This is a genomic window from Haloarcula salinisoli, assembly GCF_019599405.1.
In the GTDB taxonomy this organism is placed as follows: Archaea; Halobacteriota; Halobacteria; order Halobacteriales; family Haloarculaceae; genus Haloarcula; species Haloarcula salinisoli.
In genome coordinates this window covers 385,329-600,103 of the sequence record NZ_RKLQ01000002.1, presented here as the reverse complement: position 1 = coordinate 600,103, position 214,775 = coordinate 385,329, and the positions used below count along the sequence as shown (strand labels likewise).

The 214,775-nt window shown below is 66.2% G+C and carries 242 protein-coding genes, 1 tRNA gene and 1 pseudogene (1 of these 244 only partly in view); 112 read left to right on the top strand and 132 right to left on the bottom strand.

Annotated features, from left to right (window positions below; genetic code table 11):
- Positions 1 to 702 carry a 7-cyano-7-deazaguanine synthase QueC gene (gene queC, locus EGD98_RS12285; RefSeq protein ID WP_220588666.1) on the top strand — a complete coding sequence of 234 codons (702 nt, stop codon included), beginning with the start codon at positions 1 to 3 and terminating at the stop codon, positions 700 to 702.
- Here the strand turns inward: queC and EGD98_RS12280 are convergent.
- From EGD98_RS12280 to EGD98_RS12265, 4 genes are all read right to left on the bottom strand, one after another.
- On the bottom strand, positions 699 to 1,085 hold the full coding sequence (locus tag EGD98_RS12280) for a methylglyoxal synthase (RefSeq protein ID WP_220588665.1): 387 nt from the start codon (positions 1,083 to 1,085) through the stop codon (positions 699 to 701). The two genes, queC and EGD98_RS12280, sit on opposite strands and share 4 nt — an antisense overlap.
- 45 nt (positions 1,086 to 1,130) lie before the next feature.
- Positions 1,131 to 1,397: a HalOD1 output domain-containing protein gene (locus EGD98_RS12275; protein ID WP_220588664.1), complete on the bottom strand. Its 267-nt coding sequence runs from the start codon at positions 1,395 to 1,397 to the stop codon at positions 1,131 to 1,133.
- A gap of 132 nt (positions 1,398 to 1,529) precedes the next feature.
- A complete protein-coding gene (locus tag EGD98_RS21180; protein ID WP_220588663.1) occupies positions 1,530 to 2,192 on the bottom strand; it encodes a helix-turn-helix domain-containing protein in 663 nt (220 codons plus the stop codon).
- 315 nt (positions 2,193 to 2,507) lie between these two features.
- A complete protein-coding gene (locus tag EGD98_RS12265) occupies positions 2,508 to 2,972 on the bottom strand; it encodes a deoxyuridine 5'-triphosphate nucleotidohydrolase (protein ID WP_220588662.1) in 465 nt (154 codons plus the stop codon).
- A 135-nt stretch (positions 2,973 to 3,107) separates the two neighbouring features.
- Between EGD98_RS12265 and EGD98_RS12260 the strand changes: the two genes are divergently transcribed.
- Both EGD98_RS12260 and EGD98_RS12255 read left to right on the top strand, forming a co-directional pair.
- Entirely contained in the window at positions 3,108 to 5,081 is a 1,974-nt protein-coding gene (locus EGD98_RS12260) for an aconitate hydratase (protein WP_220588661.1), read from the top strand.
- 231 nt (positions 5,082 to 5,312) lie between these two features.
- Positions 5,313 to 5,507 (top strand): DUF8144 family membrane protein, encoded by a 195-nt coding sequence (locus EGD98_RS12255; protein WP_220588660.1) that lies wholly within the window; start codon positions 5,313 to 5,315, stop codon positions 5,505 to 5,507.
- Positions 5,508 to 5,584: 77 nt separating this feature from the next.
- On the opposite strand, the gene EGD98_RS12250 is transcribed toward EGD98_RS12255, so the two are convergent.
- The 5 genes from EGD98_RS12250 to EGD98_RS12230 are packed head-to-tail and all read right to left on the bottom strand — an operon-like array spanning position 5,585 to position 10,408.
- On the bottom strand, positions 5,585 to 6,283 hold the full coding sequence (locus EGD98_RS12250) for an ABC transporter ATP-binding protein (RefSeq protein ID WP_220588659.1): 699 nt from the start codon (positions 6,281 to 6,283) through the stop codon (positions 5,585 to 5,587).
- Positions 6,280 to 7,050: an ABC transporter ATP-binding protein gene (locus tag EGD98_RS12245; protein ID WP_220588658.1), complete on the bottom strand. Its 771-nt coding sequence runs from the start codon at positions 7,048 to 7,050 to the stop codon at positions 6,280 to 6,282. The genes EGD98_RS12250 and EGD98_RS12245 overlap by 4 nt, the downstream gene beginning before the upstream one ends.
- Entirely contained in the window at positions 7,047 to 8,171 is a 1,125-nt protein-coding gene (locus EGD98_RS12240; protein ID WP_220588657.1) for an ABC transporter permease subunit, read from the bottom strand. The genes EGD98_RS12245 and EGD98_RS12240 overlap by 4 nt, the downstream gene beginning before the upstream one ends.
- Positions 8,168 to 9,085: an urea ABC transporter, permease protein UrtB gene (urtB, locus tag EGD98_RS12235; RefSeq protein WP_328762830.1), complete on the bottom strand. Its 918-nt coding sequence runs from the start codon at positions 9,083 to 9,085 to the stop codon at positions 8,168 to 8,170. Before urtB ends, EGD98_RS12240 begins: the two co-directional genes overlap by 4 nt.
- Before the next feature lie 57 nt (positions 9,086 to 9,142).
- Positions 9,143 to 10,408 carry an urea ABC transporter substrate-binding protein gene (locus EGD98_RS12230; RefSeq protein ID WP_220588656.1) on the bottom strand — a complete coding sequence of 422 codons (1,266 nt, stop codon included), beginning with the start codon at positions 10,406 to 10,408 and terminating at the stop codon, positions 9,143 to 9,145.
- A 500-nt stretch (positions 10,409 to 10,908) separates the two neighbouring features.
- On the opposite strand from EGD98_RS12230, the gene EGD98_RS12225 reads away from it, so the two are divergent.
- The 9 genes from EGD98_RS12225 (at position 10,909) to EGD98_RS12185 (ending at position 17,561) form a co-directional block, all read left to right on the top strand.
- Positions 10,909 to 11,679: a hypothetical protein gene (locus tag EGD98_RS12225; protein WP_220588655.1), complete on the top strand. Its 771-nt coding sequence runs from the start codon at positions 10,909 to 10,911 to the stop codon at positions 11,677 to 11,679.
- Positions 11,680 to 11,985: 306 nt separating this feature from the next.
- A complete protein-coding gene (locus EGD98_RS12220; protein ID WP_220588654.1) occupies positions 11,986 to 12,369 on the top strand; it encodes an urease subunit beta in 384 nt (127 codons plus the stop codon).
- Positions 12,366 to 14,078 carry an urease subunit alpha gene (gene ureC, locus EGD98_RS12215; RefSeq protein WP_220588653.1) on the top strand — a complete coding sequence of 571 codons (1,713 nt, stop codon included), beginning with the start codon at positions 12,366 to 12,368 and terminating at the stop codon, positions 14,076 to 14,078. Before EGD98_RS12220 ends, ureC begins: the two co-directional genes overlap by 4 nt.
- Positions 14,075 to 14,401: an urease subunit gamma gene (locus tag EGD98_RS12210; RefSeq protein WP_220588652.1), complete on the top strand. Its 327-nt coding sequence runs from the start codon at positions 14,075 to 14,077 to the stop codon at positions 14,399 to 14,401. Before ureC ends, EGD98_RS12210 begins: the two co-directional genes overlap by 4 nt.
- A complete protein-coding gene (gene ureG, locus EGD98_RS12205) occupies positions 14,401 to 15,021 on the top strand; it encodes an urease accessory protein UreG (RefSeq protein WP_220588651.1) in 621 nt (206 codons plus the stop codon). The genes EGD98_RS12210 and ureG overlap by 1 nt, the downstream gene beginning before the upstream one ends.
- Entirely contained in the window at positions 15,018 to 15,935 is a 918-nt protein-coding gene (locus tag EGD98_RS12200) for an urease accessory protein UreD (RefSeq protein WP_220588650.1), read from the top strand. The genes ureG and EGD98_RS12200 overlap by 4 nt, the downstream gene beginning before the upstream one ends.
- Positions 15,932 to 16,540: an urease accessory protein UreE gene (gene ureE / locus EGD98_RS12195; protein ID WP_220588649.1), complete on the top strand. Its 609-nt coding sequence runs from the start codon at positions 15,932 to 15,934 to the stop codon at positions 16,538 to 16,540. Before EGD98_RS12200 ends, ureE begins: the two co-directional genes overlap by 4 nt.
- Before the next feature lie 30 nt (positions 16,541 to 16,570).
- Complete coding sequence (locus EGD98_RS12190) at positions 16,571 to 17,287, top strand: urease accessory protein UreF (protein WP_220588648.1); 717 nt, start codon at positions 16,571 to 16,573, stop codon at positions 17,285 to 17,287.
- A gap of 76 nt (positions 17,288 to 17,363) precedes the next feature.
- On the top strand, positions 17,364 to 17,561 hold the full coding sequence (locus EGD98_RS12185; RefSeq protein ID WP_220588647.1) for a DUF8144 family membrane protein: 198 nt from the start codon (positions 17,364 to 17,366) through the stop codon (positions 17,559 to 17,561).
- Between the two features lie 223 nt (positions 17,562 to 17,784).
- Here EGD98_RS12185 and flaJ read toward each other — a convergent pair whose 3' ends face one another.
- From flaJ to EGD98_RS12105, 16 genes are all read right to left on the bottom strand, one after another.
- Positions 17,785 to 19,533, bottom strand: a complete 1,749-nt coding sequence (flaJ, locus tag EGD98_RS12180) for an archaellar assembly protein FlaJ (protein WP_220588646.1) — start codon at positions 19,531 to 19,533, stop codon at positions 17,785 to 17,787.
- A gap of 2 nt (positions 19,534 to 19,535) precedes the next feature.
- Positions 19,536 to 21,209, bottom strand: coding sequence for a type II/IV secretion system ATPase subunit (locus tag EGD98_RS12175; protein WP_220588645.1), 1,674 nt, complete (start codon positions 21,207 to 21,209; stop codon positions 19,536 to 19,538).
- A 14-nt stretch (positions 21,210 to 21,223) separates the two neighbouring features.
- A complete protein-coding gene (gene arlH / locus EGD98_RS12170; protein ID WP_220588644.1) occupies positions 21,224 to 21,985 on the bottom strand; it encodes an archaellum protein ArlH in 762 nt (253 codons plus the stop codon).
- Positions 21,982 to 22,434, bottom strand: coding sequence for an archaellum stator protein ArlG (arlG, locus tag EGD98_RS12165; RefSeq protein WP_220588643.1), 453 nt, complete (start codon positions 22,432 to 22,434; stop codon positions 21,982 to 21,984). The genes arlH and arlG overlap by 4 nt, the downstream gene beginning before the upstream one ends.
- Before the next feature lies 1 nt (position 22,435).
- Positions 22,436 to 22,864: an archaellum stator protein ArlF gene (gene arlF, locus EGD98_RS12160; RefSeq protein WP_220588642.1), complete on the bottom strand. Its 429-nt coding sequence runs from the start codon at positions 22,862 to 22,864 to the stop codon at positions 22,436 to 22,438.
- Positions 22,848 to 24,440, bottom strand: coding sequence for a FlaD/FlaE family flagellar protein (locus tag EGD98_RS12155; RefSeq protein ID WP_220588641.1), 1,593 nt, complete (start codon positions 24,438 to 24,440; stop codon positions 22,848 to 22,850). Before EGD98_RS12155 ends, arlF begins: the two co-directional genes overlap by 17 nt.
- A 254-nt stretch (positions 24,441 to 24,694) precedes the next feature.
- The gene (locus tag EGD98_RS12150) at positions 24,695 to 25,216 is read right to left on the bottom strand and encodes a chemotaxis protein CheD (RefSeq protein WP_220588640.1); all 522 of its coding nucleotides are present in this window, start codon (positions 25,214 to 25,216) and stop codon (positions 24,695 to 24,697) included.
- Positions 25,216 to 26,433, bottom strand: a complete 1,218-nt coding sequence (locus EGD98_RS12145; RefSeq protein WP_220588639.1) for a chemotaxis protein CheC — start codon at positions 26,431 to 26,433, stop codon at positions 25,216 to 25,218. Before EGD98_RS12145 ends, EGD98_RS12150 begins: the two co-directional genes overlap by 1 nt.
- Complete coding sequence (gene cheY / locus EGD98_RS12140) at positions 26,434 to 26,793, bottom strand: chemotaxis protein CheY (RefSeq protein WP_220588638.1); 360 nt, start codon at positions 26,791 to 26,793, stop codon at positions 26,434 to 26,436.
- 137 nt (positions 26,794 to 26,930) lie between these two features.
- Positions 26,931 to 27,500, bottom strand: a complete 570-nt coding sequence (locus EGD98_RS12135) for a DUF7500 family protein (RefSeq protein WP_220588637.1) — start codon at positions 27,498 to 27,500, stop codon at positions 26,931 to 26,933.
- 76 nt (positions 27,501 to 27,576) lie between these two features.
- Complete coding sequence (locus EGD98_RS12130) at positions 27,577 to 28,188, bottom strand: archaellin/type IV pilin N-terminal domain-containing protein (protein WP_220588636.1); 612 nt, start codon at positions 28,186 to 28,188, stop codon at positions 27,577 to 27,579.
- Positions 28,189 to 28,436: 248 nt separating this feature from the next.
- Positions 28,437 to 29,036, bottom strand: a complete 600-nt coding sequence (locus EGD98_RS12125) for an archaellin/type IV pilin N-terminal domain-containing protein (protein ID WP_220588635.1) — start codon at positions 29,034 to 29,036, stop codon at positions 28,437 to 28,439.
- A gap of 294 nt (positions 29,037 to 29,330) precedes the next feature.
- A complete protein-coding gene (locus tag EGD98_RS12120) occupies positions 29,331 to 29,606 on the bottom strand; it encodes a DUF7521 family protein (protein WP_220588634.1) in 276 nt (91 codons plus the stop codon).
- Positions 29,607 to 29,709: 103 nt separating this feature from the next.
- Positions 29,710 to 30,045, bottom strand: coding sequence for an ArsR/SmtB family transcription factor (locus EGD98_RS12115; RefSeq protein WP_220588633.1), 336 nt, complete (start codon positions 30,043 to 30,045; stop codon positions 29,710 to 29,712).
- A gap of 142 nt (positions 30,046 to 30,187) precedes the next feature.
- Positions 30,188 to 30,913 carry an RAD55 family ATPase gene (locus EGD98_RS12110; protein WP_220588632.1) on the bottom strand — a complete coding sequence of 242 codons (726 nt, stop codon included), beginning with the start codon at positions 30,911 to 30,913 and terminating at the stop codon, positions 30,188 to 30,190.
- A gap of 73 nt (positions 30,914 to 30,986) precedes the next feature.
- A complete protein-coding gene (locus EGD98_RS12105; RefSeq protein ID WP_220588631.1) occupies positions 30,987 to 31,421 on the bottom strand; it encodes a chemotaxis protein CheW in 435 nt (144 codons plus the stop codon).
- Between the two features lie 170 nt (positions 31,422 to 31,591).
- On the opposite strand from EGD98_RS12105, the gene EGD98_RS12100 reads away from it, so the two are divergent.
- The 9 genes from EGD98_RS12100 (at position 31,592) to EGD98_RS12060 (ending at position 42,277) form a co-directional block, all read left to right on the top strand.
- Positions 31,592 to 32,665 (top strand): protein-glutamate methylesterase/protein-glutamine glutaminase, encoded by a 1,074-nt coding sequence (locus EGD98_RS12100; RefSeq protein ID WP_220588630.1) that lies wholly within the window; start codon positions 31,592 to 31,594, stop codon positions 32,663 to 32,665.
- On the top strand, positions 32,665 to 34,653 hold the full coding sequence (gene cheA, locus EGD98_RS12095; protein ID WP_220588629.1) for a chemotaxis protein CheA: 1,989 nt from the start codon (positions 32,665 to 32,667) through the stop codon (positions 34,651 to 34,653). Before EGD98_RS12100 ends, cheA begins: the two co-directional genes overlap by 1 nt.
- Positions 34,650 to 35,456 (top strand): CheR family methyltransferase, encoded by an 807-nt coding sequence (locus tag EGD98_RS12090; RefSeq protein ID WP_220588628.1) that lies wholly within the window; start codon positions 34,650 to 34,652, stop codon positions 35,454 to 35,456. The genes cheA and EGD98_RS12090 overlap by 4 nt, the downstream gene beginning before the upstream one ends.
- Before the next feature lie 79 nt (positions 35,457 to 35,535).
- Entirely contained in the window at positions 35,536 to 36,768 is a 1,233-nt protein-coding gene (locus EGD98_RS12085; protein WP_220588627.1) for a HEAT repeat domain-containing protein, read from the top strand.
- A gap of 79 nt (positions 36,769 to 36,847) precedes the next feature.
- Positions 36,848 to 37,717: a CheF family chemotaxis protein gene (locus tag EGD98_RS12080; protein ID WP_220588626.1), complete on the top strand. Its 870-nt coding sequence runs from the start codon at positions 36,848 to 36,850 to the stop codon at positions 37,715 to 37,717.
- 62 nt (positions 37,718 to 37,779) lie between these two features.
- Positions 37,780 to 38,394 carry a (d)CMP kinase gene (gene cmk, locus EGD98_RS12075; RefSeq protein WP_220588625.1) on the top strand — a complete coding sequence of 205 codons (615 nt, stop codon included), beginning with the start codon at positions 37,780 to 37,782 and terminating at the stop codon, positions 38,392 to 38,394.
- A gap of 221 nt (positions 38,395 to 38,615) precedes the next feature.
- Positions 38,616 to 40,538, top strand: a complete 1,923-nt coding sequence (locus tag EGD98_RS12070) for a bacterio-opsin activator domain-containing protein (protein ID WP_220588624.1) — start codon at positions 38,616 to 38,618, stop codon at positions 40,536 to 40,538.
- Between the two features lie 418 nt (positions 40,539 to 40,956).
- Positions 40,957 to 41,544, top strand: coding sequence for a hypothetical protein (locus EGD98_RS12065; RefSeq protein ID WP_220588623.1), 588 nt, complete (start codon positions 40,957 to 40,959; stop codon positions 41,542 to 41,544).
- 4 nt (positions 41,545 to 41,548) lie between these two features.
- Entirely contained in the window at positions 41,549 to 42,277 is a 729-nt protein-coding gene (locus EGD98_RS12060; RefSeq protein WP_220588622.1) for a GIDE domain-containing protein, read from the top strand.
- A 52-nt stretch (positions 42,278 to 42,329) separates the two neighbouring features.
- On the opposite strand, the gene EGD98_RS12055 is transcribed toward EGD98_RS12060, so the two are convergent.
- The 3 genes from EGD98_RS12055 to tenA are packed head-to-tail and all read right to left on the bottom strand — an operon-like array spanning position 42,330 to position 45,279.
- Complete coding sequence (locus tag EGD98_RS12055) at positions 42,330 to 43,856, bottom strand: sodium:solute symporter family transporter (RefSeq protein ID WP_220588621.1); 1,527 nt, start codon at positions 43,854 to 43,856, stop codon at positions 42,330 to 42,332.
- On the bottom strand, positions 43,856 to 44,617 hold the full coding sequence (locus EGD98_RS12050) for a TenA family protein (RefSeq protein ID WP_220588620.1): 762 nt from the start codon (positions 44,615 to 44,617) through the stop codon (positions 43,856 to 43,858). The genes EGD98_RS12055 and EGD98_RS12050 overlap by 1 nt, the downstream gene beginning before the upstream one ends.
- Positions 44,614 to 45,279: a thiaminase II gene (tenA, locus tag EGD98_RS12045; protein WP_220588619.1), complete on the bottom strand. Its 666-nt coding sequence runs from the start codon at positions 45,277 to 45,279 to the stop codon at positions 44,614 to 44,616. The genes EGD98_RS12050 and tenA overlap by 4 nt, the downstream gene beginning before the upstream one ends.
- A 104-nt stretch (positions 45,280 to 45,383) precedes the next feature.
- Here tenA and EGD98_RS12040 point away from each other — a divergent pair, with 104 nt between their 5' ends.
- Positions 45,384 to 46,310, top strand: coding sequence for a thiamine-phosphate synthase family protein (locus EGD98_RS12040; RefSeq protein WP_220588618.1), 927 nt, complete (start codon positions 45,384 to 45,386; stop codon positions 46,308 to 46,310).
- A gap of 221 nt (positions 46,311 to 46,531) precedes the next feature.
- On the opposite strand, the gene EGD98_RS12035 is transcribed toward EGD98_RS12040, so the two are convergent.
- The 3 genes from EGD98_RS12035 to EGD98_RS12025 form a co-directional block, all read right to left on the bottom strand.
- Positions 46,532 to 47,410 (bottom strand): CheF family chemotaxis protein, encoded by an 879-nt coding sequence (locus tag EGD98_RS12035; RefSeq protein WP_220588617.1) that lies wholly within the window; start codon positions 47,408 to 47,410, stop codon positions 46,532 to 46,534.
- A 134-nt stretch (positions 47,411 to 47,544) separates the two neighbouring features.
- On the bottom strand, positions 47,545 to 47,973 hold the full coding sequence (locus tag EGD98_RS12030; RefSeq protein WP_220588616.1) for a DUF7112 family protein: 429 nt from the start codon (positions 47,971 to 47,973) through the stop codon (positions 47,545 to 47,547).
- 79 nt (positions 47,974 to 48,052) lie between these two features.
- Positions 48,053 to 48,439, bottom strand: coding sequence for a 30S ribosomal protein S6e (locus EGD98_RS12025; protein WP_220588615.1), 387 nt, complete (start codon positions 48,437 to 48,439; stop codon positions 48,053 to 48,055).
- Between the two features lie 157 nt (positions 48,440 to 48,596).
- Between EGD98_RS12025 and EGD98_RS12020 the strand changes: the two genes are divergently transcribed.
- Complete coding sequence (locus EGD98_RS12020; RefSeq protein WP_220588614.1) at positions 48,597 to 48,857, top strand: hypothetical protein; 261 nt, start codon at positions 48,597 to 48,599, stop codon at positions 48,855 to 48,857.
- Between the two features lie 31 nt (positions 48,858 to 48,888).
- Here the strand turns inward: EGD98_RS12020 and EGD98_RS12015 are convergent, their stop codons facing one another.
- The 7 genes from EGD98_RS12015 to EGD98_RS11985 form a co-directional block, all read right to left on the bottom strand.
- Entirely contained in the window at positions 48,889 to 49,311 is a 423-nt protein-coding gene (locus tag EGD98_RS12015; protein WP_220588613.1) for a dCTP deaminase/dUTPase family protein, read from the bottom strand.
- Positions 49,312 to 49,397: 86 nt separating this feature from the next.
- A complete protein-coding gene (locus EGD98_RS12010) occupies positions 49,398 to 51,230 on the bottom strand; it encodes an IucA/IucC family protein (RefSeq protein WP_220588612.1) in 1,833 nt (610 codons plus the stop codon).
- A gap of 1 nt (position 51,231) precedes the next feature.
- Complete coding sequence (locus EGD98_RS12005) at positions 51,232 to 52,596, bottom strand: lysine N(6)-hydroxylase/L-ornithine N(5)-oxygenase family protein (RefSeq protein WP_220588611.1); 1,365 nt, start codon at positions 52,594 to 52,596, stop codon at positions 51,232 to 51,234.
- Positions 52,589 to 53,227, bottom strand: a complete 639-nt coding sequence (locus tag EGD98_RS12000) for a GNAT family N-acetyltransferase (RefSeq protein WP_220588610.1) — start codon at positions 53,225 to 53,227, stop codon at positions 52,589 to 52,591. Before EGD98_RS12000 ends, EGD98_RS12005 begins: the two co-directional genes overlap by 8 nt.
- Positions 53,224 to 55,014 (bottom strand): IucA/IucC family protein, encoded by a 1,791-nt coding sequence (locus EGD98_RS11995; RefSeq protein WP_220588609.1) that lies wholly within the window; start codon positions 55,012 to 55,014, stop codon positions 53,224 to 53,226. The genes EGD98_RS12000 and EGD98_RS11995 overlap by 4 nt, the downstream gene beginning before the upstream one ends.
- Positions 55,011 to 56,483 carry a pyridoxal phosphate-dependent decarboxylase family protein gene (locus EGD98_RS11990; protein WP_220588608.1) on the bottom strand — a complete coding sequence of 491 codons (1,473 nt, stop codon included), beginning with the start codon at positions 56,481 to 56,483 and terminating at the stop codon, positions 55,011 to 55,013. Before EGD98_RS11990 ends, EGD98_RS11995 begins: the two co-directional genes overlap by 4 nt.
- Positions 56,480 to 57,838: a diaminobutyrate--2-oxoglutarate transaminase gene (locus EGD98_RS11985; protein WP_220588607.1), complete on the bottom strand. Its 1,359-nt coding sequence runs from the start codon at positions 57,836 to 57,838 to the stop codon at positions 56,480 to 56,482. The genes EGD98_RS11990 and EGD98_RS11985 overlap by 4 nt, the downstream gene beginning before the upstream one ends.
- Positions 57,839 to 58,199: 361 nt before the next feature.
- On the opposite strand from EGD98_RS11985, the gene EGD98_RS11980 reads away from it, so the two are divergent.
- The gene (locus EGD98_RS11980) at positions 58,200 to 58,631 is read left to right on the top strand and encodes a DUF5807 family protein (RefSeq protein WP_220588606.1); all 432 of its coding nucleotides are present in this window, start codon (positions 58,200 to 58,202) and stop codon (positions 58,629 to 58,631) included.
- On the opposite strand, the gene EGD98_RS11975 is transcribed toward EGD98_RS11980, so the two are convergent.
- Together EGD98_RS11975 and EGD98_RS11970 are read right to left on the bottom strand one after the other, a co-directional pair.
- Positions 58,628 to 59,077 carry a hypothetical protein gene (locus tag EGD98_RS11975; protein WP_220588605.1) on the bottom strand — a complete coding sequence of 150 codons (450 nt, stop codon included), beginning with the start codon at positions 59,075 to 59,077 and terminating at the stop codon, positions 58,628 to 58,630. The two genes, EGD98_RS11980 and EGD98_RS11975, sit on opposite strands and share 4 nt — an antisense overlap.
- A gap of 44 nt (positions 59,078 to 59,121) precedes the next feature.
- A complete protein-coding gene (locus EGD98_RS11970) occupies positions 59,122 to 59,346 on the bottom strand; it encodes a hypothetical protein (protein ID WP_220588604.1) in 225 nt (74 codons plus the stop codon).
- Positions 59,347 to 59,609: 263 nt separating this feature from the next.
- Here EGD98_RS11970 and EGD98_RS11965 point away from each other — a divergent pair, with 263 nt between their 5' ends.
- Complete coding sequence (locus EGD98_RS11965) at positions 59,610 to 61,823, top strand: CDC48 family AAA ATPase (protein ID WP_220588603.1); 2,214 nt, start codon at positions 59,610 to 59,612, stop codon at positions 61,821 to 61,823.
- A 111-nt stretch (positions 61,824 to 61,934) separates the two neighbouring features.
- Here EGD98_RS11965 and EGD98_RS11960 read toward each other — a convergent pair whose 3' ends face one another.
- The 4 genes from EGD98_RS11960 to EGD98_RS11945 form a co-directional block, all read right to left on the bottom strand.
- Positions 61,935 to 62,183 carry a DUF5615 family PIN-like protein gene (locus EGD98_RS11960; protein WP_220588602.1) on the bottom strand — a complete coding sequence of 83 codons (249 nt, stop codon included), beginning with the start codon at positions 62,181 to 62,183 and terminating at the stop codon, positions 61,935 to 61,937.
- Between the two features lie 99 nt (positions 62,184 to 62,282).
- Entirely contained in the window at positions 62,283 to 62,588 is a 306-nt protein-coding gene (locus EGD98_RS11955) for a DUF433 domain-containing protein (protein ID WP_220588601.1), read from the bottom strand.
- Positions 62,589 to 62,857: 269 nt separating this feature from the next.
- Entirely contained in the window at positions 62,858 to 63,949 is a 1,092-nt protein-coding gene (locus EGD98_RS11950) for a DHH family phosphoesterase (protein ID WP_220588600.1), read from the bottom strand.
- Positions 63,950 to 64,011: 62 nt separating this feature from the next.
- On the bottom strand, positions 64,012 to 64,482 hold the full coding sequence (locus EGD98_RS11945; protein ID WP_220588599.1) for a universal stress protein: 471 nt from the start codon (positions 64,480 to 64,482) through the stop codon (positions 64,012 to 64,014).
- A gap of 105 nt (positions 64,483 to 64,587) precedes the next feature.
- Between EGD98_RS11945 and EGD98_RS11940 the strand changes: the two genes are divergently transcribed.
- Positions 64,588 to 65,025, top strand: coding sequence for a universal stress protein (locus EGD98_RS11940; RefSeq protein ID WP_220588598.1), 438 nt, complete (start codon positions 64,588 to 64,590; stop codon positions 65,023 to 65,025).
- On the opposite strand, the gene EGD98_RS11935 is transcribed toward EGD98_RS11940, so the two are convergent.
- On the bottom strand, positions 65,022 to 65,543 hold the full coding sequence (locus EGD98_RS11935; protein WP_220588597.1) for a GNAT family N-acetyltransferase: 522 nt from the start codon (positions 65,541 to 65,543) through the stop codon (positions 65,022 to 65,024). The genes EGD98_RS11940 and EGD98_RS11935 overlap by 4 nt on opposite strands.
- Entirely contained in the window at positions 65,540 to 65,911 is a 372-nt protein-coding gene (locus EGD98_RS11930; protein WP_220588596.1) for a universal stress protein, read from the bottom strand. The genes EGD98_RS11935 and EGD98_RS11930 overlap by 4 nt, the downstream gene beginning before the upstream one ends.
- A gap of 147 nt (positions 65,912 to 66,058) precedes the next feature.
- Here EGD98_RS11930 and EGD98_RS11925 point away from each other — a divergent pair, with 147 nt between their 5' ends.
- Together EGD98_RS11925 and EGD98_RS11920 are read left to right on the top strand one after the other, a co-directional pair.
- Positions 66,059 to 66,727, top strand: a complete 669-nt coding sequence (locus EGD98_RS11925) for a DUF5806 family protein (protein WP_220588595.1) — start codon at positions 66,059 to 66,061, stop codon at positions 66,725 to 66,727.
- The gene (locus EGD98_RS11920) at positions 66,717 to 67,127 is read left to right on the top strand and encodes a hypothetical protein (RefSeq protein WP_220588594.1); all 411 of its coding nucleotides are present in this window, start codon (positions 66,717 to 66,719) and stop codon (positions 67,125 to 67,127) included. Before EGD98_RS11925 ends, EGD98_RS11920 begins: the two co-directional genes overlap by 11 nt.
- On the opposite strand, the gene EGD98_RS11915 is transcribed toward EGD98_RS11920, so the two are convergent.
- From EGD98_RS11915 to EGD98_RS11905, 3 genes are all read right to left on the bottom strand, one after another.
- A complete protein-coding gene (locus EGD98_RS11915; RefSeq protein WP_220588593.1) occupies positions 67,124 to 67,303 on the bottom strand; it encodes a hypothetical protein in 180 nt (59 codons plus the stop codon). The genes EGD98_RS11920 and EGD98_RS11915 overlap by 4 nt on opposite strands.
- Before the next feature lie 80 nt (positions 67,304 to 67,383).
- Positions 67,384 to 68,739, bottom strand: a complete 1,356-nt coding sequence (locus tag EGD98_RS11910; RefSeq protein WP_220588592.1) for a dihydroorotase — start codon at positions 68,737 to 68,739, stop codon at positions 67,384 to 67,386.
- 24 nt (positions 68,740 to 68,763) lie between these two features.
- On the bottom strand, positions 68,764 to 69,444 hold the full coding sequence (locus EGD98_RS11905; protein WP_220588591.1) for a lipoate--protein ligase family protein: 681 nt from the start codon (positions 69,442 to 69,444) through the stop codon (positions 68,764 to 68,766).
- Positions 69,445 to 69,639: 195 nt separating this feature from the next.
- Between EGD98_RS11905 and EGD98_RS11900 the strand changes: the two genes are divergently transcribed.
- Entirely contained in the window at positions 69,640 to 70,485 is an 846-nt protein-coding gene (locus EGD98_RS11900) for a DUF8155 domain-containing protein (protein ID WP_220588590.1), read from the top strand.
- 72 nt (positions 70,486 to 70,557) lie between these two features.
- Here the strand turns inward: EGD98_RS11900 and EGD98_RS11895 are convergent, their stop codons facing one another.
- The gene (locus tag EGD98_RS11895; protein WP_220588589.1) at positions 70,558 to 71,130 is read right to left on the bottom strand and encodes a cysteine hydrolase family protein; all 573 of its coding nucleotides are present in this window, start codon (positions 71,128 to 71,130) and stop codon (positions 70,558 to 70,560) included.
- 76 nt (positions 71,131 to 71,206) lie between these two features.
- Between EGD98_RS11895 and EGD98_RS11890 the strand changes: the two genes are divergently transcribed.
- Both EGD98_RS11890 and EGD98_RS11885 read left to right on the top strand, forming a co-directional pair.
- Positions 71,207 to 72,703: an Hvo_1808 family surface protein gene (locus tag EGD98_RS11890; protein WP_220588588.1), complete on the top strand. Its 1,497-nt coding sequence runs from the start codon at positions 71,207 to 71,209 to the stop codon at positions 72,701 to 72,703.
- The gene (locus EGD98_RS11885) at positions 72,696 to 74,024 is read left to right on the top strand and encodes an Hvo_1808 family surface protein (RefSeq protein ID WP_220588587.1); all 1,329 of its coding nucleotides are present in this window, start codon (positions 72,696 to 72,698) and stop codon (positions 74,022 to 74,024) included. The genes EGD98_RS11890 and EGD98_RS11885 overlap by 8 nt, the downstream gene beginning before the upstream one ends.
- Positions 74,025 to 74,046: 22 nt before the next feature.
- Here the strand turns inward: EGD98_RS11885 and EGD98_RS11880 are convergent, their stop codons facing one another.
- The gene (locus tag EGD98_RS11880; RefSeq protein WP_220588586.1) at positions 74,047 to 74,874 is read right to left on the bottom strand and encodes a DUF3592 domain-containing protein; all 828 of its coding nucleotides are present in this window, start codon (positions 74,872 to 74,874) and stop codon (positions 74,047 to 74,049) included.
- 118 nt (positions 74,875 to 74,992) lie between these two features.
- Complete coding sequence (locus tag EGD98_RS11875) at positions 74,993 to 75,742, bottom strand: DUF3592 domain-containing protein (RefSeq protein ID WP_220588585.1); 750 nt, start codon at positions 75,740 to 75,742, stop codon at positions 74,993 to 74,995.
- A 119-nt stretch (positions 75,743 to 75,861) separates the two neighbouring features.
- On the opposite strand from EGD98_RS11875, the gene EGD98_RS11870 reads away from it, so the two are divergent.
- The 4 genes from EGD98_RS11870 (at position 75,862) to EGD98_RS11855 (ending at position 78,625) form a co-directional block, all read left to right on the top strand.
- On the top strand, positions 75,862 to 77,031 hold the full coding sequence (locus EGD98_RS11870) for a nicotinate phosphoribosyltransferase (protein ID WP_220588584.1): 1,170 nt from the start codon (positions 75,862 to 75,864) through the stop codon (positions 77,029 to 77,031).
- A 24-nt stretch (positions 77,032 to 77,055) separates the two neighbouring features.
- Positions 77,056 to 77,340, top strand: coding sequence for a DUF6360 family protein (locus EGD98_RS11865; protein WP_220588583.1), 285 nt, complete (start codon positions 77,056 to 77,058; stop codon positions 77,338 to 77,340).
- Positions 77,341 to 77,411: 71 nt separating this feature from the next.
- Positions 77,412 to 77,711, top strand: a complete 300-nt coding sequence (locus EGD98_RS11860) for a CPCC family cysteine-rich protein (RefSeq protein WP_220588582.1) — start codon at positions 77,412 to 77,414, stop codon at positions 77,709 to 77,711.
- 38 nt (positions 77,712 to 77,749) lie between these two features.
- Positions 77,750 to 78,625 carry a DUF7351 domain-containing protein gene (locus tag EGD98_RS11855; protein ID WP_220588581.1) on the top strand — a complete coding sequence of 292 codons (876 nt, stop codon included), beginning with the start codon at positions 77,750 to 77,752 and terminating at the stop codon, positions 78,623 to 78,625.
- Between the two features lie 57 nt (positions 78,626 to 78,682).
- Here the strand turns inward: EGD98_RS11855 and EGD98_RS11850 are convergent, their stop codons facing one another.
- The 4 genes from EGD98_RS11850 to EGD98_RS11835 all read right to left on the bottom strand — a co-directional run bounded on the left by EGD98_RS11850 (position 78,683) and on the right by EGD98_RS11835 (position 81,996).
- A complete protein-coding gene (locus tag EGD98_RS11850) occupies positions 78,683 to 79,258 on the bottom strand; it encodes an NADPH-dependent FMN reductase (protein ID WP_220588580.1) in 576 nt (191 codons plus the stop codon).
- Between the two features lie 177 nt (positions 79,259 to 79,435).
- Positions 79,436 to 80,329 (bottom strand): alpha/beta fold hydrolase, encoded by an 894-nt coding sequence (locus tag EGD98_RS11845; RefSeq protein WP_220588579.1) that lies wholly within the window; start codon positions 80,327 to 80,329, stop codon positions 79,436 to 79,438.
- Between the two features lie 90 nt (positions 80,330 to 80,419).
- Positions 80,420 to 81,274, bottom strand: a complete 855-nt coding sequence (locus EGD98_RS11840; RefSeq protein WP_220588578.1) for a ZIP family metal transporter — start codon at positions 81,272 to 81,274, stop codon at positions 80,420 to 80,422.
- Positions 81,275 to 81,306: 32 nt separating this feature from the next.
- Positions 81,307 to 81,996 carry a helix-turn-helix domain-containing protein gene (locus tag EGD98_RS11835; protein ID WP_328762775.1) on the bottom strand — a complete coding sequence of 230 codons (690 nt, stop codon included), beginning with the start codon at positions 81,994 to 81,996 and terminating at the stop codon, positions 81,307 to 81,309.
- Between the two features lie 84 nt (positions 81,997 to 82,080).
- Here EGD98_RS11835 and EGD98_RS11830 point away from each other — a divergent pair, with 84 nt between their 5' ends.
- A complete protein-coding gene (locus EGD98_RS11830; RefSeq protein WP_220588577.1) occupies positions 82,081 to 82,686 on the top strand; it encodes a methyltransferase family protein in 606 nt (201 codons plus the stop codon).
- Here the strand turns inward: EGD98_RS11830 and EGD98_RS11825 are convergent.
- Positions 82,683 to 83,819: a site-2 protease family protein gene (locus tag EGD98_RS11825; RefSeq protein ID WP_220588576.1), complete on the bottom strand. Its 1,137-nt coding sequence runs from the start codon at positions 83,817 to 83,819 to the stop codon at positions 82,683 to 82,685. The two genes, EGD98_RS11830 and EGD98_RS11825, sit on opposite strands and share 4 nt — an antisense overlap.
- A 90-nt stretch (positions 83,820 to 83,909) precedes the next feature.
- Here EGD98_RS11825 and EGD98_RS11820 point away from each other — a divergent pair, with 90 nt between their 5' ends.
- The 4 genes from EGD98_RS11820 to EGD98_RS11805 are packed head-to-tail and all read left to right on the top strand — an operon-like array spanning position 83,910 to position 85,977.
- Entirely contained in the window at positions 83,910 to 84,536 is a 627-nt protein-coding gene (locus EGD98_RS11820; RefSeq protein ID WP_220588575.1) for a rhomboid family intramembrane serine protease, read from the top strand.
- Between the two features lie 48 nt (positions 84,537 to 84,584).
- Complete coding sequence (thiE, locus tag EGD98_RS11815) at positions 84,585 to 85,241, top strand: thiamine phosphate synthase (protein WP_220588574.1); 657 nt, start codon at positions 84,585 to 84,587, stop codon at positions 85,239 to 85,241.
- 44 nt (positions 85,242 to 85,285) lie between these two features.
- On the top strand, positions 85,286 to 85,639 hold the full coding sequence (locus EGD98_RS11810) for a MarR family transcriptional regulator (protein WP_220588573.1): 354 nt from the start codon (positions 85,286 to 85,288) through the stop codon (positions 85,637 to 85,639).
- Positions 85,639 to 85,977 carry a type II toxin-antitoxin system PemK/MazF family toxin gene (locus tag EGD98_RS11805; RefSeq protein WP_220588572.1) on the top strand — a complete coding sequence of 113 codons (339 nt, stop codon included), beginning with the start codon at positions 85,639 to 85,641 and terminating at the stop codon, positions 85,975 to 85,977. The genes EGD98_RS11810 and EGD98_RS11805 overlap by 1 nt, the downstream gene beginning before the upstream one ends.
- A 21-nt stretch (positions 85,978 to 85,998) precedes the next feature.
- On the opposite strand, the gene EGD98_RS11800 is transcribed toward EGD98_RS11805, so the two are convergent.
- Complete coding sequence (locus tag EGD98_RS11800) at positions 85,999 to 86,247, bottom strand: glutaredoxin family protein (protein WP_220588571.1); 249 nt, start codon at positions 86,245 to 86,247, stop codon at positions 85,999 to 86,001.
- Between the two features lie 78 nt (positions 86,248 to 86,325).
- Between EGD98_RS11800 and EGD98_RS11795 the strand changes: the two genes are divergently transcribed.
- Positions 86,326 to 87,258: an oxidoreductase gene (locus EGD98_RS11795; protein ID WP_220588570.1), complete on the top strand. Its 933-nt coding sequence runs from the start codon at positions 86,326 to 86,328 to the stop codon at positions 87,256 to 87,258.
- A 48-nt stretch (positions 87,259 to 87,306) separates the two neighbouring features.
- The gene (locus EGD98_RS11790) at positions 87,307 to 88,392 is read left to right on the top strand and encodes a hemolysin family protein (RefSeq protein ID WP_220588569.1); all 1,086 of its coding nucleotides are present in this window, start codon (positions 87,307 to 87,309) and stop codon (positions 88,390 to 88,392) included.
- A gap of 184 nt (positions 88,393 to 88,576) precedes the next feature.
- On the opposite strand, the gene EGD98_RS11785 is transcribed toward EGD98_RS11790, so the two are convergent.
- Entirely contained in the window at positions 88,577 to 88,879 is a 303-nt protein-coding gene (locus EGD98_RS11785) for a cupin domain-containing protein (RefSeq protein WP_220588568.1), read from the bottom strand.
- A gap of 117 nt (positions 88,880 to 88,996) precedes the next feature.
- Between EGD98_RS11785 and EGD98_RS11780 the strand changes: the two genes are divergently transcribed.
- Positions 88,997 to 89,158 (top strand): ribbon-helix-helix protein, CopG family, encoded by a 162-nt coding sequence (locus EGD98_RS11780; protein ID WP_220588567.1) that lies wholly within the window; start codon positions 88,997 to 88,999, stop codon positions 89,156 to 89,158.
- Between the two features lie 60 nt (positions 89,159 to 89,218).
- Here the strand turns inward: EGD98_RS11780 and EGD98_RS11775 are convergent, their stop codons facing one another.
- From EGD98_RS11775 to EGD98_RS11740, 8 genes are all read right to left on the bottom strand, one after another.
- Entirely contained in the window at positions 89,219 to 89,398 is a 180-nt protein-coding gene (locus EGD98_RS11775; protein ID WP_220588566.1) for a hypothetical protein, read from the bottom strand.
- Positions 89,395 to 89,748, bottom strand: coding sequence for a HalOD1 output domain-containing protein (locus tag EGD98_RS11770; protein ID WP_220588565.1), 354 nt, complete (start codon positions 89,746 to 89,748; stop codon positions 89,395 to 89,397). The genes EGD98_RS11775 and EGD98_RS11770 overlap by 4 nt, the downstream gene beginning before the upstream one ends.
- A 75-nt stretch (positions 89,749 to 89,823) precedes the next feature.
- Positions 89,824 to 90,474: a helix-turn-helix domain-containing protein gene (locus EGD98_RS11765; protein WP_220588564.1), complete on the bottom strand. Its 651-nt coding sequence runs from the start codon at positions 90,472 to 90,474 to the stop codon at positions 89,824 to 89,826.
- A gap of 88 nt (positions 90,475 to 90,562) precedes the next feature.
- Positions 90,563 to 91,795 carry an MBL fold metallo-hydrolase gene (locus EGD98_RS11760; protein WP_220588563.1) on the bottom strand — a complete coding sequence of 411 codons (1,233 nt, stop codon included), beginning with the start codon at positions 91,793 to 91,795 and terminating at the stop codon, positions 90,563 to 90,565.
- A gap of 325 nt (positions 91,796 to 92,120) precedes the next feature.
- Positions 92,121 to 94,061 carry a PAS domain S-box protein gene (locus tag EGD98_RS11755; protein WP_220588562.1) on the bottom strand — a complete coding sequence of 647 codons (1,941 nt, stop codon included), beginning with the start codon at positions 94,059 to 94,061 and terminating at the stop codon, positions 92,121 to 92,123.
- 24 nt (positions 94,062 to 94,085) lie between these two features.
- Positions 94,086 to 94,325: a hypothetical protein gene (locus EGD98_RS21295; protein WP_413229585.1), complete on the bottom strand. Its 240-nt coding sequence runs from the start codon at positions 94,323 to 94,325 to the stop codon at positions 94,086 to 94,088.
- A 116-nt stretch (positions 94,326 to 94,441) separates the two neighbouring features.
- Complete coding sequence (locus tag EGD98_RS11745) at positions 94,442 to 94,753, bottom strand: WNWW family protein (RefSeq protein ID WP_483867031.1); 312 nt, start codon at positions 94,751 to 94,753, stop codon at positions 94,442 to 94,444.
- 537 nt (positions 94,754 to 95,290) lie between these two features.
- Positions 95,291 to 96,145, bottom strand: a complete 855-nt coding sequence (locus EGD98_RS11740) for a sulfurtransferase (RefSeq protein ID WP_220588559.1) — start codon at positions 96,143 to 96,145, stop codon at positions 95,291 to 95,293.
- Positions 96,146 to 96,401: 256 nt separating this feature from the next.
- Between EGD98_RS11740 and EGD98_RS11735 the strand changes: the two genes are divergently transcribed.
- Positions 96,402 to 97,193, top strand: a complete 792-nt coding sequence (locus tag EGD98_RS11735; protein ID WP_220588558.1) for a sulfurtransferase — start codon at positions 96,402 to 96,404, stop codon at positions 97,191 to 97,193.
- 25 nt (positions 97,194 to 97,218) lie between these two features.
- Here EGD98_RS11735 and EGD98_RS11730 read toward each other — a convergent pair whose 3' ends face one another.
- The 3 genes from EGD98_RS11730 to EGD98_RS11720 form a co-directional block, all read right to left on the bottom strand.
- Positions 97,219 to 98,241, bottom strand: a complete 1,023-nt coding sequence (locus tag EGD98_RS11730; protein WP_220588557.1) for an AI-2E family transporter — start codon at positions 98,239 to 98,241, stop codon at positions 97,219 to 97,221.
- 279 nt (positions 98,242 to 98,520) lie between these two features.
- Positions 98,521 to 99,201 carry a class I SAM-dependent methyltransferase gene (locus EGD98_RS11725; RefSeq protein ID WP_220588556.1) on the bottom strand — a complete coding sequence of 227 codons (681 nt, stop codon included), beginning with the start codon at positions 99,199 to 99,201 and terminating at the stop codon, positions 98,521 to 98,523.
- Between the two features lie 44 nt (positions 99,202 to 99,245).
- Positions 99,246 to 99,443, bottom strand: a complete 198-nt coding sequence (locus EGD98_RS11720; protein WP_220588555.1) for a hypothetical protein — start codon at positions 99,441 to 99,443, stop codon at positions 99,246 to 99,248.
- Positions 99,444 to 99,586: 143 nt separating this feature from the next.
- Between EGD98_RS11720 and EGD98_RS11715 the strand changes: the two genes are divergently transcribed.
- From EGD98_RS11715 to EGD98_RS11705, 3 genes are all read left to right on the top strand, one after another.
- Positions 99,587 to 100,027, top strand: coding sequence for a DUF2391 family protein (locus EGD98_RS11715; protein WP_220588554.1), 441 nt, complete (start codon positions 99,587 to 99,589; stop codon positions 100,025 to 100,027).
- A 57-nt stretch (positions 100,028 to 100,084) separates the two neighbouring features.
- Positions 100,085 to 100,663: a DUF7090 family protein gene (locus EGD98_RS11710; protein ID WP_220588553.1), complete on the top strand. Its 579-nt coding sequence runs from the start codon at positions 100,085 to 100,087 to the stop codon at positions 100,661 to 100,663.
- Between the two features lie 64 nt (positions 100,664 to 100,727).
- Complete coding sequence (locus tag EGD98_RS11705; protein WP_220588552.1) at positions 100,728 to 100,883, top strand: DUF7563 family protein; 156 nt, start codon at positions 100,728 to 100,730, stop codon at positions 100,881 to 100,883.
- Between the two features lie 42 nt (positions 100,884 to 100,925).
- On the opposite strand, the gene glmM is transcribed toward EGD98_RS11705, so the two are convergent.
- Together glmM and EGD98_RS11695 are read right to left on the bottom strand one after the other, a co-directional pair.
- Positions 100,926 to 102,242, bottom strand: a complete 1,317-nt coding sequence (gene glmM / locus EGD98_RS11700) for a phosphoglucosamine mutase (RefSeq protein WP_220588551.1) — start codon at positions 102,240 to 102,242, stop codon at positions 100,926 to 100,928.
- Between the two features lie 85 nt (positions 102,243 to 102,327).
- A complete protein-coding gene (locus EGD98_RS11695; RefSeq protein ID WP_236039466.1) occupies positions 102,328 to 102,501 on the bottom strand; it encodes a hypothetical protein in 174 nt (57 codons plus the stop codon).
- A gap of 58 nt (positions 102,502 to 102,559) precedes the next feature.
- On the opposite strand from EGD98_RS11695, the gene rpiA reads away from it, so the two are divergent.
- A complete protein-coding gene (gene rpiA / locus EGD98_RS11690; RefSeq protein ID WP_220588549.1) occupies positions 102,560 to 103,240 on the top strand; it encodes a ribose-5-phosphate isomerase RpiA in 681 nt (226 codons plus the stop codon).
- 137 nt (positions 103,241 to 103,377) lie between these two features.
- On the opposite strand, the gene EGD98_RS11685 is transcribed toward rpiA, so the two are convergent.
- Positions 103,378 to 103,545, bottom strand: coding sequence for a DUF1931 domain-containing protein (locus EGD98_RS11685; protein WP_220588548.1), 168 nt, complete (start codon positions 103,543 to 103,545; stop codon positions 103,378 to 103,380).
- A gap of 247 nt (positions 103,546 to 103,792) precedes the next feature.
- Here EGD98_RS11685 and larB point away from each other — a divergent pair, with 247 nt between their 5' ends.
- From larB to EGD98_RS11655, 6 genes are all read left to right on the top strand, one after another.
- Positions 103,793 to 104,560, top strand: a complete 768-nt coding sequence (gene larB, locus EGD98_RS11680) for a nickel pincer cofactor biosynthesis protein LarB (RefSeq protein WP_220588547.1) — start codon at positions 103,793 to 103,795, stop codon at positions 104,558 to 104,560.
- 113 nt (positions 104,561 to 104,673) lie between these two features.
- Positions 104,674 to 104,823 carry a DUF7563 family protein gene (locus EGD98_RS11675; RefSeq protein WP_220588546.1) on the top strand — a complete coding sequence of 50 codons (150 nt, stop codon included), beginning with the start codon at positions 104,674 to 104,676 and terminating at the stop codon, positions 104,821 to 104,823.
- A 108-nt stretch (positions 104,824 to 104,931) separates the two neighbouring features.
- Positions 104,932 to 105,219: a GIY-YIG nuclease family protein gene (locus EGD98_RS11670; protein ID WP_220588545.1), complete on the top strand. Its 288-nt coding sequence runs from the start codon at positions 104,932 to 104,934 to the stop codon at positions 105,217 to 105,219.
- Positions 105,220 to 105,263: 44 nt separating this feature from the next.
- Positions 105,264 to 106,652: a phosphohexomutase domain-containing protein gene (locus EGD98_RS11665; RefSeq protein ID WP_220588544.1), complete on the top strand. Its 1,389-nt coding sequence runs from the start codon at positions 105,264 to 105,266 to the stop codon at positions 106,650 to 106,652.
- Between the two features lie 92 nt (positions 106,653 to 106,744).
- Positions 106,745 to 107,299, top strand: a complete 555-nt coding sequence (locus EGD98_RS11660) for a DoxX family protein (RefSeq protein ID WP_220588543.1) — start codon at positions 106,745 to 106,747, stop codon at positions 107,297 to 107,299.
- Between the two features lie 72 nt (positions 107,300 to 107,371).
- Positions 107,372 to 107,824 carry a pyridoxamine 5'-phosphate oxidase family protein gene (locus EGD98_RS11655; protein WP_220588542.1) on the top strand — a complete coding sequence of 151 codons (453 nt, stop codon included), beginning with the start codon at positions 107,372 to 107,374 and terminating at the stop codon, positions 107,822 to 107,824.
- On the opposite strand, the gene EGD98_RS11650 is transcribed toward EGD98_RS11655, so the two are convergent.
- Both EGD98_RS11650 and EGD98_RS11645 read right to left on the bottom strand, forming a co-directional pair.
- Positions 107,821 to 108,195, bottom strand: a complete 375-nt coding sequence (locus EGD98_RS11650; protein ID WP_220588541.1) for a GNAT family N-acetyltransferase — start codon at positions 108,193 to 108,195, stop codon at positions 107,821 to 107,823. The two genes, EGD98_RS11655 and EGD98_RS11650, sit on opposite strands and share 4 nt — an antisense overlap.
- The gene (locus tag EGD98_RS11645) at positions 108,192 to 108,683 is read right to left on the bottom strand and encodes a peroxiredoxin family protein (RefSeq protein ID WP_220588540.1); all 492 of its coding nucleotides are present in this window, start codon (positions 108,681 to 108,683) and stop codon (positions 108,192 to 108,194) included. Before EGD98_RS11645 ends, EGD98_RS11650 begins: the two co-directional genes overlap by 4 nt.
- A 112-nt stretch (positions 108,684 to 108,795) precedes the next feature.
- On the opposite strand from EGD98_RS11645, the gene EGD98_RS11640 reads away from it, so the two are divergent.
- The gene (locus EGD98_RS11640; RefSeq protein WP_220588539.1) at positions 108,796 to 109,200 is read left to right on the top strand and encodes a DUF5788 family protein; all 405 of its coding nucleotides are present in this window, start codon (positions 108,796 to 108,798) and stop codon (positions 109,198 to 109,200) included.
- A gap of 25 nt (positions 109,201 to 109,225) precedes the next feature.
- Here the strand turns inward: EGD98_RS11640 and samp2 are convergent, their stop codons facing one another.
- Positions 109,226 to 109,426: a ubiquitin-like small modifier protein SAMP2 gene (gene samp2, locus EGD98_RS11635; RefSeq protein WP_220588538.1), complete on the bottom strand. Its 201-nt coding sequence runs from the start codon at positions 109,424 to 109,426 to the stop codon at positions 109,226 to 109,228.
- A gap of 128 nt (positions 109,427 to 109,554) precedes the next feature.
- On the opposite strand from samp2, the gene EGD98_RS11630 reads away from it, so the two are divergent.
- The 7 genes from EGD98_RS11630 to EGD98_RS11600 all read left to right on the top strand — a co-directional run bounded on the left by EGD98_RS11630 (position 109,555) and on the right by EGD98_RS11600 (position 114,735).
- Positions 109,555 to 109,818 carry a ribbon-helix-helix domain-containing protein gene (locus EGD98_RS11630; protein ID WP_220588537.1) on the top strand — a complete coding sequence of 88 codons (264 nt, stop codon included), beginning with the start codon at positions 109,555 to 109,557 and terminating at the stop codon, positions 109,816 to 109,818.
- Between the two features lie 89 nt (positions 109,819 to 109,907).
- Positions 109,908 to 111,329: a dihydrolipoyl dehydrogenase gene (lpdA, locus tag EGD98_RS11625; RefSeq protein WP_220588536.1), complete on the top strand. Its 1,422-nt coding sequence runs from the start codon at positions 109,908 to 109,910 to the stop codon at positions 111,327 to 111,329.
- Positions 111,330 to 111,456: 127 nt separating this feature from the next.
- A complete protein-coding gene (locus EGD98_RS11620) occupies positions 111,457 to 112,086 on the top strand; it encodes a hypothetical protein (RefSeq protein ID WP_220588535.1) in 630 nt (209 codons plus the stop codon).
- 49 nt (positions 112,087 to 112,135) lie between these two features.
- A complete protein-coding gene (locus EGD98_RS11615; protein WP_220588534.1) occupies positions 112,136 to 112,966 on the top strand; it encodes an aldo/keto reductase in 831 nt (276 codons plus the stop codon).
- Positions 112,967 to 113,007: 41 nt separating this feature from the next.
- Entirely contained in the window at positions 113,008 to 113,820 is an 813-nt protein-coding gene (gene pheA, locus EGD98_RS11610) for a prephenate dehydratase (RefSeq protein ID WP_220588533.1), read from the top strand.
- A 62-nt stretch (positions 113,821 to 113,882) separates the two neighbouring features.
- Entirely contained in the window at positions 113,883 to 114,284 is a 402-nt protein-coding gene (locus tag EGD98_RS11605) for an Hsp20/alpha crystallin family protein (protein ID WP_220588532.1), read from the top strand.
- 1 nt (position 114,285) lies between these two features.
- The gene (locus tag EGD98_RS11600) at positions 114,286 to 114,735 is read left to right on the top strand and encodes a peroxiredoxin (protein WP_220588531.1); all 450 of its coding nucleotides are present in this window, start codon (positions 114,286 to 114,288) and stop codon (positions 114,733 to 114,735) included.
- 10 nt (positions 114,736 to 114,745) lie between these two features.
- On the opposite strand, the gene EGD98_RS11595 is transcribed toward EGD98_RS11600, so the two are convergent.
- On the bottom strand, positions 114,746 to 115,174 hold the full coding sequence (locus tag EGD98_RS11595; protein WP_220588530.1) for a hypothetical protein: 429 nt from the start codon (positions 115,172 to 115,174) through the stop codon (positions 114,746 to 114,748).
- An 88-nt stretch (positions 115,175 to 115,262) separates the two neighbouring features.
- On the bottom strand, positions 115,263 to 117,983 hold the full coding sequence (gene leuS, locus EGD98_RS11590) for a leucine--tRNA ligase (protein ID WP_220588529.1): 2,721 nt from the start codon (positions 117,981 to 117,983) through the stop codon (positions 115,263 to 115,265).
- A 93-nt stretch (positions 117,984 to 118,076) separates the two neighbouring features.
- On the opposite strand from leuS, the gene EGD98_RS11585 reads away from it, so the two are divergent.
- Positions 118,077 to 118,286 carry a DUF7535 family protein gene (locus EGD98_RS11585; protein ID WP_220588528.1) on the top strand — a complete coding sequence of 70 codons (210 nt, stop codon included), beginning with the start codon at positions 118,077 to 118,079 and terminating at the stop codon, positions 118,284 to 118,286.
- Between the two features lie 128 nt (positions 118,287 to 118,414).
- Here the strand turns inward: EGD98_RS11585 and EGD98_RS11580 are convergent, their stop codons facing one another.
- Complete coding sequence (locus EGD98_RS11580) at positions 118,415 to 119,410, bottom strand: ornithine cyclodeaminase family protein (protein WP_220588527.1); 996 nt, start codon at positions 119,408 to 119,410, stop codon at positions 118,415 to 118,417.
- Positions 119,411 to 119,665: 255 nt separating this feature from the next.
- On the opposite strand from EGD98_RS11580, the gene EGD98_RS11575 reads away from it, so the two are divergent.
- The 3 genes from EGD98_RS11575 to EGD98_RS11565 all read left to right on the top strand — a co-directional run bounded on the left by EGD98_RS11575 (position 119,666) and on the right by EGD98_RS11565 (position 121,843).
- Positions 119,666 to 121,069 carry an ATP-binding protein gene (locus tag EGD98_RS11575; protein ID WP_220588526.1) on the top strand — a complete coding sequence of 468 codons (1,404 nt, stop codon included), beginning with the start codon at positions 119,666 to 119,668 and terminating at the stop codon, positions 121,067 to 121,069.
- 139 nt (positions 121,070 to 121,208) lie between these two features.
- Positions 121,209 to 121,430, top strand: a complete 222-nt coding sequence (locus EGD98_RS11570; RefSeq protein ID WP_220588525.1) for a DUF7557 family protein — start codon at positions 121,209 to 121,211, stop codon at positions 121,428 to 121,430.
- Positions 121,427 to 121,843, top strand: a complete 417-nt coding sequence (locus EGD98_RS11565) for a type II toxin-antitoxin system VapC family toxin (protein WP_220588524.1) — start codon at positions 121,427 to 121,429, stop codon at positions 121,841 to 121,843. Before EGD98_RS11570 ends, EGD98_RS11565 begins: the two co-directional genes overlap by 4 nt.
- Positions 121,844 to 122,002: 159 nt before the next feature.
- On the opposite strand, the gene EGD98_RS21290 is transcribed toward EGD98_RS11565, so the two are convergent.
- From EGD98_RS21290 to EGD98_RS11545, 4 genes are all read right to left on the bottom strand, one after another.
- A complete protein-coding gene (locus tag EGD98_RS21290; protein ID WP_425433354.1) occupies positions 122,003 to 122,479 on the bottom strand; it encodes an HNH endonuclease in 477 nt (158 codons plus the stop codon).
- Between the two features lie 1,165 nt (positions 122,480 to 123,644).
- The gene (gene thsB, locus EGD98_RS11555) at positions 123,645 to 125,318 is read right to left on the bottom strand and encodes a thermosome subunit beta (protein WP_413229584.1); all 1,674 of its coding nucleotides are present in this window, start codon (positions 125,316 to 125,318) and stop codon (positions 123,645 to 123,647) included.
- Positions 125,319 to 125,494: 176 nt separating this feature from the next.
- On the bottom strand, positions 125,495 to 125,884 hold the full coding sequence (locus tag EGD98_RS11550; protein ID WP_220588522.1) for a DUF7383 domain-containing protein: 390 nt from the start codon (positions 125,882 to 125,884) through the stop codon (positions 125,495 to 125,497).
- Between the two features lie 427 nt (positions 125,885 to 126,311).
- A complete protein-coding gene (locus tag EGD98_RS11545) occupies positions 126,312 to 127,145 on the bottom strand; it encodes an NAD+ synthase (protein ID WP_220588521.1) in 834 nt (277 codons plus the stop codon).
- Positions 127,146 to 127,361: 216 nt separating this feature from the next.
- Here EGD98_RS11545 and EGD98_RS11540 point away from each other — a divergent pair.
- From EGD98_RS11540 to EGD98_RS11525, 4 genes are all read left to right on the top strand, one after another.
- Positions 127,362 to 127,432, top strand: a tRNA-Gly gene (locus EGD98_RS11540).
- Between the two features lie 232 nt (positions 127,433 to 127,664).
- A complete protein-coding gene (locus EGD98_RS11535; protein WP_220588520.1) occupies positions 127,665 to 127,814 on the top strand; it encodes a hypothetical protein in 150 nt (49 codons plus the stop codon).
- 39 nt (positions 127,815 to 127,853) lie between these two features.
- Positions 127,854 to 130,253: a bacterio-opsin activator domain-containing protein gene (locus tag EGD98_RS11530; protein ID WP_236039465.1), complete on the top strand. Its 2,400-nt coding sequence runs from the start codon at positions 127,854 to 127,856 to the stop codon at positions 130,251 to 130,253.
- A 420-nt stretch (positions 130,254 to 130,673) separates the two neighbouring features.
- Positions 130,674 to 131,666, top strand: a complete 993-nt coding sequence (locus tag EGD98_RS11525) for a sensor histidine kinase (protein ID WP_220588519.1) — start codon at positions 130,674 to 130,676, stop codon at positions 131,664 to 131,666.
- On the opposite strand, the gene EGD98_RS11520 is transcribed toward EGD98_RS11525, so the two are convergent.
- Both EGD98_RS11520 and EGD98_RS11515 read right to left on the bottom strand, forming a co-directional pair.
- Positions 131,663 to 131,851 (bottom strand): DUF7470 family protein, encoded by a 189-nt coding sequence (locus EGD98_RS11520; RefSeq protein ID WP_220588518.1) that lies wholly within the window; start codon positions 131,849 to 131,851, stop codon positions 131,663 to 131,665. The two genes, EGD98_RS11525 and EGD98_RS11520, sit on opposite strands and share 4 nt — an antisense overlap.
- Positions 131,852 to 132,136: 285 nt before the next feature.
- Entirely contained in the window at positions 132,137 to 132,550 is a 414-nt protein-coding gene (locus tag EGD98_RS11515; RefSeq protein ID WP_220588517.1) for an SCP2 sterol-binding domain-containing protein, read from the bottom strand.
- Between the two features lie 119 nt (positions 132,551 to 132,669).
- Between EGD98_RS11515 and eif1A the strand changes: the two genes are divergently transcribed.
- From eif1A to EGD98_RS11495, 5 genes are all read left to right on the top strand, one after another.
- A complete protein-coding gene (gene eif1A, locus EGD98_RS11510) occupies positions 132,670 to 132,957 on the top strand; it encodes a translation initiation factor eIF-1A (RefSeq protein WP_220588516.1) in 288 nt (95 codons plus the stop codon).
- A 41-nt stretch (positions 132,958 to 132,998) separates the two neighbouring features.
- Complete coding sequence (gene rio1 / locus EGD98_RS11505) at positions 132,999 to 133,934, top strand: serine/threonine-protein kinase Rio1 (RefSeq protein ID WP_220588515.1); 936 nt, start codon at positions 132,999 to 133,001, stop codon at positions 133,932 to 133,934.
- 63 nt (positions 133,935 to 133,997) lie between these two features.
- A complete protein-coding gene (locus tag EGD98_RS21285; protein WP_425433350.1) occupies positions 133,998 to 134,093 on the top strand; it encodes a hypothetical protein in 96 nt (31 codons plus the stop codon).
- The gene (locus EGD98_RS11500; RefSeq protein ID WP_220588514.1) at positions 134,094 to 134,879 is read left to right on the top strand and encodes a DUF7089 family protein; all 786 of its coding nucleotides are present in this window, start codon (positions 134,094 to 134,096) and stop codon (positions 134,877 to 134,879) included.
- Between the two features lie 93 nt (positions 134,880 to 134,972).
- Positions 134,973 to 135,479 (top strand): hypothetical protein, encoded by a 507-nt coding sequence (locus tag EGD98_RS11495; RefSeq protein WP_220588513.1) that lies wholly within the window; start codon positions 134,973 to 134,975, stop codon positions 135,477 to 135,479.
- Between the two features lie 166 nt (positions 135,480 to 135,645).
- Here EGD98_RS11495 and EGD98_RS11490 read toward each other — a convergent pair whose 3' ends face one another.
- Positions 135,646 to 136,497 (bottom strand): hypothetical protein, encoded by an 852-nt coding sequence (locus EGD98_RS11490; protein ID WP_220588512.1) that lies wholly within the window; start codon positions 136,495 to 136,497, stop codon positions 135,646 to 135,648.
- A 48-nt stretch (positions 136,498 to 136,545) separates the two neighbouring features.
- The gene (locus EGD98_RS11485; protein WP_220588511.1) at positions 136,546 to 137,673 is read right to left on the bottom strand and encodes an ORC1-type DNA replication protein; all 1,128 of its coding nucleotides are present in this window, start codon (positions 137,671 to 137,673) and stop codon (positions 136,546 to 136,548) included.
- Between the two features lie 334 nt (positions 137,674 to 138,007).
- Between EGD98_RS11485 and EGD98_RS11480 the strand changes: the two genes are divergently transcribed.
- Positions 138,008 to 138,304: a hypothetical protein gene (locus EGD98_RS11480; RefSeq protein WP_220588510.1), complete on the top strand. Its 297-nt coding sequence runs from the start codon at positions 138,008 to 138,010 to the stop codon at positions 138,302 to 138,304.
- Positions 138,305 to 138,377: 73 nt separating this feature from the next.
- Here the strand turns inward: EGD98_RS11480 and EGD98_RS11475 are convergent, their stop codons facing one another.
- Positions 138,378 to 138,677 carry a winged helix-turn-helix domain-containing protein gene (locus tag EGD98_RS11475; RefSeq protein WP_220588509.1) on the bottom strand — a complete coding sequence of 100 codons (300 nt, stop codon included), beginning with the start codon at positions 138,675 to 138,677 and terminating at the stop codon, positions 138,378 to 138,380.
- Positions 138,678 to 139,231: 554 nt separating this feature from the next.
- Here EGD98_RS11475 and EGD98_RS11470 point away from each other — a divergent pair.
- From EGD98_RS11470 to EGD98_RS11460, 3 genes are all read left to right on the top strand, one after another.
- On the top strand, positions 139,232 to 139,396 hold the full coding sequence (locus EGD98_RS11470; RefSeq protein ID WP_220588508.1) for a ribbon-helix-helix protein, CopG family: 165 nt from the start codon (positions 139,232 to 139,234) through the stop codon (positions 139,394 to 139,396).
- A 78-nt stretch (positions 139,397 to 139,474) separates the two neighbouring features.
- Positions 139,475 to 143,422, top strand: coding sequence for a surface glycoprotein (locus EGD98_RS11465; protein WP_220588507.1), 3,948 nt, complete (start codon positions 139,475 to 139,477; stop codon positions 143,420 to 143,422).
- Positions 143,423 to 143,461: 39 nt separating this feature from the next.
- Entirely contained in the window at positions 143,462 to 144,553 is a 1,092-nt protein-coding gene (locus EGD98_RS11460) for a PGF-CTERM sorting domain-containing protein (protein WP_220588506.1), read from the top strand.
- Between the two features lie 327 nt (positions 144,554 to 144,880).
- On the opposite strand, the gene EGD98_RS11455 is transcribed toward EGD98_RS11460, so the two are convergent.
- Both EGD98_RS11455 and EGD98_RS11450 read right to left on the bottom strand, forming a co-directional pair.
- Positions 144,881 to 146,860, bottom strand: a complete 1,980-nt coding sequence (locus EGD98_RS11455; RefSeq protein ID WP_220588505.1) for a MutS-related protein — start codon at positions 146,858 to 146,860, stop codon at positions 144,881 to 144,883.
- A gap of 104 nt (positions 146,861 to 146,964) precedes the next feature.
- Positions 146,965 to 147,699 (bottom strand): MinD/ParA family ATP-binding protein, encoded by a 735-nt coding sequence (locus EGD98_RS11450; RefSeq protein ID WP_220588504.1) that lies wholly within the window; start codon positions 147,697 to 147,699, stop codon positions 146,965 to 146,967.
- 123 nt (positions 147,700 to 147,822) lie between these two features.
- On the opposite strand from EGD98_RS11450, the gene larE reads away from it, so the two are divergent.
- The gene (gene larE, locus EGD98_RS11445; protein ID WP_220588503.1) at positions 147,823 to 148,692 is read left to right on the top strand and encodes an ATP-dependent sacrificial sulfur transferase LarE; all 870 of its coding nucleotides are present in this window, start codon (positions 147,823 to 147,825) and stop codon (positions 148,690 to 148,692) included.
- Between the two features lie 13 nt (positions 148,693 to 148,705).
- Here the strand turns inward: larE and EGD98_RS11440 are convergent, their stop codons facing one another.
- Both EGD98_RS11440 and tatC read right to left on the bottom strand, forming a co-directional pair.
- The gene (locus EGD98_RS11440) at positions 148,706 to 149,323 is read right to left on the bottom strand and encodes a histidine phosphatase family protein (protein WP_220588502.1); all 618 of its coding nucleotides are present in this window, start codon (positions 149,321 to 149,323) and stop codon (positions 148,706 to 148,708) included.
- Entirely contained in the window at positions 149,320 to 150,705 is a 1,386-nt protein-coding gene (gene tatC / locus EGD98_RS11435; RefSeq protein WP_236039525.1) for a twin-arginine translocase subunit TatC, read from the bottom strand. Before tatC ends, EGD98_RS11440 begins: the two co-directional genes overlap by 4 nt.
- A gap of 140 nt (positions 150,706 to 150,845) precedes the next feature.
- On the opposite strand from tatC, the gene EGD98_RS11430 reads away from it, so the two are divergent.
- The 3 genes from EGD98_RS11430 to EGD98_RS11420 are packed head-to-tail and all read left to right on the top strand — an operon-like array spanning position 150,846 to position 153,966.
- Positions 150,846 to 153,059 (top strand): twin-arginine translocase subunit TatC, encoded by a 2,214-nt coding sequence (locus tag EGD98_RS11430; protein WP_220588500.1) that lies wholly within the window; start codon positions 150,846 to 150,848, stop codon positions 153,057 to 153,059.
- A gap of 45 nt (positions 153,060 to 153,104) precedes the next feature.
- Complete coding sequence (locus EGD98_RS11425; RefSeq protein WP_220588499.1) at positions 153,105 to 153,281, top strand: ribbon-helix-helix domain-containing protein; 177 nt, start codon at positions 153,105 to 153,107, stop codon at positions 153,279 to 153,281.
- On the top strand, positions 153,271 to 153,966 hold the full coding sequence (locus tag EGD98_RS11420; RefSeq protein ID WP_220588498.1) for a queuosine precursor transporter: 696 nt from the start codon (positions 153,271 to 153,273) through the stop codon (positions 153,964 to 153,966). The genes EGD98_RS11425 and EGD98_RS11420 overlap by 11 nt, the downstream gene beginning before the upstream one ends.
- Before the next feature lie 389 nt (positions 153,967 to 154,355).
- On the opposite strand, the gene EGD98_RS11415 is transcribed toward EGD98_RS11420, so the two are convergent.
- From EGD98_RS11415 to EGD98_RS11390, 6 genes are all read right to left on the bottom strand, one after another.
- A complete protein-coding gene (locus EGD98_RS11415) occupies positions 154,356 to 154,757 on the bottom strand; it encodes a type II toxin-antitoxin system VapC family toxin (RefSeq protein WP_220588497.1) in 402 nt (133 codons plus the stop codon).
- A complete protein-coding gene (locus tag EGD98_RS11410; RefSeq protein ID WP_220588496.1) occupies positions 154,754 to 154,987 on the bottom strand; it encodes an antitoxin VapB family protein in 234 nt (77 codons plus the stop codon). The genes EGD98_RS11415 and EGD98_RS11410 overlap by 4 nt, the downstream gene beginning before the upstream one ends.
- Before the next feature lie 169 nt (positions 154,988 to 155,156).
- Complete coding sequence (locus EGD98_RS11405; RefSeq protein WP_220588495.1) at positions 155,157 to 155,951, bottom strand: 23S rRNA (uridine(2552)-2'-O)-methyltransferase; 795 nt, start codon at positions 155,949 to 155,951, stop codon at positions 155,157 to 155,159.
- A 162-nt stretch (positions 155,952 to 156,113) separates the two neighbouring features.
- On the bottom strand, positions 156,114 to 156,911 hold the full coding sequence (locus EGD98_RS11400) for a DUF6517 family protein (protein WP_220588494.1): 798 nt from the start codon (positions 156,909 to 156,911) through the stop codon (positions 156,114 to 156,116).
- The gene (locus EGD98_RS11395; protein ID WP_220588493.1) at positions 156,908 to 157,546 is read right to left on the bottom strand and encodes a DUF6517 family protein; all 639 of its coding nucleotides are present in this window, start codon (positions 157,544 to 157,546) and stop codon (positions 156,908 to 156,910) included. Before EGD98_RS11395 ends, EGD98_RS11400 begins: the two co-directional genes overlap by 4 nt.
- 278 nt (positions 157,547 to 157,824) lie before the next feature.
- Positions 157,825 to 158,436, bottom strand: coding sequence for a hypothetical protein (locus EGD98_RS11390; protein ID WP_220588492.1), 612 nt, complete (start codon positions 158,434 to 158,436; stop codon positions 157,825 to 157,827).
- Positions 158,437 to 158,602: 166 nt separating this feature from the next.
- On the opposite strand from EGD98_RS11390, the gene EGD98_RS11385 reads away from it, so the two are divergent.
- From EGD98_RS11385 to EGD98_RS11375, 3 genes and pseudogenes are all read left to right on the top strand, one after another.
- Positions 158,603 to 159,346 (top strand): DNA polymerase sliding clamp, encoded by a 744-nt coding sequence (locus EGD98_RS11385; RefSeq protein ID WP_220589406.1) that lies wholly within the window; start codon positions 158,603 to 158,605, stop codon positions 159,344 to 159,346.
- Positions 159,347 to 159,510: 164 nt separating this feature from the next.
- Positions 159,511 to 160,263, top strand: a pseudogene (locus EGD98_RS11380) (alpha/beta fold hydrolase); the annotation flags it as partial.
- A gap of 36 nt (positions 160,264 to 160,299) precedes the next feature.
- On the top strand, positions 160,300 to 160,911 hold the full coding sequence (locus EGD98_RS11375; RefSeq protein WP_220588491.1) for a cell division protein CdpA domain-containing protein: 612 nt from the start codon (positions 160,300 to 160,302) through the stop codon (positions 160,909 to 160,911).
- A 30-nt stretch (positions 160,912 to 160,941) separates the two neighbouring features.
- On the opposite strand, the gene EGD98_RS11370 is transcribed toward EGD98_RS11375, so the two are convergent.
- Positions 160,942 to 161,781, bottom strand: a complete 840-nt coding sequence (locus EGD98_RS11370) for a DUF4382 domain-containing protein (protein ID WP_220588490.1) — start codon at positions 161,779 to 161,781, stop codon at positions 160,942 to 160,944.
- 119 nt (positions 161,782 to 161,900) lie between these two features.
- On the opposite strand from EGD98_RS11370, the gene hjc reads away from it, so the two are divergent.
- Positions 161,901 to 162,422: a Holliday junction resolvase Hjc gene (gene hjc / locus EGD98_RS11365; RefSeq protein WP_220588489.1), complete on the top strand. Its 522-nt coding sequence runs from the start codon at positions 161,901 to 161,903 to the stop codon at positions 162,420 to 162,422.
- Positions 162,423 to 162,545: 123 nt separating this feature from the next.
- On the opposite strand, the gene EGD98_RS11360 is transcribed toward hjc, so the two are convergent.
- Positions 162,546 to 163,178: an SWIM zinc finger family protein gene (locus EGD98_RS11360; RefSeq protein WP_220588488.1), complete on the bottom strand. Its 633-nt coding sequence runs from the start codon at positions 163,176 to 163,178 to the stop codon at positions 162,546 to 162,548.
- A gap of 198 nt (positions 163,179 to 163,376) precedes the next feature.
- Between EGD98_RS11360 and EGD98_RS11355 the strand changes: the two genes are divergently transcribed.
- On the top strand, positions 163,377 to 163,586 hold the full coding sequence (locus EGD98_RS11355) for a DUF7472 family protein (protein ID WP_220588487.1): 210 nt from the start codon (positions 163,377 to 163,379) through the stop codon (positions 163,584 to 163,586).
- Here EGD98_RS11355 and priL read toward each other — a convergent pair.
- From priL to EGD98_RS11320, 7 genes are all read right to left on the bottom strand, one after another.
- On the bottom strand, positions 163,583 to 164,668 hold the full coding sequence (gene priL / locus EGD98_RS11350; RefSeq protein ID WP_220588486.1) for a DNA primase regulatory subunit PriL: 1,086 nt from the start codon (positions 164,666 to 164,668) through the stop codon (positions 163,583 to 163,585). The two genes, EGD98_RS11355 and priL, sit on opposite strands and share 4 nt — an antisense overlap.
- A 65-nt stretch (positions 164,669 to 164,733) precedes the next feature.
- A complete protein-coding gene (locus EGD98_RS11345; protein ID WP_220588485.1) occupies positions 164,734 to 164,913 on the bottom strand; it encodes a hypothetical protein in 180 nt (59 codons plus the stop codon).
- Between the two features lie 382 nt (positions 164,914 to 165,295).
- Entirely contained in the window at positions 165,296 to 165,481 is a 186-nt protein-coding gene (locus tag EGD98_RS11340; RefSeq protein ID WP_220588484.1) for a DUF7534 family protein, read from the bottom strand.
- Positions 165,482 to 165,754: 273 nt separating this feature from the next.
- Positions 165,755 to 167,032 carry an adenosylhomocysteinase gene (locus tag EGD98_RS11335; RefSeq protein WP_220588483.1) on the bottom strand — a complete coding sequence of 426 codons (1,278 nt, stop codon included), beginning with the start codon at positions 167,030 to 167,032 and terminating at the stop codon, positions 165,755 to 165,757.
- Between the two features lie 44 nt (positions 167,033 to 167,076).
- Positions 167,077 to 167,823: a hypothetical protein gene (locus tag EGD98_RS11330; RefSeq protein WP_220588482.1), complete on the bottom strand. Its 747-nt coding sequence runs from the start codon at positions 167,821 to 167,823 to the stop codon at positions 167,077 to 167,079.
- Positions 167,824 to 168,036: 213 nt separating this feature from the next.
- Complete coding sequence (locus tag EGD98_RS11325; protein ID WP_220588481.1) at positions 168,037 to 169,335, bottom strand: amidohydrolase; 1,299 nt, start codon at positions 169,333 to 169,335, stop codon at positions 168,037 to 168,039.
- 26 nt (positions 169,336 to 169,361) lie between these two features.
- Positions 169,362 to 170,471, bottom strand: coding sequence for a hypothetical protein (locus EGD98_RS11320; protein ID WP_220588480.1), 1,110 nt, complete (start codon positions 170,469 to 170,471; stop codon positions 169,362 to 169,364).
- Between the two features lie 259 nt (positions 170,472 to 170,730).
- Between EGD98_RS11320 and EGD98_RS11315 the strand changes: the two genes are divergently transcribed.
- From EGD98_RS11315 to EGD98_RS11305, 3 genes are all read left to right on the top strand, one after another.
- Positions 170,731 to 171,867 (top strand): MFS transporter, encoded by a 1,137-nt coding sequence (locus EGD98_RS11315; protein WP_220589405.1) that lies wholly within the window; start codon positions 170,731 to 170,733, stop codon positions 171,865 to 171,867.
- 56 nt (positions 171,868 to 171,923) lie between these two features.
- Positions 171,924 to 172,772 (top strand): ATP phosphoribosyltransferase, encoded by an 849-nt coding sequence (hisG, locus tag EGD98_RS11310; RefSeq protein WP_220588479.1) that lies wholly within the window; start codon positions 171,924 to 171,926, stop codon positions 172,770 to 172,772.
- A 259-nt stretch (positions 172,773 to 173,031) separates the two neighbouring features.
- Positions 173,032 to 174,021, top strand: a complete 990-nt coding sequence (locus tag EGD98_RS11305; RefSeq protein ID WP_220588478.1) for an NAD-dependent epimerase/dehydratase family protein — start codon at positions 173,032 to 173,034, stop codon at positions 174,019 to 174,021.
- An 11-nt stretch (positions 174,022 to 174,032) separates the two neighbouring features.
- Here the strand turns inward: EGD98_RS11305 and EGD98_RS11300 are convergent, their stop codons facing one another.
- The 3 genes from EGD98_RS11300 to EGD98_RS11290 all read right to left on the bottom strand — a co-directional run bounded on the left by EGD98_RS11300 (position 174,033) and on the right by EGD98_RS11290 (position 176,399).
- Positions 174,033 to 175,355 (bottom strand): MFS transporter, encoded by a 1,323-nt coding sequence (locus tag EGD98_RS11300; RefSeq protein ID WP_220588477.1) that lies wholly within the window; start codon positions 175,353 to 175,355, stop codon positions 174,033 to 174,035.
- Entirely contained in the window at positions 175,356 to 175,745 is a 390-nt protein-coding gene (locus EGD98_RS11295; protein ID WP_220588476.1) for a DUF7473 family protein, read from the bottom strand.
- Between the two features lie 93 nt (positions 175,746 to 175,838).
- Entirely contained in the window at positions 175,839 to 176,399 is a 561-nt protein-coding gene (locus EGD98_RS11290; protein ID WP_220588475.1) for a TATA-box-binding protein, read from the bottom strand.
- 248 nt (positions 176,400 to 176,647) lie between these two features.
- Here EGD98_RS11290 and EGD98_RS11285 point away from each other — a divergent pair, with 248 nt between their 5' ends.
- Both EGD98_RS11285 and EGD98_RS11280 read left to right on the top strand, forming a co-directional pair.
- A complete protein-coding gene (locus EGD98_RS11285; protein WP_220588474.1) occupies positions 176,648 to 177,685 on the top strand; it encodes a TIGR01177 family methyltransferase in 1,038 nt (345 codons plus the stop codon).
- Positions 177,686 to 177,847: 162 nt separating this feature from the next.
- Complete coding sequence (locus EGD98_RS11280) at positions 177,848 to 178,003, top strand: rubrerythrin-like domain-containing protein (RefSeq protein WP_220588473.1); 156 nt, start codon at positions 177,848 to 177,850, stop codon at positions 178,001 to 178,003.
- A 62-nt stretch (positions 178,004 to 178,065) separates the two neighbouring features.
- On the opposite strand, the gene EGD98_RS11275 is transcribed toward EGD98_RS11280, so the two are convergent.
- The 5 genes from EGD98_RS11275 to EGD98_RS11255 are packed head-to-tail and all read right to left on the bottom strand — an operon-like array spanning position 178,066 to position 181,035.
- Positions 178,066 to 178,611, bottom strand: a complete 546-nt coding sequence (locus EGD98_RS11275) for a GTP-dependent dephospho-CoA kinase family protein (RefSeq protein ID WP_220588472.1) — start codon at positions 178,609 to 178,611, stop codon at positions 178,066 to 178,068.
- Position 178,612: 1 nt separating this feature from the next.
- Positions 178,613 to 178,810, bottom strand: coding sequence for a transcription elongation factor subunit Spt4 (gene spt4, locus EGD98_RS11270; protein WP_220588471.1), 198 nt, complete (start codon positions 178,808 to 178,810; stop codon positions 178,613 to 178,615).
- Positions 178,810 to 179,388 (bottom strand): DNA-directed RNA polymerase, encoded by a 579-nt coding sequence (locus EGD98_RS11265; RefSeq protein ID WP_220588470.1) that lies wholly within the window; start codon positions 179,386 to 179,388, stop codon positions 178,810 to 178,812. The genes spt4 and EGD98_RS11265 overlap by 1 nt, the downstream gene beginning before the upstream one ends.
- A gap of 1 nt (position 179,389) precedes the next feature.
- Positions 179,390 to 179,806, bottom strand: coding sequence for a PIN domain-containing protein (locus tag EGD98_RS11260; protein ID WP_220588469.1), 417 nt, complete (start codon positions 179,804 to 179,806; stop codon positions 179,390 to 179,392).
- Positions 179,803 to 181,035, bottom strand: a complete 1,233-nt coding sequence (locus EGD98_RS11255; RefSeq protein ID WP_220588468.1) for a translation initiation factor IF-2 subunit gamma — start codon at positions 181,033 to 181,035, stop codon at positions 179,803 to 179,805. The genes EGD98_RS11260 and EGD98_RS11255 overlap by 4 nt, the downstream gene beginning before the upstream one ends.
- Before the next feature lie 154 nt (positions 181,036 to 181,189).
- Here EGD98_RS11255 and EGD98_RS11250 point away from each other — a divergent pair, with 154 nt between their 5' ends.
- Positions 181,190 to 182,134, top strand: a complete 945-nt coding sequence (locus EGD98_RS11250) for a DUF5787 family protein (protein ID WP_220588467.1) — start codon at positions 181,190 to 181,192, stop codon at positions 182,132 to 182,134.
- On the opposite strand, the gene EGD98_RS11245 is transcribed toward EGD98_RS11250, so the two are convergent.
- From EGD98_RS11245 to EGD98_RS11235, 3 genes are all read right to left on the bottom strand, one after another.
- Positions 182,135 to 182,440: a hypothetical protein gene (locus EGD98_RS11245; RefSeq protein ID WP_220588466.1), complete on the bottom strand. Its 306-nt coding sequence runs from the start codon at positions 182,438 to 182,440 to the stop codon at positions 182,135 to 182,137. It lies immediately after the preceding gene.
- Between the two features lie 76 nt (positions 182,441 to 182,516).
- The gene (locus EGD98_RS11240; protein ID WP_220588465.1) at positions 182,517 to 183,392 is read right to left on the bottom strand and encodes an MBL fold metallo-hydrolase; all 876 of its coding nucleotides are present in this window, start codon (positions 183,390 to 183,392) and stop codon (positions 182,517 to 182,519) included.
- A gap of 145 nt (positions 183,393 to 183,537) precedes the next feature.
- Positions 183,538 to 183,831 (bottom strand): hypothetical protein, encoded by a 294-nt coding sequence (locus EGD98_RS11235; RefSeq protein ID WP_220588464.1) that lies wholly within the window; start codon positions 183,829 to 183,831, stop codon positions 183,538 to 183,540.
- Between the two features lie 111 nt (positions 183,832 to 183,942).
- Here EGD98_RS11235 and EGD98_RS11230 point away from each other — a divergent pair, with 111 nt between their 5' ends.
- Together EGD98_RS11230 and EGD98_RS11225 are read left to right on the top strand one after the other, a co-directional pair.
- The gene (locus EGD98_RS11230) at positions 183,943 to 184,377 is read left to right on the top strand and encodes a universal stress protein (protein WP_220588463.1); all 435 of its coding nucleotides are present in this window, start codon (positions 183,943 to 183,945) and stop codon (positions 184,375 to 184,377) included.
- A 182-nt stretch (positions 184,378 to 184,559) separates the two neighbouring features.
- Complete coding sequence (locus tag EGD98_RS11225; protein ID WP_220588462.1) at positions 184,560 to 185,744, top strand: outer membrane protein assembly factor BamB family protein; 1,185 nt, start codon at positions 184,560 to 184,562, stop codon at positions 185,742 to 185,744.
- 79 nt (positions 185,745 to 185,823) lie between these two features.
- Here EGD98_RS11225 and EGD98_RS11220 read toward each other — a convergent pair whose 3' ends face one another.
- Positions 185,824 to 187,182, bottom strand: coding sequence for an ATP-binding protein (locus tag EGD98_RS11220; RefSeq protein WP_220588461.1), 1,359 nt, complete (start codon positions 187,180 to 187,182; stop codon positions 185,824 to 185,826).
- Positions 187,183 to 187,329: 147 nt separating this feature from the next.
- Between EGD98_RS11220 and EGD98_RS11215 the strand changes: the two genes are divergently transcribed.
- The 3 genes from EGD98_RS11215 to EGD98_RS11205 all read left to right on the top strand — a co-directional run bounded on the left by EGD98_RS11215 (position 187,330) and on the right by EGD98_RS11205 (position 190,646).
- The gene (locus EGD98_RS11215) at positions 187,330 to 188,886 is read left to right on the top strand and encodes an HVO_2922 family protein (protein WP_220588460.1); all 1,557 of its coding nucleotides are present in this window, start codon (positions 187,330 to 187,332) and stop codon (positions 188,884 to 188,886) included.
- A gap of 91 nt (positions 188,887 to 188,977) precedes the next feature.
- Positions 188,978 to 189,448, top strand: a complete 471-nt coding sequence (locus tag EGD98_RS11210) for a pyridoxamine 5'-phosphate oxidase family protein (RefSeq protein WP_220588459.1) — start codon at positions 188,978 to 188,980, stop codon at positions 189,446 to 189,448.
- A 64-nt stretch (positions 189,449 to 189,512) separates the two neighbouring features.
- Positions 189,513 to 190,646 (top strand): thiolase family protein, encoded by a 1,134-nt coding sequence (locus tag EGD98_RS11205; protein ID WP_220588458.1) that lies wholly within the window; start codon positions 189,513 to 189,515, stop codon positions 190,644 to 190,646.
- Positions 190,647 to 190,945: 299 nt separating this feature from the next.
- Here EGD98_RS11205 and EGD98_RS11200 read toward each other — a convergent pair whose 3' ends face one another.
- The 4 genes from EGD98_RS11200 to EGD98_RS11185 form a co-directional block, all read right to left on the bottom strand.
- Positions 190,946 to 191,545, bottom strand: a complete 600-nt coding sequence (locus EGD98_RS11200; RefSeq protein ID WP_220588457.1) for a DUF5789 family protein — start codon at positions 191,543 to 191,545, stop codon at positions 190,946 to 190,948.
- Between the two features lie 91 nt (positions 191,546 to 191,636).
- Positions 191,637 to 193,517 carry a cation:proton antiporter domain-containing protein gene (locus EGD98_RS11195; protein WP_220588456.1) on the bottom strand — a complete coding sequence of 627 codons (1,881 nt, stop codon included), beginning with the start codon at positions 193,515 to 193,517 and terminating at the stop codon, positions 191,637 to 191,639.
- A gap of 68 nt (positions 193,518 to 193,585) precedes the next feature.
- On the bottom strand, positions 193,586 to 194,488 hold the full coding sequence (locus tag EGD98_RS11190; RefSeq protein WP_220588455.1) for an MBL fold metallo-hydrolase: 903 nt from the start codon (positions 194,486 to 194,488) through the stop codon (positions 193,586 to 193,588).
- Positions 194,489 to 194,536: 48 nt separating this feature from the next.
- Complete coding sequence (locus EGD98_RS11185) at positions 194,537 to 194,773, bottom strand: hypothetical protein (RefSeq protein WP_220588454.1); 237 nt, start codon at positions 194,771 to 194,773, stop codon at positions 194,537 to 194,539.
- 120 nt (positions 194,774 to 194,893) lie between these two features.
- Between EGD98_RS11185 and serS the strand changes: the two genes are divergently transcribed.
- A complete protein-coding gene (gene serS / locus EGD98_RS11180) occupies positions 194,894 to 196,276 on the top strand; it encodes a serine--tRNA ligase (RefSeq protein ID WP_220588453.1) in 1,383 nt (460 codons plus the stop codon).
- Here serS and EGD98_RS11175 read toward each other — a convergent pair.
- The 4 genes from EGD98_RS11175 to EGD98_RS11160 form a co-directional block, all read right to left on the bottom strand.
- Positions 196,273 to 196,728 (bottom strand): NUDIX hydrolase, encoded by a 456-nt coding sequence (locus tag EGD98_RS11175; protein WP_220588452.1) that lies wholly within the window; start codon positions 196,726 to 196,728, stop codon positions 196,273 to 196,275. The genes serS and EGD98_RS11175 overlap by 4 nt on opposite strands.
- Positions 196,729 to 196,881: 153 nt before the next feature.
- On the bottom strand, positions 196,882 to 197,223 hold the full coding sequence (locus tag EGD98_RS11170; RefSeq protein ID WP_220588451.1) for a nuclear transport factor 2 family protein: 342 nt from the start codon (positions 197,221 to 197,223) through the stop codon (positions 196,882 to 196,884).
- Positions 197,216 to 199,069 (bottom strand): redoxin domain-containing protein, encoded by a 1,854-nt coding sequence (locus tag EGD98_RS11165; protein ID WP_220588450.1) that lies wholly within the window; start codon positions 199,067 to 199,069, stop codon positions 197,216 to 197,218. Before EGD98_RS11165 ends, EGD98_RS11170 begins: the two co-directional genes overlap by 8 nt.
- Positions 199,070 to 199,119: 50 nt before the next feature.
- Positions 199,120 to 200,331, bottom strand: coding sequence for a hypothetical protein (locus EGD98_RS11160; RefSeq protein ID WP_220588449.1), 1,212 nt, complete (start codon positions 200,329 to 200,331; stop codon positions 199,120 to 199,122).
- A gap of 82 nt (positions 200,332 to 200,413) precedes the next feature.
- On the opposite strand from EGD98_RS11160, the gene EGD98_RS11155 reads away from it, so the two are divergent.
- Positions 200,414 to 200,929: a DUF367 family protein gene (locus EGD98_RS11155; RefSeq protein WP_220588448.1), complete on the top strand. Its 516-nt coding sequence runs from the start codon at positions 200,414 to 200,416 to the stop codon at positions 200,927 to 200,929.
- Between the two features lie 3 nt (positions 200,930 to 200,932).
- On the opposite strand, the gene EGD98_RS21025 is transcribed toward EGD98_RS11155, so the two are convergent.
- Together EGD98_RS21025 and EGD98_RS11150 are read right to left on the bottom strand one after the other, a co-directional pair.
- A complete protein-coding gene (locus tag EGD98_RS21025; protein ID WP_268899162.1) occupies positions 200,933 to 201,055 on the bottom strand; it encodes a hypothetical protein in 123 nt (40 codons plus the stop codon).
- Positions 201,056 to 201,094: 39 nt separating this feature from the next.
- A complete protein-coding gene (locus EGD98_RS11150) occupies positions 201,095 to 202,162 on the bottom strand; it encodes an enolase-like domain-containing protein (protein ID WP_220588447.1) in 1,068 nt (355 codons plus the stop codon).
- 83 nt (positions 202,163 to 202,245) lie between these two features.
- Between EGD98_RS11150 and EGD98_RS11145 the strand changes: the two genes are divergently transcribed.
- Positions 202,246 to 202,395, top strand: coding sequence for a 50S ribosomal protein L40e (locus EGD98_RS11145; protein WP_220588446.1), 150 nt, complete (start codon positions 202,246 to 202,248; stop codon positions 202,393 to 202,395).
- Between the two features lie 27 nt (positions 202,396 to 202,422).
- Here EGD98_RS11145 and EGD98_RS11140 read toward each other — a convergent pair whose 3' ends face one another.
- Both EGD98_RS11140 and EGD98_RS11135 read right to left on the bottom strand, forming a co-directional pair.
- Entirely contained in the window at positions 202,423 to 203,307 is an 885-nt protein-coding gene (locus tag EGD98_RS11140; RefSeq protein WP_220588445.1) for a hypothetical protein, read from the bottom strand.
- A gap of 50 nt (positions 203,308 to 203,357) precedes the next feature.
- Positions 203,358 to 203,966: an MBL fold metallo-hydrolase gene (locus EGD98_RS11135; RefSeq protein ID WP_220588444.1), complete on the bottom strand. Its 609-nt coding sequence runs from the start codon at positions 203,964 to 203,966 to the stop codon at positions 203,358 to 203,360.
- A gap of 714 nt (positions 203,967 to 204,680) precedes the next feature.
- Here EGD98_RS11135 and EGD98_RS11130 point away from each other — a divergent pair.
- The 6 genes from EGD98_RS11130 to EGD98_RS11105 all read left to right on the top strand — a co-directional run bounded on the left by EGD98_RS11130 (position 204,681) and on the right by EGD98_RS11105 (position 209,000).
- Positions 204,681 to 205,400, top strand: a complete 720-nt coding sequence (locus tag EGD98_RS11130; protein ID WP_220588443.1) for a ThuA domain-containing protein — start codon at positions 204,681 to 204,683, stop codon at positions 205,398 to 205,400.
- Between the two features lie 130 nt (positions 205,401 to 205,530).
- On the top strand, positions 205,531 to 205,722 hold the full coding sequence (locus tag EGD98_RS11125) for a DUF5786 family protein (RefSeq protein ID WP_220588442.1): 192 nt from the start codon (positions 205,531 to 205,533) through the stop codon (positions 205,720 to 205,722).
- The gene (locus EGD98_RS11120; protein WP_220588441.1) at positions 205,719 to 206,279 is read left to right on the top strand and encodes an endonuclease dU; all 561 of its coding nucleotides are present in this window, start codon (positions 205,719 to 205,721) and stop codon (positions 206,277 to 206,279) included. The genes EGD98_RS11125 and EGD98_RS11120 overlap by 4 nt, the downstream gene beginning before the upstream one ends.
- A gap of 250 nt (positions 206,280 to 206,529) precedes the next feature.
- Complete coding sequence (locus EGD98_RS11115) at positions 206,530 to 207,117, top strand: uracil-DNA glycosylase (RefSeq protein ID WP_220588440.1); 588 nt, start codon at positions 206,530 to 206,532, stop codon at positions 207,115 to 207,117.
- A 365-nt stretch (positions 207,118 to 207,482) separates the two neighbouring features.
- On the top strand, positions 207,483 to 208,133 hold the full coding sequence (gene hisH / locus EGD98_RS11110) for an imidazole glycerol phosphate synthase subunit HisH (protein WP_220588439.1): 651 nt from the start codon (positions 207,483 to 207,485) through the stop codon (positions 208,131 to 208,133).
- An 84-nt stretch (positions 208,134 to 208,217) separates the two neighbouring features.
- Positions 208,218 to 209,000, top strand: a complete 783-nt coding sequence (locus tag EGD98_RS11105; RefSeq protein ID WP_220588438.1) for an acetoacetate decarboxylase family protein — start codon at positions 208,218 to 208,220, stop codon at positions 208,998 to 209,000.
- A gap of 248 nt (positions 209,001 to 209,248) precedes the next feature.
- On the opposite strand, the gene EGD98_RS11100 is transcribed toward EGD98_RS11105, so the two are convergent.
- Positions 209,249 to 209,596, bottom strand: a complete 348-nt coding sequence (locus EGD98_RS11100) for a hypothetical protein (RefSeq protein WP_220588437.1) — start codon at positions 209,594 to 209,596, stop codon at positions 209,249 to 209,251.
- Positions 209,597 to 210,092: 496 nt separating this feature from the next.
- Between EGD98_RS11100 and EGD98_RS11095 the strand changes: the two genes are divergently transcribed.
- The 4 genes from EGD98_RS11095 to EGD98_RS11080 all read left to right on the top strand — a co-directional run.
- Entirely contained in the window at positions 210,093 to 211,772 is a 1,680-nt protein-coding gene (locus tag EGD98_RS11095; protein WP_236039461.1) for a sensor histidine kinase, read from the top strand.
- Positions 211,773 to 212,018: 246 nt separating this feature from the next.
- Positions 212,019 to 213,374: an FG-GAP repeat protein gene (locus EGD98_RS11090; protein WP_220588436.1), complete on the top strand. Its 1,356-nt coding sequence runs from the start codon at positions 212,019 to 212,021 to the stop codon at positions 213,372 to 213,374.
- A gap of 455 nt (positions 213,375 to 213,829) precedes the next feature.
- Positions 213,830 to 214,222, top strand: a complete 393-nt coding sequence (tnpA, locus tag EGD98_RS11085; protein ID WP_220588435.1) for an IS200/IS605 family transposase — start codon at positions 213,830 to 213,832, stop codon at positions 214,220 to 214,222.
- A gap of 1 nt (position 214,223) precedes the next feature.
- On the top strand, positions 214,224 to 214,775 hold the 5' portion of the coding sequence (locus EGD98_RS11080; protein WP_220588434.1) for an RNA-guided endonuclease TnpB family protein. 720 nt of this gene lie beyond the right edge of the window; the window shows 552 of its 1,272 coding nt (coding positions 1–552); it begins with the start codon at positions 214,224 to 214,226; its stop codon lies beyond the right edge, outside the window.

Sequence of the window (214,775 nt, the reverse complement as noted above, 5' to 3'; positions counted from 1 at the left end):
ATGACGACTTCCAACGACCGCGCTGTCGTGCTCGCCTCCGGCGGCATGGACAGCGCCACGGCGGCCTACGAGGCACAGGCACGCGGCTACGACGAGCTGTATCTCCTGCACACGAGCTACGGCCAGAACACCGAACAGCGCGAGTTCGAGTGCGCCCGGGCGCTCGCCGACCACGTCGACGCGGCCGACTTCTGTCACGTCGAGACGAGCCATCTCCAGCAAATCGGCGGCTCGTCGCTGACCGACGACGAGATGGACGTAGCGGAGGCCGACACCGACAGCGACGAGATTCCGAGTTCCTACGTCCCGTTCCGCAACGCGAACCTGCTGTCGATGGCCGTTTCCTACGCCGAAGCGAACGACTGTACGGCGGTGTTCATCGGCGCTCACAGCGAGGACTTCTCGGGGTATCCCGACTGCCGGCCCGCCTTCTTCGAGGCGTTTCAGCAGGTCGTCGACGTTGGGACGAAACCCGACACCGATATCTCACTGGTCGCGCCCTTCGTCGAGTGGTCGAAGACCGACATCGCCGAGCGCGGCCTGGAACTCGGGGTGGCCTACGAAGACACGTGGAGCTGTTATCGGAGCGACGAGCCCGCGTGTGGGGCCTGTGACGCCTGTGCGTTCCGGCTGCAGTCGTTCCAGACGCTGGGCGAAAAGGACCCAATCGAGTACGAACAGCGGCCCGACTACAGCGACTAATCGGTCGATTCGGCGTCGCGGGCGAGCCCCTCGATGACGTACTCGCCGGCCGACCGACACGTCGCCAGCGGGACGTCGTGAACGTCACAGATACGCACCAGCGCGCCGATGTCGGGCTCGTGTGGCTGGGCGGTCATCGGGTCCTGCAGGAAGACGACGCCGTCGACCTCGCCCTCGACGACCTCCGCGCCGATCTGAGTGTCTCCGCCGACAGGACCACTCTCCTTGCGTTCGACGTCCAGCCCCGTCTCCGTCCTGATGCGCTGGCCGGTCGTGCCCGTCGCGACCAGGTCGAAATTCGACAGCACGGCCTCGTACTCCTCGACGAGGTCTATCATCGTCGACTTCTCGTCGTCGTGGGCGATGAGGGCGACTCGTGTCACACGCGAGGCGTCACTGTGGGGAGATATATGCGTACTGGATGGCGATTAGGCCACTGTCACGTCGCCACCGGCCGTCACCGTTATCTCGTTGCCCTCGACGTCGAACGTGATTGTATCGTCGTCGCCTTCGCCGACGACCGCGCGCAGTTTCGCCGCGTCGACGTACGAGCCGATGTAGTCGATGTCGTCCTCGGTGAGGCCGGTGGCGTCGAACAGCGCCTCGGTGATCACGGCCTCTGCAGGTTCGGGGCTGACCCACTCGTCGTCTTCGTGACCCCGTATCATGTACACTGTTCCGTTGTCCGATTTCATATGCAGATGTACACACCTTACTCGTATAACGTGGTACGAGCGGTTTCAGAGCGTGAAACAGCCCACAGAGCAGTGGCTGGAGGCCCCCCGAGGCCGTCCCCCCAACAGCGAGGGCCGCTGCGTGTCCCGATTTCAGTGCTGTCGTGACCCGATAGACGGGCGCGCGGGCGCGGCGAGCGTGTTCGCGACGAGCGTCTGGGTCCCCCGCCGGAGCCGCTCGGAAGCGGCCTGACTGGAGATGTCCAGCTGTGCGGCCAGGTCCGAGAGCGAGGCGTTGCGTGGGACCGTGTAGTAGCCCCGTTCCAGCGCGAGCAGCAGGACCTCCCGCTGTGGGTCGGTCACACCGAACTGCGTCGACGCCTCGTCCTCGTCTTCGCGCATCTGTTTGACTTCCACGTCGAAGCCGTCGGCGACGAGGTCCTCGCGGAACGTAAGCAAGGAGCTTCGGTCGGGGAACCGGGCCTGAACGACCCATTCGTCCTCGATGAGGTCGGCCCGAACCAGCATCCCGTCGGCGGTCAGCAACCCGCGACTCATCGCGTCGAGCGGTTCGTCGACCGTCGTGACAACGTACCAGTGACCCTCTGCCTCCGGCCCCAGATGTGACGTCGGGCCAGCGGTGTCGTCGGCGGCCAGCGCCGTGTCGACAGTGTCACGGTCGGCGACGTCGACCCAGACTGCCGCCCGACAGCCACCCTCGGTGCGGTGCAGCCGCTGTATCGAGACGGCCCCGTCGGGGAGTCGCCCCGCGGCCTCTCGAAGGAACCCTGTCTCTATGTGAAATGTGACTATCACGTAACAGATTGCGACTGCAACTTATATAAAACTCTGGCAAACGGCGACGGCCGAACGGACTATGTGGGGCGAGTCGAGACGGGGGCTGTCAGAGGCACCAGTCGCCCGACATCACCACCAGCAGCCGATATTACTCGTCGGTGGTATTTAAATTCGCAGTACGGTATGGGAGGGGGTACCACGACGGCGAGCGCGTTACGCGGCGCTCACGGGTCGCTTCGAGCGCGGGCACGCTTCGGTCGGCCTCGCTTCTGCTCCACGGGTCACTTCGTTCCCCGTTCCGCCTCGAGGAACCTCACTACGTTCGGTTCCTCGCTACTCCAGATTCTCTCCCTGATAACTCCCCTCGTAGGTCCCCTCGTGGGCCGCCTCGGCGAGGACCAGCTGGGCGATGCGCGCGCCAGCTTCCAGTTCGATTGGATGGTGAACCTCCAGCAGCCCCTCACCCCGTCCCTCGTAGCCCGCGTCCCACACCGCCGTATCCAGCATACAGGAGTTGCGCAACAGCGACGACCGGGGGTAGAGAAAGCCGACGTGGCCTTCCGGGATGACCACGCGGTCGCCGTACTCGACGATGTAGCCGCCCACGTCGAGCGCGTAGACGCCGTCCTCGGGCTCGACCTCGCGCCGGTCACCGACGGTCTTGCCCTCCCGGCCGATACGGCCGGGTTCGACCTGTTCGTACACCGCACCCAGCCGAAGGTCGACGCCGTTTGGCTGAATCTGTGCGCCAGTGAGGTCGTCGAGTCGCTCGGCCACGAACTGCCCACTCTTGAACATACCGTCGCTGGCACCCCCATTGCGAAAACACTGCTGTTCGAACCCTGAGAAACAACCGTCGGGGGGTGTCGGATGATGAAAAATAGGGCGGGATACGCGGGATTTATACCCGCGCGCCGTCGATTGTCGGACGTTATGGGACAGACGCTCACGGAAAAAATTCTCGACGACCATCTCGTCGAAGGGGAACTCACCCCCGGCGAGGAGATCGGTATCGAGATCGACCAGGTGCTCACACAGGACACGACGGGAACGCTCGTCTGGCTGCAGTTCGAGGCGCTTGGACTCGAAGAGGTTCAGACGGAGCTGGCCGCGCAGTACTGCGACCACCAGACCTACCAGTTCGACTTCAAGAACACGGACGACCACCGCTTCCTCCGCTCGGCAGCCGGCACGTTCGGCGCGCACTTCTCGCGCCCGGGCAACGGAATCTGTCACAACGTCCACAAGGAGAACTTCGCCGCGCCCGGCAAGACGATGCTGGGCTCGGACTCGCACACGCCCACGCCCGGTGGGCTGGGTGAACTCGCCATCGGGTCGGGCGGGCTCGACGTCGCCGTCGCGATGGGTGGCGGCGCTTACTACATCGAGATGCCCGAAGTCGTCAACGTCCGCCTCGAAGGCGAACTCCCCGAGTGGGGCACCGCCAAGGACGTCATCCTCGAGCTGCTCCGCCGGCTGACGGTCAAGGGCGGCGTCGGCAAGGTGCTGGAATACACCGGCCCCGGCGTCGAGACGCTGACTGTCCCCGAGCGGACCACCATCACCAACATGGGGACCGAGCTCGGTGCGACCTCCTCTATCTTCCCGACCGACGAGAACACGAAGGACTACCTCAGCCGACTGGACCGCGAAGACGAGTACGTCGAGATTGGCCCCGACGAGGACGCCGAGTACGCCGACGAGATCGTCGTCGACCTCTCGGAGATCGAACCGCTCATCGCCAAGCCCTCCATGCCGGACAACGTCGTCCCGGTCAGCGAAGTCGAGGGCGTCGACGTCGACCAGGTCATGATCGGCTCCTGTACCAACGGCGCTTACGAGGACATCCTCCCCGGCGCGAAGATGCTCGAAGGGCGCAACATCGACAAGACGACCGAGATGATCGTCGCCCCCGGCTCCAAGCAGGCCTCCGAGATGCTGGCCCGTGAGGGCTGGACCGCGGAGATGATGGCCGCCGGCGTCAACTTCTCGGAAGCGACGTGTGGTGCCTGTATCGGCATCGGCCACGTCCCCGCCTCCGACTCGGTCTCGCTGCGGACCTTCAACCGCAACTTCGAGGGCCGCTCGGGTATCGAGGACGACAACGTCTACCTCTGTTCGCCGGAGGTCGCCACCGCGGCGGCCATCGCCGGCGAAATCGTCGACCCACGGAACCTCGCCGACGAACTCGGCGACCTCGAGGCCCCCGGCCTGGAGATGCCCGACCAGTACATCGGCAACTCCGAGTCGGACCTCATCGCGCCCGACGAGGCCGTCGACGACGAGCTCATCAAGGGCCCCAACATCGGCGACGTGCCGCTGAAGGACCCCCTCGAGACCGAGGTCGGCGGTGAGGCCCTCCTGAAGATGGAGGACAACATCACCACGGACCACATCATCCCGGCCACCCAGGACATCCTGATGTACCGGTCGAACGTCCCGAAGCTCTCGGAGTTCACGCTCTCGCGAGTGGACGATACGTTCGCCCAGCGCGCGCTCGACGCCGACGGCGGCGTCCTCGTCGCCGGCGAGAACTACGGCCAGGGCTCCTCGCGTGAACACGCGGCCCTGTGCCCGATGTATCTCGGCATCGAGACGGTGCTCGCACAGAGCTTCGCCCGTATCCACAAGGCGAACCTCTTCAACTTCGGCATCGTCCCGCTCGAAATCGACGAGGAGACCTACGAGAAGATCGAACAGGGCGACGACATCGAAATCGTCGACGACGCCGCCGACGCAGTGCGCTCCGGCCAGGAGGAGTTCACCATCCGGGTCAACGACGACTGGGAAGCGTCGGGTTACCTCGACGCCTCCGAGCGAGAGCGCGAGATCCTCGCCGCCGGTGGGAAGCTCTCCCACACGAAGGCCCAGCACGAGGAAGGCGGCGCTGCGCCCGCAGACGACTAGAGAGACTTCGAAGAAGTCTCTGACAAGTCGAGCGGGGCGGAGTGACCCGCGAGACTAAAGCGAGCCCGGAGCGACGACCTCGGATTGCGAGCGGGCAGAGCCCGCGAGCAGAGCGATTCCGAGCCGCGCGCCGCGAGGGGTGGCCAGACGAACCTCAGTTTTCTTTCGCGCTATTCCGTGAGCGTCGGGGCTGTCAGCAGTTATTTGTAATCTCAGTAGAAAGTACGGCGTATGTCCGGGCAGACCTTCGGCGAGTTCGTCAACGAGTGGCAGAACGGAGCGCTGTTACTCTTCGCCACGCTGATCGGCGGCATATTTCTGGCGGCGATAGTCTCACAGTTCGGTCCGGCAGTCACGCTACTGGCGTTCGTCGCCGGGACTGCAGCCGCGTTCGTCGCTCTCTCGTATCTGCTGTACGGCCAGTGAGCCGCGTCAGTCGGGGCCACCTCGCCCGCTCGTAAGGAGGGGGCGTCGCCCCGGTCGCGGTGAGAGCGGCCGCGCGTTCAGACGACCAGATACTCTTCGAGTCGGTCGCGGTCGCTGACCGCGTCGCCGGTGATCTCGTCGACTATCTCGCCGTGGTCGATGGCGTAACACCGCTGGGCGAGCCCCTGAATCACCGAGAGGTTCTGCTCGACGAAGAGTATCGTCGTGCCGAACTCCGCGTTGATTCGTTCGAGGTCCTCGGTAATCGATTGCACGATAGAGGGCTGGACACCCTCCGACGGTTCATCGACCAGCAGCAGGTCGGGATCGCCTACGAGCGCGCGGCCGATGGCGAGCATCTGCTGCTGGCCGCCGCTCATCGTCCCGGCGTCCTGGTCGGCACGCTCTTCCAGGATCGGGAAGTAGTCGTAGACCTGCTCGTAGCGGGTCTCGTCGTCGTTACCGATGCCCTCGCCGATGGTGAGATTCTGTTCGACCGTCAGCCCCGGGAAGACGTCCCGACCCTGTGGCACGTAGCCGATGCTGTGGTCGGCGTGGACGTTGGCCGGTTCGTCAGTCAGCTCCGCGCCATTGAACCGGACCGTCCCCGAATCGGGTTCGAGCAGCCCCATAATCGCCTTCAACAGCGTCGTCTTCCCGACGCCGTTGCGGCCGACGATACCGACGATTTCGCCGTCTTCGACGCTGAAATCCACGTCACGGAGTATCGGCGTGCCGTCGTAGCCGGCGTTGAGGTTCTCGATTTCGAGCGTCATGCGTTCTCCCCCAGGTAGATCCGGCGGACCTCCTCGTCGGACTCGATCTCCTCGATGGGGCCTTGCCGGAGAATCGACCCCTGGTTCAACACGGTGACCTGTTCGGAGATGCGCCGGACGAACTCCATGTCGTGCTCGACGACGAGGAACGTCATCCCGTCGTCGTGCAACGAGCGAATCAGGGCCGCGACGTCGTCGGTCTCGTCTATCGACATCCCGGCCACGGGCTCGTCGAGTAACATCAGTTTCGGGTCCAGCGTTAGCGCCATCCCGATTTCGAGGCGCTGTTTCTCGCCGTGTGAGAGTTCGCTGGCCTGGGTATCGGCATCGCCGCTCAGAGCGGTTCGCTCGAGCGTCTCGGCCAGTACACGCTCTGTATCGCGGTCCGTGCGCTGCAGCGGCACACGGAGATTCTCGGTGACCGAGAGATTCTCGTAGACGTGTGGCGACTGGAATTTGACACTGAGGCCGGTATCGATTCGCTCGTGGGTGTCCAGCCCGGTCAGGTCGGTCCCATCGAAGTAGATGTCGCCCTCGGTCGGCGAGAGCTGGCCGGTAATCAGTTCGAGTAGCGTGCTCTTGCCGGCGCCGTTGGGCCCGATGAGACACCGTATCTCGCCCTCGGTGACCGAGAAGTCGACGCTATCGACCGCGGTGAGGCCGCCGAACTTCTTGGTGAGCTGGTCGGTCGCAAGCAGCGTGTCGGTGTCGCTGCCGGTTGCGGCGACAGCGGGTTGTTGCTTTACGTTGATGTCCTGGGTGGTCATTCGACCGCCTCCTCGGTTGGTTGAGCCGACTGGCCCTGCTCGGACCGCCGCTCCTGCAGTCTCTTGACGAGGCTGTCCACCGTCGGGACGACACCGGCGGGCATGAACAGAATCACGCCCAGCAGGAGTCCACCGACGATGACGAGCGCCCACTCAGAGCCGATGGGGCCGATACCGCTGGAGAGGGCGGTTCGCATCTGCTCTATCGCCAGCGTCGCGCCGAGGGCACCGATGAGCGATTCGCGGCCGCCGACGCTGACCCAGACGACGGGGAGCGCGGCGAAGGCAATCCCGAAGACGCTGGGGTCGACGTAGTTGCCCCAGCTCGCGTAGAACACGCCGCCGAGGGCGGCCAGCGAGCCGCCGATGGTGAACACCACGAGTTTCACGAACGGGACGTTGTAGCCGAACGTCTCGGTCCGGGCTTCGTCCTCGCGAATCGCGACCATCGTCATTCCGAACGAGCTGTTGAGCAGGACACGCAGGCCAAGATAGACCAGGACGAGCGAGACGAGCAACGCGTAGTACAGCGCACCCCGCTCGAAGACCATGGCTGTCTCGCCGATGCCGAGCGTGAGACTCGGGATGTCGGTCATCCCGTTGAACCCCCCCAGCTGGGCTTTGCCGATGGCCCACTCGCTGCCCGCCGTCTGGGCCATGAACGTGTTCAACACGAGGGCCACGACGAGCGTCATTATCGTGACGTAGGTGTCCCGGACGCCCCCGTAGAACATGAAATAGCCCAGCAGGGCGGCGGCCAGGGTCCCGACGACGACGGCCCCCACGATAGCGACGGTGACGCCCATCGCCGACGAGAGGTTGATGCCGATAGCGCCGAAGGTGTAGGCCGCGACGCCGAAGAAGGCGACCTGTCCGAAGCTCAACACCCCGGCGTACCCCCAGATGAAACAGAGGCTCAGCGCGAGGAACGCGACGGCGAAGTACCGCGAGGTCTGGATGATGGTGTAGGGGTCGGTCACCAGCGGATAGAGGGCGAGCCAGAAGACCGCGAGGACGAACGCGACCCAGAACACCAGCGAGTTGCCGTAGGTGTTGGGGCCTTCGAGCCGTCCCCGAATCCCACTGAGGATTGACACCACCGAGTCGACGGCGCCGCTCATTCCTCGGCCCTCCTGCGCTGGCGCCAGTCGTCCACGTAGCCGGTGATGCCGTCCGGCAGGAACCGGAGCGCGACTATCGCGACGAGCAGCAACAGCATCTGCCCGATGAACGTCCCGAAGAAGAAGCTCCCGCCGGCGTTGAAGACGCTGAGCAGCCCGGACGCCGACAGCGTGCCCAAGATGACCGATGGGCCGCCGACGACGACAGCGACGAACGCTTCGACGAGGAACGTGCTCCCGCGGTTCGGGGTAATCGAGCCCAGTGCGGGGGCGTACAGCGCGCCGGTCAGCCCCGCCAGCGCGGAGCCGATAGCGAACGTCGCGACGTACATCCGGTCGGTGTCGATACCCATCGCCCGTGCTGTCTCGGGGTCCTCGATGGTAGCTCGTGCTTTGATACCGAACTCGGTGCGGGTAAACAGCACGTACAGCCCGGCAAGCACCAACAGCGCGACGGCCGGGAGCAACACACTCCGATATATCGACGACGAGAACGGGCCGTAGCTGACGTTCCCGAGCGGCGTCCCGATGCTGTCGAGGCTGGAGCCGAAGACGATGAGCAGCAGCTGGGAGATGACGAGGGCCAGCCCCCACGTCGCCACCATCGAGTCCAGCAGCCGGTCGTAGAAGTGTCGGACGATAGTCCGTTCGACGACCACACCGAACACGGTCGTGACGACGACGCCGGCACCCATCGCCACCGGGAGCGGGAGGCCCGCGTGATAGGTCAGGGCCGTCCCGTAGACGCCGATGAGGATGAACTCCCCGTGGGCGAGGTTGATGACGCCCATCATGCCGAAGATGATAGCCAGCCCGACGGTCGCGAGGATGATGAAGCCGAAGCTGTTCAGGAACTGGAACAACAGCGCGGCGATGTCGTACACCACGATGGCCGGCAGCGTGGCTTCACTCACGGCGTACCACCGTCCAGGTCGGCAAGCGAGTCGAGTGCGTGACCTGAATCATGTGGCCTAGACATCGTAGACGTCACTTGGGACGTACTGAGTGGTCTTGTCCTGTTCTTTGAGGTTACAGCCGTCCCCGCCCTCGACCTCGCTGCGGAGGAAGCTCGGGCCGATTCGTTCGTTGTTGGTGAACGATATCTCGTGGTTCTCGTCGCAGACAGCCACACGCATCTCGTGTTCCATGTGGTGGGTCGCGCCGTCGAGGGTCAGTTCGCCGGAGGGCGCGCTGATGTCGCGGCCCTCTTCGAGAACGCTGATGACTTCCTGCTGGTCGAACGTACCGGCCTCCTCGACGGCCTCAGCCCAGAGGTACACGGAGAAGTAGTTGTTCTGGGCTTCCTGGTTGAGGTAGTTGGCGTCGGGCCAGCGCTCGTAGAAGTCCTCGACGATGTTCTCGCCGTCCCGCTGGTCGCCGAACTCCTCCATGTAGCTGACACCGGCGTAAACGTTGGTTAGCGCGGGTGGGTCGTAGCGGATGTGCTCGTGGCCCTGGGCCAGCGTCGTCGACGTGCCGATTGGGATGTCGGTTATCTCGTTGGTCGCACGCTGGTCGTAGAAGTTCTCGTGGTTCGACCCAACCAGCATCGACATGATGAAGTCGGGGTCCTCGTCCTGGATCCGGTTGATGACCGACGAGAAGTCCGTCTCGTCCAGCGGGATGTACTCCTCGCCGACGATGTTGTAGTCGTTTTCCTGTGCGAGGACGTTCACCCAGTCCCCCGACAACTGCCCGAAGTTGTAGTCGGCGGCGATGATGTAGATGTCGTCGCCGAACTCGTCGGCCAGATACGGCGTCACGATGCCCAGCTGCTGGCGTGCGGTCGCACCGACCGGGAAGATGGTGTTGTCACAGACACCACCCTCGTACTGGGTCGTGTAGAAGTACAGCTGTTCGTTCTCGTTGATGATGGGACGGATGGCTTCCCGGGTCGCACTCGAGTAGCCCGCCCACAGCGCGTCGACCTGGTCCTGCAGTATCAGTTTCTCGGTGAGTTCCTGATACCGGCTGTTGTCGGACTGGGGGTCGGGGTCGACGATTTCGATCTCTTCGCCGAGCAGCCCGCCGTCGTCGTTGATCTCTTCGAGGGCGAGGCGAGTAGCCTGCCACTTCGAGGTCCCGTTGAGCTGGAAGTTCCCCGAACGGTCCTCGAGAATCCCGACCGTCGGGCCGCTGTTGCTGCCGCCGCCGATGGAACAGCCGGCGACAGAGATACCGAGTGCAGTCGCGCTACTTGCCAGCAGTGATCGACGACTGAACGTTCGGCCACTCATTTCCTATCCTCCATATATTTCTCAATATTTTGGTCAAACTGTACACGTTCAGGGCCTTTCTGAAACGTTTGTCGTTCCATATTCGACATTGGCTCATGAGATAAACACCACAAATAAACCCTTCCATCTTGTTCAATACCATTGAAAATACAATGGTTACACATCAGTCCAGTACATATTCCCTTATATACTGGATAATCGTCCAACGAATCTAGATTTACATTCCTGTAGATTCGTAGACTTCGTATTTACCCGGAATAATTGAGTGCGTGAACAGTGTTGTCGGTCACCGGGACGATACCGGGTGTAGCCCGCCACCACCCGGGAATTTACTACAGCCGTCCAGATTATAACGCATATATTGCGATATCGTCAAACACTATAACCCAACTGGGGGAAGAACCTCCCGATAATGCGCCGCGCGCACCTCGATGTCGAACAGACCGCTGCCGTATCAGTACCACGTGGCCACAAGGGGTGGGACCACAGGCGGGTGAGCGATGTTTGACCTGTTGAGCGACGTCGGAGTCGGCGTCGGGCTGACCGCCGGCGTCGGCTATCTCCTGACGGCCGGCTTTCTCGGCATCACCCACGGAATCGAACCCGACCACGTCGCCGGCATCGCTGCCCTGACCCACGAGGCGGCCGACCCGAAACTCTCGGCGCTCGTCGGCGGCTGTTTCGCCGCCGGCCACGCGTTACTGGTCGTCGTCTGGGTCGCCACCGCCTACGTACTGTTCGGGACGACGTCCTTTCCTGGGGTCTTCGAGCAGTTCGGGACGCTGTTCGTCGGCATCGTCCTGGGGCTGTTGAGCCTGTATCTCGGCGTGACGGGCACGCGAAAACTCGTCCACCGCCACACCCACGACCACGGCGACCAGCCACATTCCCACTATCACGTCCACCTGCCGACCTCGATACGGCCGACTGCGGAGGGCCACGGCGAACACAGCCACGACCATTCGACGGTCGAGTATCTCAAAATCGGGACGGTCGGCGCGCTGTTTACCCTCTCGCCGCCGGTCTCGATGATAGCGTTCATCTCCGTGACGATTCCGGGCGGTGGGACCCCCCTGATGGTCGGTATCGTCGCCACCTACGCCGTGACGATTATCGCCACGATGGCACTGATAGGTGGCGGTGCCGGCTCGCTGTTCAAGTTCTCGAAGGACCGCGGTGAACGCGTCCACGCCATCTCACAGGTCGTCGCCTCGGTCCTCGTGTTGGGGTTCGCGGTCAACGTTCTCAGCGGGCTCTTGCTCCCGAGCTGAGTGGCCCCGTATTTGAACTGCTGAAGCCTGCTACTTTTCTGTCCGAGTTCCTGTTCAGACTCGCTAACTCCCGAAGCAGCTATCCGGAAAATTGGAGAACGGCGAATCTACCTCCGGTATACCGACTGTAGAATTATCTTTTTAATTCTCCACCACTATTTCTTTATGTCTCTGCTCCCATCTCACTAGAATCACCCATTACTACACTAAAAGCAACGTTTTTAGTGTCGTTTTTCGAATCGGCATCTGCTATGGCAGCGCGTTCACCACCCAGAGACCATGACCGCGAATGGAGGCAGAAGGGCGATGAGTGACCTCGTTCCGGGGGAGTTGCTGACGACAGACGAACCAGTCGAAATCAACGCCGGCCGTGAAACGACGTCGGTCACCGTCGAGAACACCGGGGACCGACCCTCGCAGGTCGGTTCGCATTTCCACTTCTTCGAGGCGAACCCCGCACTCTCCTTCGACCGGGCGGCCGCCTACGGGATGCGTCTGGACATCCCGGCCGGGACGGCGATACGGTTCGAACCCGGCTGTGAGGAGGACGTCGACCTCGTCGCCATCGGCGGCGACCGCGTCGTCAAGGGGATGGGCGGACTGGTCGACGGCGACCTCGACGACGACGAGGTCCGGGAACGGGCCTTCGAGCGAGCCAGAGACGCCGGCTACATGGAGGGAGACAAATGAGTCGCGAACTCTCGCGGGATGCCTACACGGACCTCTTTGGCGCGACAGAGGGTGACCGACTCCGGCTGGGCGACACCAACCTCCTCGCCGAGATTGAGACCGACCACGCCACCTACGGCGACGAGGCGGTCTTCGGCGGCGGGAAGACGATGCGCGACGGGATGGGGATGCAGTCCGGCACGACCCAGGCAGAGGGCGCCCTCGACTGGGTGTTCAGCAACGCCGTCGTCATCGACCCGGTGCTGGGCGTCCAGAAAGGCGACATCGGCGTCCGCGACGGGAAGGTAGCCGGGATCGGGAAGGCCGGCAACCCCGACACGATGGACGGCGTCGACGACGACCTCATCATCGGCCCGAGCACGGACACCGCCCCGGCCGACGGCCTCATCGCGACGCCCGGCGCGTTCGACATCCACGTCCACTTCAACAGCAAGGAGCTGTTCGAACACGCCCTGGCAAGCGGTGTCACGACGATGTTCGGCGGCGGCTACGGCGGTGGCGCGACCACCTGTACGCCCGGCCCTGAGAACATCAAACGGTTCCTGGAGGCCGCCGAGGAGTACCCGATGAACGTCGGTTACTACGGGAAAGGGAACAGCAGCGGCCGTGACCCTATCGTCGAACAGATAGAGGCCGGTGCCTGCGGGCTCAAACTCCACGAGGACTGGGGGTCGACGCCGGACGCCGTCGACACCGCCCTCAGCGTCGCCGACGAGGAAGACGTCCAGGTCTGTATCCACACGGACACGCTGAACGAATCCGGCTTCGTCGAGGACACCTTCGAGGCCATCGACGGCCGGACCATCCACACGTTCCACATCGAGGGCGCCGGCGGCGGCCACGCGCCGGACGTGCTCGAACTCATCGGCCACGAGCATATGCTGCCCTCGTCGACGAACCCGTCGATGCCCTACACCGTCAACACGTTCGACGAGCACCTGGACATGGTGATGGTCTGTCACCACCTCAACCCGGACGTCCCGGAGGACGTGGCCTTCGCGGAGTCGCGCATCCGCTCGGAGACCATCGCCGCCGAGGACGTGCTCCACGACATGGGCGCCATCAGCATGATGACCTCCGACTCCCAGGCGATGGGCCGGATGGCCGAGGTCATCTGCCGGACGTGGCAGACCGCCCACAAGATGAAGGCCCAGCGCGGGCCGCTGCCGGCCGACGAGGGGACCGACGCCGACAACGCCCGCATCCAGCGGTACATCGCCAAGTACACCCTCAACCCCGCGAGGGTCGCCGGCATCGACGACTACGTCGGCTCCCTGGAACCGGGCAAGATGGCCGACATCGTGCTGTGGGAGCCGGAGTTCTTCGGCATCAAGCCCAAATACGTCATTAAGGGCGGCTTCCCGGTCCACAGCGAGATGGGCGAGGCCAACGGTTCGCTGATGACCTGTGAGCCGGTGAAACAGCGGTCCCGCATGGGCGCGGTCGGCAAGGCGAAACACTCCCTGAGTACGACGTTCGTCAGCGAGGCCGCATACGAGAACGACATCGGGGAGGAACTCGGGCTGGAGTCGCGGGTCCGCCCCGTCCGGGGTACTCGCGACGTCGGCAAGTCCGATATGCTACACAACGACTACGCGCCCGAAGACATCGACATCGACGCCCAGACGTTCGAGGTCGAGGTCGACGGCGAGCACGTCACCTGTGAACCGGCCGAGGAAATCCCACTCACCCAGAGGTACACCCTATGAAACTCTCACCCAAGGACGAAGAACGACTCACCATCTTCATGGCGGCGGAGCTTGCCAGACGACGCAAGGAGCGGGATATCAAACTCAACCACCCGGAGACGGTGGCGTACATCTCCGACTGGGTCTGTGAACGGGCCCGTGAGGGGATGGACGTCGCCGAAATCCGCTCGGAGGCGACGAGCCTGCTGACCCGCGAGGACGTGATGGAGGGCGTCCCGGAGATGGTCGATATGGTACAGGTGGAGCCGACCTTCCCCGACGGGACGAAACTCGTGACGGTCCACGACCCGATTCGTGGAGACAGTCAGGAGCAAGTGGAGTAATGGGGTACCGAGACGTTGCCAAGGTCGGGCTGGGCGGCCCCGTCGGGTCGGGGAAGACTGCCCTCGTCCAGCAACTGGTCCCGCGGCTCGACGACGCCGGCTACGAGGTCGGCGTCATCGCCAACGACATCATGACACAGGAGGACGCCGACCGGCTCCGGGAGTCCTTCGCGGACCGTATCCCCGAGGAGCTCGTCGCCGGCGTCGAGACCGGTGCCTGCCCACACACCGGCATCCGCGAGGACCCCTCGATGAACCTCGCGAAGATCGACGAGTTCACCGAGGCCCACCCGGAACTGGACGTCGTCCTCATCGAATCGGGGGGAGACAACCTCGCGGCGACGTTCAATCCCGAGCTGGCAGATTACTTCATGTTCGTCATCTCGGTCGCCGAGGGCGACGACATCCCGCGGAAACGCGGCCCCGGCGTCACCCAGGCGGACCTGCTGGTCGTCAACAAGACCGACCTCGCACCCCACGTCGACGTCGACCTCGACGTGATGCGGGACGACGCCGAGGCGGTCCGTGGCGACGAGCCGACCGTCTTCACGGACTGCAAGGCCCAGGAGGGAATCGACAGCGTCGTCGAGTCGATAGAACGGAGCGTTCTGTTCGCGTGAGTACCGACAGCGCTCCCACCGGGGTACCGGAAGCGTTCCGCGAGTACGGCGAGCAACAGCTGCCACAGTCCCCGGCCTTTGGCCACGGCAAGAACGGGGTCGCCGACCTCGTGTTGGCCCGCGAGGGGGAGAATCCGACCCGGTTGCTGTCGGACCTCGTGAAGGTGCCGTACCACCTGACCGGCACCCTCGACACCGACCCCGCACCGGGACTGACGACGATCTGTCTCCAGGAACCGACGGGTGGCGTCCTCCAGGGCGACCGCCACGCGCTCAGTGTGGACGCTCGCTCGGGTGCGCGTGGGCACGTGACGACCCAGAGTGCGACGAAAGTCCACAGCATGAAGGCCAACTACGCACACCTGGACGCGACGCTGGTCGCCGAGTCCGGGGCCTATCTGGAGTATCTGCCCGGCCCGACCATCCTCAACGAGGACGCCCGGTGTCTCCAGACGACGACGGTCGAGCTGGCGCCGGACGCGACCGTCGTCGTCGGCGACGTGTTCGTCCCGGACGGCCTGACCGACCACGAACCGTTCAGTTTCGACCACTACCACAGCCGACTGGAAGCCAGCGTCGGGGACTCGCTGGTCTGTGCGGACGCCGTCGACCTCCGCCCCGACGAACGCGACCCCCGTGACCCGGCGACGGTCGGCGAGTACGGCGTCGTCGGGACGCTGTACGTCTTCGCACCCGCTGCCGACACCGACGCGCTCGCCGACGCGCTCCACGACCGACTCGCCGACCACACGGTCGCTGCCGGGGCGTCGGTGCTTACGGACGGCGCCGGCGTGACGGTCCGGGTACTGGGCGACCGGAGTGCCGACGTGACGGGCGCCGTCGAGGCGGCGTGGGACGAGTCCCGGGCGCAACTACTCGGCGTGGGTGCGCCACTGGAGGGCCGGGGGCGATGAGACGCGTCGACGGCGTCGTCGGCAACGTCGACGACGACCCCGAGCTGGCCGACGACGTTGCGGCCCACGAACAGGCTGGGACGCTGGAGACTGTCGTCCTCGACGACACCGACCGGAAGCGCTCCCGGCTCCGTGTGACGACGGAGGCCGGGACCGACCTCGGCGTCCTGGTCGACCGGCCGGAGCTCACGGCCGGCGACGTGCTGGTACTGGAGGCGGAGCTCGCCGTCGTCGTCGCCTTCGAGCGCCGGGAGGCGTTCGTCGTCGACCTCCCGTCCGCTGTAGCGGCGTCGACGGCGGTCGAGCTCGGCCATCGAATCGGCAACCAGCACTGGGATATCGCCATCGAGGACGGAACCCTCTACGTCCCGGTCGAGGCCGACCGCGACATCATCGAGGACGTCCTGGGGCCGTACCTCCCGGCAGCGGCGACGACCCGATACGAGACCGTCGACGCCGAGCGGTTCGTCGACGGCGACGGGGCGCCCGTGAACGACGACCACGGCCACGGAGCGAGCCACGAACACGAGCGTTCCCATGAAGCGGACCACGGCCACGACCACAGCCATTCGCACGGAGACGAACACAGCCATGCACACGAGTAGACACACACCGCGGCGTACGGGAGGGGAGCGATGACCGCCTCGGCGGCGTTGCTGACGGCACTGCGACTGTCGGATTCGATGCTCCCCGTCGGAACGTACACCGCCTCCTACGGCGTCGAACAGTACCTCAACGAGGGCGACATCGAGACGGCCGACGAACTGGGCGACCTCGTCGAAGGGTATCTCCGTGGTGTTATCGGCCCCGCGGAGATCGTCGCACTCGGCCACGCCCACCGGTCGGCGGCCGCGGGCGACATCGACGGCGTGCTGGCGGCCGACGAGCGCCTCTCGGCGGCGACGCTGCCGTCGGAGTTCCGGGACAGCTCGACGAAGGCCGGGGCGAAACTGCTGGACCTCCTGACCGAAATCGACGAGGGGCTCTTCGCCGGGGCCGACACCACCGGGCTGGTCGCGGCGTACACCGAGGCCTGCGAAGACGGCCGCACGGCGGGCCACTACCCCGTCGCGCTCGGCGTGGTCTGCCAGCAGGCCGGCCTCGACGCCCGTGAAGCGGCGCTGGTGAGTGCCTACGGGTCGGTCACCGGGTTGCTCGGCGCGGCCCAGCGGCTGGGACGGTTCGGCCACACGGCCATCCAGACCCAGCTCTCCCGGCTGTTTCCGGTGCTGGAATCCGTCTGTGAGCGGTATCACGACGCCGAACTCACGGCGATGTGTTCGTTCGCACCACTTGCCGACGTGCGAGGCATGGCACACGAACGGGCCGACAGACGGCTGTTCATGAGTTAGCGTCGCGGCTGTGTTGTGCGCGTCGGTGCTGTCAGGAGACAGCACCTATTTGTAATCTCAGCAGAAATTCTGGCGCATGTCTGGGCAATCTTTCGGCGAATTCGTCAACGAGTGGCAGACGGGTGCCCTCCTGGTCCTCGCCAGCGCGATTGTCGGCTTCGTCACCGGGTCGATAGCTGCCGGCGATGGCCAGTATCTGTTCGGCCTCCTCGGGTTCGCCGTCGGTGGTGTGGCAACGTTTCTGGCACTCTCGTACCTGCTGTACGGCCGCTGAGTGCTGTGGCCGTGAGCGAGTGGAACGCCACCGGCGTTCCCGAGCGAAGACGGGGAAGGGCAGGCTGATGGCAGCATCCGTCGAGCGGAGCGAGACGGTTCCACCGCAGCGCGCGGACTGCCGCGCACCTCTGGTGCGCGAAAGGAGCACGCAGCGATTTTTCCCAAGTTTTTGCCCGAGCGAGCGCGCGAAAGCGCGCTCGCGACGGTGCAAAAAGTGGTAGCTATATGGAGAGAAACTGCGACACCATCCACTTCGTGAAGGTGCCCGTCACCCCGCCAATCCAGGACAGCAACACGAAGTGCAGATAGGTGTTGGCCTTGTGGCCGCCGTCGATGGTTCGAATCATCAGGGCCGACAGCATGGCCGAGAACATGATAATGACGACGAGCAGGAACTCGATGAGCGGGATGTTGTAGACGCTGGTGTTGATGAGGGAGTTGACGTCCAGTCGGCTGCCAGCGTTGAGGTCTAGGGACATATCGGCGAGGATGTTGACGACCTGGAGGCCGATGAAGAAGGCGAAGGTCGAGGCGGCGGTAATCCCGTACAGCAGGCCGACCATCGTCGTGGTGGCCTGTTTCCGCTTCTGGCGCAGCTGGAGCACCTGGTTCATGTTGGCGGCGATGAGTTCCCCGAGCTGTTTGGGCGAGCCACCCATCTCGCGGCCGATGAGGTACATCTCGGAGAACGTCTGGATGAGATAGGAGCGACAGTCGGCGGTGAAAAAGCGCCACGCGGCAGTCGGTTCGATACGCATGTTGAGCCGCTTGTAGAGGTCGTCGATGTTCGGGGTCAGCGCCCCGAAGTCCTTCTTCCGGAGTGTGCGAAGCACCTGTCCGGTGGTCGACTGTTTCGCGCCCTCGGTCGCGCCGAGCGCGCGGATGAAACTCGGGTAGGCCTCGTCGCGGCTCTTGACCCGCTGTTCCTCCTGCCGGAAGACGATGCCGGGGATGACCATCGGCGTGATTGGGACGACGGCGTAGAACGGCAGCGGAACCGAATCGAGGAAGAAGAAGATGTCCTCGAGCGCGATGGGCGAGACGCCGAACATCCCGCCGAGCGTGATGAACAGCAAGACCGCGGAGAGCCCGACACCCACGTACATCGATTTGTCGAGGCGCTCCTCGATGGGGGAGGGGTACTCCTCGGGGTGGAACCACACCGGGTCGTAGGGCGCCATCGACCTGATGGCGAGATAGAACCCGGACTGGACGAAGATGTACATCACGATGACGGCGCTGACGGTCATCGTCGGGTTCGTCCCCGTCAGCACCGGCAGGACGACGGCGAAGACCAGCGCGAACGTCATCGAGAGGACCATCGAAAGGTAGAGGTCCTTCATGACCTCCAGACTGTCGAGCGAGGAGCGATAGACCGTCGTGTAGTGCTGGATTATCTGTTCTTGCTCGGAGAGCAGATAGTCCTCCAGGGACTGCCCGGCCCCGAGCGTGTAGGCGAGTCGGTCGAGGAAATCGGCGAAGGCCTCGCTTGGCACCTGCTTGGCGCGGCGGCGGCAGGCGTCGTCTAAGCTCTGGTTCCAGGTGTCGACCAGCTGGACAATACGGTGCATCTCCATGGCGAGTTCGCCGTACTCGTCTTCCTGAGCCAGCGTGCGGAACACCTCCATGCGGTCGATCTTCGTCGTCGCCAGCACCGTCATGTGGGTAATCATGAGGTGAAAGCGGTTGTTGAGCTCGCGCTTGCGCTGTGAGAGCAGGATTTTCGGGTAGAAGATGGCGGAGGTCATCGCCAGGAAGCCAAGCAGCGGGATGGGCGCCCGGACCATCATCGGCAGGTCGAGCAGGACGGCTGCCACCGCCGAGAGGAGGAAAAACACGATGGACGGAATCAGGATAAAGAAGAGGTACCGTTCCAGGGGAATCGTCATCTGGCGGTACGACTCGACGAGCCCCTGGACGGTCTCGGTAATCGTCAGTTCGATGCCGCTATCTGCTTCGCTCTGGGCCATAGTCAGTCGGGTCGGGAGATGTTGAACGGAATCCCTTCGACGCCGTCACGCTGGAAGTCCGAGATGAAGTCGTTGACCTCGTGGTAGCCGGTGATGCCCTCCTGGATGGCACGTTCTATCATGTCGGCGCGGAACCGGAGGTCGTCGTAGATGTCACGCGTGTCCTCGTAGCCCAGCAGCGTCGCGATCTGCTCTTCGAGGACGAAGGAGTTGTTCATCCCCTGGAAGACAATCTCGTCCTCGACGGGGTCCCAGTTGAACACCTGCCGGGTGACGACGCCGTCCATCTCCTTGGAGTACCCCTCTATCTCCTGCACCGAGGTGACCCGGCGCAGGACCTTGTCACCCTGCTTGACGCGGTTCTGGAACAGCGCCACGTCGGCGACGTCCATGAACGTCTCGGGGACGTTGATGGGTTCGCCGGTGAAACGCTGAATCATCGAGACGATGTCGCTGGCGTGGAAGGTCAGCATCACAGGGTGGCCGGTCTGGGCGGCCTGGAAGGCCATCCGCCCCTCTTCCCCACGAACCTCACCCACGATGATGTAGTCGGGGCGGGACCGCAGCGCGGCGGCGACGAGGTCGAACATGTCGATGCTCGTCCCCTCGTCCTCCCCTTCACGGGTCAGGAGCTGCTGCCAGGTGTTGTGCGGGGGCAGCACCTCGGCGGTGTCCTCCGCGGTGTATATCTTGGCGTCGTCGGGGATGAACGAGGTGATGGCGTTCAGCGTCGTCGTCTTTCCCGAGGCCGTCTCCCCGACGACGAAGACCGTCTGCTCGTTTTCGAGACAGAGCCACAGATACGCCGCCAGCTCGGGCGAGAGGGTCATCCACTTCGTAATCTGGAAGATGGAGAGGGGTATCTCGTCGCCCTGACGGATGGTGAGCGAGGGGCCTTTCAGGCTCACGTCGTCGGAGTAGATGAGGTTCAGACGCGAGCCATCGGGCAGGGTGGAGTCGACGATGGGGTCGGAGTCACTGACGGGGTCGCCCATCCGTTCGCCCATGTTGCGCAGCCACTGGTCGAAGGCCTCCTCGCTTTGCCACTCGACGGTGGTCTGGAGCATCCCGTAGACGCCGTGGTCGACGTGACACTCGCTGCGGCCGATGACGTGAATGTCCTCGTTGGCCGGGTCGCGCATCACCGGTTCGAGCGGGCCCAGACCGACGATGTCGCGGTTGAGACGGTAGAGGATGTTCTCGTAGGTCGACTGGGTCACCTCGACGCTGCCGACGTCGGTGATGTTCTGGAGCCGGGTCAGCACGCCGCTGTCGCTGTCCTCGTTGCGGATGCGGGTGGTCTCCTGGAGGAGTTCCTCGATGCGGTCGTCGTACTCCGACTCGCTCTCGGGGGCGGGCTTGTTGACGCTCTTCTGGAGCAACCGGTTGCGCACCTTGTCGAAGACGACGCCCTCGTCCTCGTCGAGTTCGGGTTCGATGGCGTAGTACTTCGTGTCCTGGCCGATGTCGCCGTAGACGTGACAGAAGATGGGGCCACCGACCGGGTAGAGGACGTTGGGCCGGTCGGACTCGTACTCGCCGTCGGCCTCGTCGATGAGCATCGGGAACTCACCGGTAATCTGCTTGAACTTCTTGAGGTGGTCCCGCAGGTGGGGCCGCCGGGCTGCAATCTGGCGCAGTTCGTCCGATGGTTTCGCACGTCCGTGGTCGGTCATATCTTGAGTCCTCCTTAGGCGACGCTCCGCGATTCGATGACGATACCAGTGCCCGAACGCACCGAGAAGCCGATGGTGTCACCCACCTGCTCGCCCATGCCCGCAAAGCGGAGGACGTTAATCTGGCGGCGGGTATCGTTGCCGACCTCGATCATCTCGAGTTCGATGAACACGTCGGCGATGGCGCGGAACGGGCCGATTGCCTCCTCGTCCAGCGTCGACGGGTCGACGGTTATCATGATGCACTTTCCCTCCGAGATGATGTCACGGAAATAGGAGATGATCTCCAGAGCGGCCTGGCGCTCGTCGTTCTGGCGGACCAGGGCCTCGAACTTGGGGTCGTTGCGCAGGATAGCGTCGAAGGTGTCGATGACGATGACGTCGGCGTCCCACATGACCTCGGCCTCCATCAGCCGGCGGAGCAGCTCCTTGCGCTCCTGTTTCTCGTCGTTTCCGGAGAAGGTGTTCGAGTCCCCGATGTCGGCGTGGAGGAACAGGACGTTCTCGTCCAGCATATGGTCGACCATGTCGTAGGACAGCGAGTGCATCTGGTCGAGGAAGCTCCCGACGGTGAGCTCGGTCGAGAGGTAGGTCACGTCGTGACCCTCCTCACAGAGCCCGTAGGTAAAGCGCTGGCTCATGGCGGACTTGCCGGCCCCGTAGTCTCCCTCGACGAGGATGATACTGCCCGGTGGGATACCGCCACCCAGTTCCTTGTTCAGTCGGTCGTGGTCGTCCAGTCCGAGCGAAAACAGGTCAGTACTTGCGATACTCATGTTCGGAATTCAAACACCTCCTCGTCACCGTTGACGGTGAGCTGGACCCGGTGGTCCGTACCCAGGGTCAGCGGCTGCTGGATGTCCAGTCGGACGACGGTACCGGGCCGCCAGGCGCCGTCGCCGTCGGCGCGGGTCACCGTGTAGTCGGTGACGAACTGGCCGTCGACGAGGACGTCCAGCACGCCGGGGTCGGCAGCCAGGCGCTCCGTCCCGGTGTTTTTGATGTACAGCGTGATGTTTCCGGTCGTGTCGTTGTAGATGGCGTCGCTCCCGCTGTCGGATATCACCTCCACGTCGGTCCGGACGTCGCTGCTGACGTCGAACCCTTGCTCGGAGATGGCGCCGCTCAGCTGGCCGATGCTGTCGGTGAACACGCCGGCGACGCTCGCGGCGATCATCATCGAGGCGATGAAGAGTATCAGGTGGGACGCAGAGACGCTCGCCACGTCAGACCACCTCCGTCGCGGCGACGCCGGGGCCAGTGACGATTTTCACGGCGCTGGGCGTCGTATCGACCGTCGTGTTGATAGCCAGCGTCTCTCGCGGGAGCCAGAGGTCCGTCCCTGTGTCGCCCTCGACGGCCGTCCGGTAGCCGGTCTGGTAGCTGTTGTCGACGAGGACGTCGACGTCACTGACGGCGAGTTCCGTCGCACCGGTGTTGTCGACGGTGACGTTCAGGTAGTTCGAGGTCGCGTTGTAGTTCACAGTGGTAATTTCTATTTCGGTGTTGGTCCGTTCGAGCTGCCGGTCCGAGCGGTCTTCGCGGGCGTCGTTGACCATCTCGGTGCTGTTTGCCGCCGCCGAGTAGAACATCCCGAAGCCGATGAAGGCGGCCACGAAGATGAGGGCAGCCGAGCCGCTAACGCTGAATCCCATCCGAGCCACCTCCCACGAGCTTCGAGAGCGCGACGGCTTCGGCCCCGCTGTCCTCGTCGAGTTGCGAGATGTAACGCAGGCTCTCGGTGTGGTGGTCGATGGTGAGACCGTCGCCGGAATCCGCCACGTCGTCGAAGCCCCGCAGGTAGTCCGCGAGGTCGTCGGCCACGGACTGGTCGATCCAGCCGATGGTCTCGTAGTAGTCTATCGCACGGGACGTCTCGCGGTAGCCGGCCTGACTCGTCAGGAACTCCAGCCACTCGATGATTATCAGGTCCGCCGCAAAGCCCTCCGGCATCGTCGCCAGGTAGGGTTTGCCGTCGTCGCTCTCGTCGTCCGTGTCCGGCGTGGCGTCGGTCGTCGGTTCGGGTTCCGGCTCGGCGACAGGTTCAGGCTCCGGCTCGGGCTCAGCCGCGGGTTCTGGTTCCGGTTCGGGCTCCGGTTCTGGTTCCGGCTCCGCTTCGACGGCGTCCATCCCGCCAGCCTCGGCCTCCTCGCCCTCGTCCTCGATGACCTCGTCGAAGAGGTCGTCGTCCTCGAGGCCACTCTCGTCGGCGTCGAAGCCGTCGCCGTCGAGGGCGTCGTCGCCGTCGTCCAGCAGCTCCTCGTCGTCCTCCAGCAGGTCGTCGCCGTCGTCCTCGGGCTCTTCGCCGTCGGCCCACTCTGCGTCGCCCGACTCGTACTCGTCTTTTAGCTCCGCGAAGGACTTGCCGCCGTCAGAATCTCCGTCGTCGCTTTCCTCCTCGTCCATATCGAGCCCGTCGTCCATACTCATGTCGTCTTCCTCCTCGAACTCCTCGTCGAACTCGCCGCCATCGTCCTCGAAGCCGTCGTCGAGGTCGTCGCCGAACATATCGTCGGTGTCGCCCTCGTCCATGGACATCTCGTCGTCCATCGCCATCCCGTCGTCCTCGACGAGGTCCTCGTCGAAGAAGCCCTCAGCGTCGGCGCTGGCGACGTCGTCGTCGATGTCCTCGCCCTCCTCGTCGCCGCCGTCGTCGTCGAAGAGACCGAAGGAGCCATCGCCCATGCCGCCACCACCCATCCCGGCGTCGACGTCGTCGGCGAAGGGGTTCACGCCGCGCGTGACCATCTCGTAGATGTCGAGCAGCTTCCGGACGTTCTCCTGGACTTCGTCGACGGATTCGGAGATGGATTCGTTCTCCGTCCGGACGGTGTTGACCGTCGAGGAGAGGCTCCCGACCTCGTTTTCCAGTTCGTCGAGCCGGTGTTCCAGCTCGTCGGTGTCGGGACCGGTAGCGTCCTCCATGTCGCCGAACTCGTCGTCGCCGAACCCGCCCATGTCGTCGCCGTCGTCGTCGAGGCCGCCCAGCCCACCGAGGTCGTCGCCGCCGTCGCCACCGCCGCCGTCGTCGCCCATCAGCCCGCCGCCACCCATATCGTCACCGCCACCGCTGTCGTCGTCGCTCTCGTCGTCCGACATAATCGAGTCGAACATATTCTTGATACTCATCCCGACCAGGCCCCCGGACAGCAGCACGACGAGCGCTGGGACCAGCGCGGCCACGTCCGGAGCGAGTGCCTGTAGCGTCGGCACGAGAGCGAAACTACTCATCGTCTACAATGATTCCTGCAGATACCCTTGAATATTCCGTCTAGCTTATCATGGTTGATAACAAAGCGGTTGTTTAAACGTTTCGGGTTGTTAAATCAAGTCTAACTTCGGTGGTTCCCGGATATCGGCCACCGTTTCAACTGGAGATGTGGCGATAGAGCGTCTGAGAGTTGCGCGTGCAGCAGACAGACGACTGCCATCCGTCTGACGCGACACGGGCGTCGGCGGTGGGCCTCTATTTTCAGAAGCGGAAATCAGAGAACGACCGACTCGGTGTTCGCGCTCTTGACCACGAGGTCACCGGAGTCGGCTTCCAGCCTGAGCGACCGGCCGTGGTCCCCGCCGACGTCCTCGCCGGCGATGGGGATGTCAAACTCCGAAAGGGTCTCTCGCACCTGGTCGAGGTTGCGCGAGCCGATCGAGGAGCCGTTCTCCGAGAAGTCGAGCATATCGCTGCCGCCGGCTATCTTGGCCTGCATGGTCGACGCCGAGGCGCCGACGGCCTCCAGCGCCTCGACCAGCTCGGTGACGCCGGTGTCGGCGAACTTCGCCCGGTTGCCCCCCTCTACGTCCTCGGCAGTGGGCAGCATGATGTGGACCAGTCCGGCAGCGCCCGTCGGCTCGTCGTACAGCGCGATACCGATACAGGAGCCCAGGCCGCTGGTCGTCAACACCGCCGAGTCGGTCGTTACCTCGTACTCCGCGATGCCGACCTTCAGTCGCTCGGGCTTGGTCTCCTGCCCCGACTCCGTCTGGCTGCCGTCGTAGACTTTCATTATTCGAATATCTGTTCGACGTCGGCCTCGGTCTCGTCGGCTCGGTCGACGTCCAGGTCGTCGAGGGCCGCCCGAAGTTCCTGTTCGTTCGGGAGCGCGTGTATCTCCGCGCTGAACTCGATATCGTCGGTCCGCATCTTCGAGTCGATAATAAAGGCGTGCTCCTGGTGCTGACCGACCTGTGCCGCCAGCGGGTCGACGATGGCCCGCCCCATGTCGTGGACGAGTTTCGGCGGCGTGTGGTCGACCGACGTCTGGAGGACGTTCGCCCAGCCGTCGACGAAGCCGCTCGTCATGATGTTGCCCAGCTCCTCGATGGCCGCCTCGTGCTGGTCGGTGAGTTCGTCGCCGTCCATCTCGACGGGCATCATCGCCTCCGCGACGTTGACCGCCGAGACCTCGTCGAACAGCACCATGAGGTAGCCACTGGGGACGCCGGTGAACTCGACGACCGTGCCGACGTAGGTGTCGGTCCCTATCTGTTTCGGGACGTCCTCGATGGGCGCGAAGCTTATCTGGGTCACCTCGGCGTCGGTCGGAATCCCCGTCATCATCTCGACGTTGTCGGCGGCCTGCTGGGTCCCCTTCGTCGTCATCTCGTTGAACGTCTGGAGCTTGTCGATGGGGATGGCATCGCCCTCCGTGTCGACGCTCTCGACCATCGCCTCGGCGAGCGGTTCGTACTCGGGGAGCATGTAGATGTAGAAGTTCACCGACTCACCGACCCACTCGATTTCGGACTTGAAGACGAACACCTGCCGGTGGTCCCCGGTCTCGGGGGCCTCCGGAAGCACTGCCGCTCCCGACTTCGCGATGTATTCGGGCGGCGAGTGGTCGATGGTCGAGTCGAGGTAGTCGGCCCAGCCGTCGATGAAGCCGCTCATCATGATGTTGCCGATCTCCTTGACGGCGCTCTGGGCCATCCCGGGGTCGTCGCTGGCGCCGGGCATCATCGAATCGGCGATGGTGTCGGCCGACTCCGCGTCGAAGACCAGCACCGTGTCGCCCTCCAGTACGCCCTCGTACTCGAACTGCACGCCGACGAAGTCCCGCCCCGCGAGGTCCTCGCCGATGTCGGCGCGGTCCAGCAACGTGATCTTCGTCACGTCGACGGCGGCGTCGATGCCGGTCATCTGGGCCAGCGACTGGGTGGCCTGCTTGGCCCCTTCGTGGGCGAGCTGGTTGAACGTGCCGAGCGACTGGATATCGACGTTCATCTATGAGGGGACGACGTCCTCGATAGCCTCCATCACGCTGGGTTTCTGGAAGGGTTTGGTGATGTAGCCGTCGGCACCGGCTTTGACCGCCTCTTTCATCTTCTCCTCCTGGCCGACGCTGGTACACATGATGACGTTGGCGTTCGGGTTCGAGGACTTGATTTCGCTTGTCGCCTCGATACCGTCCCGGATTGGCATCACGATGTCCATCATCACCAGGTCCGGGGTCTGCTCCTTGTACACTTCGACCGCTTCGACGCCGTTCTCGACTTCCCCGACGATAGTGTGGTCCTCTTCGAGGATCTCCCGCAGGAGGTTCCGCATGAACTCCGAGTCGTCGGCAATCAGTACGTCTGGCATGCCCGCTACTACCGTAATGACTGGGATAAATGTGACCCGTAAATTATCGCGTGTGATACCACCGACTGCGACCAGTTGAACGGGTCGAGCTGTCGACACGAGGTGGCCAGTTTGGTATCCTGAAAGACGTACCGCCGCTACAGCTTCGCGCCGTCGCGCTCTTCGATGGCCTCGATGAGGTCCGCGATGGAGTCGTCGGGACTGAGACCGGCCGAGCGGGCCAGCGTCTTGATACTTCCGGGCGGATACTTCACCGGGACGTTCGACTCCGAGAGCAGGATGCCGAGGACGTCCTGGACGTCGGTCGAGCCGTCCATCTGGCGGCCATACCAGAGCATGAGCGTCTCGAAGACCGTGACGATGTCGTTGGAGGTGAGCCGCTGCTGGTCGACTTCGCCGTCGAACTTCGCGGTCACGTCGAAGCCATAGCGGGCGTTGGAGTCGGCCATCTGTTCGGCGAGCCACTCGTGGACGTTGCCATCGGTGAACTCGGGCGTCTCAGGCGCCTGTTCCGACGCGGGCTCGGGGTCTGGCTCCGGCATCGACGGCTGGCCGCCGTAGCTGTCGTCGTTGTCACGCACGTCCGGCGAGACCACGTATCGACCCTCGTCGATCTGTGTGACGTGTTCGTCGTCGCCAAGCTCGAGCTCTTCGGGGGAGAGAATCTTGCCGTCTTCCGGATTCGGTTCGTCGGGCCCCCGGCTCATGTACTACAGTGTGTGAGGAAGCGGTATAATTCCGTCGCTGGTCGAGGTCGAAAACGAAAACGGAAATCGCGCAGGCTTAGAGAGTGACCGCAGAGGCGCCAGACAGCGTCTCCGGCACGACGAGACGGATTTCGGTGGTCCCGCCGGACTGGGTGTTGAGCTGGATGGTTGCCGTGTCACCTTCGCTCAGGCCACCATTTCCGACGATCTGGGTGGTGTTCAGCACAATCCGGGCTCGGTCGGCCGGGTCGTTCAGGACTGGCGAGTCGACAGTTATCGACTCACCACCCTCGTCTTGGATCGGTTCGACGCTGAACTCGGTGCTCGCATCGATGTTCGATGCGTTCTCTACATACGTCATATCGGTCGAGCCACTGGAGTGAACGAACTGGAGCGTCGTCGTGCTCAGGTCGATGTTGTTCGCACCAGGGGCCTTCTTGACGGTGATGTTGACCGAACTGATGTTGCCGTTAGTGACGATCCCGACGGAACTCACTTCCTGCAGTCGGTTGGTCACCTGGTCGCTACTCTGCTGTCCGGTTTCCTCGGCACCGCTCTGCAGGAATCCGGCCGTGTTGATGAGGACGCCCGCAGCGATTGCCGCCACCAGCACCATCGCGATGAACACGATGAGCGTGCCGATACCGACCTGCCCGCGGTCGTCGTCGTTGTGTAATTTGTCGAACATTGGTAGTTCAGGTCTGTCTGACCCTACCACGAATCTACCTTTCATCAGTAATAATACCTCTCCCCAAAATATCTTTGCTGATAACAGCCTCCTGAGCCCCTCTACAGCCGATTTATCTCGCCAAGCTGAGTCAGGAGCTATCGCAAGTGATACCCAGCACGGACGAGTTCGAGACCAGTCGATCGGTCTTTCGGGACGGTTCCGTGGCTAGTCGGAATCGAGCAGCCGAAAAAGGAACGCGCGCAGGTTTAGAGAGTGACCGCGTCGGCACCGGAGAGCGTCTCCGGGACGACGAGGCGGATTTCGGTGGTCCCGCCGGACTGGGTGTTGAGCTGAATCGTCGCCGTGTCACCCTCGCCCAGGCCGCCGCTTCCGATGATTGCGGTGGTGTTGAGCGTGATCCGAGCCCGGTCAGCTGGGTCGTTCAGGACCGGTGAGCCGTCCACGATGGACTCGCCGCCCTCGTCCTGAATCGCAGAGACAGTGAAGTTCGTGGCCGACGTACTCGTTTCATACGTCATATCAGTCGAGCCACTGGAGTGAACGAACTGGAGCGTCGTCGTGCTCAGGTCGATGTTGTTCGCCCCGGGGGCTTTCTTCACCGTGATGTTGACCGAACTGATGTTGCCGTCGGTGACCGCACCCACCGAACTCACTTCCTGCAGTCGGTTGGTCACTTGGTCGCTACTCTGCTGTCCGGTTTCCTCGGCACCGCTCTGCAGGAATCCGGCCGTGTTGATCAGGACGCCTGCGGCGATAGCCGCCACCAGCACCATCGCGATGAACACGATGAGCGTGCCGATACCGACTTGCCCGCGGTCGTCGTCGTTTTTGAATGTTTCGAGCATGGATATTCCAGGTCTGTTGACCCTATCCGAATCTATTTTTCACCGGTAATAATACCTCTCCCTAGAATATCGGTACTGATAACAACTGCTTGAGGCCCTCTAAGCCTTCTTTACGGAAATGGACGCCACAGAATCGTGGACTATCCCGACCGGTTCACGCTCGGGCGAGAAGCCGGTGACGCTGCACTGACAGCGTCAGTCAACCACGGTGAGTTCGGAACGTCATACCGAGAGAGTATCCAAGAAGACAGCTGCGAAGAGGTCGGACCCTGTAGCCAGGTCCGCGGCGATTATTCACTCGTAGGTCACGAGGCTGTACATCACGAACAGGAAGCCAAACGTCGTCAGACCGCTGTTGACCAGCAGGAGCGACCGGGCCCCGTCGAAATCGTTGATGAACGCGCTGATCATCGTCGCAGCGGCGCCCGCAACAGCAAGCGAGAACCCGATCGACAGGTAGAGCATCGCCTGCCGTGACGTCTGGACGTACGCCCGCATCGCCATCCCGACCATGGTGAGTCCGGCGACGACGAACACGAGCGTCGAGATGGCGTAGATAAGTTCTATCATCGGCCCTAGTCGCTGGTAAGCGAACACCTGTATTAAATCCACGCTCGCGAATATCCCTGCTGATAATCGGGCATCAGTGACTGATAATCGGTCGCAGCCGACGCTATCTATCCGAAAGCGTCCGCCAGGCCTCGTCGAGTTTGTTCGTGACTTCGGAGCGTTCCTCGACGTTGATCGTCAGGCCGTCATCGAAATCGACCCGCACTTCGTCGACGTTGCGTCGGTAGACTTTGATGCGGCGGCGGTCGTCGGAGAGGATATTGTCGTGGAGTTCGAGCAGGTCGTGTTCGGTCAGTTCGTCGATTCGTCGATAGCACGTCGCGATGGGGATCTCGAGTTCGTCACTCAGGTCCTGTGCCGAGATGGGTTCGTCAGTCGCCTCGAGTATCTCGGCGCTGTATTTGTTTCCCAGCGTCTGGAGAAGCTCCGGCGATGCCATCGTTATCAAAACATAAATTCAGACTTTAATAAAGCTATCGGCAATGATACTGGCCGATTCGGCCGGTGAAAGAATTTCTCCCCAGACGCTTAGTTCAACCGAGGGAACGCACTAGAGTGCTATTTCACGTCGTAATAACGCGTTAGATCGGGGATTCCTCTTCGCTCATCATCGAGAACGCGCTGGCGTTCTGGTGGACTTTGATGCCGCCCCAGTCGATCTCCATCGGATAGATGTCGGTCTCGATGTTCTGCTTGCGCATCTTTGCGACCCAGACGTACCGGCTGACGCCGGAGTCGGTCGGGGTCTGGATGAGATAGATGTTCCCGTCGGTGAGATAGTTCTCCAGCCCGATCTCGGTATCGGGGAAGACGGCACCCTGCTCGTTGGTCATCAGGGTCGTCAGCCCGTTCGCCCGGAGGATGTCGGTGAGTTTCAGCAGGTAGGTGCGTTTCTCCTTCTCGTTCTCGAAGAAGAGCTGGAACATCGCCAGCGAGTCCAGTACGAGCCGGTCGTAGTCGTCGTCTTCGAGGTCCTCGAGCAGGATTTCGAGCGAGGAAGAGAAATCGTTCTCACGGAGCAGAACCTGCTTGTCGTACACCTTGATATCGCCGTTTTCGACGTATTCTGGCCACTTGTCGAAGCCGATAGACTCGGCGGCTTCCCGGAGATCTTTCGCGTTTTCCTCGAAGGAGAGGTAGATGCCTTTCTCGTCGAACATCTCCACGCCGTTGTAGATGTACTGGAGACAGAGTATCGACTTCCCGGCGCCGGGATTTCCGCTTATCAGCGTCGTGGAGTCTTTCACAATGCCGCCGTTGAGGATATCGTCGAGACCGTCGATGCCGGTTTTCGTTAGCTGTATCATACTGATTGTAGTTGGGTACCTGTTGGTCGTACGCTGTTGTTAAAAACTCTTGTTGCCCGACACGCTCGGGACGTCACTGGGCGCTATGGACCATCGCCGGGTCGACCCAGATGACGAACTCGTCGTCGCGCTTGACGACGCCGCGAATCGAACCGGAGTCGTTGGCCGGTGACTGGTCTATCTGGTCGGGCGTCACCTGGACGACCTGATACACTTCGTCGACGAGCCAGCCAGCCGCACCCTGGTCCTGGACGATGTCCGGGTCGAAGACGATTATCCGCTGGCCGTCGCTGTCGTCGCGAATGCCGAAGACGGTCTTGGGGTCCACGATGGACGTCGTCCGTCCGCGCAGGTCCATCACGCCCTCGACGTGGGCCGGGGCGTTGGGGACCTGTGTCAGCTCTCCCACGTCGACAATCTCGGTAACGTAGCCGATACTGACACAGTACGTCTCCTCGCCGAGCTTGAATTCGAGCACCTGACCGGTTGTAGTTGACTGGGCTGACATGGCTGCCGGATATCTCAACGTCATCGGTAGGTCTATAAAAGGCTGTGTGCTGGACTATCAACTTTGATTACGTGGGCGGAGTCTTTATTTTGGGCCAGTTGGGAGTTCCGCGTAGCTATGCAGATGTTCCGCCCGCCCACGAGACACAGCCCACAGGGACCGAGCTGACGATGCCTGGTGGGACGCGTGCAGTGGTGGCCGACGACTCTCATTTCATGCGGAGTGTCATCTCGGATATCCTCGAAGAGGGGGGTATCGAGGTCGCCACGGAGGCCAAGAACGGCCGGGAGGCCGTCGAGGCCGTCCTCACACACGAGCCCGACGTCGTGACGATGGACGTCGAGATGCCGGAGATGAACGGTATCGAGGCCACCGAGATGATAATGGCCGAACGGCCCACCCCCGTGCTCATGCTGTCCGCGCACACGGACGAGAACGCGGACGTGACCTTCGAGGCGCTGGACAAGGGGGCGGTCGACTTCTTCCGGAAACCGGGCGGCGAGGTGTCCATGGAGATGTCGCGGCTGAAAGACCAGCTCGTCGAGATCGTCACCTCCGTCGCACAGGTCGACGTCGGCAAGCGGGGGACACGCTCGTCGCCGTCCAGGGTGGGCGGGGAGGAGAGCGAGGCCGGGACCCAGGGCCGGTCGTACGTCGGCGACCCGACGCTCGTCATCGGCTCCTCGACCGGCGGCCCGAAGATGGTCGAACAGGTGATGGCGGAGCTGCCCCGGGAGGCGGATTTCCGGGTCCTCATCGTCCAGCACATGCCGGAGGGCTTCACCGGCCGGTTCTCCGAGCGCATCGACAACAAGAGCGACTACGACGTACGGGAGGCGGCCGACGGCGCGCGACTCGGCGGCGGCGAGGCACTCGTCGCCGCCGGTGACCGCCACATGGAGGTGAAGAACTACCGGAACGGCCGGCTCCGGGTGAAACTGACCGGGGACCCGCCGGAAAACAGCGTCCGGCCAGCCGTCGACGTGACGATGCGGACGGCCGCAGACGTCGTCGACGACCCCCTCGTCGGCGTCATCCTCACCGGGATGGGCGGCGACGGGGCCGACGGCATCGTGCGGATGAAAGACGCGGGCGCACGCACCATCGCACAGGACGAAGCCACGTCCGCCGTGTACGGGATGCCCAAGCGAGCAGTCGAGACCGGCTGCGTGGACACCGTGTTGCCCATCGATGAGATTGCGAGCGGGATTCTCGACACGATAACGACTGAGGTGACCTCATAATGGACGACCAGTACCTAGACGCATTCATTCGGGAGAGCGAGGAAGCGATAACCGAGCTGAACAACTCCTTGCTCGACCTGGAATCGGACCCCGCCGACGAGGCGGCGATGGACTCTATCTTCCGCACCGCGCACACGCTGAAGGGGAACTTCGGCGCGATGGGCTTCGACGACGCGGCGAACCTCGCCCACGCGATGGAGGACCTGCTCGACGCCATGCGACAGGGCGAGATGCAGGTGAACCCGGACGTGATGGACCTCATCTTCGCTGGTGTCGACCGGATAGAGGTCATCGTCAACGAGATAGAGGCCGAGGGCGAGTCCACCACGAACTCCGACGAGCTGGTCGCCCAGCTGCGGACCGTCCTCGAAGAGGGGGCCGGCGCCGCGGGCGGTGACGGGTCACCGTCGGCCAGCGATTCGACGGGCGACGGTGGCGACGCCGCTGGCGGCGACATCGACGCGGATATCGACCCGGACGAGGCCGACGGGCGTGTGGTCCACGTGACCGTCGACATCGGCGACTCCGATATGCTGGGCGTGGACTCGATGCTGGCACTGGAGGGCGTCGAGGACATCTTCGATATCCTCGCGTTCGAGCCGGGCCGGGCCGACATCGAGGACGGCGAGTTCGAGGACACGTTCGAACTCTATCTCGACGCGGGCGACGCCGCGACGGTCGACGCCGAACTGGACTCTGTCGGCAAGATCGAGCGCTTCACCGCGACGGACGTCACCGACAGCCTGTCCGCGGCGACGGCCGACGCGGACGACACAACGGCGGCCGGAGCGGACGAAACCGGTGGAGCGGACGGCGCCGCCGACAGCGGCGGCGAGGAGGAACACAGCGTCGACGAGATAAAGTCGGTGCGCGTCGACGTCGACCAGCTCGACGACCTCCACGGGCTGGTCGAGCAACTGGTGACCAGCCGTATCAAACTGCGCCGGGCAGTCGAGACCGAGGACCTCGATTCCGCGGGCGAGACGCTCAACGAGCTGGACAAGATAACGGCGAACCTTCAGAACACGGTGATGGATATGCGGCTCATCCCGCTGAAGAAGGTCGTCGGGAAGTTCCCCCGACTGGTCCGGGACCTCGCTCGCGAACTCGACAAGGACATCGAGTTCGAGATAGAGGGTGAGGACATCGAGCTCGACCGGACGATTCTCACCGAGATATCGGACCCGCTGATGCACATCCTGCGCAACTCCGTGGACCACGGCGTCGAGTCGCCGGCGGAGCGCGAAGCGGCGGGGAAAGAGCCCACGGGCCACATCACGCTCAGGGCCTCCCGTGAGCGCGACCACGTCATCATCGAGGTCGAAGACGACGGCGCGGGGCTGGACGTCGAGGGCATCAAGAACAAGGCCATCGAGAAGGGCGTCCGTTCGCCGGAGGAGATCGAAGCGATGGACGATTCGGCCATCTACGACCTCATCTTCCACCCGGGCTTCTCGACGGCCGACGAGGTGACCGACACCAGCGGCCGCGGGGTCGGTATGGACGTCGTTCACGACACCGTCACGCAACTGGACGGCTCGGTCAACGTCGACTCCACGCCCGGCGAGGGGACGACGGTCGCCCTGCGCCTGCCGGTGACGATGGCCATCGTGAAGGTGCTGTTCGTCGAGGTGGGCGACGAGGAGTACGGCGTCCCCATCAAGAACGTCGACGAGATCACGGCGACGTCGTCGGTGAAACAGGTCAACGGGACCGAAGTCATCAAACACAACGACGACATCTACCCCGTCATCCATCTGGACGATACCTTCGACGTGCCCGGTGAGACGGCCAACGGCGACGGCATGCTGGTCCGTATCCGGGAGTCCGAGCGCCAGGTCGCCTTACACTGTGACTCGGTCAACAGCCAGGAGGAGGTCGTGGTCAAACCGCTGGAGGGCATCCTCTCGGGGACGCCCGGCCTCTCCGGGACGGCCGTGCTGGGCGACGGCAACATCGTCCACATCCTCGACGTGGTGACCCTATGAGTGCCAAGAACCGACAGTTCCAGCGCCTTCTGGGCTTCATCGAGGCGGAGATGGACTTCGAGTCGGGCTTCTACAACGACGCCTATCTCGACCGTCGCATCACCGCCCGGATGCGCCGGACCGACACCGACAGCTACCGGGCCTACAAGCAGCTACTGCGTCGACAGGACGACGAGCGCGATGCGCTGCTGGACTCGCTGTCTATCAACGTCACCGGGTTCTTCCGGAACCCTGAGGCCTGGGAGGCGCTGCGGCCGGTGTTGCGGGACCTGACCGCGAACAACCGCACGGTGCGGCTCTGGTCGGCCCCGAGCGCGGACGGCCGCGAACCGTACTCGGCGGCGATGCTCGCGCTCGACGACCCCGACATCGACGCCCGGAAAGTCGAGGTGCTCGGCACCGACATCAACGCCGACATCCTGGAGGCGGCCCGCGAGGCGACCTACGAGACCTCACACACGACCGACATCGCCGAGGAGCTGGCGCCCCTCGACGACTACGCGCAGTACGTCGAGGAGGAGGGCAACACCTTCCAGGTCAAGGAAGCCGTCAAGGATATGGTCACGTTCGAACAGCACGACCTCATCCGCGGCCAGGCCAAGCGGGACTTCGACCTCGTCTTCTGTCGGAACCTGCTCATCTACATCGACTCCGAGTTCAAGGTCCCCATCTTCGAGACGATTCGGGGCTCGCTCAAGGAGGGCGGCTATCTCATGATCGGGATGACCGAGACGCTGCCGGCGGAATGTCGCGACGCCTTCGAACCGGTCGACAAGCAACACCGCATCTACCGCCGGGTATGACAGTAATTACCGTAGATCATCTCCGAATCGCGCCGACCCCGAGGTCGGCGCGTCCCGATAACTCGCTACACGGATCACTATGAGCCTCTACCAACTCGAACGCGACGGCGACGTCCAGGAGCTCATCCGCGTGTTACGGGAGAGCGAGAAAGAGCGCGTCCAGCTCCGGGCCGCAGAACTCCTCGGGAACTTCCCGGACCACGACGACCGACGGGACGTGGTCTCGGCTCTCGTCGGCGCCGCCGAGAGCGACAGCGACGCGGTGACCGCGGCGGCTATCGACTCGCTTTCCGAACTGGGCGGCGACGCCATCGAGCAACTCATCGGGAGTATGGCCGGCGTCGACCTCGAGGCCGACGCCGCCGACTGGGTGAAAGCCAAGGCGTTCATGCAGGCCTTAGACGCGGAGATTCCCGAGCTGCGGATGGCCGCCGCGAACGGGCTGGGCCGGCTGGAACAGGCCGACAGCGTCCCGAAACTCACCGAACGGTTCGAGGACTCGGACCCGCGAGTCCGGGCCCGGGCCGCCCGCTCGGCCGGGAAGATAGGGGACTCGCGAGCGACCAACCCGCTGGAGTCGCTGCTAACGGACCCGAAAGGCGCCGTCCGGCGGGAGGCCGCCGAGGCACTCGGTAACATCGGGAACCGACAGGCGCTGCAGACGCTGTTGCCGATGTACGAAGACGACAACGAGCGGGTCCGTCGCATCGCGGTCAACGCCTTCGGCAACTTCGAGAACGACAAGCCCGTCGACTACCTCGTCGAGGCGCTTTCCGACGAGTCGGCCGCGGTTCGTCGGACCGCCGTCTACTCGCTCATCGAACTGCTGTCGAACGTCCCGAGCGAGCGGAGCCACGACATCCGCGAGACGGTCGTCGAGAAGCTCTCGAGCTCGGACGACCAGAGCATCGTGGTCCCGCTGGTCGAAATCTTAGAGGAGAGTACCCAGGCCGCCCAGCGGCGCAACACCGCCTGGCTGCTCGGGCGCGTCGCCGGCGACGACGGGCGCAGTCGAGTCCTCGACTCGCTGGTCGAGGCGCTGAAAGACGACGACCAGATGCTCCGCCAGTTCGCCGCCACCAGCCTCGCCGAGCTGGGCGGCGAGGACAACATGGTCGAGCGGCGGCTGCTGAAACTCGTCGAGGACGACGGCGTCGACCCGCAGGTGAAGGGGCAAGCGATATTCACGCTCGGGAAGGTCGGCGGCGAGCGCTCCCGGAAGGCGCTGGACAAACTCATCGACGACACGGAACACGATATCGTCCGGAAGAAGGCCTTTTCGGCCATCTCGAAACTCGGAGGGCGGATATGACCGGGCATCAGGTCGCAGGCCCGTCTCAGACGGCCGAGCCCGTTAAGACCGACGAGGGCGAATAGTATACTCAGGGTAGATGAGCGGGGAACACGCACTGGTCGACACCAAAGGCAAGTTCGTCCAGGTCGTCAAGGACGGGCGCAAGCGCAACGACATCGAGTGGCTACCCGGCCGCATCCTGCTGTCGAACAAACGGCTCGTACTGGCGACCAACGAGGGCAAGCGCACCATCGCACTCTCGAAGCTCACCAGCGTCACCGCCAGCCAGATGAACCAGTCGCTGGCACAGGTCGACGGCTACGTCAAGCTCCAGGCCGGGCGGGACGCGTGGCTCGTCTCCGCGAAGGCCAGCGAGGAGTTCGAAGACGAACTGTACAAGACGCTGCTCGACCAGATAGTTATCCTGGTGAAACACCCGGCGCTTAAAGGCGGCGTCGTCACGGAGGCCACCTGGGAGAAGGCCCGCTTCAAGATAGACGAAGAGCAGGACGATACCGTCAACATCGCTATCTCCAGTGGCACCTTCGTCGAGCTGGACATCGACGACGTGGGTACCGTCGAGCAGAAACAGAAGGAGATTCGCGGCAAAGAGCGCCCGCTGCTGGAGGTCGAACACACCATCGACGGGACCTCGGTCGAGACCCACATCTCCGGGTCGCCCCGACACGTCTCGCTCATCGGCGGGCTCGTCAGACAGGGCGAGCAGCGCAACGCCGCCGACGACGTCGACCTCTCGCCCGAGGAGACACAGGTTCTGATGGCGCTGTACTCCGGGATTTCGCCGTTCAAAATCCCCGACTTCGTCGACATGGACATCGACGACGTCGAAGACGTCTACGACCGGCTGATGGAAGCCGACATCCTGGAGCCGGTCAGGACCCGTCGCGAGGTCCAGCTGGAGGCCCGCGGGCGTTCCATCGCCGGCGACGCTATCGCCGACCAGTGAGCGGTCAGGGTGGTGCGAGCAGAGCCCCCGCGTTTATAAGCCCCGCGTCGGACAGACGGGACATGGCCGACACCGACGACGGTTCGGACCGGTTGAGCGACTCGAATCTCTTCGTGACAGTATCTGGACCACCCGGCTCGGGCGTCACCACCCTCTGTGAGGGGCTCTCGGCGGCGCTGGACTGTGGCTACGTCTCCGGCGGGGAAGTGTTCCGGGAGATGGCCGAGGAGCGGGATATGACCCTGACACAGCTCATCGCGGAGGCCGGCCAGTCCGACGAGATAGACCGGGCGCTGGACCGGCGGCTCCGGACCATCGCCGAGAAGTGGGGGACCGCCAACAAGGCCTTTATCCTCGAGTCCCGGCTGGCGGGGTGGCTCGCCGGCAACCGCGCGGACCTCCGCATCTGGCTCGACGCCCCGGCGAACGTCCGCGCCGACCGGACCGACGACCGCGAGGAGATGACCGCGGAGATGCAAGTCCGGGAGGTCATCGAGGCCTCGCGCTACGAGTCCTACTACGACATCGACCTCTCGGACCGCTCCTTCTACGACCTCGTGGTCAACACCGGCCGCTGGAGTCCGGCCGGCACACTCGAAATCGTCCTCTCGGCCGTCCGCGAGTACGACGCCACCATCGACGAGGGGGCGTTCGAGACGGCCGACCTGGATATATAACACGGCAAGCGCGGCTCGGCGGGCCATGGCTGCCCTCGTCGCCCGGTCTTGCCGGCCGTAGCGGCGATGGCGACCACCGCCAGTGACGACCCGACAGCCGGCTGGCGGGGCGCCAGTACAGGTCCCGTGGCTCAGCACCGGTGACTGAGTTCGGTGTGGGTGGCGATATGTTGCCGAGATGTGCATAAAGTATTACAAACCGTTTGAGAGATGGGTGCCACATGACCGAATCGAACCCGCTGGTCGGCTGGCGGCATCTCGCCGAGGCGGTCCCCCTCGGTGTCGGCATCCAGTGTGGCGAGACACTCACGTACGTCTCTCCGACGTTCGCCGCTGCAGTCGGACGGGGCCGTGACGAGCTGGTGGACAGCTCGTGGCAAACGCTGTTCGAGTCGGCGGAAGTGGGACGAATCGCGGACGCGCTCGAAACCGCCCGGACTGACGGTCGCTGGAGGGGCGCGACGTGGATGGTAGGGGCGGGGCGTGTACCGGTCGAGCTGGCGCTGTCGGCGCCGGCAGACGACGGGACGGTCGTCTGGTGTGTCGACGAGCGACCGGCCGAATCGGGGGATAGAAGCGACGACGGGGAGATGGTCGAGCTCCCGACTGGGACAACGGCGCAACTGGCACGCACCGTTCTGAGCACCGTCGACGATGTGGTCTACATCATCGACGACGACGGACGTCTGTGTTTCTGGAACGAGGAACTCGCCGCGACGACCGGCTACAGTTACGGGGAGATAGCGGAGATGCACGCACACGAGTTTATCCCGCCGGACCAGCACGAGTACGTTCCTGGCCTGATGGAAGCGATAGAGAGCATCGAGGACCGGCGCGTCGAGGTCGATATCCTCACGAGCGACGGGGAGCGTATCACCCACGAGTTCAGCGGAACGACGTTCGAGGACCCGGTGTCAGGGCGTGCGTTCAGGTGCGGTGTCGCCCGAGACATCACGGAGCGAAAAGAACGCGAACGGGACCTCGAGCGCCAGCGTGACGAGCTGGAGGCGCTGAACCGTATCACCGACCTCCTGTTCGAGACGGCGAAGGAATCGATACGGACGGGACAGGGGGACATCGCCGTGCAAGTGCTCTGTGAACGTATCGCGGCCTCGGATTTCTACCAGTTCGCATGGCTCGGGCAGTCCGAGCCGGGGGAAAGGTACGTTCGATATAGCACGTCGAGCGGAATCGACGGGGGCCCTACCCGGATAGAGACGGACCGGTCCGGTCCCGTAGCGCGAGCAATCGAGACCGGAACGGTCACGATAGGGGAGTCGACGCCGCGGTGGCGCGAGCAGACACAGGGGGTCGAGTCGATTACCGCCGTTCCGCTCCAGCACAGGGAGACCGTCCACGGCGTGCTGGTCCTCGGGTCCGGTCAGCGGGACGGGATGACACCACGGGAGCGGACGGGACTCGAAGTGCTCGGCCGACTCGTCGGCGTCGTCCTCGATGCAGAACGAACCCGGCAACTGCTGTTTGCCGACGGCGTCGTCGAGCTCGATTTCGACGCGACGGACGTCGAAACGCCGTATGCCACAATCGCGGCGGCGCTCGGCTGTACCGTCTCTCTGGACGGATACGTGCCCAGCGGCGACGGGTGGGTGCTCTACCTGTCGGTCGACGGGGCCGGTCCCGCCGCGGTGGCCGACAGGCTGGCCGACGAACCCAGAGTGGAGCGTGTCCGACCGATCACCGACGACGGCCAGTCGGGACGACTCGAAGTGGTCGTCAACCGGTCGTCGCTACTCGAGCGCGTCACTGCTGCCGGCGCGGCCGTCCAGATGGCCACCGCGGCGCCGGACGTTGCTCGCCTCACCGTCGAAGCGCCGGTCGACGCCGACGTGCAGGGAATCGCCGACCGTATCGTCGAGGTGTATCCGTCGGCCTCACTCCTCGCGAGCCGCGAGCGCGACCGCGAAGTCGCGACCGGCGGCCAGCCCAGCGGCGCCCTCGACGGGCTGACCGACCGGCAGCAGGAGGTCCTCGAGGCGGCCTACCGGTCGGGCTACTTCGACTGGCCCCGCGAGAGCACTGGCGAAGAGGTCGCCGCGGCGCTCGGGCTGACGTCGGCGACAGTTCAGGGACATCTGCGGAAAGCCGAGCGCGAGGTCTTCGCTGCCCTCCTCGGCGGAGACTAGCGGGCTGGCCCCGACCCCGCGCGCGACGCGCAGTGTGACAGCGACACTAGCTGTGTAGCGTCAGTTTTCAACTCACCCTCTCCTGTGCAACCGGGCGTATGGCACGGATACTATCGGGTGGCAGGCCGAGACTGGCGCGTCCGTCTCGCGGGACTCGGGGGCCACGACCGAGGTGGAAGCGTCATGGCGACTGGCGGTCCTCGAGGACCGCGTTACCGACGTCGAAAGCGGAACGGACAGACGTCACACCGGGCGCGGACTGAGAACCGGACACTACATATTTAGCGTCCCAATTTATCACAACGTCTCATTTCAACCGACGTGAAAGCATGACAATATCAGGGATGGAGCGAGCGCATCGTGGTGGGCTGGACACCGAACTTGAGCGTCCAGCGGCCACCACCGGGCGAGGTGGCCGATGAGCGGCACCGGTTCGCAGCTGCTGGCCCGGCGCCGGCTACTGCGAGGTCTCGGCGCGTCGGTGGCGGTAGCGGGGCTGGCAGGGTGTTCGAGTGACGGCAGCGGGGACGGGACGAGCAGCGGTACCGCGGAACCGACCGACCGCCAGGTCGGAAACAAGACCAGCAGCCCCACCGCGGAACCGGTAGACAGCGGAACCGACGACAGTACGGACGGCGGGTCCGACGGTCCAGCGGCGGTCGTGGAGGCGTACATCCAGGCGGGTCAGAACAACGACAGCGACGCGATGTCGGAACTCGTCCACCCCGACGGGACTGCGACGACCGAGTCAGAGGAGACGGGGGGAGAAGGAACGGTGACGGTGAACTCGGTCACGGTCGTCGAGGAGTCCGACACCGAGGCGCTGGTGGAAGTGAACTTCAGCCTCAGGTACCCCTCAGAGGACGGCGACCAGGAGATCGCGCCGTCCGAGCGAACGACGACGTACGAAACGCGTACCTACCAGGGGAGTTGGTACGTCTACGCGATAGTGGACTCCACGTTCGTACAGGACGGGACCGAGGGCGGCACCGCCACGCCGAGGTGAGAGGATGGCGGAACTGGTCCCTGCGGCCGCGATGGCAGCGTTCGCGCTCGCGAGCGGGTACGCGACGCTGACGGTGTACCGGGAGCAACAGGCTATCGCGGAGACGGCGACCACGACGGTCGACAGTCTGACGCCGGGGCAGGTCAAACTCGAAGGGCGGGTCGACGCCGAGTCGACCGTGCAGTCACCGATAACCGGCGCGGAGGGCGTAGTCGTCGACTGGGAGGTAAAAGGCGAGATGGACGACGACGAGACCGACAGTGACGAGCGCCTCGCAGGCGGACAGCGGACGGGGGAGTTTCGTCTGACCGACGGGACCGGGTCGGTCCGAATCGACCCGCCCTACGGCGCCGAGCTGACTGCCTCGGACGAGAACACGCACGTCGACCGGCGGCACAATCCGACGCTGGAGAGCCTCGAGGCGGTCGACGAGGGCGTCCGCGACGGTGACGACGATCGCGGTGACGGTACCATCATGGTCAGTAAGGCACGGGAGTACGACGAGGTGACGCTACGCCACGAGATTCTGCAACCGAACGACGACCTAACTGTCGTCGGGACTGCCCAGCGAACGGACGACGGGATGGTCGTGGGCGGGGGCGACGGGTCGTTCGTCCTCTCGGATATGTCCGAGGGTGAACTCGTCGCGGAATTCAGGAAGAAGCTGGTACTACTCGGTGCCGCGACGGCTGTCTTCCTGGTTGGGGTCGTCTACTTCCTGGCGTTCGCCTGACCGACCCGTCTCAGTACCCGGCTGTGTGGAGACAGCTACCGACGCGCCCGGGTCAGTCGCTGGACTCCTCGCCGCCGTCGGCCATCGTGACGGTCCGGGCGTCGGCGAGGCGGTCGAAGTCGAAGGTGGTCGAGGATACCCGAGCGGCGACGAGCGTCCCGAGCGTCGAGACGACGACGGCGCCGCCGAAGGCGGTCAGATACAGCGGGTCCGCAGCGGGTAGCAGGTCGCCCACGAACGGGACGGCGGTGATGACCCCGCGGAAGTCCGGGAAGAAGGCCAGCCCGACGGCGAGCCCGGCGAGGCTACTGGCCAGCGCGCCGCGGCCGGTGAGCCGGCGCGAATAGAGCCCGTAGACGAGCGGAACGGCGACGGCGGCGCCCAGCAGGTCAGCAAAGAAAAAGAGGCGGAGAACGCTGCGAGCCCGCAGGCTGACGTAGATGGCGGCAACGGCCACGACGAGCGTCAGGAGGCGCGCGCCCAGTCGGAGCGTGCGGTCGTCGGGGTCGGCGAGCAGTCGGGGGAGGTCCGCGGTGACCAGACTGGCCAGCGCCGAAAAGAGGGAGTCGACGGAGCTGACGACGAGCAGGAGTGCGAGCAGCACCACGCCGAGCAGGATGGTCTCGCCGAAGGCGCTCTCGACGAGGACGAAGAAGGCCACGTCGGCGTTGTAGGCTGCACTGGTCACGTCGGTGACGACGCCGCCCTGGCCGACGGCGATGGTTCCGAGCAGGGCCGCGACGACCACGATGGCGCCGTTGAGCACCGTCGCGTTGCGGAAGCCGCCCGCGACGGTCTCACTGTCCCGGCCCGCGTAGACGCGCTGCCACCAGGTCTGGTTTATCATCTCCGCCCCGAAGATGGCAAAGGCGAGCGCGAGGCCGAACTGGAGCCCCGCGGCGTTGGTGGGGTCGAGCAGCGCGGGGCTGGTCGACGCGACGCCCGAGACCGCCTCGGTCGGCCCGCCCACGGCGAAGACCACCCCGCCGGCGACGATGGCCAGCAGCGGGACCACGAGGATGGCCTGGACAGTGTCGGTGACGATGGTGGCCCGGAGTCCACCGTAGCCCGTATAGCAGAGGACGAACCCGCCCACCAGGACGGCGGTCTGCCACTGGGGGACGCCGGCGACCAGCGAGAGCGCGGCCGCGATACCGGTGAGTTCGGCGGCGACGAAGACGAACATGTACAGCGCCGAGACGAGGACGACGAAACCGTACATCGTCGACCCGTAGCGGGCGTGGGCGTACTCCGTCAGAGAGTGGCCCTCAGGGAGCAGTTCGCGCACGCGGGGGCCGACTTTCGAGTAGACGAACATCGGCACAGCGGTCCCGATACCGTAGCCGATGGCAGCGGCGATACCGAAGCCGGCGCCGGCCTCCGGCGCCGACAGCAGTATCCAGACGCCCATCGACGAGGCGACCAGCGTCGCCGTGGTCCGACCCGGCCCCATCGAGTTGCGGGCGGTTAGGAAGTCGTCGGTCGAGCGGTCCTGGCGCCGGGTGTTCCAGATACCCAGCGCAGCGAAGGCCACCATCGTGACCACGGTCAGCCCGAGCGCGAGCGTGCTGTCGACCATCAGCGGTCGTCCCCCAGGGTCTCGCGTGAGTGTTTCCCCTCGTAGGCCGCGTCGAAGAAGGCGACCTCGAGGTCGACCGTCCGACAGAACAGTTCGGCCAGGCGAGCCTGGCGGCGCTCGCTGGCGGCGGCCCCCTCGCGGTCCAGTTCCGTCCGGAGCCAGTTGACGAACGATTCGAACTCGGGGACCGCGTGCAGGTCTATCCACTCCTGGAGGTAGAAGCGGTCGGGGCCGTCAGCCGTGGCGAGCTCCCCGTCGGTCGCCCACGAGAGATACACCCACTCGGCGGGGACCAGCACGGCCAGCGTCTCGGCGTAGCCGCCCTCGCGGGCCGCCCGCAGGAGGCAGTCGCGAAACGCCGCCGTCGGCTCGGCCAGTTGCGGGTCGCTGTACCGGGACTCGGGCACGTCCAGTGCCTCGAAGGAACGCTGGAAGTAGTCGTTTTCCTCACTCGTGACGGTCCCCAGGAACTCGACCAGCCGCGATTTGGCAGCCATCGTCGGTGCGTCGCCGACAGCGTAGCCGAAGACGCCGACGAGCGTCTCCACGAAGGCGTAGTCCTGCAGGAGATACCGCCGGAAGACGACGTCATCGAGCGTGTCGGCGTGGAGCTCGTGGGCGAACTCGTGGGCCGTCGCGTCGTCCCAGGCGTCGCCCGACCGGGCACGGAGCCAGTCGGTAAAACGGGGCTCGGTTCGGTCGCTAGCGTAGTCGGCGTAGGTGGCCGGCACGGCCGCCGGAGCGTCGCTGTCGGTGCTCATATTCCCCACCCCTCCTCGCGCCAGGCGGCGTCCCAGAAGCGGTACTCGTAGCGGGCGGAGGTCTCGAAGATATCGCGGTAGCGCTCGCGTTCGGCCGCGGTGGCGTCGGCGGCCACGTCGTCCATCAACTCCTTGCACCACTCAGTGAGTTCGGTGAACTCCTCGCCGGCGTACATCGCTATCCACTCGCTGTACCCTTCGTGGTCGGGGCGGCCGGTAGCGTCCAGACGCGTTGCGGTCTCGTTGAACCCCCACATACACGGCAGCAGGGCGGCGACGAGGTCGCCGAAGCTGCCAGTCGCCGCGATACGGACCAGGAAGTCCGTGTACGCCTGTGTGGTAGGCGAGGGGTCGGTGGCTGCCAGTTCCGCTTCGCTGATACCGAACTCGGCGGCGTAGGAGCGGTGGAGGTCCATCTCGGTGTTGATAGTGCTGTCCAGCAGTTCGGCGAAGGTGCCCATCCGCTGGAGGTCAGGTGCGTTGGCCGCGCCCAATGCGAACACGCGGGCGTACTCGACGAGGTAGACGTAGTCCTGCCGGACCCAGTAGCGAAACGGCGATTCGTCGAGGGTGCCCTCGCCGAGCTGTTCGACCATCGGGTGGGCGACGATAGCGTCCCAGATGGGGTCGCCGATGTCGGCCAGTTCGTCGGTGAAGCTCATGGGAGTGGCTGGGCGGCCCACGGTAATATAATCTAGTGGTACAATCCACTTATACGGCGTCGACAGGCCGACAATATAATACAGCGCTCCCCGAACGGCGGGGTATGTCGCTCCGGCTGCCCAGCGAGATCGTCGTCGAGGACGTGTTGCCGACACTGCGTGCCCTGCTCGCCCGCGAACTCGCCACCCACGGGCTGACCCAGGAGGAAGTGGCCGGCCACCTCGGCGTGACGCAGGCGGCCGTCTCGACCTACGTCAGCGGCGAGCCGGAGCTGGAGCCCCGAATCGCCGACCACCCCCGTACCCAGGCGACCGTCGAGTCGGTCGCGGTGGGGCTAGAAAGCGGCGAAATGGACGGCTACGACGCGCTGGCGGCCGTGTTGGAGCTGGTGCGGGCCTTCGAGGACCGCGGCCCGATCTGTGAGCTCCACGAGGAGGCGATGCCCGGGCTGGAGGGACTGGGCTGTGACCTCTGTGTCCGGGGCGCGAACCCCGAGCTCCGGACCGAGCGCGCCGTACTGGACGACGTCCGCGAGGCCGCCCGAGTGCTGGCGACGAGTCCCGGTGTCGCCGCGGCCATCCCGAACGTCGGCACCAACGTCGGTACCGCGCTCCCCGGCGCGGCGGACGTGGCAGACGTGGCGGCCATCCCGGGTCGCATCTACGAGATGGGCGGGAGCGTCGAAGTACCCGCCAACCCCGAGTTCGGGGCCTCCGAACACGTCGCGACCACGATTCTGGCGGCGATGGCGGTCGACGGGGAACGCCGGGGCGCGGTCAACCTCGCGACCGACGACGCCTTGCTTTCGGCGGCCGGAGCGCGCGGTCTCGACCGGATGGAGTTCGAGGCGGGTTACGAGGACCGCGGCGAGCGGCTCACCGAACAGTTCGCGGAGCACGGCGCTGTCCCGGACGTGCTCTACCATCGGGGCGCGTTCGGCATCGAACCCATCACCTACGTCCTGGGCGAGACGGGCGCCGAGGCCGCCCGGCTGGCGGCCGAACTGGTCGGGGACGCGGCCGAGGCGTAGCGGTGAGTCTGGCCGAGCGCGGCCTCTGTGCCGCGCTGACGGGGAAGGGCAGGCCTGCCGTCGTAGATACTCAAGAAGCGTACAGTTAGCATCCGGCGGCGGAGCCGCCGGTTCACCGGACTCGCCGCGAGCGGCGAGTCCGGCCTTTTCAGGGTGACTTTTTACGAGTGGGGGTGCCCGCAGGCCGCCTCGCGGCCGAGGACACCCTCCGAAGTGAAAATTCACGCATTGACGTCCTCCAGATGCCGGCTCGCGACGACCTGGCCCGTGGGCGTGAGCGTCGGGCCGTCGGCACCGTCCTGGATGAGGCCGTCCTCTTCGAGGTCCTGCAACAGCATGGACACCTCTGAGGAGTCCTTTCCGAGGATGGAGGCCAGTGGCATCCCCTCCATATCGCCGGTGGAGTAGATGGCCACGAGCACCTCCTTTTTCCCCTTGGTGAGTTCGATTTTCCGGAGCTGTTCCATGAGCTCGGAGTACTCCCGGCGGAGATAGCGCCCGAGGATGGACATCTTCCGGCTCGTGGCCAGGGCAGCCTCCGTCGTGACGGCGGTGCCGTCCATCATGTGCCGGACCACGAGCACCGGCCGGTCGGCGCCCTGTATCTCGCGGGTGGTGCGCTCGAAGTCGGAGACGGTCTCCAGCTCGATGACGAAGGAGCCGTCGTCGCGGCGGAACTCGACGGAGCCGGGCTTGAGAAAGAGGTTCGCGCGCTTGAACCCCTCGTCGGTGACGCGGCCACCGACGCGGGCCCGTTCCTTGACCGTGGTATCGGTCCCGTTGATGATGGCCTTGAACAGGACGGTGCCGAACTTCTCTATCTTCTCGTCGTCTGCCTCGACGGCGGCGACGAGCCGTTTCCCGTTGCGCTCGAAGGCGACAGTCACCGTCGACTGGAAGAAATCGCCCAGGTCCGGGGGCACCTGGCCGATAGCGATGTCGAAAATCGAGTCCAGCGGAATCGTCAGCTTGTCGTCCTCGCTGGCGGCCAGCACCAGCCGTTTCTGGGAGAGGACCACGCGCCCCTTGATGGGGTCGCTACGGCTGGCCACCTCGGAGTTGAACTGGCCGACGAAGTCCGCGATGACGGATTCCGACACGATATGCCTGCTACAGCGGCCCGGATATTGAGAGTTTCGCGCCAGTATCATCTCGAAAAACCGGAGCCGACCGGCCCTGGCGCCGACACGAGTCAGTATCGGTGACGGCGCTCTCGGGCCCACGACAGTCCGTCTCAGCCGTCGATGTCGCTCGCGATGTCCGAAAGCGAGGAGTCCGGGGCTTCGGTCGCGGTGTAGACGACGCGTTTCCCGGGCGTTCGCAGGCCGTACTGGTGGTCTTCGGTGACGACGTCGAAGTGGGCCGACCCGCCGACCGAGACCGTGGCGTCGGCGACCCACTCGGCGAGGCGGTTCTCACCGTCGCGCTCGCGGGCCAGCCGGCGGTTGTCGGTGACGTGCGTGAGGACGCGGTCGCCGTCGAGGCTGGTCTCGACGCGGGCCTCGTAGTCGTCGCCGTCGAGTGCGAGCGTGACGACGTCGCCGTCGTCCAGCCCGACAGCGTCGGGAAGCACGACGCGCGGACGGCCGGTGCGGCCGACGGCCTCGATGGCGACACGATGGGTGTCGACCGCGTCGTGGTCACTGGGGACGCGCTCGCTCATCGGTGGATGCGTGACGGCGTGCCGGGACGGACCGACCCGACGGTCGCTGCGTTGCTAGACCGGCCGACAGCGGTCTCGCTCACTCGTCGGCGCCGAGCAGCTCGTCGACGTCGTCGCTGCCGCGCCCGACGATTTTCGCGTTGATCTGGCGGGTCTCGTCGCTGACCTCGCGGCCGCGGATGGTGATGCGTTTGCGCTCGCCGTCCGTGGTCGGTTCGTAGCCGACACCGCCGTCGGACATGATGGACTTGGTGGCGACACCGCGGACGTCCGGGCGCATCGGTCGGCCCGCCGTGTCGGAGCCACCGGTCAGTTCGAGCGTGTAGCCGTCGAGACCGACGGCGCCGCCGTCGACCTCGTCGCCGAGCTCGCGACCGATGAAGCGATTGGCGTCCTGTCCGTCGACCTCGACCTGATACGTGTGGCCGCTCTCCGGATCGGAGACGGCGACCGTGAATTCAGCCATACGTCAGTCCAGTCCATCGCGCGTCAAAAACGCATCGAAGCGTCGGTGAGGTGGCCGAGCGACGGTACGCCATGACCGATAATGTCGGACGGTAGCCACGAATACATACTAGTTAGGTGTATTCGACTCCCACCTGTAGCTCACAGTATAGTTTACAATGAGTCACACCACAGACGCCGACCGAGAAACGCTCGGAACTACTCTGAGCTCGCTCTCGAAGTCAGCCGACGGGCTGAGCCGGAGCGTCCGACAGCTGAACCGCGCCGTCGACGACCTCCAGCTGTCGACAGAGCGGTGGGGCGAGAACCAGCGGGCCGCCTCTGAGTCGCTGTCCCGCGCCGCCGACAGTCTGGAGCCGGTCTCGGCCGGGGCCACGAGCGCGTCGGCCTCGGACAGCTTCGCTCCCGCCGACGACTGACGACTGCTACTGTCGGCCGCCCTCCCGTCGCCTACGTCTCTGTGGCGACGATAGTACTCACGCGAGCGTTCTCCTTCAGTTTCAGCCCCGCGCCGCCGACCGTCAGCGGGAGTCGTGGTAACGCCTCGACGTGCAGCGTCGGATGGGTCGCCCCGCGTTCGAGCAGTTCGGTCCGTGGCTGGACGGTCACGGTCGCCTCGCCGGTCAGTGACTCGTTGTACTCGATAAGATACTGGCCCGCGCCCAGCGACCACCACTCGTAGTCGTCGTCGGGGTCACGCTTCTCGCTTTTGTGTGGCACTGTCTCTGCCGGTTCGAGTTCCCCGCCGCCGAAATCGATGCGACCGGGCGCGGCCACTTCGTACACCTCGGCGACGGTGAGGTCGACCCCTGTCCCCTCTGTCTGGGTCGGTTCGTGGACGATATCCGTGACGTAGTCGCTGTAGTCGGGCATGGTCGAGGGTTCCGGCGCTCGGGGCAAAACTGTGGGGGCAGAGTTCCCGCGCTCGCCCGATTACTGTGGGGGGCGAGGCCCCGCGCCTAGTCGTCGGCCGCGGCCGGCGCGTTCACCGCACGGTCGGGCGCGACCTCGACGAGCGGGTTCGGGACGGTGCCGTGGGTCGCGGCGTGGGGCCGCACCGGGGCGTCACCGTACCCCGACTCGAACAGCCGATTCCGGTTCAGCGTCAGCTTGGTGAACTCCGGCTGGAACAGGTCGAACAGGTCAAAGCGGTCTTCCAGTTCGGGGAAGGTCGCCTGGTAGTCGTGAATCGTCGCTCTCGCGTGCCCCCAGAACTCGGTCTCGGGATACCCTTCGTGGGTCGCGAGGATGTCCGCGACGTAGCGCAGGACACAGACGAACAGCCCACAGAAGATGAACTGACAGAGCCCCTCCGGGGGCTCCGTCCGGAGCACCCCGTCCAGTTCCGCCGGCAGCGCGTCCAGTTCGGGCAGGGGCTGGTCGCTGACGTTCACGTCGTCGACGAAGTCCTTGACGGCCAGCCGCGTGGGGACCCCGTCCTCGACGACGAGGATGGTGTTCTGGCCGTGCGGGGAGAACACCGTCCCGTAGCGATAGAGAAAATGCAACAGCGGCGGGAGGACCGTATCGAAGAAGGCGGCCACCCACGCGTCAGTGTCGAGCCCCGAGGACTCGATGAGCCGTGAGATGTATGGCCGGCCCTCCCCGTCGACGTGCAGCAGCGAGGCGAGCGTTATCGCCCGCTCGTCGTCCTCGAGGAAGGTGTATATCGACTCGCGCCAGATAGCGCCCAGCAGCTCGTGGAACTGGTACGGCGAGCCGTCGACGTCGGTGAAGTCACCGTGGTCGTAGTTGATACCCGCTATCTCGCCCGGGAGAATGAGACCCTCCTCCTGGAGGAACTGGTCGTCCTCGTAGATGCCGTGGATGTACTCCGTGACGGCCGGTGCGACCTCCGTCCGCTCGCCAGGCAGGCCCCGCCAGACGAGCGTGTTGTGGATGCGCATCGGCACCTTCACGTGGTGTTTCTCGTCGTTGTCGAGATTGACGAAGGTCCGGACCGACTGCTGGGGGAGGTACTCGTCGGCCCCGGTCCCCAGCGGGACGATGTCGTCGGCCGCGATGTCGCCCGGGAACATGGGGACGATGCTGTTGTCCCACTGCCAGTCGTGGACCGGCATGAAGTAGTAGGCGTCGGGGTCGAGCCCCTTGCCCCTGAGCCGGTCACGGAAGGCGTCGTAGAGCCTGCCCAGTTCGTGCTGGACGAGCGAGTCGTGGGAGACGTCGTCGGTGCCCGCGAACGTGGCCTTCGACTTCCGGACGGCGACCCAGGAGAGACGGACCGGCTCCTTCTGTTCGGGGGCGTAGTCCCGGTAGTCGTCGTACCCCCAGCCCAGCCGGCCCTTGTTGTAGGTTATCCACGGGTGGCCGGTCATCTCGCCTTCGAGGGTGGCGTAGTCCAGGTCGAGCGGGTCGAAGTCCTCGCGGTCGCGCCGGCGGGCCTCGATGTGGGCGTCGGCCAGCAGCGTCTTCTTGAACTCCCGGAGGAGGTTCCCCTCGGTGAGGCCGTCGAGCTCGGTCGACTCGCCGACGTCCCGGAGCAGTGTGGTCGGGTCCGAGACCGGCGCCCACCCGTCGTCGGTCTGTCGCTGAACGGTGTCGCCGTCGACGGAGAGACTGTCGAGCAGGCGTTCGGTCGCCTCGAACCGGTAGCTCGCCTCGCCGAGGTCGAACCGGTACTGGGACCGCTCCGCGCCGGCGTCGACCATCCGGGGGGTGAGTATCTCCTCGTAGCTGAACTCCTCGACCATCTTCGTCAGGAGGCGGGTCTGGACGGTCGTCCAGACGTCGTCGTCGAGCGCCTCGTGTAGCTGTGTATCGTGTGGATTCATCTTAGTCGTCCTGTGTCGGTGTCGGCGGCTGCTCCGGCTCGGGACGCGAGGCCCCGGGCGCGTGGTCGACGAACTGTTCGACGGCGAAATCCTGGAAGACGGTGTCCGTGTCCTCGGGATAGCGCTCCCGGCCGAGCAGCCGGTTGGCGAAGGTGGCGTTCCGGTCACAGCCCAGCCCGAGGTCGGGGACGCCGACGCCGTGGGTGTGGAGTTCGGCGTTCTGGAGGAACACGTCCCCGGCGACGTCGATATCGAGGCGGTGGTCCGCCGTCACCTCGAACCGCCCCTGTTCGTCCCAGTTGATGTGGTCGGAAAGCGGGTCGAGGAAATCGGGGACCGGGCGTTCGTAGCCGGTCCCGAGTATGACGATCTCGCTCTCGTGGACGAACGACTCCTCGGCCTGCCACTGGTGGCAGTCCAGCGCGTACCGGTCACCGACGGCCTCGATGTCGGCGACCTCCGTCATCGCGAACAGCCCGACGTCGGGCTCGCGGTCGCCGATGGACCGGCGGTACAGCAGGTCGTATATCTCGGCGCTGGTCCCGGGGTCGACCCCCTTGTAGAGGAGGTCCTGGTTCGGGATGAGGTCGTCCTTGCGCTCCTGGGGGAGGTCGTAGACGTAGCGCTCGTATTCGGGCGTGAAGTGCTGGAGGCCGAGTTTGGAGTACTCCATCGGGAAGAACCCCTTGGAGCGGGTGAGCCAGTCCAGCCGGTATTCGTTATCGGCCTGCCGTTCCAGCAGGTCCTGGAACACCTCTGCGGCGCTCTGGCCCGAGCCGACGACGGTCACGGAGTCGGCCTCGAGGACGGGCTCGCGCCTGTGCCGGTACGTGGCGGTGTGGAACACGTCCTCGTCGGGGTGGCCCTGCAACGGCTCGGGAATCTGGGGCCGCGAGCCGATGCCAAGCGAGAGGTTCCGGGCGCGGTGGTCGGACCGTTCGCCGGTCCGTGGGTCCCGGGCGGTGACGACGAACTGCTCGCCGTCGTCGTCCCACTCGACGGCCGTCACCTCGCGGCTGAACCGACAGCTGTCGAGGCGCTCGGTGACCCACTGGAGGTAGTCGTTGTACTCGTTGCGGGGCGTCTGGAACGTCTCGTAGAAGTAGAACTCGTAGATGCGACCGGTCTCCCGGAGGTAGTTCAGGTAGCTGTGGGGGTTGGTCGGGTCAGCGAGCGTCACGAGGTCCGCGAGGAAGGGGACCTCGAGGGTCGCCCCGTCGAGCAACATCCCCTCGTGCCAGTTGAACTCGGGCTCCCGTTCGAGGAACGCCGCGTCGACGTCGTCCTCGACGCCATCGAGCAGCGCCGCGAGCCCGAGGTTGAACGGGCCGATGCCGACGCCGAGCACGTCGTGGACCTCACTCATCGGCGGCCACCACCTGCGTCGGGCGGGCCGGCTGGTCGGGCAGGACCTCGCGCTCGAAGCGGTCCCGGTCACAGACCAGCAGCGTCGCCTCCTTCTCGGCCTCGTCGAAGTAGAACCGGTCGCGCTGTTCGAACCCACACTGCTCGAAGACGTGGATGACGCGGTCGTTGCGAGCGTCCGGTTCCGCGATGACCCGCTCGGTGTCGGGATGGCGCAACTGCATGGCGACGACGGCCTGCACGAGCGACTGGGCGTAGCCCTGGCCCAGATACTCCTCGGGGCCGATGAGGAGGTGGACGCCCTGGTCCGAGGGGTCGGCGTCGTAGTGGGCCGCCACGTCGTCCTCGGCCGCCCAGTAACACTCCCAGTAGCTCATCGGGACGTGGTCCAGACAGCCGACGTAGGGGGTGAGGTGGTCGTCAGCGAGCTTCGATTCGAGTTCGGCCCGGAACGCCGGCAGCGGCAGGTCGAGCTGCCAGTACGGTTTGACGTGGTCGTTGCCGAGCCAGGCGTGGAGCCGGCCGAGGTCGTCGGCGACGGCGGCCTGGCGGAACGATATCGTCCGGTCGATTTCGGGGTCGTAGGTCTGGTAGTCGTACGGTTCGGCGACAATTGCGTCTGGTCCTGTCATAGTTCGGTGACGATGGGGTTCGTGATGTCCGTGTAGACGGACTGGTTCTCGATGTCGTTCTCCAGTTCGTCCAGCCCCCGGAAGCGAGTCAGCAGGTTCGCTTTGCAGGGGACCGTGGGCGATTCGAGCAGCGGGTCGAGCAGCGACGATGACGGGCGGTCGTAGCGGTCGCGAGCGCGTTCGAGCTCACCGCGGAGCACGGCGAGCAGGTCGCGCTCGTCGACCAACCCCGCCGAGCCGAAGGCGTTGACCACGTCGAGGGCGTTGTTCAGCACGACGTAGTACCGCAGGCGCTCGTCGGCGACCGCGTCGTCACAGATGGTGTCGGCGCGCTCGCCGACGCCCGGCAGGTACGACTCGACCTCGGGATACATCGATTCGGGGAAGTAGAACCCCTGATTGTCCCGGTAGCGGAACTCGCTGGGGTACCCCTCCTCGTCGAGGGTGAGCACCGAGTTCTGCTGGTGGGCTTCCACGCCGACGCCCTGGACGAGGTAGAGCCAGAGGGCGGGGCGCACCGACAGTTCGAGGTACTGGCGGAACCAGTCGATGCTGACGGCCGCGGCGTCGCGGCCCTCCATCGTCGCGATATCCGAGACGACCCGCTCCAGCCGGGAGCGGCCGTCGATGGGGTCCTGGCACAGCGCGACGACGGGCGTGGACCGCTCGGCGAGGTCGCCCCGGAACGGGTTCGTCCGCAGCGTGGTCTCCAGGCCCGACTCGGGCCCCTCGCCCGCGTCGAGCGCGAGATAGGCCGGGTCACGGACGACGTCGAAGTCGGGGAAGGCCGCCGCGAGTTCGTCGCCGAAGTCGGTGTCGAGCAGCTCGGCGACGGCGACGCCCCGTTCCAGTTCGGCCCGCTTGTTCGTCCGGACGGAGTTGGTGATGGTGACCGCGAGCGACGACTTGACCATGAACGGGGCGTCCTCGCGGTAGAGCGTCCGGACGGACGTCGTGGGGCGGTACTCGCCGCCGAGCTCGCCCAGATACGAGAGCCCGTCCCCCAGGAGGTGCTGGACGTGGGGCTGGTCCCGGAGGTAGTCGGCCTGCCAGGGGTGGACTGGCAGGAGGACGTCGTCGCCGAACTCGGCGAGGAGGTCGTCGTCGACGGCGTCGTCGGCCCGCAAGCAGTCCTCGACCATTGCCGGTGCCGGCCGGGAGAGTGCCGAGCCGGTCGTCACGAGGTCGGGGTCCGCGGCGAAGTACGCAAGCGGGAACGAGCCACCCAGCTCCGGGGCGTATCTCGGGCGGTCGCGCTCGGTGATACCCTGTCGGCTCTTGGGCGTCGGGTGGCGGTGGTGGCCGAAGACGAGGGCCTGTTCGGCGTCGCCGAACGGGAGCCACGCACCGTCGGGGGCGTCGGCGCGGGCCGCGACGAACTGCTCGGTGGTCTGTTTGCTCCGGAGGACGCGTTCGAGCAGCGCGTCGGGGACGCCGGTCCCGTCACGGGACAGCGAGAGGTCCCTGACGACGAGCGTCGAGAGGGTCGCAGCGTCAGCGGGGTAGGTCGACCCGTCGGGGAGGCGGTAGCGCAGCGGCGTCTCGAACAGGTGGCGCTCGGTGGGAGAGCGGTACGTCAGCGGGGCCAGCAGCTCGATATCCTGGGCAGGCAGTGTCGTCCGCAGGAGGCCGTCCGGGCCGGGGTCGACACCGGCCACCGGCGCGTCGGTGACGGTGTAGTCGCCGGTCTCCCTGAGATAGCAGTTGAGGAAGGCGTGGACGGTCGCGTCGTCGGCGCGGGCGGCGGGGTCGACCGACGGCGGCTGGCGGTCGGCGTGGAGGCTCATCGTGGCACCTCCTGACCCGAGACTGCCGCTGCGCACTCGCGGATGATGTCGAGCATCGCCGCCACGTCGTCCAGCGTCGTCGTGGGATTCAACAGCGTGAACTTGAGGCTGGTGACACCGTCGACGGTCGTCCGGGCGACGATGGCCCGGCCGTCGGAAAGCAGCGCCTCCCGGGTCGCCGCGTTGAGCCGGTCGACGGTCTCCTCGGCCAGCCCCTGCTCGGGCCGGTAGCGGAAGACGACGGCGTTGAGCGTCGGCTCACCGAGCAGTTCGAAGTCCTCGGCGGCCGCGACCAGTTCGGCGGCGTCCTCGGCCAGTTCCAGTGTCCCTTCGATGAGTGCCGCCAGCCCGTCTCGGCCCAGCGCGCGGAAGGTGAGATACGGTTTCAGCGCGTCGAACCGCCGGGTGGTCTGCATCGACTTCGCGACGAGATTCGGGACCCCCGCGTCGTCGTGGGCCTCGGGGTTCAGGTAGGCGGCGTTGCGCGCCATCCACTCGAAACTCGCCGCGTCGCGCACCAGCAGGGCGCCACAGCTGATAGGCTGATAGAACAGCTTGTGGAAGTCGACGGCGACCGAGTCCGCCCGCTCGATACCGTCGAGGAGGGGGGCGCGGTCGGTCACGGCCAGCGCGCCGCCGTAGGCCGCGTCGACGTGGAACCACAGGTCGTGCTCGCGGGCCCGGTCGGCGACGGCGGCGAGTGGGTCGATGCTGCCGAAGTCGGTGGTGCCGGCGGTCGCGACCAGCGCGAACGGCGTGCCCTCGAGGTCGGTGAGCGTGTCGTCCAGCGCGTCGACATCCATCCGGTGGCGCTCGTCGGTGGGCACCGTGACGACTGCGTCCTCGCCCAGCCCGAGGTGGTGGGCGGCCTGTTTGCCGGTGAAGTGGGCCTCGGCCGAACAGAGGATGCGCAGGTCGTCGGCTTCGGGCGGGAGCCCCTGTTGCTGGACGTCACGGCCGAACTGCGTGCCACAGAAGCGGTCCCGCGCCAGGAGGAGGGCCTGCACGTTCGACTGGGTCCCGCCGCTGGTGAACACGCCGTCGGCCACCGCCGGGAGGTCGAACAGCGAGCAGAGCGCGGCGACGACACGCTCCTCGATGACGGTCGCGGCGGGGGCCTGGTCGAACGAGTCAAGCGACTGGTTCGTCGCCGCGACCATCATCTCGGCGGCCAGTCCCGGAATCAGCGGCGGACACTGCAGGTGGGCGACACACTGGGGGTTCGACGTCCCGACCGAGTGAGAGAGCACCCGGTCTTCCACCTCGTCGATGGCCGCCGCCAGCCCGGTGCCGGTCTCGGGGAGGACCGGCTCGGCGAACTGGTCGGCGAGTTCCTCGGGCGAAAAGCCCGAGTAGGGGTCCTCGTCGTCGGCAAAGGAGGAGAGGACGGCGTCGGTCGCCCGTCCCATCGCCGCCCGGTAGGCCGACTCGCCGGTATCGCCGCCAAGGAAGAGGTCGGCACTGCTCATGCTGGCGCCTCCGGGGCGTTGGTGTCGGCCGCGACCGCGGCCACCGCCTCCTCGAAAATAGCGGCCACTTCGTCGGCCTGGTCGGCAGTCAGCACCAGCGGCGGGAGGAACCGCGCGGTCGCGCCGCCCCGACCGCCGAGTTCGATGATGAGTCCGCGGTCGAAACACGCCGACTGGACGGCGGTCGCGAACTCGCTGTGTGGCGCGTGTGGCCCGGCGCCCTGCCACGCCGCGTCGGGGTCGACGAACTCGACGCCGAGCATCAGTCCGCGGCCCCGCACGTCGCCGACGACCTCGAACTGCTCGGCCATGGCTTCCAGCGAGGAGCGCAGCCGTTTCCCGACCCTGGCCGCGTGGTCGTCGAGGTCGTGTTCGAGGATGTAGTCGATAGTGGCCTCGCCGGCCGCCATCGCGAGCTGGTTGCCCCGGAAGGTGCCGGCGTGGGCGCCGGGCTCCCAGACGTCCAGGGACCCGTCGTAGACGACGACGGCCAGCGGGAGCCCGCCACCGATAGCCTTCGAGAGTGTCACCACGTCGGGCGTGATGTCCGCGTGTTCGAAGGCGTAGAGCTCGCCGGTCCGCCCGAGCCCCGCCTGTATCTCGTCGAGGATGAGCGGGATATCCCGCTCGCGGGTGATGCGGCGAATCTCCCGGAGCCACTCGTCGGGCGCGGGCAGGGCCCCGCCCTCGCCCTGAACCGGTTCGAGAATCATCCCGGCGGGGTCGGTGATACCGCTCTCGGGGTCGTCGAGCAGGTTCTCGACGTAGCGGCTCGCTGTCCGGTGGTCGCTGTCCGGTCCGAACGGCGAGCGGTAGTCGTAGGGGTAGGGCAGGTGATGGACGTCGTTGGGCAGCCCCGGAAGCGGCTCCTTGGCGTCCGTATCGCCCATCAGGGCGAGCGCGGCGCTGGTCATCCCGTGGTAGGCGCCCTGGAAGCCGAGCACGCTCCGGTTGCCCGTCGCCGTCTTGACGAGCTTCAGCGCCGCTTCGACGGCGTCGGTCCCCGCCGGGCTACAGAACTGTACCTTCGCTCGGTCGCTGAACTCGTCGGGGAGGCTCTCGAACAGCGAATCCACGAACCGCTCCTTGGCCGGCGTCGAGATGTCGAGTGTGTGAATCGGCCGGTCGGCGTCGATGGCCGTCTCCATGGCCTCGACCACTGCGGGATGGTTGTGACCCAGCGCGAGCGTCCCCGCGCCGGCGAGGCAGTCGTAGTACTCGTTGCCGTCCATGTCGGTGACCTCGACGCCCTTCGCCTCCCGTATCGCCAGCGGGAGATATCGCGGGTAGGTCCGCGCGCTCGACTCCCTGCCGGCCTGCTGGCTGAGGATGGCTCGGTTGCTGTCGTAGCTCACGCCGCCACACCTCCGGCAGTCGTGGCCCGATACGTCCACAGATAGTTGCGTGTCCGAGACATGCGGTTTTAGGCTAGCCTAAAAATATAATAAAGTTTTCGGACAGGTAAATAAGGTTAGGAGTTTACGCGCCGCTCACGCTGCCGGGAGCGCCCCGACGTTCGACTCGGGTGTGCGTTCGACCGCCGTCTCCAGGTTCGGTTCCGTACTCGTGTGTTGCACCTAGTTTTTGGCTGCCCTAAAATAACGAATACCTAACGACAAGTCCCAGGGCTGACATTCAAGGCCCGGCCGGCACCAGCGAGCTGGCCGTGTGGGAGCGGAGCGGGTGACTTTTGAGCGGTGGCCGACTCTCCCCCGTATGAGCAACCACGCCGAGTTCCTGGCGGGCGAGCGCGCCGACGACGTGCTCTTTTTCCTCCACGAGGACGCCGTCTCGAACCCCGAAGCGCTTTCTGACTACGCCGACCCGGTCGACGACGGGCTGGTGCTAGTGTTACCTGGCGACAACGGTCGTGACGCCTTCCAGTCCGCGACCGGCATCGACCCGATGGGACTGGCCCAGGAGGCCATGAAAACCGAGGGCGAGGTCCACGACGACTGCACCGACGCGAACTGTCCGGTCGCCGAGGAAGAGCCAGAAGAGAACCACACGACGAAGTTCGTCTTCGCCTTCGCGGAGGAACAGAACGAGGACGTGGGCGGGCTCTACGCCGATGGCGACGTCATCCACGCCTACGCGGTCTGTACCTGTGGCGAACGGTATTCCGATAAGTGGGTCGTAGAGAGCTAGCGGCGCGACGACAGTAGGAACGGTTCGAGCAGTCGGGTGAGCAGCGCCCTCGACAGCCCGGTCAGGGCGCTCCCCTCGTGGCGGTACGGCACGCCGACCTCGTCGCGGCTGACGCCGTAGCGTAGGTGCTGGACGCCGTCGAGGAGGAGCCAGCAGCCACAGAGGGCGAAACAGCCACCGAGCCACCACGCCCCGGTCAGCGAGACGAAAGCGCCCGCGGCGGTCAGGACCAGGAGGCCGAAGACGGCGTTGCCGGCGTAGTCGCCGACGACGGCGTCGGCGATGTCGGTCGATATTTCCAGTGCGAGAAACAGTACGGCTGACCCCGCGGCGTTGCCGAGAGAACCGTCGAGGACGTAGATGGTCGCGCCGACGAGAAGCGCTGTGACGACGTTGCCGATGACATCGAGCTTGTCTGGAACGAATCGATGGAGGGCCGTCGACATCGGTTCGACTGTCGGCCGGCGAGCGTATCAGGGTTGTGCCGCGGTCAGAACATCGACCAGAAGCCGACAGCGATGAGAACGACGCCCACCAAGGCGGCGAGCGCGCCCCGTAGCTGGACCCACCGACGGGCCGTGATACCGGCGGGCCTGTCCTCGCTCTCGCCGCTCGTGACCCACACGTCTGCCAGCTGCTCCGGATAGCCGACGATGAAGACGCCGGCGCCGACGAGCATGATACCGGCCGAGACCGCCAGCCCGCCGAGTGGCATACGAAGGTGTTCGACCGGCTGTTACTTCGGTGTACTGCCGGCACAGGCGACCCACGCACGAGCCCGACTGTTCCCCCGGCCTGGCCCTGGTAGTCACCGAATCCGATTCGATAGCGTCTGGTAGGTGTTCCCCGACGTGCCTGGAAATCGGTAGCACATACACAGATATTTCAGAGGTGTGCCACAATACAGCGTACGTCCAGCGCTCCGCCCCGCTGAGTTTCTATTTCAAACTCAGTTCGAGGGCACTCTGGACACTTCTCATGAAACTTATCGTCAAACCGCTGGACAGACAGAGCGTCGGGCAGGGTATCGCTGCGATAGACCGCGAGACAATGACGGAACTGGGCGTCACCGACGGCGAGTTCGTCGCCATCGAGGGCGAAGCAGGGGTCGCCATCGCCCGTGTCAGAGAAGGGCAGGTACGCGACCGTCAACGCGGTGTCGTCGGTATCGACAGTCAGACGCGCAAAGCGACGGGTACCCGTATCGACCAGTTCGTCGAGGTCGAGGCGGCCGACGTCGAACCCGCGGCGGAACTCTCCGTCGCCTTGCCCGAGGGGCTCCGCATCCGTGGGAACCTCGCCTCGTACCTGCTCGAGAAACTCGCCAACCGCGCGGTCCAGGCCGGCCAGACGGTCCCGCTGGCCATCGGCTTTGGCTCACTGATGGGGCGGTCCAGCCGTCGGATTCCGATTCGCATCGTCGACACCGACCCCGGCGGGACGGTCGTCGTCACCCAGTCGACGGATATCGACATCGTCGACCAGTCCGCCGAAGACGTCGATATCGACGGCCAGCGCGACGCCGACACGCCCGGCGGGGCCGAACCCCCGGGCGTCAGCTACGAGGACGTCGGCGGCCTCAACGACGAACTGGACCAGGTACGGGAGATGATAGAACTCCCGATGACCCACCCCGAACTGTTCCAGGCGCTTGGGATCGAGCCGCCACAGGGCGTCCTGCTCCACGGCCCGCCCGGCACCGGGAAGACGCTCATCGCGAAAGCCGTCGCCAACGAGATCGACGCGAACTTCCAGACCATCTCCGGGCCCGAGATTATGGGGAAATACCACGGTGAGAGCGAGGAGCGGCTCCGCGAGGTCTTCGAGGAGGCCGCCGAGAACGAGCCGGCCATCATCTTCATCGACGAGATAGACTCCATCGCCCCGAAACGGGACGACACACAGGGCGACGTGGAACGGCGCGTCGTCGCTCAGCTCCTCTCGCTGATGGACGGGCTGGAGGAGCGCGGGCAGATAACCGTCATCGGGACGACGAACCGCGTCGACGCCATCGACAGCGCGCTGCGACGGGGTGGCCGCTTCGACCGCGAAATCGAAATCGGCGCGCCCGACACCGACGGCCGCAAAGAGATTCTCCAGATTCACACCCGGGAGATGCCCATCGCCGAGGACGTCGACCTCGAGCAGTACGCCGAGAACACGCACGGCTTCGTCGGCGCGGACCTCGAGAGTCTCGTCCGCGAGGCGGCGATGAACGCGCTCCGGCGTGTCCGTCCCGACCTCGACCTCGAGGGCGACGAGATAGACGCCGAGACCCTGGAGACGCTGGAAGTGACCGAACCGGACATGCGGACGGCGCTCCGGGAGATATCCCCCAGCGCGCTCCGGGAGGTGTTCATCGAGACGCCCGACGTCACCTGGGAAGACGTCGGCGGGCTCGCCGAGACGAAGGCCCGACTGCAGGAAGCGGTCCAGTGGCCCCTGGAACACGCGGACGCCTTCGAACACGTCGACCTCCAGTCCACCAAGGGTATCCTGCTGCACGGCCCGCCCGGCACCGGGAAGACGCTGCTCGCCAAGGCGGTCGCCAACGAGTCCCAGTCGAACTTCATCTCGGTGAAGGGGCCGGAGCTGTTCGACAAGTACGTCGGCGAGAGCGAGAAGGGCGTCCGGGAGATATTCGAGAAGGCCCGTGCGAACGCCCCGACGGTCATCTTCTTCGACGAAATCGACGCCATCGCGAGCAAGCGCGGGAGCGGCGGCGGGGACAACCAGGTCGGCGAACGCGTCGTCTCACAGCTCCTGACCGAGCTCGACGGGCTGGAGGAGCTGGAAGACGTGGTCGTCATCGCGGCCACGAACCGCCCCGACCTCATCGACGATGCCCTGATGCGTGCTGGCCGAATCGAGCGCAAAATCAAGGTCGGGGAGCCCGACGAGGAGACCCGCCGCGAGATACTGGCAATCCACGCCGGGACCCGACCGCTGGCCGACGACGTGGACCTCGACTACTTCGCGGCCGAGACCGACGGCCTCGTCGGGGCCGACCTGGCCGCACTGGGCCGAGGAGCGGCGACGGCGGCCGTGCGCGAACACGTCCAGGCCAAATCCGAAGGGAAAGACGCTCCCGTCGAGGATATCGTCCTCACGCAGGCACACTTCGAAGCGGCCCTCGAAGAGCTTCGAGCGGACGACGCCGAGGACGGCGACGACGGGTCGTACACTCTGTAAGAGCCCCATCTTCCTCGTCAGGTAGCGCTACAGAACTGTATCACACCGTAGAAGGCGACTATCAAATCGTTCAGTTGTGATGACTTTCGCCCCACTCGTTCCGGTCGTGACTCAGAGCCAGTCGGTAGTGATGTACGTCACTGTCTCCATCGCCTCTCGGTCGGGGAACGCTTCGAGAACGCGCTGGATGATATGGTAGAGTTCGTGCGGGGGAAGCGACTGGTCAGGGACGTAGAAGACACCATTATGTGAGTCGACAGGCATCTGGACGAAGTCGTCGTCGCTGGTGACGATGAGACGCCCCTCTTGGACGGCATACAGGCAAATTGTGGTGTCATCGACGCCCCTCGCCCAACTCACTCACCTTGACGACACGCTCTACGTCGTGGCCTGCTTTGTCGAGTTTATCAGCCAGCGGCGCTGCGATGTTCTCGTCGAGAAGAAACGGCAGCCCCATGACTACGATTCCGGCAGGTCTTCGGGGCCGCTGATGATTCTTGGGTCTTCTTCTGCGGCGTCGTGGAGCTCTCGACGTCGTTCGTTGACCGCCCGCATCTCTTCGGGGTGGTCGTGATAGTACGCCAGTGCGTGGTAGACGTCCGAGACAGTGAGGTCAAAACGATCCGCAACCGTCTGTGCGTCGAGGCCGCGCTCTTCGACCAGCGCGTGGACGTGGCTCACGGTGATTCGCCGGTCCCGAATGTGGGGCTCGTCGTGGATCTCCGACTCGTCACCTGAGACGACGGTGTTCATCTGCTCCGACATACTGCAGATTACCATTGCAGTGGCCTTCAGTCTTTGCCGGTACAGATAGTCAGCCGCGGGTGCGTTGTCGGTCGGGTGGCCTTCGGCCACCACTCACGGCAAAAACGTGGTTCTCGTGAGCGAAGCGAACGAGATGGTTCGTGGGACCTCCGGTCCCACGCTCATACCGGAAATCTTCGATTTCCGAGCAGCTCGAAAGACGAGCAAAGCGAGTCTTTCGGTGGCGAAAAAGGCCGGTCGTTCGCCCCGCTCACGACCGGTCCAGAACTCTACCGCTCGGTATCCACGCCCTCGTCCTCCTCCGCAGGCAGCCGCTTGAACGCATCAACGATGGCCTGTTTCGCCACCGCACCTTGTGTGGTCCAGTGGTGGGCGTAGTCCATCATGTCGTCGTAGATGTCGGGCTTGCAGCCCGCCGCTTTGGGGTGGCCGCCGCCGTTGACCTGCCGGGCGACCTCGTGGGCGCGCTCGAAGTTCTCCGTGCCCCGAATCGAGGCCGAGCCGGCGGGTTTGACGATGACGGCGGCGTCGGCACCCTGCTCGCGCAGCGTCTCGGCGACCTCGTTCTGTGAGCAGCGGCCGTAGGTGACGCCGACGGTCCACTCGCCGACGTCGCGCAGTTCGGCCCGTTCGACGGCCTTCTCGATGAGTGCCTCCTTCTCGACGCGCTTCTCCGCGAGGAAATCGTGAACCTCCATCGAGAGGTCCGGGCCGTGCTCGGCGACGGCCTCGATGTACTCCTCGGGTTCGGCCCAGTAGGAGAAGTCGGCGAGGTCGTCGCTGCGCTCGTCGTCGCGAATCCAGAGGTCGTGGTCCCGCGTGACGGCGGCGAGTTCGGCCCACTGGTCGGCGAAGTCGTGATCGAGTTCGGCCAGCGCCACGTCGGCGGTACAGACCTCCTCGCTCTCCCCGACGGTGCGGGCGACGCCGGCCTGGTCGACGATATCGCCGAGGTCGTCGTCCCACTGGTGATGGTCGAACCACGCGACGTGTTCGACCCGAGCGACGAGATTGTCGAGCGCGCCGAGGTCGTCCTCGCTGTCGGGACAGAGGTCACAGACGTAGACGGTCGCGTCGGGCTCGCCGTACTCGGCGGCCCAGGCCAGCGCTTCCTGGAGGTTGTGCGGGCCAGCGGGGAGGAGCGCGCCCTCGCCGTGGGCCGCCCGAACCAGGGCCGTACAGGCCAGGCCGTCGGCGTCGGGGTCGGCGATAACCACGACGCCGGCGTCGGCGAGCGTCTCGGCGGCCTCGGCTTCCTTCTTCTCCTCCTCGAACGAATCCGGGTAGAAAAAGCCCTCACCGGGCAGTACTGATTTGCGGCCGATAGAGAGACGGTCGTCGTCGATGAGCCAGTCGTCCATGTCCACACCTGCCAGTCAGCGGCAATGAGTCCAGCGGTCCCGTATCACTGTCCGGACCGAGCTCAGACCGCTTCGCGTTCGGGGTTGGCCTCACCCTCGAGCTGGCGGACCGACAGCACCGGCATCGGGGCGTGGCGGACAATCTCCTCGGCGACGCTTCCAAGGAGGAACGCGTGCTCGCCGTGGCGACCCCGGGTCCCGGTCGCGATGAGGTCGGCCTCGACGTCCTCGGCGTAGGCCTGTATCTCCTCGGCTGGCTCGCCCTCGCGGACGGCGGTGACGACGTCTGCATCGGTCTCACCGTCGCTCGTCGCCGCCTCCCGGACGAAGGAGAGCGCCCGGCCGCCGGTCGTCGCCAGGGCCCGTTCCAGCACGTCGCGGACGTCGTCGGGCGTGGACTCGACCTCGCCCTCGTCGACGACGTACAGCGCGTGGACGGTCGCGTCGAACTTCCCCGCGAGGTCGAGCGCGGCTTCGACGGCCCGCTGTGCGCTCCCCGAGCCATCCGTCGCGATGACCACCGTGTCGAACATACCTGTCTCTGGTCGGTCGACGGGCAAAAAGCCACCTCATCGGTCGGCACGGCCCGCTGTGAGCGATGGATGGCTTTTTGCCCGGCCCGGTCACAGAGTGTTGTGATGGACATCGACCTCGTGCTCGTCCCGGTCGACGGGAGCGACCGGTCCGAGCAAGCCGCCGAGTACGCGACCGCTATCGCCGAGCGGTACGACGCCGGTCTCCACCTCCTGTTCGTGCTGGACGAACGGCTCCGGCGGGACATCGACAAGGGGACCGTCGACGCCGAGTCGGTCGCACAGGACCACCGGGCGTTCACCCAGCGAGTGCGAGACCGCTCACACGAGCTGGGTCACGACGTCACACTCGACACCTCGACGGCGACGGCGTTCTCACAGAAACGGTTGATGCAAAACCCCGGCAGCGTCGTCCTCGACGTGGCCGAAGACGTCGCGGCGGACTTTCTGGTCATCCCGCGGGCCGCAAACAGCGAGGACGCCGTCGGGCGGGCCGCGATTTACGTGCTGGAATACGCCAGCCAGCCGGTGCTGTCGGTCTAGAGCTGGATACTCATCTCTATCTCGAAGCTCTCGGCTTCGGTCGTCTCGAAGCCGACCTTCTTGTACAGCGCGACCGCGGGGTCGTTCCACCGCTCGACGGTCAGCCACACTTTCTCCAGCCCCCGCGACTGGGCCAGCCCCAGCAGCGTCTCGACGAGGCAGGTGCCGATACCGGCCCCCTGGAACGGCTGCAGGACGAAGATAGCGAGTTCGTGCTCGCCGTGGCGGTCCGGCACCAGCGTCGCGTGGCCGACGACGCTGCCCTCGTGGACCGCGACGACGTTCAGCGTGTCCTCGCCGAGGATGGTGTCGAGCCAGTCCTCGATGGCCGATTCCCGGGCCGGCGGGATGCCCTGGGCCCGGTCGGCCGGGTCGAAGGAGAGGTACATCTCGAGGACGCCGTCGTGGTCGCTGGCGTCGGCCGCCAGTAGCTCCACCTCGCGGCCCTCCCGGTCGGTGACGGTCCGGGGCGGTGCCGGGAACTTGTCGGCCGGTTCGTCCGGATAGTCGCGCGTCATCGGATGAGAGTCACCGGGGTCTGGGAGTTCAACAGAACGAACTCGACGATAGAGCCGAGCTGTATCTTGCCGAGTGTCGACCGTTCGCCGCCGCCCAGGACGATGCGGTCGAACGCTTCGGCCTCGGCCACCGAGACGAGTTCGCTCCCGGGTGAGTCGCCCTCAAGTCGGCGTATCGTCGCGTCGAAGTCGGTCTCTGCGAGCGTCGCCTCGACGCGCTCCTCGATCTCCTCGTCGTCGGCGCTCACCTCCTCGTTGTGGAAGATTGCGACGGTCAGTTCGTCACCGGTTGCCTGTGCACGGTCGATGGTCTCCTCCAGTGCGTGGTACGACAGCTCACTCCCACCAACACCGAGCAGAATGTCCATGTAGGGCCATTCCCGTCATCTGTCAAAAATCCCTGTGGCACGTCCTGCAGGCTGTGCGACACGTTACCCGGGGTCTCGGCCAGGCGAGGAAGTTGGACGACGGAGCGGGGCGATACGCTTTTTCGCCGGGGGCACACACGGACAGCCATGACACCGCCGCCGGAAGACGAGGAGCCGACACGGGTCGTCTCGCCCCACGAGCCAGACGAGTCGGGCGAGGAGAGCGAGCCCGAGGAGCCCCAATCACCCTCGCCGGACGGGTCAGAGGCGACGGACCCGGCCGCCGTCCCCGAGGACGTCCGGAAGTACGAACGCTTTACCAAGATAGAGAGCGGGACCTACGACCGCGCTAACGAGTTCCTGCGTGAGCGGACCTACATCACCGCCCGCGAGTGGGCCATCGCGCGTCTCTGTGCGGATTTCCGGACCGAGACCGGCGTCGAGATGACCAAAATCGGCGAGAACCTCCCCGAACTGGTCCCGTTCATGACCGACACCTACACGCCCCAGGCGGTCAACCAGGCCCGCGCGTCCTTCGAGGAGAAAGTCCGGAAAGCCGGCGCTACTTTCCTCTACGGTGCGATGTCGGATTTCTTCACCGCCGAAGAGCTAGACGACGTGATGTACGAGTCGACCGAGGTCGCGAAGTTCCTCCTGGAGGTCGAGGGCGTCGACCTCGCCGTCGAGGAGGAGATGGCGGCCGAGGACCGCATCTCGACGGTGATGCGCGAAGTGCGCGAACACTCGGCGGCCCTGCGTCACGACGAGGTGTGTTGCCCCGAATGTGGCCACGAGTTCGGTGTCGATGAGAAGTGAGGGCCTCTCGGTCCTGAAATCGGACCTGTTCCTGGCGGCCATCATGCTCGGGACCGGACTGTTCAGCGGGGGGAGCGAGGCCGTCCGGGCCGTGCCGGTGGTCGGGGTGACCATCGCCGCCTGCATCGCCATCTCGGTGTACCTCGCGGAACACGACGTGGTGCCGGGGGTCTACCCCGAAGTGGCGTCGGTCGCGGCCTTCCTCGTGACTGTCACCGTCGGTGTCGGCTTCGTCCTCGTGCTGTCGGCCCCGACCGCGGTCGTCAGCGCGGCGGCGCTGACCGGCGGCGGCGCCGGGGTCGTCTGCTACCGGACAGTCTACGGCTTCTTCTTCCCAGTTCCGGCGTATCGACTCGAAAAAGACGAGGAGCCCGAGGAGACGGTCGAGGCGGAGAGCTAGCGGACGCCGAGCACCTTGCCACAGCCCTTGCAGCGCCAGACGTCGCGCTGGCCGGTCCCGATCTGCATACGCGGTGGGCCGTCGTCCTGCTCGACCAGTTCGACCTCGTCGACCGCCTCGTGGTCGAGTTCGTGTTCGTGTTCGTACTCCCTGTCGCAGTTGATGCAACGTACCATACAGGAGAGGGGTCAGTATCGGGTATGAACTCGGCGGGGTCGTGTACGATCGATGCACATAGATTCGGCCTGAGCGGCGGCTACTCCAGCAACTCGCCGTCGGCGTCGCGGACGTTCTCGCCCGCGTGCTCGTAGAAGACATCCTCGTCAGGGTCGTCTCGCGGGCTCCGCCCGCTCGACCCTTCCGGGGCGCTCCGCGCCCCGCCGCGCTCAAACACCATCGTCCCCCGGACCATCGTCCACTCGGGGAAGACGGCGTCGAACCCCTCGAAGGGGGTCCAGCCGCAGTCAGTGTGGCGCTCGTCGGCCCGAATCTCGGTCGTCTCCGTGGTGTCGACCAGCACGAGGTCGGCGTCCTTGCCGGGCTCGATGGCACCCTTCTGGGGGATATTGAACACCCGAGCAGGGTTGGTCACGGTCAGGTCCCGCACCCGCTCGTAGCCCAGCGCGGTGTCGGGGTCGGCGGCCTCCGCGAGCAGCAGCGGCAGCACCGTCTCGACGCCCGGGACCCCGGACGGGGCGTCCCAGATGCTTGCATCCTTTTCTTCGACGGTGTGGGGCGCGTGGTCGGTCGCGATCATGTCGACGGTGCCGTCGGCGACCCGTTCGTACACCTCGCGTCGGCGCTTCTCGCGGCGCAACGGCGGGTTCATCCGGCCGTAGGTGTCAAGCTCGCGCAGGTCCCGCCGAGAGAGCAGGAGGTGGTGTGGGGTGACCTCCGTCGTCATCCCCGCGTCGGCGGCGACGTCGATGCCCTCCGGCGTCGAGGTGTGTGCGATGTGGATACGGGCGCCGACCTCGCCGGCGGCGTCGCAGGCCCGCCGGACGGCCCGTTCCTCGGCTTCGGCGGTCCGGTAGGCGCTCCAGGCGTCGGCGTCCTCGCGAACCGTCGCGTCCTCGTTGAAGTAGTCGGCGTCCTCGGCGTGGACCGTCACCGTGACGCCGGCGTCGGTCGCCGCGGCCAGGGCGTCTTCGAACAGCTCGCGCTCGATACCCATATCACCTGTCGAGTCAGCGAGGAACACCTCGCCCAGCGCGAACAGCCGGCGTGAAAAGAGGCTCTGGGGGTCCCAGTCGGCCGTGACGCCGCCGTTGATGCCCCAGTCGATTATCGAGTCCGCGGCAAACTCGGCTTTGTCGTCGAAGGCGGCGCCGTCGACGGTCGGCGGGTCGGTGTTTGGCTGGTCGACCACGCAGGTCACGCCGCCGGCGGCCGCGGCGCGGGAGCCCGTCTCCCACGTCTCCTTGTGGGGGTAGCCCGGTTGGCGGAAGTGCACGTGGGCGTCAATCATCCCCGGGAACAGCCGTTTGCCCGAGACGTCGATGGTGCGCTCGTCGTCGTCCGAGAGCCCCCGACCCACCTCGGCGATGGTCTCGCCGCGCACCCGGACGTCCCGCTGTCGACCGTCCGCGAGTGTGGCGTTGCGGATGAGCATACCCACCCTGGACCGGGCGAGCCCCTAAGTGTCTCGGATACTGTCGCGGGCGGTGACGGGTCGGGAGCCGACGAGTTCGGTCACCAAGGCGTCGACCACGCCGGCCGCGTCCCCGCCAGCCCGGGCCACACTCCCCACGGAACCAGGGTCGAACGGGACACCGAGTGCCTCGTAGACGGGGGCGAGCACCGCCGCGATAGCGTCGTGGTCCCGCAGGATAACGACACCGGCGGAAAGCGCCACGTCCTGCCGGACGCGCTGGGCGATGCCGACGAGCTTGCCGTCGGCCTGCAGCGAGTGGGCACCGGGACAGAACGAGTCGGCCGGTTCCCCCTCGCTGGCGTCGACGCCCACGGCTTCGAGTGCGCGCTGGACCGCCCCGCTGACGCGGTCGTACCGGGCGCCGATATCCCCGCGTCCGTCGGCGGTGGGCTCGGCCAGCGCGAACGCGACGGTCCGGCCGGTGTAGGCGACGGCGCGGCCGCCGACCTCGCGTTCGAGGACGGCGTAGCCCCGCTCCGTGGCCGCCTCACGGGCCCGGTCGTACCCCTCGACGCGTCGGTCCCGCCGGCCGAAGGCGACCTGCCGGTGGGGCGTCCAGACTCGCAAGGCCGACTCGGCGTCGTCGGCGACGCGGGCGACCAGCTCGCGGGTCCGCTCGTAGTCGCGTTCGTGGTCGCTCGCCCGCCCCCGCAGGAGTCGCATAGCCGGAGTATGCGGTCGGCGGACTAAACACTCACGTCGATAGCGAACAGGCGACACGACATCTCGTGACGGGCTCGGTCGCACTCCCGCTGGACCCGCCACGGCGGTTCTTAGCGCATACGCGGTCGTGGCCCCGCCATCGCTCATGAACCCTCGGACGATAGGCACATACTGTCCCGTTCCTAACCGGGGGCAATGGCCGTCACCGTCCCGCCGGACGTCCTCCACCAGTACTACCGGTTCTCGCTGTACAACTCCCCGTTCGACGCCCACGACGAGGGGTGTGCCATCGACCTCTACCCCGAGGGGCCGCGAGCGCCCTCGCCGGTCGCCGGCGAGGTGCTCGACACGAAGACGGTGCAGGCCCCACCGAAGCCCTACGCCGCCGAGCACGACTATCTGATTCTGGTCGACACCGGCGACCACGTCGCGCGCCTGCTCCACGTGAAACCGGGGGTCGAGGCCGGGGACCGCGTCGCCGTGGGCGACGACCTGGGCGAACTCGTCCGGGCGGGCTTTTTCGCGCCCTGGGTCCCCAACCACATCCATCTGGGCTTCAGGGATGCCAACGCCAACCCCTACCGGGCGGCGGGCTCGCTCCCGGTCGCGGCCGGCGTCGACGTGGCACCGCTTGCGTGGGACGGCACGGGCACCGTCGCCGAGACCGGCGAGACCTGGGCGCGCCTGGACAGCCCCGCCCATCCCGCGCCAGGCGAGCGGTTCGTCGGGCTGGCGGCTGGGAACGGTCGGGCGGACCGCGAGGGCGGCGTCCTCGACGGCGGCCTCCCCCACTACGACTGGGGCGGCGCGCTCGGGGGCGAGAACGGGACGGCACACCTGGCGGGCCAGCGCGTCGGCGTCGCCGATGGACGGACGGTCACGTGGGACGACATCACGGTGCTGGCCAACGGCGAGCCCGTCACCGGCGTGGCGCTGTTCTGTTCGCGCGAGACTGCCGGTGTGAAGCTGGTAGGCGAGGGCGTGGACCTGACGGTGGGCGAGCGGGTCGAGGTGACCGTCGAGCGTCAGTCGTCGCCGTAGCGCTCGCGGTGGGCCTCGTACTCCGGACCGCCGTCGACCTCGCCGACCTCGCCACGGACCGGGTCGCCCATCTCAGGCGAACGTGATCTCGCTGCGCTCGGTCACTTCGCCGAACAGCCAGTCGGCGTGGTCGGTGGCGTACTCGTGGTGTTCTTCCTCGATGAAGCCGATAGCGTCCTCGACGAGGATAGGGCGGTAGTCCCGCAGGCCGGCGCTGGAGGCCGTATGCAACACGCAGACGTTCGCGAGCGTCCCGCAGATGAGCAGGTCCTTGACGCCACGGGCGGAGAGCCAGCCGTCGAGTTGCGTCTCGTGGAACGCGTCGTAGGTGTGTTTCTCGACGACCAGTTCGTCCTCGCGGGGGGACAGCTCCTCGACGACTTGTGCCTCCCAGGAGCCCTCGAGGACGTGCTCGCCCCAGCGGTCGAACTCGTCGTAGTAGTGGGCGTCCTCGAACTGCTCGGGCGGGTGGACGTCGCGGGTGAAGACGACACTCGCGCCGGCGTCTCTGGCCCGCTCGACCAGTCCTGCGACGGGCTCGATGGCAGCTTCGCTGTCCGGTGCGTAGAGGCTCCCCTCCGGGTGACAGAAGCCGTTCTGCATATCGACGACCACGAGAGCTGTCTGCTTTGGGTCCAGTTGCATATCTGTCTCTTCGGTCGGGGCCCCTACGTAAGCTTCGGGCGTGTAACTTTTCACCGTGCCCCCCAAGAGTCCGCTAATGCGACGTGAGTTTGGGGCCGTCTGCTGTGCCGTTTTGCTCCTGCTGGCCGGCTGTCAGGGGCTGGGTGCCGGGGTAGACGAGGGGACACCGACCGGGACAGACGAGACACTGACCGTGACCGAGAACGGGACCGAGCAGCCGACGGACTCCACAGTGCTGGAACTGCGAAACGAGAGCGGCTCCTCGACCGTCCGTCCGGACCCCGAGACCGACCGGCTCGGCTGGGAGAACGGCTACTGGCACAACGACTCACTCGACGTGGACAACACCGACGGGCTGAACGACACCGAGCTGTCGGCCGTCGTCAACCGGTCGATGGCCCGCATCGAGTACGTCCGCGGGCTGGAGTTCGAGGAGAACGTGTCAGTCAACACCGTCTCGCGGGCCGAATATCGGAACCAGAGCGGTTCGGGCAGCTACGGCGACGCGCTCCGGACCTTCGACAACGCGAAGTTCGAGGCGCTGTTCCTCATCGGCGAGGACGACAGTTCCATCGAGGTCCAGGAGAGCACGCTCGGCGACAGCGTCCTGGGGTACTACAGCCCCTCGCTGGACGAAATCGTCATCGTCACGAACTCCGAGACGCCCCGCATCGGGGAGAAGACCCTCTCGCACGAACTCGTCCACGCGCTCCAGGACCAGCAGTTCGGTCTAGAGGGGAACGCAAGCACCCGAGATGCCCTGCAGGGCCGTAACGCCCTCATCGAGGGCGACGCCCGGACCGTCGAGACGGCCTACTTGAACCGCTGTGGGTCGAGCTGGTCGTGTGTCAGGGTCGGCCAGTCGAGCGGGGGCGGTGGGAGCAGTGACCTGCATTTCGGCGTCTTCTACATGATATACTTCCCCTACAGCGACGGGACGTCGTTCGTCGCCGAGCTCCGCGACCGCGGTGGGTGGCGTGCGGTGAACGACGCCTACGACGACATCCCCGAGGGGGCCCGCGAGGTCACCACGCCGACCGACTACCCCGAGTGGGAGCCCCGCGAGGTGACGCTGCCGGCCCCGCCGAGCGACGACTGGGAGCGGGTTCGGCCGTCGGCCGACCGCGACCGGCCCGACTACGCCACCGTCGGTCCGTCGGCCATCGCCGCGACGATGGCCTACACAGTAGTCGACGAGTACAACACCAGCTCCTCGGTCGTCAGCCGGTTCGCGCTGGGCGACCGCGACACCGTCGACACCGACCCCTACAACTACGACCTGTCGGGGACGAGTGGCTGGGACGGCGGTCGGATGCAGGTGTACACAAAGGACGGTGAGACGGGCTACGTCTGGCGAACGGCCTGGACTGACGAGCAGTCGGCCGAGGCGTTCGCGACGTCGTGGGAGCGGGTCATCCAGCACTGGGGTGGCGAACGCACCGCCGACGGCAACTGGGTCATCGCCGAGGAGAGTCCGTTCGGCGACGCCGTCGCCGTCCACGTCGAGGGCGACACCGTCACCGTGGTCAACGCGCCAACGGAGGCGGAGCTGACCGAGCTGTACGATGCGTAGGCGAGCGGCGCTCGCGCTTGGTCTCGCCCTGGCGCTCGCGCTTGCGGGCTGTTCGATACCCTTCATCGGCCACCCCGAGGAGCCACGCGGCGGGGACGCCATCGGCTGGGAGAACGGCTACTGGTACGACGACCCGGTCGACGTGACGACGAGCGACGGACTCAACGAGAGCGAACTGGAAGCCGTCACGGCCCGGACGATGGCTCGCATCGAGCGCGTCCGTGACCGTGAGTTCGAATCCACGGTCCCCGTCGAGGTCATCTCGCGGGCCGAGTACCGCAACCGGTCGGGCGGCCGTGGGAGCGGCGTCGCCGGCGGGGACCCCTGGAACGACCAGGTGTGGGAGTCGCTGTTGCTCGTCGGCGAGAACTCGGGGAGCAGCGAGGCCATCAGCGACACGCGGAGCGACTCCGTCCTGGGGTACTACTCGCCGAGCCGGGACCGCATCGTCATCGTCAGCGAGAGCGAGACGCCGGTCGTCGACCGGCGGACGCTGGCCCACGAACTCGTCCACGCGCTCCAGGACCAGCAGTTCGGCCTCGGCGGCGCGCCCGAGACACAGGACACACAGCTGGCCAGAAACGGCGTCGTCGAGGGCGAAGCGAACTACGTCCAGAACACCTACGAGCAGCGGTGTGAGCGCCGCTGGAGCTGTATCGAGCGACCCGGCGACGGGAGTGGTGGCGGCGGTGGCGGCGGCCGAGCGAACCCCGGCGTGTTCACCGTCATCATCCAGCCCTACGTCAGCGGCCCCGCGTTCGTCGACAGCGTCTACGACGAGGGCGGCTGGGACGCCGTCGACGCGCTCCACGAGGACTACGCTGCGAGCTCCGAGCAGATTATCCACCCCGAGCGCTACCCCGACGAGACGCCAGTCTCGGTGACCGTCGCCGACCGCTCGAACGGCGAGTGGAACCGATTCGACCACGACCCGGTCGGCGACACGGTCGGGGAAGCCTCCATCTTCGCGGCGATGTACCACAACGACCAGACGACCGCCGACCGGTACAGCTACGTGAGCCAGCCCTCGGAGGGGTGGGCCGGAGACACTGTCGTGCCCTACCGGAACGGCTCGGGTGGTGGCGGCTACGTCTGGGAGAGCCGCTGGGACAGCGAGGGCGACGCCGTCGAGTTCGCGGCCGCCTACCGTGACGCCCTGACCGAGACACACGACGCCCGCAACCCTCGCGAGAACGTCTACGTCGTCCCCGACGGCCCCTTCGCCGACGCGTTCCGCATCGTCCGCGAGGGCCGAACGGTCCGAATCGTCAACGGCCCGACGGTCGGCGATTTAGACGAGATTCACCGCGCCGGCGACTGATACTGACGGCTGTAACGACGAGCTACGGGTCCAGGCGGCGGAACCCCAGTCGCATGACACCCGTGGCGACGGCGAAAAATGGGACCATGGCCCAGAGGTCGTAGGGGCGACTCGACAGCACGAAGTAGACGATAGCGAGGTCGGCGATAAACAGGTAACAGAGCATCCAGACGGCGGGGCTAGCGCCGGCCCGAATCGGCGACGGTTCCGTCCCCTCCCACCGGTCCAGGCTGTCGAGAATGGCGGTCGGGTCGTCCGAAAACTCGGAGAGGGCCGTCCGCTCGACGCCGGGTACCCGTTCGAGCGTCGCGAAGGGAATCTTGCCGGTGAGAAAGCTGACAAAGCGGAGGTTCGGCGTGAGCGTGTCCGTCAACACGAGTAGTCCGGCGACCAGCAGGAGTCCACCAGGGAAGAAGCGATAGCGATGCAGCAGGTGGGCGTCGTCGGGGTCTGCGGGGTCGTAGTAGACGGTCGTCGTCGCCCCGGCCTGGCGCGCGGGGAGGAGTGCGGCTGCGTCCGACCGGTTGTCGGTGACGATGTCCGTCCCGAGGGCGACGTTCTCGCCGGTGTAGCGCTCGCCGTCGACGGTGTAGCTGTACGTGACGTTCGGCCTGTAGACCACGTTCCTGAGACCGAATTCGGGCTGCTGGGCCCCCTGGTCGGCGGTGGCGTTGGTCTGGCTCGGGCCGAACCCGTCGGTGTACTGGGGCTGGACCTGGGCCCGCTCCATCGTGGCCGTCGTCGACTCGTACCCGCTGAGTCGGTAGTACTGGCCCGTAGCCAGCACGCCACCGGAGACCAGCAGCGTCAGCGCGACCACGAGACCGAGCACACGGGGCTGACTCGGCATACGCTAACGTACGTGCCTGTCGTGGAAAAATTTCCGACAGTGCGTCTCGTTCGCACGACCGCTCCCGCCCACTCGTTCCACCGGCCCACGGGCGATGACCGAGGCGTTCGACAGGGCCCTAGTCCAGCAGGGTCACAAAGCCCAGCCGCATGACGCCGGCGACGACGACGAGCGGCGTCAGGACGCCCCAGAGGTCATAGGGCCAGCCAGAGAGCCAGAAGTAGCCGATAGCGATGTCGGCCATCAGGAGATAACAGAGCAGCCAGACGGCGGGGACTGCACCGCCCCGGATGGGCGCCTCCCCGCCGCCGCTCCAGCGCTGTTGATTCTCCAGTATGGCGGTCGGGTCGTCGGGCGCGTGGGCGACCGTCCGTGGCTCGACGCCGGGCATCCGTTCGAGCAGGTCGATGGGAAACAGGGAGCTGAGAGTGCGGACGAACCGCAGTTTCGGCGTGAGCGTGTCCGTCAGGACGAACAGGCCAGAGACCAGGAGTACCCCGCCCGGGAAGAAGTTGTAGCGCGGGAGCAGGTGGGCGTTACCGGGGTTGCCGGGGTCGTAGTACACCGTCGTCGTCCCGGCCGACGACGCGAGGACGGACTCGAGTTTCTCGCGGTTGCCCGTGATGATGCCCGTCCCGGCGGCGACGTTGTCGCCGGTGTAGCGCGTGCCGTCGACCGTGTAGGTGTAGGTGACGTCCGGCGCGTACGCCGCGTCGACGGCGACGACCTCGACCTGGGCGCGCTCCACCGTGGCCGTCGTCGACTCGTACCCGCTGATGTGGTGGTACTGGCTCGCGGCCAGCACGCCGCCGGAGACCAGCAGCGCCAGTCCGACGATGAGTCCGAACACCCGCGGCGGACTCCACATAATCAATCATTCACGCGTGTGCGGGAAAATTTTCCGCCAGTACGTGTCGGCCCCACGACTGCCGACCGCGGCGCCACCGACCGGCCCCCTTTTTCCATCGCCGCTCTAACTCCGCGGTAATGACAGAGGCTTTCGACATCATCCCGGCCGAGGCCATCAGGTCGGGGCGGGCGACCGACGCGTACTTCGACCGGACGGTGGAGGCGCTGGACCACGCCGGGCACAATCCAGACGTGGTCGCGGAGGTGACGGCCGACCAGTTCCCGACCGGCGAGTGGCACCTGCTGGCGGGGCTGAAAGACGCCGCGGCCCTGCTCGAGGGCCGCGACCTCGACGCCGACGCCCTGCCGGAGGGGACGCTGTTCGACGGCGGCCCCGTGATGCGCATCGCGGGGCCCTATCGGGCGTTCGGCCGGCTCGAAACCGCCCTGCTTGGCTTCCTCTCGCATCCGACGGGGATAGCGACGCGCGCACTCGAAGCCCGTCGAGCGGCCCCGGACTCGACGGTCCTGTCCTTTGGCTCCCGGCACGTCCACCCCTCGCTGGGCGCGATGGTCGAGCGGTCGGCCCTGCTGGGCGGCATGGACGGGTTCTCGAACGTCGCGGCCGGCGACGTTATCGGCCGCGAGGCGGGCGGGACGATGCCCCACGCGCTGCTGATTTGCTTCGGTCGCGGCGAGCAGGAACAGGCGTGGCGGGCCTTCGACGAGGCGGTCCCCGAGTCGACCCCGCGAATCGCGCTGGTCGACACCTACTCCGACGAGGTCGACGAGGCCCTTAGAGCGGCCGAGGCTATCGACGACCTCGCCGGCGTCCGCCTCGACACGACGGGGTCGCGACGGGGCGACTTCCGCCACATCGTCCGCGAGGTCCGATGGACGCTGGACGCCTACGGCCACGAGGACGTCGACATCTTCTGCTCGGGCGGGCTCGGGCCCACAGAGCTTCGCGGACTCCGGGACGTGGCCGACGGCTTCGGCGTCGGGAGCTACGTCTCGAACGCCGACCCGCTGGATTTCGCGCTCGATATCGTCGAAGTCGACGGCGAGCCCGCGGCCAAGCGCGGCAAACTCACCGGGAAGAAGTCAGTGTACCGGACCAGAGAGGGCGGCCACCACATCGGGCTGGCCAGCCACGACGGCCCCGACGACGCCGAGTCGCTCATGGAACCGCTGGTTCGGGACGGTGAGGTCGTCCGGGAGTTCGACCTCGACGCGGCTATTTCCCGGGCCGGGACCGACGCCGACCGCGTCGGCTTCGAGAGTATCGACGCGAACACAGGGGTTTAGACGCCGAGGAGCGAACGGCCGGGTATGGTAGACCGAATCATGATGGTCACGGCGTACACGACCTTCGACCTGCTGGACGGCGAAGTCGAGGGCCACGGCTTCGAGGAGGAGGCGATGGCGGTGCTGAACGTGACCTCCCCGAAGAAAAATCCCGACCACGTCTCGGTGCAACTGGAGATGGACAACACCCAGGTCGACAACGTCGAGCCCCACGCCGACAAGGTGACCCTCTCGCCCGACCAGGCCCGCGAGATGGCCGCCGAACTGGAGAAACACGCCGACAAGGTCGAGAGCGCACAGTCGGAGTGAGGGCCGTCGGGCGATTCGGGGGATTTGAACGACCCGGTAGTTCTTTGATGTGTCGTGCCATACCACGGCGTATGTCGACCGACACGCCCGGCAACCCCGCGGCGCGGGAGCTTGGGTACTGTCCGTGCTGTGGGTATCGGACGCTGCCTGAGGGCCAACCCGGGTCCTACGAGGTCTGTCCGGTCTGTCACTGGCTCGACGACCCGACGCAGTTCAGGGACATCGACTACGTCGGTGACAGCAACCACGTCTCGCTGTCGACGGCGCGTGAGAACGTCCGCGAGTACGGCGCCTGCACACCCGAGGAGGCCGACACCTGCCTCGACCCCGACGAGTTCGACCGGGACCCCAACTGGCCGTACGACCGCTGACGGCAGCAGCTATTAGTCTGCCGACCGACACCGCCGGTATGGTCGCGAACGAACGAACAGACATCTCGCCGGAGGACGCGTTCGGACTGGTGGGCCACGAGCTCCGCATCGCCATCCTGCGGGAGCTTGGCAACGCCGAGGCGGGGCGGCTGTCGTTCTCTGCCCTCCGTGAGCGGGTCGGCGAACGGGACAGCGGGAAGTTCAACTACCACCTCTCGAAGCTGGAGGGTCGGTTCGTCGCCAAGACGGACAGCGGAGAGTACGCGCTGACCTACCCCGGCCACCGCGTCGTCGACGCCGTCCAGGGCGGCGCCTTCCACCAGCAGACCGGCGTCGACCGCGAGCCGGTGTCGGGGTCGTGTCTCGACTGCGGGGGCGACCTGGCCTTTAGCTACAAAACCATCGCGGGCGGCCGGGTCGCCTGTCTGGACTGCAAGCGGCGCTACCTCCGCCATCCGTTCGACCCCGGCGGGCTCGTCGACCGCGAGGGCGACGAACTCGGTCGGGCCTTCGACCGCGTCGCGCGGGCGAACTGGGCCCAGGCCGGCGCCGACGTCTGCCCCGTCTGCTCGGGCCACGTCGCGTCGTGGGTCAGGTCGGACGCGCCCGAGAAGGCCGTCGCGGTCCGGGGCCACGACGTGACGGTGGGCTACGACTGCCAGCAGTGTAGCTACCACGCCAACGTCCCGCCCGGCGCACTCCTGCTCGGCCACCCAGATGTCCAGGGGTTCTGTGCCGACAACGGCGTCGACGTGCGGGCACGCCGGCTCTGGGAACTCCCCTTCGTCGTCGACCCCGACGCCGTCGCCGTCCGGGGCGAGGACCCCTGGGAAGTGGCGGTGACAGTGGCCGCTGGCGACGCCGAACGGGTCGCCGTCGTCGACGGATCGGGGACGGTGACCGCGTTCGATTAACCGTCCGCGACGGTCACGGCGTTCGACTAGTCGTCCACGGGGAACCAAACGGGTCGACTAGTCGTCTGCCGGCACGGCACAGGCCCCGGCGGGCGGGCGCTCCCCGACGGCGGCGTGTTCGACGGCCCCCTCGCCGAGGTCGGCCAGTCGCTCGCGGTCGCTCTCCGGGAGTTCGTCGCCGACGCTGTGGGAGTCGGTGACGGCGGCCTGCGTCGGGAGGACCCAGGCCTCGAAGGCCCGACAGACCTCCCGGAGATGCGACAGCGCGGGCAGCGGGAACCCGCCGCCGGCGACGGCCAGCAGGCCCACGGTAGTGTCCTCGAACTCCTCGAAGCCACAGTAATCCAGCGCCGTCTTCAGCACGGAGCTGTAGGAGCCGTGGTACATCGGCGTCCCCAGGATGACCGCGTCGGCGGCCTCGATGCGGTCGGTCAGTTTCGCCACGTCGGCCGGCGGCTCGGCGTTCGGGTCGAAGGTCGGCAGGTCGTACTCCCGGAGGTCCAGAAGTTCGGTCTCGGCACCGCGTTCCGCGGCCGCCGCCAGGGCACAGCCGGTCGCTCTCCGCGTGACACTCCCGTCGTTCAGGCTCCCGACGACGCCGACGACCAGCGGTCGGGACTGCTTCGGTGACATGTGAGAAGCCAGGTGCGGACACCACCTTAATGTTCGCAGAACGATAATTCTGTTTGCGGCGTTACAGAAACGCATTTCACCATGCTCGGTAGCCAGTGGTTCGTGACGCGACCCAGAGTATGCACAGCCAGAAAGCCCCGGCTGTAGCGAGCGACTACTGTAGTTATGTCCAGGACGTCAGGCCTCGATATGCGCCAGTAGTAATTCGCCGACACGTTCGGGATACTCATGGAGAATCCAGTGGGTCGCGTTCGGGAACTGTTCGAGGTTGCTCTGGGCACAGAGTTCCATGCTCTCTGGTGCCAGTTCAGGGACGAGAGCCTGGTCGTTTTCACCCCAGATGAGCAACGTCGGTGGCGCCACCTGCGTCCGTGGTGGCTCAGTGTCGTACTGGACGAGTGCTCGGTACCAGTTTATCATCGCTGCTGGCGCACCGGGCTCTGCCCACGCCTGTCGATACCGCTCGAAATCTGTCTCGCTGAACGTTCCAGATCTGGAGGGGCCGTTCATGACGGACACCCACGTGTCGAACTGGTTCTGTTCGACCCGCTTCTCCGGCGCATTCGGCTCTTGAAACGAACAGATGTACTGGCTTTTCTGCCGTTGTCTGGGATTCGACTGGAGCGCGTCGGTGAACACGGTCGGATGCGGCATATTGACGATACCGAGTCGGTCGACAGTTTCCGGCGACCGCAGCGCGACGTGCCACGCAACGGTGCCACCCCAATCGTGGCCGACGAGATGGGCGCTGTCACACGCTTCGGTAGCGAGCAGGGCGACGATATCCTCGGCGAGGGTCGCCACACGGTAGGGACGGATGCCATCCGGTTTCTCACTCCGGTTGTAGCCGCGTTGGTCGGGGACGAGCACGCGATATCCGGCCTGGACGAACCACTCGATATACGCCGACCACGCATACCAGAATTCAGGGAAGCCGTGAAGCAGCACGACGACTGGGTCAGCAGGGTCGCCTGCCGATACGATGTGCAGCGTCACGTCGTTTACCTCCCGGAACGTCCGTTCCACGGACGGAATATCCGGGAGTGGGGCGTTTGGAGCCGTTTCAGACATCATCTCACCCGCTGTGGTTCACTATCACAGTGTGTCCGCTATTGAATCTGTGCCCGATACCGAGTGTCACGCCATCCTGAACCGCACTCTTCACCCCGCCAGCGCGATATCCAGATACAGCATGACGATAGTGCCGGCCATCAGCCCCAGCGTCGCGACCCGCTCGTGACCGCTCCGGTGGGTCTCGGGGATTATCTCGTCGGAGATGACAAAGAGCATCGCGCCCGCGGCAAAGCCCATCGCGTAGGGGAGCAGCGGTTCGACGGTGGCGACGGCCACAGCCCCCAGAATCGCGAGCGGAATCTCGACGACACCCGACCGCAGCCCGGCGACGACGGCATACAGCCGTCGGTCCAGCCCGGCGTTGATGGCGGCCACCGACACGGCCAGCCCCTCGGGGACGTTCTGGATGCCGATGGCGAGCATCAAGGAGACGGCCGCCCCGAGCTGTGCGGGGTCGCTGGCCGCCGCGCCGAAGCCGACGCCGACGGCCAGTCCCTCCGGCATATTGTGCAGCGTGATGGCGAGGATGAAGAGGACGACGCCGGTGAGTCGCTCCTCGTCGACCGGGAGCGACTCGGTGGGTTGGGCCGCGTCCGACCGCTTGCTGCCGGTCAGCAGGTAGTGCGCGTGGGGAACGAAGCGGTCGGCCTGGTCGAGGAAGAGCGCACCGAGTGCCACACCGAACAGCGTCGGCAGCGGGTTGCCACCCGAGTACTCCTCGATGCCGGGGATGATGAGGCTGGTAAAGGCGGCCGCGAGCATCACGCCCGCGGCAAAGCCCAGCGCGACGTCCAGTGCCCGTTCGGAGGGGTCGCGCCAGACGAACACCAGCGACGCCCCGAAGAGGTTCATCCCGGCGATGACCAGCCCGCCGAGCAGTCCCAGCACCAGCGGGTCCGAGCCGCCGACCGACGATATCGTCTCGACGAGACCTGACTGCATCGTCCCCTGCTGTGTGACCCGAGGGTTTGTAGCTACCGCTCGTCGAGCGCCCGGCGGCTGTACCGGCCGACGAGTCGGCGCATGACACGCGCCTCGGCTTCCTGCAACAGGGTCGAGGCCGTGCTCTCGGCGCAGTCGAGTGCGCTCGCTACGTCGGCGACGCCGGCCTCCCGGGGCACCTCGTAGAACCCAAGCGCCGCGGCAGTCTCGGCGGCCTCCAGCTGGCGGGCGGTGAGGTCGCCGACGACCGGCGCGTGCCGGCGGTCGTACTCGCCGATTGCCTCGACGGTCACGTCGATGTCGTCAGGCAGGTCCGAAAGCATCGCCTGGAGGTCCGCGCCGGTGCCCACGAGCGTCATGTGGAAACTGGCGTCGCTGTCGTACACCACGGGCGGGACGGGCGCGACGTTCAGGTCGGCAAAGGCCCGGCGCCAGGAGATGTCCTCGTCTCTGGTCTCCTGGCAGATGTAGACGTAGAAGGCGTCGTCGTCGATTTCAGTCAGGTCGTACCACCGGATGGAGTCGACGCCGGCAAGCGCCGCCTCGTAGGGCTCACGGTCGGCCTCGACGTAGAAGAGGACGTACTCGACGGGCCGCTCGCTGGCCATCCCGGTCCAGGCCTGGAGCTCCTCGTAGTCGACGTGGTCCTCGTCGCGGATGAACTCCTGCATCGGGTGGAGCATCCAGCCGGGCTGGCGCATGGTGACGTCGAGATACTTCACAGCGGCCCGACGACCGGGTGCATATTTAAATTCCCTAGTCAGTTCGTGAGAACAGCCTCCGGCGTCGACGGTAAACGACCGCTCATGGAACTCTCGATGGCAGTCGTCGCGGCGGTCCTGGGCGCCCTCGCGAAGGGGACGAACCTGGTCGGGACGGTAACGAGCGCGCTCGGCTGGACCGACTTCTACCCCTTTGGCGAGCGTAACTGGCAGTTCTACCTCCACTGGGGGTTGGAACCAGTCCACAACGTCGCCCTGCTGTACGTCGCCTACGCCGGCTGGAACAGCCTCGGCGCGCCACTCGGCCTCCAGGCGGTCGCCGGGACGGTGTTCGTCGTCACGTTCGCGGGTGCGCTCGTGGCCGGGTCTGACCTGGGCACCGAGGAGACGAGCGGTCTGGAAGGGGAGTTGCGAACCGGCGGCTGGTACCGCTACTCGCGCAACCCGCAGTACGTCTGTTACATCGTCGCGACGGTCGCGTTCGCCGTCCTCGCGGCCACCCCGCTGGCGATGGCACTCTGTGCCGTCGCGCTGGTCACCTGGTTCGTCCTCCCCTTCGCCGAGGAGCCCTGGCTCCGCGAACAGTACGGTCGAGAGTACGAACGGTACGCCGAGCGGGTCCCGCGATTCCTCGGCGTCGCGTCGGCCCGGGCACTACTGGGTGAGGAGAGCGCGAGCGGAGCCGACTAGAACGGCCCGTCGGCCCGCTCCAGCCGGCGCATCTCCATCGCCGAGGTGAAGTCCTCGCGGGAGACGACGTGGGTGCCCTCGGGACTCTCGACGAGCGCGGACGTCGCCCTGCCGGTGTCGAGTTCGACCAGCGCGTCGAAGGCGGACATCGCCGAATCGAGCCGCGGGAGGTCGGTCACCATCAGGTCGGCGACGGTGTCGGCCTCGCGCTGGGCCTTCGAGAGCTCCTTGAAGTCCGCGACGGTGACGACGCCGACCACCTCGCCGGCCTGCGTGACGGTGAACTCCGTCGAGCGCTCGGCGAACATCCGGTCGACCAGCTCCTCGACGGTGGCGTCGGCGTCGATGGTGAGCCGCGTCGGGCTGGCGACATCGCCGACGGTCAACCCCTCCAGGAGGTCCGCCAGCGCGACGGTCCGGGACTCGCCGCTGGCCGCGGCGTAGATGAACAGCGCCAGCAGCAGCAACATCGGCGCGAAGTTGAGCACGCCGACGACGGCAAAGAGGATGGCAAAGGAGGTCCCGATGCGGGAGGCAGTGCGGGTCGCCGAAGCGTAGGACCGCTTCCGCGCAAGCAGCGACCGGAGCACGCGCCCGCCGTCCATCGGGAACGCCGGCAACATGTTGAACCCCGCGAGGACGAGGTTCGTCACCGCGAGCCAGCCGACGACGAACAGCGCCACCGTCGCGTTGGCCGGCAGGGCGACCAGGATGGCGTAACAGGCCACACCGGTGAGAACGCTCGTTATCGGCCCCGCGACGGCGATCCAGAACTCCTTTTGCCACTCACGGGGGAACGTCTTGAAGCTGGCCAGCCCGCCGAGAATCCACAGCGTGATAGACTCGACCTCCAGGTCGTAGCGCATCCCCGCCCAGGCGTGGCCCAGTTCGTGCAGTGTGACGCTGACGAACAGTCCGACGGCGGCGAGGGTGCCGACGACCCACGGCGTCGACCCCGCCAGCAGGACCGAGATGTCCAGTTCGGTGCCGGCGAGCGCGCCGACGATGCCAGCGTAGGCCGCTATCTGGGCTCCGCTGCCGATGAGCCAGGCAAGGACCGGCAGGAAGACGAGCAGCGAGATGTTGACCCGTATCGGAATCCCCCAGACTCTCGTGATGTGGAAGTTTCGCACGTCGAGAGGGACGGAACGACGGGAGTAATATCTTCGGCATTCGGGGCGGGAAAAGAGATTCAAGCGTGGCGCGAAACCGACAAGCGTAGGATGGACGTGTCGGCGAGACGGGTGGTGGGATACGTCCCCGTCACAGTGCTGGGAATCGCGCTGGTGAGCGGCGCCCTCGCGGCCGGCGGAATCAGGTTCCACGACGTCTTCGAGTTCGAGGGACTCCCGTGGTTACTGAACCCGTTCAACTACACCGTGAACATGCTCTTTCACGCGGACTGGGGCCACTACGCCGGGAACATGCGGCTGTGGCTCCCCTTCGGCATCCTCATGACCTGGCTCACCAGTAACCGACACGTCCTCTGGCTGGTGGTCACAATCGGCTTCGGAAAGACCGCGACGGGCATCCTCATCCAGGGGCCGACGGTCGGTATGAGCGGCGTCGTCTTCGGGGTCGGTGCCGCGGTGCTCGTTCGGTCGACCGGGTACGCGCTACAGGACTCGTCGCTCGAGACCCTGCAGATCATCGTCTTTGGCCTGCTGACGCCGCTGGCCACCGGGTTCCTCCTCGTCATGATATTCGCCGGACCACGGTGGATCGCCGATTTCTCACATTTCCTCGGCTTCCTGTTCGGGGGTGCCATCGAAGCGATGTACGTCTTCGACGAGCACGAGGACGGGAGAGACAGCGAGGGACGCACGATTTCGAAGACCGTCGGTCGGTGATTATCCGGAAACACAAGAGACAGGCCGGCAGCGTCCCCAGGGCCAGCCATGCCCGACTGGAGCGTCTATCTGGTGACCGGGGAGTCGCTGTCGGCGGGGCGGTCCACCCGCGAAATCGTCGAGCGAGCCATCGAGGGGGGCGTCGGTGTCGTCCAGTTACGCGAGAAGGACCAGAGCGTCCGCGAGCGCTACGAGATGGGCCGGGAGATTCGCGACCTGTGTCGCGAGGCCGGCGTCACGTTCGTCGTCAACGACCGTGTCGACCTCGCCCAGGCCCTCGATGCCGACGGCGTCCACCTGGGTGACGACGACCTGCCGGTGCCGGTCGCCCGGGAACTGCTGGGTGCCGAGGCTGTCATCGGCCGGTCGGTGTCGACAGTCGCGGCCGCGAAAGCGGCCGCGGACGCCGGTGCGGACTATCTGGGCGTCGGGACCGTCTACCGCACCCAGTCGAAAGACGATATCCCCGAAGACGAGCACGGCGTCGGCCCCGAGCGGGTGGCCGAAATCGCCGACGCTGTCGACATCCCGCTGGTCGGTATCGGCGGCATCACGGCCGAGAACGCCGACGCGGTGGCCGCGGCCGGCGCCGACGGCGTGGCCGTCATAACGGCGATTACGCGGGCCGAAGACCCGGCGGCGGCGACGGCGGCGCTGGATGAGGCCGTCGAGCGGGGGAAACAGGAGCGGGCGTCGGGACTGTAGGGAGCGCCGTTACAGCTATTACATTCGATTACATATCTCCAGATATGCCCATCGACATCGACCGCTTCGAGGAGGAATCGGTCGAAGAACTCCGCGCTGGCGGGCCGACGAACGCCGAGGAGATTCTCGGGTTTCTCGCTACCCATCCCGGACAGGCATATACGCCAAAGGAGATTCACGAGGCCACGGCTGTCGCCCGGGGGAGCGTCGGCGTAGTGCTCTCCCGGCTGGAGGAGCGCGGGCTCGTGCGTCATCGAGGGGACTACTGGGCACTCGGTGACGTCGAGGACGTCGAGACGACGCTCAGTTCGCTCGGCGTCGCCCGGACAGTCACCGAGCGATTCGGACCCGAGGACCCCGACGAGTGGGGGCCAGGGATAGATTCTGAGACGGAGTAATGAGCTACGAACAGGGCGAAGTCTGGTGGGGTCCGGCACCACATAAATCGGGGCCCGCCTACAGACCGTGGGTAGTCGTCAGCGACCGGACACAGCCGTTTGCGCACACCGAGTGTATCGGACTTGCGATGACGACACAGCAGCACGAGTCGGGCATCACTGTCCCCGAAGATGCGTGGGTTCGGGGAGGGTCCCAGAAGCAGTCGTACATCTCGCCGTGGTACACGGCAACGCTCAAGCATCGGGACCTCGACCGCCAGCAAGGAACTCTCGACAGTGCGCTCGTCGCGACAGCAATCGAAGCCTTCCACAGCTACACCGCAGCTGCGGACGAGTGAGGCCCACTCTCGTGGAATTGCTCACTCCGACAGCTTCCGGCGCAGTCGCGCCTCGTCCACCCGGTATTTGAACGCCGGTGAGCCGTCGAGCAGGACGTAGGGCACCCGCTCGCCGTACTCCTCGCGGAGTTGCTCGTCCGTGTCCACGTCGACCAGGTCCATCTCGACCGCGACGCCTTCCTCGTCGGCGACCCGTTCGATGGTGTCGATGGCTTCCGCACAGAGGTGACAGTTCTCGCGGGTGTAGACGGTGACCGAGACGTCGCTCATCGCCGGAGTGTAGGTCCCCGACGCTAAAAGGTCCACAGATTGCGAGGATTTCTGTGGGTGGGGTGCCAAAATCGGCGTATGTCACGCTGGATAGTCGAAGAGATGTCGCCGATGGAGGGGGAGACGGTGGTCGTCACCGGCGCCAACAGCGGGCTCGGCTACGAGGCGACCAAGGCCTTCGCCGACGCCGACGCGACCGTGGTGATGGCCTGCCGGAGCGAGGAGCGTGGCGAGGAGGCCGCGACGGATATCCGCCGCGAGATACGGGGCGGGAATCTGGAGGTTCGGGTCTGTGACCTGGCGGACCTCGACAGCGTCGCGACCTTCGCCGAGGGGCTCCGCGAGGAGGCCGACGGCATCGACGTGCTCTGTAACAACGCCGGCGTGATGGCCATCCCCCGTCAGGAGACGGCCGACGGCTTCGAGAAGCAACTCGGGGTGAACCACCTGGGCCACTTCGCGCTGACTGGTCACCTGTTGCCCGAACTCCGCGCGAGCGAAGGTGAGAGCCGCGTCGTCACGCAGTCCTCACAGGCCCACACCGCCGGCGAGATGGACTTCTCGGATCTACAATCGGAACGCGAGTACGGCAAGTGGTCGGCCTACGGCCGCTCGAAGCTGGCGAACCTCCTCTTTGCCTACGAACTCCAGCGTCGACTGGCCGAGAGCGGGGCCGACCTGAAAAGTGTCGCCTGCCATCCGGGCTATGCCGCCACGGACCTGCAGTTCCGGGGGCCCCGGGAGATGGAGTCTAACGTGCGGCTGAACGTGATGAAAGTCGCCAACAAGCTGTTCGGCCAGTCGGCCGAGCGTGGGGCCTTGCCGATGCTGTACGCCGCGACCAGCGACGCGGTCACGGGCGGTGAGTACGTCGGTCCCAGCGGGTTCATGCGAATGCGCGGGTCACCGGAGTTCCAGGAATCGAACGCCGCCTCGAAGAACGAGGCCGACGCCGAGCAGCTCTGGACCGTCTCCGAGGAGCTGACCGGCGTCGAGTACGACTTCGAGTAGCCGAACCATCAGGTTTTCAGGTGACGACGCGGAACGCCCGGCCAGCCTATGCAACCGGTCGAGATAGCGCTGCGGCTGCTCGCCGGGGTCGCGCTCATCCTCGCCAACGGCTTTTTCGTCGCTATCGAGTTCGCGCTGACCCGGGCACGGCAGTTCACCGAGTCGGAGTTCGTGGGGGACGGGAACCCGGCACTGGAACGGGCCTGGGAGATGACGGACGACCTCGAGATCTACCTGACGAGCTGTCAGGTCGGTATCACGGCTTCCTCCATCGCCGTCGGTATCGTCGCCGAGCCAGCTCTGGCCGCGCTGTTCGAGCCGACCTTCGCCGGGTCGCGACTGGCCGGCATCGGGCTGGGGGCCGCCATCGCCTTCGCCATCATCAACCTCGTCCACCTCACCCACGGCGAACAGACGCCGACCTACCTCGGAGTGGAGCGCTCCCGCTTCGTCTGTCGGTACGGCGCGACACCGCTGTACTGGTTCGCCAAGCTCATCTCGCCGCTCATCTCCGTCGGCGACAGCGTCGCGAAGTGGACGCTGGGCCTCTTCGGCGTCGAGATGTCCGGCGCGTGGCTCGAGACCGAGGAGGACGTCATCGAGAGCCGCGGAGACCTCCGAAACAAGCTCCATGCGACGCTGGAGGAGGGCGACCTCTCCGAGGAACGGCGCGAGGAAGTGCTGGCGGCGCTGCACGCCGGCGACCAGCAGGTCCGGGACGTGATGGTCCCAGCCGCGGACGTCGTCGCGCTCTCGACGACCGACGGCGACGCCGAGAACGCCCACAAGGTCGCCGAGACGCCCCACACCCGGTATCCGCTAATCGGCGAGAACAGCGACGACCTGCTGGGCATCGTCTACGTCCCCGAACTGCTCCGGGCGGCGAACGCACAGTCCGGCGACGACGACCTGCTCGCGGGCGTCGAGCTCGAAGCCGTCGCCGCGCCGCCGATGACGATATCGGCCGACACGAGTGTCAGCGACGCCATCGACCGCTTCCAGGCTGAGAGTCAGGAGCTGGCCGTTGTGTTAGAAGACGGCGAGGTGCTGGGCCTGCTCACCGTCACCGACGCGCTGGAGGCCGTCGTCGGCGACATCCGCGACCCGATGGACGAACAGGCTGGGGTGGCATAGCGAGACACCGACCGCAGGGAGGTGTCTCGAAGCGGAACGGCGACCATCGGGAGCCGTGGAGCAGTAGCGAGGGTCCTCACTCCGTTCGGACCCTCGAAGCGATGCGGTGAGCACCGCGAGCCGTCGAACAGTAGCGAGACACCGACCGCAGCGAAGACCCTCGAAGCGACGCGACAGACGAGTGCTATCGGGGCGGCGTGTAGAAATTCACCGTCTCCAGCGGTTCCTCGCCGTCGTTTGCGATACCGTGGCGCTCGCCGGCCTCGATACGGAGCAGGTCGCCGGCCTCGATGCGCTGCTCGTCGCCGTCGACCGTGGCGACGCCCGTCCCCGAGACGACGAACAGCCACTGGTCGCTGTCAGGGTGGTAGTTGTCGGGGCCGCCGACGCTGCGGCCGGGTTCGACGGTCATCTCGGCGGCCTGTGCCTCGTCGGTCCCCATGACGACCTCGAAGTAGCGGTCGAAGTCGAGGTGCGTACGCTCCATGCTGGTGGATGGGTGGCCGTCGAGGTGTGGCTTTCGACAGCGAGCCGCGGGGTGTCACACGCGCGGGGGACGGCCGTCTGACGAGGGTATTTATCCGGTCGGCACCGCTCAAAACCCATGGACGAAGCGTTCCTCAACCTCGAAGAAGTCGACGTCGAGCTGGACGAGGCGCTGCTGGAAGCGGTCGACGACAAGGCCTTCGCGGACCACCGGGACAACCGCGATGCCGCGGTCCGGGACCTGCTGGACGAGTGGTTGAAACAGCGCGGCGACTGCTGACGGTGTGCTCGGAGTCGCCCTGACTACCGGTGTGGTGTCGGCACGGCCCGACGCCGACAGTCACCCGGTTTTCTTTTCCATTTCAGTGACGACGACGTCCCAGTCGGGATGCTCGGCACCGTTTCGACACTCCCACGCGCCTTCGACGTCGATACCGCTGGTGTGGGCCCGGTGCAAGAGCGCCTGCAGTCTGGTGTGGAGTTCGCGCTCCGAGGAGACCGATGAGTCCCCGTCGGTCATAGCTGACTACCCGCCCCAGTCCAGGCCTCGGCCCGCTGGGTTGGCGACGGTGACACGGCGACTTCGCCGTCGCCGTAGACCGTGACCGTATACCCCGCTAGCTGGAGTGTGACCGCTATCGCGTCACTGTCGGCCGGCCGTCCGGACATGAACGCGTCGAGTGCGTCGGTGTCGATGGTCTCGTGCAGCGGCTGCAGTTCCATCGGGTCCGTCTCAGTCACTTCCGACAGCGCCGCGACGACAGCCATGCTGGCCGTCGTCATGTCCCGGTTGTACTCGAACCGGTGGCGTTCGGCACCCGTCTGGGACTCCAGCGGCTCCAATTCGACACCGGCTAGTGTAATTACCATTACAGCCCGTAGCGCCCTGAACCAGTTTACTCTGGGTACTTACTATACAGGGGGTTTAAACAGGGCCGCCGTCGGTCAATCGGCCTGGTCACGTACCAGCGTCCCACCGATGAGTCGCCGGTGGCCGCGTCTGAGACGCGAGGAGAGCGACTGCTGGGTGATACCGAGTTCATCCGCGATTTCTTCGAGCGACGCCATCCGCGGCGAGTCGAAGTAGCCGCGTTCGTAGGCCAGCACGAGCGCCTCCCGCTGGGGGTCGGTCAGTTCGTAACTGTCCCCCTGGAGCGGGAGCAGCGAGTGAACGGCCGTGACTTCCAGCGGGATATCGTGGTCCTGACAGAGCGTGCGAAACTCGCTAATCGCCGACCGGTCCTCGCCCCTGACCTCGAAGTCCCACCCGTCTTTGGTTCCGACCCCCGAGAGAACGACGACGTTGGCCTTCCCCAGGGCGTTCAGGATGCCGAAGTACTCCGTTTCCCACTCGGCACGCATGAGGTATTCGTCCTCGACGCTGTCGATGAGTTCGACGTCGACCACGCCGGCGTGGGCTTCGAACGCGGCTTCGATGTCGCTGGCGGCGGCGCCACGGACCCAGAAATAGGGGATTATCAGCGTGTCGTGTGGGATGAGTCGCTCCAGTTCCACCGTCACCTCCGAGAGGTTCTCGAAGACGGTCCCCAGCGGGAACTCGTCGGCCGGACTGGTAAACTCGATGACAGTCGCCATACGACCGCTTCGTCCCGACACGAAATAACACACAAGCGTGGTACATCATGCCCGAGACGGCAGCGCTATCGCGAGAGTGGCGTGCTGTTCACAGCTCGACGGTCTCGCCCAGCGTCGGCGCACGCGCCTCGAACCCCTCGCCGCGAAGTTCCTCGGCGAAGGCGGCCGTGCGGTCGCCGTGGACAGTGAGAACGGGCGTATCTCGGTAGCTCTCGAGGAAGTCGAGCAGGCCCTGCCGGTCGGCGTGGGCGGAGAACTCGTGGAGTTCGACCTGCGCGCTGACGGGCATCACGCGGCCGTCGAGTTCGGCGCTCCCAGTGTCGAGTAGCTGACGGCCGGGCGTTCCCTCGACCTGATACCCCGTCAGCGCGACCTTGTTCGTCGGGTGGTGGCGGATGGCGGGGACGTAGGTCATCGCGGGGCCACCGCTGAGCATTCCCGAGGTGGTGATGATGACAGTGTTCTGCTCGGCGATGCGCTTTCGCTGTCCATCGCGACCCGTCACGAACCGGGCGCTCGACGTCGCCCCGCGAAGTGCGTCCCCATCGCGGAGAAACTCGGGGTGGCGTTTCAGTTGCTTCGTCACCCGCTGGCCCATTCCGTCGACGTAGCAGTCGATGTCGTGGGCGGCACAGACTAACATCGCCTCCTGCGTGCGGCCAATGGCGAAGGCCGGGACGACGACGGTCCCACCTTCCCACACCGTCTGCTGCACGCTCTCGGCGAAGCGCTGCTCGACGGTATCGCGGGCCTCGTGGGACACGTCCGAATACGTCGACTCGCAGATGACCACATCAGCGTCGGGTCGGGCGGTCGAAGGCGCGACGAGGCGCTGGTCGCCGGTGTGAAAGTCGCCGGTGTAGAGCAGGCGAGTGTCCCCGTCATCGACCAGCACGTGGGCGCTGCCGGGGATATGACCCGCGTTGTAGAGCGTTATCTCGTAGCCCGCAGCCTCGAAGGACTCCTCGTAGCTATGCGTCTCTGAGGCCTGCGTGAGTCGGCGCACGTCGTTCTGGGTGAAGGGACAGCGCGGCGTCGAGCCGTGGAGTTTCAGCGTGTCCTCGGCGAGCGTGGTCGCCAGTTCTCGGGTTGGGGGCGTCCAGTGAACCGGCGGCAACTCGCCCGAGGACATGAGCGCCGGCACCGCGCCGGCGTGGTCCAGGTGGCCATGAGAGACCACGACGGCGTCGGGGTCGACGTCGCCGACCGGATACTGTGGCGGGGACTCGCTGGCCATCCCGTAGTCGAGCAACAGCGAGTCGTCTAGGAGCACGGCACTGCGGCCTATCTCGTCGGCCCCACCCAGGAACTGGACCTCCATCTGGGCGAGGGTAGTCGGTCAGGCCGTTTGCCTTCGTCGGTTCTGGCCGGCAGAACAGCCGGACAGGACCGGCAGTTCCCGGTGGCAGTGTTTAGGAAGGAGAGCCGGACCGCGAACAGCCAGAAAGCCCCGCCCCTTTCATTCCGGCCATGCCGGCTGACAAACCGGCTACGGGCGGGATGAAAGGGGCGGCCTGCTACACGAAGGTGGACGAAGTAAGCACCGCAGGCCGGAGGCCGAGGAGCGCAGCGAGTCCCCCGAGTGTAGCAGGACGGGGCTTTCTGGCTCTCTGAATTGTTCCAGTAAACACGGCTGTACCCTCAGGCTATCGTAACAGCGCCGTCGGTCGCCGGGCGGCGTCCTCGATGGACTGGTCGGCCGCGATAGCGGGAAGTCGGAGCGTCGCGACGGTGCCGTCGTCGACCGAAAGCTGGAACGAGCCGCCATATTGGGTGACGACCCAGTTGACGAGCCAGAGCCCGAGCCCCTTCCCGTGTTCGAGCGGGGTCTCCTGGCCTGCTTCGACGACGGCGACCTCCATCGGCGGGATGCCGGGACCGTCGTCGGCGACAGTCACGACGACCCAGTCGCCGTCGTCGCGGGCGGACAGCGAGACCGTCGTGTGGTCGTCGGGGTCGTGGGTGACGGCGTTGGTCACCAGCTCGTCGATGGCGGTCTCAAGCTCGGTGCCGGCACAGATGTCCCGGTCGGTGTCGACGCTGATATCGACCGTCGCGCCCTCACGATGCTGGTCGGCGACGCCCGAGAGGAGTTCGGTCGGGTCGATTCGGTCCGGTTCGCGGGCCGCCTTCGCGATTTTCTCCAGCTCACGGGCGCGCTCGCTGAGCGACACCAGCCGTCGGAGCGGCCGCCGTATCTTCGCCTGAATGTCCATCCCCTCGGGCGACTCGTGGATGAAGTCGGTGTACCCCTCGATGACGGTGAGCTCGTTGCGGAGGTTGTGCCGGAGGACGCGGTTCAGCAGTTCGACGAGGCGGGTGATGCGCTGTTGCTCGGTGACGTCCTGCTGGAAGCCCAGATAGTGGGTCACCGTTCCGGTATCGTCGGCGATCGGCGTCACGGTGATGCGGTTCCAGAACGGGGTCCCGTCGCGCCGATAGTTCAGAATCTGGGCCGTCACCGGTCGCTGGGCGTCGATACCCTCCCGAAGTGTCCTCACGCCCTCGTCGTCGGTGCCGGGCCCCTGGAGTATCCGGCAGTTGTTCCCGATTATCTGGCCCTTACTGTAGCCGGTGACCGTCTCGAAGGCGTCGTTCGCGTAGACGATGGGATTGTCCCGTGCCGTGGCGTCGGCCATGGTGATGGGGACCTCGGCGGCGTCCATCGCCCGGGTCCGGAGCCGGAGCTCCGACTCGCGCTCCTTGCGTTCCGTGATGTCGCGGCCGACGCCCTGGACGGCGGTGACGGCGTCGTCGTCCGTGATGGGCGTCGCGTTGACCTCCATGGAAACCTGGTGGCCGTCCCGATGGGTGAACGCGATCTCCAGTCCCTGGACCGTCTCGCCGTCCAGCAGCCGCGTGAACGCGGACAGCGCCGACGGCGTCGTGCCGTCGCTGACCAGCGTCGCGAAGTTGTCGCCGACGAGTTCGTCTGGCTCGTAACCCAGCACTCGCTCGACGGCCTGTGAAACGTAGGTCAGTTCGCCGTCGGTGTCGATACGGTAGAGGACGTCGAAGCTGTTCTCTGCGATACCCTCGAACCGGCGTTTCTCGGTCTCGATCTGGGCCGTCCGTTCGGCCTGCTCGCGCTCGTAGGCCCGGCGCTCGATAGCCCGGCCGGCCAGCCGAGCGACGAGTTCGACGAACAGTTCCTCGGCCTCCGAGAACGGTCGCTCGCGCGGCTCCTGGTCGGCGAAACAGACCGTCCCGTAGACGTCTTCGTCGACGACGATCTTGCAGCCGATGTACGAGCCCAGCCCGAACGCCTCGTAGGCCTGCTGGGGGACCTCGGCCGACGACGTGGCGTCCTGAACGCTCAGGTGCCCGTCCAGCTGGACGGTCCGCCGACAGTAGGCCTCGTCCAGCGGACACTGCTCGCCGGCCTGTATCGCTGCGTGGTCGCCGACAGCGTGTTCGATGTACTGTGTCCCGTCCTCGATACGCGTCAGAAACCCGATTCCGACACCGAGGCGACCCACACCGGCCTCAAGCGCGGCCTCGACGGCCGCCGCGAGCGACTGTCGCCGGTCGGCGAAGGCTTCGTACACCTGCTCGCGATGGGCCGCCTTGGAATCCGGCTGGTTCATGGGAGAGAAGGTCGTTCCCACTCGTTAGCATTGGACAGGTATAGTCTCTCTGCCGATAGAAACCGCAATAGCAGTACTGAAACGCCGCCACCCTCGTACACCATGGCCCATGTGTCGTTGCCACAGTACGCTGGACTGCGGCCGTGGGATTCGGTACCACCGGTTATGTGGACTGATAACACTACCACATAAACAATTATTATGATTGACGAACAAGGTGTGTTTGCTATGGCAACACGCCAGCAAACCCCGACCACGTACCACACGTGCACATGCGGCGAGGAGTTCGAGACGACGGAGGCACTCCTCGACCACGCACGAGAGGCTCACGGGCTCTCAGTATTCTGAGGCTGGCGCTCGAAATTTGGGGTCGCGGACGCCTAGGACTGCCTGCCCACGTCCGGGCGAACGCTGAACCGCGCGTACCCACCGTGTGAGAGGTCCAGGGCCCCCAGCCACCAGTTCCACCGCTCGGCCAGTGCGTACTCGTCGGGAGCGTCATGCAGGTTCTCGACGACCGTCTCGACGGTGAGTTCGCCGCCGAAGTCCGCGTCGAACTGCCCCCCGTCGGCCATGTCGCCGGCCTGTCGCGCCACTACCCCGGCCGCCCCCGCGTCGTCGAACGTCTCTGACAGCACCCGTTCGAGTTCCTGTCGGTCCACACCCCTGTCTGGTGTGCTATCGTCTTGAATCTACGGCTAGGGACAGCCAAGGCTGAACCTGTGACCGAGCGTAGTGTGAACAGCCAGAAAGCCCCGTCCTGCTACACTCGGGGGCCTCGTTGCGCTCCTCACTCGCTCCGCTCATTGCGGTGCTTACGTCGTCCACCTTCGTGTAGCAGGCCGCCCCTTTCAGTCCCACCCATGCCGGCTGGCCAAACAGCTACGGGTGGGACTGAAAAGGGCACTGCTCTCAGCGAACCCCGGCGATGCAAGCACCGCAGGCCGCAGGCCGAGGAGCACAGCGAGTCGCGGGAGCTGAGAGCAGTGGGGCTTTCTGGCTGTCAATAGTTTCGGGATATAAAACTGCAGAAGCGACTCAGGCACCGCTATCCGACCAACACGCGAAAAAATCAGCGAGTTTGAGACCGATTAGTTGCCCTTCTCTGCGAGAAGGGAACCGCGGCTCGAAGACGCAGAGCGCTTCTTCACGGGTCGCTGCGCTCCCCGTTCCGATTCGAGGCGGACGCGGTCGCTTCGCTCCGTTGTCCGCCTCGCCAGTCTCCCCGGTCAGTTGCCCTTCTCGATGGGGGCGCCGACGAGGTTGCCCCACTCGGTCCAGGAGCCGTCGTAGTTGATGGTGTCCTCGTAGCCCAGCAGCTCGTGCAGGGCGAACCAGGCGACCGAGGAGCGCTCGCCGATGCGGCAGTACGCGACCGTCGTGGAGTCGCCGTCGATGCCGTACTCGGCGTAGAGCTCTTCGAGCTCGTCGTAGCTCTTGAAGGTGCCGTCGTCGTTCGTGACGGCGGCCCACGAGATGTTCTCTGCGCCGGGGACGTGGCCGCCACGCTGGGCGGTCTCCTGGAGTCCGGGGGGCGCGAGAATCTCGCCGGAGAACTCCTCGGGCGAGCGGACGTCGACCAGCGGCAGCTCCTTGTCGACGGCGTTCTCGACGTCGTCGCGGTAGGCGCGGATGGACTCGCGCGGACCGGACGCGGTGTAGGTCGTCGCCGAGAACTCGGGAACCTCGTCCGTGGTCTCGTAGTCGTTCTCGAGCCAGTACTCGCGGCCGCCGTCGAGGAGCTTCACGTCGTCGTGGCCGTAGTACTTGAACTGCCAGTAGGTGTAGGCGGCAAACCAGTTGGAGTTGTCACCGTACAGCACGACGGTGTCGTCCTCGCTGATGCCGGCCTCGCCCATCGTCGCCTCGAACTCGTCTTTCGAGAGGATGTCGCGGGTGGTCTGGTCCTGCAGGTCTGTCTCCCAGTTGAAGCCGATGGCGCCGGGCGCGTGGGCCTCGTCGTAGGCTTCCGTGTCGACGTCGACTTCGACCAGTCGGAGGTCGGAGTCGTCGTCCTGGAAGTCGTCCAGGTGCTCGCTGGCCCAGTCGGCCGAGACGAGCACGTCGTTGGCGTATTCAGTCATAATGCGTTGAACCGTTGGTCTACCATACATATATTACCACGAGTGGCGGCATGGACGGCCACTCCTCCCCTGTGACGGCATATGTTGCCTCTACAACAGGAATGGTGATTGTCAACGTGGCCCATTATGTCGCCCTGAAAAGGCAGGCGTGAGGCCGTCGTCGGGGAGAGGAGCTGACAGAGGCGGCAACAGTTGTCGGTATCTTCGAGCAACCTGTATCCGAGTTTTCAAGCGGTCGGAGGCGGAAGCGTCGATAATGACCGATATCGTCTCCGCCGACTGGGTGGCGGACAACCTCGACCGACTGCGCGTCGTCGACGTGCGGGACGGCTGGGAGTACGACGCGATGGCGCACCTCCCCGGTGCAGTCTCGATTCCGTTCGACCGCTTCCGGAAGGAGTCGGGCGACAGCGAGGGGATGCTGCCCAGCCACAGCCAGTGGGCGTCGCTGCTCGGTCCGGCCGGTATCAGCGCCGACAGCGAGATAGTCGCGTACGACGACCACCACGGCGTCTTCGCCGCTCGCTTCCTGGTGACGGCGGCGCTGCTGGGCCACGACCCCGAGAAACTGTACCTGCTCGATGGCGATTTCTCCAGCTGGCAACTGGAACAGCCGACCAGCAGCGAGACGCCCGACATCGCGGAAACCGACTACAGCGTCGATCCGCCCGAAGCGACGCCGCTGGTCGACGCCGACCGGGTCGCTGCCGCCAGCGACGACCCCGACGCCGTCCTCGTCGACACCCGCGACGAGTCCGAATACGCCGCGGGGCACATCCCCGGCGCCGTCCTGCTTGACTGGCGCGAGCTCGTCGACGACGAGACCCGGGGGCTACTCCCCCGGGAGGAAGCGCTCGCAGTCCTCGAATCGGTCGGCATCGTCCCCGAGAAACGCGTCGTCCTGTACTGTAACACGGCACGGCGCATCAGCCACACCTACGTCGTGCTCCGGCATCTCGGCTTCGAGGACGTGGAGTTCTACGAGGGCAGTCTCACCGAGTGGGAGGCCCAGGACCGGCCCCTGGAACCGGGCTCGCCCGACGCGTAGCGCGGCGCCGTCGGTTCGTTCTCGGTCACCGTCGTTCCGACGCCTGGGCCGGCTCCGTCTCGGCCGATCCGTTCTCGGTCGCCAGCAGTTCCACCGCCTCGACCAGCAGCGCGATTATCACCGGGCCGGCGATGAAGCCGATAATCCCCAGCGAGAGCACGCCGCCGGTGAAGCCGACGAAGTAGAGGCTGGCCGGCATCCCCGTCGTGTAGCGGGCCAGCCGCGGGCGGATGACCGCGTCGGGCAGAAAGCCCACGAGCGTAAGGCCCAGGACGGTGATGAGGACCGCACCGACGGCGTCGCCGGCGATGGCTTCCGAGGCGGCGATAGCGAGGATAACCACGCTCGGCCCGACGACGGGGACGAACTGGAGGATACCGGCGGTGACCGCCAGCGCGAACGCGCCGTTGTACCCCAGCAGGGCGAACAGCACCCAGGCCACGATGAAGGTACCAAACGCAGTCGCCGCCTGCAGGACGTAGATGGCATACAGCGTCGACCGCAGGCGCCTGTGAAACCGCTCGACGATGTCGTGGTACGGCGTCGGGACGGTCCGGTAGACGACTTTCCCCGGGGCGCTGGGCTGCCAGAGCAGCGCGTAGACGAGGATGGTAAAGAGGACGCCCTTCAGGGCGAGAATCGGCGTCTCGCTCGCGAACTGCACTGCCACGTCCCCGAGGGCGTCGCGCGCGGTCACGAGCCACGACTGGATGTCGATGCGGTAGCTGAACTCCCCCACGGCGAGGGTGACCTCGTCGGGGAGTCGCTGGAAGAAGCCAAAGAGGTCACGCCGGCGGCGATACAGCACGGCGACAAGCGGGACGAGGACGAGCGAGCCGGCGACGAAGGCGATAGCCGTCGAGACGGCGGCCGCGAGCCGCTTCGAGAGCCCCCGGTCGACGAACCACTCCGACAGTGGGAAGAGCACGTACGCGACGGTTATCGCGAAGAAGACGGTCGCCAGCACGCTCGACAGCAACAGCATCGAGAGCGCGACCAGCAGGACGAGCAGTCCTGCGATGACGTACGTTCGCTGGCGAGTCGGCACGGGATACCTTGTCGAGTGGTTACCAAAAGGGTTCCTCCGCTAGCAGTAAGCGTCGGTGAGACTACAAACAGCCAGAAAGTCCCCGGGGACGCTTCGCATCTCCTGACCCCCGCGGAGCCTCCGCCTCCGCTCAGTCCCACCCGTAGCCGGTTGGCCAATCAGCGATGGATGGGACTGAAACGGGCCGGGGCTTTCCAGCTGTTCGCACCGTAGTTGGCAGACACTGCTAGCGGTGCCGTCGAACAGTTCAGCCCACCACAGAGATCTAAAACGTTGTTTTCAGGGCGCGACGCCGACGGTGACGAGCGTGCCGAACTCCCGGTAGCGTTCGACCATCGCTTCGCGGGTCTCCCAGTCCTCGGTGGGGAACTCGCTCGCCGGTGGAATCTCTATCTCGCGGTCGGGGACGTTGTCCTGGACGGCGACCGCCAGCCCGGCCTCACGGAACGCCTCGCGGTACTCCGGGCCGCTCCAGCGGGTCATCGGCACCTCGACGAGCTCGTCCCAGGCGTGGGAGTGGACGTTCTCCTCGTAGTAGTTCACGGCACAGTGGAAGGTGCCGCCCGGGCGCAACACGCGGGCAACTTCGTCGAGGACGGCGTGGGGGTCGCTGGCGTAGTAGAAGGCCTCCATCGAGAAGCAGTGGTCGACGGTGTCGGTCTCGAAGGGGAGGTGTTCGAAGTCGCCCACCAGAAAGCCCACGTCGCCGTCGTCGGTGTAGGAACGGGCGTTTGCGGCCATCGCCGGCGAGGCGTCGATACCGTAGGCCCGGCCGGCGTCGGCGGTCTCCTTCAGCGCGCGGCCGGCGTAGCCGCTGCCCGAGCCCAGGTCGAGCACGGTGTCGCCCGCCTCGACGGGCATCCGCGCGAGGACGTGCTTTGCGGTGTGCCAGTGGCGGTCTTCCATCCCGCGGTCCTTCCCGCGGGCGGCCCAGTCGTCGAACTCGTCGCTGACGCTCATATCCGGAGTGGGCGGTCGGTGGCAAAACGCCCTTCGACTCGGCGTTACCGCTGGGTCCGGACCACGTACAACACGGTGCCGGCAGCCAGGATGGAGACCAGCAACGGGAGGTACGCAGAGAGTGACGCTCCGGCCAGGACACTCCCGCCGGTCCAGCCCAGCCCCAGGCCGGCGACGACACCGAACAGCAGCGTCGCGGGCGCGACGTCGTCGGGTACGACCGCTTCGACATCGGCGTTCATACCGCTCCGTTCGGCCGGCCGACACTTTATTCCTGTGACGGGGTCGTGGAACCGCCCGGCTGTGGCGCGGCCGCGTCGACCGCCGCTCCAGCTTTGTCCCCGGAGTCCGGGAAGGTTATGCCCCAGGCGCTGGACCGGAGAGTATGTCGCGCCGTCGCCGCTACCGCGTCGCCGACACGGCCCAGCAGGTCGTCGGCGGGTTCCTGCTGGCCGGTCCCTTCGTCGTCACCGAGGAGGTGTGGGTGCTGGCGTCGAACATGACCGGTTACCACGCGGCCGCCGTGGTCGCTATCGTCTTCGCCATCGGCTACGGCGCGCTGTACAAGGCCGACGACGACCGGGACCTAGAGCGGGAGGCCGAGGTCGCCGGGGTCCCGATTCGGTTCGTCTCGCTGATGCTCGTCGCCTTCGGTTCCGTGGCAGTCCTCGCGCTGGCACTGACCGCGCCCCAGACCTTCCTGGTCGAGGCGGGGATACTGCCGAACCCGACGCCGAGAGCGGTCGCGCTGACGACGGTGAAAGCCGTCGCCGTGGGCGCTATCTTCAGCGTCGTCGGCGCGGCGACGGCCGACAGTGTGTTCTGAGCCGAGCGGGGCGTCCCTCGCAAAAGTTAATGCCCGTCGCCCCGCCCTTTCCGGCACATGGAGTACACGCTGGCCATCGACAACACGCCGGACACCGTGGAGGGGGGCACCGGAATCCTGCTGGTACACCCCAGTACCGGGGCGACCGACCGTCTCGACACCGATTTCCTCTCGACCGACACCGACGCAATGTTGGTCATCTCGACGCGGACCACCGCCCGCGAAGTCAAACAGAAACTGGAGTACTACGAGGTCGACGAGGAGCGCGCGACAATCCTGGATACGCTGTCGGTCGAGCGGGGCTACACCCGTCGTCAGTCCGACCAGGTCCGCTACGTCTCCGCGCCCGACGACCTGGCCGGCATCGTCGCCGAGACCGAGCAGTTCCTGCAGGACCACGACGGCAAGCTGCGCGTGAGCTTCGACTCGGTCACCGAACTCATCTACTACGCCGACGAGGAGCAGGCCCTCGAGGCCGTCGGCGACATCCTCGAACTCCTCGAGGAGTACGACGCCGTCGGGATGTTCCACCTCGCCCAGGGCGTCCACGACGACGAGACCGTCGCGCAGTTCCGGGACCTGTTCGATGGCGTGGTGGAACTGGGTGAAGACGACAGCGTCACGAGCGATTTCTGAACGCGTGTGGTAGTCGTTGCCACGACACCACAATTAAGACGGTATACTCCTTCTATCAGGGTGTATGCCGGAATGCCAGAACTGTGAGAATTTCGTAACTGCCGCATACGCGCGGGTCTTCACGCCAAACGGCGTCGAGAAACCACGGGTCTGTCCGCAGTGTGAGGATAAGATACGCGACGGGGCCGACATCCGCGAGGCCCGGTCGACCCGCAGATAAGCGTCGTTCTCCCGTGACTGGGTCAGTCACGGTGAGATTCTCCTACTCCAGAGCCGCTGCCAGGCACTCCCGAGCCTCGGCCAGCACCTCGTCGGCCCGTGCGTCCTCGCGGGCTTCGGCGGTCACCCTGACGAGTGGCTGGGTACCACTGGCGCGCAGGAGGAACCACGCGTCGCCCAGGTCCACGCGGACCCCGTCCAGCGTCGTCACGTCGTCGTAGTCGGCGAGCACCTGCTCGCGGACCCGGTCCATCACCGCGCCTTTCGCCTCGACCTCGACGCTGTCCCGGCGAATGGGGTAGGTGGGCACGTCGGCGATGCGCTCGGCCAGCGGCCGGTCGGCGTCGAGGGCGGCGATGGTAGATGCCGCCAGTGGGCCGTCCGGACAGAGCGTGTGGGCGGGCCATATCCACGCGCCGCTTGGCTCCCCGCCGAAGGCCACGTCGGGGGCCTCGGCGGCCTCGGCGACGTAGACGTCACCGACCGGCGTGTACTCCACGTCGACGTCTATCTCGGCGAGGTAGTCCGCGACCGCCAGGCTGGTATCGACCGGCACGGCGACCCGCTGGCCGGGTTCGGCGGCCGCGCGGGCGAACAGGGCGAGCGTGACGTCGCCGGTGAGGTAGGTGCCGTCGCCGGCCACCGCCCGCATCCGGTCGGCGTCGCCGTCGTGTGCGATGCCGATGTCGGCGTCGCTCTCGCCGACGAGGGTCGACAGCGACGTGCAGTTCTCGGCTTTCGGTTCGCTCGGTCGGCCCGGGAACGCGCCGTCGGGCTGGGCGTTCAGCGTCTCGACGTGTGCGCCCAGCGATTTGAGGACCTCCACCGTGACGCCGCCGGCGCCGTTGCCCACGTCGACGATAACGTGGCTGTCCATCGACTCACGGCCGAGTTCTGCTTGGATGGCCTCGGCGTGGCGGGCGCGGGCGTCCCACGTCTCTAACTGGCCGCTCTCGTCCCACGCGGCCGGCTCGAAGGTCGCCTCGGCGATGCGAGCCTCGATTCGCTCCTGACCCTCGCTGTCGAAGGCCTGCCCGGAGGGTTGCCAGAGCTTCAGGCCGTTGTCCTCGGGCGGGTTGTGGCTCGCCGTAATCGAGACGCCGGCGTCGGCGTCGCGCCACGCCACCGCTCGGGCGACCGTCGGCGTCGCCGCCACGCCCACGTCGACGACGTCCGTGCCGCTCTCTCGCAGCCCTGCCACCAGCGCGGACTGGAGGAACTCGCCGCTCGCACGCGGGTCCCGACCGACGACGACCCTGTCGCAGTCGACGCCCAGCGCTCGTCCCATCGACAGCGCCAGGTCGGCTGTCACCGTCTCGCCGACCGGCCCTCTGATGCCGCTCGTTCCGAAGAGTGTCATACTCTCAGGGCGAAGCGGGCGGGCAAAAGTATACTGTTCGTACGACCGGCTGTCGGCTATCTCGACCCAGTTACAGCCGGCAGTATCACTCTGCCGGCGACCAGTTGCAGGCCGTCCCCGTGGTCAGCTCCGCGGTCTCGATATGTGCCGACAGGCAGCCGTAGTTACAGAACTGGCTGGTCGGCTCGCCGTCCGGTTCCGTCGAGAGATACACCGGGTCGTGGGCCTCGACGGCACAGCCGCAGTAGGTGCAGTCCATACCGTCCGTTCCGGCCAGGAGAACAAACGTTTTGTCCGCCTCCAGTGAGAGTCCGCACATGAAACAGGGCGGCTCAGACGCGGCGAAACGCGCGGCCGGCGAGTCGGCGGCCGAGGCGGTCGAGGACGGCATGGTCGTCGGGCTGGGCACCGGGTCCACGACGGCCCACGCGATTCGCGCCATCGGCCGGCAGGTCGACGCCGGCCTCGACATCGTCGGCGTCCCGACCTCCTTCCAGTCCCGCGAACTGGCCCGCGAGGCCGGCATCCCGCTTGCCGATTTGGACGAAGTGAGCGTCGACCTGGCCATCGACGGCGCCGACGAGGTGGCCGGCGGTGACCTGATAAAGGGCGGCGGGGCGGCCCACGCCCGCGAGAAGATCGTCGACGCGAGCGCCGACCGCTTGCTCGTCGTCGCCGACCCGACGAAGGAAGCCGAGACGCTCTCCCACCCAGTGCCGGTGGAAGTGCTGTCGGCGGCCCGGACCACCGTCGCCGAGTCGGTCCGGGAACTGGGCGGCGAGCCGACGCTGCGGCAGGCCGAGCGCAAGGACGGCCCCGTCGTCACCGACAACGGGAACCTCGTGCTGGACTGTGCCTTCGGCGATATCGACGAGCCGGCGGCGCTGGGGCGGGACCTGGCGTCGCTGCCCGGCGTCGTCGAACACGGGCTGTTCGTCGGGCTGGCCGACGAGGTCCACGTCGGTAGCGAGGAGGGCGTGACGGTCCGAGAGCTGTAGCGAGCGAGGCGTCGACGTCGGGAGACGCCTCGAAAGCGACGCGGAGAGCGTAGCGAGCCGCGGAGCAGGAGCTGGCTATCGGCGAACGACGCCGTCGCTACGGGACGTTGCTGAAAGAAAAACGGGTGGAAACGACCTTACAGGTCTCGCGGCTGGACTGTCTTTCGGTCGTTAGCGTCAGCTCGTCGAGCGGCGTCGGCGAGCAGTTCCTCGACTTCGGCGTCGAGTGCATCGTAGAAGTCCGACGCAACGTTCATGTCATCGAGCTCTTCCTTCACGGCGGCTTTGACGATTAGGTCTGCCATACACTCCGCTGTGCGAAGGGATTGTTTAAATACTTTCCCCAATTGGGTCGCTCTCACCGGTACTGACGGGGGTTTCAGGGCGTTTCGGCCATTCAGACCCATATAAATAAGGCTGATTTTTCCGCTATCGCGAGGGGTGTGGCCACATAATTGATATGTGAGGAGCGGGCGGCCCTATCCCGCCGTCTCGCGCGCGCTGGCGCTGGAGACCGACGGATAGGAGTAGCCGGCCCCCAGAGGGGGACACATGCGCGAGATACTGGAGGCGGTCGCGGCGGGTGAACTGACCCCCGCCGAGGCCGAGTCGGAACTGGCCGGCTACGCCACGACCGGCGCCGGCCGCTTCGACGCGGCCCGCAAGGCCCGTTCGGGCGTCCCCGAGGCGGTGCTGGGCAGCGGGAAGACAGTCGAGGAGATAGCCGACCTCGCGGCGACGGCCGTCGAGACGACCGGGCGAGCGATCGTCACCCGCATCGACGCGGCCGGTGCAGGGGCCGTCCGCCGACAGCTGGCCGAGAACGCTCCGAAGGCCACCATCCGGTGGGACGAGCGGTCGAACTGGCTCGTGGCCACGGCCCCCGCGTTCGAGCGACCCGACGTCGACGCCCGCGTCGGCGTCGTCACGGCCGGGACCTCCGACGCCGTCCCGGCGGGCGAGGCGGCCATGATAGCCGCCGAGTTGGGCGCCGACGTGACCCGAATCGACGACGTGGGTGTCGCCAGTCTGGCCCGGACCATCGACGCCGTGTCCCGCCTGCGCGAACAGGACGTCCTCGTCGTCGCCGCCGGTCGGGAGGGCGCCCTGCCCACCGTCGTCGCCGGACTGGTGGACACGCCGGTTATCGGCCTCCCCGTCTCGACCGGGTACGGCCACGGCGGCGAGGGCGAGGCCGCGCTCTCGGGGATGCTCCAGTCCTGCACGGCGCTGTCGGTCGTCAACGTCGACGCGGGCTTTACCGCGGGCACGCAGGCGGGACTCATCGCCCGCCGGGTCGCGGCGGCGCGAGGGGGGTGACTGATGGGTGAAACATCTGTCAGCCCAGATGGATACCAAACCATTTGGGTAAAGCAATATAGGACTAGAACACCTCTGTTTGTATGTCGGCGGTGGTGTCGCCGACGAATACGATGCCCGAATGCAATCACTGCGGCGCGCACGTCTCAGACCAGTTCGCCCGTGTGTTCGCGGACGAGTACGGACACATCCGGGCCTGCCCGAACTGCTCGGCGAACGCTGGCATCGCCGAGGTGTCGAAAGAGCGCGCCCACGAAGCGTGATACGGACCGTTGTAGAGTATTTACGGCGGACGCCGACACCGGTCGGCACACACCGGTAAATGACTACAACAATCCGTACGAGGCCCACTGGGCCCCCCGCATCGTGCGATGACCACCACGCGGAGCCCTGACCACTACGCCTACGTGGTTCGGTGCAGCGACGATACTTTTTACACCGGCTACACGACCGACGTGGAGCGCCGGGTTCGTGAACACGACGCCGACGAGGGCGCGAAGTACACCCGCGGCCGGACGCCCGTCGAACTCGTCCACGTCGAGCGGTTCGACTCCAAGTCGGCAGCGATGTCTCGCGAGTACGAAATAAAACAGCTGTCGCGGACCGAGAAGGAGACGCTGGTCCGAGGAGACGGGGCCGAGACCGAGTTCTCGCCCTGACCCAGGGGGTGACCTTTTTGAAGGGCCCATGAGAGAATTCACGTATGGACGAAGCTGATGCCGAAGCGATACGTTTCGGAACCGACGGCTGGCGAGCGACCCTCGACGTGTTCACCGAACCGCGGGTGCGAATCGTCGGCCAGGCCCTCGCGACGACGTTCCGTGACCGCGGCCACGACGACTCGGTCGTCGTCGGCTACGACGCCCGCGAGACGTCGCGGGGCTTCGCAGAGGAACTGGCCCGCGTGTTCTGTGCCAACGGGTTCGACGTGGTGCTACCCGAGCGTGACACACCGACGCCCATCGTCGCCTGGACGGCCAAGGAGGGCGGCCACGACGGCGCACTCCAGATAACCGCGAGTCACAACCCGCCCGAGTACAACGGCGTGAAGTTCATCCCCGGCGAGGGCGCGCCCGCACTCCCCGACCTCACCGAGGAAGTCGAGAGCAACCTCGCCGACCCCGAGAGCCTCCCCGAGGACGAACACGGTGAGGTCACCGAGCGCGACCTCATCGCGGACTACGAGGACCACGCCATCGAGTACGCTGACGCCGACCTCGACGGGCTCACGGTTGCCTACGACGCGATGTACGGCAGCGGCCGCGGCGTCACGAACACCCTGCTCGAACGGGCCGGCGCCGACGTCACCGCGATGCGGGACTACCTCGACCCCGAGTTCGGCGGCAGCTCGCCGGAACCCACAGCCGAGAAGGTCGGCGAACTCATCGAGGAAGTGACCGAGGGCGACGCCGACATCGGCTTCGTCAACGACGGCGACGCCGACCGCCTGGGTATCGTCACGCCCGAACGGGGCTTTCTGGACCCGAACCTGTTCCTCGCCGCGATGTACGACTACCTGCTCGAGACGCGCGAGGGCGACGTGGTCCGGACAGTCTCATCCTCGAGCATCGTCGACCGCGTCGCCGAGGCCCACGACCAGGACGTCCACGAGACCGCCGTCGGCTTCAAGTGGGTCGCCGAGGCGATGCGTGAACACGACGCCCTCTTCGGCGGCGAGGAGTCGGGCGGCTTCGGCCTGACCGACCACCTCCGGAACAAGGACGGCGTCCTGATCGCGCTGGTGGCGGCCGCCGCCGAGTCGGAGAAACCGCTCGACGCACGCGTCGACGACCTCATCGACGCCTACGGCGAGATCCACCAGTCCCGAATCAGCGTCGACTGTCCCGACGACCGGAAGGGGCCGGTGCTCTCGGACCTGGAGACGGAGCTCCCCGAGACCGTCGCCGGCGTCGACGTGGACGGCATCAACACCATCGACGGGTTCAAGGTCCGTCTGGAAGACGGCACCTGGCTGCTGATGCGTCCCTCGGGTACCGAGCCGAAACTCCGTATCTACGCCGAAGCCGGCAGCGAGGACCGCGTCGAGGAGCTGCTCGAGGCCGGCCGCGACCTGGTCGAACCGCTGGTCTGAGCTGACGACCGTTTTCGCCTGGCTGCGGACCCATTCTCCGAATGCGGGAACAGTGCTACGTACTTACCACCATACCTGTAGTACCTCTTCATATGTCTTCACAGGAAGTATCACTTCGAAGCAGCGTCGGCGGGTTCACCGCCGAAGGTCGACTCCACACGCTTTCCGTCTGGTTCATCCTCGCCCTCCGGATAATGATGGGCGTCGCGTTCTTCCAGAGCGGATTCGAGAAGGTGCTATCGGGCAGTTTCAGCGCCTCGGGCTACCTCATGAACGCCCCGCAGGCCAACGGGAGCCCCGCGGCTGGCCTGTTCACCGCGATGGGAAGTAACGCCGCGTTCGTCGAGTTCGTCAACGTCGCCGTCCCGTGGGGCGAGGTACTCATCGGACTGGGGCTCATCGTCGGCGCGCTCACCCGGCTGGCGGCGTTCTGGGGCGCGTTCATGATGCTCCTGTTCTACCTCGGGAACTGGGACGTCGCCCACGGCTACATCAACGGGGACTTCGCGTATATGCTCGTGTTCCTCTCCGTGGCGGCCTTCGGCGCGGGCCGCATCATGGGTCTAGACCAGTACATCGAGGACTACGAGGTCGGTGGCGTGGCACTCGTGGAGCGGTACCCGTGGATGCGGTACCTTCTGGGCTGACTGGCGGTGTCCGCCCCCACGGGTCTACCGGGCGAGCCAGTGGTTTAACCTATCAACCCTCGTAGGTTTGCTATGGACCCCGACGCCCGCTTTGCCTACACGCGAGCGATGAGCGACGACGAGATCGAATCGGCGCTCCGCGACGTCGGTCACGGCGTCCTCTCGCTGGCCGACGGCAACGAGAGCTACGCCATCCCGCTGTACCACCACTACGAGGACGGACAGCTCTTCTTCCGACTGGGCGAGACGCCCGATGACAGCAAGGCCGACTACATCGAGACCACCGAGACGGCGACCTACGTCGTCTTCGAGGCCGAGGAGACGGCCGGACCGGCCGAAGAGCGAGGGTGGAGCGTCATCGCGCGTGGCCCCATCCGGCGAGTCCCGCCGTCCCACCCCGCCTACGACATCGAGTCTATCAACGAGCAGTTCGCGCCCATCCGAATCTTCGACGAGGCCCACGACGAGGTGGCGCTGACGCTGTACGAACTGGAGCCCGACGCCATCACGGGCCGACAGAACTAGTCGCGCTCGCCCCACAGCCGCCCTGACTCGTCGGTCTGCTCGATGGTGAATCCCAGCCCCTCGTAGAACGACCGCAGGTCCGCGTCGAACTCGGCAGTGAGCCGCTCCCGGCGGTCGGCGGCCGCCTCGACCAGCGCCGACCCGATACCCTGGCCACGGCGACGGCGCCGGACCGCCACGGCGTCGATGTGGTGGCCCGAAAGTACCAGCGCACCGAGAACGCGCTCCCCGTCCGTGGAGACCGCCACCAGTACCTCGTCGTCGCCGATGTGGTCCTGGACGGCTGCCGCGTCGGCCCGCAGTACCGCGCCGTCGAGGATGTTCATTACGTCCGGGAGGTCCGAGACCGTGGCGTCGCGAACAGCAGTCATCCGTCGCGAGCGTCGTCGATGGCCGCCAGCAGGTCGTCGACGCTGGGCCGGTCGAACGTGGATTTGCTCCGGTACTGCCAGACGATTTCGGGGGAGCTACGCAGGTCGATGAGGACCGCCTCGGGCATCCGCCCCAGGAAGTCGCTCCAGTCGCCCAGAAAGCCGAAACGGACCGGCTGGTCGTACGCGTCACCCGCCTCCGTCTCCGGGTCGGCGACGAGCGGATAGGGGAGGTCGTAGCTGTCCTGCCACTCGCGGACGTTCTCGGGGGGCTCGGGGACGATGGAGACGACCTCCGTCTCTCGCTCGGCGAACTCCTCGTAGCGGCCCGCAACGGTCTGGACCTGTTTTCGGCAGTTCGTACAGTAGTGGTCCCGCTGGAAGAGCAACAGGGCAAAGTCGTGGTCAGCCGCGAGCGCCGACAGCGACAGCGGGTCGGGCCCCGGCCCGACGTTGGGCAAGGAGAAGTCAGTGGCCTCGATTGACATACCCGATGTAGACGCTCGACCGGCAAAAACGGGGGGTTACGGGGTGGTGACCCGACGGCGACAGCAGCGAGGGCGGCCCGTGACTTTTCCGTCCCACGGCCCACGTGCCGGTATGGACGACGCGGTGCGTGAGAAGCTCCTGGCCCGGGTCAACCGACAGGGCGCGACAATCGGTGCCTCGCTCCCGGAGACAGTCACCGTCGACGGCGAGGAGCTCTCGCTGGCGGAGTTCGTCATCGAGACCAGAAAGGTGCCGGGCGTCCCGCCCGAACACCGGGAGCTGCTCGCAGACGCCAAGAGAACCCTCCGAAACGAGCGCGCCCGTCGGCTGGAACGCCTGGAGTCCGACCCGCTGGACCGCGAGACGGCGGAGCGGCTGGCCGACGAGATTGTCGGCCTCGACCGGGCGCTGCACGCCCTGGAGAACATCCGGAAGCCGGACTACGGCGAGACGGCCCGGACGGCCGCCATCGAGGACCACAGACGGTGGGCGAACTTCCTCGATACGCTCAGCTGAGTCCCTGGACGGCTCCCGACCCTACTCATCCGCCCTTGATGAGTCGCACCACACGCACGTGGTCGCTCTCGACGGGCTGGTTCGTCGGCACCGTTCGCTCGTCGACCAGCACCGACACCGCGTGCGGCGAGAGGTCTAAGGGAGCCAGCAGGTCGGCGTAGGTGGCGTCCTCGGCGACGTCGAGTTCGTGGGTGTCCTCGCCGGCCACCTCGACGGTGACGTTCATGCGCCTGTGTAGCCGGATTACCGGCTTCAGTGTGTCGGCTGGAAGGGGTTCGTGACAGCCACACTGTATTTTCGCGGCGGAGAAATCTGGCCAGTGGATATATTTGTGCCACACTGGACCCATAATTTATGAGCAGCAGTACCGACAGCCAAGGAGGGTCAACGAAGATTGCCGTTCGCGTTCCGTCGCAGCTGGTCGACAGAATCGACGCGGAGTACGAGGACCGCGGGTACACGTCTCGTTCCGAGGCAATCCGGGATGCGCTACGGGCGTGGGTAGGTTCGGCAGGCCGGCGATCGGAGGCGGCCGACCGGAGCGTGGAAACCGGCCGGGAGCAGCGCGACTCGCTGGACGAACTCGTCGAGAGCTACGGTGGAGACATCTACGAGTAGGGGGACCCGGCGACAGCGAGCAGGCCGTCGAGGGTGGCCGACAGCGGTTCGCTCGTCCCTTTTATAGGTGCGGGCGGCGAGAGTCGCCTATGGTCGTCGGAGACGTCACGACGGGAACTGAGGTACTGGTCATCGGCGGGGGTCCGGGCGGCTACGTCGCCGCCATCCGCGGTGCGCAACTCGGGCTCGATACGACGCTGGTCGAACGGGACGCCTACGGCGGGACCTGCCTGAACCACGGCTGCATCCCCTCGAAGGCGCTCATCTCGGCGAGCGACATCGCCCACGACGCTCGCGAGGCCGAGGACATGGGCATCTTCGCGGACCCCGCCGTCGACATGGACGCGATGACCGACTGGAAGGACGGCGTGGTCACCCGGCTGACCCGGGGCGTCGAGTCGCTCTGTAAATCGGCGGGTGTCAACCTGGTCGAGGGGACCGCCGAGTTCGTCGACGAGGAGACGGCCCGGGTGGCACACGGCGGCGAGGGCCAGGGCTCGGAAACCATCGCCTTCGAGCACGCTATCGTCGCCACCGGGAGTCGACCCATCGAGATTCCGGGCTTCGAGTTCGACGGCGAGCACATCCTCTCCTCGCGGGCGGCGTTGGCCCTGGAGACGGTCCCCGACGAGCTACTCGTGGTCGGGGCGGGCTACATCGGGATGGAGCTGTCGACGGTGTTCGCGAAACTGGGCGCCGAAGTCACCGTCGTGGAGATGCTCGAAGACGTGTTGCCGGGCTACGAGGACGACGTGGCCGAGGTCGTCCGCGAGCGCGCCGCGTCGCTTGGCATCGACTTCGCGTTCGGCGAGGCCGCGAGCGACTGGGAAGAACTCGACGACGGGCGCATCCGCGTGGCGACGACCGACGAGGACGACAGAGTCGAGGAGTACCACGCCGATACGTGCCTCGTCGCGGTCGGTCGCGAGCCAGTGACTGACACACTGGGCCTCGAGAATATCGACCTGGACCCAGACGAGAACGGCATCCTGGCGACCGACGAGCAGGCCCGGACCGACCTCGACCATATCTTCGCCGTCGGCGACGTGGCCGGCGAGCCGATGCTGGCCCACAAGGCGATGGCCGAGGGCGAGGTGGCCGCCGAGGTCGCGGCCGGCGAGCCCGCGGCACTCGACCACCAGGCGATTCCGGCGGCGGTCTTTACCGACCCCGAAATCGGCACGGTAGGGATGACCGAGGCCGAAGCGAGCGAGGCGGGCTTTTCCCCCGTGGTCGGCCAGATGCCCCTTAGAGCCAACGGCCGGGCGCTGACGCTGAACGAGCGCGAGGGGTTCGTTCGTATCGTCGCCGACGCCGACACGGAGTTCCTGCTGGGCGCACAGATAGTCGGGCCGGAGGCGTCCGAACTCGTCGCCGAGGTCGGGCTGGGCATCGAACTGGGCGCCCGGCTCGAAGATATCGCAGGGACGATCCACACCCATCCGACCCTCTCCGAGGCGGTCCACGAGGCCGCCGCGGCCGCCCGCGGTGAGGCGATTCACACCAGGTGACACCGGGATAGTAGCCAGTTCCAGCGAGCCGGTATACCACCGCCAGCGGCCCACGAAGGCAGTTTTCGGGGCAGGCACAAAGGTTATGTTCTCGTCTGAAAAATCACCGCCAGAACCGGCAACATATATGACTACCGACCCCCCGACGGACGACCATATCGCGAGCGCCATTTGCTCGGGTAGCACGTACGAGAAAGTCAGGTACCAGCGCCACGCGTTCCTCCGACAGTCGGTCCCGCGCACGCTGATGCTCCAGAGCGCACTGTTGGGATTGCTGGTCGCACTCCTCCCGATGTACGGGCTCTTCCCGGCGAGTGTCGCGGGCTACCTCCCCGCGACAGACCCCAGCGTCGCCTCGCCGAAGGTCCTGTTACTTGGCGTTTTCGGCGGGCTACTGGAACTGCTTGGCGCGACGCTGCTTGTCGGGACAGCGCTGTACCGCGTGCGTCGCGCGCCGCTGACCGAGTCCCAGGCCCACACGATGCTCGACGTCGAGGACTTCGCGCGGTACGTCGGGCTCGGGACCGGGGGGCTCGCCATCTTGCTGACGGTGTGTGTGTTCGCGGTGGGGCTGGGCGGCGGGGCGGCCGTCGACACCTACGTCGGGACCGCGGGCGCCAACCCGTTCGTCGCCTCCGGGTTCGGGCTCCCCATCGTCGCCGTCTCGCTGGTGGCCTTCGTCGCCAGCGTCGTCCTCTTCTACGCCGGGGGCTACCTCTCGGTCCGGCTGTCACAGGCCCGCCGGCGCGGGAACTAGACGGCCGCGACCCGGCCGCATTTCAGGCCCGGAACCCTACACCGGAGCGATGACAGGCGATACCTTCGACATCGGCGGCGACCTGACGGTCGACCGACTCGGCTTCGGCGCGATGCGCATCACCGGCGAGGGCATCATCGGCGAACCGGACGACGTCGACAACGCCCGCGAGGTGCTCCGCCGCGCCGTCGAGCTGGGCGTTGATTTCATCGACACGGCCGACTCCTACGGGCCCGGCGTCTCCGAACGACTGCTGGGCGAGACGCTCGACGTCGGCCGCGAGGACATCGTCGTCGCAACCAAGGGCGGCCTGCTTCGCAACACCGACACTGACTGGCTGCCTCACGGCGACCCCGACTATCTGCGCAACGCCTACCTCTGCTCGCGGGACCGGCTGGGCGTCGACACCATCGACCTCTATCAGCTCCACCGCCCGGACCCGGACACCCCCTTCGAGGACTCCGTCCACGCGCTGGCGGAGCTGAAAGACGCCGGGCTCGTCGAGCACGTGGGCCTCTCGAACGTCAGCGTCGACCAGCTGGACCGCGCCCGCGACATCGTCGATATCGCCACGGTCCAGAACCAGTACAACGTCGCCAACCGGGACGCCCAGGCAGTGCTCGACGCCTGTGAGGACTACGGCATCGGCTTCATCCCGTGGTTCCCGCTGGCGGCCGGGGAGCTCGGCGACGTAGACGGTATCGACGACATCGCCGACCGCCACGACGTCACGCCCCACCAGATCGCGCTGGCGTGGCTGCTGGAATCGTCGGACGTGACGCTGCCGATTCCGGGGACGGCGAGCATCGAGCACCTCGAACAGAACGTCGCGGCCGCCGACATCGAACTGACCGACGAGGAGCTGGCGACGCTGACCTGACGACCACCGGCCTTTTGTCCTCGAACGGAGTAGCGAGCCACATGACGACTATCACGCTGGGCCCCTCGGGAACCTACTCCCACCGGGCCGCCCGCGCGGTCGCCGACGACGGCGACATCGACTTCGCCGAATCGATGACCGCCATCGTCGAGGCCGTCGCCGAGGGCACGGCCGACCGCGGCGTCGTGCCCGTCGAGAACAGCATCGAAGGCTCCGTCACGGAGTCTCTGGACGCTTTCACCGAGTACGACGTCGCCGTCGTCCGCGAGATAATCACGCCCATCCGTCACGCACTGCTGGCACAGGACGACTCCTTCTCGCTCGTCGCCAGCCACGCCCAGGCGCTGGCCCAGTGTCGCGGCTGGCTCGAAGAGCACTACCCCGGCGTCGACGTCGAAGCCGTCGCTTCCACCGCTCGCGGCGTCGAGCGCGCCCGCGAGAACCCCGACGTCGCCGCCATCGGCCACCCGGACAACGCCGGCGACGGTCTGGACCTGCTCGCCGAGGACATCCAGGACCAGTCCTCGAACGCGACCCGCTTCGTCGCCGTCGCACCCGCCAGCGAACGCAAGGAGGGCGGCGGGAAGACCTCCTTCATCATCTATCCGAACGCCGACTACCCCGGCCTCCTGCTGGAACTGCTGGAAGCCTTCGCCGACCGCGACATCAACCTCACCCGCATCGAGTCCCGACCGAGCGGCGAGCGACTGGGCGACTACGTCTTCCACCTCGACGCGGCCGCCGGTCTCTACGAGGAACGGTGCCAGGCCGCGCTGGCCGACATCGAGGAGCTGGCCGAGAACGGCTGGGTCCGCCATCTCGGCTCGTACGACACCGAGACCGTCATCGACTGACGGACTCGCCACAGCGGAACTGGTCTTCAGCGCTTAAGTCCCACGAGCGTGTACGCCCGTCCATGAGCGACCGCGACCCACTATCGGAGATAGAGCGCGCCTTCGACGTCCTGGGCGACCAGTTCGGCGTCGCCGCCGGCACCGTCCCGACCGACATCGTCGACCAGGGCGACAGCTTCGTCGTCCACGCGGAGCTGCCGGGCTACGACAGCGACGACATCGACGTCCAGCTGTCCGAGGGCCGGAGCCTCACCATCAGCGCCGAGCACAGCGAGGAAAGCGAGACGACCGACGGGCGCTACGTCCAGCGCGAGCGACGACAGCAGTCGCTCTCGCGAACAGTCAGCCTCCCGGAGGCCGTCACCGAGAGCGAGACGGCGGCGAGCTACGAGGACGGCGTGCTCACCGTCACACTGCCGAAGGCAACCGCCGCCGACGACGGCACGTCCATCCCGGTGAACTGAGATGGCCCTCGTCCCTGGCGATAGCGTCCCCGACGTGGTCGCCGAGAACCAGCACGGTGAGCGGGTCCGGCCCGACTTTTCGACCCCGACGGTGCTGTACTTCTACCCGAAAGACGATACGCCAGGCTGTACGACCGAGGCCACCCAGTTCGAGGCCGAGAGCGAGCGCTACGAGACCTACGGCGTCTCGGTGTACGGCGTCTCGACCGACGACGTCGAGAGCCACCGCGCGTTCGCTGACAACGAAGGGCTCTCCTTCGACATGCTGGCGGACCCCGACGGGAACGTCGCCGAGGCCTTCGGCGTCGAACTGACCGACGGCCACGCCCGGCGGACGACGTTCGTCATCGCCCACAACCAGGTCGTCGGGCTGTACGAGGGCGTGCGCCCTGACGGCCACGCGAAAGACGTGCTCCGGGACCTCGGCGAGGCCGGGCTGCTCGGGACGTAGTCGCGACAGCCTACGATTCGAGTACCGCACCGGTCAGCGCGCCGGCGACGGCGGCCCCGATGATTTTGAACAGCATCCCCGAGACGAACCCGAAGGCCGCGACGAACAGAAATCCGAGACTCGCATCCGGCGCGAGAACGAAGTTCGTGAGGGTCCCGACGACCACGCCGACTATCGACGACGCGAGCCCACCGACGACACCGACGATAGCACCGTACTTCGCACCGTCTCGTCCGCCGCGCCGGCGGAGCGCACCGATAGTGATACCACCTGCGATACCTCCGGTGATGGTGAACAACCAGCCCAGGACGATACCGAGTGCGGGAATCAACACGCCCAGCGAGATGACAAACAGCACCGCGGAGGCGATGAGAACGTGTTTTCGGTCGGTGTTGAGCCCCCCTCGAACCTCCGACTTCCCCGTACTCTCAACGGTCATATGAGTCACTCAATGGCCCGGTGAAATAAACACTGGCGGAGAGGCCTGGCACGGCCCGCCCGGACGTAGGCCGGCGCGGTGAGCCCAGTTACTCCGCGATATCGATAGCCGGACGCCCCGGCTCGGCCTTCGACGCCAGCCCGTCGTCGGCCTCGTCGGCCGACTGGACCACCACGTCGGCCCCGAACTCACGCTCTACGAGCCAGGCCGCCCGTTCGAGTGCGGCCAGTTCCCGCTCGGGCGGCAGATGCTCGTCGATGTTGGCCCGGCCCGCCAGCGTCTTCGCGAAGTCGGCGGCGGCCTCGCCGTACTGTTGGAGCTCCTCGTTTTGCATCACGGCGGGGACGACGTTGTCGGCCTCGCGAGCGATAGCCACCACGTCGTGTTTCCACTCGGGCGCGACGGCGAGCGTGATGGTCTCGGGGTCCTCGATACCGACGGTGTCGACGATGTCGCGGACGTCCTCGCGGGTGTTCTCGACGAGGCGGCGCTCGATGTCGTAGTCTGCGGGCGCGTCGGCGTTCGGCCACGCGGCCTCGGCGACGAGTCCGTCGCTCTCCAGTTGCTCCCACAGCTCCTCACCGACGTGGGGCGCGACCGGTGCCAGCAGCTTCGCGGCGGTCACCAGCCCGCGCTCGAACGTCTCGGCGTCGGGGTCGGTGGCCTCCCGGTAGCGCCGCAGCAGGGAGACGAGTTCACGCACGGCCTGCAACGCGTGGTTGAAGCGGAACTTCTCGTACTCTTCGGTGGCGCGAGCGGCCGTGGCGTCGATTTCGCGGGCGACGTAGTCGGCTATCTCTCCCTCGCTGCCGAACGTAATCTCGCCGTCGCTCGCGGTTCCACCGCTCGCGTTATCCGAGGCGCGTAGCGCCTCGCCATCCGCGAACTCACCGGTCAACCGGTAGATGTTCTGCAGGAAGCTATGGGCGGACTGGACGCCCTCGGGGCTCCAGGCGAACTCCTTCTCTGGCTGGGCGGCCTCCATGATGAACAGGCGGGCGGTGTCGGCGCCGTACTCCTCGATGATGCGCTGTGGCGAGACGCCGTTTCCTTTGCTCTTGGACATCTTGTTGCCGTTCTCGCCCAGCACCATCCCCTGGTTGGTGAGGTTGACAAAGGGTTCGCGGACCCCATCGAGCAGGTCGACGTCGTCGACGACCTTCGTGAAGAAGCGGGCGTACAGCAGATGCATAACGGCGTGTTCGATGCCGCCGACGTAGCGGTCGACTGGCAGCCAGTCGCTGGCCCGCTCGGTGTCGAAGGGCGCATCCTCGAGGTCCGGCGAGACGTAGCGAAGGAAGTACCACGAGGAGTCGACGAAGGTGTCCATCGTGTCCGTCTCGCGGACCGCGTCGGCCCCGCAGTCGGGGCAGTCCACGTGTTTCCACTCCTCGGCGGCATCGAGGGGGTTTCCGGTGGTGTGGACGAACTCGGGCAGTTCGACGGGGAGGTCCTCGTCGGGGACCTCGACGTAGCCACAGTCCTCGCAGTGAATCATCGGAATCGGGGTGCCCCAGTAGCGCTGTCGGGAGATACCCCAGTCCCGGAGGTTGTACTCGGTGCGGTGTTCGCCGTCGAAGACCTCGACGAACTCCTCGCGGGCCTCGGCGCTCGTGAGCCCGTCGAACTCGCCGCTGTTGACGAGTACGCCGTCCTCGGTGTAGGCGGCCTCCTGCACGTCCACGTCGTCGGGGTCGGCGTCGGCGTCGTCGCTCGGTTCGACGACCTGCTGGATATCGATGTCGTGGTACTGTGCGAACTCGTGGTCGCGGTCGTCGTGGGCCGGGACGGCGTAGAGTGCGCCCGTCCCGACGTCGGTCAGGACGTAGTCGGCGACGTAGACCGGAATCTCCTCGCCGGTGGCCGGGTTCGTGGCGTACTCGCCGGTGAACACGCCCGAGGTGACCTCGAGGTCGTCCTCGTCGGCCTGCTCGGCCATCTCGACGTACTCGGCGACCTCGTCGTTGTCCTCGGCAATCTGCTGGGCGACGGGATGGCCCGGTGCCAGCGAGAAGTAGGTCGCGCCGTGGATAGTGTCGAGTCGCGTGGTGAAGATGTCCACGGCGCCGTAGTCACCCACCTCGAAGGCGACGCTTGCCCCCTCCTGCTGGCCGATCCAGTTGCGCTGCATCTCCCGGACGTTGTTGGGCCAGCCGTCGAGCCCATCGAGGGCTTCGAGCAGCTCCTCGGCGTAGTCGGTGATGGTGAGGAACCACTGGTCCATCTCGCGGTGGTCGATGGGGGTGTCACAGCGCCAGCAGAGTTCGTCTTCGCCCTCGACCTGTTCGTCGGCCAGCACGGTCTCACAGGAGGGACACCAGTTCAGCTCCGCGCCCTGGCGCTCGACGAGGCCCGCCGCTCGAAACTGTTTGAACAGCCACTGGTTCCACTGGTAGTACTCCGGTTCGCAGGTGGTGACCTCGCGCTCCCAGTCGTAGCCAAAGCCCATCTCGACGAACTGGTCGCGCATCTGGTCGATACACTGCATCGTCCAGTCTCGGGGGTTGGTGTCCCGCTCCTCGGCGGCGTTCTCGGCGGGCAGGCCAAAGGAGTCCCACCCCATCGGGTGGAGCACGTCCTCGCCGCGCATCCGCTCGAAGCGGGCGAAGGCGTCCGTGATAGTGTAGTTCCGGACGTGGCCCATGTGCAGTTGCCCCGAGGTGTAGGGGAACATCGCCAGCACGTACTCGGGGTCGGTGGCGTCGTCGTCGATGCGGAACACGTCGGCCTCGTCCCAGGCCGCTTGCCAGCGGGGCTCGACCTCGCCGTGGTCGAAGGCCCGCTCGCGTTCCTCACCAGTCGTAGTCATGATAGGTGGTCCGAGACCGACGTTGCTATAGCTTTCCCTTCAGCGGGGAAGACCGACAGTGGCCTTATCCGAACGAGAGACCTATCAACGAGTATGAGTGATGCCGACGACGGCGACGATTCGAGGCTGCCGGAGCCACTCCGAACGGTGACGCCGCCGTCGGGAACGCACCCCAACGCCCAGATGGACGCCATCGGCTGGCTGATATTTCTGGGGCTGCTCATCCTATTGGCCCCCGTCCTCCCCCTGCTTCTGGTCGTCTGGCTCATCTCGCGAGCCAGCGACGCACTGGGGCAGCGCTGACTAGCGAGAACGATGTCAGGTGACGCTGACGAGTCCGGTAGCGCTGTCCTGCCGAAACACTTCGGACGGTGACGCCGTCCTCGCGAACGCACCCCGACAAGGGGATAGACTCCATCGCTGACACCGAGCTAGCTCGCCCCCGTGCCGACCAGCGAGAAGTCGGTGCCCTCGCCCGCTGCTCGCGCGTTCTCGTAGGCGACGTGGGCCGCCGCCACGTCCTGAATCGCCAGCCCCGTCGAATCGAACAGTGTGATTCCGTCCCCGGACTCGCGGCCCGGAATCTCGCCGGCGACGATAGCGCCCAGTTCCCCGTAGATGTCGTCCTCGTCCAGTGTCCCCTCGCTCCAGGGGACGTTGATTTCGCCCGAGTGAGTACACTGCTCGTAATCGTCGATGACGAGCTTCGCGTCCAGCAGCGTCTGGTCGTCGTGTTCGTGCTTGCCCTCTGCGTCGGCCCCGATGGCGTTGACGTGCGTGTGCTCGCCCAGCCACGCCCGGTCGACGATGGGCGACTCCACTGGGGTAATCGTCGAGAGCACGTCACAGGCGGCGGCCTCGGCGATACTGCCCGCGCGAACGTCGAACCGGTCCGAGAAGTGGTCGACGAACGCCTGCTGTTTCTCGGCGTTCTGGTCGGCAATTATCACTCGCTGGATGTCCCGCACCGCGGCGATGGCCGCCAGCTGGGTGTACGACTGGACGCCCGCACCGACGAGCCCAAGCGAATCGGCGTCGGGAACGGCGAGGTGGTCTGTCGCGACGGCTGCCGCGGCACCCGTCCGCAGGCGAGTCAGGTTCGTCCCGTCCATCACCGCCAGCGGGAACGCCGTCTCGGGGTCCGAGTAGATGAGCGTGCCCAGCACGGTCGGGAGGTCGTGGTCGGTGGGGTTGTCCGGGTGGACGTTGACCCACTTCACCGCCGCGGCGTCCCAGTCGCCGGCGTGGACGTAGGCCGGCATCGACCGGAAGTCGCCGTTGTACGCCGGGAGGTCGATGTAGGATTTCGCCGGCATGATGGTGTCTCCCCTGGCGTCTGCGGCGAAGGCGTCCGAGACGGCGTCGACGACCGACGGGAGGTCCGCGAACTCGCGCACGTCGTCGGGACCGAGCAACAGCGTCTGCATACGCTAGTGTGGGGTGCGGTTGCACTTAACTACCAAGCCGGCGGACTCCGGCACTGGACCGCGACGCTGGTGGGGCACGTCGCTGTCCTCGGCCGGGCCGGCAGCGACCAGCGGCCGGCATGTCACGGTCCGAAACAGCCACAATATGTTTACCCGATAGCGTCGTTGACCTGTTAGAGCGTTCGACACGATGACAGGCACGGCACAGCACGGTCCAGTAAGGGAATCGCTGCTACCCCAGACAGCGTCCGTCTCATGTTCTTTCTAGACGAAGACTTGCGGATTACCCGAATCGCCGGCACGCTAGCCGAGTGGTTAGACCAGGGACACGAAGCGCTGCTCGGAGAGCCGGTGACGGCCGTCGTCGCAGAGGCGGACGTCGGGGCCCTGCAAACCGCGCTCAGTCAGGTGATAGACACACAGACGAGCCAGACGGTTACCTGTCGCTTCGAGGTCGCTGGTGAGACGATCCCGGTCAGAATCGAGCTCGCCCCCGTTGCGCCGGAGTCGACACTCGGGACGGTCATCGGCACGGTACACCGAGAGACGATTCCGGAAGAGCGTCCGTCCGCACAGCTGGTGCGACTGCGTAATTTCATCGAACTGCTGGACGACGCTGCGGTCGTCTACGAACTCGTCGATGGCGAACCACTCGTCCAGGCCGTCAACTCCGCGTTCGAAGGGACCTTTGGCTACCAGCCGGAGTTCATCGTCGGAGAGTCCCTGAACGATTACATCGTCCCGGCGGAGTATCAGACGGAAGCCGCGCGGTTCGACGAGCAGGTCGCCGACGGGAACGTGACGACGGAGCTGGTCAGGCGACAGACCACCAACGGCGTCCAGGAGTTCTCCTACCGAGGGCTCCCCATCGACCGCACGGAGGGGCACCTCTACGGGCTGGCGATCTACGCCGACATGACCGAGACCCAACACGCCAGACAGCACCTCCACGTCCTCCATCGCGTGTTACGCCACAACGTCCGCAACGACCTGACCGTCATCCTGGGGATGGCCGAGCAGATAGCCGACAAGGGGACCACGACCGAGGTCACGGACGCCGCGTCCCGGATTATCTCCCACGCCGAGGACCTCGCAGGCGTCAGCGAGAAGGCTCGCATGGCGGAGAACATGCTCGGTGAGTCCCCGTCCGATACGATAGTGGAGATCGGCGGTGTGGCCACCGAAGTGGTCGCAGACGCACGGCGGAAGTGGCACGACGCGACTATCGAGACAGACATCGAGACGCCCGTCCCCGTGTCGACGGGGCTCGAAATCAGGGACGCCCTGGAGAACCTCGTGGAGAACGCGGTCACGCACAACACCGGCTCACCGACCGTCCGGGTGAGCACGCGGACGGAGACGCCGATCCACGCGACCACCAGAGCGACCGGCCAGAACGTCGTCATCACGATCGAAGACGACGGCCCCGGAATCCCCGAGTACGAACAGGCCGTCATATTCGATGGCGCGGACGTCACCCAGCTCAAACACGGGAGCGGGCTCGGACTGTGGGTCGTCCGGTGGATCGTCGAATCGGCCGACGGGACGGTTTCCTACGACCGGTCTGACGGCTGGACCACCATCACGCTCAGGCTCCCCCTGGCGACCGACGTCGGCGATACCCACGAGAACGGACAGGTCAATTCGGACTCGCGGTAGAGCGGCCCGCTCGAAGCCGTGCTCGTGCTCGCGGTGTACTGGACTGCGAGTCGTTGCCGTGATATGCAGTTTCACGCCGTATTCCAGCGCTGCTCGAGACGGCGAAACATCTACCACACGCTGCATACAATGTATTCGCATGAGCACGTCGATTCGCATCTCTGAGGAGACGAAAGCGAAACTCGAGGCGGTGAAACAGGACGACGAGACGTTCGACGAGTTGCTGGACCGACTCGCAATCACCCGAACTGAGGAAGACGTACGTGAAATGGCTGGATTCGCTGAGGAGGGAATCGAGGAACACATGAAACAGACGAACGAAGAGCTGTCCGACTCGCTCGACGAGAACAGCCGTCGATGACTTTGCTGTGTCTCGACAACAGCGTCGTCGCAAAGTTCGCACGACCGGACCCCGATTCCAGCGTCGTCTCGTATCTACAGCGCAACGCCTCCGAGGCGTGGGCAATCCCCGCCACCGTGCTGTTCGAGTACCTCCGATACTACAGCGAGGCGTCCGCGGTCCACCAGCACCACCACGCGCTCACCCAGCGAATCGAGCGTGTCCTCCCGCTGACCGAGGGTGTCGCGGTCGAAGCGGTGCTGCTGGAACACTCACTCGACCAGCAGGATATCAGGCTCAACCTCGCGGACCTCCTCCACGCCGCGACCGCACGCGAGCACGATGCGACCTTCGTCACCTGTGACGCGGCCGCTTTCGGTAGGGCCCCGGTCCAGGAATTGCTGGAGATTGATATTGTAGACGTCGGCGAGTAGTGAAGAGGAAGCGGTGGCTGAATTGGCCAGTACAGGCGAGGTAGCGAACAACGAGAGCGCGCACTCGTCAGGAATCCAGCTAATTTCGCTCGCAAGATATAGAGGTTGTATCCAGCATATCCCCGACAAACTATCTGCGGTTGAGAGTTTCAACAGATCCTAAATCTCCGTTGGTGACAGTACCGATTCTGTAAAATCGGTTGTATATGATTCTGCCTTCTTATGACAGGACCGACAAAGCGTAATCAGATTATATCCCTGATTAGTACCGCCTGCCTGAATTGGAACAATATGATGCAAATCTAACCCCCTGTCAAACTGAGATTCATCTATCCCACAATTCTGACACTCCGAAGATACGTGTTCTTCTCTAATAGTAGTCCAAGAAGGGCCATGTAATTGCTTCACCACGATATTTCTCAAATGCCTTCCACCTTTCCAGTTCGGGTGGTCTTGGCCAGTTTGAGTCGTCAGCCATTCATTTCGGCATGCATACGAGCAGAATCGAGCTTTGTTTGCACGAACCGGCTTCACATCGAATTCGGTGTCACACCTTTCGCATTCAACTCTAACTTTGCCCCCCTTCCACGATGGTGCATTCTTCCCTGAACGGTTCTTGCTACGCCAATCTCCCATACACTCGTTTGAACAAAATTTCCGAGAATCAGCTGTCGACTTCTTCGTCACAAATGTCTCTCCACATTGAACACACTCAACTGACACTGTTCCGCCATCCCAAGCAGGAGCATCTTCACTGACCCAATGTTCTGCCTGCCAATCGTGTTGACAGTCTCGGGAGCAGAATCGAGAAACGGCCTCATTTGCTGATTTCACGCTATAAGTGTCCTCGCATTGAGTACATTCCAATTGTACTTTACCACCTTGCCAGAATGGATTATTCTCTCCTGTGAGATGGTCTGCTTGCCACTCGTTTTTGCACTCAGTTGAGCAGAACCGTGTTGTGTCAACACGCGAGGGGCGGACTTCGTATTCCCCACCACAGTATTCACACGTCACAATTTCGCTACCGCCCTCCCACATATGTGAGTTAGATCCAGACCTATATTTTGAGCGCCACTTATCCAGACAATCCCTCGAACAGAACCGTGACTTCTCTTCGCGGGCTGCTGTTACATTATAGTTCCGCCCGCAAAATTCACATTCTAACGAAATTTTTCCGCCGCTCCATCTGGGGTTGTTCTCTCCCGATTGTGCCTCTTTTTGCCATTCGCTTTTACATTCGTTAGAACAAAAACGCGAACGCTCTGCCTTCGCTTCCGTAATATTATATTCCTTATCACATTGCACGCAGACATTAGTCACTTGAGCAAGCTTCTCACCATGCGCAGTTGCATGGTGAATCTTCATAGCGCGTTCACTGTCAAAATCATCCTTACCACAGGATGGGCAAACCACCATTAGCCAGAATTTAAAGCCCGCTCAAGTAAAAATTCCCCGCGAAATTTCATAGTGAGTAGTACGCGCGCTGTATCTTGCACGACTCTGAGAACATTTGCCTTATCTGATGGGAAATACAGTGGTTGGTTCGCAGGCAAATTGACTGGGAGGGGATTCACTCTAAACGATACAAAATCAACACCCTACGGACCGTTCTATAGCGTTCTAGAGACGAGGGAACTGCGGTCGCAAGCATCCGGCGCGCTCAGCGCGCCGGTTCTCCCGCGGCGAGCCGACTACCGCGCGCCGAAGGCGCGCGACAGGAGGCGAAGCCGCGATTTTCCCCAAGTTTTTGCCTGAACGAGCGCCGCGAAGCGGCGCGAGTGAAGTGCAAAAAGTGGGTTTACATCATCCCGCCCATGCCGCCGCCCATACCGCCGGGGGCGCCGCCTGGGCCGCCGGGGCCGCCCTCGTCCCCGTCACCGGAGGTCGAGAGGTCGCCCGCGGCGATGATGTCGTCGATCTTGAGCACGAGGTTCGCGGCCTCTGCAGCCGAGGAGATGGCCTGGCGCTTGGCGTGGGACGGCTCGACGACGCCGGTTTCGAGGGTGTCCTCGACGTCGCCGGTGAAGACGTTCAGGCCGGCGCTGACCTGGCCGTCCTCGTGGGCGGCGCGCAGGTCGACCAGCGTGTCGATGCCGTCCAGGCCGGCGTTTTTCGCGAGCGTGCGCGGGATGATCTCCAGCGCGTCGGCGAAGGCTTCGACGGCGAGCTGTTCGCGGCCCTCGACGCCGTCGGCGAAGTCACGGAGGCGACGAGCGACCTCGACCTCGGGGGCACCGCCGCCGCCCAGGACCTGGCCCTGGGTGACGGTGGCGGCGACGACGTCGAGGGCGTCCATGACGCCGCGCTCGAGCTCGTCGACGACGTGGTCGGTGGAGCCACGCAGGAGGAGGGTGACGCCGTGGGCGTCCTCGTTGGACCCCTCGACGTAGAACAGGCCCTCGGCCTCGTCACGGGTGACCGACCCGTGGCCGAGGTCGGCCTCGCTGGCCGAATCGAGGTCGGAGACGACGTTGGCACCCAGGACCTCTTTCAGGAACTCGATGTCGGACTTCTTCGAGCGCTTGACGGCGAGGATGCCCTTCTGTGCGAGGTAGTGCTGGGCCATGTCGTCGATGTTCTTCTGGCAGAACAGGACGTTGGCGCCGGTGGCCTCGACCTTGTCGACGAGGTCCTTGAGCTGCTGTTCTTCCTTGTCGAGGAAGTTCTGGAGCTGGCTCGGGTCGTCGACCGAAAGCTGGGCGTCGACCTCGGTCTCCTCCAGCTCGATGGCGGTGTCCATCAGCATGACCTTCGCGTCCTCGACCGTGGTCGGCATCTCCTCGTGGACCGGGTCCTTGTCGACGACGGCGCCTTCGAGCAGTTCGGACTCCCCGGCGGCGCTGCCGGTCTGGGTCTCGACGTTGAGGTACTCGAGGTCGACGACGTGTTCGCCGTCCTCGGTCTCGACGGTGACGGCGTTGACCGCGTCGACGATGATCTGGGCGAGCAGCTCCTTGTTGAGCTCGGCGCCCTTGCCGGTCATCGAGGTCTCGGCGACCTTCTTCAGGAGTTCCTCGTCGTCGGGGTCGACTTCGGTCGAGATGTCCTCGACGGCGGCCTTGGCCTCCGTCGCGGCCAGGTCGAACCCTTTGATGATGGCCGTCGGGTGGATGTCCTGCTCCAGCAGGTCCTCGGCGTTTTTCAGGAGTTCGCCCGCGATGGCGACGGCGGAGGTTGTGCCGTCACCGGCCTCGTCCTCCTGTGTCTCGGCGACCTCGACGATCATCGAGGCTGTCGGGTTGTCGATGTCCATCTCCTGGAGGATGGTGACGCCGTCGTTCGTGACGGTTACGTCGCCCATCGAGGAGACGAGCATCTTGTCCATCCCCTTGGGACCGAGTGTCGAGCGAACGGACTCGGCGACCGCCCGGGCGGCCGAGATGTTGTGTTCCTGTGCAGACTTGTCTTTCATCCGCTGGGAGTCCTCTCCCAGGATGATCATCGGCTGGCCCTGCATCTGACGCTGGCTCATAATCAGTCGATTGATTGTCTGTGGTTCTATATAAAAGTATGGGATAGCGGCCGACGGACGCCGATAGCTCGCCACCGTGTCTCCCCACCGAAACCCCACCACTGCGGTCGGAACGACGCTATATCGTGTGACTGTTTCGCACAGATTGGCGACCGTCAGCGGAGCGTTTTAAATAGTTACTCGACGGGTTCCTTCCAGTGGACGACGGCCGTGCCGACGATGAACGCGTCGTCGGTGTCCCGGTCCCGTCGGAACTGAATGGTGTTTTCCCCCTGCTGGAGCTGTGTGTCGGCGATGGTGTCCATCCAGTACTGCCAGCCCTCGCCGGGTGCGATGTCAAAGCCCGTCAGTTCGGTCCCGTTGACCCGTATCTCGTGACTGAACTCGCCGACGTCGTACACCTGCATCTGGACGTACGGCTCGACCGGCGCGTCGGTCGGGACAGTGAACGTGACCTGGTCGGTGGTGTCTCCGGAGAAGTCCGCCCACGCCACGTCCAGCGAGTCCGCCGACGGACCGAGATGTTGCTGGAACGAACAGCGGGCGTAGTTCGCGCGGTATGACATACCGGAGCGTCGGACGGCTGCTAAATAAAGTGCGGTGGCGCTAGCAGGGAGAGATAGCTATACGAGAAAATTTGTGGACAGCCAGAAAGCCCCCGGTGGCTCGACTCCCAGGACTCGCTGCGCGCTTCCCTCACTGCGTTCGGTCCAGTGCTTTCGTCGTCCGGGTTCGTCGAGCCACCGGCCCCTTTCAGTCCACCCCATGCCGGCTGGGTAAACAGCACTGGGTGGGACTGAAAGGGGCGGCCAGCTACACGAAGGCGGGCGACGTAAGCACCACAGCGAGTGAAAACGAGCGAGGAGCGCAGCGAGCCCCCCGAGTGTAGCTGGTCGGGGCTTTCTGGCTGTTTGCAGTGTTGTCGGCGTCCACTGCTAGCGGTGCTTGCTGACTGTGTGCCTCGATAGCAAAAGACGAGCGCGAAACTCTACCTCAGTAAAGTGGCTCTGGTCCCGGCGGCATCGCGCGCTTGTGCGCGCTGGTCTCGTACATCTCACGGACCTGGTCGACGACGCTGGGCGGGACGCCGATGTGGTCGGCGGTGGCGTCCTTGGGCACGCCGCCGTCGATATGGAGCGCCAGAATCGAGTCGAGCGTGTCGTAGGTCATCCCCATCTCTCCGGCGTCGGTCTGACCGGCCCACATCTCGGCGCTGGCGGTCTTCTCGGCGAGGTCGTCGGGGACGCCGACGTGTTTGGCCAGCTGGCGGACCTGCTGTTTGTACAGGGTCGCGATAGGGTGACAGTCGACGGCGCCGTCGCCGTACTTCGTATAGTAGCCCACCAGCGCCTCGCTGCGGTTGCCGGTCCCCAGAACCAGCGCGTCCTCGTGGTTCCCGACGAGATAGTTGAGGACGGCGCGACAGCGCACCCGGAGGTTCCCCACGGCGAGCTGGTCGCCCTCGGCCTCAGGATAGGCCTCGAGGAAGGCGTCGACGAGCGGGTTGATCTCGATGACGTCGTAGTCGATACCCAGCAGGTCGTTGGCGACCCGCTCGGCGTCGCTCATGTTGTCCGCGGCGTTGACCTCGCTGGGCATGACCAGCCCGTGGACGGCGTCCCGACCCAGCGCCTCTACGGCCAGATGGGAGACGAGCGTGCTGTCGATACCGCCCGATAGTCCCAGGACTGCGCGGTCGACCCCCGCCGCGTCGAGCTGGCCCTCGATGAACGCGGTGATGTGCTCGCGGTGCGCCTCGAGTTCGGCCTCCGAGAAGGAGAGGTCGAGCGGGTCCGTCGCCCGCATGACGGTTTCGGCGTCGGCCATACCGAAACCTGGGCCGCAGGCGACAAATAGCCATCTATCGGTGCGGTATTTTCGGACGTGCGTCCATCAGGAGGTCGGGTTTCGGGCCCAGTGTCCACAGCGGCCGAAGCGCTACGTTCAAGTGCGCGCCGTGTGACGTTTCGAGTGCAACGGGCGCGCCGTTGTGAGCGAACACGGAGTGTTCGCGATGCGCGGTGTGAACGTAGTGAGTGCCGTGCGCCGTTGGTCCAGTGGTAGGACATAGCCTTCCCAAGGCTAGAGCCCGGGTTCAATTCCCGGACGGCGCACTCCCTGCGGTCGTTTGCCGTCCGTAGCTCGCAACCGCTCCGCGGTTGCTCACTCCCGGACGGCGCATCTCTCGGCTCGAACGGACGTGAGAGCCGTGTATGCGGAACTGAGGGAATTGAAGCACGGCAGACCCAGGGAGTGTCGAAGCGAGCGTCCGTCCAGTTAGTATTCCTTAAACAGAACTAGACGGGAGCTTTATGATAGATAATACCACACACGACAGATACACCCATGGTAGATTGTGACAACTGCAACGACGAGGTGGGCCACGTATGGAAGCACCGGCGGCCGACGGAGACGATGACGTACCGGCGTGAGGAGCACCTCTGTGCGGGCTGTCATCCGCGGATGCGCGAGGGGCTGTCCCAGCGCGGTGCCTGACCCGCACATTCATGTGCCAGACTGGCTAACCAGTTAGGCATGGACTGCGGGCACACCGTCCTCGTGTGTGGGGACGACGAGGAACGGGTTGCGGAGACGGCGGCGAGCCTCGACACAGCCGAGGCGGGACTGACCGTTCGAACGGCGACCGGTCAGGCAGCGGCCGACTCGGTCGACGGGGTCGACTGTGTCGTCAGCCTGGCGTTCGAGCTGCCCGAGCTGGTCACGCAGCTCCGGGCGGAGCGCCCGACGCTACCGATAGTGGTGTTCGCCGACGGGGGGCCAGAGCAGGTCAGCGAGGTGCTGGCCGACGACACGCTGGCGTACCTCCGGCCGGGCGGCGACACGCAGTACGTCGAACTGGCCCACCGTATCGCGTCGGTGGCGAGCGACGACGGCCCGACGGCGATGGGGGCGTTCGACCGCTACGGCGAAGTCATCGAGGCGCTCGACGATGGCGTGTACGCGCTCGACGACGAAGGAGAGTTCATCTTCGCCAACGAGGCGCTGGCGGAGCTGACGGGCTACGACATCGAGGAACTGCTGGGCGAACACACCATCATCATCAAGGACCGCGAGACGGTCGAACTCGCCGAGTCGAAACTGCGGGAGCTGCTCTCGTCGTCGGGCCGGGACGACGTCGGGACGACCTTCGAGCTGGAGCTCCGGCGTGCCGACGGACGGACTATCGCCTGTGAGGATCACATGACGGTGCTGTACGGCCCAGATGGCGAATTCCGGGGAACGGCCGGCGTCATCCGTGACATCTCCGAGCGCAAGCGCCGCGAAGAGCTGCTCTCGGCCCTGCAGGAGACCTCCCGGAGCCTGATGCAGGCGCCGAGCCGCGAGGACGTGGCCAGCATCGTCGCCGCAGCGACCGAGCGGGTGCTCGGCCTCGACATGGCCGTCGTCCGGCTGTACGACGCCGACGAGCGGGTGCTCCGGCCGGCGGCGGCGACCGACGCGGTCGTCGAGGCTCTGGGCGAACGGCCGGTGTACGGCCTCAACGAGGGGGAGGCCGGCCAGGTCTTTGCCTCCGGCGAGACGGCGAGCTACAGCACCAGTCACGCGCTCGACGACAGCGGGACGACCGTCGGCTCGGGACTGTACATGCCTGTCGGCGTCCACGGAACCCTGAGCGTGCTCTCGACCGAGGAAGACGCCTTCGACGACATCGACCGACAGGTCGTCGCCTTGCTTGCGACCAACGCCGCCGCGGCCTGCAACCGCGCGAAACGCGAACAGGAGGTCAGAGAGACCAGAGAGCGCATCGCGACCATCCTCGACCGCATCAACGGCCTCATCGAGAACACCGTCGAGGTGCTGGTCGAGGCGACGACACGGGAGGCCGTCGAGGCCGGCGTCTGTGCGGAACTGGCGGCGACGGAGCCGTACACGCTCGCGTGGGTGGGCCGTCCCGCCGTCCACGGGGACAACCTCGACGTCAGCGAGTGGGCCGGCGAGGCCGGCGTCGTGGCCGACGGCGAGTCGATACCGGTCGCCGACGGGACGCCGGGCGCGACGGCGCTGGCCGAGGGACGCAGCGAGATTATCGACGACCTCAGCGCCAGCGACGTCGAGTGGGTCCAGTGGGTCCACGAGGCCGGCGTCGCGTCGATGATGGTCGTCCCGCTGGCCTATACCGACTCGACCTACGGCGTGTTGTTCGTCTGTTCGGACCGCCCCGACGCGTTCGACGACCGCGAGCAGGTCGTCCTGGAGGCGCTGGGCCGGGCCGTCGCCAACGCCATCAACGCCATCGAGAGCGGCAAGATCCTGTCGGCGGACAAGGTCATCGAGCTGGAGTTCACCGTCACCGACCGCGACCTGCTGATGAGCCGGCTCTCGGCGTCGACCGACACAACGCTGACTTCCGCCGGGACTGTCACGCAAGACGACGGGTCGCTGCGGGTGTATCTCGACGCCGAGGGCGGCGACACCGAGGCCGTTCTGACGGCACTCCAGGACGACGACGCCGTCCGCAGCGTCACGCAGGTTGCCGAACACGAGGGGTCGGCGCTGTTCGAGGTCACCGTGGGGGAGTCGCTGCTGGCGACGCTGGTCGACCACGGCGCGGTACCCAAGGAGATAACCGGCGAGAACGGCGTCGCCCGCTACACCATCGAACTCCCATACGAGGGCGACGCCCGCGAGGTGTTCTCGCTGGTCGAGGACAACTACGACGGCACCGACCTGGTGGGCTACCACGAGCACGAGCGGCCGGTCCAGACCCAACAGGAGTTCCAGGCCTCGCTCTCCGAGCGCTTTACCGACCGCCAGGAGACGGCGCTTCGAACCGCGTATCTCGGCGGCTTCTTCGACTGGCCCCGCGAGGTCGACGGCGACGAACTCGCCCAGGCGATGGACATCTCCCGGCCCACGTACCACCAGCATCTGCGGGCCGCACAGCAGAAGGTGTACGAAGAGTTGTTCGAGTAGAGCGAGGCGTTCCCGACCCGTCGGGAACGCCTCGAAACGGAACGGGGAGAGCGGGACGCGAAGCGTCCCGAAAGCGAGCGGTGTAACCGCGAGCGCGAAGCGACCCGTGGAGCGCGAGGAATCGAGCGCAGCAAGATGCCTCGAAACAAAGCGGGGAACGCAGTGACCCGTGGAGCGCGAGGGGCGCGAACGGAGTGTGCGGCCCTCGAAACGAAGCGGTGAGCGAACCGCCCCGGCAGAACGACGCCCGCCAGGCGGCACGCAGGCCATCGTGTGAGGAAATATACAGTCAGACACGAAAGTCCATATTATCGAACTTTTGTTCTGATTTGTTCCGTAAGCAAAACTTTATGCCCGTGTTTACGAGTTGTTCCTCGATATCCTGCCAACGGTTATGAGCGGCGGTCACGTACAGATACCATGAGTGTCGAGGGGGACGTTGTCGAGCGGGCGTTAGACACCTTGGACGACGTTATCTACATCTACGACGAGACAGCTAGACTTGTCTACTGGAACCAGCGGTTGAACGAGCTGTACGGCCTGAGCGACGCGGAGCTCGACGGGATGGCGGCGACGGAGTTCTTCGGACCGGCCGACCGACCGGCGGTCGAGGCGGCCCTCGACGAGATACGCGAGACGGGCGAGACGACCGTCGAGGCGGTGAGCCAGACGACGGAGGGGCCCGTCCGTTTCGAGCTGACGGGGCGGCAACTCACCGACGAGGACGGCGAGGTGATCGGCTTCGCCGGCATCGGCCGGGACGTGACCGAGCGCTACGAGCAGGCGGGCCAGCTCAGCCAGCACAACGAACGCCTCGCGGAGTTCGCGGACCTGCTGGCCCACGACATTCGGAACCCGCTCTCGGTCGCGAGCGGCCACCTCGCGCTGGCCCGCGACGGCGATGTGGGGTCCCTCGACGCCATCGAGGCGGCCCACGAACGTATCGACCGCATCATCACCGACATCCGCCTGGCGACCCGGGAGGGGACGCTGGCGACTGACATCGAACCGACCGACATCGCGTGGGTGGCCCGCGAAGCGTGGGAGTACGTCGACACCGACGACGCCGTCTTCGAGGGGCCCGAAGAGTTCCGGCTCGACGCGGACGCCGACCGGCTCCTGCGGCTGTTCGAGAACCTCTTTCGAAACGCGATCGAACACGGACAGACGGACGACGAGACGCCGGTGACGGTGCGACTGGAAGCGACGGCCGACGGGTTCGCCGTCGAAGACGACGGCCCCGGTATCGACGCCGCGGTTCGGGACCAGGTCTTCGACCCCGGCGTGAGCGACGCCGCGGGCGGGACGGGCTTTGGCCTGTACATCGTGCGCACCATCGCAACAGCCCACGGCTGGGACGTGTCGGTGACCGAGGCGGCGAGTGGCGGCGCTCGCTTCGAGTTCGCCGTCTAGGGCATCCCGCCCAGCCCGAACGAGGAGAGCAGGCTGGTCACGAGCCCGTAGACGACCAGGCCGAGGCCGCTGACGACAAGGCCGAGCCCGGCGGCCAGAATCAGGTTCTGCCACGCCACGAGACCGATACCCGCAAGGAGGACGACGATACCGGCGACGCCGGCGACACCGAGTTTGTCAAGCATATCCGAGTTCCGGCCGGCGGGCGAAAAAGGCCGTCGAAGCCCGCCGGGTCCGGGCGGCAGGGCAGCCGCACGGGACAGCGGGTCCGGGCGGCAGGGCAGCCGCACGGGACAGCGGGTCCGGGCGGCAGGGCAGCCGCACGGGACAGCGGGTCCGGGCGGCAGGGCAGCCGCACGGGACAGCGGGTCCGGGCGGCTGCGGTGCCGCGCTGAAGTGGCGTCCTGTACGGCTGTCGTGCCGTCCAGACCCGCCCACAGCGCGGCTGCGGTGCCGCGCTGCGGCGACGCTCAGTACTCGAACTGGGTGTCGATTGACTGGGCGGCCCCGACCATCTCGGAGATGGCATCCTGGCGACGCATCAGCGTCATCGTGTTGCCGACCACGTCGAAGGTGCCGTCCATCACGGATTCGGAGACGTCGAGCTCGCCCGAGAGCAGGTCTGCCCACGCGTCGTAGGGGCCACGCATGGCGAAGTCGTAGTCGGCGTCGCCGTCGACGAGTGCGGTGTCGGTACAGGCGCCGTCGGCGAGCGTGACGAGGATGCGAACAGGCTCACCGTCGTAGCGCTCGTCGGCCTGTATCTCGAAGCGGAAGGTAGCCTCGAAATCGGCGGCGGCAGCCGCGAACGCCTCGCTGTCGTTGATACGGTCGCGCCACACGTCGGCCCACGCAGCGGCGTCAGCCGGCAGTGTCAATGTCATTGGCGACCGTTCTGCTGGCCGGGTCTTGGGCCTTGCCACTTCTCGGCGGGCCCTGCGCCACTGCTCGCGCCGCAGCCAATCGTACAAAACTTAACCCTCCCGGGACCGAACACCCGCGTATGAGCGACAACGAGGGCCGGAAGGACCTGCGGATGCCGGACGACAGCGAGGTGTTCGCCGTCGTCACCAACATGCTCGGGGCGAATCGTGTGAAAGTACGCTGTATGGACGGCGTGGAACGCACAGCCCGGATTCCGGGCAAGATGCAGAAACGCATCTGGATTCGCGAGGACGACGTCGTCCTCGTCGAGCCGTGGGACTGGCAAGACGAGAAGGCCGACATCACCTGGCGCTACGAGAAACAGGACGCCGACCAGCTCCGCGAGGAGGGCCACATCAAGGAGTAGCGCCGAATGCACCGCGCCACAGCGTCGACGGAGGCCCCGACGTGACCGACAGCGAGGACGATTTCGGGCTGCTCGAGACCGAGGAGGTCGACGGTGTCGGCGACGAGTGGGAGGAGATAGACGTCAGCGACACTGACGCCGACCGCATCGCCCGCAAGCGGGACCGCGAGTTCAGCGAGTTCCGCAAGCGAATCAAGGACGCAGACCAGTTCAAGGTCGAGGCCAGCGTCTTCGACGACGCCACCTACGGCGCCTTATACAAGCTCGTCCAGGACGGCCACATCGACGCCTTCGGCGGCCCCATCTCGACGGGCAAGGAAGCCAACGTCTACACCGCCCTCTCCGGTGACCACGAGGTCGCGGTCAAGGTCTACCGCATCAACGCCTCCGACTTCACCGACATGCGGGGCTACCTCGACGGCGACCCGCGCTTCGAGGGCATCGGCTCGGACAAGAAGAAGGTCGTCACCGCGTGGGTCCGCAAGGAGTCCTCGAACCTCAAGCGGGCCCGCCGGGCCGGCGTCCGCACCCCGAAGCCCATCGCGGTCGAGCGCAACGTCCTCGTGATGGAGTATCTGGGGACCGAGGACGGGAGAGCGAAGCGTCTGAGCGAGGTCCACATCGAGAATCCAGATACAGCGTACGAGGTCGTCAAGGAGTACCTCCGGCGGCTCTACGACGCCGGGCTGGTACATGGCGACTTCTCGGAGTACAACATCGTCTTCCACGAGGGGCAGCTGTACATCATCGACCTCGGACAGGCGGTGACGATCCATCACCCCAACGCCGACGAGTTCCTCGAACGGGACTGTCGCAACATCTCGAACTTCTTCGCCCGGCAGGGCGTCGAGACGACGCCCGAGGAACTGCTCGCGTACGTCCGCGAGTACGCCACCCCGCAGGACAACGAGGACACCGCGCCCGGCAGCGACGACGACGCCGTGCCACAGGGGACCTTCGAGGACCGCGAGGAGTGAGAAACAGCCGCGAGCCTGGCGGCTTTCTCAAGGTTTAATGTCCGGCCTGCGATAGCCATCCACATGAGTACGGCAACGAAAATCGTCCTGGGTACCATCGCTGTCTCCGCACTGCTCTCGGTCGCTATCATCGCGAACCTCATCGTGTTCTCGGCGTAGATGTTCAGCGAGCGCGCCGTAGACGGGGACGTCACAGCGGTCCGGGACGCGTACGCCCCCGACGTCGTCGTCCTGAACGCGGCGACGGACTTCGAGACGCTGGACCCAGCGGCGGCCGAGGACCTCCTGCTGGTCACCGACTCGGTCGACCCACTCACACTCGACCCGTCGTGGCTCCCCGACAGCGCGCCGGCACAGCTCCAGCGCTACGTCGGCGGGGACTTCACCGTCGGCCTGCCCGGCGACGGCGGCGTCGCCTGGACCACCCAGACCGAGCCGGCCTGTGTCATCGTCAAACCGCGACTGGAGACCTCCCCGGAATCCTTCGTGGACTTCCTCGTCGCCGAGGCCATCGTCGAGACGAGCCTCGGCGAGCCCGAACAGTTCGTCTCGTTCTTCGGCGACCGCTACCGGCACCTCGCGGCTGTCACCGACCCACACGTCGGGCCGACGGGCACTTACCAGCTCGCCGTGGCGCTGTACGACGCCTACCTCGGGTTGCAGACCCGCGTGGCCTTCGAGACGTGGGCCGACGACTACCCCGACTGCTACGACGCCTGGGCCGACGCCGGCGAGCGGCTGCGACCGCGCCTGTCGGACCTCCCGGGCGAGGTCGCCCGCGGCCAGACCGACTTCGCGGCCGCCGCGGAGCTGGCCTGCAGCGCCGTCAAACACGACCTGGAACTGCCCGCACCATTCGCGGCGCTCGATACGGCGGCCTACGAGGACCACGGGGCCGACTACGCCGTCCGGTGGGCCGAGAAGACCATCGAGCAGCTGGCGTGAGTTTTGGAACGGAGTTGGTCCGGACCCGGAAGAGAGTCGAGTTGGAGTTCGAAAAACGGCCTTTAGCCACCCGTTCGCCGTTCCACGCGGAGCATGGACGATTCGAACCCAACCAGACGGAGTATCGTCAAGACCGGTGCGGGGCTCGCGGTGGCCGCGGCCGGATTCGGAACGGTCGGCAGCGCGGCTGCCGGCAAGGGCAACGACAAGAGTGACAACGGCAAGTCGTTCGGCCGTGTGTACGCTAACGGCGAGTTGTGGCGGACGAACGTCGTGAACGTCCTCGACGACCGGCCCGACCCCGAGGACAGAATATACTTCCTGCACGACGGGGAGAAATCCCTGGTCGCCCGCGACGACGTCAGTGACGCCCAGGCCTCGCCGTTCGTCTCGGAGGCCGCGCCGGGCGACCGGGACTGGAACGGCGGCCAGTGGACGCACTTCAGCGCCGAGGTCACCGACGTCGAGGCGTTCAACGAGGACGCGCCGCTGACGACGGCGGCGGCGGTGCTCGAGGCCGACTACATCGAGACGGAGCTGAACCGCCCCGGCTTCGGCCCGCCGAACTACTTCAACTGCCCGCTGAACGGGCGGGCCTGAACTGCCGGCGGTCGGGACACGGTTCTCCAGTCGGGCGCCACGGTCCTGGCGTCCGTACCCGGTTTCGGTGCCAGCCGCCACGGTCCTGGCACTCCCGATTGCAGCGCCGGACAGCGCCGACTACGGCGTTCGGTGGGTCGAGACGACCATCGAGCAGCGATCGTCGTCACTCCGGCGGACCGATAGTGAAGGTAACGTCCGCGTCTATCCGTGCAATCTCGTAGGTGTACGTGCCCGGCCGGTTGATCCCGAAATCCGTTTTTTCGACCTGAATCGCCCCGCCGGCCGGAACGTTCTCGCGGTACGGGGAATCGAGTGCGACTGGGTCAGCGCCGGCGGGGTCGAGTGTGACGATGCCGGTGACGACGCTGCTGTCGCGGTCACTCAGATTCCGGAAGCCGAGTGTCCAGTCGAAATTCTCCCGTGCGACGGCGTCGTCCGGGAACTCGGCGAGGAACATCTCGGCCTCGCCTTCACCCAGCGGTTCGACGATGTCGAACGCCACCTCTGTCGACGCCGTCGTCCCGTAGCTATCGGAGTTGACCAGCACCTCGGCGGTGTAGCTGCCCTGCTCCCAGTCGATTGTGTCGAACGCGAACCAGGCACGTCGGCTCACACTGTCGCCGTCGGCGACGACGTCCACCTCGGTGGTGTTGGTTTCGAGGCGAGTGCCCTGGTCGTCGAACACACGCGTTTCGACGAGCCCGCGCGCACTGCCCTCGCTGGCCGGAAGGTCGTACTCGACCCCGACGACGAGTGGGCCGCCCTGACCGACGCTGTCGATGTCGCCGAGGGTCGCGTACTCGCCCCGGTCCAGCAACAGCCCGGCGTCGGTCACGCTCGGCGTCGGGTCCGGGTCGGGCTGTTCGGGCGTCGCAGTGCCCCGCTCGGTCGGCGTGGCTGTCCCGTCGGCCGCCGTGTCGGTCGTGGTCGCCGTCCCTGTACTGTCGCCCTCGCTACAGCCGCTGACGGCCGCGGCAGCAGCCCCCAGCGCTGTGAGATACGCTCGCCGGTGCATGGTAAGCCGGGCCTGGCCACGGATTCGTACTTAAAATCTCGGCCGGATTCACAGCCGTTCCAGCACCGCGTCGGCGTCGTAGTTGAGCGTCAGCTGCCGGGAGCGCCCGCGACCCTCCACTTCGGTGTAGTCGGCGTCGATGATGCCAAGCTGGTCGAGCTTGTTGATTATCTCGGAGTAGCGAGTGTACCCGAGGCCGCTGGCGTCGTTGAACGCGTCGTAGATGTCGCCGGCCTGCTTGCCGTCGTGCTCGGCGATGACCTCGACCAGCGCCCGCTCGGAATCCGAGAGTTCCCGCAGTCGACGCGAGAGGTGGACGTACTTGGACTTGTCGTAGGCCGACTCGACGTCTTCCAGCTCGACAGAGCGGGAGGCGCGCATCTCGGCGTTCATCCCGGCCCGCCGCAGGAGGTCGATACCCACCCGCAGGTCGCCGCCCTGCTCGGCGGTGAGTTCGGCGACGCGGTCCAGTACCTGGGTGCCGACGACGCCCTCGTTGAACCCGCGCTCGACGCGCTCGTCGAGGATATCGACGATTTCGGCCTGCCCGTACTTGTTGAAGTAGACCTCTTCGGGCCGGAACACCGACTGCACGCGGGTGTCGAGCTCCTCGATGACGTCGAGTTCGAGGTCCGAGGAGACACAGATGACACCGACGCGGGCGCCCGAGTGGGCCTCGTGTGCTCTGAGAAGGGAGTACAGCGTGTCACTGGCCTCCGATTCGTAGAAGAGGTAGTTCACGTCGTCCAGCGCCACGACGAGCACCTCGTCTTCCTCGACGAGCTTGTCCGTTATCTGGGAGAACAGCTTCTTGAAGGAGATGCCCGACGAGGGGGGTTCGTAGTCGAAGATTTCGGCAAAGAGCCGTGAGAACACCGCATACCGCGTCGAGTCGACCTGGCAGTTGACCCGCACCGCCTGAACGTCCGTCTGGGCGGTCAGCTCGTCGAAGAGAATCTGGGTCGAGGTGGTCTTGCCAGTGCCGGGCGGGCCCCGGGCGATGACGTTCAGCGGGCGAGACCCCCGGACTGCGGGGCGGAGCGCGTACTTCAGCGTCTCCATCTGGGTCTCGCGGTGTTTGAACGTCTCCGGCAGCCAGTCTATCTCGAAGACGTGTTCGTCCCTGAAGACGGACTCGTCCCAGCCCAGCATGTCCTCCTCAGGATTATCACTCATCACTTTCACCGAGCTTCGCTGCCCACTTAACCATTTGCCACCGATAGTGAAAGTGAAACTGACAGTGAACGCGGTGAGGACGGTCAGTCGCGACAGCGAATTGGCGGCAGTCGACATCAGCCACACAGCTACCGTATCGGTACCAGCACATTTAACTCAGAGAACAGACAGTTCGTGCCACTGTGTAATCCGTTTCTATTAGTTATTTTTGCATTCATTCAGGAGTATATTTTTGAGCTGTACGGCCTCTAATGCCAAAGTATGACTCCCCTACCTGAACATATGATTCGATGCAAACTATTTTGTTCTTGTAATACCCCAGACCTGATACGCAATGGGTGGAAAGGTTAAGTCGGCAAGGGATACCGCGGGGGAGGTAGACAGGGGAGAAACGACGTCCGAGGAGTTACTGTGGATTGTTTCGGTGTCGTTGCTCACTGCATCGCAGTCGTGTAACGACGTCGCTACGCAGTCGAGTCTGTTCCAGTACCAGCAGACGTCTACAGAGCGAAAGTACGACGGATTCGGGAATCGGAATCTCGAAAACATACGGCAGTCCCTGGAGGCAGCGAAAGAGGACATCAACCTGGCGCTGGACGCAATCGAGGAACTCGACCAGCAGACCGAGTAAACTCACACGGCGGGACAGGGGTTCGCGTCACGCCGCAGGTGACACTGAGAGCAATTCGGCGCGCTGTACCAGGCTACGCGTCCCCGTCCGCCCCACACTCCGCATCGAGAAACGCCTCGAAATCCGTCTCGTCGTCCTCGTAGACCGATTGGTTCGCGGCGGCGACACGTCCCTTGTCGGTGATCTCGTAGAGCCCGCTCGTGGGTGCCGGACCGATTGTCTCGACCAGGCCGTAGTCTTTCAGCACCGGGAGCCGCGTGTTGATGTAGGCCCTGTTCCGGTCCAGCTCGTGTGCGATATTGACTGCGTTGTTTCGCTTGCCGTCGGAGAGTACAGCGAGTATATCGAAATCTGTCGGTGTTACTAGCTTCATGCGATGACCTGTTCGGTATGGGCACCTGTTCCGAAGGCTGGCATATATCCTTCCTGATTCTATAAGTATATACTATACACAAACGCACGACAGGCTCCGAGTCTCCGGCCACGACACCGAACCCCGCCTGGTCCCGACCGCATCGTTCACGCCCGCGGAGCGTCGCCCGTCCCCGGCCAGTGATTTCGTCGGACACGCCGGTCGGTGCCGGCCCCGTCGACGTGAACAGTCCGTAGTCTCGGCCTCGGTTTTCGGCGGGTCTGAATCGGAGAGGACCATGAGAGGCAGAGATGGATTTTGTATTTACATATTCGAACTCCAAAATAAAACATCTCCCCAATATCGGCCTATTCGGCCGCACACGCTCCGACAATAAACCGCCGTTATAGACCGTTTTGAATCCAATATGCCCACATACTACTAACCAGTACCATAAGCATATACCACCAGTAGATTTAATTATTGTTGTCCCAATGGCATACACGAGGTGCTACTGAACGCTGCAGTAGTCACCGGAACCAACCAGAAGGTAATGGAAGGGTATGGGAACGACAATGACAGCCTCAGATGACGGTGGGGACGACAGCGCCACGACACGGACGACTATCGAGGTCGACCGTGACGTCTGGCGACAGGTGCGCAGTGACGCCGTCGCTGAGGGACAGAACGTCTCGGAGAAGCTCGAAGAGGTGCTCCAAGAGTACTATGACATGGACTGATAGGCAGTCCGGTGCTCCGCGCGCCGCTTCGGGAAGGTGTCGGCTGACGAACAATCGCGATTATACGACAACTACGATATGACAAGCAATAGCCACGAGAAGTTGCGCGCCGTCTTCCTCTCGGTGCTCATGGTCGTCTCCGTCTTCGGAGCGACCGTAGCACTGAGCGGGAGTGCGGCCGCAGCCGCGAACGAACTCTCTGTGAACCCGAACCCAGCAGGGGACGTGAGTGTCACAGTCAGCGCACAGGCAGGGAACGCAGGAAACGACCTCAGTTTCGCCATCGACAGTGACGGCGACGACGAGATAACCCAGGACGAACAGATCGCCACCGTTACTTCCGACGCTGAAACCGGAGAGGGCTCGACTTCGTTCGTGACGAGTGAGTACGTCTCCGACGGGAACGGTGACTACACAGTCTACGTCGCCGAAGGAAGCGAGTACCCCTCGGCCGTTGCTGACTACGACGAAGCGACGACCCTCACCATCGACGGCGACGTGCCGTCGGTTAGCGGGTACGAAATCACCAACGACGACCCGACGAGCGACTCGGGCGTCGAGGTGACCTTCGGCTCCAACGAGCAACTCGAAACCGTCGAGGCGACGGTGAGCGGGGCCGAGAACGCCACGCTTACGCTCACTGACGAACAGTTCACTGAGACCCGGAACGACGATGGTTCGTACACCTACACGGCGACCTACACCGCCGAAACTGACGGCGAGTACACCATCACGCTCGATACGGCCGCGGACGCGCTCGGTAACGACGGTGCCGATGGACAGAGCGACTCCGTGACCGTCGACACGACCGACCCGGAGGGCAGTATCCCTGTCCCGGCCGAGGAAGTCACCATCAGTGACCCGACCACGGAGACGCTCCAGGTCGGCTACGAGTACACCGACGAGTTCCCGGACATCGCCCAGATTCAGCTCGTCGACAGCGACGATAGTGCGACCTACACCTGGGGCATCCAGGATAGCGATTACGTCGACGACGGGACCAAGAAGACGGTCACGCTCGACCTGACTGACTTCGACAGTTCCAGTGAGGGCGCTGACGGCTCGGCGGTCGAAGACAGCACGTACGCGATTCAGGTCGTCGCGACCGACGAAGTGAGCAACACCAACACCATCAGCCAGGACGGCGAGAACGTCCGCGTCGACACGACGGCACCGGAGTTCTCGAGTCCTGAGCTCGACACGTCGAGTACGGAGTCGACGTTCAGCATCGACATCGACGACAACCCGGCGACCAGCGCGATCGCTGACGACACCACCGGCGTCGACGAGGACTCGGCCGAACTGACGGTCATCCACCTCCGCGACAGCGCCGAAAACGATGTTCTCCTGTCCAACGAGGGCATCGAAAGCGACGGTGTGAGCTGGGACGGTCAGAGCAACACGCTCACGTTCACCCCCGGCGATGCCGGTATCGAGTACCCCGAAGACGGTGACCTCGTCTTCGACGTGGAGGCAGCCGACAACCAGGGCAACCTGGGTGACACCAGCGTGCAGTTCACGGTCAACGCCGAGACGCCGTCGATGACCACCGAGACCGACGCGGCCGACGACACGGTTACCGTCACCTTCTCGGACCCGGTCGACGCCGCTGACGGCGACCTCAGCGCCGACGACTTCACCTACGAAGACGTCAGAGAGGGCGACGCCTCGGCGGTCGACGCAGTGATCGACGAGACGTTCGTCGAGGATAGCGAGGGCGACCAGGCTATCGAGACGGCGACGCTCCGTCTGAACAACGACGTGGGGAGTAACGACCTCGGCAGCGACCTCATCGGCGTGCGTGAAAACGCCATCGTGGACTCCGACGACGCTGACAGCTACGTGAGCGTCGCCGGCGTCCCGCTTTCGGACACCACGGCCCCCGACGCACCGTTCATCACCGCTGGTGACGTCAACATCCAGAACGCTGATAGCTACTCGGTGGACCTCGACCTGCGTACCGCCGAACCCGGCAGCGTCGACGTGACGCTCACCGGACCCAACGGCACCGCTGTGTCACAGACCGACGTCCCTGTCGGTGCGAGCGACACGTTCGTCAGCTTCGACGGTCAGGGAACGCCGTCCGACTTCAACGTCAGTGACCTCGACGACGGCACGGTCACCATCGACGTGACCCGCACCGACGCGGGCGGGAACACGGAAGACGCCTCGACGACGGTGACCAAGGACACCGACGCGCCGTCCATCGACTCGGCACAGGCCGACGCGGGGACGAGCGACGTCTACGTCACCTTCGACGAGGAGGTCGGCTACTTCAACGAATTCGACATCGCGGTCACGGCCGGTGACGGCACCGACATCACCGTCGACGAGGTCGAGGACCTGGGAGACAACGAGTACCGCCTCGAACTCGCCGACGACCTCACCGCCGCTGACTTCGACGATAGCGCGGCCAGTGTCTCGACGTCCGACGTCACCGACCTCGTCGGTAACGACGTCGACAACGAGGCCGACGTCACGGACCGTTCGACCATCGAGTTCACCGGCCTCCAGGCGGAGGTCGACTCGGACCAGGTCACGGTCGAGTTCGACGAGTCGGCGTTCGCGAACGCGGACGCGACCGGCGCGCTGAACGCGAGTGACTTCGCCTACGTCAACAACACCGCCGGCGGCGCGTCCGCCGTCGAGAGCGTCGATCACACCGCCGGTTCCACGACGGCGATTATCACCCTCGATGCCGACGTCGCGAGCAACGAGATCGGTAGCGACAAGATAGCCGTCCTCGCGGACGGCGCGTACGACGCCGTCGGTAACGACATCGCACGGACGTCCATCGCGCTGGGCGACAACGTCGACCCCGTGCTCGATATGTCCGTCGAGCGCGGCGACTCCGACTCGGTGCTTGACATCACCGTCGAGTCCAGCGAACAGCTCAGCAGTCTGGACCTCGATATCGACACGGAGAGCACGACCGCACCCGAGGGCATCTTCCTCGAGCCCGTCTTCGTCGAGGACGTCTTCCCCGGTGTCTCGGACAACTCGGAGACGGAGCTCACCATCGAGAACTTCTCCGCGACGGAGAACGACGACGGCTCCTACACCTACGAGACGACCTACGACGCGCCGCGTGACGGGGAGTACGAGCTGTCCGCGAGCGGTCAGGACGGTGCCGGTAACTCCGGCTTCGACTTCGTCGACGTCGTCGTCGACGAGAAGGATCCGAGCGTCACCGACGCGTACATCGTGAACGCGAACGGGGGAGGAACGGCCATCGCCGTCTCGTTCGACGAGCCCGTCGTCGAAGCGTTCGGTGAGACGCCGACCTTCACCGTCGGCGGTACGGAAGCCGACGTCGTGAGGACCCAAGACAACGTCGTGGTGCTGCGAGCACCGGCGAACTTCCAGACCGGCGACAGTCCGGAAGTCAGCTACGAGTCCGGCGAACTCTTCGAGGCCCACGGTGACGGTGACACGCCACAGGGCTCCACGGTGGTCCACACCACCAAGCTCGACCTCGACGAGGGCCAGAACTTCGTCTCCGTCCCGGCCGCCTCCGGCACGCTCGACGTGAGTGAACTGGAGAGTCAGGTCGGGTCGGACAACATCGAGGTCATCTGGACCTACGAGTCGGGTTCGTGGGAGTCCTACAACCCCGACGCGAGCGAGAACGACTTCACCGAACTCGAAGGCGGCCAGGGGTACATCGTGACCCTGAACTCCGAGGCCGTTGCTGACGTCAACGTCAACAACGTCCCGACCGGTGGCTCGGCCGAGGAAGCGACCCCCGGAGCGCAGTCACTCTCCGAAGGGTGGAACCTCGTCGGCCACTGGCAGGAAGGCGTACAGCCCCAGCCTGTCGCACTCGACACTATCGAGTCCCTGAGTGACGCGACGGCCATCTACGCGCAGGACGGTACTGGCTACCAGTACCAGACCCTCGACCGCGCGCCCTTCGTGCCTGGTGAGGCCTACTGGGTCTTCGTCGAGGACGACGAAGTCTACACCGAGGCCGAGTATCCGAACGAGGGACCGGGATTCGGTGAACCGGTGCGCCAGGTCGACTAACCACCAAACCCAAATTCCAAATTTTTAGTTACATCACTCATGCTACACAATAGTACGGAGAGACGGAGTTTGCGGTATCTGGTGGTCGTAGTCGTCGTGCTCACAGCGTTCGCACCGGCAACTGCCACCGCAGTTCCGAGTCCGCCACACGAGGTGTTCGGGACTGTTACCGACCAGAACGGCAACGCAGTCAGTGACGCGACCGTCACTGTGACCGGCCCCGACGGTAACAGCTACACGGCGACGACGGGCGCCAACGGGTACTACGAAATCTCGGTCCCGGCCGAGGAACAGGAGTCCGGTGACACCCTGACCGTATCGGTCGAAGGCGCGTCGGAAACGACTGCCTTCGCGTCCGGGACGTCCGAACAGCTCGACTTCAGCGTGGACGCCGACACCGGCGGTGAGGACGGGAGCGACCCGTCCTCGCCGGACGACGACAGTGACGCAGGCGGTGGCGGTAGCGTCGGTGGTGGCGACGACGGCGACGATGTCGTCACGGTCACGGCCAGAATCTCGGGGACCAACGCGACCGTCCCCATCGATGGCGAGAGTCTGAGCGAGGTCGGCTTCACCAGCCAGACTAACCTCAGCGCCACGGTCACAATCACCGAACGAACCGGTCCGGTGGCAGAAGGCCCCGCGAACAGGACCTTCGCCACCGGGGCTGACATCGAGTTCATCTTCGGTAGCAGTGACGGCGTCGAGACCGTTCGGATCGGAGTCAAGCAGTCCCGACTCGACGAGCTCGGCGTCACGGCGGACCAGCTGTCGATCTACCACCTGGACGAGACCACCGGTGAGTGGTCGGAACTCGACACGACGGTGGTCGGACAGAACGACCTCCGAGTCGTGCTGGAGGCACAGCCGGACGGCTTCTCCGAGTACGCAGTCTTCGCGACGGACCCGGGGCAGATCGAACCGCCGGGAACGCCGACGCCGGGGACGCCGACACCGGACACGCCGGACGAGGACGGACCGACGTCGGACGGTGAGACGGCCAGCGAAGACACGCCGACCGACGACGAGCCGGAAGCCACGACGGACGGGAGCGGTCCCGGCTTCACCGTCGTGCTCGCGCTGCTCGCGCTCGTCGCGGCCGCGCTGCTGGCCGTCCGACGCGACGACTAACCGACTCGCGACCATTTTTCGTACCGTCGGCCGAAAGCGGTGTTACAGCCCGAAAGCGACCGCGCCGGATACTGGCACTGCCGGTCGCTGTTTCCGGGGTACTTCACAGCGTTCGACGCCCCGCGCTCCCCCTGTCGCTTACGGTTTCACTGTTCGCGTTCGAGGCGTTCCCGACACGGTCGGGAACGTCTCGCGCTACTCCGCGGTTCGCTTCGCTCACCGCGTCGCTTTCGAGGAATATCCCTGCGGTCGATTCCTCGCTTGCTCCGCGGGTCACTCCGTTCCCCGCTCCGCCTCGAGGCGCCTCACTCCGTTCGGCGCCTCGCCCTACTCGAATTTCTCCAGCAACCCGGCGTAGAACCCGTCGCCGTCCTCGGCGAGCTTCTCGACGATGAGCTCCGGTGTCGAGCGGGCCAGCTCCCCCTTCACCGGGGACCGATTCACCCGGAGTTCGCCGTCGACCAGCCCCTCGGCCTGGATTCCGTCGACCGAGAGGTCGGCGTCGGCGGCCTCGACGATGTCCTCGGCGAGGTGGGAGACGAAGACGCCGGCGGCCTCCCGCTCGGTGAGCGACTCGAGGATGCCGGCGATGATGGTCGCGGCGGCGCCCGGCTCGGTGATGGATTCGAGTTCGTCGACCAGCACCAGGACGGGGCGGTCGGCGGTCACGTCGGTGACGAGTTCGCCGAAGTCTCTGAGGGTCGTCTCGAAGGCGCCCGCGTCCAGGGTCCCCTGGGTCTTGGCGTGGTAGTGGAGTTCCGAGATGCGGCCGACACGAGCGGACTCGGCGGGGACTGGCAGCCCCATGTGGGCCAGTATGGTCACCAGCGCGACCAGGTCCAGCGTCGAGGTCTTGCCCCCGCTGTTGACCCCCGAGAGGACGGTGACGCCGTCGACGCGGTAGTCGACGGGTTCGACGTCTTCGAAGGGGACATCGAGCAGCGGCGACCGACCGCCCTCGATGTCGAAGCCGGGCTCGTCGGTCAGTTCGGGTAGCGTGGCCTCGAAGTCGGCGGCGAATCTGGCGACGGCGAGTTCCACGTCGAGTTCGAGTGCGGCATCGACCAGCGCCTGGGCGGCGCCTCGCACGGACGCGAGTTCGTCCGCTATCGCGCGTTTGCGCTGGGTCGCCCGGCGGTCCCGCGTCGCGGTCAGCTCCTCGCGCAACCGCGAGACGACGCGCTCCTCGTGTTCGACCGGGTAGGTCGGCTCGTCGGGGAACGCCCGGCGGGCCATCGCCTCCGTGTCACGCAACTGGAGCGCGTCGACGAGGTGGTCCCGCGCCCGGTCGACCGCGGCGGCGTACTCGTCGGCCAGTTCCCGGTCGAGCAGCGAGTCCACGCCCGCGCCCCGTTCGACCAGCGACAGCAGGTCCGTCCCCTCGATGGTGACGTCCCGCTCCTCGATGGCCGCCCGCAGGTGGTCGTTGGCGACGCTCTCGGCGGCCGAGACGGCGGCGTCGAGGTCGTCCACGGCGGTCGTGAGCCGGTCGAGTTCCTCGTCGCCCCTGACCGAACCGTCCTCGTCGAGCTGGTCGAGTGCTGACGCGAGCGCGTCGAGGTCACAGGGGGCCTCGAGGTCGGCCTCGCGGTGGACCGCGACGGCGGCCCGCACGGCGTCGCGGTTCCGGGCGAAAAAGGTCAGGACGCGCTCGGGGACGACCGACGCGGGCTCTTCCAGGGCGTCGGGTTCGACGCGAACGTCCCCCTCGACGTCGACGCCGGCGAAGGCCTCGTCGAGGACGACGACGGTCGCATAGGAGCGGGCCAGCTCGGCGAGCTGGCGGGCGTCGTCGACGAGTTCGACGCTCACCTCCGGAATCGCGGACTGGGCCGCGGCGTACGTCTCGGCGTCGCCGGTCGCCAGACAGCGGTCCCGGACCCGCACGTCGCCGGGCTCGACGAGTGGTTCGACGCCAGAAAGCGCCTCGCAGACCGCGGGCGTCGGCTCGCGTTCGAGCGCTCGCTCGGTGAACGCCCGGACCTCGTCGATGCGGCTCCGGACGCCGCTGGGATACAGCGTCTCCAGGCGTTTGGCGCCGTAGTCGGTGACGGTGCGCTCCTGGAGCAGGGACAGCGCCGCCTCGTACAGCTCCCGGGTCCGCGGTGTGGCGGCGAAGCCGCCGGGGTCGTCGTGTTCGGCCCGAATCGCGCCGCGTGCGATGTGGGCAGCCCGGCCCTCGCTGATTCCCGGGGCCCGCGAGAGCGCGGCCACGTCCCCCTCGCTCAGGGCCCGCTCGGGGTCGTCGAGTTCGCGCAACGCCTCGGCCGTCTTCGCCCCGACACCCGGTACCGATTCGAGCTCCATCTGTCGGCTCATTCGCGGCCGACGAGAAAAAACCTCCCGTGGTGCCCTGATACGGTCGGCCGGCGTCATCGACGGGGCCGTCGGGAGACGACGGCCTCGTCGCTCTAGTCGTCGCCGACGGCCTGCTCGTCCGCGGCGGCGGTGCCCGCGGCGTCGACCGCGGCCGTGAGCCGCTCGGCGATGTCGCCGTAGGCCGCGGCGACGACCGAGTCCGGGGCCGTGGTGACGACCGGCTCGTCGCCGACGACCTCGGGGGCCTCGGGCACCGCACCGAGCAGCTCGGCCCCCAGTTCGTCGGCGGCCGACGTCGCCGCGGCCGCGTTCGGGACCCGCGTGACGACCACGCCCAGCACGTTGCCGTCGACTGTCTCGACCATCTCCCGGCTCTTTTTCGTGTCCGTCAGCGCCGTCTCGTCGGGCGTCGTCACGAGCACCACGTCGTCGGCCAGTCCGCAGCCCACCATCGTCTCGTGGTCCACGCCGGCGCCGGTGTCGACGATGACGACCTCGAAGCCCGTCTGTAGCCGCTTGATGACGCGGCGCAGCTCCGCGGGCTCGGCGTCCCGTATCTTGCCGATATCGTCGGTGCCCGGAACGACGGCGAACTCACCGTCGTCGTGTATCGCCGCTTCGAGCGACGCGTCGCCGGCCAGCACGTCGTGTAGCGTCGGCTCGTGGTCGACGCCGACGACCCGACCCAGGTTCGTCATCGCGAGGTCGGCGTCGACCACCACGACGTCGTAGCCCCGCCCTGCCAACTCGGTGGCCGTATTGACTGCTGTCGTCGTCTTTCCGACGCCGCCTTTGCCGCTTGCGACCGCGTAACAGTGACCCCGCATCTATCCGATTTGTTTCATGCCATAAGATTAAAAATCCCCAGTATGACGCGTGCAAGACACCGGTCAACGGAGCGGGGCGTTCGACGCGAAGGCGTTTTGCCCGTCCACCCAGTACCAGACCGTATGTCTGCTGTTGTCGAGACCGTCGCCGCCGTTCGCGAGGACCTCGCCGACCGGGACGGCGTTCTCGTCGCGTTCTCCGGGGGCGTCGACTCCAGCGTGGTGGCGGCGCTGGCCCACGACGCGCTGGGCGAGGACGCCGTCGCCTGTACCGCCAAATCCGAGACCCTGCCCGCGGCGGAACTCGACGACGCGGTGCGGGTCGCCGAGGAGATCGGCATCCGCCACGAGCTCGTGGAGTTCTCCGAACTCGATAGTCAGGAGTTCGTCGACAACGACGAGCAGCGCTGCTATCACTGCCGGTCGATGCGCCTGGGCGCGATGTTCGACCGCGCCCGCGAACTCGGTATCGACGTGGTGTGTGACGGCACCAACGCCTCCGACGCCGGCGAGGGCCACCGGCCGGGGCTGCGCGCCGTCGAGGAACTGGACGCCTACTCACCGCTGCTGGAACACGGCATCGAGAAAGACGAGGTCCGGGCGATTGCCCGCGAATACGACCTCTCCGTGGCCGACAAACCCTCGATGGCGTGTCTCTCATCGCGCATCCCGACGGGACTTTCCGTGACCGAGGAACGCCTCTCCCGCGTCGAGAAGGCCGAACGCCTGCTGCGAACCTGGGGCTTCGAGCAGTTCCGGGTCCGGGACCACGACGGGCTGGCGCGTATCGAGGTGGGCGAGAGCGAGCTAGAGGCGGCGCTCGACCCCGACTTCGTCCGGGCGGCCCGTGACCACATCGGGGACTGTGGCTTCGACCACGTGACGCTGGATTTACACGGCTATCGGACAGGAAGTGTGAGCCCCGAAGATGCGGAACAGGGCGAGGACGTGGTGAGCGACGTGTTCGACGCCGACTACCCGAGCGCGGAGTGAGCGGGCGGCGTCCTCAGTCGCGCCACGGCGTGGCGCCGTAGCGGACCAGCTCGGGCGTCCCGTCGAGTCCGACCTCGGTGACCGAACAGTTCGGCGGCGAGGACTGCGCCAGTGTCGCCTGCGGGTCCCGGGCGGTCAGTATCGCCCGGACCAGCTTCAACACGCCGCCGTGCGTGACGGCGACGGCCGTCTCGCCGTCGGCCACCGTGTCGGTGAGGCCGTCCCAGGCGCGCTCGACGCGGTCGCGGAAGTCCGTGACGGACTCCCCGTTCAGCGGGTCGACCGCGAGGGTGAGAAAGCTCTTCGAGCGGTCGTGGTCGGGGAAGCGGTCGGCCATTTCCTCGGCCAGAAAACCCTGATAGACGCCGAACCCGCGCTCGCGGAGCGACGGGTCGAACGCTGGGGACGGCAGCCCGTCGGCCGTCTCGCGGACAGCCGCGGTAGTGGCTCGGGTCCGTTCGAGGTCCGAAGACAGCACGCGGTCGACAGTGTGGGCCCCGCCGAGCCACGCACCCAGCGCTCGGGCCTGCTCGCGACCGCGGTCGGTCAACCCCGTCGCGGCCCACCCCTGGACCCGCCCCTCGCGGTTCCAGTGTGTCTCGCCGTGGCGCACGAGCAGCAATGTTGTCATTCCTCGCTACCCTCACTCGACCCGCGCCGGACGACGAGCAGGCTGCCCTCGAAGAGTAGCAGCAGCGCGACGGCGGTCCCGGCGGCGGCCGAGAGCGGCAGACCGAACTGGTCGACCAGCCGGAACAGCGTCGGGTCGGGCGTCGAGAGGTAGCCGACGACGATGGCGACCGTCCAGACCGGCAGCCGGACCCGGCGGAGGCCGCGCCACAGCTTCGCGCTGCCGTAGTAGTTCTTGTTGAGATAGGCCGTCAGCTCGAACAGGCCGATGATGCCCCCGCCGACGACGATAGACGGGGCGAAGCCGATGGCAGCGAGCGGCCCCGTGAGCGCGCTCGGCAGGGCGCCGTAGTAGCCCGTCGGCACCGGCAGCGGGCTGAGGACGTAGCCGACGAGCGCAAAGAGGAGGTAGGCGTAGGGGCGACGGTTCACCAGGGTCTCGCTCGACGGGATTGGCGAACTGGTGCCGGTCCACTTCAGCAGGAGCAACGTTCCCTCGAAGAGCCCGATCATGGTCACCGCGACCATCAGCGGCGCCATCCCGGTCGGGTCCGGGCTGAAGACGAAGGCGATAGCCGCGAACGCACCCCAGAAGTAGAGGCGGCGCTGGACCAGCCACTGCCGGGTCACGAGACCCATCATGATGGCCAGCATCACGAAGAGCGGAATCTGGAAGACGATGGCGAAAAAGCCCAACATCAGGATGATGAGGTTGAACGTTTCGCTCAGGCCGAAGGCGAGGTCGGCGGCGCGGTCCGAATAGGTGATGAAGTAGTCGAACATCGCCCGCAGGACGAGGAAGTACGCGAAGGCGACGCCGACCGCCGCGAGCACCAGACTCGTCGGCACCGCGGCCAGGTAGTAGCGGCGCTCGTTGGGGTACAGTCCCGGGCGCATGAACAGATAGGTCTGGTAGACGAAGACGGGCAGAGCAACGATGAGACCCACCAGCGAGGCGACCTTCAGTCGCGCGAGAAGGAGCGCGAGCGGGCTGTAAACGTGGGGGCAGTCCGCGCCGGACGGGCCGGCCGCCTGGCCGCCCTGGGCGGCGTCGACGGCGATGCGGGCGCAGTTCTCCGCCGGCCCGTCGAGGAAGGAGTACCAGAGGAAGTTGATGAGTTCGTCCGAGTACGGCAGGGCGAGGACGGCGACCCCGGCCATCACGGCCAGGACGATGAACAGCCGCGTGGCCATCTCCTCGACGTGGTCGGCCAGGGGCATCTCCTCGTCGTCAGGCGCCCCGTCGAACTCCCCGCCCGACCCCGCTGGCTCCGGGGCCGGCGCGCTCTCGGTCGTCGACGGGGCCGATCCCGCGTCGGCCGCCGGCGTCGGGGACCCGGGCATCTCCAGGTTGGGATAGACATCGCTCTCGCGGCGTGGCATCTCCCACTCGCGGTCGTCCCCGTCGGTCCCGTCGGCCATCTGTGACGGGCTTAGACGGAGGCTGTTGTAAACTTTCTTTTCGAGCGAGGGGCGCGGGCCATGAACAAATTGATAACAGTCAGTCGGCTACCACCGAGCAGATGTCTAGCGCCATCGACGAGGACACGGTCCGCACAGTCCAGAGCGGCCGTGAGACGCTGGGGGCGATGCTTTCGGCCGCCCAGTCGAACCTGCAGAAGGTCTTTATCGTCTTCGTCGTCGGCATGATCGGGACCATCCTTGCGCTGCAGTACGGGGTCTGGGACCGCCTGCGGGCGGACCTGCTGTACTCCCAGATGGACCTGACGACCTCGCAGGCGACGAACATCGTCGCCGTGACGCCTTTCGACGTCATCCTCTTGCAGGTGAAAATCGGGGCCGTCATCGGGATTCTGATGTCGCTGCCGCTGCTCATTTTCTTCGGTCGAGACGGGCTTCGGCGCCGGGGCTGGTGGCCCACCGAACACATCCCCGCCTGGAAGGGCGCGCTGTTCGTTATCACCGCGCTGGGACTGTTCGCCGTCGGCGTCGCCTACGCCTACGAGCTGTTCTTCCCCATCATGTTCAACTTCCTGGCCGGCAACGCGCTGGCCGCCGGCTTCACCCCGCAGTACTCCATCGTCAAGTGGTTCCAGTTCGTCTTCCTGCTGGCAGTTTCCTTTGGTCTAGCGGCCCAGCTCCCGCTCATGATGACGGTGCTCTCGTATACGGGCATCGTCCCCTACGAGACGTTTCGCGAGAAGTGGCGCCTGGCCGTGCTCGCTATCTTCGGCTTCGGGGCGCTGTTCTCGCCGCCGGACCCGTTCACCCAGATTATGTGGGCCCTGCCGCTGTGTGGGCTCTACGGCTTCAGCCTCGCGCTCTCGAAACTCGCGGTGACGATCAAGCGCTCGGGCGACCTCATCAGCACCCGCCGGGTCGCCCGCGAGCAGTGGAACACCGTCCTCGGGGCGGCCGTCCTGAGCGGCGGCGCGATGTACCTCCTCCTGACCACGTCGGCCTTCGAGGCGCTCCGGGCCGTCGACGCCGCCGCCGCGCCCTATTCGAGCAGCCTGAAGGGGAACCTCGCCCGTCCCGACCTCTTCGGCCTCTCGACGACCGAGACCGCCCTCGCCATCGGCGCCGTCGTCGGGGTCGCGGGCGCGGCGGTCGTTCTGTACTACCACGTCCTGCAGGCGCTCTCCGAGAGCGCCGTCCCCACCGGCCGGCGTCACGGCGACCCGACGGCCATCGACATCGGCGAACTGGACGCCTCGGCGGTCAGGGTCGCGCCCGAGGAGGCCTTCGAGGTCATGACCGAGGAGGAGGCGCTGAACCACGCCGACCGGGCGCTGTCGAACGACGACCAGGAGAAGGCCCAGGCCGTCCTCGACCGCTGGGACGCCGTCCACGAGGACGGCGGGCCCGAAAGCGAAACGGGCGGGGAGGGGGCGGCCTCCGAGGCCGAGGACCAGTCCGAGGACGGCGGTGGCATCTTCACCTCGACCACGGCCGGGATGGCCGACGCCTTCACCGAAGAGGAGACCACCGAGGACGACATCGGCGGCTACTACTACGACATCCGCTTCATCCTGGATTCGCTGCTGTCGAAGGCGTTCTGGATAATGGGCGTGTTCGGGGCCGTGCTGGCCGGCGTCTTCCTCTTCCTCTACCAGGGTGGTATCGGCGCAATCCGGGAAGTGTTCGTCAGCCGCCTCCCCGAGGGGATGCGCGCCGGCGTGAACATCGTGACCCTGCACCCCGTCGAGCACCTCGTGTTCATCGTGAAGTTCTCGACCATCATCGGCGCCGTCTCGGTGATTCCGCTGGTCGCGTACTTCGCGTGGCCGGCGCTGAAAGAGCGCGGACTCGTCGTCGGCGACCGGAAGATACTGCTGGTCTGGGGCGGGTCGCTGTTTGGCGCGCTCATCGTCGGCAGTCTCGTGGGCTTTCTCTACGTCGCGCCGGTGACCATCTCGGCCATCGCCCGCGACCAGCTGCAGGCCAACATGATAATCTCCTACCGCATCAGCAGCTTCGGCTGGCTCGTGTTCTTCCTCACGGTCGGCATCGGCCTGCTCGCGGAGATACCCATCACGATGTTCCTGTTCCATCGGGGCGGCATCGTCCCCTTCACGCTGATGTACGAGCGGTGGCGCGAGGTCGTCATCGGTATCATCACCCTCTCGGCGATTCTGTCTCCCCAGGGCATCTTCACCATGTTCCTGGTCGGCATCCCCGTCTCGCTTGCGTACCTTCTGGGGCTGGCTATCCTGTGGGTGTACACGCTGGGCGGGCGCCGCGCGCCCAAGAGCCGGGGCGAGCCGGCCGATTAGGACCGACAGCGAGCGATTTAAGCCGAGTCAGAATATTCTCACGGTATGCCCAAGATAAGCGTCGAAGTGCCCGCCGAACTCCTCGATGACCTCGACGACCACGTCGGGGAGGACGGGAAGTTCGTCAACCGCAGCGAGGCCATCCGGGCCTCCATCCGCAAGACGCTCGATATGCTCGACGACATCGACGAGCGACAGGGACGGCTCGACGATGAGCAGTAGCGGCGAGGACCCCCTGCGAATCGGGCTCGTCGCCCTGTTCGTCACGTCGCTGGTGGTCGCACAGTTCACCGCCTCGAAGCTGCTTGCCTTCTCGCTCCCAGTTGCGCTCCCGGTCGTCGGCGCCCAGCTTGTGATGCCCGGCTCGGCGGTAGCCTACGCGCTGACGTTCTTCGCCTCCGATAGCTACACGGAGCTGTACGGCCGCCGGGCCGCGACCATCGTCGTCAACGTCGGCTTCGCGATGAACTTCGTGTTGCTGGGGCTTGTCTGGAGCACTATCTACGCGCCAGGCCTCCCCGCGGCCGCACAGCCCATCGAGCCGGCGGCGTTCCGGCAGGTGCTCGCAGCGAGTACGGGCATCGTCGCCGCCAGCCTCGCGGCCTACGTCGTCTCCCAGAACTGGGACGTGTTCGTCTTCCACGCCATCGGCGAGTTCACCGACGGTGACCACCTCTGGCTGCGCAACATCGGCTCCACAGCGTCGAGCCAGCTGCTCGACACTGTAATCTTCATCGGCGTCGCGTTCGTCGTCTTCGGGGACGTCTCGCTGTCGGGCGCGCTGGCGCTGGTCATCGGCCAGTACCTCCTGAAACTCGCCATCGCACTGGTCGACACCCCCTTCGTCTACGCCGTGGTCGCCTTCGCCCGCGGTCGGGAGCAGGCCGCTCGGCCGTCGCCGTGGTGAGCGAGGGTTCGACTGAAAGGAGAACCCTCGACGGAACGGCGAACGGAGTGAGCCGTGGAGCAAGCGAGACATCGACCAGAGAGGGACCGAAGGTCCCCCAAGCAGTCGGGCGGCAAAGCCGCCCGACGACGAGGGGAGGTGTCTCGGATTGCGAGCGGGGAAAGCGAGGCGCGAAGCGCCTCGAAGGCGAGCGGCAGCGCCGCGAGCCCGCAGTGACCCGCAAGCAGTAGCGAGGCCGACCGCAGGGAGGCCTCGAAAGCGATGCGGCGACCGACGGGAGCCGCAGAGCAGTAGCGAGACGATGAGCGGAGCGAATCGTCTCGAAGCGGAGCGGTGACCGCAGGGAACCGCGTAGCAGCAGCGAGGAACCGAACGTACTGAGAGACAAGCTAGGCTATCACGTCGACGTCGAGCAACTGCCGGACCGGCTCGTTCTCGAAATCACCCTTGTCCAGGGTCACGAACGTCGCGTCCAGATCGTGGGCGTGTGACGCGATGAGGAGGTCACGCATCGCTAGTTCTCTGTCCTGGGTCGCTAGATTCGCTTCGACGGCCGTCGCCGTCAGCCCGGCGCTCTCGGTGAACGGTTCGATGCCGTCGAGCACCTTCGACAGCCACGCGTGGACCGCCTGACTGTTCGACCGCCGCGCGGCCGGTCTGAAGAACTCGAACACGACGAGCGAGGACGTGACGAACTGGTCGTCAGCGTGTCGCTGCAGGTACGGGACGACCTCAGGATGGTCGTCGGGATGTCCCCATTTTGCCAGAACGTTGGTGTCTAGCAGTTTCATTCGGTCTCGCCCGATTCCATCTCCAGCGACGCGCCGACCTGTTCCGACGACTCCGTCACCGCGTCGGCGAAGTCGGCGTCGAGTCCGCCTGCGAGTGCCGCTATCTGTTCGTCGGTAGTCGGTGAATCGGTGAGTCGGAGCACGACGTCGCTGAAGCTCTCCCCCTCGCGCTTTGCCGCACGGAGTCGGTCGTATGCCTCATCCCTGAGTGATATCGTCGTCGTCCCCATGCATGTACGTACGTGCATGGAGTCGTAAATTCTTTCGCCGAACGACGGGCCGTGGCCAGTGCCGCAGTGACCGCTACAGATAGGCCCTGAAAAAACGACCACCGGGAATCTACTCGACGGCTCGCTCCGCTCACCGTCTCGGGGTTCTCCCTGCAGTCGCGGACCCCGCTTACTCGGCCGGCTGCCCGAACGCGAAGCGCGGTTTCACGTCGTCGATACGCACCTCGACCGTCTCGCCTTCCTCGACGCCGCTGACGAAGACGGTGAAGCCGTCGACCTTCGCGATGCCGTCGCCCTCCTCGCCCATGTCGTCGATAGTCACCTCGACCACGTCGCCCTCGCGGACCGGCGCAGTCAGGCGGTGTTTCGCGACCAGATACAGCTCCGAGGACGAATCGCGGGAGGCGTCCGGGCGGATCTCGCGGACGTACTCGAACTCCGGCTCGATGTCGGCTTTCAGGTCCTGCAGGTCCTGGCCGTCGAACACCTTCGCCGCGAAGTCCCCGCCCGAGTCGAGCAGGTCGGTCGCGACCTCGAAAGCCTGCCGGACCAGGTGAACCGAGCGGGCGTGGTCGAGGTCGTAGTCGCCACTCATGTTCGGCGCCATGTCCGAGATGACCACGTCGACGGGGCCGCCGCGTTCGTCGGTGGTTCCGCCGACGACGTCCCGTACTTTCTGTTTCGTCGACTCCTCGGTCATGTCCCCGCGGACGTACTCGACGGACGGCTCGGGGTCCGCCAGGTGCTCGATGCGCTGGCGGTCGACGCCGACGACGGTGCCCCGTTCGCCCACTTCCTCGGCGGCGACCTGCAGCCAGCCGCCCGGAGCCGCACCGAGGTCGACGACGGTGCGCCCGTCGCCGAGTAGGCCCGCGGTCTCGTCTAGCTGCTTGAGCTTGTACGCCGACCGGGCGCGGTAGCCCTGTTGCTTGGCCTTGTTGTAGTATTCGTCCTTACCGGACATCTCAGTGCACCTCTCGCTGTTCGCACGAAGAATCGTTCATAGACATATCGAGGCCGCGGACGCTCAAATGGGTGCCGACTCGTGGTCTGTGGTGGCGAGTGAGTCGTGACCGCGTGCGCTCAAGATGGTAAGCGCACCGAAAACGACCGTCTCGCTGTCCGGTCAGGCCAGCGAGAGGTCCCCGAGTGCCGTCGCCGCGAGGTCGGCGCTGGTCGTGACACCGGCGTCGGTGATGAGGGTGATGTTCTCGCCCACACTGACAATGCTATTCGCCTCGTCCCCGACGAGGTCCGGCACCGACATCCCCGACAGTAGCGCCGTGCCCGGTGGAGTGGCGTTGCTCTCGCTCAAGCTGTACATGGCGCGGTGCTGGACGGTGACGCCGAAGGCGATGTCGTCACCGGTCTCGGTCGTCGCGAGGTTGATGAGTAGCGTCCGTGGAATCTCGGAGTCGCTGGTCGTCACGTAGCCGACGTAGCTCCGCATGGGCGTCTGGTTCCCGAGGAACGTCACCGACCGCGAGGCGACTTCGGCCGGGGCGACCACCCACGAGAGGTTCGAGCCGAGCCCGGCGGCCTCGCGGATGCCCGACTCTTCGAGATACTCGGCGCCGTCGGCGGTGACGAATTCGTTCTCGTCGACCTCCGAGAGGGGATTCAGCGACCGGCCGCCCACCGACGCCGACGGCGTGGTGAACACCGCGACTGTCGTCTGGGTGTTCTCGGCCCAGTCGGTGTCGAGGTAGTTCCAGTATATCTGATACATAAAGGGCAGGCTCGGGGTAGGTTGGGTGTCGATTGTCGTCGAGCCGATTGTGATGTCGCCGTCGTCACCGCGGTTGCCCTCGCCCAGTCCGAGAGTGTTGGGTGTGGGGTCCTCTCTGGATATCGTGTCGAGTGGCCTTATGACGGGGCTATTGTTAGGGGCAGTCAGGAACAGCGGGCCAACACCGTGGCTCATTGGTCACCCTCCGAGACGAACGCGAGTCCAGCCGGCGCGAACGACTCGCCCTCGGCGTACGGGACCGGCGGGTCGAACGTGACCTCGCCGTCGGTCACCCGGTCACCGAAGTCGATGTCGGCCATCGGAGTCGCCGAGATGACGCGGTCCGGCTCGCCGTCGGTATCGGGGACCAGTAGCGTCGTCGATTCGGTCGGCATCAGGTCGAACTGGTCGCCCTCGGCGGGCGTGATGCCCTCGCCGTCGATGACGTCCGAGCCCCGAACCGCTCGCACTGGCGTGTTGTCCGACCACTGGGCCATCGTCGAGTCGCTCTCGGTCCAGCGCTCCTCCTCGGTGGGGTCGGGTTCCGACTCGGCGTTCGCAAACACCGTGAGCTTGCTCTCGGCGGTCACGGAGCCCGAGACGCCGAAGGCCTCCTGCTCGGCCTTGTTCGTGAACGTCTTGGTCTCGCCCTGTTCGAAACCGAGGCCGGCCATCGTATCGCCCATCTGCACGTCGCTCGCGGTGACGGTCCGGTTCGTCAGACCGCCACAGCCCGCGAGGCCGGCCGCGCCGGCGACACCAGCCGCCAGGAGGAGTTTTCGCCGGGAGAGTGTTGCAGATGCTTTATATTCGCTACGTTGACTATCCATGCAGTATAAATGCTTTAAAGGTATATAACCGTATGTATATGGGCAGTCCCGGTTGCAGCAGCGCCGTGGCGGCCGCCCGTCACCGCTCGGAGGGACACTGACGGTTCGCTTGGGACTTGCCGGCCCGCTATCGCTGGCGCATACTGCTTTCTGTACGTTCGTAGAGATACTCGACGCCCGGGGGTGTCGAATTCCGTCAGTTCGGTACAGCCAGCAGTATCAGGTGACCGATTCGGCGGTATGACGGCGACGAGCCCACTCACAGCGGAGCCCGAGAACTACCCTCGACGCTGGCCGTAGAGCCACCCGCCGCCCAGCAAGCCCGCCAGCCCGCTCGCGACGCCCACTCCCGGACCGGCGGCCCCGACCCCGCCACCGTCGCCCTGGTTCTCGGGGTTCGGCGTGAAATCCCGGCTCCGAAGCTGGGCCAGGTTGACGCCGGTCTGTTCGAGATAGATGCCCAGATAGCCGCTCTCGCACTGCTCGCGGTCGTTGATGATAAAGAGCATCCCCGGCTCGACGTCGACACGGTCGTCGAGATACAGCGTTATCTGGGTCTGCTCGGGGTCGGCCTCGCGGTCGATGAGCTGGGCGTCGTAGGCCAGCGTCTCGTCGTTGCTCCAGTCGACGAAGTCACACTGGTCGGCGACACTGGCCTCGGTCGGGTCGACGCCCGGCCCGATGTGGACGAAAAAGCCCGTCACTGACTGGCCGTACTGTTGCTGTTCGGGGATGACGGCCTTCTGTTGCCCGCCCTGGCTGCCACCGCCGGTCTCTGTCTGGCCCGCAGCGACACCGGCGGTCCCGACAGCGCCGATGCCGGCGACCGACTGCAACACCGCTCGTCGGCACCACCGGCGGCGCTCCCCGTCGTCGGCTGGGTCGCTCATGTCACTCTCCTTATCGAGCCGCCCGCATACGAGCGGTGCCTGCGTCTGCAACCGCTCCGGCCCGCTACTGGCCCCGGTCACGGTCGGGGCGTGGGCCGACGCTGCCCGCGCGCACGCGGATTCAATGAGGGACTTTTTAATGCATGGGGGCGTAGCCCGGTTCAAGATGTTCAACGCCATCGTGAGTGCGGACACGCTCAAGTCGGCTCTCGACTCAGTGAGCGTGCTGGTGGACGAGTGCAAGATCCACCTCGAAGACGACGGGCTAGAGATTCGGGCGGTGGACCCGGCCAACGTCGGCATGGTCGACCTGCGACTCGACGCAGCGGCCTTCGAGTCCTACGAGACCGACGGCGGCCTCATCGGCGTCAACCTCTCCCGGCTGGAAGATATCGCCGGGATGGCCGACTCGGGCCAGCTCGTCCACCTCGAACTCGACGAAGAGACCCGCAAGCTCCACATCGCCATCGACGGCCTCGAATATACGCTCGCGCTCATCGACCCCGACTCCATCCGCCAGGAGCCCGACCTCCCCGATCTGGATCTGTCCTCCCACATCGTCATCGAGGGGAAGGATATCAACCGGTCGGTGACCGCGGCGGACATGGTCAGCGACCACATCGCGCTGGGCGTCGACGCGACCGACGAGCTGTTCTACGTCGACGCCGAGGGCGACACAGACGACGTCCACCTCGAACTGACCCAGGAGGACCTCATCGACCTCACGCCCGGCGACGCCCACTCCCTGTTCTCGCTCGACTACCTGAAGAACATGAACAAGGCCATCCCGAAAGACGCCGAGGTCGAGATGGAACTTGGCGAGGAGTTCCCCGTCAAGATGCACTTCGACTTCGCCGAGGGCCAGGGACGGGTCACCTACATGCTCGCCCCGCGCATCCAGAGCGACTAGACGCGAGGCTCAGCCTTTTTTGCTGGCGTCCGGTACGATGGCGTATGGCTTCCGCCGAATCGATTGCCGGTGACTGGGCGACCGAGCCCGAGTTCCTCGACCGCGGCGGCCGACAGCTCGCCTACGCGAGCTAAGGCGACCCGGCGGGGCGTCCCGTCCTCTTCTGTCACGGGATGCCCGGCTCGCGGCTGCTGGGCCGCCTGCTTTCCGCCGCCGCGGCCGAGCGCGACATCCACCTCGTCGCCCCCGACCGGCCTGGCATCGGCGACTCCGACGACGCCGACGGCGGTATCGACGACTGGCCCGACGACGCCGCCGCGCTGCTTTCCCACGTCGACGCCGACCGAGCCGGCGTGCTGGGCTTCTCCGGCGGTGCCCCCTTCACCCTGGCCTGCCACCGGCTGGACGCTGTCGAGGGTGTGACCCTCGTCAGCGGGGTGGGCCCGCCTGGCGTCGGCGAGACGGGACGAACCCAGCAGGCGATGGGGGCACTGGCCCGGTCGGTTCCGTGGCTCTGCTCGCCGCTCGTCCGGCTCCAGCGGCGGATACTCGCCCGGCAGGACCCCGAGGCAGCGCTGGACCTGGTGGCCCAGGCGCCGCCCGAGACCGATGCGCTCTCGGCCGACGACATCGCCCGACTCGTCAAGGCCGACGTGCTGGCGGCGACCGCGGGCGGGCCCTCGGGCTTCGTCCGGGAACTTGGCCTGCTCGCCCAGCCGTGGCCCCTCGACCTCGCGGACGTGTCGGTTCCAGTCACCGTCGTGCAGGGCCAGCATGACACCAACGTCGCACCCGAGACCGGCGAGGCACTCGCCCAGCGTCTCCCCGAGGCCGACCTCGTTCGGGTCGACAGCGACCATCTGGGGTCCCTCTGTGTGGCCGCCGGCCACGCGTTACGCGGTCCGACGCCCGTCTGACGTACCGTTTTGTGGGTCGGGATACAACGGCTTGCTATGGAGCAGCTCGGAGACGCGTACGGTGGCCGCCGCTGGGAGGGGCGGGACCCGCGTCGCGTCTACGCCGGGGCCGCGCTCGGCGTGCTGGGCGCGCTGGCGGTCGTGCTGGGCCTGCTGGTCGTGACGACGCCCGTCGGCGCGTGGCTGGGCGCGAGCGACCTCCGGGCCGCCGAGAAGCTGGCCGGGACGCTGGGCGGCCTGGGTATCCCGGCGATGTTTCTGGGCGTCGTCGCCGTCCTCCCCTCGTCCCGGCGCGAGAACGTCGGCGTCCTCGTCGGCGCCGGGTTCTGTCTGGTCGGTGTCGCCATCTTCCAGGTGGCCTACCCCGAGCGATGGACGACCGGGGCGGAGACGCTCGCCTTCGAGACGGCGATGGCGTACTTCGTCGGCACCGGCCTGGCGTTCTGGTTCGTCTTCACCGCGATGGCGAGCTTCCGCACTCGTAACAACCCGCAGGGGATGGTCCGACTGGAGCTGACCCGCAAGGGCAAGAAACAGACGGTGACGGTCACCCGCGAGGAGTACCAGCGCTACGCGAAGGCCATCCGCAGCGACGGGGGCGAGACCGAGCAGATCATCCGCGAACTCGAATCCCGAGCCGAAGAGTAGCCGGCGACGAACGGCCGACCGGGGACGTTGTTACGCCTCGGTCGCAGTGTCGCTCTCTGTTTCCGTTCCGCTCTCTGTCGCAGTGTCGCTCTCCGTCGACGACTCGGTTTCGTCCTCGTCGTCGGCGTCGACTTCCTCGACCTCGACGTCCTTCCCCGCGACCCCGCTCTCGCCGATGACCGGTTTGAGGTTGTAGCCGCCCGTCCCCTTCTTGACGACGTTGATGTCGAAGACGAACTCGACGGTCCCGTCGGCCGTCACCTCGAACGGTTTCTGAATCTGGAGCTTGTTGCTCGGGAGCTTCACCGGCACCGCCTCGCCGTCGACGACGCCCTCGATGTCGCTCACGTACAGCTCTATCTTGCTGTACTCGCCGGTCTCCAGCTTCCCATCGAGGACGCCGATGGCCTTCTCGCCGACGACCTGTGTCAGGTCGACAGTCGGCGAATCCAGGTCGAAGACGGTGAAGCCGCGCTCTGAGGCGCTCTCGTCGTCGTCAGAGTCACTCTCCGCCTCACCGTCGTCGGTTTCCATTTCCTCGGTCGCCGTCGCGGTTTCCGTCGCCGTTGCCGTCTCAGTCGCTGTGGCGGTCTCGGTGTCGTCGTCGTCCGACTGCTGGCGGTGGACGCGGGCCCTGTCGAAGGTCACGTCCAGCGAGTCGAAGTCTCCGATATCTGCCGGCCGGTCGCTGATGAGCAGGCGGAAGCTGCCGGTGGTGGAACCGGTCCCCCCGTCGATGGCCGTTTCGGTGCTACCGCCGGGGGTGCCGTCCCCGCTCGCAGTCCCGTTCGTGTCAGTCGAGCCGCCACAGCCGGCAAGCAGTGTCGTCCCGGTCACCGTCGTCGCAGTGAGGAATTGCCGTCGGTCCATGCCAACTCCGTACGACTACACCCATATATACAAACACGACCGTTCAGCCCCGCCCGGGTGGATGAACCGAATAAACGCTATACGTGAACGTTTTACCGGTATGGGACCACCATCTGATAATGGCAAACTCGAACGCGAAGGGGGACCGCCGCGAGCGGGAGCTGGTCAACGCACTCGACGAGGCGGGCTTCGCGGTGATGCGGGCGCCGGCCAGTGGCAGCGCGACCGAGCGGGAGCTCCCGGACGTGCTGACCGGCGACGGGGAGACCTTCTACGCTATCGAGGCCAAATCCAGCGCCGGTGACCCAATCTATCTGGACGGCGCGGAGATAGAGGCCCTGCTCTTTTTCGCGCGGAACTTCGGCGCCAAACCCCGCGTCGCCGCCCGCTTCGACCGCGAGGACTGGTACTTCTTCCATCCGGGCGACCTCTACACGACCGACGGCGGCAACTACCGCGTCAAGAAGGAGACCGCCATCGCCGAGGGCACCGACTTCGACGAGTTCGTCGGCAACACGAGGAAAGTGACCCTCGACGAGGTCGCCGACGATAGCGGGCCGGACCAGGCGATACTCGATATCCTTGCGGCCTTCGAGCGGGGCGACCTCTCGAAAGACGAGGCCGCGGCGATGCTGGAGTGAGCCGTGCGGGAGTTTATCAACGATACCGGCAGCAGATGGCATGCCGCCGTCGCAGGGAGGGTCAAACCGGCACGCCGTGCGTAGCCGCGCTCCTGGGGGCGCTACGCACCGACGGCGGCACGCTTACTCGACCAGTTGCTCGTCGGTCCGGTCCAGCCGCGACCGCGGGAAGGCATAGCGACGGGGCCGCCTCCGCCGGTGACGGTCGGTCAGATACGTCGCCTCGACCACCCTATCCGCGGCCGGGTAGCCGTCGTTGCGCTCGTACTCGGCGACGGTCTCCCCGGTCGCCTGGATGACGTGCTCGTCGGCCCGCTCGTCGAGCACCCGGGCGACGACGAGGCGCTTGCCCGTCTCGCGGTCGACGACGACGTCGCCGGGGACGAGCCGGCAGCGCCGGCAGCGGTGCGGTGGAACCGCGTCCCGAGGGACGAACGTGACGCCGCCACAGACGTCACAGCGCGCCCGCTCGCGGCCGGGCGGGGCAACACGGCGGGCGGTTATCTCGATGGCGACTCGCCGCAGGTGTTTGCACTGCTCGCCGCGTATCCGGTGGTCCGGACAGCTACAGCTGTGCTCGGCCAGGTCGACGCGGTAGGTGTGGCCGCTCTCGGTGGTGACGGCGTAGCTGTCGTCCTCGCGGCGGTCGACCAGCATCCGCTCGGTCCAGGCGCGACGCGAGCGAGCGTCGAGCCGCTCGGGGCCGGGTGCCAGTGCAGTCGGCTCGGTGTCGTCCGAGGGCGTAATCAGTGTCATAGCGGGCGGACACGGCTGTTTTTCTCGATGTGTCCAGTCGAAACGTAGGGCCCGAACGACCCTAAATCTCTCGGCGGCTAGGCGTGTTCGTGGACGGACAGAGCGTACGCGAACAGCCAGAACTATTTAGATCACGGACACGAACCGTTGCTAGAGCGGTTCGACACCCTTTTGCCCGCCCCGGGGATATCGCGGGACATGGAAATCGAGCGGGAGGCCATCGTGCAGGTCGTTATCTCGGCCATCGCCCTCGTGACGTTCGTCGCGGCAACCGTCTACGTCGCCACGACCTACTCGGCCAACGGCGGACTCACGCCCCAGGGCGGCACCGCGCTGGTCGGCGCTATCGGGCTGTTCGTCGTCGTGATGCTCGGGGCGGGCATCTGGCTGGAACGGTCGCAGTTCTAGGCCTCGGCCGCTTCGTCTTCGCCGTCGTCGTTCTCGTCGCGCCAGTCCTCCAGTTCCTCGTCCTCGGCGTCGTCTATCTTCTGCTCGTAGTAGGCCATCGGATGGGAGATGCGCTCACAGAGGTCGTCCATATTCACACAGTCGCCGTAGGACTGCATCGTCGAGCAGGCCGGCGTCGAGTACTCCGTCGGGCTGGTGTCGCCGCGGATGTGGTCGACCTGGTACCGGGTCGCCTCCTCGCCGAAGCCGGGGTTGACGTTGAACAGGTCGACAATCTCGTCGGTCGTCATCCCGATACTGGTGAGGAAGGCGGCGATAGCAAAGCGAGAGTGGTGGGCCAGGTGTTCGCCCTTCTGGACCTTGTCCAGCAGCGCCTGCATACACGGCGGGAACAGTTCCGGGACGACAGTGTCTATCTCCCGGGTCAGATCGAGCTCTGCGAGCACCTCGTTTAAGCGCTCGACCTCGTCGTCGAGTTCGTCGGCGATAGGGTCGGGCACCTGGAAGGGGAGCCCCTCGGCGACCCGGTGGCGGATGGCCTGTTTCAGCAGGACGTGCAGCTCCTCGGACCCGATTCGGACCCGACCGTCCGCCAGCGGCCGGTTGACCAGCCGCCAGTGGTCACCCCGCTGGTCGGCCGCCAGGTCGAGATAGGTCCCCACCTCGACCCAGTAGCCCTCGGCGGCGTCGGTGACGGCGCTCGCGAGGTCGAACTCCGCGAGCAACTGGTCGAGGCTCACGCGCTCGGTGCTGGTGGACTTGAACTCCGTCGTCGCCGCGAACTCCTGACTGAACCGCTCCTGGGCCGACTCGGCCTCGGCCTGGGCGTACTTGCGGGTACAGACGTGCGTATCGACTAGCGAGACGAGCACGCGCGCGACGGGGTAGGAGAGCAACTCGACGCGGGTGCGCCGGTGTGGGTCGCCGACGCTACCGTCCGTGATGGCGTGTTCGACCCGCTCCACGGCCCGCTCGGTGACGGCCTCGTCGGTCGCGACGACCTCGCCCAGGTCGACCGCCGCAGTCTCGACGGCCTCGCGGGCGGCGGCCAGGAACGGGTAGCGCGCGTGGAGCGGCTGCATGGACACCGCTTGCGCGTGGGGCCGAATAAAATTGCCGTCCCCGTGCCGGGCGGTTCGATGCGACCTCAGCGCCCCCGCCCGTAGACCAGCCAGTACGAGAGCGGGAGGGCCACCACCAGACTTATCAGCCATATGAGAAGCGCTAACTCCGGGATATTCTGTCCCAGGAACGCGCCAACCCAGAATCCGACCGTGCCGAAGGCGGCTACGGCCCCAGCAAACTCCAACAAGCGTTCTCCACTCATTGCTGTATTCTTCTGGGGAATAAATGACGTTAAATGTAGGTATTTTGCTTTCCATCCACTCTCTCTGTAACGAACCCTGTCTCGACCGCTCGCCCGCTTGCAATTTCGGAGGGATTCGCTGCGCGCAGTTCCTCGCTACTCACGGCTCCCGCTGGTCGCCACCCGACCGCTTGAGGGACCTCCGGTCCCTCTCCGCACCCTTTCTGGGTCTCCCTGGGTCGGCCCCACTATCTGATTCAACGGGATTCTCCCGCCGTCGTCGGCCTGGGGCCGACTGCTCGCGGCGTTTCCGACGCCACGCTGTTCACGGCGTGGAGGATGAACAAAATTGCCGTCCCCGGTCGCGGCGGTCAGCAGGCAGCGGCTGCCGGTCGGCACACCCTCACAGCGAGAGCCCCCGCCGGTAGACCAGCCAGTACGAGAGCGGGAGCGTCACCGCCAGAATCACCAGCGTCCCGAGCACCTGTGAGTACGGGTCCGGCGGTGCGACCTGTGCGGCGACGGCGAAGCCGACCATGATGAAGGCGGATTCGAGCGCGAGAAACTCGACAGTGAGTTCGCCAGTCATTGACATGAACAGCGGAGCCCCCGGCTGTAATCGATTTCGGTTTGTCTCTCACGTACGATGTGTGGACCGGTCCGCGTACTACTCGCGGGTCCTCTGCTCACGGCTCGCAGTTACCAAGACGCTCACTCCGTCGCGGCCTCGCTCGGTCTCACGGGTCACTGCGTTCCCCGCTCCGGTACGAGGTCACTCGCAGGCTCGTGACCTCGCTATGCTCGCGGTTCCCTGCGGTCACCGCTGCGCAGTTCGGAGGAACTTCGCTACGCTCAGTTCCTCCTACGTCCCGTGCTGCCAGGAATCCATATACTCGGCCTGGGTCTCGGTCAGCCCGTCGAACTCGACGCCCTCGGCGTCCAGTTTTATCTCCGCGACTTCCTTGTCCAGTCGGTCGGGTACGTCGTGGACGCCCGCCTCGTACGCGTCGCCGTTCTCGACCAGTTCGCGAACGACGACAGCCTGAATCCCGAAGCTCTGGTCCATCACTTCGACTGGGTGACCCAGCGCGATGGGAGTCGCCAGGTTCACCAGTCGGCCCTCCGCCAGCACGTTCAGCCGGCGACCGTCGGCCATCTCGTAGGCCTGGACGCCGTCGCGGGCCTCGTAGGAGTCGACCGCCAGATCCGAGAGCGCGTCGAGGTCGATCTCCACGTCGAAGTGGCCGGCGTTGGCCAGCAGGACGCCGTCCTGCATCCGTTCGAAGTGCTCTTCGACGATGACGTCGCGGTTGCCGGTGGTCGTGATGAACACGTCGCCCTCGGCGGCGGCCTCGGCCATCGGGAGGACGTCGTACCCCTCCATGTGCGCCTCCAGGGCGCGGCGGGGTTCGACCTCCGTGACGACCACGTCGGCGTTCTGGCCGCTGGCCTTCTTCGCGACGCCTTTCCCGCAGTGGCCGTAGCCGGCGACGACGACCGTCTTGCCGGCCCACGAGAGGTTCGTGGTCATGGCGATGCTGGCAAGCGAGGACTCGCCGGTGCCGTGGACGTTGTCGAAGAGGCGCTTCATGGGCGTGTCGTTGACGGCGAAGACCGGGTAGTCGAGCTGGCCGTCCTCGTCCATCGCGCGCAGGCGGTGGACGCCCGTCGTGGTCTCCTCGGCCCCGCCGACGATAGTGTCGATGAGCTCGGGGTAGTCCTCGTGGATGGCCGCGACGAGGTCCATGCCGTCGTCGACCGTGATGGTCGGCTCGTGGTCGATGACGGCCTCGATAGCGGCGTAGTACGCCTCGTCGTCGACGCCGCGCTCGGCGTAGGAGGTGACGCCGTCGACGGCGTCCAGGGCGGCGCTGACGTCGTCGTGAGTCGAGAGCGGGTTGCAGCCGGTGATAGCGACCTCAGCGCCACCGGCAGCCAGAATCTCGGCCAGAATCGCCGTCTTGGCTTCGACGTGCATCGCCATGCCGATGCGCTCGCCCTCGAAGGGCTGTTCGGCCTCGAACTCCGAGGCGAGTGCGTCACAGATGGGCATGTGCTGGGCTGCCCAGTCCATCTTCCGTCGGCCCGACTCACGGGCCTGTTCGACGTCTGCGAGTCGCTCCGAAATGGGCGCTGTCATGCCCGAGAGAAAGGACAGAGTTCCTAAAACGCTACCGAAGCTGCTCAGTTACCGTTGCCGCGGGCCTTCTCTGGCGGACCGCCGCCGTTGCCGTTGCCGCCGGGGCTCTGCGCGTCGTCGCTATCGCCGGACGGGCCGGCGTCTTCGGGCGGGCCACCGCCCTTGTCAGAGTCGTTCTCGGCCGTCTCGTTGTCGTTCTGGCCGGCGTGCTCGGGCGGGCCGCCTCGCTTGTCGGAATCGTTCTGGCCGGCGTGCTCGGGCGGGCCGCGCTCACCGTCTGCCGGCGGGCCGGCCCACTCCGGGGCGTTTCCGGGGTTGTTCTCGGTCGCGAACTGCGCGACCTGCTGACCGATACCGGTCGAGTTCTCGGAGAGCAGCGACTTGACGAACGAGGAGACGCGGTCACCGAAGACGCCGGTCTCGTTCCCGTCCGAAACGGTCAGCTCCGCGGTCGTCGAGCCGGTCGCCGTCCCGTCGGTCGCGGTCACCTCGACCGAGACGTTCTCCTCGGGTTCGGGCAGCGTTACCGTCCCGTCCGCGTCGGTCGAGTACGCCTCGCCGGCACCCGCGTACGTGCCGTTGTCGAGGACCTCGACGGTCACGGTGGCGTTTTCCACGGCGGTGTCGTTGTCGGTGACGGTCACGGTCGGCCCGGCGTTGCCGGCCTGGCTGACCGACACGTCGAGCGAGTCGTTGCCTGCACTCTCAGCCGCGACGGTGGCCGCCCCCGGTCCCAGCGCGAACAGGACCAACCCCACTGTGGCCATAACTGCAAACAATCTGGTATGCATCACACATCCACCCTCGCCAGAGACCTGATTAAACCCCCCATCCCGTTCAGTTCGTTCACCTGCGTGTCAGCTACGATATTACGGCCCCAGATTTCGTTGGAGTGTTTATAACCTTCTTTGAGCGTTTAATTCTCATACGGGCTGGTGCAGTATCGTCCCGGTATCGCCGCTCCCGGGAGGGCGGTCACCGGGACACAGCGACAACAGTCCGTTTCACTCGGTCGCCCGGTCGACCAGCGCCGCCGCGTGCTCGCCCGCTCGCTCGCGGACCGCCGCCGCCTCGAAGACAGTGACCTCGCGGTCCCGCATGAGCACCTCGCCGTCACAGACCGTGTGGCGCACATCGCTCCCGCCGGCGGCGTAGGCCAGATGCGAGACGAGGTCGTGGGCCGGCGTCAGGTGGACAGCCTCGAGGTCCAGGACGGCGAGGTCGGCGTTCGCGCCCGCCGCCACGCGGCCCGAATCGAAGCCCAGCAGGTCGGCCCCGTTCGCGGTCGCCATCTCGACGGCGGCCCCAGCGGGGACGGCACTCGCATCGTCGGCGGCCAGCTTCCCGACCATCGCGGCGTCGCGCAGCTCGTCGAACATATCGAGGTCGTTGTTCGAGGCCGCGCCGTCCGTGCCGAGGCCGACGGTGACGCCGGCGTCGAGCATCTTCTGGACCGGCGCCATCCCGCTGGCGAGTTTCATGTTCGAGGCCGGACAGTGGACCGCGCCCGTGCCGGTCTCGGCGAGCAGGTCGATTTCGGTCTCGTCGACGTGGACACAGTGGGCGAGGAAGGTATCGTCGCCCATGAGCCCGACGTCGTCGGCGTATTCGAGTGGCCACATCCCGTGTTCGTCGACGATAGGCTCGACCTCGTCGGTCGTCTCGTTGGCGTGCAGATGGATAGGCAGGCCCGCCTCGACGGCCTCGGGGACGAACTCGCGCAGGTACTCCTCGCCGACGGTGGTCAGACTGTGGGGCTGGAACGTCGTCCGGATACGGCCGTCGGCCGCACCGTCCAGTTCGAGCGCGGTGTCGAGGCTCTCCTGCATATCCGCTCGCGCGCCCTCGTCGTCCTTGGCGACCGTGACGGCGGTGTGGCCCAGCACGGCCCGCAACCCCGCGTCCTCGACGGCCGCCGCTATCTCGTCGACGTGGAAGTACATGTCCGAGAGGGCCGTCGTTCCCGACCGAATCATCTCCACCAGCCCGAGTTCCGCCCCGACACGGACGTCCTCGGCGGTGAGTTCGGCCTCGACCGGCCAGATGTCCTCCTGGAGCCACGCGTCCAGGGGCTTGTCGTCGGCGTACCCCCGCAGGAGCGTCATCGCGACGTGCGTGTGGGCGTTGACGAGGCCGGGGATGACCAGGCCATCGCTGGCGTCGAGCGTGTCCTCGCCCGCCAGTTCGCCGGGGTCGTCGACGGCCACGATGTCGCCGCTGTCCTGGTCGACGAGCACGTCCGCGCGCTCGACGGTCATATCCGGTCGCAGTACCTGTCCGCCGGCAACGAGGAGGTCGGTCATGGGACGGGCTTTTGCCTCCCGGGGCCTCAATCTGCCGGGTTCTGTCCGTCGGGCTCCGCCGGGTCGTCGGCTCGCTCACGGAGCCGGTCGAGTCGCCGGTCCTGCGGTGGCTGGGAGGTCAGGACTGTGGCGAGTCGCCCGTGCGTGGACTCCGGCTGGCCACACTCGTCGAGCCACCACTCGAACAGCGCGAGCAGCTCCCGCGCGCCGACCCGGTCCGCTGTAACGCGATCGGCGCGATAGAGTTTCGCGCTGAGTCGCCAGAGCCCGGCGACGACACCCGCGGCCAGGGCCGCCAGAGCGAGGAGCGTCCCGAAAGCGGAGAGCGGCGACAGCGGCGAGAGCAAGAACGCACAACCAAGCAGACCGCCGGAGAGAATCGCGGTCCGGCGCTCGGTAACCCTCGTCCGACAGATGGCGTCGAGATGGGAGAGCGCGACGCGAAGCTGTGACTCGTCCGCGTTCGAGAGGAACTGCTCGGCGACGAGCACCGTGCGACGGCCCGGGATTCCGAAGTAACTCATCCCGAGCTTGGGGGACCGCTCACTGTCCAGAACTGAGACCGCGTGGGGCTCGAACTCGACGGCAGCGGACGCCGCTTCGAGGCGCTCGCGCTCTTCTTCCCGCAGTGGTCGCGTCCGGTGGGTAAACCGGACGAGCTGTGGGGAAAGCAGGTGCCACAGTGCCCGCAGCGCCGCCAGTGTCGCGAGAAGCGCGGCGAGTCCGAACTGCGGCCACCAGCGGACGGTCAGCAGCGGCGTCAACACGAGGGCGTAGACGAGGAGCGGGCGAGCCAGCCTGCCGAGCAGTTCGGGTGCGGTGCGGTCCGTCTCGGTGGCGGTGACGAGGGCGAACGCGAGCGGTACGTAACAGACGAGTATCCCCCCAGCGAGCAGCCCGGCGAAAAGGGCGGCGACGCTGACGGTCCCGACAAACCGCCAGCCGCCGGCCGGAAACGCGACTGCGAGCCCGTCGTTGAGGGGGGCGGCGTTGCTGCCGACGAGGGCGAGGACGGCGACCGTGGCAAAGGCCCCCAACACCGTTCCACCAGCACTGTCCAGCATCGCCGCTGCACGCTCGCTGTCGTAGCGCCGAACTCGCCGCGCGTAGAGCGTCGAAGCGACTACCAGACTCAACAGAACGAGAGTCGCTAGTGTGAGAGAGATCGTACTCACCAACAGCTTCAGCTATTGTGTCGTGAAACAAAGGCTTGTGCTTCCGGGCCGGTCGGCGGTGTGTCGTCGAATTACCCAGTGCACGGACAGGTGTCGCGCACCGCCGGAACCGCTTCCGTCAGCGTCTTTCCGGTCGAACGCCTTCGTCCGGTATCTGATGGGTGTCACCGACCGGGTCCGCGGGGCCGTCAGCGACTCGCGGGCTGGCAACCCCTATCGCCTGCTGGCGGCCGTCGCGGCGGGCTGGTTCCTCGTGCTGGGGATGCGTTTTGTCGTCCCCGCCGTCCTCCCGACCATCCGCGCGGAGTTCGCGGTGTCGAACACCAGCGCGGGCGCGGCGGTCACCGTCCTCTGGCTCACCTACGCGGCCATGCAGTTCCCCACGGGGGTGTACATCGACCGCGTCGGCGAGCGGGTGTTGCTGGTCGGCTCGGCGCTGCTGTCCGGTGTCGGGCTGCTCGCCTACCTCGTCGCGCCGACCTACGCGCTGTTCGTGCTGGCGACGGCCGGGTTCGGGCTGGGGACCGGACTCTACGGCCCGCCCCGTGGTACCCTGCTCTCCCGGACCTTCGACGCCAACGAAGGGGTCGCCTTCGGGACGGTGATGGCCGCCGGCTCCGTCGGCTCGGCCGCCCTCCCGCTCGTCGCCGTCGCCGTCACCGCCCGCTACGGCTGGCGGGTCGGGCTGGCCGCCGTCGCGCCCCTGTTCTTGCTCGTCGCCGTCGCGCTCTGGCTCAGCATCTCCGACCGGGAGACGGCCACCGACGACCGGTCGTTGCGGGCCGACCTCCGGGCGGTCCTGGCCGGACTGGGCGACCGCCGGCTGGCACTCGCAGTACTGGGCGCGATGGTCATGCTGCTGGTCTTCCAGGCCGTGACGGCGTTCCTGACGACGTATCTCGTCACGACGCGCGGTATCAGTCAGGGGACCGCCGGGGGCATCCTCTCCGGGCTGTTCGTCGGCGGCGCCGTCTCCCAGGCGCTGACCGGGCGGCTGGCCGACACGTACGGCACTCCGAAGGTGCTCGTCGGGGTCGCAGTGGGCAGCGCCGTCCCGCTCGCACTGCTCCCGGTACTTTCGGGACAGCTCCCCCTGGGACTGGCCGCGGCCGCCATCGGCGTCCGGATGAGTTCGGGGCCGCTGACGAACGCCTACATCGTCGACGTGCTCCCCGACGCCGTCGAGGGCACCGGGTGGGGGCTGTTGCGGAGCGGCTTCTTCGCCGTCGGCTCGCTCGGCTCGGTGTTCGTCGGTGCCCTGGCCGACCGCGGCCTCTTCGACCTCTCGTTTTACCTGATGGCCGGGCTGACGCTGGTGGCTGGTGGACTGTTCCTGGTGTTGCCGCGGCGGGACTAGTCCGCCCACCCCTGCTAGAGGGAAAGACAGTAGGCCCGCGGCCGCGACCACCCAGTATGCGAATCGCCGTCCCCAACAAGGGTCGCTTGCACGAGCCGGCCGAGGACTTGCTCGAACGGGCCGGCCTCCACATCGTCGACGGAGCCGACCGCCAACTGTACGCCGACACCGTCGACCCCGAGGTGACGGTGCTGTACGCCCGCGCCGCCGACATCCCGGAGTACGTCTCCGACGGTGCGGCCGACATCGGCATCACCGGGCTGGACCAGGTCAAAGAGTCCGAGGTCAGTAATCTCGAGGAGCTGCTGGACCTGGACTTTGGCAGCTGCCGGCTGGTACTGGCCGCGCCGGAGGAAGGCGACATCGAGACCGTCTACGACCTGGACGGCGGCACCGTCGCCACCGAGTTCCCCAATATCGCCCGGAGCTACTTCACTGACCTCGACGTGGACGTCGACATCGCGGAGGTCTCCGGCGCGACCGAACTCACCCCCCACGTCGACATCGCCGACGGCATCATCGACATCACCTCGACCGGGACGACACTGCGGATGAACCGGCTGGGGATTATCGACGAAGTGCTCTCCTCCTCGGTGCGGTTGTTTGCTCGCGAGGACGTGGCCGACGACGAGAAGGTCAAGCAGGTGCAGATGGCACTGCACTCGGTGCTGTCGGCCGAGGGGAAACGCTACCTCATGATGAACGTCCCCGAGAGCGCGCTTTCCGAGGTGAAAGACGTGCTGCCGGGGATGGGCGGGCCGACGGTGATGGACATCGCCGGCAGCGACGACGTGGCCGTCCACGCCGTCGTCGACGACAGCCACGTCTTCGAGACTATCAACGACCTCAAAGACGTGGGCGCCAGCGACGTACTGGTGACGGAAATCGAGCGGCTAGTCGAATAGTACCTTTTTACTTCGACCCCTCTCCTCGCGCGGCCACCGGCCGCGCTGTGGGGAGGGGTCTCGCAAAAATCTACGCTAAAAACTGCCGAACTCGCGGCAGAGCCGCGAGTTCGGGGAAACCGCTCGCCGTCGGCGAGCGGTATGCTCCATCTGACAGCCTGCCCTTCCCCGTCGGAGCCGCACGGAGGCGGCTCCCGGCCATCCGTACCGCCCGCACAGCCGCCCAGTCTTTTTGTCCTGATTGAGCAAGCCGTCGTGTATGGAGTATCTCGTCACCGGGGCGACGGGACTGGTCGGCTCGCACGTCGTCGACCAGCTCGTCGAGGACGACCACGACGTGGTGGCGGTGACGCGCTCGGCATCGAACGCGGGCCACCTGCCCGACGAGATCACCGTCACCGAGGGCGATATCACCGAGAAGGCGAGTCTGCGCGAACCGATGGCCGGCGTCGACGGCGTCTTCCACATCGCAGGGTGGGCCTACGTCGGCCCTGGACCCGAAAACGAGCGGAAAGCCGAGCGCATCAACGTCGAGGGTACGCGGAACGTCCTGGAGCTGATAGACGAGCTCGACGTGCCCAAGGGTGTCTACACCAGCACGACAGGCCTCTACGACGACACGGACGAGCCGGTCGACGAGTCCGACGACCCCGAGCGACCCTCCTCGCCCGTCTACACCCGGACGAAGTGGGACGCCCACTACGAGGTCGCGCGGCCGATGATGGACGATGGACTGCCCCTCGTCGTCGTCCTGCCGGGCAACGCCTTCGGTCGGTGGGACAAGCCCTACGGGACGAACCGCGGCGTCCTGCGGGACTACCTGCAGGAGGAGCTCCCGATGATTCCCCGGGACTGGGCGTTCCCGTTCGAACACGCCGCCGACACCGCGCGGTCACACATTCTGGCGATGGAGCGGGGCGAGCCGGGCGAGGAGTACATCGTCGCGGGCGAGACACACACGATGGAAGCCCTGTTCGACGTGGCCGAGGCCATCACCGGCGTCCCGGCCCCGCGGACGGTCCCGCCGTCGCTGTTCGGTCTCCTGGCCAGCGCGATGGGGGTCGTCGAGCGCGTGACGACACCCCCCGAGGGGCTCCGCGCGGAGACGCTCGACTTTCTGAGCGGGAAGCACGTCGCGGTGGATAACACGAAGGCCAGGCGCGAGCTCGGTATCGACCATCGGCCGGTCGAGGACGGCCTGCGCGAGTACTTCGCGTGGGAGCGCGAGCAGCTGGCGGCCGAGTCGTAGCCACCGGGCACTCAGTGACCCCCGTCCAGCCGCCACAGCGCCAGCGCGACGCCGAGACCGAAGACGGGGAACAGTGCAAGCCCGAGGAAGGTCCCGTCGACGCCGACCGTCGACAGGAGATACCCCGAAATAGCCGCGCCGGCGGCACCGATACCGAACGAACAGAGGTAGGTGTAGCCATAGGAGAGTCCGCGGTCACCGGGCGGACTGTACTCGGCGATAGTGGCCTGGTAGAGCGGCTGGAGCGCAAAGAGGAGGAAGCCGAGCCCGGCGCTGACCGCCAGCAGTGGCGCGATACCGGCCCCCGCGGCGGGGACGAAGAGAACGGCGACAACGGCGAGCGCCGCGAAGACGGCCACCATGCCGATGGGTGTGGGGATGCGGTCGGTGAGCTTTCCGCCCGCGTACTGGCCGCCGATACCGACAGTCAACAGCCCCACGTACAGGTACGAGGCCAGGTCGAACTCCGCGGCGAGCGGGCTGTCGGCAAACAGGCCGAGCACGTCGCCCACGGGCGGGAGAAAGCCCCCGAGCACGTCCGGGAGGAAGGTGAGCACCCCGCGATAGAACAGCCCGTTGGCCATCACCACGAGCATCGCGAGGGTGAAGCCGACGGTGAAGAGCGCGCGGCTATCGGCGAGAAAGTCGCGGAGGGAGTTCGGTGGGCCGTCTGCTGCAGCGTTCGACTCGCCGCCGTCGGAACGCTGGTCCGACGAGGGGCGGCTCTCGTCGCTCGCCTCCCCGCCGTCGGGGCTTGCCTCACCCGCCGTGTCGACGGCGGCCATCTCGTCGAACTCCGCAGTCCGTGCGTAGGCGACGGCACCAACCGCGGGCAGGACTAGCAGGGCGGCCACGAGACGCCAGTCGGCAACGAGCAAGAGGAGGGCAGTAACGAGCGGCCCCAGCGCGATACCGGCGTTGCCGGCCATCCCGTGGTACGCGAAGCCGGTGCCCCGTTCCTCGACGCCTTTCGAGATGAGTGCCAGCCCGGCGGGGTGGTAGACGCTGGCCGAGAGACCCCACAGCCCGAGCGCGACGGCGATAACTGGAACGGTGGGCGCGACCGAGAGCAGCAGGAAGGAGGCACCCATCCCGACGAGACAGAGCGTAACGAGCGTGTTCGAGCCGTAGCGGTCGGTGAGCACGCCGCCGGGCAGCGCGCCCGCGCCGAAGAGGGCGTAGCCGACGGCGACGACGGTGCCGAGCGTCGCGGTCGTCACGGGGAACTCGGTGAGCCAGACGACGACGAAGATGGGGATAGAGAGCTCGTAGGTGTGGACCAGCGCGTGGGCCAGCCCGGTAAAGGAGACGATAGCGCGGTCGTTGTCGTCCATCTACACGAGACTGAAGATGTTGTTCAGCGCGAAGCCAAGCACCGCGGCGAAGGCCAGGTGGAGCGCCACGAGCGGCGCCGTCGAACTCGTCGAGAGCCGGTAGGAGAGGCTGATAGCGATGCCGTCTGCGACGAGCGTGGCGACGACGACGACGAGCACGCCGAGGCTAGGCGAGACCAGCCCCGAAGAGACCCCCCACTGCTGGAGCAACATCGAGACGATGGCGGGGACGATGGCGGCCTTTGCCGCCAGCTGTGTCGGCGTCTCACCGATAAAGAAGGTCGCCGCCAGATGGAGGGTAACGGCGTAGAACAGCCACGTCAACAGCAGCGTGACGATGACTGCGAGGACGCCGCCGCCCGTCAGACTCGGCGTGCCGGCCTGGAGCATACCCGACAGTTGGGCGTGCCAGCGTTTGTGCGTTGTGCTACGCGGTGGGGTCTCCCCCACTTCGGAGGGCGGACGGAACCGCGTAGTGCGGTCTCAGTCCAGCAGCCCGAGCTCTTCGAGCCGGGAGACGATCTTGTCGACGGCCTCCTTGGCGTCGTCGGGCTTTTTGCCGCCGGTGATGACCAGCTTCCCGGAACCGAACAGGAGCGCCACCACGTCGGGCTCGTCGAGCCGGTAGACGAGGCCGGGGAACTGCTCGGGCTCGTACTCGATGTTCTCGAGTCCCAGCCCGATGGCGATGGCGTTGAGGTTCAGATTGCGTCCGAGGTCCGCCGATGTGACGATGTTCTGGACGACGATCTCCGGGTCGTCGTCCACCTGGATGTTCAGCTCCCGCAGCTTGTCGAAGACGATGCGCAGGCTCTGGTGGACGTCGTCTGTCGACTTCGCGCCGGTACAGACGATCTTGCCCGAACGGAAGATTAGCGCCGCGGACTTGGGGTCCTGCGTGCGGTAGACGAGTCCGGGGAACTGCTCAGGGTCGTAGTCGGCACCCTCGAGGTCCATCGCCACGCTCTGAAGGTCGAGCTCCTGGCCGATACCGGTCGAGGCGACGACGTTTTCGATGTTGATGGTTTCCTTGGGGTCAACCATATCTCGACTTAAAACACGTATTTAATCTTTATAAAGGTTCATGGCATGGACTGACAGTCAACGGCCGGAAACTACCACATTCTCGACTATAAATCGTTTTAAATACGGTGGGTCGGTCGCGACGATGGGCGGGGTCACCGGCCCGCGTCGCCGTCGTCCAGCCGGGACCGTGCGGCCGCCGTCTCCGGGTTTCCGGCCAGGGAGGGCGGACCGGCACGCTGATACCGCCGTGGGAACAGTGCTCGGGTGTGTACGTCCTCGAACTCGGCGGACAGGACGACCCCTTCGCGCGCCGCGAGGCCGCGAGCGCGGCCAGCGACGTGACCCCACTGGCGCCCGGGCTCGCCACCGCCCGCGGCGTCACCGATCGCGTGGGCCACCTCGCCTACACGCACCGGGCCTGCGAGCTCGTCGGCACCGCCGCCCCCGACGTCGAGAGCGCGAGGGCTGTCCTCGACGCGGCCACCGTCGACCGCGAGGGGACCGTCGCGGTCCGGGCCGTCGACGTGCGTGCCAGCACGGGCATCGACACCCAGCGGGCCGAGCGCGCGCTGGGTGGCGTACTGACCGACCGGGGCTTCGCCGTCGACCTGGAGGCGCCCGACCACACGCTCTACGCGTACTTCGCCGACCCCGCGGGCGACGAGGAGACCGACGAACCGGCCGGGGACGCCTGCTGTGCGCTGGGCTGGCAGGTGGTCGACTCCCTGCGCGATTTCGGCGGCCGCCAGCCCACCGACCGGCCGTTCTTCCAGCCCGGCAGCATGGCCCCGCTGGAGGCCCGCGCGCTGGTAAACATCGCCGGCGCCCGCCCCGATACCACCGTCGTCGACCCGATGTGTGGCACCGGCGGCCTCCTGCTGGAGGCCGGTCTCGTCGGGGCCGACGTGGTAGGCGGCGACGCACAGGAAAAGATGGTCCGGGGCACCCGGCGGAACCTCCGACACGTCCTCGACGGCGACGGACATCCGGCGCCCGACCGGTATCCTGCTGCGGGCGAGTGGGGGCTGTTCCGCGCAGACGCCGCGCGCCTGCCACTCGCCGACGACGCCGCCGACGCCGTGGTCTTCGACGCGCCCTACGGCCGCCAGTCCCGCATCGAGGGCGAGCTCGCCCCCCTCGTTTCCGGTGCGCTCGAAGCCGCCCACCGAATCGCCCCTCGCTGTGTGCTGGTCGCCGACCGGGACTGGAGCCACCTCGCCCGCGAGGCCGGCTGGACCGTCACCGACCGGTTCGAGCGCCGCGTCCATCGGTCGTTAGTCAGGCACGTTCACGTGCTGGCGTGACTGGACGCTGGTCAGGCACGTGCACGTGCTGGTGTAACCGGTCGCTAGTCAGACAGTTTGCGGTGCCTGAGTGACCGTTCGTCCAGTTTTTCTGGACGAACGTCCACCGTTGCGGAATGGTAACAATGTTTAAGCTCCCGGGATGGGCATCTATGCATAACTATGCCACGGTGGTCAGACCCCGCCCCCTGCGACGACGACGAACGGCTCTTCGAGTGCCCGGACTGCGGTAAGCGGCTCTGTACCGACCTCTCGACGGTGAGCTGTGACCGGTGCGGCGTCGAGATGCAGAACCTGAGCGTCCCCCGACCGCAGTAGCTCGCCCCGAATCGGGTTCGGAGTATCCGATAGCTGCCGCTGTCTGTGGCTCCGTCGAACCGCTATTCTCGGGACGAAATCGCGTCGAAAACCGCCTGGGAGTCCCCGTCCATCCGAGACAGAATCGAGCGCACACGGTCCCGAACGGCCCCATCGGGCGTCACGAGCACCATCCCCTCGTCGGGCTGGCCGTAGACGACGCTGGCCGTCTCCGAGACCATGAGCACGGCCGGCAGCGCGGCCAGGTCCTCCTCGCCGTCGACGTCGACGAGCGTCGTCGCGTCGCTGTCCAGTCCCGCACGCATCGCCTCGAGCAGTTCGCTGGTGAGCGTTCCGGCCGGATTGGCGACCGCGACAGTCCGGTCGAAGCCGGTGATAGCTGCGGTCACGTCGCTGTCGACGGCCGACCGCTTGGTCTGCTCGTCGACCAGCGCGAGGTCGGGCACCCGGCCCGCTTCGAGCAGGTGGTAGGTGACCATATCCCCCACGGCGACGAGCGGCTCGCCGGCGTCGGCAAGCAGCGCCGCTGTGTCGGTATAAATAGCGCCCATCGGCTCCTTGAGTTCGCTGCGGAGCGTCTCGGGAAGGTCCAGCAAAACGTCGGCCACGTTAGCGGACTTTCAGCGCGTACTGGCCCGGTTTCGTCACTTCCATCTCGGCGGCGATGTCCGATTCCTCGGGGTGGGCGATGACGACGTAGCCCGCCCAGTCCTCCGTCAGGGAGGTGCCGCCACAGGCCTCACACTGGCTCTCGATTTCGGCGCCCTGGACGCGGTGACAGTCACGACAGACGAGTCGGTCCGCCATCAGCTATCACCGGCTTCCGCTGGGCCCTCGCGTTTCTTGCGCTCCTCCTTGAGCCAGCCGTGTTTGCCCAGGCCGACCTGCTTTGCGGTGAGGCCGATCTTGGAGTCGCGGGGGTTGCGCTCGTCGATGCTCTTGGTGACGATGCGGGCCCTGACCGGGTCACCGACACCGAGGGTGCGGTTCGACTCGCGGGAGGCAAGCTGCTGGTTCTCCTCGTCGTAGGCCAGATACTCGTCGGAGATCTGGGAGACGTGGAGCAGCCCGTCGACCGGGCCGATGCCGATGAAGGCCCCGAAGTTGACGACCTCGACGACCTCCCCGTCGACGACTTCCTGCATCTGGGGGTCGAAGGTCAAGGCGTCGAACTCGGCCTCGTAGTAGACACCGGGCTTGTTCGGGAGGACGGCCCCGTCACCGATGTCGTGGACCTCGATGACGGAGACGACGCTGCCGACGTCCTCGTCCATCCGGCCCTCCAGTTTGTCCTGCAGGAGCTTCTTGACCATCCCCGGACTGACGTCCGCGAGGTGGCGCGGCGGCACTTCGACTGTATCGCGTAGGCGTACCCGTTTGTACATGTTATGGTTGAGTGATACCCAGTTTGTTCCGGCCCCTTAAACTAATTACTGGAATCCCCGCGTCGAGCAGGCGGTGTTTGAGGGGTTTATCGTTCGTTACGGCGTGTGTCACGTCGTCGCGCTGTGCGAGTTCGAGCACGGCGTCGTCGGCGTAGTCGGCCTCGGTCGCGGCGAGCGTACACCGCTCCAATAGGTCGCGACCGACGGCGGCCGCGGTGGCCTCGTTGCCGGCGCCGTCGGCCAGTTTGTCGAGTTCCTCGCGGACCGCGTCCGGCGCGAGGTAGTCCCCGGCGTCGTCTCGCGGCTGATCGCCGCTCGACGTTTCGGTCGCGCGTGGCGCGACCCTATCGAGCTCCTCGAAGAGGCGAACCTCGCATTCGACCGGCATCATGAGTGCGTTCGTGTCAAGCACTATCATTCACGCAGTGTGCCGACGCCGATGAGTCGCCATCGAGTGCCGACACGGCGGTTGATAGCGATCTTCGCGCCGGCCTCGGCACACACCGGCCGTTTGAGCGCGACCTCGCACTCGCCCCCGCGGGCGCTGGTGACCGAGCCCACGGTGGTGGCGGTGCCGATGGTGAGCATCAGCGGCTCGCCGGTCGAAATCTCCTCGACCTCGCCGCCGTCGTCGCCGACGATGCGTTCGAGCAGGTCGACGTCCATGACGAACTGCTCGTGGGTCGGCGGGAGGCTGCCGGGCGGGCCGGCGACCTGGCCGGCCAGGGCGTCACCCTTCGTAATCGATGGGTCCAGGCCGGTCCCGACACCGAGCAGGCCACCGGGCGTGACCTGGTCGACGAAGTCGCCGCCGGACTGCAGCGAGCGGACGTCCGTCTCGACCGGGCGCCACTCGGTCTTGCCGCCCTCTTCGACCTCGCGGCCGGGACGGAGTTCGAGTTCGTCGTCGACTTCGAGCTCGCCCGCGACGAGCGAGCCACCGAGGACACCGCCCAGCAGGTCCTCGTAGGTGGTGCCGGGCCGGTTGATGTCGAACGAGCGCGCGACCATCATGCGGGCGTCCGCGTCGGGGTCGCGCTCGGGGGTGGGAATCTCCCGCTCGATGGCGTCGATGAGCAGGTCGATGTTGGCCTCCTGGCCCGCGCTGATGGGCACGACGGGCGCGCCCTCGGCGACGGTCCCCTCGACGAACTCCTCGATCTGCTCGTAGTTCTGCATCGCCCGCTCCTCGTCGACGAGGTCGACCTTGTTCTGGGCGATGACGATGTTGTCGATGCCGATGATGTCCAGCGCGGAGAGGTGCTCCTCCGTCTGGGCCTGTGGGACGGGTTCGGTCGCCGACACCACGAGGACGGCCCCGTCCATGATGGCCGCGCCCGACAGCATCGTCGCCATCAGCGTCTCGTGACCGGGGGCGTCGACGAACGACACCGTCCGAAGGTGGTCGGTGTCGACGTCGTGGTCCTCACAGCGTTCGGAAACGGTGAACGCCTCGGGCTCCTCGCCCTCGGGACAGCGACGGAAGGTGGCGTCGGCGTAGCCGAGCCGAATAGAGATTCCGCGCTTCATCTCCTCGGAGTGCTGGTCGGTCCATTCGCCGGACAGCGCCTGTACCAGGGTGGTCTTCCCGTGGTCGACGTGGCCGACGAGTCCGATGTTCACCTCCGGTTGGTTGTTTGATGTCATCTCGGGAGTAATCTTGGTGGAGATTCGCCACGTGCGACTGATAAACCTACTGTTTCGACCCGCAGTCCGACGGTCGAACCAGTAAAAGGCGGCGTCGCCTGTCTGGGATGCAGCGAGCAGACAGTTTTTGTTCGTTCCGCCCGTCTCAGTGCCCGTGCGTGAGTTCGGCTTCGAGCTGGCGTTGTGTGGGGCCCTCGAGGGCGACGAGCGGCTGGTGAGCCGGCAACTGGGCGGCCACGTCCACGGGCGGCGCATCCTCGACACCGTCGTCGTCGCGGGCGATATCCCGGCGCGGGCCGCCATCACCAGCGAGCGCATCCCGACGGCGGCCATCGAGTCCGACGTGGGGACGGGCCGGGCCCGCTACTGGAAGGACGCCTTCGACTGCCACCCCGACCGGGCCGAGCGGGCCGTCGAACTCGCCGTCGAGCGGGGCTTTTTCGAGCGTGAACGCCGCGGTGGTCGGACGTACGTCCGCCAGACCGCCCGCTATCCGGACTGGGTCGACCGTGTCACGGCCATCGAGAACAAGCCCGACCTCGACCGACCGGGTGAGCTTGAGGCCCAGCTCCGGACCGACGTGTCGCTGGCGCTTGCCGACGAGGTGGTGCTGGCGACGGCCGACTACGTCACCCGCGCCCACCTCAACCGCATCCCCGACGCGGTCGGCGTCTGGCGGTTCGACCCCGACAGCGGCGAGCGCGAGGTGGTCCGGGAGCCGGAACCGCTCCCGACCGACGGGCCGGGCATCGAACGCATCGAGGGCCACCCCGGCCGGACCGACGTGCGGCCGGTGACGGCCCCAGAGATTGCGAGCGCCCGGACCCGGCTGGCCGAGCGGGCCTACGCGAAGGGGTGGCGCACGTTCGACTACCCAGCGTGTGCGCAGTGTTCGCCCGACGACGACGGCCTCCCGTACTGTGCGTGGAAGGGCCGCCCCGTCAGAGCGAGCGAGGAGTGTGGCGCGGCGTGTGGTGGGTACGAGGCGAGTGACCCGCCGCCGGTCGACACCGACACGCTGCGGGCGAGCCGCTCGCCGTGGGAGCCCGAGCCAGACGGCTATCGCCGCCGGCAGTCTGGACTGGACCGCTTCCGGTGACTACTCCGACTCGCGGTCGGACGCTTCGCGTTCCTCGTCTAGCCCCTCTGTGCCGCCGTCACCGGCTTTCACCGGCGTGTAGTTCTCGAAGTTGTCGGCGGTCACCTCGGGTGCCTCCGTTTTGACCGTGTCGGCGTGACCGGTCCGGGCCCGGTAGTTGGCCGCGGCGGCGATGGCGGCACCGAGGGCGAGCCCGACGACGAGGACCCAGTCGATGTAGCCGACGGCCAGCCACAGCGCGCCGATGGCGAGGACGCCACTTACGAGCGCCGCACCGCCTGCCTCCGCGATTCCGCGCCGTTCCATGTGAACCGCATTCACAGCCATCGTACAAAGGTGTCAGGACCGTCTCACTGGCTGATACGACAGCCCGTCTGATACGTCACAGCGAGAAGCGCTCGCCGTCGACGGCGATATCGTCGGCGAAGGCCCGCTCGGCCGGGACGTAGTGGGCCGTGTGGACGATCCGGTAGTCGTCGGGGTCGATGTCGGCGGCAAAGTCACGGGCGCCGGAGAGAGTCATATGTTTCGTCCCGAAGGTCCGCGGGACGCCGTCGGCGTCGTGGTGGGCGCCGCCCTTCGGGTGGAACTCACAGGCCTCGGCGTGGACCAGCCCCTCGACCAGCGCCAGGTCGGCGCCCGACAGCAGGTCCCGGGAGCGGTCGGGCACCTCGTAGCAGGTGTCCCCCGTTATCGCGAGCACGGCGCCGGTCTCGGGCTCCTCGATGCGCAGCCCGTAACACAGCATCGGCGGGTGTTCCACGGGGACGAGCCGAACCTCGAAGCCGGCCACCTCGAAGGGCTCGTACGGCGTCCGCGGGTGGACGGAGACAGTGTCGAGATAGTCGTAGCGGCTTCTGATACCCTCGGCGACACTCTCGCCGGTGACGGGGTCGGTCTCGTCGGCCGCGTACACCGGCAGGTCGTCGAACAGCCGGTAAGCGTTGCCCAGCCCGTCGAGGTGGTCGAAGTGGACGTGGGTGACGATGGCGGCGTCGGGCAACGGGACCCCGTCTCGCAGAAACTGGTGGCGGAAGTCGGGACTGACGTCGACCAGCAGCGTTTCGCCCGTCGCGTCGTTCTCCAGGTACACCGAAAAGCGCGACCGCTCGACGCCGCCCTGGGCGTCGACGCCCCGCTCGGCCATGCGCTCGCGCAGTGGGTCGTCCGGGTCGCGAGCCCGCTCACAGGTGTCACAGTCACAGCCGATGGTCGGTGTGCCCGTCGTGTCGCCGGTGCCCAGCAGCGTGACCTCCATCGCCGGACACTCTCGCGGCGAGGGTCCTAAGTCCCGCGTTTTCGCGGCGTTACTCCATGCCTCGCTTCGGGCTCGCGGTTGCACCGCTCGCTTTCGAGGCGATTCGCTACGCTCACCGCCTCGCTCTCCCCGTTCCGTCGAGGGTTCAGGCCTCGCTGTCCTCGGCGAGGTCTAGCCCCTGCCTGCGGGCGACGGCGGCGAGAATTTCGCGGGCGCGTGTCTCGCCCAGGTCGTCGACGAGACAGTCGATAAAGCCCGAAAGCAGCGCCGGCTCGATACGGAGGTCGACGAACTCTACCTGCCCCTCGGCGACGACCACGTCGATGTCCCACTCGCCGGCGTCGGGGTCGGTCATCCGTACGTCCACCCACTCGTCGGTGGTGTCGTCGGGCTCCGTGAACACGTCGTCCTCTGTTTCGGTAGTTACGTCGTCTGTCATACACGGCTACCACGCTCGCTCACGATATAGCTCCCCACTGTCAACTGCCAGCGTACCGACTGGCGTGTGCGAACTGCCCATATAAATACGAGGCGCCACCACCCAACGGGCATGACGTTCGTCGTTCCCTTCGACGGCGCACAACGCACCGTCACAGCCCTGAACCGCGCCCGCGAGTTCGCCGACGCGCTCGGCGAAGACATCATCGTCGTCAGCGTCATCCCGCAGCACAACGCCGCCTACGCCCGGGAACGGGGCTGGCTCCCGGCCGGCGAGCCGTTCGACATGAAGACTATCGTCACGACGCTGCGCGACCAGGTCACCGATATCGCGCCCGATGCGACCTTCGAGTACGAGCGGTGTAGCCGGAGCGTCACCGGCAACCGCATCGCCAAGCCCGTCCGGAAGGTCGCCAAGCGCAACGACGCCGACATGGTCTTTGTCGGCTCGGACGACGCCGGCCGTCTCACGACGACGGCGTCCAGTGTCGGCAACCGCATCGCCACCGACGGCTCCTACGACGTGGTGCTGGTCCGGAGCGACTGAGCCGTGAACAGCCCGTAACCGTCTCGGCCGTATCGAGAACCGTGCCGACCACGGGCCGAGGGCAGAGTTTATTTTTTAGCAGCCTGAGCAGAAAGCAAGATGATTGCGACCGGAACAGGTAGGGCCCGCTGGTGTCGCTGTCGACGCAGCCGCCAGCCCCGCAAGAACACGAGCACAGAGACATGACAAACGAGACGGGGAAGGAGGTGGCACAGCTCAAGCGGAGCCGACGGTTGGTCCTCCATACGTCGCTCACAGCATGTGCGAGCGCACTCGCTGGCTGTGGTACCTTCGACGGGACGACGTCGACCACCACGCGGAACCGGGACCCGGACGAATCGGCAGAGCCCGCCGAGACCGACGAACCCGATGGTCCGGTTGAGCCGCCGGAATCGTCCCGACGGCTGTGGGCCCAGTCTCTCGGTATCAGCACCGGGACACCCCCTGTCGTTGTCGACGGGACGGTCGTATACGGAACCGAGGCGGGGACGGTCTTCGGGTTCGACGCCGCCGAAGGGCAGCAGGTCTGGACCTACGAGAAGGGCAACAGAGGGGCGGTCACGGACATCGCGGTTGACGACTCGACCGTGTACCTCGGGCGGCGTAGCGGAAGCCTCGAAGCGTTCGCTCTCGACGACAGAGCACAACGCTGGCAGGATAGTCTCGGGTCTAACATCACCGGGCTGACATTCGATGACAGCACGCTGTACGCCGGGACGCTGGGCATCGTCGAGACCGACGGCGAGAGTTCGGTCAGCGGGCGCTGTCTGGCGTACGACACCGACGACGGGGACCAGCGGTGGGCGACCGACACCGCCGGCGCGGTGCTGTCCCAGCCGGTAGTCAGCGGTGACACGGTGTACATCGGCACCACTGAAATCGTCGCCCTGGAGACGGGGACTGGCGCGACGCGATGGACGGGTGGCCGGGGCAGTGTCGTCGAGGGGGTTGCGGTCGGCGAGCGGACACTGTACGCGACCGACAAAAACGGAATCTGGGCCCTCGAAAAGGCCGACGGATCGACGGTCTGGGAGGTCGAGCGGAGCGTGAACGCAGGGGGCAACCCCGCGCTGGCAGACGGCCAGCTGTACACGGCGACGGGGCAGTCAGAGATCGGCGCAGTGGACGCCGAGACGGGAGAGATAACCTGGGAGGGCGACATCGACGCCATCCCGTCGACCAAGGTGGTGCTGACCGACGAGACCGCATACGTGGGGAGCTTCGACGGCGTCGTGGCGCTCGACCGGACAGACGGCGCCATCGAGTGGCGCCACACCGTGCCCGGACGGATAAACACGCTCGGAGTCGACGGCGGTATCGTCTACGTGGGCGACTCCGACGGGACGGCAGTCGCAATTGAGAGCTGAACTGGGACAAGCAGCGACGTCACAGGAGTATCGGCGGCTTGTGGCGACCCCGAGTCGGTGTATACCACAACGGTCCGTATCAGTCGTCGTGGTCGTGGTCGTGCCCGCCGTCGGAGGCCGCATCGGCGCCGTCGTCGGTGAAGTCCCCGCCGGCGACCAGGGCGTCGTGGTCGCCGTCTATCATGTCCATGTTCTTGAGGTTGTCACGCTCCTCGAAGTCCTTGATGGCGTCCTCGAGGTCCTCCTGGGTGAGCGTGGTCCGCTCCTCGGTCAGGGCCTCCAGGACTGCCTCTCGCAGCACCATCCGGAGGTCGCTGCCGGTCAGGCCCTCCGTGAGGTCGGCCAGCGTGTCCGGGTCGAAGTCGGTAATCTCCATCTGTCGTGTGACGATGCGGAGGATGTCCGAACGCATCCCCCGGTCGGGCTTGGGGAAATTGACGATCTCGTCGAAGCGGCGCCACGCCGCGGCGTCGAGCTGGTCGGGGTGGTTCGTCGCGCCGATGAGCAGGACCTCGTCTTGAATCAGGGATATCTCGTCGATGCTCTTCAGCAGGGTGTTGACGGCGCGTTTGATAGCGGCGTGCTCGTCCGACGAGCGGGTCTTCGCGACGAAGTCGAACTCGTCCATGAAGAGGATACAGGGCGAGAGCCGTTTGGCCACCTCGAAGACCTTCTCGACGTTCTTGGCCGTCTCGCCGAGATACTGGCTCGTAATCATCGACAGTTTCACCTCGACGAAGGGGAGGTCGAGGTCGTGGGCCAGCGCGCGGGCGACGCTCGTCTTTCCGGTGCCCGGCGGGCCGACGAACAGCAGCTTCCCGATCTCGCGCAGGCCGATGCGGGCGAGGTAGTCGCGGTGCTCGATGGCCTTCACTATCTTCTGAATTTCGCCTTCCTGGTCGGGGGTGAGAACGAGGTCGTTGAGCGTCGTCTCGACCTCCGCGGGGGCGCGGACGTCGACGAGGTCGAGCATCTCCTCGTCGTCCTCGTCCTCGCTGTCGAAGGCCTCTTCAAGCATCGCGTCGATGAAGGCGCGGTCGGCCCGCGCCGGTCGATTGCCCTCGCGGGCGGCGTCGTAGTCCACGTCGTACTCGTCGCCGTACTCGGCCGCGAGTACCGGGTTCGACTCGATGGTGCTGGCGTCGGCCCGTTCTAAGAACCACTCCTCGGCGAGGTCCCGGTCGGTAAAGGAGATACTGCCCGAGAAGTCGTCGCGGTCGGTGAACATCAGCCCGGAGACGGCCTTCCACGGGCGCTCGACCCCGGTGGCCTCCCGCGCCGTCGAGGTCGTCGCCGACAGCGGGCGTTCGATGTCCCCGTCGGTCCAGAACACCGTCCGGTAGGCCGGCGGCAGGTCGTCGGGGTCGAGGTCGCGCCGCTCGCTGTAGATAGTCGTCGTCAGCAAGAACTCCACGACGTCCAGTTCCGGATTGCTCATTCCCACGCAGGTTACCTCGGGACGGGCATAAGTGACTCGAAGCTGTCCGAACTGGAAATCGGCCGGCGACCGCTGCCGTCGGGAACCGTACGACGTCGGTCATGACAGCTACCAAACTATATATGCTATATGTGCGTATATATGCCTATGGCATCTGACGGGATTCTTACCAGATGGTACCGGGGTCGTATCGGGACACCAACGACGGACGACGAGGTCTACGGTTACTGGCTGTTCGTGGCGGGTATCGTCCTGGGCGCGCTCGGGCTGGGGCTGTTCTACGGCGCCGGGTCGCGGTCGACGTTGCGCGAGTTCGGCTACGTCTTCGCCGCGGTCGGGGTCATCGCGCTCTTTGTCGGACCGACGATGCGGCTCCCGCTGTCGCGCAAGGCGCTGTTCGTCTCGTACGCGGCGGCGCTGGTCTCTTTGGCCGCGACGCTGTGGTTCACGCTCATCTACCCGGCCGGCTGGACCGGCCCCGAAGGGAACCCCGCGGTCACGCTGTACATGGCCGGGCTGGCACTCGCAGCAATCGGCGCAGTCGTCGCGCCGCTTTTGACCGGGCGCCAGGAGGCCTACGAACAGGCCCAGAAGACCGCCGCCGAGGCCACCGCAGCCGCCGAGCAGGCCAGTGAGACGGCCGAGCGAGCCACCGCCGAACGGTCGGAGCTGGCCGAGGACCTGGCGACCAGTGAGTCGGCCCGTGAGAACCTCTCGGAGCTGCTCGGCGCCACCGAGGGCGAACTCGACGCCGCACAGGCGGCTATCGCCGCCGCGATGGAGAGCAAGGCCACCTTCGAGCTGTACGCGGACAAGGCAGGCAAGCACCGGTGGCGCCTGCGCCACCGCAACGGCAACGTCATCGCCGACAGCGCACAGGGGTACGCCTCGCGCCAGAAGGCGATGCAGGGACTGCGCAGCGTCCAGACCAACGCCGCCGGCGGCGCCGTCGTCCTGCTTGCGGATGGCACCGAGGAGGACACCGTCGAGGACGTCCCCGAGGTGCCCGCGCCGGACAGTCAGGGGACCTTCGAGCTGTTCGAGGACAAGGGCGGGGAGTTCCGCTGGCGGCTGCGCCACGACAACGGGAACGTTCTGGCCGACAGCGGCGAGGGGTACGCCTCCAAATCCAACGTCCGACGGGCGCTGAAGAGCGTGCGCGCCTACGTCCCCGGAGCGGCCTACCTGCAGGTCGACCCGGTCGCCTTCGAGGTCTACGCCGATAAGGCCGGTCGGTACCGCTGGCGACTCCTCCACCGGAACGGCGAGATTCTGGGCGACAGCGGCGAGGGGTACGACACGCGCGCGGCGGCCCGGCGGGCCGCAAACGAGGTCCGAACGGTCGCCCCCGACGCCGACGACGAGTTCGAGGTGTACGAGGACAAGGGCGGGGAGTTCCGCTGGCGACTGCGAACGGACGAGGGTATCATCGCCGACAGCGGTGAGGGGTACACCGAGCGCAACAAGGCCGTGAACGCGGTCGAGCGAGTCCAACAGTACGCCGCCGACGCGGACCTGCTGGCCATCGGCAGCGCCGCCTTCGAGATATACGAGGACCGCGCCGAGGAGTGGCGCTGGCGGCTCCGCCACCGCAACGGGCAGATAATCGCCGACAGCGGCGAAGGGTTCGGGAAACGAAGCGGTGCCGTCGCCAGCATCGAGCGGGTCAAGCGCCACGGCCCCGCCGCCGACCAGTCCGAGTAAGCCGGAGCTGCCATCGCGGCGCGTTCGGCCCCCTCCCCAACCCGGGAATCGCCGAACCACTTATTCGCCGCTCGGCCGAAGTTATATTTGTATGACAGTTGAGGAGATACAGCTGACGGAGATGGACGACGACGCCATCAGGGCGTTCCTGGCGAATCGGAAGATGGGGGTGCTGGGCCTCCCGACCGACGAGATTCCGTACCTGCTCCCGATGTCCTTTGGCTACGACGACGCGGAGACGCTGTATTTCACGTTCGTCGGGGGCCCCGAGAGCCGCAAGCGCGGGCTCATCGAGGCGACCGACCGCGCGGTGTTTCTGACCTACGCCGCCGAGAGCCCCTTCAGCTGGGAGAGTGCTCTGCTGACCGGCAGGGTCGAGGCCATTCCTGACGACGAGTGGGACGATATCGTGCCGGTACTGGAAGCGGCCTGGCGCCCGGACGTCATCGAGGCCGCCATGGAGACCGAGGAGGTGAGCGTCTACCGGTTCAGCGTCGACGAGTGGACCGGCTACAAACACACCGGGCTCCCACCAGGGTTCGATGTCGACGAGTCGGTGTGAAAACCCCTCGTCCGTGGCTGTGAGTTTGTGAGGGTTTAACACGACTGCGGTCGTTGGGGCGGCCATGCCAACACCGGTTATCGTCAGCGCCGTCCGCACCCCGCAAGGCAAGGAGGACGGGGCCCTCGCGGGTGTCCGCAGCGAGGACCTCTCGATTCCGCTCGTGAACGAACTGCTCTCTCGGACGGGTATCGACCCCGACGCGGTCGAGGACCTGCTGTGGGGCTGTGCCCAGCAGCGGGGCGAGCAGGGCAACAACGTGGCCCGCGTCATCTCGCTGCTGTCGGACCTGGGCGAGGGCGTCCCCGGTTCGACCATCAACCGCTGGTGTGCCTCGTCGGCGGAGGCGCTGATGCGGGCCGCCGACGCTATCGCGGCGGGCCAGCGCGAGGTACTCATCGCCGGCGGCGTCGAGTCGATGTCGCGGGTCCCGATGGGCGAGAACACCCACAACGTCCACCCCCGCCTCGCGGAGCACTACAACATCGGCGAACTCCAGATGGGGATGACCGCCGAGAAAGTGGCCGAGGAAGAGGAGGTCAGCAGGGAGCGCCAGGACGAGTACGCACTCCGGAGCCACGAGCGGGCCGCCGACGCGACGGATTCGGGTCGCTTCGACGACGAACTGGTGCCAATCGAAACGGACGACGGGGCCGTCACCGAGGACGAGGGCATCCGGCGGGACACCTCGCTTGAGACGCTCGGCGGACTCCCGACGGTGTTCAAATCCGACGGGACGGTCACGCCCGGCAACGCCTCGCAGGTCTCCGACGGCGCGGCCGGACTCGTGGTCACGAGCCGCGAGTTCGCCGACGCGAACGGCCTGGACGTGCTCGCCGAAATCGGCGCCCACGAGGTCGTCGGCGTCGACCCGACGGTGATGGGTATCGGCCCGGTGCCGGCGGTCCGCCAGCTCACCGAGCGGACCGGCCGGGCCACCGACGACTACGACCTCGTGGAGCTCAACGAGGCCTTCGCCGCCCAAACCGTCTACTGCCAGCGGGAACTGGGCTTTGCCGACGACACGTTCAACGTCAATGGCGGCGCCATCGCCATCGGCCACCCGCTCGGGGCCTCGGGCGCGCGGCTGCCGGTGACGCTCGTCCACGAGATGAACCGCCGCGACGCCGAGCTGGGACTGGCGACCGAATGCGTCGGCTTCGGACAGGGTGCTGCTATCGAGTTCCACCGGGGCTGAGGGGGACAGGTACGGACTCGAACGGAGCGAGAGTCCGCTTTTTCGCCCACGTTTTTCGAGTCGTGCGGGACCGGAGGTCCCGCTGACCATGCGAACGGGTGCTCTGCGCCCGTGAGCAGAGAGCCGGTTGCGGGCTGTAGCCCGCAACCGAACGACGTGGCGGCAACGCCGCCACGCTCTCCCCACAGCGAGCCGTAGGCTCGCGAGGATACCCGACGAAGAAAAAGGTGGCAGCGGTGTGGCCATCGAGTTCCATCGCGAGTGAACAGTGTGACCGGGACCGAGGCGACCGGCGCAGTTCAGATTCCGAGCCACTCGTCGCTTCGGACCTCGTAGCCGCTTTCCCGGCAGAACTCGGCCGCCTCCCGACGAACCGACCGCGAACCCGGGGGCTTGTCGTTCTCGTGGGTCTGTTCGACGATCCAGTCGGTGATGACCGTGATTCCCTCGTCCTCGTCGTCGGCGTCGATGGATTTGAGCGCCCTGAGGGTCTTCTCGTAGGCCTCCCACTGCGAAGCGCCGAGTGGGTCCTGTGTCGCCTCGGCGTTGGCTTCCACGATTCGTTTCATCGCGGCGGCGATGGTCGGTCGCTGGACCCGCAGCCGAACGTCGTCCGGGGACTCGTAGGTCTCCGTGTCAGTCTCCGGGACGAGCGCGTCGACAGTCGCCGGTCCCTCCTCGGCGGGGAGTTCCACGTCGCCGACTGCCGCGACGATTTCGGCCCCCGTGGCCGGGAACTCGACCGCGTCGAGCTCCGATTCGAACGATTCGAGACCGGTGTCCGAGACCGGTGGTTCCGTCTCCTCGCCACGCTCTAGCTGTGCGAGCACGTCCCGCGCCCGCTGTCGTCGGTCGGCGTCGCGGGCTTGCTTCTCTCGGCCTCGTTTGTCGTCTGGCATCAGAAAATGTAAGCTGGCCAATCGGATAACGCTGTGGTCACGACACCACCGACTCGCGGGCGGTGTCGAGCGAGAAGGAAACGACTGGGCGCTATTGCTTGGTGACCAGCTGCATCCCGTCGCGTACCGACTCCTTGCGGCCAAGCAGCGTGACCATATCACCCTCCTGCAGGACGTAGTCGGCGGTGGGGACCTCGGCCTCCTTGTGGTCGCCGCCGCTGACCAGGGCGATGAGACAGGCCTCGGGCAGCATCGGCCCGACTTCCTTGACAGGTTTGCCGAAGACGTCAGGGTTCTTGACTTCGACCTCCTGGACGTCGCCGGTCCGGCCCACGTCGGTCATCCAGTGGGCGATGGCGGGGCGTTCGATCTGATTGTCGATAGCCCACGCCGTCGCCATCGCCGAGGAGATGGTCCGGACCCCGAGGTCCTCGAACGCCTCGACGTTGTCGGGGTTGTTCGCCCGGGCGATTATCTTGTCCACGTCGAACTTCGAGCTCGCCAGCTGGGCGACCAGCAGGTTCGCGTCGTCGTCGCCGGTCGCGGCCACGACGGTCTTTGCGTTCTCGGCCCCGGCCGACCGGAGCACGTCCGTGTCAGTGCCGTTGCCCGCCTTGACGCTGAACCCGGCGTTTCGGGCCTGTTCGACTATCTGTTCGTCCTGCTCGATGATGACGACGTTCTCGCCCCGGTCTTCGAGGCGCGTGGCGAGCGCGCGGCCCACCTGTCCGCCGCCGACGATGATGACTCGCATTGGTATCACGTCCAGTTTTTCCGCGATGTATCGGGCGAGACCGCCCTCGAAGACCGCCGTCAGCAAGATAGTGAGAAAGACCACGCCAAGCAGGATGCTCGCTTGCTCGGCCAGCACGGGGTTGCCAAGCTCATCGGCGGCGATTCGGAGCTCGACCGCAAAGAGCGTCGCGACCGAAGCCGGGATGATACCCCGCGGGCCGACGAAGCTCATGAACACGCGCTCCTCCCGCGTAAACCGGCCGCCCATCGTCGAGATGAACACGAGAATCGGTCGCAGCACCAGCGCGACGACGGCCACGACGGCCAGTCCCGGAAGCCCCAGATCCAGGAGCACGTCTATCTCTAGCAGCGCTGCTAGCGCGATGAAGACGAAGGACAGCACGAGCAACGTTATATCGCCCTTGAAGTCCTCGATATCGGCCTCGTAGGGGATATCGGCGTTCCCAAGCAGGAACCCGGCCACGGCGACAGCGGCGACGCCGGCCTCGGTGGCCTGCCAGTTCGCGACGGCGTAGGCCACCAGCGCACCGGCAAGCACCAGCAGTCGCGCGTTTCGGGGCGCACTGTCGGGCGAGAGGTCGACGTAGCGGATGAGATAGTAGAGGAGGGCAGCGACGATTACCCCCACGAGCAGCCCGGTCCCGAGCCGTCTGAAGAAGGCGTTCAGGAACCCCTCCGTCACGGCCTCGGGATTGACAGTCTTGAAGAAGACGATAGCGAGGATGGCCGCGGTGACGTCGTTGACGATGCCCTCGGTCTCCAGTGCGGCGGCCACCCGGTCCCTGACCGGCACGACGTCGAGAATCGGGGTGACGACGGTCGGGCCGGTCGCGACCAGCAACGCGCCGATGGTCAGTGCGAGGTTCCACGGGACGCCGAAGGCGTACTTGACGGCGGCAGCGGTCCCCGCAAGCGCGATGAGCGCGCCGATAGTCACCAGGCGAACTGCGGCCTGAGGCGCCTCCTTGATTCGCTCGATTTTGAGGTGGAAGGCCCCCTCGAAGACGATGATGGCAACGGCGATACCGACGATGGTCTGGAGGCCGCTCCCGAAGGTCTCTGCCGTGAGAATCTCCAGCCCGGGTTCGCCCAGCGCGAGCCCGGCAGCGATGTAGAAGATGATACTGGGGACCTGGAGCCGACTCGAGAGCAACTGCGCGATGACGCCGATAGCGATGATACCCGCGACGAGCAACAGTAGCTGGGTAGCGGCCATCTACACTGCTGGCAACGGTACTCCGGCGTATAAAACCCGTCATACGGCCCAGCGGCACGACGGCTCGTTCAGTCGGTGCGGTCAAGCATGACGAGCACGCCCCGCACGTTCAGCGCGACCTCCTCGCGGGCCTTGTGCTCGCCCCAGACCGCGGGCGTCTCGACCGTCTCGACGAAGTGGGAAACGACGGCATCGTCGTCGCCCAGTTCGGCCCGTTTCTCGCGGACAGCGGTGACCCACGCCTCCAGCTTCTGGGCGTACTCGTCGAGGCGGTCGCCAGTTTGCTCGGTCCCGAAGTGGGCGTACAGCAGCGTCTCGGGGTCGAGGTCCCGAATCGTCTCTATATCCGAGAGCGCCTGGTCGAGGTCGAAGTTCACCGGCGGACTGGTCACGTTGACCTCGTCGGTCGAAGGGGTAAAGAGTCCGGCAGCGTCGGCCACGAACACGCCGTCGATGGCCGGGTCGTGGAAGACGACCTGATGTGGCGCGTGGCCCGGCGCGTGGTGGGCTTCGAGTGAGTGGTCCCCCAGGTCGATAGCGTCGCCGTCGGTGAGTTCGACGATGCGGTCCTCGGGGACCGGCTTTGGCTCGGCGTAGTACTGCACCTGGTCACCGACGGCCTGCTTGGTCCCCTCCCAGAGCCGTGTCGGGTCCGCCAGGTGGGACGCGCCGATCTCGTGGACGTAGACGGTCGCGTTGGGACACTCGGGGAGGAGGTAGCCCACGCCGCCGGCGTGGTCGAGGTGGACGTGCGTGATGGCGATGACTTCGAGCTCCTCGGGGGCGACGCCGACCTCGGCCATCGTGTCGAGGATATTCTCGTAGCGAGCACCGATGCCCGTATCGACGAGCGCCGGCCGCTCGGCGTCGACGACGTAGACAGAGCCGTATTCGGGCACGTCGTACATCCCCGTGTCGACGTAGTGGACATCCTCGCAGTTCTCGGCGTCGTACACGTCACCGATTGCCATACTAGAGCGTGACTGCCGGCGTGGAAAACGGTTGTGCTGGGGGCGTCGTTACTCCTCGACGCCGGCCAGACTCGACATCGGCGTCGCCCCGGCGACGATGGCGCCCGTCGCGAGGATAGCCGCCGACAGGACGATGTAATCACCACTCGGGGAGTAGCCGGCCAGCCCGGCACCGACCTGGACGATAAACACCGTGATGAAGAAGCTAACGATGGCAAACACCAGCAGGACGATTGACGCGATGATACTACTGACTAAGGCACCGAACGAATCGAGAATTCCCATGAGATACTGCCTCGACTACTTCGTTCGTGACCACACGTATGCGAGTTGGGGTCTGTCCCCGGTCGCCGTCGGCCACGCGCGACCGACACGCCTAATTTCCGGCCCCGAGAACCGCCGACCATGTTATCGAGACAGTTCGTCCGGGAGAACCCCGAGACGGTCCGGGACGCCATCGAGCGCAAGGGCGTCACGGGCGTTGACCTCGACGAGATTCTGGCCATCGACGAGGAGTGGCGCGAACTGAAGGCGAAAGGCGACGGGCTGCGCCAGGAACGCAACGAGGTTTCCTCGAAGATTGGTAAACTCAAGCAGGAGGGCGAGGAGGAGGCCGCCCAGGAAGCCATTTCCCGCTCCAGCGAGCTCAAAGAAGAACTCCAGAACGTCGAGGAACGGGCCGACGAACTGGAGTCCCAGCTCGAAGACGCGCTGCTGGAGATTCCCAACGTCCCCCACGAGTCGGTACCCACCGGCGAGGACGAGAGCGACAACGTCGAACGCTACCGCGAGGGATTCGACGACCTGCGCGAGCTGCCCGACGACGTGACTCCCCACTACGACCTCGGTGAGGAACTCGACATCCTGGACTTCGAGCGCGGGGCGAAAGTCAGCGGCGGCGGCTTCCAGTTCGTCAAGGGCGAGGGCGCCCGGCTGGAACACGCCCTGGTACAGTTCATGCTCGACGTCCACCGCGAGCAGGGCTACTCCGACGTGCTGCCGCCGATTCCCGTCAACTCCGCGTCGATGGAGGGGACGGGACAGCTCCCCAAGTTCGACGAGGACGCCTACCGTGTCGGGTCTCGTCAGGACGACGACATCGACGAGGACGACCTCTGGCTCCTGCCGACGGCGGAGGTCCCGGTCACCAACATGTACCGCGACGAGATTCTGCTGGACGACGACCTCCCCGTCAAACACCAGGCGTTCTCGCCGAACTTCCGCCGGGAGGCCGGCGAACACGGCACCGAGACCCGTGGCTACGTCCGCGTCCACCAGTTCCACAAGGTCGAACTCGTCAACTTCGTCCGGCCCGAGGATAGCTACGACCGCCTGGAGGGACTGCTCGACGAAGCGGCTGCGGTGCTGGACGAACTCGGACTGCCCTACCGGGTGCTGGATATGTGTACCGGCGACATGGGCTTCACTCAGGCCAAGAAGTACGACATCGAGGTGTGGGCACCGGGCGACGACATGGAGGGTGGCCCCGACGTGGGCGGTCGCTGGCTGGAGGTCTCCTCGGTGTCGAACTTCGAGGAGTTCCAGGCCCGACGGGCCGGCCTGCGCTACCGACCGGAGCGCCACGAGTCGGCCGACTACCTCCATACGCTCAACGGCTCCGGGCTCGCGGTGCCCCGCGTGATGGTCGCCATCCTGGAGTACTACCAGAACGAGGACGGCACCGTCACCGTTCCCGAAGCACTGCAGCCCTACATGGGCGGCCAGGAAGTCATCGAGGGGTCGGCACCCATCGGCGAGAGTGCCGTCGGCGCCGGCGAGCGCGACTAGTCGCTCGCGACCGCGTTCGCACACAGATAGCGGACCTGCGGGAGCGTCGCCGGTGGGAGCGCGTCGGGCTCGGCCCACTGGGCCTCGAAGACCCCCTCGGCGGGGTTGGGCGCCGGCTCGGAGAGCAGGTCACAGTCGAAGACCGTGTACACCGACACCGACGCCGCCAGGCTGTCGTGGGCGTACCAGAACGTCGAAACGGGTTCGTCGATACGCGCCCGACAGCCGAGCTCCTCGACCAGCTCCCGGCGCAACCCCTCCGTTGGAGTCTCGTGGGCGGAGACGCCGCCGCCGGGGAGCGTCCAGAACGGCGTGCCGTCGCTGTGGCGCTCTCTGACCAGCAGTACCGCGCGGTCGCTGGTCACGAGTGCTTTCGCCCCTGAGCGGGGCTGGTATCGCCCGGAAAACGTCTCAGCCGTGGACTCCTGTCGCGACGCAAACCCGTTCACCATGGACACATCACTCCGGTCTGTGGGACATAGCTACTCGGTTCCTACCCGCTCGTCGGGTCGGTCGCGAGCCGCCAGCCGGTCGTGGTATGGTGGCGATACACATGATATGCAGTACCTACTGTCGCGGACGACCCGGTATATGTCTTGTCCCGCTCAGTGGGTGTAGGTCTGGATGCGGTCGATACGCCCGGCAGCGAACGTGAAGACGTCGACAAAGCCCACGATAGGCTCGCCGTCGGCGTCGAGCAGGCGCCCACGCACTGCGACGCTGCTGTCGTCCGTGAACACGGTGTCGACGGGATGGGTCGTGTCGGTCTGGGGTCGCTCCTCGCGCATGAACTGGACGAACCGCTCGCGGCCCTCGATGGTCCGGTCGGGGCGGTCGTGGACGAACGCCTCGGTGAGCAAGGCCCCCAGCAGGTCGTAGTCGCCGTCGTCTATCGCCCGGTAGTACGCCCGCGCCTGCTCGACCGGCGCCGTCGGTGGCTCACTCATCCGAACCGGACTCCCCGTCTGGCTCGTCGGCCGGGGGTATCGGCGGGCCGTCGCCGTCGATGGGGTCGGGGTCCGGTTCGGCCAGTTCGAGCTGGAGGTCCGGTCCGCCGTCGTCTGTTCCATCGCTCTCACTGGCGTCCGCTTCGTCACTCTCACCGTCGTCTGTTCCGTCGCTCTCACTGGCGTCTGTTCCGTCACTCTCACTGGCGTCCGTCTCGTCGCTCTCCCCCGCAGCTTCGCCGTCACTGCCGTCGGTCGCCATCGCCGCCGAATCGGGGGCCGTCGCGTCAGTCTGCTCGTCGGCCGTCACCGCCGGTCCCTCGCTCGACTCACCGGTCGGCAGTCCCTCGACTGCGACGGCAACGTCGCCGGCCGCCCCGTCGGCCGTCTCGGCCTCGTGGCCCTGGGCCGGCGCGTCCACGTCGCGCTCGCCGGCCGGGTCGCTGTCTGCTGGCTCGGCCATCGCGTCGACCGGCTCCTCGCTCTCGTCGGCCGACGCTGTGTCTCCATCCGACTCGTTTGTCGCCGGCGGGTCGATGGTGGACGGTGAGTCCTCGGTCGCGCTGGCGGCGGCCTCCGCCGTCTCGGTCTCGCTGTCGGCGGCCTCCACCGCTTCGGTCTCGCCGTCCGACGCACCCATCGGCGGCGTGTCGACGATGGACGTCGATTCCTCGGTCAGCTCCTCGACCGAGGGTTCTGACTCGGGGTTGTTGGCGGCGAGTTCGGCCTGAATCTCGGCCAGTTCGTCGTCGTCGATATCGTCGTCGGCCGCCGGCTCCGGGTCGGGCCCGTCCGCGGTGGCCGCCACCTGCTCCGCGGGGTCGGCGGACTCGTCGGTGTCTGTGTCCGGGGCCGCGTCGGTCGGCTCGTCGTCCGCGTCGTCGATGTCGAGGTCCAGGGCGGCGTCTTCGACGTCGGGCTCCGTCGGCAGGATGCTGTGGTCGTCGCTCTCGGCTTTCTCCAGGTTCTCCATCTCGGGGGGCCACTCGCCGTCCGGGTCGGGGGGTTCCCGGTACTCCCGGACCGTCGACAGCGGAATCTCGGCGTCGTCGCGCAGCTCCTGGCCCTCGGTGCCGCTCCCGCTGGAGTACGCGCTTGCCGACCGGGTCAGCCAGTCGGCGGCCTGCCACAGCGCGGTGGCCTTCTCGTTTGCCCCCTCGTAGATGGGGACCAGCGCGTCGTCGTCGACAAAGCGGACGGCGGTGTCGAACCGGTCGGCGGCCTCCTCGAACTCCTCGCGGGCCTGCTGGAAGTCGTGCTGGGCCATCACCCACTCCGTGTTCTGGAAGCTCTCCATCGCGGAGGTGAACGACCGGCGTCCCTCCGTGTAGTGGGCGTGCCCGACACGGTAGCGGGCGAAGGCGGTGTCGTCACCGCCCGTCTCGGCCAGCGCGTCCTTTATCTCCTCCACGCGGGGCAGCTCGGTCATGTCGTCGGTGCTCCAGCTGTAGGTGATGGTCCCGTCGTGGTCGACGACGGCGACGGCCCGCTCGACGAGCCGCTGGCCGATGTCGTCGACGAGGCCGATGTCGTAGCGCTCGGCGACCTCGCCATCCGTGTCGGAAAGCAGCGGAATCTTGAGGTCGTACTGCTCGGCGAACGCCCCGTGGCTGTACACCGAATCGGGGCTGATACCGAGGATGGTCACGTCCTTCTGCATCGTAAAGAGGTCGAGTTCGTCCAGGTCACAGGACTCCTCGTCGCAGGCGGGATTGAAGTCGCCGGGGTAAAACGCGAGGATGACGACGTCGTCGCCGAGATACTCGGCGAGCGCCACGCGGCGCTTCTCACCGTCGACTAGCGCCGGTAGTTCGAACCCCGGAGCGTCGGCCCCCTCGGAAAGCACACGCCGGTAAATGACCTGTCAGTACTTAATGGTGGCTGCAAAATCGATAGCTATGTCGCAGGCTCGTCGGCCTCGGACGCGACCGACAGCACCCGAGTGACGTCCCCGGTGGACGTCTCCACGAATACATCCAGTGAATCCGGGGGCTCGCCGGACAGCGTGACGCTGACGGTGTCCCCGGGTGTCAGCCGGCCGCTGCCGAACCGGCGGCGGCCGTCGCGTACTGGGACCGAGAGGCGCTCGACGGCGACTGGCTCGCCGGCCAGGTGGGTGACCGTCACCGTCTCGCCCTCCAGAGTGGCATCGAGCGTTGCCATCGGCGGGTACGTCCCGGTCGGGCCGTCGTCGCGGCGGCGCGTGAACGCGAGGTCGACGGCGTTCTCGTGGGTCCTGATGGCCGGCGTCGTCTCCGTCAACAGACCGTTGAACGCGTCTATGGCCCCGCTCTCGGCAATCGTCCGGATGTCCTCGACGACCGCCGACGGGTCGGCGGCGGTGAGCCAGAACCGGTCGTGCCGAATCTCTTCCCGGACGAACGACCCACGAGCGACCTGTTCCCCCTCGAGGGACTCGGGTGCTCCCCAGTCGGGGAACGCCGTCCAGGCCGGCGAGAGTCCGGTCGCGACGACCGGCCACCCCACCGAGTCGGTGTACTGCTCGAAGGCCGCCGACCGGTCGTGTGCCCTGGCTGCCAGCCCCGCACCGGCCGCGAACACCTGCTGGCTGAACGCGACGAAGCCCCGCTCGGGCTCGCTCCCGGTCGTGTTCAACACCCCCATGACGACCGCTTCGGGCGAGGCCGCAGCGACCCGGGCGGTGCCGGGCCGACGGTAGAACCGCGCCGAGCCGTCGCCGTCGTAGCGTTCGTATCCGCCCGCGGTCAGGGCGTCCTCGACCGCGGCCACGTCGTAGCTGCCGGGGTAGACGAGCGAGAGGGAGAGTGACCCAGTGCTGCTTGGCAGCCAGAGCGCCCCTTCCAGCTCGTCGACGGAGCGACCGAAGTAGTCCGTCGCGGCGAGGCCGGCGATGGACTCGAAGTCGGACGCGGGGAGCGTCGACCGCAGTTCCGTCAGGCGCGCGACGTTGACGGCGGTGAGACTCCCTTCCTCGACTGCCGGGACGGCCGGCAGCCACCGCCGGAAGGTCGGTCGGTCTCCCTCCAGGGCGGGAAACGCCGCCGTCGAGAGCCGCGCGTCCGACGGCGACTGACAGCCGGCCAGTCCAGCGGCGACGAGCCCGAGCAGCGAGCGCCGTGTTGGCATACGTATCACTGTCCACGCCGGTGTAAAAAACTCACCCACCCCACAGCGAGACGCTTTTGCCCGCTGGCCCGGTACGGCCGCTGTGGAGTTACACGTTCGCTACGAGGGCGACGACGACCCCGACAAATGCAGCGCCCGGAAGCTCGCCCGGTTCGACCTGGCCGAGCTCCACCGAGCGACCCGCTCGACACCGCCGGGCATCGTCTGCAACCCCTTCGCCGACCAGGCACTCTCGCCCGCCGACGCGCCGACGGCGGGTGACGGCGCGCGCCACGACCGCCTGGTCGCGCTGGACTGTTCCTGGGAGACCGCCGAGCGCGAGGCCTTTGACCTCCAGGGCGTCCACCGGTCGCTCCCCTTCCTCGTCGCCGGGAATCCGGTCAACTACGGCACCCCGTTCCAGCTCAACACGGTGGAGGCCTTCGCCGGCGCGCTCTGTATCCTGGGCGAGCGTGACCACGCAGAACGAATCCTCTCGAAGTTCTCCTGGGGCCACACCTTCCTCGAACTCAACGAGGAGCCCCTCGAACGGTACGCCGACTGTGCCGATTCGAGCGAGGTCGTCGACGTGCAGGACGACTATCTCGTCGAGGAGTGACTACTATAGGCGGCTGGCGCGACCGGCCGTCGGTTCGAGCAGCCCTGCGTCACAGTACGGACAGGCGTGTCGGGCGTGGGCTTCGAGCTCGTCCTCGATTTTGGTCCCACAGGCTGGACAGTACATATCGGAGGCTACCACGTCGCCACTAATGTAATTTCAGCTTCATTTCTCAGGGTCGGCGAAGCCGACACCGATGCCCCGTGGCTCGGCCGGCGGTGCCAGCGGACTGGACGGCAACCCCGCACCCGCCTCGGGGTCGTTGTACCCGCCCGGCGCGACGTCGTTTGGGGCGTCTGGATAGCACAGCGACGCCAGCGCCTGGATGTGGTCCCGGCCGACCCCGAGTTCGAACTGGCCGCCGCCGTACAGCTGGATGCCCTCACGCTCGCAGTAGGCGATGGTGTCGAGCACGGACTCGACGCTGCCACAGCGGGAGGGTTTCATGTTGAGGACGCTCGGCTCGAAGGGCAGGGCCTCGATGCTCTCGACGCCGGTGATGAGGGCGTCCCAGGTGACCCGCTCCTCGCGGCCCTCGAAGACCGGTCGGGTCTCCTCGGTCAGCTTCGGGTCCTCGAGGAAGGCGTCGGGCACGGCGTCGGCGACCCGGCGATAGAACTCGGGGTCGGCCTCGACGTCGACCTCGGTCCCCTCGTAGAGGCCCTTCAGGTCCAGCACCCGAACGTCGTAGTCGGCAAGCGTTTCCAGCAGGTCGTCGTCCCAGTCGGGCGTCGGGTCCAGCTTGAACGCGAGGTCGTCGTGAATCCGCAGGAGGTCGTCCAGACGGTCGGTCGTCGGCGGCTCGTCGTCCTGTGGGTTCGACAGCCGCGTCGAGACGACGAAGGCGACGGGGTCGTAGGCCCGACCCAGCGCCGCCCCCAGCGACGTCTCGCCCTGTTTCAGCGCCAGGTCCAGCGCCGCGCTCTCGAACCCCCACCGGCGGTAGTGGCGAAAGCGCTCCTCGTCCGGTGGGTCGGGCCACAGGTCGGCCTCGTCGAGCGCGTCGGAGAAGGTGTCGACGGTGTACTCGCCCGCGAGGTCCACCTCGTGGTCGACCAGCGCGTGGTGGGCGTCGTTCGTGTAGGTCACGTCCTCGCCCCGGCCAGTCTCGCCGTCACCCGACAACACGATGGTGGTCGTCGCCCGGTCGAAGCCGCTGGAGGTGGCTCGCTCCTGGAGTTCGAAGGCACAGTCCTCGACCGTGAGTGGGAGGTCCGCGACGTGGTCGTACATACCCCGAGAGAGGTGTGCCAGCCTGAAAACCGCGCCGGTGGGAAAACTCAAAGCTTAAACGCCCAGACAGGGAACCGACACGCATGGCCAGCTTCGAGAAAGCGTCAGACCGGATTCTGAACAAGCAGATCTGCATGCGATGTAACGCCCGCAACCCACAGCGCGCCCAGCAGTGCCGGAAGTGCGGCTACGGGAACCTCCGCCCGAAGGCCAAAGAGACCCGCTCCGCATAATTTTCCGCCACTCGCTGTTTTCCGCTCTTATGCCGGCTGAGCGGCCAGTCTGTCCAGCCGAACCGTCGCGTGGGCGACGACCAGTTCCAGTAGCTTCCGGTCGTGCTCGTCGGTCGCCGTCCCGCTCGTCTCGACCGCGACCACGACCGTCGTGGTCTCGTCACGCTCGGTGACGACGGCCGTCAGCACGTCGCTGACCGTCTCGCCCAGCTCGACCGGCGGCGCTCGTCCGTGGGCGACCACGTCACCGCGTGGCTCGTCCCGGACGGCACGCGCGAGTTCCGCGACCTGCTCCGCGCCGGCAGTCCGAACCGTGTTCGAGAGCAGTTCGGCCTCCTCGTCACGCACCCGCAACACGGCGGTCTCGTCGATACCCATCAGCGAGCTGATGGCCTCGGTGATGTAGGCGGCGATGGCGTCGTCGCTGCCCGCGGTGGCGATGGCCCGCCCGTAGTTGTTCACATCCGCGGCCTTCCGGCCGAAGGCCTCGACCCGGTCGCGCTCGGTCTCGAGTTCCTGTAGCCGCTGGCGGCTCTGGGCGTCGTACAGGCCCACGAGGACGCCGGTGAGCGCGCCGACGGTGAGGATATCGACGGTGAGGAAGGCGGCCCGGTCGAGCGACCCCATCGTGACCTGCTGGCTGAAAAGCAAGAGCGCAGCGACGGCGGCGAAGGCGACCGTCGCGCCGGCACCCCAGACGACGACCCGCGTCGCCGTCCCTTCGAACGCGTCGTCGCGGGCCAGCCGGTACCCCGCGTAGACCAGCGCCAGCCCCATCGCCGCGAAGGGAACGCCGTCGACCGCGATGGCGACCGGGATGTCCGTCTGCTGTATCGCGTGGACGAGCTGGATGCCTGCCAGAACGAGCCCGACAGCGGCCAGCCCCGCCCCGGCGAGTGTCCGCCGATGCATGAGCTACCCTTATTTTCCGATATGTAGAAGCTTACGGCGATATCGGCGACTTACTCGGGGTACTTCGGCTCGCGGCGCTCGGCCCGCTCTAACGCTTTCTCGACGATACCCCGGACGTCACCGTGGAAGACGCCGCCGTGGCCCGAGTACATCCCCTCGACGCCGTCGGGCATCCGGTCGAGCAGCTCTCTGATGCTCTCTATCTCCCGTTCGCGTGACTGTCCCGGGCGGTCGGTCCGGCCGAAGGAGCCCCCCTCGAAGGCGCCGTCGTCGTGGACCACCACGTCACCCGAGAACAGCGAGTGCTCCGAGACCAGCGAGACGTGGTCGTCGGCGTGGCCCGGTGTGTACACCACCTCGCAGGTCTCCCCGCCCACGAGCACCTCGTCCCCGTCGTCGAGGGCGTGGTCCCGGCGGGGATGCTCGCCGTAGGCGTACAGCTCCGCGTCGAAGGCCTCGAGGACGCGACCGAGCTCCTGGACGTGGTCGCCGTGCTGGTGGGTTAGCACTACCGCGTCGACGGTGTCTGTGTGGTCGCGGATGGCGTCGACGACGCCCTCCCACCCGCCCGCGTCGACCAGCGTTGTCCGCTCGCCCAGCGCGAGATAGGCGTTGCACGTGAACGTCTCTGCGTCGGCGGTGACGTTGTGGACCTCCATATCTATCGCCAGTGGCGGGACGCGCTTGAGTGTCTAGCACTCGTTGGAGCGCCTGTTGATGGTCGTGCCCTCGACTGCTCGCTAGGTACAGTGGTTCTTTCCGCTGTTGATGCTACCCAATACCGCCAGAAAGCCCTCGACTGCTCGCTAGGTACAGTGGTTCTTTCCGCTGTTGATGCTACCCAATACCGCCAGAAAGCCCTCGACTGCTCGCGGGCGCTGTGACGGATACCTCGCTTCGCTCGGTAGTGCCGCCACAGCGCTCCACGGCTCACTCCGTTCGCCGTTCCCCCACGAGGAATCTCCCTGCGGTCGATTCCTCGCGCCCGCGACCCGTCTCGCCCTTTCAGTCCACCAGGCAGCACCTGCCCTCCCCCAGGTCGTGCGACAGAGCGCACTCCCGGCCGCGAAGCCGTTTTATCGGCAGAGTCGGGGAAGGGTAGGCCGGCCTGCAGTATCCTGGCGGACTGGAAGGGCGAACCCGGTCGGCGCGGGTGCGCGGGCCCTATCCGAGCGAAGCGAGGATATCCCGCACACCCGCGCCGAGCGGGTGAGGGCTTCCGAGTGCCCCCGAAGAGTGGCAGTGCTGGCACAGACCGATGCTAGCCGGGTCGAGCGGGTGAGGGATTCCAAGTGCTACCGAGGAGCAAGGGCGCTGTCAGCACAGTGAGAACCGAACACCAACTTAACACGGACTACACCCGAAGCACGTCCATGCCATCAGTCACAGTCTGGAACGAGTACATCCACGAGCGCGAGGACGACGCGGTCGCCGAAGTGTACCCCGACGGCATCCACGTGGCCATCGCAGACGCACTGGCCGAACGGGGCCACGACACACAGACGGCGACGCTCGAGGAGCGCGACCACGGCCTCACCGAAGACGTCCTCGACGACACCGACGTCCTGGTCTGGTGGGGCCACGCCGCTCACCACCGGGTCGACGACGCTATCGTCGACCGGGTCGTTGCCCGCGTCCAGGCGGGGATGGGACTGCTCGTCCTCCACTCGGCCCACGCCTCGAAACCCTTTACCCGCCTGCTCGGGACACCGTGTGACCTGACCTGGCGCGAGGGCGACGAGCGCGAGCGCCTCTGGATAACGGACCCCGGCCACCCCATCGTCGACGGCCTGGACGAGTCCATCGTCATCGACGAGACGGAGACCTACGGCGAGCCCTTTGGCATCCCGGAACCGGACCGCCTCGTCTTCACCTCGTGGTTCGAGGGCGGCGAAGTGTTCCGCTCGGGCTGTTGTTACCGACGCGGTCGTGGCAGCATCTTCTACTTCCGACCGGGCCACGAGACCTACCCCATCTACCACCGCGAGGACATCCAGACGGTCCTGGACAACGCCGTCCGCTGGGCCGCGCCGAGCGAGGGGGCCGATGCCCACGGTGGGAACCGGAACGTCGACGCGCCGGAGTCACGGTAGGCCGGCGAACGTCGAGACACCGCGCGGTAGGCCGGCGTTACCCGCGCGTGTCTCGTGTGCGCACACGCGTATGTCGTCTCCCGATTCCGCCGAGAGATTTTTGACCCTGAACTACATAGTTGTTCATACAATGGGGTTCGGGAGCTACGACGAGTCGGAACAGGAGAACCAGGAGTATGACACAGATTTCGACGACGATGATGGGCTCGACACTGAGGGGGACGCCCATCAGGGGGACGTCGAATTCGAATTCACCGCGTCGAACGACGAACTGCTCGACCGGCTGAAAGATATCAAGGAGGAAGAAAAGCAGAACACGTGAAACCGGGGCGACGCGCACTGGGCATCGCAGCATCGGACCGCGACCAGCGGAGTCACCTCGCCGGAGCCGTCGTCCGCGCGGACCGGGCGGTCGACGGCTTCGTTTTCGGGACCTGCACCGTCGGCGGGAGCGACGCGACGGCCGCCGTCTGCGATATGTTCGACCGGCTCGACCGCGAGGACCTCGGGTACATTTTTCTGTCCGGCATCGCGCCGGCGTGGTTCAACCTGCTGGACCTCCACGCCATCCACGACCACACCGGGCTGCCGACGCTCTCTGTCTCCTTCGAGACCTCGCCCGGACTCGCCGACGCGATTCGTGACGCGTTTGATAGCGACGCGGTCGTCGAGGACCGCCTCGCGACCTACCACGCCCAGCCCGACCGTCGCGAGCTATCGGTCAACGACGACACGGTGTTCGTCCGTAGCGTCGGGCTCGACCCAGACGAGGCGGGCGGCGTAGTGCGGGCGTACACCCCCACTGGGGGCCGACCGGAGCCGCTCCGCGTGGCCCGGCTCGCGGCGCGAGCGGGGGCAGCCGAGCGGGCCGAGCGCTGATGGACGTGTCCCATCGCGCTCGCTACTGCTCTGCGGGTCACTGCTCTCCGGCTCCCTGTGGTCGCCGGTTCGCTTCGAGACCTCCCTCTGGTCGGTCTCGCTCTCCCCGCATCGCTTTCGAGGCGATTCGCTAGGCTCATCGCCTCGCAACTGCTCTGCGGTTCCCTTCGGTCACCGCTTCGCCTTCGAGGAAGCTTCCTCCGGTCGCTTCCTCGCAACCCTTGATACACTCGCGCCCCAACCGCCGGCCATGAGCAACATGGACGGGCTCACCGTGACCGAGTGCAAGCGTTGCGAGGCGCTGTGTGTGTCGCGCTCACAGATCGTCAACGGCGTCGGTCCGGCCGACGCGGACCTGCTGTTCGTCGGCGAGGGCCCCGGCGCCAACGAGGACGAGCAGGGTGAGCCGTTCGTCGGCCGCAGCGGCGACGTGCTAGACGAGACGCTACGCGAGGTCGGACTGGACCGGGCCGACGTGCGCATCACCAACTGTGTGCGCTGTCGCCCGCCGGAGAATCGCGACCCGCACAAGGCGGAGCTGGCGAACTGCCGGGACTATCTGGAGAGCGAAATCGAGCTCGTCGACCCCGAACTCGTCGTCACGCTCGGGAAGGTCCCCGGCGAACACCTGCTGGAGCGGGACGTGGCCGTCACGGGCGAGGCCGGCGATGTGACCGACATGACCGTCGACGGCGGGCCACAGCCGGTGATGATTTGTGTGCATCCGGCCGCGACGCTGTACGACCCCAGCCAGAAGGAGACGTTCAGAAAGACGCTGGAGAAAGCGGCGGAGTTTACTGATGGTGAGAGCGGGCAGAAGCGACTCGGAGACTATTAAACTAGACCTCCTGTAGCCGATTGGGCAAACAACGCTGGGTGGGACTGAAAGGGGCCGACCGCCCGGGGAAGCACGACGAAGCAAGCACTGGACTGAGCGAACGAAGTGAGCGAGGGAAGGGCGTCGTTCGAAAATCGAAGATTTTCGTGATCACGAAAGGCGGTGCGCGCCTTTCGGACGACAGCGAGGCGCGCGACCCGAGCGGTCGGGGGCTTTCTGGCTGTTCACGGTGATTGTGTCGCACCTGGCTATCGGAGCTGTCTGACCCCCAGAAGCAATAGCCACACCCGAAACACACCCACCGACTAGCCGCAACACCTGTCCGAAGGGGAAGCCACTTAGCCGGTGTTCGCGTACCCACGCGCATGAACGCCAGACAGACCACCGCAGAGGTGGTCGTCGTCGATTACGGGCTCGGGAACCTCCGGAGCGTGACCCGCGGGCTGGAGCGGGCCGGCGCCGAGGTGCGGCTTACGGCGGACCCGGCGGAGTTTGGCAGCGCCGACGGCATCGTCCTGCCCGGCGTCGGGGCCTTCTCCGAAGGGATGGACAACGCCGGCCCCTTCCGGGACGCACTCGAAGAAGAGGCCGAGGCGGGGACGCCGCTCTTTGGCATCTGCCTGGGAATGCAGATGCTGTTGACCACGAGCGAGGAGGCCGACCACGCCGGCCAGGGCGACGCCGAGGGGCTCGACCTCGTCCCCGGGAAGAACGTCCGCTTCTCGCGCGACCAGACGGTCCCACACATGGGCTGGAACGAACTCGACGTCCAACGGGACCACCCGCTCGTCGACGGCGTCGATGGGGACTACGCCTACTTCGTCCACTCCTACTACGCCGTCCCCGACGACGAGGACGCGGTCGTCGCCACCACCGACTACGGGACCGACTTCGCCTCCATCGTCGCCTCAGAGGCCGGCAACGTCTTCGGAACCCAGTTCCACCCCGAGAAATCGGGCGAGACCGGGTTGCAGATTCTGCGGAACTACGTCGACTACTGCGTCGAGCAGCGGTGAGGGGAACTGTACCGCGCCGCAGTTTCGGGTGCCCGACAGGCCACCGCAGTAGCTTCTTCTGTCAAGCGTGCGTCAGTTGCTAACATGGCCTCCCAGACCGACACCCGCAATCGCCCGTCGGGTACCGGAAGCGGGCAGGAGACGGCAGCCACAGGCGACACCGTACCGCTCTCGACAGGGCAGACGGTGACACTACCACTGGAAACGACGGCGACGGTGACTGGGCTCGTCCTCTCTGCCGACAGCGACGCCGTCGCCGCCCGGCTCCCCGACGGCCTCGAACCCGTCCGTGTCACCCCGGACCGGGCCGCAGTCACCGTGATGGCTATCGAGTACCACCGCATCGGCGACGACGCCATGCGCCCCTACGACGAGCTCGCCGTGATGCTGGCCGCCACGCCGCGGCCGTCGCCCCGGCCGCTGGTCCCGCTCGCGACCGGCGAGTACGGCGGCTACGTCCACTCACTGCCGGTGACGACCGAGCCCGCTCGCGCGCTCGGCGACGAAGTCTGGGGACTCCCGAAGACCGTCGCTCGCATCAGCCACCACGACGAGGCGGGCCGGCGCACCACGAGCGTCGTCGAAGACGGCGACCACGTCGTGACGGTCGACATCGCCCGCCCGCGGACCTGGCCGGCCAACCACGAGACGACCAGCTACGCCGTTCGGGACGACCGGCTCGAACAGCTCTCGGTCGACATGGACGGCCGCTTCGGCGTCCGGCCGCTATCGAGCGACTTCGAGGTTATGAGTGGCTACCACGACCGGTCGGCGACGCTGCGGGACCTGAACCTCGGCGACCGCGCCATCGCGCAGTTCGCCTTCGAGGGCGCGGTGACCTACGGCGCCGGGCGGCCGGTGGTATGAGTGTCGGCGGTCGACGGAGCGGTCTGCGGTCGCGGTGGCCGGGCGCGAGTGGGCCGACCTCATCGGCCCCGAGCGCCGACGGGGGAGGGCAGGCTGTCGCGGTAGAGCATACCGCTCGCCGCCGGCGAGCGGTTTCACCGGAATCGAGGCCACAGGCCGAGATTCCGGCCTTTTTAGCGTAGATTTTTGCCGGGAGGGTTCCCGCAGGCCGACGAAGTCGGCCGAGGAAACCCGACCGGCAAAAAGGTCTATAGGAAGTCACGGACGTCCGAGTACCACATATCGTGGTGGTCGACGGCGTCGATGGCGTCGGCGATGCGGACGGCGATGGCGTGCCAGCAGAGCTGGTCGGGGTCCTCCCTATCCAGGTTGTACTCGGCATCGGCACAGCCACACTGGCCGTCCTCGACGATGTACTCGTCCTCGTAGCCGACGACGACCATGAAGTCCCGGTACCCTTTCACCCGACTCTCGCCGACGGCCTCGATGGCCCGCCGGCCCCGGTCGCCGTGGACGTCGACGATAGCCGTCACTAGGTCGGGGGTCAGCTCCCCGGCGTCGGCTAATCGGGCCACCCACTCCTCGACGGCGGTCACACGCTCGCTACGGATAGCCCCGACAAAACAGCGTCGGCTCTAGGAGATGCGAGATATATCGTCAGTCTCGTCTCAGTCACGGTGCAGGACAGCCAGAAAGCCCCGAGACGCTCGGGTCGGGGGTGGTTCGAAAGACGGCAAAGCCGTCTTTCGTCATCACGAAAATCGAAGATTTTCGAACGAGCTCGCTGCGCGCCTCAGTCGCTTCGCTCCTTTCGGTGCTTACGTCGCCCGCCTTCCCCGAGCGTCTCGCCCCTTTCAGTCCACCCGTAGCCGGTTGGCCAATCAGCGCTGGGTGGGGCCGAAAGGGGCGAGCGGCTACGGGAACCCCGACGAAGTAAGCACCACAGGAACGACCAAAGGGAGTGACGAGGAGCACAGCGAGTCGCGGGACCGTAGCCGCTCGGGGCTTTCTGGCTGTCCTCGTTCGTCCGACTGTTTTCACTCCTGATTGCTAGCCCGGAAAGGTAAACAGCCAAGAATACGTGCACATATCATGGCCGACGTCCCGTGGGTGGCGCTGGGGTCGTTCGCGTCGGGAGTCGGGTCGCTGTATCTGCTGGCACAGCTGCGCGAGCACTGGGCGAAGCCGGGTGCGAAGTGGTTCGTCGCGACGATCGGGACCATAACCGTCTGGTCGACCGTCTACGGCACGGCACTGCTGGTATCGGAACCGTCGAGACGGCTCGCGCTGGAGGCGGTCACGTGGGCCTGTCTCAGCTGGCTCGGCTACGTCTTCGTGGGCTTCGCGCTGGGGTACACCGGACGGCAGGCCACGCTGGAGAGTGCGCTGTTTCGGGGGCTCGCGCTCGTCCCGGCGGCGGTGACGGTGCTGGCACTGTCGAACGGCCGGGCGGGGCTGCTGTGGACGGAGGCGACGGTGTCGCGGACGACGGCGGGGACAGTCGTCAACTACACCATCCAGCCGCTGGGCTATCTGGCGATATTCGCGGCCATGCTGTTCGTCGTGTTCGGGACGATGCTTGTCTTCGACACCGTTCTCAGCTACGGGCCGCTGTACCGCCGAGAGGCAATCGCCGTCGGTTTGAGCCCCATCCCGCCGGGACTGGCCGTCCTGGCGTGGGCGCTGGATATCGGGCCGGCAGTGAACCTGACGACGCTCGCGTTCCTGCCCCACCTCGCACTCGACGCCTACGCCTTCCTCGGCAGCGATATGTTCGAGTTCCACCCCGCCACGCGACGGGCCGGCGAGCGGGCGGCCATCGACGACATCGCGACGCCGGTGGCCATCGTCGACGTGGCGGGCCGCGTCGTGAACTGCAACCCCGCCGCGGAGGTGATGCTCGGCGTCGCAAAGCGGTCGGTGCTGACCGAGCCATTGGACGAGCACGTCGAGGGCGACCGGTTCGTCCCCGGCGAGGACGACGACCGCTTTGGCGTCGCAAACGGCGGCCGCCGCCGGGAGTACAAACTCCAGCAGACCGAGCTGACCGACGGCGGCGGGAGCCAGCTGGGCTACACCGTCGTCTTCCAGGATATCACCGACGAGATCCGCCGCGAGCGCCGGCTGGAGGTCCTGAATCGGTTCCTGCGACACAACGTCCGCAACGAGAGCGTCGTCATCCAGGCCCGTGCCGAACTGCTCGCAGAAACACTGGACGGCGACGAGGCCGACCACGCGGCGACTATCGAGCGGGCCGTCGACCGACTCGTCGCCTCGGGCGACAAGGCCCGCACGCTCTCGGCGGCGAGCACCGACGAGACCGACCTCGAACCCGTCGCCCTTCGGGAACTGGTCGCGGACATCGTCGACCGGCTGGCCGACGAGTACGAGGGCAGCATCACCGTCGAGGTGCCCGCTGACCTGACAGTCGAGAGCCAGCCGGTGTTGCTCGGCGTGATAGTCGAGAACCTCGTCGAGAACGCGCTCCAGCACGTCCCCGAGGCGAACGTGACCGTGCGAGCGGTGGTCGACGGCGACGAGGTGGCGCTGTCGGTCACCGACGACGGCCCCGGAATCCCCGACCACGAACTCGGCGTGCTGGAGCGGGGCGAGGAGACGGCGCTGTCCCACGGCAGCGGGATGGGGCTCTGGCTCGTCAGCTGGGCCGCGACGACGCTCGGCGCCGACCTCGGCTTCGAGACGAGCGACGGGACGACGGTGACGGTTGGGGTGCCAGTCGTGGCGGCGCAGGACGCTACTGGGGCTGTATAGGGAACTGTTACAGCTAGCAGTTGCGGATCAGTGTGTCATACAACCGTTCACAGCGAACGTTTGCGGTGCAGAATTGCAGATAGAGTGTGAATCGTTCGAAATAGTCGGCGCGGTCATCGACACACGGCCACCGTTGCGTGTCTGGTGTAATCGGACGAGCGGGCGTCGAAGACACCATCCAGTCGGCGATCCAGTTATTTTTCCAATTGACAAAAGAATTTTAATACATTGTGGCGACGCTAAGGTATGTCAACACACCGGCGACGGTTTCTCCGTCTCTCTGGCGTCGTTGGGATTTGTACTATCGCTGGCTGTTCGGATAATTCCGCAGATGGAACGCCAGCGGCCGACCAAGCGACACCAACAGAACCCACACCCCCTCGTCAAAACCTCACTCAGCGGGCTAAACTCGCTGCCGATGACGGTGACCGTGACGACAAATTCGGCTGGTCAGTAGCGCTGTCGAGTGACGGCTCCACCGCACTCATCGGCGCTACCGGTGACAGGAATCCTGACGGTGCGGGCGCGGGCTCGGCATACGTCTTCGACAATTCCGGTGGCTCCTGGAGTCAACAGGCCAAACTCACGGCCGATGACGGCGACATCCGCGGCGGCTTCGGCAACGGCTTCGGCAATTCAGCAGCGCTGTCGAGTGACGGCTCCACCGCACTCATCGGCGCTACCGGTGACGAGGACCCCAACGGCTCCCTCGCGGGCTCAGCATACGTCTTCGACAGTTCTGGTAGCTCCTGGAGTCAACAGGCCAAACTCGCTGCCGATGACGGCGACGCCGACGACCAGTTCGGCGAGTCAGTAGCGCTGTCGAGTGACGGTTCCACCGCACTCATCGGCGCCGACGAGGATCCCCGGGGTGAGGGCGCGGGCTCGGCATACGTCTTCGACAGTTCTGGTGAGTCCTGGAGTCAACGGGCCAAACTCACGGCCGATGACGGCGACGAGAGCGACGGCTTCGGGTATTCAGTAGCGCTGTCGAGTGATGGCTCCACCGCACTCGTCGGTGCCAGGGACGACGAGGACCCCAACGGCCTCAGCGCGGGCTCGGCATACATCTTCGACAGTTCTGGTGAGTCCTGGAGTCAACGGGCCAAACTCACCGCCGGTGACGGCGACATGAGCGACTACTTCGGCGGGTCAGTAACGCTGTCGAGTGACGGCTCCACCGCACTCATCGGCGCTACCGGTGACGAGGACCCCAACGGTGAGGGCGCGGGCTCGGCATACGTCTTCGGCAGTTCCGGTGGCTCCTGGAGTCAACAGGCCAAACTCGCTGCCGACGACGGTGACATCAGAGACGGGTTCGGCGGGTCAGTTACGCTGTCGAGTGACGGCTCTACGGCACTCATCGGTGCCGAAACCGACGGGGACCCCAACGGCTCCCTCGCGGGCTCGGTATACGTCTTCGACGGTTCTGGTGGCTCCTGGAGTCAACAGGCCAAACTCGCTGCCGAGGACGGCGACAGGGGCGACATCTTCGGCTGGTCAGTAGCGCTGTCGAGTGACGGCTCCACCGCACTCATCGGCGCCAACGACGACGAGGATCCCAACGGCGAGCAGGCGGGCTCGGCATACGTCTTCGAGTGAGTGCTCCCGTTCGACGAGGCCAGCTATTACGCGTTACACCTTGTTCGATAAGTCGTAACAGACACCCGGTTTTCACTCCGGATATCCGGTGTGTGGCGTCCAGCATCGGTAGGCTGTGTAACCGCTACTAAACTAATGGTAAGGGGTGCTGTATGCGGGCTCTCTTGATTCAGCGAGAGAATCCCGCCCTTCCCGTGAGTGACGAGTGTTCCGACGTTCAATCGGAACCGAGGAGCGAACAGGGCGGGAGTGAATCGCGTAAGCTTGATTCAGCGAGAGAATCCCGCCCTTCCCGTGAGTGACGAGTGTTCCGACGTTCAATCGGAACCGAGGAGCGAACAGGGCGGGAGTGAATCGCGTAAGCTCTGTGCAACGAACCACTCGGTTTCTCCCTGCCGAATACCTCACTTCACAATAATTATCTGTTTTGGGTGTCTTGTATTTGCTAAGGCCAAATGGAGTATCATCTGCAAACCGGGTCGCACACAGTGCACGCCCTTCAGTATCACTTCGTGACTGTCACGAAGTACCGAGCCGATATTCTCACGGATGAGCGGCTTGAGCGTGTCGCTGAAATCGCCCACGATATTGCAGACGACTTCGAGGCCGACATCAAGAACGTGGACGGTGGTACCGACCACGTTCACATCCTGTTTCGGACCAAACCAACCACAGACCTCACGAAGTTCATCAACTCGCTCAAAGGCGTCACGTCCCGCCGGGTTCGGTCGGAGTTTCCCGAAGTGACACAAACGCTCGAAGATGCGTTCTGGCAACCGGGATACTTCCTCGCTACGACCGGCCAAGTGAGCATTGACGTGCTGATGGACTACGTGGACGACCAGTAGCATGACCGCAACAACCACGAAAACGCTGGAAGCTACGCTCGCCCCGCCAACAGCACACAAAGAGCGCAAACTGTGTGCCCTGCTCGAAACCTACCGTGAGGGGCTACACGAGGCGTTCGACGCCGGGTGTGAGACGATGAGTGCAACCAGCGACGTGGTGACGCCTTACGACCTACCGTATCAGGCGAAAGCGGCCCTGTGCAACTACGTCCCACAACTTCACGACACCTACGACGCACAGGAGTTGGACGACGACCACCCGGTTCGGCTCACCAACCAAGCCGCCGAGTTCGACCACTCAGCGGCGCGTGACTACGAGTTCACATGGTGGGCACCGCAACCCGGTTGCGGGACGAATTTCTGGATACCACTTCGTACCAATCCTGAACAAAACGGTCTGTGGCACGACCTCGTACACGGTGACGCTTCGGCAGGCCAACTCCGACTGCAACGCCACCGCACGTCGTGGGTCCTCCACGTCACCGTCGAGTTCCCGGTCGAACAACCGGACTACGAACCGACAGACGACGATGTAACACCAGTCGGCTTCGAC

What these genes read in the sequence shown, in the direction of transcription:
- EGD98_RS11515 (WP_220588517.1), bottom strand. Translation starts at nt 132,550, where the DNA reads ATGACATTGACACTGCCGGCTGACGCCGCTGCGTGGGCCGACGTGTGG.
- EGD98_RS11215 (WP_220588460.1), top strand. Translation starts at nt 187,330, where the DNA reads ATGGCATCTGACGGGATTCTTACCAGATGGTACCGGGGTCGTATCGGG.
- EGD98_RS11790 (WP_220588569.1), top strand. Translation starts at nt 87,307, where the DNA reads ATGCAACCGGTCGAGATAGCGCTGCGGCTGCTCGCCGGGGTCGCGCTC.
- EGD98_RS12115 (WP_220588633.1), bottom strand. Translation starts at nt 30,045, where the DNA reads ATGGCATCGCCGGAGCTTCTCCAGACGCTGGGAAACAAATACAGCGCC.
- EGD98_RS11530 (WP_236039465.1), top strand. Translation starts at nt 127,854, where the DNA reads ATGGACTGCGGGCACACCGTCCTCGTGTGTGGGGACGACGAGGAACGG.
- EGD98_RS11955 (WP_220588601.1), bottom strand. Translation starts at nt 62,588, where the DNA reads ATGTCGGAGCAGATGAACACCGTCGTCTCAGGTGACGAGTCGGAGATC.
- EGD98_RS11925 (WP_220588595.1), top strand. Translation starts at nt 66,059, where the DNA reads ATGACACCGCCGCCGGAAGACGAGGAGCCGACACGGGTCGTCTCGCCC.
- samp2 (WP_220588538.1), bottom strand. Translation starts at nt 109,426, where the DNA reads ATGAACGTCACCGTCGAGGTGGCCGGCGAGGACACCCACGAACTCGAC.
- EGD98_RS11485 (WP_220588511.1), bottom strand. Translation starts at nt 137,673, where the DNA reads ATGAGTGATAATCCTGAGGAGGACATGCTGGGCTGGGACGAGTCCGTC.
- EGD98_RS11220 (WP_220588461.1), bottom strand. Translation starts at nt 187,182, where the DNA reads ATGAGCAATCCGGAACTGGACGTCGTGGAGTTCTTGCTGACGACGACT.
- thiE (WP_220588574.1), top strand. Translation starts at nt 84,585, where the DNA reads ATGCCCGACTGGAGCGTCTATCTGGTGACCGGGGAGTCGCTGTCGGCG.
- EGD98_RS11335 (WP_220588483.1), bottom strand. Translation starts at nt 167,032, where the DNA reads ATGACAGCGCCCATTTCGGAGCGACTCGCAGACGTCGAACAGGCCCGT.
- EGD98_RS11645 (WP_220588540.1), bottom strand. Translation starts at nt 108,683, where the DNA reads ATGTCAATCGAGGCCACTGACTTCTCCTTGCCCAACGTCGGGCCGGGG.
- EGD98_RS11200 (WP_220588457.1), bottom strand. Translation starts at nt 191,545, where the DNA reads ATGCCAGACGACAAACGAGGCCGAGAGAAGCAAGCCCGCGACGCCGAC.
- EGD98_RS12050 (WP_220588620.1), bottom strand. Translation starts at nt 44,617, where the DNA reads ATGAGCACCGACAGCGACGCTCCGGCGGCCGTGCCGGCCACCTACGCC.
- EGD98_RS11840 (WP_220588578.1), bottom strand. Translation starts at nt 81,274, where the DNA reads ATGCAGTCAGGTCTCGTCGAGACGATATCGTCGGTCGGCGGCTCGGAC.
- EGD98_RS11265 (WP_220588470.1), bottom strand. Translation starts at nt 179,388, where the DNA reads ATGTACAAACGGGTACGCCTACGCGATACAGTCGAAGTGCCGCCGCGC.
- EGD98_RS11405 (WP_220588495.1), bottom strand. Translation starts at nt 155,951, where the DNA reads ATGTCCGGTAAGGACGAATACTACAACAAGGCCAAGCAACAGGGCTAC.
- EGD98_RS11735 (WP_220588558.1), top strand. Translation starts at nt 96,402, where the DNA reads ATGACCGATATCGTCTCCGCCGACTGGGTGGCGGACAACCTCGACCGA.
- EGD98_RS11440 (WP_220588502.1), bottom strand. Translation starts at nt 149,323, where the DNA reads ATGACAACATTGCTGCTCGTGCGCCACGGCGAGACACACTGGAACCGC.
- EGD98_RS12175 (WP_220588645.1), bottom strand. Translation starts at nt 21,209, where the DNA reads ATGACCGACCACGGACGTGCGAAACCATCGGACGAACTGCGCCAGATT.
- EGD98_RS11710 (WP_220588553.1), top strand. Translation starts at nt 100,085, where the DNA reads ATGGAGTACACGCTGGCCATCGACAACACGCCGGACACCGTGGAGGGG.
- EGD98_RS11125 (WP_220588442.1), top strand. Translation starts at nt 205,531, where the DNA reads ATGGGGTTCGGGAGCTACGACGAGTCGGAACAGGAGAACCAGGAGTAT.
- EGD98_RS11765 (WP_220588564.1), bottom strand. Translation starts at nt 90,474, where the DNA reads ATGGCGACTGTCATCGAGTTTACCAGTCCGGCCGACGAGTTCCCGCTG.
- EGD98_RS11385 (WP_220589406.1), top strand. Translation starts at nt 158,603, where the DNA reads ATGTTCAACGCCATCGTGAGTGCGGACACGCTCAAGTCGGCTCTCGAC.
- EGD98_RS12080 (WP_220588626.1), top strand. Translation starts at nt 36,848, where the DNA reads ATGAGCGGGGAACACGCACTGGTCGACACCAAAGGCAAGTTCGTCCAG.
- EGD98_RS11685 (WP_220588548.1), bottom strand. Translation starts at nt 103,545, where the DNA reads ATGGCAGACCTAATCGTCAAAGCCGCCGTGAAGGAAGAGCTCGATGAC.
- EGD98_RS11885 (WP_220588587.1), top strand. Translation starts at nt 72,696, where the DNA reads ATGCGTAGGCGAGCGGCGCTCGCGCTTGGTCTCGCCCTGGCGCTCGCG.
- EGD98_RS11880 (WP_220588586.1), bottom strand. Translation starts at nt 74,874, where the DNA reads ATGCCGAGTCAGCCCCGTGTGCTCGGTCTCGTGGTCGCGCTGACGCTG.
- EGD98_RS11205 (WP_220588458.1), top strand. Translation starts at nt 189,513, where the DNA reads ATGCCAACACCGGTTATCGTCAGCGCCGTCCGCACCCCGCAAGGCAAG.
- EGD98_RS11845 (WP_220588579.1), bottom strand. Translation starts at nt 80,329, where the DNA reads ATGTCTGAAACGGCTCCAAACGCCCCACTCCCGGATATTCCGTCCGTG.
- EGD98_RS11890 (WP_220588588.1), top strand. Translation starts at nt 71,207, where the DNA reads ATGCGACGTGAGTTTGGGGCCGTCTGCTGTGCCGTTTTGCTCCTGCTG.
- EGD98_RS12135 (WP_220588637.1), bottom strand. Translation starts at nt 27,500, where the DNA reads ATGAGCCGGGGGCCCGACGAACCGAATCCGGAAGACGGCAAGATTCTC.
- EGD98_RS11305 (WP_220588478.1), top strand. Translation starts at nt 173,032, where the DNA reads ATGGAGTATCTCGTCACCGGGGCGACGGGACTGGTCGGCTCGCACGTC.
- EGD98_RS12265 (WP_220588662.1), bottom strand. Translation starts at nt 2,972, where the DNA reads ATGTTCAAGAGTGGGCAGTTCGTGGCCGAGCGACTCGACGACCTCACT.
- EGD98_RS11430 (WP_220588500.1), top strand. Translation starts at nt 150,846, where the DNA reads ATGTCTAGCGCCATCGACGAGGACACGGTCCGCACAGTCCAGAGCGGC.
- EGD98_RS11130 (WP_220588443.1), top strand. Translation starts at nt 204,681, where the DNA reads ATGCCATCAGTCACAGTCTGGAACGAGTACATCCACGAGCGCGAGGAC.
- EGD98_RS11280 (WP_220588473.1), top strand. Translation starts at nt 177,848, where the DNA reads ATGCCACGGTGGTCAGACCCCGCCCCCTGCGACGACGACGAACGGCTC.
- EGD98_RS11945 (WP_220588599.1), bottom strand. Translation starts at nt 64,482, where the DNA reads ATGTTCGACACGGTGGTCATCGCGACGGATGGCTCGGGGAGCGCACAG.
- EGD98_RS11575 (WP_220588526.1), top strand. Translation starts at nt 119,666, where the DNA reads ATGTTCTTTCTAGACGAAGACTTGCGGATTACCCGAATCGCCGGCACG.
- EGD98_RS12105 (WP_220588631.1), bottom strand. Translation starts at nt 31,421, where the DNA reads ATGTCAGCCCAGTCAACTACAACCGGTCAGGTGCTCGAATTCAAGCTC.
- EGD98_RS21285 (WP_425433350.1), top strand. Translation starts at nt 133,998, where the DNA reads ATGAGTACGGCAACGAAAATCGTCCTGGGTACCATCGCTGTCTCCGCA.
- EGD98_RS11595 (WP_220588530.1), bottom strand. Translation starts at nt 115,174, where the DNA reads ATGACCGTTGAGAGTACGGGGAAGTCGGAGGTTCGAGGGGGGCTCAAC.
- tatC (WP_236039525.1), bottom strand. Translation starts at nt 150,705, where the DNA reads ATGCCACGCCGCGAGAGCGATGTCTATCCCAACCTGGAGATGCCCGGG.
- EGD98_RS11480 (WP_220588510.1), top strand. Translation starts at nt 138,008, where the DNA reads ATGGGTGGAAAGGTTAAGTCGGCAAGGGATACCGCGGGGGAGGTAGAC.
- EGD98_RS12150 (WP_220588640.1), bottom strand. Translation starts at nt 25,216, where the DNA reads ATGAAAGTCTACGACGGCAGCCAGACGGAGTCGGGGCAGGAGACCAAG.
- EGD98_RS11360 (WP_220588488.1), bottom strand. Translation starts at nt 163,178, where the DNA reads ATGACACTGATTACGCCCTCGGACGACACCGAGCCGACTGCACTGGCA.
- EGD98_RS12065 (WP_220588623.1), top strand. Translation starts at nt 40,957, where the DNA reads ATGAGCGGCACCGGTTCGCAGCTGCTGGCCCGGCGCCGGCTACTGCGA.
- EGD98_RS11895 (WP_220588589.1), bottom strand. Translation starts at nt 71,130, where the DNA reads ATGCAACTGGACCCAAAGCAGACAGCTCTCGTGGTCGTCGATATGCAG.
- EGD98_RS11170 (WP_220588451.1), bottom strand. Translation starts at nt 197,223, where the DNA reads ATGAGTGAGCCACCGACGGCGCCGGTCGAGCAGGCGCGGGCGTACTAC.
- hjc (WP_220588489.1), top strand. Translation starts at nt 161,901, where the DNA reads ATGGCAAACTCGAACGCGAAGGGGGACCGCCGCGAGCGGGAGCTGGTC.
- EGD98_RS11210 (WP_220588459.1), top strand. Translation starts at nt 188,978, where the DNA reads ATGACAGTTGAGGAGATACAGCTGACGGAGATGGACGACGACGCCATC.
- EGD98_RS12030 (WP_220588616.1), bottom strand. Translation starts at nt 47,973, where the DNA reads ATGAGCGAGCGCGTCCCCAGTGACCACGACGCGGTCGACACCCATCGT.
- EGD98_RS11830 (WP_220588577.1), top strand. Translation starts at nt 82,081, where the DNA reads ATGGAACTCTCGATGGCAGTCGTCGCGGCGGTCCTGGGCGCCCTCGCG.
- EGD98_RS12125 (WP_220588635.1), bottom strand. Translation starts at nt 29,036, where the DNA reads ATGCTCGAAACATTCAAAAACGACGACGACCGCGGGCAAGTCGGTATC.
- EGD98_RS11535 (WP_220588520.1), top strand. Translation starts at nt 127,665, where the DNA reads ATGGTAGATTGTGACAACTGCAACGACGAGGTGGGCCACGTATGGAAG.
- EGD98_RS11425 (WP_220588499.1), top strand. Translation starts at nt 153,105, where the DNA reads ATGCCCAAGATAAGCGTCGAAGTGCCCGCCGAACTCCTCGATGACCTC.
- EGD98_RS11760 (WP_220588563.1), bottom strand. Translation starts at nt 91,795, where the DNA reads ATGGAGGTCCAGTTCCTGGGTGGGGCCGACGAGATAGGCCGCAGTGCC.
- ureE (WP_220588649.1), top strand. Translation starts at nt 15,932, where the DNA reads ATGAGACGCGTCGACGGCGTCGTCGGCAACGTCGACGACGACCCCGAG.
- EGD98_RS12225 (WP_220588655.1), top strand. Translation starts at nt 10,909, where the DNA reads ATGTTTGACCTGTTGAGCGACGTCGGAGTCGGCGTCGGGCTGACCGCC.
- EGD98_RS11660 (WP_220588543.1), top strand. Translation starts at nt 106,745, where the DNA reads ATGTCTTCACAGGAAGTATCACTTCGAAGCAGCGTCGGCGGGTTCACC.
- EGD98_RS11940 (WP_220588598.1), top strand. Translation starts at nt 64,588, where the DNA reads ATGGACATCGACCTCGTGCTCGTCCCGGTCGACGGGAGCGACCGGTCC.
- EGD98_RS11650 (WP_220588541.1), bottom strand. Translation starts at nt 108,195, where the DNA reads ATGACTGCTGTTCGCGACGCCACGGTCTCGGACCTCCCGGACGTAATG.
- EGD98_RS12060 (WP_220588622.1), top strand. Translation starts at nt 41,549, where the DNA reads ATGGCGGAACTGGTCCCTGCGGCCGCGATGGCAGCGTTCGCGCTCGCG.
- EGD98_RS11475 (WP_220588509.1), bottom strand. Translation starts at nt 138,677, where the DNA reads ATGAAGCTAGTAACACCGACAGATTTCGATATACTCGCTGTACTCTCC.
- EGD98_RS11135 (WP_220588444.1), bottom strand. Translation starts at nt 203,966, where the DNA reads ATGGAGGTCCACAACGTCACCGCCGACGCAGAGACGTTCACGTGCAAC.
- EGD98_RS11290 (WP_220588475.1), bottom strand. Translation starts at nt 176,399, where the DNA reads ATGGTTGACCCCAAGGAAACCATCAACATCGAAAACGTCGTCGCCTCG.
- EGD98_RS11875 (WP_220588585.1), bottom strand. Translation starts at nt 75,742, where the DNA reads ATGTGGAGTCCGCCGCGGGTGTTCGGACTCATCGTCGGACTGGCGCTG.
- EGD98_RS11095 (WP_236039461.1), top strand. Translation starts at nt 210,093, where the DNA reads ATGGCCGACGTCCCGTGGGTGGCGCTGGGGTCGTTCGCGTCGGGAGTC.
- EGD98_RS11920 (WP_220588594.1), top strand. Translation starts at nt 66,717, where the DNA reads ATGAGAAGTGAGGGCCTCTCGGTCCTGAAATCGGACCTGTTCCTGGCG.
- EGD98_RS11455 (WP_220588505.1), bottom strand. Translation starts at nt 146,860, where the DNA reads ATGGAGCTCGAATCGGTACCGGGTGTCGGGGCGAAGACGGCCGAGGCG.
- EGD98_RS12190 (WP_220588648.1), top strand. Translation starts at nt 16,571, where the DNA reads ATGACCGCCTCGGCGGCGTTGCTGACGGCACTGCGACTGTCGGATTCG.
- EGD98_RS11780 (WP_220588567.1), top strand. Translation starts at nt 88,997, where the DNA reads ATGGACGAAGCGTTCCTCAACCTCGAAGAAGTCGACGTCGAGCTGGAC.
- EGD98_RS11185 (WP_220588454.1), bottom strand. Translation starts at nt 194,773, where the DNA reads ATGGGAATTCTCGATTCGTTCGGTGCCTTAGTCAGTAGTATCATCGCG.
- EGD98_RS12085 (WP_220588627.1), top strand. Translation starts at nt 35,536, where the DNA reads ATGAGCCTCTACCAACTCGAACGCGACGGCGACGTCCAGGAGCTCATC.
- EGD98_RS11605 (WP_220588532.1), top strand. Translation starts at nt 113,883, where the DNA reads ATGAGCGACCGCGACCCACTATCGGAGATAGAGCGCGCCTTCGACGTC.
- EGD98_RS11705 (WP_220588552.1), top strand. Translation starts at nt 100,728, where the DNA reads ATGCCGGAATGCCAGAACTGTGAGAATTTCGTAACTGCCGCATACGCG.
- cheY (WP_220588638.1), bottom strand. Translation starts at nt 26,793, where the DNA reads ATGCCAGACGTACTGATTGCCGACGACTCGGAGTTCATGCGGAACCTC.
- eif1A (WP_220588516.1), top strand. Translation starts at nt 132,670, where the DNA reads ATGAGCGACAACGAGGGCCGGAAGGACCTGCGGATGCCGGACGACAGC.
- EGD98_RS11235 (WP_220588464.1), bottom strand. Translation starts at nt 183,831, where the DNA reads ATGACAGACGACGTAACTACCGAAACAGAGGACGACGTGTTCACGGAG.
- EGD98_RS11675 (WP_220588546.1), top strand. Translation starts at nt 104,674, where the DNA reads ATGCCCGAATGCAATCACTGCGGCGCGCACGTCTCAGACCAGTTCGCC.
- EGD98_RS11855 (WP_220588581.1), top strand. Translation starts at nt 77,750, where the DNA reads ATGGTCGCGAACGAACGAACAGACATCTCGCCGGAGGACGCGTTCGGA.
- EGD98_RS11900 (WP_220588590.1), top strand. Translation starts at nt 69,640, where the DNA reads ATGGCCGTCACCGTCCCGCCGGACGTCCTCCACCAGTACTACCGGTTC.
- EGD98_RS12020 (WP_220588614.1), top strand. Translation starts at nt 48,597, where the DNA reads ATGAGTCACACCACAGACGCCGACCGAGAAACGCTCGGAACTACTCTG.
- EGD98_RS12110 (WP_220588632.1), bottom strand. Translation starts at nt 30,913, where the DNA reads ATGATACAGCTAACGAAAACCGGCATCGACGGTCTCGACGATATCCTC.
- leuS (WP_220588529.1), bottom strand. Translation starts at nt 117,983, where the DNA reads ATGACTACGACTGGTGAGGAACGCGAGCGGGCCTTCGACCACGGCGAG.
- EGD98_RS11465 (WP_220588507.1), top strand. Translation starts at nt 139,475, where the DNA reads ATGACAAGCAATAGCCACGAGAAGTTGCGCGCCGTCTTCCTCTCGGTG.
- EGD98_RS11820 (WP_220588575.1), top strand. Translation starts at nt 83,910, where the DNA reads ATGGACGTGTCGGCGAGACGGGTGGTGGGATACGTCCCCGTCACAGTG.
- cheA (WP_220588629.1), top strand. Translation starts at nt 32,665, where the DNA reads ATGGACGACCAGTACCTAGACGCATTCATTCGGGAGAGCGAGGAAGCG.
- EGD98_RS11340 (WP_220588484.1), bottom strand. Translation starts at nt 165,481, where the DNA reads ATGACTGGCGAACTCACTGTCGAGTTTCTCGCGCTCGAATCCGCCTTC.
- EGD98_RS11715 (WP_220588554.1), top strand. Translation starts at nt 99,587, where the DNA reads ATGTCGCGCCGTCGCCGCTACCGCGTCGCCGACACGGCCCAGCAGGTC.
- EGD98_RS11240 (WP_220588465.1), bottom strand. Translation starts at nt 183,392, where the DNA reads ATGGAGGTCACGCTGCTGGGCACCGGCGACACGACGGGCACACCGACC.
- EGD98_RS11910 (WP_220588592.1), bottom strand. Translation starts at nt 68,739, where the DNA reads ATGCTCATCCGCAACGCCACACTCGCGGACGGTCGACAGCGGGACGTC.
- larB (WP_220588547.1), top strand. Translation starts at nt 103,793, where the DNA reads ATGCGCGAGATACTGGAGGCGGTCGCGGCGGGTGAACTGACCCCCGCC.
- EGD98_RS11620 (WP_220588535.1), top strand. Translation starts at nt 111,457, where the DNA reads ATGACTACCGACCCCCCGACGGACGACCATATCGCGAGCGCCATTTGC.
- EGD98_RS11410 (WP_220588496.1), bottom strand. Translation starts at nt 154,987, where the DNA reads ATGGGGACGACGACGATATCACTCAGGGATGAGGCATACGACCGACTC.
- EGD98_RS11150 (WP_220588447.1), bottom strand. Translation starts at nt 202,162, where the DNA reads ATGTACGACCACGTCGCGGACCTCCCACTCACGGTCGAGGACTGTGCC.
- EGD98_RS12015 (WP_220588613.1), bottom strand. Translation starts at nt 49,311, where the DNA reads ATGCCCGACTACAGCGACTACGTCACGGATATCGTCCACGAACCGACC.
- EGD98_RS12275 (WP_220588664.1), bottom strand. Translation starts at nt 1,397, where the DNA reads ATGAAATCGGACAACGGAACAGTGTACATGATACGGGGTCACGAAGAC.
- EGD98_RS11395 (WP_220588493.1), bottom strand. Translation starts at nt 157,546, where the DNA reads ATGGATAGTCAACGTAGCGAATATAAAGCATCTGCAACACTCTCCCGG.
- queC (WP_220588666.1), top strand. Translation starts at nt 1, where the DNA reads ATGACGACTTCCAACGACCGCGCTGTCGTGCTCGCCTCCGGCGGCATG.
- EGD98_RS11190 (WP_220588455.1), bottom strand. Translation starts at nt 194,488, where the DNA reads ATGGCAATCGGTGACGTGTACGACGCCGAGAACTGCGAGGATGTCCAC.
- hisH (WP_220588439.1), top strand. Translation starts at nt 207,483, where the DNA reads ATGAACGCCAGACAGACCACCGCAGAGGTGGTCGTCGTCGATTACGGG.
- EGD98_RS11115 (WP_220588440.1), top strand. Translation starts at nt 206,530, where the DNA reads ATGAGCAACATGGACGGGCTCACCGTGACCGAGTGCAAGCGTTGCGAG.
- EGD98_RS11740 (WP_220588559.1), bottom strand. Translation starts at nt 96,145, where the DNA reads ATGACTGAATACGCCAACGACGTGCTCGTCTCGGCCGACTGGGCCAGC.
- EGD98_RS11615 (WP_220588534.1), top strand. Translation starts at nt 112,136, where the DNA reads ATGACAGGCGATACCTTCGACATCGGCGGCGACCTGACGGTCGACCGA.
- EGD98_RS11935 (WP_220588597.1), bottom strand. Translation starts at nt 65,543, where the DNA reads ATGACGCGCGACTATCCGGACGAACCGGCCGACAAGTTCCCGGCACCG.
- cmk (WP_220588625.1), top strand. Translation starts at nt 37,780, where the DNA reads ATGGCCGACACCGACGACGGTTCGGACCGGTTGAGCGACTCGAATCTC.
- pheA (WP_220588533.1), top strand. Translation starts at nt 113,008, where the DNA reads ATGACGACTATCACGCTGGGCCCCTCGGGAACCTACTCCCACCGGGCC.
- EGD98_RS11370 (WP_220588490.1), bottom strand. Translation starts at nt 161,781, where the DNA reads ATGGACCGACGGCAATTCCTCACTGCGACGACGGTGACCGGGACGACA.
- EGD98_RS11915 (WP_220588593.1), bottom strand. Translation starts at nt 67,303, where the DNA reads ATGGTACGTTGCATCAACTGCGACAGGGAGTACGAACACGAACACGAA.
- EGD98_RS11980 (WP_220588606.1), top strand. Translation starts at nt 58,200, where the DNA reads ATGAGCAACCACGCCGAGTTCCTGGCGGGCGAGCGCGCCGACGACGTG.
- tenA (WP_220588619.1), bottom strand. Translation starts at nt 45,279, where the DNA reads ATGAGCTTCACCGACGAACTGGCCGACATCGGCGACCCCATCTGGGAC.
- EGD98_RS12040 (WP_220588618.1), top strand. Translation starts at nt 45,384, where the DNA reads ATGTCGCTCCGGCTGCCCAGCGAGATCGTCGTCGAGGACGTGTTGCCG.
- arlF (WP_220588642.1), bottom strand. Translation starts at nt 22,864, where the DNA reads ATGGGATTCAGCGTTAGCGGCTCGGCTGCCCTCATCTTCGTGGCCGCC.
- EGD98_RS11800 (WP_220588571.1), bottom strand. Translation starts at nt 86,247, where the DNA reads ATGAGCGACGTCTCGGTCACCGTCTACACCCGCGAGAACTGTCACCTC.
- EGD98_RS12185 (WP_220588647.1), top strand. Translation starts at nt 17,364, where the DNA reads ATGTCTGGGCAATCTTTCGGCGAATTCGTCAACGAGTGGCAGACGGGT.
- EGD98_RS11375 (WP_220588491.1), top strand. Translation starts at nt 160,300, where the DNA reads ATGGAGCAGCTCGGAGACGCGTACGGTGGCCGCCGCTGGGAGGGGCGG.
- EGD98_RS11665 (WP_220588544.1), top strand. Translation starts at nt 105,264, where the DNA reads ATGGACGAAGCTGATGCCGAAGCGATACGTTTCGGAACCGACGGCTGG.
- EGD98_RS12120 (WP_220588634.1), bottom strand. Translation starts at nt 29,606, where the DNA reads ATGATAGAACTTATCTACGCCATCTCGACGCTCGTGTTCGTCGTCGCC.
- EGD98_RS11325 (WP_220588481.1), bottom strand. Translation starts at nt 169,335, where the DNA reads ATGACCGACCTCCTCGTTGCCGGCGGACAGGTACTGCGACCGGATATG.
- EGD98_RS11795 (WP_220588570.1), top strand. Translation starts at nt 86,326, where the DNA reads ATGTCACGCTGGATAGTCGAAGAGATGTCGCCGATGGAGGGGGAGACG.
- EGD98_RS12055 (WP_220588621.1), bottom strand. Translation starts at nt 43,856, where the DNA reads ATGGTCGACAGCACGCTCGCGCTCGGGCTGACCGTGGTCACGATGGTG.
- EGD98_RS11860 (WP_220588582.1), top strand. Translation starts at nt 77,412, where the DNA reads ATGTCGACCGACACGCCCGGCAACCCCGCGGCGCGGGAGCTTGGGTAC.
- EGD98_RS11145 (WP_220588446.1), top strand. Translation starts at nt 202,246, where the DNA reads ATGGCCAGCTTCGAGAAAGCGTCAGACCGGATTCTGAACAAGCAGATC.
- EGD98_RS12155 (WP_220588641.1), bottom strand. Translation starts at nt 24,440, where the DNA reads ATGAGTAGTTTCGCTCTCGTGCCGACGCTACAGGCACTCGCTCCGGAC.
- EGD98_RS11160 (WP_220588449.1), bottom strand. Translation starts at nt 200,331, where the DNA reads ATGCCAACACGGCGCTCGCTGCTCGGGCTCGTCGCCGCTGGACTGGCC.
- EGD98_RS12145 (WP_220588639.1), bottom strand. Translation starts at nt 26,433, where the DNA reads ATGAACGTCGATATCCAGTCGCTCGGCACGTTCAACCAGCTCGCCCAC.
- EGD98_RS11640 (WP_220588539.1), top strand. Translation starts at nt 108,796, where the DNA reads ATGGACGACGCGGTGCGTGAGAAGCTCCTGGCCCGGGTCAACCGACAG.
- EGD98_RS12240 (WP_220588657.1), bottom strand. Translation starts at nt 8,171, where the DNA reads ATGAGCGGCGCCGTCGACTCGGTGGTGTCAATCCTCAGTGGGATTCGG.
- EGD98_RS11585 (WP_220588528.1), top strand. Translation starts at nt 118,077, where the DNA reads ATGAGTGATGCCGACGACGGCGACGATTCGAGGCTGCCGGAGCCACTC.
- EGD98_RS11415 (WP_220588497.1), bottom strand. Translation starts at nt 154,757, where the DNA reads ATGAAACTGCTAGACACCAACGTTCTGGCAAAATGGGGACATCCCGAC.
- EGD98_RS11600 (WP_220588531.1), top strand. Translation starts at nt 114,286, where the DNA reads ATGGCCCTCGTCCCTGGCGATAGCGTCCCCGACGTGGTCGCCGAGAAC.
- EGD98_RS11990 (WP_220588608.1), bottom strand. Translation starts at nt 56,483, where the DNA reads ATGAGCAGTGCCGACCTCTTCCTTGGCGGCGATACCGGCGAGTCGGCC.
- glmM (WP_220588551.1), bottom strand. Translation starts at nt 102,242, where the DNA reads ATGACACTCTTCGGAACGAGCGGCATCAGAGGGCCGGTCGGCGAGACG.
- EGD98_RS11175 (WP_220588452.1), bottom strand. Translation starts at nt 196,728, where the DNA reads ATGGTGAACGGGTTTGCGTCGCGACAGGAGTCCACGGCTGAGACGTTT.
- spt4 (WP_220588471.1), bottom strand. Translation starts at nt 178,810, where the DNA reads ATGGCGGACCGACTCGTCTGTCGTGACTGTCACCGCGTCCAGGGCGCC.
- EGD98_RS12005 (WP_220588611.1), bottom strand. Translation starts at nt 52,596, where the DNA reads ATGAGTGAGGTCCACGACGTGCTCGGCGTCGGCATCGGCCCGTTCAAC.
- EGD98_RS12220 (WP_220588654.1), top strand. Translation starts at nt 11,986, where the DNA reads ATGAGTGACCTCGTTCCGGGGGAGTTGCTGACGACAGACGAACCAGTC.
- EGD98_RS12130 (WP_220588636.1), bottom strand. Translation starts at nt 28,188, where the DNA reads ATGTTCGACAAATTACACAACGACGACGACCGCGGGCAGGTCGGTATC.
- EGD98_RS12010 (WP_220588612.1), bottom strand. Translation starts at nt 51,230, where the DNA reads ATGAATCCACACGATACACAGCTACACGAGGCGCTCGACGACGACGTC.
- flaJ (WP_220588646.1), bottom strand. Translation starts at nt 19,533, where the DNA reads ATGGCCCAGAGCGAAGCAGATAGCGGCATCGAACTGACGATTACCGAG.
- EGD98_RS11950 (WP_220588600.1), bottom strand. Translation starts at nt 63,949, where the DNA reads ATGGACGACTGGCTCATCGACGACGACCGTCTCTCTATCGGCCGCAAA.
- EGD98_RS11140 (WP_220588445.1), bottom strand. Translation starts at nt 203,307, where the DNA reads ATGCATCGGCGGACACTCGCCGGGGCGGGGCTGGCCGCTGTCGGGCTC.
- thsB (WP_413229584.1), bottom strand. Translation starts at nt 125,318, where the DNA reads ATGAGCCAGCGTCAGATGCAGGGCCAGCCGATGATCATCCTGGGAGAG.
- arlH (WP_220588644.1), bottom strand. Translation starts at nt 21,985, where the DNA reads ATGAGTATCGCAAGTACTGACCTGTTTTCGCTCGGACTGGACGACCAC.
- EGD98_RS11775 (WP_220588566.1), bottom strand. Translation starts at nt 89,398, where the DNA reads ATGACCGACGGGGACTCATCGGTCTCCTCGGAGCGCGAACTCCACACC.
- EGD98_RS11300 (WP_220588477.1), bottom strand. Translation starts at nt 175,355, where the DNA reads ATGGACGACAACGACCGCGCTATCGTCTCCTTTACCGGGCTGGCCCAC.
- EGD98_RS12260 (WP_220588661.1), top strand. Translation starts at nt 3,108, where the DNA reads ATGGGACAGACGCTCACGGAAAAAATTCTCGACGACCATCTCGTCGAA.
- EGD98_RS11105 (WP_220588438.1), top strand. Translation starts at nt 208,218, where the DNA reads ATGGCCTCCCAGACCGACACCCGCAATCGCCCGTCGGGTACCGGAAGC.
- EGD98_RS11460 (WP_220588506.1), top strand. Translation starts at nt 143,462, where the DNA reads ATGCTACACAATAGTACGGAGAGACGGAGTTTGCGGTATCTGGTGGTC.
- EGD98_RS11570 (WP_220588525.1), top strand. Translation starts at nt 121,209, where the DNA reads ATGAGCACGTCGATTCGCATCTCTGAGGAGACGAAAGCGAAACTCGAG.
- lpdA (WP_220588536.1), top strand. Translation starts at nt 109,908, where the DNA reads ATGGTCGTCGGAGACGTCACGACGGGAACTGAGGTACTGGTCATCGGC.
- EGD98_RS12210 (WP_220588652.1), top strand. Translation starts at nt 14,075, where the DNA reads ATGAAACTCTCACCCAAGGACGAAGAACGACTCACCATCTTCATGGCG.
- EGD98_RS11500 (WP_220588514.1), top strand. Translation starts at nt 134,094, where the DNA reads ATGTTCAGCGAGCGCGCCGTAGACGGGGACGTCACAGCGGTCCGGGAC.
- EGD98_RS11195 (WP_220588456.1), bottom strand. Translation starts at nt 193,517, where the DNA reads ATGGCCGCTACCCAGCTACTGTTGCTCGTCGCGGGTATCATCGCTATC.
- EGD98_RS12245 (WP_220588658.1), bottom strand. Translation starts at nt 7,050, where the DNA reads ATGACCACCCAGGACATCAACGTAAAGCAACAACCCGCTGTCGCCGCA.
- EGD98_RS11345 (WP_220588485.1), bottom strand. Translation starts at nt 164,913, where the DNA reads ATGAGTGGAGAACGCTTGTTGGAGTTTGCTGGGGCCGTAGCCGCCTTC.
- EGD98_RS11810 (WP_220588573.1), top strand. Translation starts at nt 85,286, where the DNA reads ATGCCCATCGACATCGACCGCTTCGAGGAGGAATCGGTCGAAGAACTC.
- EGD98_RS11490 (WP_220588512.1), bottom strand. Translation starts at nt 136,497, where the DNA reads ATGCACCGGCGAGCGTATCTCACAGCGCTGGGGGCTGCTGCCGCGGCC.
- priL (WP_220588486.1), bottom strand. Translation starts at nt 164,668, where the DNA reads ATGCAGCCGCTCCACGCGCGCTACCCGTTCCTGGCCGCCGCCCGCGAG.
- EGD98_RS11355 (WP_220588487.1), top strand. Translation starts at nt 163,377, where the DNA reads ATGGAAATCGAGCGGGAGGCCATCGTGCAGGTCGTTATCTCGGCCATC.
- EGD98_RS11550 (WP_220588522.1), bottom strand. Translation starts at nt 125,884, where the DNA reads ATGTCATACCGCGCGAACTACGCCCGCTGTTCGTTCCAGCAACATCTC.
- EGD98_RS11995 (WP_220588609.1), bottom strand. Translation starts at nt 55,014, where the DNA reads ATGAGCCTCCACGCCGACCGCCAGCCGCCGTCGGTCGACCCCGCCGCC.
- tnpA (WP_220588435.1), top strand. Translation starts at nt 213,830, where the DNA reads ATGGAGTATCATCTGCAAACCGGGTCGCACACAGTGCACGCCCTTCAG.
- EGD98_RS12025 (WP_220588615.1), bottom strand. Translation starts at nt 48,439, where the DNA reads ATGGCTGAATTCACGGTCGCCGTCTCCGATCCGGAGAGCGGCCACACG.
- EGD98_RS21025 (WP_268899162.1), bottom strand. Translation starts at nt 201,055, where the DNA reads ATGTACTGTCCAGCCTGTGGGACCAAAATCGAGGACGAGCTCGAAGCC.
- EGD98_RS11770 (WP_220588565.1), bottom strand. Translation starts at nt 89,748, where the DNA reads ATGGTAATTACACTAGCCGGTGTCGAATTGGAGCCGCTGGAGTCCCAG.
- rpiA (WP_220588549.1), top strand. Translation starts at nt 102,560, where the DNA reads ATGAAACAGGGCGGCTCAGACGCGGCGAAACGCGCGGCCGGCGAGTCG.
- EGD98_RS11970 (WP_220588604.1), bottom strand. Translation starts at nt 59,346, where the DNA reads ATGCCACTCGGCGGGCTGGCGGTCTCGGCCGGTATCATGCTCGTCGGC.
- EGD98_RS11230 (WP_220588463.1), top strand. Translation starts at nt 183,943, where the DNA reads ATGACGTTCGTCGTTCCCTTCGACGGCGCACAACGCACCGTCACAGCC.
- EGD98_RS11420 (WP_220588498.1), top strand. Translation starts at nt 153,271, where the DNA reads ATGAGCAGTAGCGGCGAGGACCCCCTGCGAATCGGGCTCGTCGCCCTG.
- EGD98_RS11695 (WP_236039466.1), bottom strand. Translation starts at nt 102,501, where the DNA reads ATGGACTGCACCTACTGCGGCTGTGCCGTCGAGGCCCACGACCCGGTG.
- EGD98_RS12000 (WP_220588610.1), bottom strand. Translation starts at nt 53,227, where the DNA reads ATGACAGGACCAGACGCAATTGTCGCCGAACCGTACGACTACCAGACC.
- EGD98_RS11725 (WP_220588556.1), bottom strand. Translation starts at nt 99,201, where the DNA reads ATGAGCGTCAGCGACGAGTTCGACGACTGGGCCGCCCGCGGGAAGGAC.
- EGD98_RS11865 (WP_220588583.1), top strand. Translation starts at nt 77,056, where the DNA reads ATGGTAGACCGAATCATGATGGTCACGGCGTACACGACCTTCGACCTG.
- EGD98_RS11630 (WP_220588537.1), top strand. Translation starts at nt 109,555, where the DNA reads ATGAGCAGCAGTACCGACAGCCAAGGAGGGTCAACGAAGATTGCCGTT.
- EGD98_RS11580 (WP_220588527.1), bottom strand. Translation starts at nt 119,410, where the DNA reads ATGCAGACGCTGTTGCTCGGTCCCGACGACGTGCGCGAGTTCGCGGAC.
- EGD98_RS11245 (WP_220588466.1), bottom strand. Translation starts at nt 182,440, where the DNA reads ATGGAACGGCGCGGAATCGCGGAGGCAGGCGGTGCGGCGCTCGTAAGT.
- ureC (WP_220588653.1), top strand. Translation starts at nt 12,366, where the DNA reads ATGAGTCGCGAACTCTCGCGGGATGCCTACACGGACCTCTTTGGCGCG.
- EGD98_RS11805 (WP_220588572.1), top strand. Translation starts at nt 85,639, where the DNA reads ATGAGCTACGAACAGGGCGAAGTCTGGTGGGGTCCGGCACCACATAAA.
- EGD98_RS11090 (WP_220588436.1), top strand. Translation starts at nt 212,019, where the DNA reads ATGTCAACACACCGGCGACGGTTTCTCCGTCTCTCTGGCGTCGTTGGG.
- EGD98_RS12090 (WP_220588628.1), top strand. Translation starts at nt 34,650, where the DNA reads ATGAGTGCCAAGAACCGACAGTTCCAGCGCCTTCTGGGCTTCATCGAG.
- EGD98_RS11400 (WP_220588494.1), bottom strand. Translation starts at nt 156,911, where the DNA reads ATGAGCCACGGTGTTGGCCCGCTGTTCCTGACTGCCCCTAACAATAGC.
- larE (WP_220588503.1), top strand. Translation starts at nt 147,823, where the DNA reads ATGTCTGCTGTTGTCGAGACCGTCGCCGCCGTTCGCGAGGACCTCGCC.
- EGD98_RS11520 (WP_220588518.1), bottom strand. Translation starts at nt 131,851, where the DNA reads ATGCTTGACAAACTCGGTGTCGCCGGCGTCGCCGGTATCGTCGTCCTC.
- serS (WP_220588453.1), top strand. Translation starts at nt 194,894, where the DNA reads ATGTTATCGAGACAGTTCGTCCGGGAGAACCCCGAGACGGTCCGGGAC.
- EGD98_RS11295 (WP_220588476.1), bottom strand. Translation starts at nt 175,745, where the DNA reads ATGCTCCAGGCCGGCACGCCGAGTCTGACGGGCGGCGGCGTCCTCGCA.
- EGD98_RS11450 (WP_220588504.1), bottom strand. Translation starts at nt 147,699, where the DNA reads ATGCGGGGTCACTGTTACGCGGTCGCAAGCGGCAAAGGCGGCGTCGGA.
- EGD98_RS11655 (WP_220588542.1), top strand. Translation starts at nt 107,372, where the DNA reads ATGGACCCCGACGCCCGCTTTGCCTACACGCGAGCGATGAGCGACGAC.
- EGD98_RS11565 (WP_220588524.1), top strand. Translation starts at nt 121,427, where the DNA reads ATGACTTTGCTGTGTCTCGACAACAGCGTCGTCGCAAAGTTCGCACGA.
- EGD98_RS11850 (WP_220588580.1), bottom strand. Translation starts at nt 79,258, where the DNA reads ATGTCACCGAAGCAGTCCCGACCGCTGGTCGTCGGCGTCGTCGGGAGC.
- EGD98_RS11260 (WP_220588469.1), bottom strand. Translation starts at nt 179,806, where the DNA reads ATGATAGTGCTTGACACGAACGCACTCATGATGCCGGTCGAATGCGAG.
- hisG (WP_220588479.1), top strand. Translation starts at nt 171,924, where the DNA reads ATGCGAATCGCCGTCCCCAACAAGGGTCGCTTGCACGAGCCGGCCGAG.
- EGD98_RS12070 (WP_220588624.1), top strand. Translation starts at nt 38,616, where the DNA reads ATGACCGAATCGAACCCGCTGGTCGGCTGGCGGCATCTCGCCGAGGCG.
- EGD98_RS11975 (WP_220588605.1), bottom strand. Translation starts at nt 59,077, where the DNA reads ATGTCGACGGCCCTCCATCGATTCGTTCCAGACAAGCTCGATGTCATC.
- ureG (WP_220588651.1), top strand. Translation starts at nt 14,401, where the DNA reads ATGGGGTACCGAGACGTTGCCAAGGTCGGGCTGGGCGGCCCCGTCGGG.
- EGD98_RS11720 (WP_220588555.1), bottom strand. Translation starts at nt 99,443, where the DNA reads ATGAACGCCGATGTCGAAGCGGTCGTACCCGACGACGTCGCGCCCGCG.
- EGD98_RS11390 (WP_220588492.1), bottom strand. Translation starts at nt 158,436, where the DNA reads ATGAGCGACCCAGCCGACGACGGGGAGCGCCGCCGGTGGTGCCGACGA.
- EGD98_RS11785 (WP_220588568.1), bottom strand. Translation starts at nt 88,879, where the DNA reads ATGGAGCGTACGCACCTCGACTTCGACCGCTACTTCGAGGTCGTCATG.
- EGD98_RS21290 (WP_425433354.1), bottom strand. Translation starts at nt 122,479, where the DNA reads ATGGGAGATTGGCGTAGCAAGAACCGTTCAGGGAAGAATGCACCATCG.
- EGD98_RS11330 (WP_220588482.1), bottom strand. Translation starts at nt 167,823, where the DNA reads ATGCATACCAGATTGTTTGCAGTTATGGCCACAGTGGGGTTGGTCCTG.
- EGD98_RS11525 (WP_220588519.1), top strand. Translation starts at nt 130,674, where the DNA reads ATGAGTGTCGAGGGGGACGTTGTCGAGCGGGCGTTAGACACCTTGGAC.
- EGD98_RS11905 (WP_220588591.1), bottom strand. Translation starts at nt 69,444, where the DNA reads ATGCGACTCCTGCGGGGGCGGGCGAGCGACCACGAACGCGACTACGAG.
- EGD98_RS11930 (WP_220588596.1), bottom strand. Translation starts at nt 65,911, where the DNA reads ATGGACATTCTGCTCGGTGTTGGTGGGAGTGAGCTGTCGTACCACGCA.
- EGD98_RS11495 (WP_220588513.1), top strand. Translation starts at nt 134,973, where the DNA reads ATGGACGATTCGAACCCAACCAGACGGAGTATCGTCAAGACCGGTGCG.
- EGD98_RS11470 (WP_220588508.1), top strand. Translation starts at nt 139,232, where the DNA reads ATGACAGCCTCAGATGACGGTGGGGACGACAGCGCCACGACACGGACG.
- EGD98_RS11670 (WP_220588545.1), top strand. Translation starts at nt 104,932, where the DNA reads ATGACCACCACGCGGAGCCCTGACCACTACGCCTACGTGGTTCGGTGC.
- EGD98_RS11965 (WP_220588603.1), top strand. Translation starts at nt 59,610, where the DNA reads ATGAAACTTATCGTCAAACCGCTGGACAGACAGAGCGTCGGGCAGGGT.
- EGD98_RS11545 (WP_220588521.1), bottom strand. Translation starts at nt 127,145, where the DNA reads ATGGCCGACGCCGAAACCGTCATGCGGGCGACGGACCCGCTCGACCTC.
- EGD98_RS12255 (WP_220588660.1), top strand. Translation starts at nt 5,313, where the DNA reads ATGTCCGGGCAGACCTTCGGCGAGTTCGTCAACGAGTGGCAGAACGGA.
- EGD98_RS11255 (WP_220588468.1), bottom strand. Translation starts at nt 181,035, where the DNA reads ATGACATCAAACAACCAACCGGAGGTGAACATCGGACTCGTCGGCCAC.
- EGD98_RS12230 (WP_220588656.1), bottom strand. Translation starts at nt 10,408, where the DNA reads ATGAGTGGCCGAACGTTCAGTCGTCGATCACTGCTGGCAAGTAGCGCG.
- EGD98_RS11870 (WP_220588584.1), top strand. Translation starts at nt 75,862, where the DNA reads ATGACAGAGGCTTTCGACATCATCCCGGCCGAGGCCATCAGGTCGGGG.
- EGD98_RS12100 (WP_220588630.1), top strand. Translation starts at nt 31,592, where the DNA reads ATGCCTGGTGGGACGCGTGCAGTGGTGGCCGACGACTCTCATTTCATG.
- EGD98_RS12250 (WP_220588659.1), bottom strand. Translation starts at nt 6,283, where the DNA reads ATGACGCTCGAAATCGAGAACCTCAACGCCGGCTACGACGGCACGCCG.
- EGD98_RS11755 (WP_220588562.1), bottom strand. Translation starts at nt 94,061, where the DNA reads ATGAACCAGCCGGATTCCAAGGCGGCCCATCGCGAGCAGGTGTACGAA.
- EGD98_RS11225 (WP_220588462.1), top strand. Translation starts at nt 184,560, where the DNA reads ATGACAAACGAGACGGGGAAGGAGGTGGCACAGCTCAAGCGGAGCCGA.